Source organism: Pseudomonas sp. B37(2017), from assembly GCF_002112885.1.
In the GTDB taxonomy this organism is placed as follows: Bacteria; Pseudomonadota; Gammaproteobacteria; order Pseudomonadales; family Pseudomonadaceae; genus Aquipseudomonas; species Aquipseudomonas paraglycinae.
The window spans coordinates 338,337-561,867 of the sequence record NZ_NEIX01000002.1 but is presented as its reverse complement, the minus strand read 5'-3'; the positions used below and the strand labels follow the sequence as shown (position 1 = coordinate 561,867).

Sequence of the window (223,531 nt, the reverse complement as noted above, 5' to 3'; positions counted from 1 at the left end):
TGTCGTAGCGCTTGCCTAAATTGGACATTGTTATGCACCTTCACCCTCTTGAATGAACGAGTCAATCAACAAGGGCGACAGGTAGCCTGACACAGAGGGAACGCCTCAAAAGTAACCAAAAAGTCTTGGCCCCGGCGTACGGCACTTCGCCTAGGCTCAGTGTTCCCTCTCTACGGTGTCCATCAGGGGGCATCGCCTACGGTTTGCTTCGCTGCACCTCCTCTCGATGTATGCGGCTTCGCCGCACGGCGCTGCGCGCCTACCCCCTGATGGACACCTCCGCTCGGCCTGCCGAAGGGGCAAAAAATCAAAAGCAGATCAAGAGCCCCTCACCCTAGCCCTCTCCCGGAGGGAGAGGGAACTGATCGGGGTGTTTGGAAGAGATACGCCGACGTGCAATACCGAGTCGAACTCAGGCTTTGAAAAGCACAAAAATCGGCCCCCTCTCCCTCTGGGAGAGGGTTGGGGTGAGGGCCCGCCCCACCACAAAACCAAAGCCAAACACCCCAAGCTCCCCACCACTCAAAACGATGAGCGTTAGCTCGAGTACCGCTTTTGATCGCAGGGCCCGTCGGCAGGCTGAGTGGAGGGATTGATCCGGGGGTGGGAGCGCAGCGACCGTGCGGCGCAGCCGCATGCATCGAGAGGAGGTGCAGCGAAGCAAACCGTAGGCGATGCCCCCGGATCAATCCCGGAGCGAAGGAACCCGAGCCACAGCGAGGGCCGTACGTCAGGGTAAAGCCTTTTTGGTTACTTTTTCGGCGTTTGGAAAAAGTGACCCGCCGTAAGGGCGGAACCCCAAGAAGCCGTTACCGCAGCAACGGATATACACACAAACCAAAACCACCCAAAGAAAGTCCGATAACCGCCCACAAAAAAAATGCCCCAATCTCTCGATCAGGGCATTTTCAATTCAAATCAACCTACACAAAAAGCCTCAGTGCGAAACCGCCCCACTAGCCCCCAACCCAGTCTGCGAACGCACAAACTGCGGGAAGAACGCCGCACGCTCGGTCTCAGCCGCCGCCGACTTGTCGGTAACCGAGAAGAACCAGATCCCGATAAACGCAATGATCATCGAGAACAACGCAGGATACTCGTAAGGGAAAATCGCCTTCTCATGATGCAGAATCTGCACCCAGATGGTCGGGCCAAGAATCATCAGCCCCACCGCACTCACCAGACCCAGCCAGCCGCCAATCATGGCGCCACGGGTGGTCAGCTTCTTCCAGTACATCGAAAGCAGCAACACCGGGAAGTTGCAGCTTGCCGCGATGGAGAACGCCAGGCCAACCATGAACGCAATGTTCTGGCTTTCGAACAGGATGCCCAGGCCTATGGCCAGAACGCCCAGTGCGATGGTGGTGATCTTCGAAACGCGGATCTCATCCTTCTCGTTGGCCTTGCCCTTCTTGATCACGCTGGCGTACAGGTCATGAGACACCGCCGAAGCACCGGCCAGGGTCAGACCGGCCACTACTGCCAGAATGGTCGCGAACGCCACTGCCGAGATGAAGCCGAGGAACACGCTGCCGCCCACGGCGTTGGCCAGGTGCACCGCCGCCATGTTGTTGCCGCCGAGCAGAGCGCCCGCCGCATCTTTGAAGGCCGGGTTGGTGCTGACCAGCAGGATCGCGCCGAAGCCGATGATGAAGGTCAGGATGTAGAAGTAGCCAATGAAACCGGTCGCGTACAGCACGCTCTTACGGGCTTCTTTCGCGTCGCTAACGGTGAAGAAGCGCATCAGGATGTGCGGCAGGCCGGCGGTACCGAACATCAGCGCCAGACCCAGGGAGAACGCCGAGATCGGGTCTTTGACCAGACCGCCCGGGCTCATGATCGCTTCACCCTTGGCGTGAACCTTGATGGCTTCGGAGAACAGGGTGTTGAAGTCGAAGTTGACGTGCTTCATCACCATCAGCGCCATGAACGAGGCACCGGACAGCAACAGCACCGCCTTGATAATCTGCACCCAGGTGGTCGCCAGCATGCCGCCGAACAGCACGTACATGCACATCAGGATACCGACCAGAATCACCGCAACGTGGTAGTCGAGACCGAACAGCAGCTGGATCAACTTGCCGGCACCGACCATTTGCGCGATCAGGTAGAACGCCACCACCACCAGCGAACCGCAGGCAGACAGGGTGCGGATCTGGGTTTGCCCGAGGCGGTAGGACGCCACGTCGGCAAAGGTGTATTTACCCAGGTTACGCAGACGCTCGGCGATCAGGAACAGAATGATCGGCCAGCCCACCAGGAAGCCGATCGAGTAGATCAGGCCGTCGTAGCCGGAGGTGAACACCAGCGCGGAAATACCCAGGAAGGACGCCGCCGACATGTAGTCACCGGCGATCGCCAGACCGTTCTGGAAACCGGTGATCTTGCCGCCCGCTGCATAGTAGTCGGCGGCCGAGTTGTTGCGCTTGGACGCCCAGTAAGTGATGCACAGGGTCGCGCCAACGAATGCCACGAACATGACGATCGCGGAAACGTTGAGTGGTTGTTTGTGGACTTCGCCGGTCAGGGCGTCAGCGGCCCAGACGGCCGGAGCAAATGCTGCGATGCTCAAAAGAGCCAGTAGACGCCGGATCATTGCTGAGCCTCCTTGAGAATCGCGTTGTTCAGGTCGTCGAACTCGCCATTGGCGCGGCGCACGTAAATGCCGGTCAGGATGAAGGCCGAGATAATCAGCCCGACACCGATCGGAATGCCCCAGGTGATGGACGATTCGGGACTGATTTTCGTGCCGAGCACTTGCGGCCCGTACGCGATCAGAAGGATGAAGCCGGAGTAGAGCCCGAGCATGATCGCCGAGAGTATCCAGGCGAACCTTTCCCTTTTCTTGACCAGCTCCTTGAAGCGCGGGCTGTTCTGAATAGAGAGGTAAATGCTGTCGTTCATTGTTTTTATCCTCGCAGCACAGATTTTTATTTTTGGAACATATCCACTGTATGCGGCTGCGAGCCGGGTTCCAGACGACCTTAGTAGTAGAACGCCATGACGTTTTTGCCAATTTCCAGACAAGCCGAAAACGGCCAACGCTGCTTATTAATAGTGGGCAAACAAAAAAGGCCACCCGACTGTCATGTCGGGCGGCCCTGGGAAGCGCAGATTAGACGCTTCGGTTTAAATCACTTGGTCCAGTCGGCAACACGTTCCGGGTGCTTGGCAACCCAATCCTTGGCCGCTGCGTCAGGTTTTGCACCGTCCTGAATCGCCAGCATGACTTCGCCGATTTCGTCTTTCGAGGCCCACTGGAAGTTCTTCAGGAACTTGGCCACTTCCGGCGCCTTGGTCGCCAGTTCCTTGCTGCCGATGCTGTTCACGGTTTCAGCCGCGCCGTACACGCCTTTCGGATCGTCGAGGAAGCGCAGTTTCCACTTGGCGAACATCCAGTGCGGCACCCAGCCGGTGACGGCGATGGATTCGTTTTTCTTCTCGGCACGGGTCAGCTCGGCAATCATGCCGGCGCCGGAACTGGCCTTGAGTTGATAGCCGGTCAGGTCGTAATCCTTGATCGCCTGATCGGTCTTGAGCATCACGCCTGAACCGGCGTCGATGCCGACGATGCGTTTCTTGAAGGAGTCGTCGGTTTTCAGGTCTTCGATGGTCTTGGCCTTGACGTACTCCGGCACGATCAGACCGATTTTCGCGTCCTTGAAGTTCGGGCCGTAATCGACGACCTGATCCTTGTTCTTGGTCCAGTAGTCGCCGTGGGTCACGGGCAGCCAGGCCGAGAGCATGGCGTCGAGTTTGCCGGTGGCAACGCCCTGCCACATGATGCCGGTGGCGACGGCTTGCAGTTTCACGTCGTAGCCGAGTTTCTGCTTGATCACTTCGGCCGCCACGTGGGTGGTCGCGACGCTGTCGGACCAGCCGTCAACGTAACCGATGTTCAGGGTCTTGGTTTCAGCACTGGCGAGTGTGGAGCCCATCGCAAGCACCAGAGCGGCACCTGCGCCTAAAAGTCGTCGCATCTTCATCGTTACTTCCCCGAAATGCTGCGCCCGACGGATGCCGGGCATCGTCAACGTATTGTTATGGTGCACAGCGCCCCCATCACGCCTGACCGCAAACTCGTTAGTACATCAGCCGGATTATCAATAAGGGTACTGACGGTTTCGATCATCAACCTGACGCCCGATAAGACCTGCTCTGCCAGCGACCTCGAAGCAACGAGAAACGACATCAGAAAGCCATTAACTGCCTCCGGATATTTGGCGCCAGACAATCCGCCCGAACTTTGCATGTCAAAATCGTGCGGGCCACCAACCTGCTTATAAATGCAGGTAACATGCGTCGCTTTGCAGCCACTCGGCCTGACCATGTCCGCGACTTCCCGCTTCCCCTTTCTTCCTTATGTGTTCGCCTGCCTGCTCGGGCTGTTTGCCCTGTGCGGCTTCTGGTACGGCCTCGGCAAACCGGTGATCCTGCCGGACGTCGCCACCCCGACCCACAAACTGCAATGCGCCTCCTACACCCCGTTCGACAAAGACCAGTCGCCGTTCGACGTGCCGTTCAAACTGCGCCCGGAGCGCATGGACGCCGACCTCGCCCTGCTCGCCACCCGCTTCGAATGCATCCGCACCTACTCCATGACCGGCCTCGAAGCGCTGCCAGATCTGGCGCGCAAGCACGGCTTGAAGTTGATGATCGGCGCGTGGGTCAACAGCAATCCGGTGGACACCGAGAAAGAAGTCGATCTGCTGATCGCTTCGGCCAATGCCAACCCGGACGTGGTCAGCGCCGTAATCGTCGGCAACGAGGCCTTGCTGCGCAAAGAGGTCACCGCGACCCAGCTGGTGAAGCTGATCAACAAGGTCAAGAGCCACATCAAGCAGCCGGTGACCTACGCCGATGTCTGGGAGTTCTGGCTCAAGCACCCGGAAGTCGCGCCGGCGGTGGATTTCCTGACCATTCACTTGCTGCCGTACTGGGAAGACGATCCGTCGAACATCGACGCCGCGCTGCATCATGTGGCGGAAGTGCGTCAGGTGTTCGGCAACAAATTCGCGCCCAAGGACGTGATGATTGGCGAAACCGGCTGGCCGAGCGAAGGCCGCCAGCGTGAGACCGCGCTGCCGAGCCGGGTCAACGAGGCCAAGTTCATTCGTGGTTTTGTCACCCTCGCCGAGCAGGAAGGCTGGCGTTACAACCTGATCGAAGCGTTCGACCAGCCGTGGAAGCGCGGCAGCGAAGGCGCGGTCGGCGGTTACTGGGGGCTGTTCGATGCCGATCGCCAGGACAAGGGCGTGCTGGCCGGTCCGGTGTCGAACGTGCCGTACTGGTCGCAGTGGCTGGCCGTCGGCGGGCTGATTTTCCTCGGAACATTGCTGCTGGGCGGTTGGGTTCGTACGACGCGTTCGGCACTGATCCTGCCGCTGCTCGGCGCCCTCGCCGCCTGTTCGATCGGCGCCTGGGGTGATCTGGCACGGGTGACCACGCGGTTTGCCAGCGAATGGCTGTGGGTCGGGTTGCTGACGGCTCTGAATCTGTTGGTGCTGGCCCATGCCGCGCTGACCTTGAGCGCCCGCAATGGCTGGCGTGAACGGGCGTTCAACGCTTTCGAGCGACGGGCCGGCTGGCTGGTCGCGGCAGCGGGGTTCGCTGCTGCGGTGATGATGCTGGAGCTGGTGTTCGATCCGCGCTATCGCAGCTTTCCGAGCGTGGCGTTCATCCTGCCGGCGCTGGTTTACCTGTGCCGCCCGGTGCCCGTGGCCCGGCGGGAGATCGCGCTGCTGACCTTCATCATCGGCGCCGGCATTGCGCCGCAGTTGTTCCGTGAAGGACTGCAGAATCAGCAGGCGTGGGGCTGGGCGCTGGTCAGCGTGCTGATGGTGGCTGCACTTTGGCGCTGCCTGCGGGTTCGCAAGGGCTGATTCACAGGGAATGCCCGCGATGACTGACGATCAGGCCTCGCGGGATTCCCGGACCAGTCGCAACCCGGCAATCACCACCGCAAACACCGCCAGTGTCGTGTTGTACAACGCCAGCGCCGGCAACCCGAACACCAGCGCCAGCACCGCCAGCCACCACCCTGCCCGTCCCGGCACGACAAAACCGATCACCGCAGCCGCGATCGCCGCCCAGCCCAGCATCTGGAAATGAATCATCAGGCCCAGGTTCGAGCGCACCGAACATTCCCAACGGCTCGCCTCATCCACGCAGATGCCCACCCACTGCGCGTCCTCCATGAAGCCATAACGCGCGCCATAACTGGCGGCCAGCCACAACGGCAACAGAACGAGCAACAGAATCACGGGCAAGCGGCGGGACATGGAACACTCCAATCGATGAAATCGGCGGCCAGCTTAATCTGCCGCCGCGCATACGCAAGGGCTAACAACTCTTAACTGGTCATTCATTCCGTGCAAAGTGTATCGTCCGGCTACTATTACTCCGAATTCCGTCAGTTTGGTGCCGTGGCATGGCACTTTGGCGCAAACCCGGTGGTCATAGCCTGCGAACCTCATTCGGCACCTTCCTCTAAGGGATCTAGTCATGCTCCGTTCCTTGCGCTTCGCCGCCCTGTTTGGCGGCCTTATTCTGAGTGCGTCCGCGCTGGCGATGGATATCGACGCCGCCAGCTATGGCTATCCCCTGACCAACCCGTTCGAGGCGACCATCGCCACCACGCCGCCGGACTTGCGCCCTGAACTGCCACTGGACGACGACATCGATCAGACCGATCGCAGCGTCACTCTGCGCCCCGAGCGCGAATTCATCCTGCCGGACAATTTCTGGCCGGTGAAAAAACTCACTTACCGCATCGCCACCCAGGACAAGGCCGCGCCGCTGATCTTCCTGATCGCAGGCACCGGCGCGCGCTACGACAGCACGCTCAACGAATACCTGAAGAAGCTTTATTACAAGGCCGGCTACCACGTGGTGCAGCTGTCATCGCCGACCAGCTTCGACTTCATGAGCGCCGCCTCGCGTTTCGCCACCCCCGGCGTGACCAAGGAAGACGCCGAAGACATGTACCGGGTGATGCAGGCCGTGCGGGCTCAGAACCCGAAACTGCCGGTCACCGACTATTACCTCAGCGGTTACAGCCTCGGCGCACTGGACGCAGCGTTCGTTGCCCATCTGGATGAAACCCGTCGCAGCTTCAACTTCAAGAAAGTCCTGCTGCTGAATCCGCCGGTCAACCTCTACACCTCGATCACCAACCTCGACAAGCTGGTGCAGACCGAGGTCAAGGGCATCAACAACAGCACCACCTTCTATGAACTGGTTCTGAGCAAACTGACCCGCTACTTCCAGCAAAAAGGCTACATCGACCTCAACGATGCACTGCTCTACGACTTCCAGCAGTCCAAGCAGCACTTGAGCAACGAACAGATGGCGATGCTGATCGGCACCTCGTTCCGTTTCTCGGCGGCGGATATCGCATTCACTTCGGACCTGATCAACCGCCGCGGCCTGATCACCCCGCCGAAATTCCCGATCACCGAAGGCACCAGCCTCACGCCGTTCCTCAAGCGTGCGCTGCAATGCGATTTCGACTGCTACCTCACCGAACAGGTGATCCCGATGTGGCGCGCCCGCACCGACGGCGGCAGCCTGCTGCAACTGATCGATCAGGTGAGCCTGTACGCATTGAAGGATTACCTGCACGACAGCCCGAAAATCGCCGTCATGCACAACGCCGACGACGTGATCCTCGGCCCGGGCGACCTCGGTTTCCTGCGCCGCACCTTCGGCGATCGCCTGACCGTTTATCCGCTGGGCGGCCATTGCGGCAACCTTAACTACCGCGTCAACAGCGACGCCATGCTGGAGTTCTTCCGTGGCTAAATATCTCCTGCTGATTGCAGCGCTCCTCAGTGCAGGTATGGCCCAGGCCGACAACAGCAAAGCCAATGCACCGGTGGTCATCGACAGCGATGGCTTCAAGGAGCCGCTGTCCAAACTCAAGTTCAACCCGGGGCTGGATCAGCGCGAGTTCGAGCGCTCGACCCTCAGCGCGCTGAACGTCTATGACCCGCTGGAAGAGTGGAACCGCCGCGTCTACCACTTCAACTACCGCTTCGACCAATGGGTGTTCCTGCCGGTGGTCGATGGCTACCGCTACATCACCCCGAGCTTCGTGCGCACCGGCGTGAGCAACTTCTTCAACAACATTGGCGACGTACCGAACCTGGTCAACAGCCTGTTGCAGTTCAAGGGCAAGCGCTCGATGGAAACCACCGCGCGCCTGCTGCTCAACACCACCATCGGCATCGCCGGGCTCTGGGATCCGGCCACCGCCATGGGCCTGCCGCGTCAGAACGAAGACTTCGGCCAGACCCTGGGCTTCTACGGCGTACCGGGCGGCGCTTACTTCGTGCTGCCGATTCTCGGCCCCTCGAACCTGCGCGATACCGCAGGTCTGGCTGTGGACTATACCGCCGAGTCCGCGATCAACTTCCTCAATGTCTCGGAAGTCAGCTCCAACCACCCGGAAGTCTGGGTACTGCGTGGCGTCGACAAGCGTTACCAGACCAGCTTCCGCTACGGTCAGCTGAACTCACCGTTCGAGTACGAGAAGGTGCGCTACGTCTACACCGAGTCGCGCAAGTTGCAGATCGCCGAGTAAAAACGCCGGCCACAAAAAAGGCCATTCGATGCGAATCGAATGGCCTTTTTGTTTGCCTCAGGATTTAGCCTTTCAGGGCTTTCCAGACTTTGCCGATCACGGACACGCCCGCCAGCACCACCGCACCCGCGATGATCCCCGCCACGCCGTTCAACAGCATCGGCACCACAAACCCGGCGCCACCGGCCGCTGCGCCGACGCTTTCGATCCAGTGATGCACCACCGGTACGCCGTGGGTCAGGATGCCGCCACCGACCAGGAACATCGCTGCGGTGCCGATTACCGACAGGCTTTTCATCATGTACGGCGCCGCACGCAGGATGCCGTTGCCGATACTTTTGGCCATCTGCCCAGGCTTCTGGGTCAGCCACAGACCGAGATCATCGAGTTTGACGATGCCGGCCACCAGACCGTAAACACCCACGGTCATGACAATGGCGATGCCCGACATCACGATCACTTGCTGGGTCAGCGAAGCATCGGCCACGGTGCCGAGGGTGATGGCGATGATTTCCGCCGAGAGGATGAAGTCGGTGCGGATCGCGCCCTTGATCTTGTCCTTCTCGTACGCCACCAGATCGGTTGCCGGATCAGCCACGGCCTCGACCAGTTGCGCATGCTCGACCTCGTCTTCGGCCTTGCTGTGCAGAAACTTGTGCGCGAGTTTTTCGAAACCTTCGAAACACAGGTAGGCGCCACCGACCATCAACAGCGGCGTCACCAGCCACGGCACGAAGGCACTGATCGCCAGCGCCGACGGCACCAGGATCAGTTTGTTGACGAACGAGCCCTTGGCCACCGCCCAGACCACCGGGATTTCCCGCTCCGCGCGTACGCCGGAGACTTGCTGGGCGTTGAGCGCCAAGTCGTCGCCGAGCACGCCGGCGGTCTTCTTGGCAGCCATTTTGGTCATCAACGCAACGTCGTCCAGAACGGTAGCGATGTCGTCGATCAGCACCAGCAAACTGCTTCCTGCCATGAATCTTGTTTCCTTATGTGAATAATGCCGCGCAGCATACCGCGACTGCAGGCCACACGGGGCATTGTTGAGCGCTGCGCGAGGCCGGTGCTACCATGCGCAACCGCCAGAACAGGCAAGGAACCACCGGGTTTATGAGCACAATCCGCGAGCGCAACAAAGAACTGATCCTGCGTGCAGCCAGTGAAGAGTTTGCCGACAAGGGCTTCGCTGCCACCAAAACCAGCGACATCGCCGCCAAGGCAGGACTGCCCAAGCCCAACGTCTATTACTACTTCAAGTCCAAGGAAAACCTCTACCGCGAGGTACTGGAAAGTATCATCGTGCCGATCCTGCAGGCCTCGACCCCGTTCAACCCGGACGGCGTACCGAGCGAAGTGCTGAGCGGCTACATCCGCTCGAAGATCCGCATCTCCCGCGACCTGCCCTTCGCCTCCAAGGTCTTCGCCAGCGAAATCATGCACGGCGCCCCGCACCTGAGCGCCGACCTGGTCGAGCAGCTCAACGGCCAGGCCAAGCACAACATCGACTGCATCCAGACCTGGATCGACCGCGGCCAGATCGCCCCGATCGACCCCAACCACCTGATGTTCAGCATCTGGGCCGCAACCCAGACCTACGCCGACTTCGACTGGCAGATCTCCGCCGTCACCGGCAAGGACAAGCTCGACGAAGCCGACTATGAAGCGGCAGCACAAACCATCATCCGGTTGGTGCTCAAGGGCTGCGAGCCGGACTGAAGACTCCGGCGACCTCATCGCTAGCAGGCTAGCTCCCACTCTCCTGTATCCGCAAACTCTCCTGTGGGAGCTAGCCTGCTAGCGATGAAGGCGACTCGATTTTGGCTTGAGCCCAAATGGCATCCCACAACGGATAGTCAGACAGCTTTTCCACCAGTCCAGCCCGCAATGGGTTAGCCACGACATACCGTGCCATTTTCACCAAGTCATCTTCTCGGCGCAGAGCCTGGTCATAAAACCCCTTTTGCCAAAGATTGATTTTTCCGCCATTGGACTGGTTCACGGCTTTGGTACTGAATGATTTAGTTCGTTGCATCAATTCACCGAGCGATCCCCTCTTCAGTTCAACGAGCCAGTGAAAGTGATCGGGCATAACCACCCAAGCCAGAGAGTTCACATGACCCTGTTTCTGCGCGCAGACAAACTGATTGGCCACTAACCTGCCCAAAGCAAAATCTCTGAAAAACGGTTTTCTCTGGCAAGTATTGGAAGTGAGCAAATAAATGCGATCAGGTTCGGCATAGCGGCCGATCCTTAGGCGGTGTGAAGCGGGTGAATTGGACATTGATGAGCCTCCTCCATGATTGCAGTCATGAAAAAAGCTAGCCCTGAAAAGGCTGGGGTGCGGTTCAGATCCTTATCAGGTTGTGTCTGCCAGGCAGCCATCGCGAGCAGGCTCGCTCCCACAGGGGCTTTAAGGTGGCCACAGAAATGTGTCTACCTGTGACCACCTGTAGCAGTAAGCCTGCTCGCGATGGCGTCAGTTCAATTGCCGCAAATCACGCAGCCACCCCCGCATCCGCCCGCAGGTCCAGGGCCTCTACGGCCTTGATTGCCACCTGCTCATCGATGTCCGACAGATCGCCGCTGATGCCGATCGCACCCAGCACGTTCCCCGCCTGATCACGAATCAACACACCACCCGGTGCCGGCACGACGCTGCCCTGCCCCATGCTGTTAAGTGCGGCGATGAACGCCGGGCGTTGTTGTGCGTCCAGCGCCAGCAGGCGTGAGCCCTTGCCCAGGGCGATGGCGCCCCAGGCTTTGCCGATGGCGATGTTCGGGCGCAGCAGACTGGCGCCGTCTTCGCGTTGCAGAGTGACCAGATGGCCACCGGTATCCAGTACTGCGATGGTCAGCGGCGCAGCTGAGATGGCCCGCCCTGCATTGATGGCTTCGTTGACCAGCTTGACTGCGACTTTCAAGGTTAAAGCGCTCATGGTGCCGTCCTCATTTTGTTATTGGGAAAGTCGTTGGGCTGCGCGTTTGTGCCGCAGCCCGATGCAACAAATAGAACACAATGAATTATTTTTTTGTATACAATAATTCTCGAAAAGCGCCTCATGCGACGAAAAGCCACAGCAGAACAGGCTTCCGACGAATGAAACAGGCGCTTGAGAAAATGGATTGACCTGCGCCGTCCGCCGTGAATACACTCTGCGCAAAGCCACTTGTATACAATTACAAAACGTAAAGAGGCACAAAACCATGAGCAAAATGAGAGCAATCGAAGCCGCCGTTCTGGTGATGCGCCGTGAAGGGGTTGATACCGCTTTTGGCATTCCAGGCGCTGCAATCAACCCGCTGTACTCCGCCCTGCAGAAAGTCGGTGGCATCGATCACGTCCTCGCTCGCCACGTTGAAGGCGCCTCGCACATGGCCGAGGGCTACACCCGCACCAAGGCCGGCAACATCGGCGTGTGCATCGGTACTTCCGGCCCGGCCGGTACCGACATGGTCACCGGTCTGTACAGCGCCTCCGCGGACTCGATCCCGATCCTCTGCATCACCGGGCAAGCACCCCGCGCCCGTATGCACAAGGAAGACTTCCAGGCCGTCGACATCACCAGCATCGTCAAGCCGGTGACCAAGTGGGCGACCACCGTTCTGGAGCCGGGCCAGGTGCCTTACGCCTTCCAGAAAGCCTTCTACGAAATGCGCTCCGGCCGTCCAGGCCCGGTGCTGATCGACCTGCCGTTCGACGTGCAGATGGCTGAAATCGAATTCGACATCGACGCTTACCAGCCACTGCCGCTGGCCAAGCCGAGCGCCACCCGCGTGCAAGTTGAAAAAGCGCTGGCCCTGCTCGATCAGGCCGAGCGTCCATTGCTGGTGGCCGGCGGCGGCATCATCAACGCCGATGCCAGCGATCTGCTGGTTGAGTTCGCCGAGCTGACCGGCATTCCGGTCATCCCGACCCTGATGGGCTGGGGCACCATTCCTGACGATCACCCGCTGATGGTCGGCATGGTTGGTCTGCAGACTTCGCACCGTTACGGCAACGCCACGATGCTGAAATCCGACGTGGTACTGGGCGTCGGCAACCGCTGGGCGAACCGCCACACCGGCTCGGTCGACGTTTACACCGAAGGCCGCAAGTTCATTCACGTCGACATCGAACCGACCCAGATCGGCCGCGTGTTCACCCCGGACCTGGGCATCGTTTCCGACGCCGCTGCCGCGCTGACGGTGTTCATCGAAGTCGCCCGTGAATGGCAAGCCGCCGGCAAGCTGAAAAACCGCAGCGCCTGGCTGCAGGACTGCCAGCAGCGCAAGGCCAGCCTGCACCGCAAGACCCACTTCGACAACGTGCCGGTCAAGCCGCAGCGCGTTTACGAAGAAATGAACCAGGTGTTCGGCAAGGACACCTGCTACGTCAGCACCATTGGTCTGTCGCAGATTGCCGGCGCGCAGTTCCTGCACGTCTACAAGCCGCGTCACTGGATCAACTGTGGCCAGGCCGGCCCGTTGGGCTGGACCATTCCGGCAGCGCTGGGCGTGGTGAAGGCCGATCCGAACCGTAAAGTCGTGGCCCTGTCGGGGGACTATGACTTCCAGTTCATGATCGAAGAATTGGCGGTCGGCGCTCAGTTCAAACTGCCGTACATCCACGTCGTGGTGAACAACTCGTACCTGGGCCTGATCCGTCAGGCCCAGCGCGGGTTCGATATGGACTACTGCGTGCAGCTGTCCTTCGATAACCTGAACGCGCCGGAACTCAACGGTTATGGTGTCGACCACGTCGCAGTCGCCGAAGGCCTGGGCTGCAAGGCACTGCGTGTGTTCGAACCGGCTGATATCGCCCCTGCCCTGCGCAAGGCCGAAGAGCTGATCGAAGAGTTCAAGGTGCCGGTGATCGTCGAGATCATTCTGGAGCGTGTGACCAACATCTCCATGGGGACCGAGATCAACGCCGTCAACGAATTCGAAGACCTGGCGCTGGTCGGCAACGATGCGCCTACCGCGATTTCGTTGCTCGATTGATTGCTATTGCTTGATCGTTCCCACGCTCTGCGTGGGAACGCAGCCGGGGACGCTCTGCGTCCCAAAGCGGACGCAGAGCGTCCATAGAGGCATTCCCACGCAGAGCGTGGGAACGAGAATCTAGAACGGGAGACCACCATGCCGCGTTTCGCAGCCAACCTGTCCATGCTGTTCACCGAACAGGATTTCCTTGCCCGTTTCGACGCCGCCGCCAAGGCTGGCTTCAGCGGTGTCGAGTACCTGTTCCCGTACGATTTCAGCTCTGCCGAAATCAAGGCCAAACTCGACGCCAACGGTCTGACCCAAGTGCTGTTCAACCTGCCGGCCGGTGACTGGGCCAAGGGCGAGCGCGGTATAGCGTGCCTGCCGGGCCGGGTCGAAGAGTTCCGCGCCGGGGTCGATCTGGCCATCGCTTACGCCCAGGTGCTGGGCAACACCCAGGTTAATTGCCTGGCCGGTATCCGTCCGCAAGGCGTGGACGATGCCACCGTTGAAAAGACCTTCGTCGCCAACCTCAAGTACGCCGCCGAAAAGCTGCAAGCCGTCGGTATCAAACTGGTGATGGAAGCGATCAACACCCGCGACATCCCGGGCTTCTACCTGAACAACACGGCGCAGGCCCTGTCGATTCGCGAGCAGGTCGGCAGCGCCAATCTGTTCCTGCAATACGACATCTATCACATGCAAATCATGGAAGGCGATCTGGCCCGCACCCTGCAATCGCACCTGGCCGAGATCAACCATGTGCAGCTGGCCGACAACCCGGGCCGCAACGAGCCGGGCACTGGCGAGATCAACTACCGCTTCCTGTTCGAACACCTTGATCGCATCGGTTATCAGGGCTGGGTCGGCTGCGAGTACAAACCGCTGACCACCACTGAAGCAGGCCTCGGCTGGCTGAAGACCCACAACGCGATTTAAGAACAATGCAAAAAACCCTGTGGGAGCGAGCCTGCTCGCGATGAGATCTCCTCGGTACAACTGATGTACCGCAGCGCCTGAATCGCGAGCAGGCTCGCTCCCACAACAGCCCCTTATTTGCTTGAGCAAGACAAAAACAAGAGGATTTTCTCATGGCTAAAATCGGATTCATCGGCACCGGCATCATGGGCCACCCAATGGCGGCGAACCTGCAGAAAGCCGGTCACAGCCTGTTCCTGTCGGCGCACCACGACGCCGCCCCTGCCGACCTGGTCGCCGCTGGCGCCGTCGCTCTGGCCAACCCACGCGAAGTGGCCCAGGAAGCCGAATTCATCATCGTCATGGTGCCGGATACCCCGCAGGTCGAAGACGTGCTGTTCCGCGCCGACGGCGTCGCGGCCGGCATCGGCAAAGGCAAGGTCGTGATCGACATGAGCTCGATCTCGCCGACCGCCACCAAGGCTTTCGCCGCGAAGATCAACGAGAAAGGTGCGCAATACCTCGACGCTCCGGTATCCGGTGGTGAAGTCGGTGCCAAGGCCGCGACCTTGAGCATCATGGTCGGTGGCGACGCCGATGCCTTCGAACGCGCACTGCCGCTGTTCCAGGCCATGGGCAAGAACATCACCCTGGTTGGTGGCAATGGCGACGGTCAGACCGCCAAGGTGGCGAACCAGATCATCGTTGCCCTGAACATTCAGGCCGTGGCCGAAGCCCTGCTGTTCGCTTCGAAAAACGGTGCCGATCCGGCCAAGGTGCGTGAAGCGCTGATGGGTGGTTTCGCCTCCTCGAAGATCCTCGAAGTGCACGGCGAGCGCATGATCAAAGGCACCTTCGATCCGGGCTTCCGCATCAGCCTGCACCAGAAGGACCTGAACCTGGCCCTGCAAGGCGCCAAGGAGCTGAACATCAACCTGCCGAACACCGCCAACGCCCAGCAAGTGTTCAGCACCTGCGCGGCCATCGGTGGCAGCAACTGGGACCACTCGGCGCTGATCAAGGGCCTGGAACACATGGCCAACTTCTCGATTCGCGACAAGAAGTAAGCCCTGCCCCAACCTGCATCAAACCTGTGGGAGCCAGCCTGCTGGCGATGGAATCGACGCGGAGTGTCTGCCAGACCTCAGCGCCTGAATCGCTAGCAGGCTAGCTCCCACAGGGTTCCGAGTTGCCCTTTCGAATAACAAGAATTCCGGGAGCCCGCCATGTCGGTCGATCCGCAACAACTGCTGCGCGAGCTGTTTGCCACAGCCATCGACGCGGCCCATCCGAACCAGGTCCTCGAAGCTCATCTGCCGGCTGATCGCACAGGTCGCGTGATCGTCATCGGCGCCGGCAAGGCTGCCGCTGCCATGGCGCAAGTGGTCGAGCGCTGCTGGGAAGGTGAAGTCTCGGGCCTTGTGGTGACCCGCTACGGTCACGGCGCCCCGTGTGAAAAAATCGAAGTGGTCGAAGCCGCGCACCCGGTGCCGGACGCTGCCGGTCTGGCCGTGGCCAAACGCGTGCTGGAACTGGTCAGCAACCTGACCGAAGACGACCGCGTGATTTTCCTGTTGTCCGGTGGTGGTTCTGCCCTGCTGGCGTTGCCGGCCGAAGGCATCACCTTGGCCGACAAGCAGTCGATCAACAAAGCCCTGCTCAAATCCGGCGCGACCATCGGCGAGATGAACTGTGTGCGCAAGCACCTCTCGGCGATCAAGGGCGGACGCCTGGGCAAGGCCTGCTGGCCAGCGACTGTTTATACCTACGCGATTTCCGATGTACCGGGCGACCTCGCCACAGTCATCGCCTCCGGTCCGACCGTGGCCGACCCGAGCACCAGCGCTGAAGCGCTGGCGATCATCAAACGTTACGGCATCGAGATTCCGGCCTCCGTGCGCACCTGGCTGCAAAGCCCGGAATCGGAAACCGTCAAACCCGGTGATCCGAGCCTGGCCCGCAGTCACTTCCAATTGATCGCCCGCCCTCAGCAATCGCTGGATGCCGCGGCAGTGAAATGCCGTCAGGCCGGTTTCAGCACGCTGATCCTCGGCGACCTGGAAGGCGAATCCCGCGAAGTGGCGAAAGTCCACGCCGGCATCGCGCGCCAGATCATCCATCACGGCCAGCCACTGGCGGCGCCGTGCGTGATTCTCTCCGGCGGCGAAACCACGGTGACCGTGCGCGGCAATGGCCGTGGCGGACGCAACGCCGAATTCCTCCTCAGCCTCACCGACAGCCTGAAGGGCCAGCCCGGCGTTTATGCGCTGGCCGGTGACACCGACGGCATCGACGGCTCGGAAGACAACGCCGGCGCAATCATGACCCCGGACAGCTACGCCCGCGCCGCCGCCCTGGGTCTGAGCGCCAGCGATGAGCTGGATAACAACAACGGCTATGGCTACTTCGAGGCGCTCGATGCGCTGATCGTCACCGAGCCGACCCGCACCAACGTCAACGACTTCCGCGCCATCCTGATCCTCGAGAGCTCTAAATCATGACGCCTGATAAAAAGGTCAAAATCCTCGCCACCCTCGGGCCTGCCGTCGACGGCATCGAAGACATCCGCGAGCTGGTCGAGGCCGGGGTCAATATCTTCCGCCTCAACTTCAGTCACGGCGATCACGCCGACCACGCCAAGCGCTATCAGTGGATCCGCGAAGTCGAGCGCCAGCTCAACTACCCGCTCGGGATCCTGATGGACCTGCAAGGGCCGAAACTGCGGGTCGGCAAGTTCGCTGACGGCAAGGTTCAGTTGCATCGCGGTCAGGCCTTCCGCCTCGATCTGGACGCAACGCCGGGCGACGAACGTCGGGTAAACCTGCCGCACCCGGAGATCATCGCGGCGCTGGAAGCCGGCATGGACCTGCTGCTCGATGACGGCAAACTGCGCCTGCGAGTCGTCACCAAATACACCGACGCGATCGACACCACCGTGCTCAACGGCGGCGAACTGTCGGATCGCAAAGGCGTAAACGTGCCGCAAGCGGTGCTCGACCTGAGTCCGCTGACCGCCAAGGATCGCCGCGACCTGAGCTTCGGTCTGGAACTGGGTGTGGACTGGGTCGCGCTGTCGTTCGTGCAGCGTCCGCAAGACATCATCGAGGCCCGCGCGCTGATCGGCGACAAGGCGTTTCTGATGGCGAAAATCGAGAAGCCATCGGCCGTCGAGCAACTGCGCGAGATCGCCGAACTGAGCGACGCGATCATGGTTGCCCGCGGCGACCTGGGCGTGGAAGTGCCGGCTGAAAGCGTGCCGCAGATCCAGAAAAACATCATCACCACCTGCCGCCAGCTCGGCAAACCGGTGGTGGTGGCGACGCAGATGCTCGAGTCGATGCGTTTCTCCCCGGCCCCGACCCGCGCTGAAGTCACCGACGTTGCCAACGCCGTGGCCGAAGGCGCCGATGCGGTGATGCTGTCGGCAGAAACCGCGTCCGGCGAATACCCGCTGGAAGCCGTGCAGATGATGAGCAAAATCATCCGCCAGGTGGAGAACGGTCCTGACTACCAGACCCAACTCGACGTCAGCCGGCCGAAAGCCGAAGCGACCGTCTCCGATGCCATCAGCTGCGCGATTCGCCGGATCAGCAACGTGCTGCCGGTGGCGGTGCTGGTCAACTACAGCGAGTCCGGCGCATCGAGTCTGCGTGCGGCACGGGAACGGCCGAAAGCGCCGATCCTCAACCTGACGCCGAACCTGCAGACCGCTCGCCGCCTGAGTGTGGCGTGGGGCATTCACTCGGTGGTCAATGATCGCCTGCGTCAGGTGGACGAGGTGTGCTCGACCGCGCTGGAAATCGCTCAGGCTCAAGGAATGGCCGAGCGTGGCGATACGTTGCTGATCACCGCGGGTGTGCCGTTTGGCCAGCCGGGATCGACTAATTCGCTGCGGATCGAAACATTGATTTAAGCAACATCTGTGTGGCGAGGGAGCGTGCTCCCGTCGCTCGGCATGACGGTTTCCACAAGAGACACCGCATTCACCGGGCACGAGTTCCCTCGCCACAGCTTCACGCAAGACCTTTTGATTTTCCTACTGCCCAGATTCTCCAGACATGCCTGCCAATCATTTCAACACCCACTGCCCTGACTGGGCCGAGGCTTTGCTCAACGGCTTCAGTCAAATCTTCCTCCAGCGTCATCCGCTGTGTGGACTCCTGTGCCTTCTGGCCATTTTATTCACCGCGCCGGTGCTGTTCGCCGGCGCGCTGCTCGGCGCGGTCGCCGGATTGCTCACCGCGCAACGGCGCAACTACGCCAAGGCGGATCGCCAGGCCGGACTGTTCAGCTACAACGGTGTGCTGGTCGGCCTGTTGCTGAGCCTGTATTTCCCCTGGTCACCGATGCTGCCGCCGCTGATTCTGGCGGCCGGTGGCCTGAGCGCAATGATCACGCAGCAGTGGCTCAAACGCGCGCGCCTCACCGAGTACCTGCCCGCCTACACCGCGCCGTTCGTGCTGCTGAGCTGGGTGTTCCTGTGTTTCGCCGAAACTTCGACGCCGGCACCGGCGCTTGAGCTGAATACCGTGAACCTGCTTGGAGCCGCCCTGAAAGGCTTCGGTCAGGTGATGTTCCTCGACCATCCGTTGGCCGGTGGTTTGATCGCTGCCGGCTTGCTGATCGCCGATCGCCGGGCCTTTGCCTGGGCGCTGCTGGCGTCGGTCATCGGTCTGGGTTCCAGCCTGTTGCACCACGACAGCCAGGTCGCGCTGCTGGGGCTGGGCGGCTACAACGCAGTCCTCGCCGCCCTCGCCTTCAGCGCGCAACGCCAGCAACCGTGGCTGCCATTGTTCGGCATCGGCCTTGCGCTGCTGCTAACGCCGCTGTTCAGTGCCATCGGTCTTGCGACCCTCACGGCACCATTCATTCTCGCCTGCTGGCTGCTGCGCACCGGCATTCGCCTGATGCGCCAACCGGAGATCAATGTCACGCCTTGCGCTAACGGGGAGAATCAACCTAGGCTGCGCTGATTGATGGCCAAGGCGATATGCATGAACGGCAACAACACGTGGCGTGATCGCCTGTACGTGATCATTTTCCAGACCGATACGGTGGCCGGCCGCCGTTTCGACAAGACCCTGCTGCTGATCATTCTCGCCAGTCTGGTGATCGTGATCCTCGACAGCATCGATGAAGTCCACCAGAACTACGCCAATGTGCTGGCGTACATCGAATGGGGCTTCACGATCATCTTCCTCGGCGAGTACCTGCTGCGCCTGTACTGCTCGCCCAAGCCTTTGCGCTACGCCTTCAGTTTCTATGGGCTGGTGGACTTGCTGGCGATCGTGCCGGGCATCCTCGCGCTGTATTACAGCGATGCCCAGTACCTGCTGATCATCCGGGTGATCCGGATGCTGCGGATCTTCCGCGTACTCAAACTCGGGCCGTACCTGAAACAGGCGCATTACCTGCTCGATGCCCTGCGCGGCAGCAAGCAGAAAATCCTCGTGTTCCTGCTCAGCGTCTGCACCTTGGTCACGGTGTTCGGCACCCTGATGTACGTGGTCGAAGGCCCGGAACATGGCTTCACCAGCATTCCCAAAGGCATCTATTGGGCTATCGTGACGCTGACCACCGTGGGTTACGGCGACATCGTGCCGAGGACCGTACTGGGACAGGTGATTTCGTCGCTGGTGATGGTCACCGGTTATTCGATCATCGCCGTGCCGACCGGGATTTTCACCGCTGAACTGGCCACCGCCATGCGCGGCGGTCAGCGGCAACACGACTGCCCCGTGTGCAAGAAAAGCAGCCATGAACAGGAAGCGTCGTTCTGCTCCCGTTGCGGCAATGCGCTGTTCAAGAAAATGGAATAAGTAAAGTTCTTTTTAATCTTTAAACGACTATGCGCGCCCCGCTATAGTCGCTGGCAAATGGCCTCATCTTTGTAAAAAAACACCCCCACAGAACAAGGAATGCGCAGTGAAAAAACTCTTTGGCGCCTCACTTCTCGCCGCTGGTCTTGCCTTCGGCAGCGTGGCTCAGGCCGCACCGACCCTGCTCAACGTTTCCTACGACGTGATGCGCGATTTCTACAAGGACTACAACGCTGCGTTCCAGAAACACTGGCAAGCCGAGCACAACGAAGACATCACCGTACAGATGTCTTTCGGCGGTTCGAGCAAGCAAGCCCGTTCGGTCATCGACGGTCTGCCGGCTGACGTCATCACCATGAACATGGCCACCGACATCAACGCCCTGGCCGACAACGGTCAACTGGTGCCGAAAGACTGGGTCACCCGTCTGCCGAACAACAGCGCGCCGTTCACCTCGGCCACCGTGTTCATCGTCCGCAAAGGCAACCCGAAAGCCTTGAAAGACTGGCCGGACCTGCTCAAGGATGGCGTGCAAGTGATCGTGCCCAACCCGAAAACCTCGGGCAACGGCCGCTACACCTACCTGTCGGCCTGGGGCTACGTGCTGAAAAACGGCGGTGACGAGAACAAGGCCAAAGACTTCGTCGGCAAGCTGTTCAAACAGGCACCGGTGCTGGACACCGGTGGCCGCGCCGCCACCACCACGTTCATGACCAACCAGATCGGTGACGTGCTGGTGACCTTCGAAAACGAAGCGGAAATGATCGCCCGCGAGTTCGGCCGCGACCAGTTCGAAGTCATCTACCCAAGCGTCTCCGCCGAAGCCGAGCCGCCGGTGTCGGTGGTCGACAAAGTGGTCGAGAAGAAAGGCTCCCGCGCCGCTGCCGAGGAATACCTGAAGTTCCTGTGGTCGCCGCAAGGTCAGGAAATCGCGGCCGCCAACTACCTGCGTCCACGTGACCCGGCGGTACTGGCCAAGTACACCGACCGTTTCCCGAAAGTCGACTTCCTGTCGGTCGAGAAAACCTTCGGCGACTGGCGCACCGTGCAGAAGACCCACTTCAACGATGGCGGGATCTTCGACCAGATCTACAACGGCCAGTAAGGCGTGAGCTGATATGAAGAAGGCGACCTGAAGAGGTCGCCTTTTTTGTGTGCGGCTACATGGGCGGCTTGACGCCATCCTTGCCCGCCGAGATCGATTGCGCGGTCAGCGTGCCGTCCGCGCTCTGGGTCACGAACGTGACAATCTTCACCCCGACCTTGAGCAGGCTGCGATCGCCCGGCGTCAGGTTGACGATCGGCACGTCCTCCGGCACGAGGATCTTCTGCTGGCCACCCTTGTAGTTGACGGTGAGGACCCGGCCGTTGCTCACCACCAGATCGCCGACGCTGCCGTTGGTCATGCTGCTGCCCTTGGCCAGGTCGAACGGCCGATGGCCGTCGCCGCTGCCGGCCAGCTCCGGCGGGAAGACATGAACCTCCAGCGCCTTGAGCGTGCCATCCTCCTGGGGAATGGCGGCCGAACCGATGTAGCTCCCGGGCTTGATGTCTTCGATATTGGCCAGGGTAACCGCGCGGACCTTGGTATCCGGGGTCAACTGGATCACGACGTTTTCACCGCTGTTGACGTGAACCTTGAGCGAGTCGGGACTGACCCCGGTGATCTCGCCGCGAACACCCATGCGCATGCCGGGCGCTTCGGCGGCCTGTGCGGCAGTGGCGCCGAGCAGACTGATCAGGGCAATGGTTGTGGTGTGGCGAAGCAACTGACGAAACATCGCAATCCTCCGTTGATGAACGCTGAAACCCGGTCACAACATAAGCACGCTATCGAACAAGATGTAAGTGAATGTATCATCGACGCTCAACGGTCGGACGCAAGGTTCGCCGATGAACAATGGATTGTTCGGCGCCACCTATTCCGCAACGGAATAACTGATATCGATCAGAAGCCTCTACTGCCGGCTCGGCCCGTCCCTTAGCCTCACCGCATTCCTTTTCGCTGGATCGAGAAACCCTATGACCGCCACAACTCACGCAATGACCCGAGGCATGGTGCTGCTGTTCGCTTTCTGCTGCGGCGCCATCGTTGCCAACATCTACTACGCCCAGCCGATCATCGGCCTGATTGCCCCGGACATCGGCCTGACCGACACCATGGCCAGCTTCATCGTGTCGCTGACCCAGATCGGCTATGCGCTGGGCCTGTTCTTCCTGGTGCCGCTGGCGGATCTGCTGGAAAACCGCCGCCTGATGATCATCACCACCGTGGTGGCGATTGCCAGCCTGCTCGGCGCGGCGTTTACCGATCAACCGAATGTATTCCTGCTGATTTCGTTGCTGGTGGGTTTCAGCTCGGTGTCGGTGCAGGTGCTGATCCCATTGGCGGCGCACCTTGCGCCGGAAGAATCCCGTGGACGGGTGGTCGGCGGGATCATGGGCGGTCTGCTGCTGGGGATTCTGCTGGCGCGTCCGGTGTCGAGCGTGGTCGCCGACCATCTCGGCTGGCGGGCGATGTTCATGATCGCCGCAGCCTTGATGGCAGCGATCAGCGTAGTGCTGGCGTTGACCGTGCCCAAACGCCAGCCGGATCACAGTGCCTCTTACGGCCAGTTGCTGGGTTCGTTGTGGACGCTGCTGCGCGAGCAACCGGTGCTGCGTCAACGGGCGTTTTACCAGGCCTGCATGTTCGCTACGTTCAGCCTGTTCTGGACCGCCGTGCCGCTGGAACTGGCGCGCAACCATGGCCTGTCCCAGAGTGAAATCGCGATCTTCGCCCTGGTCGGCGCCATCGGTGCCATCGCCGCGCCGATCAGTGGACGCCTGGCCGACGCCGGCCACACCCGCATCGCCTCGCTGCTGGCCATGCTGTTCGCCAGTCTGAGTTTCCTGCCGGCTTTCATCCACCCGGCCTACAGCGTGATCGGCCTGGCCGTGACCGGCGTGGTGCTCGATTTCTGCGTGCAGATGAACATGGTGCTCGGCCAGCGCGCGGTCTACTCCCTCGACGCCAAAAGCCGCGGCCGCCTGAATGCGCTGTACATGACCAGTATCTTCGTCGGCGGCGCCTTCGGCTCGTCGGTAGCCAGTGCGGTGTACGAGCATGGCGGCTGGTTGTGGATCGTGATTGTTGGCAGTGCGTTCCCGCTGCTGGCGCTGGTGCGGTTTTTGAGTGCTTCGCAGAAGCCTGTTCTGGCAACGGCCTAGAATCTGAAAGCACTGTCGGATCACTGATCCGACAGTGCTCGAGGCTCAATGCCGGACCAGCTTTTCCATGGCGGCATCCGCCAGGAAAGAGGAACGGCTTTTGACGTTGTGCTCACGCACGTAGCGGTCGATCCGCTGGATGACATAGCCGGGCAACGTCACATTGACCTTTTCGGTCTTGCCCATGTACGGCGAGATGTCCAGCTCGAGCATGCCCCAACCCATGTCCGCGAACTCCGGGTTGTTGCGATGTGCAGCCGCAGAAGTCGGCATCGGAATCGAATCACCATCCGCCGCGATCTCCTGCAGCATGATGTGGGCAATCTCGACAGCCGCGTTGTAGGCATCCTCAAACGTATCCCCGGCCGTTATCGCGCCGGGAATATCGGGGATCTGAATCCCGATGGCGGTATTCTCGTCACCCCACTCGATGCAGATTGGGTATTGCATTGTGAAATTGCCTCGCCCATTAAAGTAACTCTAGAGATACCTTTAGTAGCCTGCGGAAGGTTGTGACACAACGTTGGTTGTTTTGCAGGATGTTTTGACTACCTGTGGGCGGTGTTTCCGACGGGCAGGCTGGCCAGTGTCAAGGCGAGGGCGTTCGTTGAATATGTGCAGGGGTTATTGACGAAAAAACAATAAAACCCACACTTGTTTCGTTTATTGCGATTTTCGCTTATTTCGAATAACGTTCCGGCATTCCTCATTTCCTGAGCCGGACTCGCCATGTCGACCGTTATTCATCCCTCCATCAGCCTCCCCGTAGAACGCGAAGTAAAAGCCGCCATTGAAGGGCAGCGTGCCCTGGCGGCTTACCTCGCGACCCATTTCGAGACTCAGCACATCCAGATTTTCGACGAGCAGAACGAAGCTCATCGCGTCGAACTGCCCACCTCGGCCCTGCGCTTGCTGATCGACATTCTGGCGGAGCTGGCAGCCGGCAACGCGGTGCAGGTCGTACCGGTGCATGCCGAATTGACGACCCAGGAAGCCGCGGACCTGCTCAACGTCTCACGTCCACACCTCATAAAACTGCTGGAAAGCGGCGAGTTGTCCTACCACAAAACAGGCAAGCACCGACGTGTGCGCTTTGCCGATCTGATGGACTATAAGACCCGGCGCACCACCGCCAGCGAGCAGGCAATGGCGCTTCTCGCAGAGCAAGCTCAGGCGTTAAGGACAGGATACGAGTGAGGCATTCCTCTTTTACTGCTGCCTCGCCAATGAAAAGCCGATGCATGCGTCTTGTACCCCGCCCCCTTGAGAGATTTTCTGATGTGGCTTGCGCTCTCAGGAAGATTTCGAGCGAGATGGACCCAGGAGATACACTGCGAATGGAAACGCAATCTGCTGAAGAACCGCCGTGACCTGACGATGGAACAGCTGGATCGTACGTCCGGCCTGATGGATCAAGCGATACCCGACGCCTGTGTCCATGACTATGAAGACCTGATTGCCGGACTCAGCTTGCCCGACTGCGATGATCGTCATGTTCTGGCAGCGGCCATCCGTTGCGGCGCAAGCGTGATAGTGACGTTCAACCAGAAAGACTTTCCCTGCAAAGCGCTGGAGCCTTTCGGCATCGAAGCGCAGCATCCGGACGAGTTCGTCGACAACCTCTTGGGGCTTGATCCGGCAGCAGTGGTTGCAGCGGCCCAAAAACAGCGTCGGCAGCTGAAAATGCCTGCCATGGACGTCGAACCCTTTCTTGATCTACTGCAACGACAAGGCCTGATTAAATCGGTCCAGGCACTCAGCGGCTATCACGCGATTCTTTGAAAGCTCATTACTCCACACAGCAAAACGGCGATCCAACGATCGCCGTTTTTCATTACTCCCCGAACTGCTTGCCCAGTCCCGCCGGTACGCCGTGGATGTTGGTTTCTTCCCACGGGCCGTTGGGGCTGATCGAGCGGCTCCAGCCGTTGTTCCAGCGGTAGTAGGTGCGCTGGCGGTAGAAGGTGTTGGTCTGGTCGTCGAGCACGTACACGCCCAGTTTCTGGTCCCAGTGGCTGTTGCCGCCCGGTGGCGGGGCGAAGCTGGCGGAGGTGCGCGGGACGGGTTTGGCAGGTTTGGCCGGGATGCCCGGTTTGCTTGGCGTCGGGGTGGTCGACGGGGTCGGGCTGGGTTGTGACGGCGGGATCGGCGGCAGCCGTGTGGTGGGCTCCGGTCGTTGCACCGCACATGCGCTCAAGCCCAGGGCCAGTGTGAGGACTGTGATTCGGGCGATGGCGTTCATGGCGGTGCTTTCCTGTTGGTTCCGGCTATTTGTCCGGGCTGTCGATGGTCAGTGTCTGCGGCGTGGTGGTGCTGCTGGCCAGAGGCCCGCTGCGACCGACCCACTCACCGGCGGTCGGTTGACCGGCACGGGAGATGCGCGCAACCAGTTGGACTTCGGGGAAGTTCGACAGTTTCAATTGCGGCATCATCGCGTCGGCATCGCCCAGTTCGACGGTCACCGGCAGATCGGCGACGGTCAGGCGCTTGGCTGCCAGCGGTGCCGGTGGGCCCGAGGTAGCGCGGGCAAAAATGAACACGCTGTCACCCGGTTGCACCTTGGCTTTGAGCTCGCTGGCCAGATCCACACGCACTTTCAACAACGCCGCCGCTTTCGCCGCCGGTGCCTGGGCGACCTTGCCGCCGCTGGCTTGCAGTTTCTCGGTGGCGCGGGTGATGCCGCCTTGCAGAGCCTCGCGGGATTTGTCCTGCGGCGGCAGTTGCGCCAGCAGACGGTTCCAGTAGTCGATGGCTTCCTGATAACGCTCGCCTTCAAACGCGGCGATGCCCAACAGGCCGAGGCTGGTGACTTCTTTCGGATCGGCTTTCAGCGCTTCATCGGTCAGGGCCTGAACCTTGTCCGACCATTTTTTGTTGTCGGCAAAGTACTGGGCCTGCGCCCACTGGCCGAGCAGTTCCGGCTGTCGACCGGCGAGATTGACGGCGCGCTCGAACATCTTCGCCGCGTCCGCCGGACGATCCTGAGCCATGTAGGTACGACCGAGGAAATACACGCCTTCAGCCGAATCCGGTTGCGCAGCCACGGCGCGCTCCAGACGCTGAGTCATTTCTTCCATCGACTGTGGCGCCTGGGCGAATTCCCGGGTCAGTTCAACCTTGTCGCTCGCGCCAAAGTGCAGGTATAGACCGAGACCCAACACCGGCACCAGCACGGCTGCCAGCAGCGGCAACGGCTTGCCCAAACGCGAAACCCGCGCCGGCGCCACACCTTCAGTGTCGGCAAGCAACTCACGGGCTGCTTCGGCACGGCCGCTGTCCATTTGCGCAGCGTCGAGCACGCCTTCGGCCTGCTGCGATTGCAGTTCGGCGACGCGTTCCTGATACAGCGCGACGTTGAGAGCGGTTCGATCCTCTTCACGCTGGGCGCGACGTTCACGCAGGACGGGGATCAGCAGAAAACTCAGGGCGACCAGAAGCAACAGCCCTGCGGCAAGCCAGAAATCAATCATTCTTGGTTTTTATCCAACAGTTGGTCGAGGCGCTGACGCTCTTCAGGGGACAGCGATTGCGGCGTCTCGGCGCGTTGCCCGCGACGGCGGCGGACGATCACGGCAATCACCACGAACCCACCCAGCAACAGGCCGGCCGGGCCGAACCAGAGCAACGCGGTATTGGCATTGAGCGCCGGTTTATAGCGGACGAAATCACCGTAGCGATCGACCATGAAGTCGATGATCTGCTGATTGTCCTTGCCCTCGCCGAGCATGCGGAAAATCTCTTTGCGCAGGTCGGCGGCAATCGGCGCGTTGGAATCGGCGATGTCCTGATTCTGGCATTTGGGGCAGCGCAGTTCCTTGGTCAGCTCGCGAAAACGCTCGCGATCGCCTTCTTTGGCGAACTCGTAGGTGTCGATGGCCGCGTGGGCCACGCCTGCCAGGCTCAAGCCCAGCACCACGGCAGCTAAAAAGCGCTTCATGGCTTGGCCTCATCAACCAGTGCCTGATATTTGGCCGCCAGTTTTTCCCGCCAGACCTGCTCGTCGATCACCCCGACGTACTTGTCGCGGATGATGCCCTTGGCGTCGATGAAGAAGGTTTCCGGCGCGCCATAGACACCTAGGTTCAGGCCCAGCGAGCCTTCGTCGTCGCGGATGTCGAGTTGATACGGATTGTGGAACTCGGCCAGCCACTTCAACGCATCGGCGTTGGTGTCCTTGTAGTTGATGCCGTAGATCACCACCCCGCGGTCTGCGAGTTTGTTCAGCACCGGATGCTCGACCCGGCAGGAAATGCACCAGGTACCCCAGACGTTGACCAGTGCCGGTTTGCCGAGAATGTCAGCGCGGGTCAGGGTCTTGTCGCCCTGCACCGCCGGCAGGGAAAACTCCGGGAATGGTTTGTTGATCATCGCCGACGGCAGCTCCGCCGGATCCAGATACAGACCGCGATAAAGGAATACGGCCACCAGCAGGAAAATCGCCAATGGCACCAGCATCAACCAACGTCTCATGCAGCGGCTCCTTCCATGCCCAGCGCTTCACGCACTTTGGCTTTGACCTTTACTCGATAACGCCGATCCAGCGCCGCCAGCAAACCACCGAAACCGGTCAGCAGACCGCCGAACCAGATCCAGCGCACGAACGGTTTGACGTGAACCCGCACCGCCCAGGCGCCATCGCCCAACGGTTCGCCCAAGGCGACGTAGAGGTCGCGGGTGAAACCGGCGTCGATCCCGGCCTCGGTCATCACCGAGTTCTGTACGGTGTACAGGCGTTTTTCCGGGTGCAGCACGCTGACTTCCTGACCGTTGCGGATCACCCGGACGGTGCCCTTGTCGGAGGTGAAGTTCGGGCCTTCGAAGTGCTTGGCACCCTCGAACACGAACTGATAACCGGCCAGGTCCATCGACTCGCCCGGTGCCAGACGCAGGTCACGCTCGGCGCTGTTCTGACTCGACAACACCACGCCCAGCGCGCAGACGGCGATACCGAGGTGCGCGATCTGCATGCCCCAGTAACTGCGGGTCAGGGTCGGCAGGCCTTTGATCAGGCCTTTGTGGCGAGTCTTGTCGAAGATGTCGCGCACACCGGCCAGCAACACCCAGGCCGCGAGCAGGAACGTCGCGATCACGGCCCAGTTGAAATCGCCGTAAGCGACACCGGCCACCACCGCCAGCGCCACGCTGCCCAGCAGCACCGGAGTCAGCATGCTGGCCAGCCATTTCACCGGGGTGTCTTTCCAGCGCACGATCACACCGACCGCCATCACCAGCATCAACAGCGCCATCAACGGAATGAACAACGCGTTGAAGTACGGCGGGCCGACCGACAGCTTGGCGCCGCTGATCGCATCGAGAATCAGCGGATACAGGGTGCCGAGCAGGATCATCGACGCTGCCACCACCAGCACCAGGTTGTTGCCCAGCAGCAGGGTTTCCCGTGACCACAGGTTGAAGCCGACCTGGCTCTTGACCACCGGCGCACGCAGCGCAAACAGGGTCAGCGAACCACCGACCACGAACAGCAGGAAGATCAGGATGAACACACCGCGCTCGGGATCCGAGGCAAACGCGTGCACCGAGGTCAACACGCCGGAACGCACAAGGAAAGTGCCGAGCAGGCTCAGGGAGAACGCGGCAATCGCCAGCAACACCGTCCAGCTCTTGAACACGCCACGTTTCTCGGTGACCGCCAGCGAGTGAATCAGCGCCGTGCCCACCAGCCATGGCATGAACGAGGCGTTTTCCACCGGGTCCCAGAACCACCAGCCGCCCCAGCCGAGTTCGTAGTAGGCCCACCACGAACCAAGGGTGATGCCGATGCCGAGGAAGGCCCAGGCGACGATGGTCCACGGACGCGACCAGCGTGCCCAAGCGGCATCGAGACGACCGCCGAGCAATGCGGCGATGGCGAACGCAAACGCCACCGAGAAACCGACGTAACCCATGTAGAGCATCGGCGGATGGACGATCAGGCCGATGTCCTGCAGCAACGGATTGAGGTCACGACCGTCGGCCGGGATCTGCGGCAGGATCCGCGAAAACGGGTTGGAGGTGAGGATCAGGAACAACAGGAAACCGGTGCTGATCATGCCCATTACCGCCAGCACGCGAGCGAGCATGACTTGCGGCAACTGCCGCGAGAACACCGACACCGCGAAGGTCCAGCCGCCGAGGATCAACGCCCACAGCAGAAGCGACCCTTCGTGGGCGCCCCACACCGCGCTGAACTTGTAGTACCACGGCAGCGCGCTGTTGGAGTTCATCGCGACGTAAGCCACGGAGAAGTCATCGGTCATAAAGGCGTAGGTCAGACAACCAAAGGCAAACAGCAGAAACGCAAACTGCCCCCACGCTGCCGGCTGGGCCAGGCCCATCCACAGACGATCGCCGCGCCAGGCACCGAGCAACGGCACCACGGCCTGCACCAGCGCAAAACACAGCGCGAGGATCATGGCCAGATGGCCGAGCTCGGGAATGAATATGGTGGATGTCATCGATCAACCCTCCTTCGCAGGGGTTGGCGCGGATTGACCGCTGTCCTTCAGGGCTTTGGTCACTTCCGGCGGCATGTATTTCTCGTCGTGCTTGGCCAGCACTTCATCGGCGACCACCACGCCATCGGCGTTGAGCTTGCCGAGGGCGACGATGCCCTGACCTTCGCGGAACAGATCCGGCAGGATCCCGCGATAGGTGATGGTCACGGACTTGTTGAAGTCGGTGACCACGAATTTGACGTCCAGCGAATCCGTGGAGCGTTGCAGCGAACCCTTCTCGACCATGCCGCCGGCGCGGATGCGGGTGTCCTGCGGCGCTTCGCCGTTGGCGATCTGGGTCGGGGTGTAAAACAGGTTGATGTTCTGCTGCAGGGCGCTCAAGGCCAGGCCGACGGCAGCGCCGACCCCGACCAGAATTGCCAGGATGATGATCAGACGCTTTTTACGCAGCGGATTCACTTGCCGTTCTCCCGGCGCAGACGACGCGCCTCTTGTTGCAGATAACGCTTGCGGGCCGCGATCGGCGCCGCCACGTTGAGGACCAGTACCGCCAGACAGATGCCGTAGGCCGACCAGACATACAGGCCGTGATGGCCCATGGCGAGGAAGTCGCCGAATGACGCGAAACTCATCGAGCGGCCTCCAGGCTGTTCTGCACTTCTTCTTTCACCCAACTGGCGCGGGCTTCGCGCTTGAGCACTTCAAGGCGCATGCGCAGCAACAGCACGGCGCCGAAGAAACAGTAGAAACCCAGCACCGTCAGCAGCAGCGGCAGCCACATCTCGACGGGCATCGCCGGTTTTTCGGTGAGGGTGAAGGTCGCGCCCTGGTGCAGGGTGTTCCACCACTCCACCGAGTATTTGATGATCGGAATGTTGATCACGCCGACGATGGCCAGCACCGCGCAGGCCTTGGCGGCGCTGTCGCGGTTGCTGATGGCGTTGCCCAGGGCAATGACGCCGAAATACAGGAACAGCAGAATCAGCATCGAGGTCAGCCGTGCGTCCCAGACCCACCACGAACCCCAGGTCGGCTTGCCCCAGATCGCCCCGGTGACCAGCGCCACGGCGGTCATCCACGCGCCGATCGGTGCGGCGCATTGCAGGGCGACATCGGCCAGTTTCATCTTCCACACCAGCCCGACCACACCGCACACCGCCAGCATCACGTAGATCGACTGAGCGAGCATCGCGGCGGGTACGTGGATATAGATGATGCGAAAGCTGTTGCCTTGCTGATAGTCCGGCGGCGCGAAGGCCAGGCCCCAGATGACGCCAACGGAGATCAGCAACAACGCTGCGATGCTCAACCACGGCAGCAACTTGCTGCTGATGCCGTAGAACCACTTGGGCGAGCCGAGCTTGTGAAACCAGGTCCAGTTCATACTGTTTCCATCACGGGTGCCGCTCATCGGTGTGAGCAGTCTCAGGGTCTTTGCTGGTTAAATTTTAACCAGACCTCATTATTCGCCGACGCTGATCTTCAGGCCAGCAGCTATTGCAAAGGGTGTCAGGGTTATTGCCAGGGCGGTCAGGCTACCAAGCCACAACAGATAACCAATCGCCGGCATCCCCTGCAACGCCGCCTGCAAGGCGCCACTGCCCAGGATCAACACCGGGATGTACAACGGCAGAATCAGCAGCGCCAGCAACAGGCCACCGCGTTTCAGACCGACCGTCAGCGCCGCGCCCACCGCGCCGAGCAAGCTCAGCACCGGTGTTCCCAGCAGCAACGAAAGCAGCAATACCGGCAGACACGCAGCCGGCAACCCGAGCATCAACGCCAGTAACGGCGAGAGCAAAACCAGTGCCAGCCCGGAAAAAAGCCAGTGTGCCAGCACCTTGGCCAATACCAGAAGTGGCAGGGGGTGCGGCGAAAGGACCCACTGTTCAAGGGAGCCATCTTCGAAATCACTGCGGAAGAGCCCGTCCAGCGAGAGCAGGACCGACAAAAGTGCCGCCACCCAGACTAACCCCGGGGACAAGTTTTGCAATACTTGAGTTTCCGGTCCGACGGCCAGCGGGAATAAAGCGATGACGATGGCGAAGAAAATCAGCGGATTGGCCAGCTCCGCCGGGCGGCGGAACAGCAGTCGGGATTCACGGGCAACCAGCAGGCCGAACACACTCATACCGCCCAATTCCCCAGATCGATGTCGCGATAACCGGCCGGCATACGGCTCAGCGTATGGTGCGTGGTGAGCACCACCAGCCCTCCCCGTTCGCAGTGCCCGGCCAGGTGTTCTTCAAGCTGGGCCACACCCTGCTTGTCGAGCGCGGTGAACGGTTCGTCGAGAATCCACAACGGCGGGCTGTCCAGATACAACCGCGCCAGTGCCACGCGGCGCTGCTGGCCGGCGGACAGACTGTGGCAGGGAACATCCTCGAAACCACGCAATCCAACCGCCGCCAGGGCCTGCCAGATCGCGTCGCGTTCGGCGGGTTGATGCAGGGCGCAGAGCCAAGCGAGGTTTTCTTCCGGCGTGAGCAGATCCTTGATCCCGGCGGCATGGCCGATCCACAACAGATTGCGCGCCAGCTCGCTGCGTTGCTCGCCCAGCGGCTTGCCGTTGAGCAGCACCTGACCGTCGGTCGGCTGCATCAGACCGGCCAGCAAACGCAGCAGGCTGGTCTTGCCGCTGCCGTTGGGGCCGCTGATCTGCACCATATCGCCACTGGCCAGTCTCAATTCGAGATTGTCGAAGAGCAGTCTGAGATCACGCTCACACGCGAGGGCAACGGTTTGCAGGACAGGACTGGTCAAGGGTTCACGGGCCTTATACGGTTCAAGTCGGCTCTGGCGCGGCCGTTAAAGAGTTGCAGCATAGATGCATTGACGGCTCGATCTAGAGAGCTGCGTCAAACAATTGCAATGTTTTCGCCACTCCTGGAACGACGGGCGGCATTATACATGTCGCCATCCTCTCTCCAGAGTGCATTTTCCTCAGGTTGTGTCCGCGTATGACAGGCGAAATGAACATCCTCCCGCTCCCGCCCACCACCCCGGCGACCGTTCGCCCGCAGGTGGGTGAGCTGCTGAAGTTGCTGACGCCGGTCGACGGGCTGATTGCCGCCGGCCAGAGCGCCAAGGCCGAGGTGTTGTCGCTCAAGCAGGCGGATCAGACCTTTCAGTTGCTGCTCAAGGTGACACTGGACAGCGGCCGTCAGACCACCGTGCAGGCGACCAGCAATCTGCCGCTGCCTCAGGGCACCAGCCTGGCGATCACCCAGCCGTCGGCGGGCAATCTGGCGATCACCGTGCAACAGGCCATCGCCAGCAGCGTCGCCACCCTCACCCGCATCGACACCGCGCAACTGCCGGTCGGCACGCTGCTGCAAGGCAAGGTGCTGACGGCTCAGGTCTTGCCGCAGGTACCGGGGCAACCGACGGTGTACCGCTCGATGGTCAGCCTGCTCAACACCGCGTTGAGCGGCACCACCCTGAGCATCGACAGCCCGCAACCATTGCGCATCGGCACCTTGCTGTCGGCGCTGGTGCAGGATTCGCAGACCCTGAAGTTTCTGCCGCTGAGCAATCGCCAGGAACAACTGGCGGTCAGCCAGCAACTGGTCAGTCAGCAAAGCCGTCAGGGCTCGCTCGACGGCTTGCTGAAAATGCTCCAGAACCTGCCCCCCGCCACCGATCAGACGTCCCAGGATTTGCGCGCCGCCGTGGACAAACTGCTCGCCAACCTGCCGGACGTGCAGCAACTGAGCACCCCAAAAGGTCTGGCCCAGGCGCTGGCCAACAGCGGCGTATTCCTCGAGACCAAACTGCTGACCGGGCAGACCCCGACGCTGGCCCCGGACATGAAAGCCGATCTGCTCAAGCTGATCGCCCAGCTCACCCCCGGCCTGCCCGGCAATACAAATCTGAACGCGATCATCGCCGCTAACACGCTGGCCCAGGCGCTGCCGAGCTTCGTGCGTAACGCCCTCGGCATGCTCGGTCAGGTCAGCGCGAAACCGGTGCCGAGCAGTTTCCCGCTGCCCGACCGGCTGCTGCAAAGTCTGGAAGGTGAAGGCGATCTGGAACATTTGCTGCGCCTCGCCGCAGCCGCTGTGTCGCGCCTGCAAAGTCATCAGCTGTCGAGCCTGGAACAAACCGGCGTGACCGACGACGGCCGCCTGCTCAGCACCTGGCAACTGGAAATCCCGATGCGCAATATGCAGGACATCGTGCCGTTGCAGGTCAAGTTCCAGCGCGAAGAAGAACCGGAGAAACAGGAAGCCAACGAGCAGCGCCGCGATGAGCGCGAACCGAAACAACAACTGTGGCGCGTCGATCTGGCGTTCGACATGGAACCGCTGGGGCCGATGCAGATTCAGGCGCAATTGATCAGCGGCAGCCTGTCCAGTCAGCTATGGGCCGAGCGGCCGTACACCGCGAGCCTGATCGAAAGCAATCTGACCGCCCTGCGCCAGCGCCTGCTGGATTCCGGGCTGAATGTCGGCGACATCGACTGCCACCTCGGCACCCCGCCGCAAGGCATCCAAACCCGCCTCGAACACCGCTGGGTCGACGAAACCGCATGAATGACACCACCGCTCCACGCCAGGCCATCGCCCTCAAATACGACGGCAGCCACGCCCCGACTCTTACCGCCAAGGGCGACGAAGAACTGGCCGAAGAAATCCTGCGCATCGCCCGCGACTGTGAAGTGCCGATCTACGAAAACGCCGAGCTGGTGAAGTTGCTGGCGCGGATGGAACTGGGCGACAGCATCCCCGAAGAGCTGTACCGCACGATCGCCGAGATCATCGCCTTTGCCTGGAACCTCAAGGGCAAGTTCCCGGCGGGACACAACCCGGATGCACCGATGGTCGAGAAAGACGTCACCGAACGCGGCGACGATTACTGAAGGCAAAAAAAAAACGCAGTCATCGATGACTGCGTTTTTTTCGCTGATTGTTCCCACGCTCTGCGTGGGAACACCCGCCCGTGACGCTCTGCGTCACCCATCACACGCGGAACGCGGAGCGTCCCAAGATGCATTCCCACGCAGACGGTTCGACGCCTCGACGTGGGAACGATCTCGGTGTGACAACTAGTTCTTGTGCAACTTGCGCATCAATTCCGCCTCAGCCTGGGTCAACCCGCAGGACTGAGTCAGCTCATCGACGCTCGCGCCCATTCCCACCAGTTTAGCCGCCTGGGCGAATGACAGGCTGGAAGGATCGCGCTGTTCGAGCTGGGCGAGTTTGTCCGGGATCGGACCGACCACCGAGCGCAGCTCGTGCAGGGCTTCGCCCATGCGCACGTTGCCGTTCTGGTAATCGTCGACACGCTTGGCCAGGTCCTTGATGCGCTGATCACGCAGCGCATCGCCCTGGGCCTGTTGCGCAGCGATCACGCGCTGCGCCTTGATGTACGCCAGAAACATCGCCAGCGTGCCTGCCCAGAACAGGAACAGGACAATGACCGCTACCTCGAGAATCAATCAGATGTTCTCCAGTTCCGACCATTCTTCTTCGCTCATCATCTTGTCCAGCTCGACCAGGATCAGCAACTCGTTGTTCTTGTTGCACACGCCCTGGATGAACTTGGCCGATTCTTCGTTACCGACGTTCGGTGCGGTCTCGATTTCCGACTGACGCAGGTAAACCACTTCAGCCACGCTGTCGACCATGATGCCGACGACTTGCTTGTCGGCTTCGATGATAACGATACGGGTGTTGTCGCTGATCTCACCGCTCATCAGGCCGAAGCGCTGACGGGTATCGATCACGGTCACCACGTTGCCGCGCAGGTTGATGATGCCCAGTACGTAGCTTGGCGCACCCGGCACCGGAGCGATCTCGGTGTAGCGCAGGACTTCCTGAACGCGCATCACGTTGATGCCGTAGGTTTCGTTGTCCAGCTTGAAGGTCACCCATTGCAGGATCGGATCTTCGGAACCCTTTGCCGCCGTAGCCTTGTCGTTCATACCCTAGCCCCTCGAAATACCGCAATGGCGGTGTGTGTCTCGTGTGCCGGCGGTGAATGCCGGTACATGTCTGTTATGTAAGTGTTATGTCGGTTTGTGGTTCGGCTTACTGCCGGACATGTGCTTTGCCCCACCGCTGGCGATCAACTCGGCCAGAGCGGAAACATCAAGCAAGGCGCACATGTGTTCAATCACCGTGCCGGCGAGCCATGGCCGCTGACCCCGGTGACTTCTCCATTTGATTTCATTCGGGTCCAGGCGCAACGAGCGACTGACCTGATGCACCGCCAGGCCCCACTCGTAACCCTGCACCGAAATCACGTATTGCAGGCCCTGACGGAAGTCATCGCGGTAGCGATCCGGCATGACCCAGCGTGCGGTGTCCAGCACCTTCAGGTTGCCGGCCTGGCTCGGCAGAATCCCGAGGAACCATTCCGGCTGACCGAACAGCGGCGTCAGCTCATGGCCGGCCAGCGAATAGATCGAGCCCAGGCACACCAGCGGCACGGCCAGGGTCAACCCGGCGACGTCGAACAGCAGGCATTCGAAGGCTTCCGAAGCCCAGGCCGGACGACCGTCGGTTTCCACCGGTGGTGGCGTGTTGCTGGGCGGCAGATGCACTTCCACCAGCGGCGCAACCAGGGTCGGCTCGACCGGGGCTGGCGCAGGCGCTACAGGCTCAGGTTCTGGCGCTGCCGGAACCGGAGGCGCTTGCAGAAGTTGGGTTTGCAGCAGCGGCGCCAGCGTCGATACCACGCGCACCGGCTCCGGCTCTTTGATCAGGGTCGCAGGCGCTTTGGCTACTACAGCGGCAGGCGCTACAACCGGGGCAATCGGCCGGGCAGCTTTTTGCGCATCCCGGGCCTGCTCTTCAAGCACGGCAGCCTGGAATTCATCGAGTGCCGCAGCGGTCTCGACCACCTCGACCGGCGCTGCGATTTCCTGCTCGACCTCGTCCGTCACTTCCTGCAGCAAGCCGTCCAGATAGGACTGCAACGCCAGTTGCGGCTTCGACGTCAGCTTGATCGGCCGATTCATGCTCAAGCCACCTGCGGAACGAGTTGCTGCGCCAGCAGATGCTTGAGCAGCGCGCGGTAAGCCAGCACGCCACGGCTCTTGCCGTCGAACTGCGAAGGGGTGACACCGGCACGACTGGCGTCGCGCAGACGGGTATCGACCGGGATGTAACCCTGCCAGATCTCGTCGGGGAATTTGTCGCGCAGCACGCGCAAGGTGCCCATCGACGCTTGGGTACGACGGTCGAACAGGGTCGGCACGATGCTGAACGGCAGCGCCTGTTTGCGCGAGCGGTTGATCATCGCCAGGGTGTTGACCATACGCTCCAGGCCTTTGACGGCCAGATGTTCGGTCTGCACCGGGATCACCAGTTGCTGACTGGCGGCCAGGGCGTTGACCATCAGCACGCCGAGCAACGGCGGGCTGTCGATGATCGCGTAATCGAAGTCCTGCCACAGCTGCGCCAGACTCTTGGCGATCACCAGGCCCAGCCCACTTTGCCCCGGCGACTGGCGCTCGAGGGTGGCCAGCGCAGTGCTCGACGGCAACAGGGAAATGCGTTCGTCGCTGGTCGACAGCAGCAGTTGGCCCGGCAGGCCTTGCGGCACGCTGCCCTTGTGCAGAAACAGGTCGTAGTTGCTGTGTTCCAGGCTGTCGGGGTCGTAACCGAAATAGCTGGTCATCGAGCCGTGCGGGTCGAGATCGACCACGACCACGCGCTTGCCCGCCTCTGCCAGCAAACCGGCTAAAGCGATGGAAGAAGTGGTTTTACCAACACCACCCTTTTGATTGGCGACTGCCCAGACTCTCATTCAGATCGTTCCTCCCGGCCGGGATACTCGGCCGAGACATGGTTCAGCGTATTAATGCGGGCGACGGAGAATTGACGGCACTCTCGCGTCCCGGCGTCTTGACCGGGGTCGGTGCAGTTTGTGTGCCAGCACGCTTCAACGCGGCATCCGGTTGCGCATGGGCGGTTCCGGTGCCGGTCAGGCTGCGGCGCACATCAAGATTGCGCGACACCACCAGCACCACACGACGGTTCTTCGCCCGGCCTTCGGCGGTGGCGTTGTTGGCCACCGGCTGGAATTCGCCGTAGCCCACCGACGCCAGGCGGCCAGGGTTTACGCCCTGCATCGCCAGCATGCGCACGATGCTCGCCGAACGCGCCGAGGACAGCTCCCAGTTGGTCGGATACTGCGCGGTGCGGATCGGTTGATCGTCGGTGAAGCCTTCGACGTGGATCGGGTTGTCGAACGGTTTGAGGATCGCCGCGACCTTGTCGATGATGTTGAACGCGATGTCGCTCGGCATCGCATCACCGCTGCCGAACAACAGGCTGGAGTTGAGTTCGATCTCGACCCACAGCTCGTTGCCGCGCACGGTCATCTGGTTCGAGGAGATCAGGTCGCCGAACGCGGCGCTGATGTCATCGGCGATGCTTTTCAGCGGATCGCTGGCCCCGGCGATGCCGGCGTCGACCTGTTCGGCGTCCTTGACCAGCGGCTTGGCCGGGGTCACGGTCTTCGGTCGTTCTTCACCGATCGGGATCGGCTTGAGCGCGCGGTCGGAGTCGGTGAAGACCCCGATCAGCGCTTCGGAGATGATCTTGTACTTGCCTTCGTTGATCGACGAGATGGAGTACATCACCACGAAAAAGGCAAAGAGCAAGGTAATGAAGTCGGCGTAGGAAACCAGCCAACGTTCATGGTTTACGTGCTCTTCATGCTGGCGACGACGTGCCATGAGGTTAGTCCCTTAATCCATGAAGCCCTGAAGCTTCAACTCGATGGAGCGTGGGTTTTCACCTTCAGCGATCGACAAAATACCTTCCAACAACATTTCGCGATAACGCGACTGTCGCAACGCGATTGACTTGAGCTTGGCTGCAACCGGCAACAGGATCAGGTTGGCACTGGCCACACCGTAGATGGTGGCGACGAACGCGACCGCAATACCGTTGCCCAGTTGCGACGGATCGGCCAGGTTGCCCATCACGTGGATCAGGCCCATCACCGCACCGATGATGCCGATGGTCGGCGCGTAGCCGCCCATGCTTTCAAACACTTTGGCGGCCTCGATGTCGCGGGCTTCCTGAGTGTAGAAATCCACTTCGAGGATGCTGCGGATCGCTTCCGGCTCGGCGCCGTCGACCAGCAGTTGCAGGCCCTTGCGCGAGTAGGCGTCAGGCTCGGCATCCGCCACGCCTTCCAGGCCCAGCAGGCCTTCCTTGCGGGCGGTGAGGCTCCAGTTGACCACGCGGTCGATGCCGCCGGCCAGGTCCACACGCGGCGGGAAAAAGATCCAGGCCAGAATCTGCATGGCGCGCTTGAACGCGCTCATCGGCGATTGCAGCAGCGCGGCACCGACGGTGCCACCGAGCACGATCAGCGCTGCCGGGCCGTTGGCCAGTGCGCCGAGGTGACCACCTTCCAGGTAGTTGCCGCCGATGATGGCGACGAACGCCATGATGATCCCGATAAGGCTTAGAACATCCATCAGACGCATGCCTCGACGATGTGCTTGCCGATATCGTCCAGGCTGTACACCGCGTCGGCGAGGTCAGCTTTGACGATGGCCATCGGCATGCCGTAGATCACACAACTGGCTTCGTCCTGAGCCCAGACCGTGCTGCCGCCCTGCTTGAGCAGGCGTGCACCTTCGCGGCCGTCGGCGCCCATGCCGGTCAGTACCACCGCCAGAACTTTGTCACTGTAGGATTTGGCTGCAGAACCGAAGGTGATGTCCACGCACGGCTTGTAGTTCAGACGCTCGTCGCCCGGCAGGATTTTCACCGCGCCACGGCCGTCGATCATCATCTGCTTGCCACCCGGTGCCAGCAGCGCCAGGCCCGGACGCAGGATGTCGCCATCCTCGGCTTCCTTGACGCTGATGCGGCACAGCTTGTCCAGACGTTCGGCGAAAGCCTTGGTGAAGGCCGCCGGCATGTGCTGGATCAGCACGATCGGCGCCGGGAAGCTGGCCGGCAATTGAGTCAGAACCCGTTGCAGGGCAACCGGGCCACCGGTCGACGTACCAATCGCCACGAGCTTGTAGTTTTTGCGTTTCGGGGCCGGCGACGAAGCGCTGGCCGCTGGCGCGCGAGTCGGTGCAGGCGCAGGTGCCGGACGGGCCGGAGCACTGTGGCTGCCAAAGCTCGACGGCGCCGCTGCCGGAGTCGGCGCAGGTGCAGGTGCAGCGGCAGGCGCCGGCGCACTGTAGGCACTGAAACGACGGTTGCTGCGCGAGATGCTGTGAACCTTCTCGCACAGCAGTTGCTTGACCTTCTCCGGATTGCGGGAGATGTCTTCGAAATTCTTCGGCAGGAAATCCACCGCGCCGGCATCCAGCGCATCCAGGGTGACCCGGGCGCCTTCGTGCGTCAGCGAGGAGAACATCAACACCGGCGTCGGGCAGCGCTGCATGATGTGCCGCACGGCCGTGATGCCATCCATCATCGGCATCTCGTAGTCCATGGTGATCACGTCCGGCTTGAGGGCCAGGGCCTGATCGATCGCCTCTTTACCGTTGGTTGCCGTGCCGACAACCTGGATGCTCGGATCCGCTGAAAGAATTTCCGAGACGCGGCGGCGGAAAAAACCCGAATCGTCCACCACCAGGACTTTGACTGCCATAAACACTCCATTAGGTGCGGCGGGACGTTGTCGCCCCGCCGCCCCGGATTCAAATACGCCGTGCGGCGTAACGCTTGAGCATGCTCGGAACATCGAGAATCAGTGCAATGCGGCCGTCACCGGTGATGGTGGCGCCGGACATGCCCGGAGTTCCCTGGAGCATCTTGCCCAATGGCTTGATGACCACTTCTTCCTGGCCGACCAGTTGATCGACGACGAAGCCGATCCGCTGAGTGCCCACCGAAAGGATCACCACATGGCCTTCACGCTGCTCTTCGTGAGCGGCGGAGCTGACCAGCCAGCGCTTGAGGTAGAACAATGGCAGCGCCTTGTCCCGCACGATCACCACTTCCTGGCCGTCCACCACGTTGGTGGTCGACAGGTCGAGGTGGAAGATTTCGTTGACGTTCACCAGCGGGAACGCGAACGCCTGATTGCCGAGCATCACCATCAGGGTCGGCATGATCGCCAGCGTCAGCGGCACCTTGATGACGATCTTCGAGCCCTGGCCCTTGGTCGAGTAGATGTTGATCGAACCGTTGAGCTGGGAAATCTTGGTCTTCACCACGTCCATGCCGACACCGCGGCCGGACACGTCGGAGATCTCGGTCTTGGTCGAGAAACCCGGGGCGAAAATCAGGTTGTAGCACTCGGTGTCGCTCAGGCGATCGGCGGCATCCTTGTCCATCACACCGCGTTTTACGGCGATGGCGCGCAGGACGTTCGGGTCCATGCCTTTGCCGTCGTCGGAGATCGACAGCAGGATGTGGTCGCCTTCCTGCTCGGCCGCCAGGATCACCTTGCCGCCACGGGCCTTGCCCGAGGCTTCGCGCTCTTCCGGCGACTCGATGCCGTGGTCGACCGCGTTGCGCACCAAGTGGACCAGCGGGTCGGCCAGTGCCTCGACGAGGTTCTTGTCGAGGTCGGTCTCTTCGCCCACCAGTTCCAGGTTGATCTCTTTCTTGAGCTGGCGTGCCAGGTCGCGAACCAGACGCGGGAAGCGGCCGAAGACTTTCTTGATCGGCTGCATCCGGGTCTTCATGACGGCGGTCTGCAAGTCGGCGGTGACCACGTCGAGGTTCGACACGGCCTTCTGCATCGACTCGTCGCCGCTGTTAAGGCCCAGGCGCACCAGACGGTTACGTACCAGCACCAGCTCGCCGACCATGTTCATGATTTCGTCGAGACGTGCAGTGTCCACACGCACGGTAGTCTCGGCTTCGCTCGCCGGTTTTTCCGGTGGAGGAGTCGCCGGTGCACGGGCCGGAGCCGGTGCCGCAGCGGCAGCCGGTTTGGCCGGTTCGGCTTTCGGCTCAGGCGCTTTTGCAGCAGGTTTTGCCGCAGCGGCCGGGGCCTTCGCAGCAGGCGCTGCAACCGCCGAAGCATTGCCGGCCGTCACGACGGCACCGGTGGCGACGTCAGTGAACTTGCCTTTGCCATGCAGATCGTCGAGCAGCGATTCGAACTCGTGATCGCTGATCAGATCGCTACCGGCCGCAGCCGCTGCCGGAGCAGCCGTCGCAGGAACCGAAGCAATTGCCGATTCCAGTGCATCGACGGCAAAGTTGCCCTTGCCGTGCAACTGATCGAGCAAGGCTTCGAATTCGTCGTCGGTGATGTCCGAGCTGTCGCCCGCCGCCGGAGCAGCCGGTGCAGCAGCGGCCGGAGCCACAGCGTCGGCCGCGAACTGGCCTTTGCCATGCAACTGGTCGAGCAGCGACTCGAACTCCGCGTCGGTGATTTCATCGCTGGCCGCTTCGGTGGAAGCAGGTGCAGCGGCAGCCGCCGGGGCTTCGGCTTCGGCCTTGACGGCGTTCAGCGAGTCCAGCAACTGTTCAAATTCGTTATCGGTGATGTCACCCGAATCGCCTTCGACGACCAGTTCTTCGATCATCTCGGCAACAGGCGAAGCCGGGGCTTCATCCGCCGATTGCGGTTCGGCCAGACGCGCCAGGGCGGCCAGCAGTTCCGGGGTGGCGGCGGTGATCGGGCTGCGATCGCGGACTTCGCTGAACATGCTGTTCACCGCGTCCAGCGCTTCGAGCACCACGTCCATCAGTTCTGCATCGACGCGTCGTTCACCCTTGCGCAGGATGTCGAACACGTTTTCGGCGATGTGACAGCACTCCACCAGCTCGTTGAGCTGAAGGAAGCCGGCGCCCCCTTTTACAGTGTGGAAACCGCGAAAAATTGCGTTGAGCAGATCTGCGTCATCCGGGCGGCTTTCCAGCTCGACCAGTTGTTCGGACAGTTGCTCAAGAATCTCGCCGGCCTCAACCAGGAAATCCTGAAGGATCTCTTCATCGGCGCCGAAGCTCATTAATGGGGTGCTCCTACAGGTCTAAAAACCCAAAAAAACTCAAAATCCAAGGCTGGATAGCAAATCGTCCACATCGTCCTGACCGGACACAACGTCTTCTCGTTTATCGGCATGAATCTGCGGACCTTCACCCTGCGAGAGATGTTTTTGTGGATCTTTTTCAGCAAGCATCGCCGCACGGTCATGTTCGATGCCCGCAAAGCGGTCCACCTGGCTGGCCATGAGCACGAGTTTGAGCAGGTTGCTTTCGACTTCGGTGACCAATTGGGTCACGCGCTTGATCACCTGACCGGTGAGGTCCTGGTAATCCTGGGCGAGCAGAATGTCGTTCAGATTGCTCGACACCGCGCGGTTGTCCGCGCTGCTGCGTGCCAGAAAACCGTCGACCCGGCGCGCCAGTTCACGGAACTCTTCAGCCCCTACCTCACGGCGCATGAAGCGGCTCCAATCGGCGCTCAAGGCCTGGGCTTCGTCAGCCAGGCCATTGACCACAGGGGTCGCGCTTTCCACCAGATCCATGGTGCGGTTGGCGGCAGCTTCGGTCAGTTTGACCACGTAGCCCAGGCGCTCGGTAGCGTCGGTGATTTGCGACACTTCCTCGGCCTGCGGCATGTGCGGATCGATCTGGAAATTGACGATCGCACTGTGCAGTTCACGCGTGAGCTTGCCCACTTCCTGGTACAGGCCACGGTCACGGGTCTGATTGAGCTCATGGATCAGTTGCACAGCGTCGCCGAACTTGCCTTTTTCAAGGCTCTCGACCAGTTCGACCGCGTGTTTTTTCAGGGTCGACTCAAAATCGCCCTGTGAAGATTCGTTATGCTCCATAGCTCCCCCGCGCGTTCATCAGCCGATGCGTTCGAAAATCTTCTCGATTTTTTCTTTCAACGCCTGGGCCGTGAAAGGTTTGACCACGTAGCCGTTAACGCCGGCCTGGGCCGCTTCGATGATCTGCTCGCGCTTGGCTTCAGCGGTCACCATCAGCACCGGCAGGTGCTTGAGCTTTTCATCGGCACGCACGTGGCGCAGCAGGTCGATACCGGTCATGCCGGGCATGTTCCAGTCGGTCACCAGAAAGTCGATGCTGCCGCTGTTGAGTACCGGAATGGCAGTGGTGCCATCGTCGGCTTCAACGGTGTTGGTGAACCCCAGATCACGCAACAGGTTCTTGATGATCCGCCGCATCGTTGAGAAGTCATCAACGATGAGGATTTTCATGTCTTTGTTCAATTCGACCTCCAAGCAGTCTTAAACGCGCCCAGCACCTGGACGCGCCATTTCAATCAATCCGGCAAAACACTCGATGACTGTCTGGAGCACAACAGATCGAGACCGGTGCCGTTCACCACCGCACCAGCCTCGTTCGCAGTGTCCCCACACTGCCTTCAGCGCGCTCGCCACTCCCCCAAACGCCCCCGCAAGCGGGCCGCGCACTGGCTGTGTAACTGGCTGACCCGCGATTCACTGACGCCAAGGACTTCACCGATCTCCTTGAGGTTCAGCTCTTCGTCGTAGTACAGCGCCAACACCAGTCGCTCACGCTCCGGCAAATTGGCAATCGCGTCCGCCAGCGCGGCCTGGAAACGTTCGTCTTCCAGATCGCGCGACGGCTCCAGATGAGCACTGGCGCCATCCTCGTGCAGCCCTTCGTGTTCGCCGTCCTGCAACAGGTCGTCGAAACTGAACAGCCGGCTGCCCAGGGTGTCGTTCAAAATCCCGTAGTAATCGTCGAGACTCAATTGGAGTTCGGCCGCAACTTCGTGATCTTTAGCGTCACGGCCGGTTTTAGCTTCAATCGAGCGAATTGCGTCGCTGACCATACGGGTATTGCGGTGAACCGAGCGTGGCGCCCAGTCCCCCTTACGGACTTCATCGAGCATCGCACCGCGGATCCGGATGCCCGCGTACGTTTCAAAACTGGCGCCCTTGCTGGCGTCGTATTTGGTCGAGACTTCGAGCAGGCCGATCATCCCGGCCTGGATCAGGTCTTCGACCTGCACACTGGCCGGCAATCGCGCCAGCAAGTGGTAGGCGATGCGTTTGACCAGTGGCGCGTAACGCTCGATCAGCTCGTACTGCGCGTCACGCGCCGACTTCTTGTAGAAATTCATACCGCTGGCGGTCATAGCACAGGTCCTGCCGTTTGCTGCACGAGGCGCTCGACGAAAAATTCGAGGTGGCCGCGCGGGTTGGCGGGCAGCGGCCAGGTGTCGACCTTCTGTGCGATCGCCTTGAACGCCAGTGCGCACTTGGAACGCGGGAAGGCTTCATAGACCGCACGCTGCTTCTGCACCGCCTTGCGCACGCTTTCGTCGTAGGGCACCGCGCCGACGTATTGTAGGGCGACGTCGAGGAAGCGATCCGTGACCTTGGTCAACTTGGCGAACAGATTGCGACCTTCCTGCGGGCTCTGGGCCATGTTGGCCAGGACGCGGAAGCGGTTCATGCCGTAATCGCGGTTCAGCAGTTTGATCAGCGCGTAGGCGTCAGTGATCGAAGTCGGCTCGTCGCAGACCACCAGCAACACTTCTTGCGCTGCGCGAACGAAACTGACTACCGAGTCACCAATACCCGCAGCGGTGTCGATCACCAGTACATCGAGATTGTCGCCGATGTCGCTGAACGCCTGAATCAGGCCGGCATGCTGGGCCGGGCTCAGGTGAACCATGCTCTGGGTGCCGGAAGCGGCCGGCACGATGCGGATCCCGCCGGGGCCTTGCAACAGCACGTCGCGCAGCTCGCAGCGGCCTTCGATCACGTCGGCCAGGGTGCGTTTGGGTGTGAGGCCCAGCAGAACGTCGACGTTCGCCAGCCCCAGGTCGGCGTCCAGCAGCATGACCCGACGGCCAAGCTCTGCCAGCGCCAGGGACAAGTTCACTGACACATTAGTCTTGCCGACGCCACCTTTGCCGCCGGTCACCGCGATCACCTGTACGGGATGCATGCTGCCCATGTTATTTCTTTACCTTGTCTTGCATAGACGGAGGCCACATTACTGGCTGCGCGTTCACAACCGGAACAATGCATGGCAGACCATCGATGTAGGTACAAAAACGGTTCATTACCTCAGCCAACCTGCTTGGTCGGACTGTGGTAGATATCAGCGAACATGTCAGCCATGGCTTCTTCGCTGGGTTCTTCCTGCATTTGCACACTGACGGCGCGGCTGACCAGTTGATGACGGCGCGGCAGATGCAGATCATCCGGAATACGCGGCCCATCGGTCAGGTAGGCGACCGGCAGTTCGTGACTGATCGCCAGGCTCAGCACTTCGCCAAGGCTTGCCGTCTCATCCAGTTTAGTCAGGATGCACCCGGCCAGCCCGCAACGCTTGTAACTGTGATAAGCGGCGGTTAGAACCTGTTTCTGGCTGGTGGTTGCCAGCACCAGATAATTTTTTGAGCGAATGCCACGACCGGCCAGACTTTCCAGCTGCATGCGCAAGGCCGGATCGCTGGCTTGCAGGCCGGCGGTATCGATCAGCACCACGCGTTTGCGCAGCAGTGGATCCAGCGCCTGCACCAGGGACTGGCCCGGATCGACGTGGGTCACCGACACATTGAGGATGCGGCCCAGAGTCTTGAGCTGCTCCTGCGCGCCGATACGGAAACTGTCCATGCTCACCAGCGCGATGTTCTGCGCGCCGTACTTGAGCACATAGCGGGCGGCCAGTTTGGCCAGGGTGGTGGTCTTACCCATGCCGGCAGGACCGACCATGGCAATCACACCGCCCTCTTCCAGCGGCTCGACCTCCGGTACGGCAATCATCCGCGCCAGGTGCGCCAGCAGCATGCGCCAGGCCTGACGAGGTTCGTCGATCTCGGTGATCATCGACAGCAGATCACGGGACAGCGGGCCGGACAAACCGATGCGTTGCAGACGACGATACAGATTGGCCTGAGCCGGACGGCTGCCTTGCAGCTGGTTCCAGGCCAGAGTGCCGAGTTGCACTTCCATCAGTTCGCGCAGGCTGTTGAGTTCGAAACGCATCGAGTCCAGAGCACGCGGGTCAACGCCAGCGGAAACCGGTGCAGGCGCCGGTGCCGGGCGGGCCGGAGCTTCGTAGGTCGGTTCGGTCAGCGGCTCGGCAGCGGTCAGCGGCAGGCCGGCCGTTAACGGCAGCCCGGCGAACAACTGGCGATTGGTGTTGCCGTCGGCTTCGCCACGCAGGCTCAGTTCGGCCTGGGCGGTAACGATGCGCGACTGGGTCTTGCGCAGCTCATCCTCGAGTTCCATGTTCGGAACACGCGGGGCCAGCGCCGACAGTTTGTAATCGAGCGCCGCCGTCAGCTCGACGCCGCCGGCGATGCGGCGGTTGCCAATGATGGCGGCATCAGCGCCCAGCTCATCACGAACCAGCTTCATGGCCTGACGCATATCGGCGGCGAAAAAACGCTTAACTTGCATAAACCACTACCTCAGCCGTTGGGCCCTACTGTCGCAACGATGGTCACTTGCTTGTTGTCCGGAATTTCCTGGTAGGCCAGCACATGCAGTCCGGGAACTGCCAGGCGACCAAAGCGCGAGAGCATCGCGCGAACCGGGCCTGCTACCAACAGGATCACCGGCTGACCTTGCATTTCCTGGCGCTGCGCCGCTTCGATCAGCGAACGCTGCAGCTTCTCGGCCATGCTCGGCTCCAGCAGAACGCCCTCTTCCGAGCCTTGTCCTGCCTTCTGCAGACTATTGAGCAATATTTGTTCCAACCTTGGCTCCAGCGTGATAACTGGCAGCTCCGACTCAGTCCCTACAATGCTTTGGACGATGGCGCGGGATACGCCGACCCGCACAGCGGCCACCAAAGCGGCGGTATCTTGACTCTTGGCGGCATTGTTGGCGATGGCTTCGGCAATGCTGCGGATATCGCGCACCGGCACGTGTTCGGCCAGCAACGCCTGCAATACTTTGAGCAACTGCGACAGCGTGACCACGCCCGGCACCAGCTCTTCAGCCAGTTTCGGCGAGCTCTTGGCCAGCAATTGCATGAGTTGCTGCACTTCTTCGTGACCGATCAGCTCGCTGGAGTGCTTGTACAGAATCTGGTTCAAGTGGGTCGCAACCACGGTGCTGGCATCGACCACGGTGTAACCGAGCGATTGCGCCTGGGCCCGCTGGCTGACTTCGATCCACACCGCCTCCAGGCCAAAAGCCGGATCTTTGGCGGTAATGCCGTTGAGCGAGCCGTAGACCTGCCCCGGGTTGATCGCCAGTTCGCGGTCCGGGTAGATCTCGGCCTCGGCCAGGATCACGCCCATCAGGGTCAGGCGGTAGGCGCTCGGCGCCAGGTCGAGGTTGTCGCGGATGTGCACGGTCGGCATCAGGAAGCCCAGATCCTGCGAGAGCTTCTTGCGCACGCCCTTGATCCGCGCCAGCAATTGCCCGCCCTGGTTGCGGTCCACCAGCGGAATCAGGCGGTAGCCGACTTCCAGGCCAATCATGTCGATCGGGGTCACGTCGTCCCAGCCCAGCTCCTTGGTTTCCATGGCGCGGGCCGGCGACGGCAGCAGTTCCTGTTGACGCTTGACCTCTTCCAGCGCAACGACCTTGGCCACGTTCTGCTTCTTCCAGAACAGGTAAGCGCCACCGGCAGCCAGTGCAGCCATGCTCAGGAACGAAAAGTGCGGCATGCCCGGCACCAGGCCCATGACCGCCATCAGACCGGCAGCCACCGCCAGCGCTTTGGGCGAGGCGAACATCTGGCGATTGATCTGCTTGCCCATGTCTTCCGAACCGGAAGCACGGGTCACCATGATCGCTGCAGCTGTAGATAACAACAGTGATGGCAATTGCGCCACCAAACCGTCACCGATGGTCAGCAAGGCGTAAACCTTGCCCGCGTCGGCGAACGTCATGTTGTGCTGGAAGATACCGACGGCCATGCCGCCGATCAGGTTGATGAACAGAATCAGCAAACCAGCGATGGCGTCACCGCGTACGAACTTGCTGGCACCGTCCATCGAACCGTAGAACTCTGCCTCTTGGGCAACTTCCTGACGACGGGCCTTGGCCTGCGCCTGGTCGATCAGACCGGCGTTGAGGTCGGCGTCGATCGCCATTTGCTTGCCGGGCATCGCATCGAGGGTGAAGCGCGCGCTCACCTCGGAGATCCGGCCTGCACCCTTGGTTACCACGACGAAGTTGATGATCATCAAGATCGCGAAGACCACGATACCGACCACGTAGTTACCGCCGATCACCACTTCACCGAAGGCCTGGATCACCTTACCGGCAGCGGCGTGGCCGTCCTGACCGTGGAGCATCACCACCCGGGTCGACGCCACGTTCAGCGCCAGTCGCAACAGCGTCGCCACCAGCAGGATCGTCGGGAACACCGCGAAATCCAGCGGCCGCAAGGCGTACACGCAGACCAGCAGGACGACGATCGACAGGGCAATGTTGAAGGTGAAGAACACGTCGAGCAGGAACGGCGGCACCGGCAACATCATCATCGCCAGCATGACCAGCAGCAACAGCGGCACACCCAGATTGCCCCGACTGAGGTCGGCAATGTTCGAGCGAGCACTGTTGATTAACTGAGAGCGATCCACCGGTTTTCCCCGTTCCTTTAAAGCAAACTTTTGACGCCCGAAGCAGGCGCACGGCGGCTACTGCAAGAAGCCTTCCAACTTTTGCGGGGGATTGAAATAGAGGGGCTGATCTGAGGCGTACTGCACCGCTCGCCTCAGGCAGAAAAATACGGCGAGGTGAGATCTCAATGATCATGCGACCAGAATTTGATCGGCGACGATCGGACCAAACGCGAGAGCATCCCTGTCCAGGTACGGTGTGCGTTTGTAGATGGGGTGAGGTCCGCCCACATCAACCAGAGTTTCCCCGGCCGGCATGAGTACCACCACAGTCTCCGGGGCAACGGCAGAGGCTTTCGTCTCGCCCCTCAGCAGGTTCAGCGCCCCCTCGATCCAGATGAACGGCAAATCACCGATCTCGATTGGCGGATCTCCCGCGCTGAGCCGAAAGTATTGTCCGGAAGTGATCTGAATATTACCTCCCACCATTTTGAAGAACGGTTTGTCATAACGACGCTCCACCGGGCCTCCCCCACTCGACCATTGATCCATGTAATAGCCACGGTCGCTGAACAGCGCCAACAGCGTCTGGTTATCGACGATGCTGCCGGCTGCACTAAACAAGTAATTGTAGGAATAGTGATACGCCGACCCAGCCAGCTCGGGCCGAATCGCGTTGAGCGGTTTTGATAAATAACCCGGAATGTAGAGATCTGCCATTGCCTGGAACTTGGCAAAATCCAGAGCCAACTCCCAGGTCATTTGGTAGTAAATGGCTCGCTGCGCCACGTCCCGCTCCAGCGTCCCCGAAATGAACGTCAGCTCCATCCCGTCCAGATGTTTGTATAAGCGCGTCGTCATAATGATTCCTTCAGCCCTGAGTGGATGACTCATCCCCGACGCTCTCAATACGCGAGCATCACCGAGACGAGGACAAGGCCAATGGGGCGCCTGAGGGTGGTGCCTGTCTACTGTCAGAACTAACAGGTGACGAGGGATTTCCGACGAGCGGAAAAACACGGAAAAGGGGACCACGGAAAAGGGGACGAATTTATTTACCAAGGAAACAGCGGATTTGAGCGTGATTTTTCTGCTGGCCGGGATGCCGCCTTCGCGAGCAAGCTCGCTCCCACAGGGAAATGCATTCCAAATGTGGGAGCGAGCGCGCTCGCGAAGGGGCCCGAGAAGTCAGCACAAAATGCCTTTTAAACTCCGGCGTTTAAAAGACACCTCAAGACACGCCTTCTAGGCTACGAATCCTTGCGCCGTTGCCTACAGCTACGCCAGAATCCGCCGGCTTGTGCGCCTTGGGGTCGGGTTCTATTGTGGGTCGGTCGCTGACGAATCAGCGATCGGGTTTAGCGACTCGGCTCAATTTAAAGGTGCACCAGCGTTCCAGGCTTCGTTGCGGATCTGTATGTCTGCAATTTCGTTATGGTGGCTGTATGCGGGAGACCCTTGCGGTCTGCCGGGTGCCTTTGACCGGTTCGCTAACCTGCGTACAGCCGCCACCCTTCCTGTTTAGCGACTGGATTTGGCGGCTCCACCCAAAGGAGCTTCACCATGATCAAACCAACACCCAATCCACCCGAAACCGACCCCGCCTCGCCCTACGAATCCGCCGATTCCAGAAAGCTTCACGAAGCCGCCGACCGCGCCCTCGATCACTATCTCTGCCCGCCCGGCTCCACGCCGCCACCGCGCAAAACCCGCAGAATGTATGCCGTCACCGCGGACTTCAAAAACGAAGAGCTGCTGGTCGATGCCTGCGAAACCCTGGCTTCCGCCAGAACCATAGTCAATGACTTCACCCATCTCATGCCCGCCTCCCAGCGCAGGACGCTGGTGGGGATTGCGCAACTGATCATGCTCGGGGAGCTGGCAGTGAATCGGGTGCTGGATAATCTGGAATTACCGCCGTCGCCGAACCCTGTGTAAGGACTTGAGTGATGTGCCGTGGCTACTGACGCCTTCGCGGGCAAGCCCGCTCCCACATTTGGAATGCATTTCCCTGTGGGAGCGGCGGTGCGACGATTCGACTTGCCCGCGAAGGCGGCCTCACAAGCACCACAGATCATCAGGCATAAAAAACCGCCACCGGGTTCAACCGGAGGCGGTTTTTTTGTTTCATCAGATTCAGGAATCGCGCCGCAAATCCGGCGGGATCGGCAGGTCGTCCTTGAGCGGTTCCGGGAACTTGCCCTTACCCGCGCGGTGCTGGCGGATCTGGTAGACGTAAGCCAGTACCTGAGCGACCGCCAAGTACAGGCCGCCGGGGATTTCTTCTTCCAGCTCCGTGGAGTAATAGATCGAACGCGCCAGCGCCGGCGATTCGAGAAGCATGACGTTGTTGGCCACGGCGATTTCGCGAATCTTCAATGCCAAGAAGTCGCTGCCCTTGGCCAGCAGCATCGGCGCCCCGCCCTTCTCGGCGTCGTACTTGAGCGCCACGGCGTAGTGGGTCGGGTTGGTGATGACCACGTCGGCATCCGGAATCGCCGCCATCATCCGGCGTTGCGACATCTCGCGCTGTACCTGGCGAATCCGTTGCTTGACCTCCGGCCGACCTTCCTGGTCCTTGTGCTCGTCGCGCACTTCCTGCTTGGTCATCTTCAGCTTTTTGATGCTCTCCCAGATCTGCACCGGCACATCGACAGCGGCGATGATGATCAATCCGCACGCCAGCCACAGCGAGCTCCAGCCCACCAGTTGCAAGCTGTGAATGATCGCCCGGTCCAGCGGTTCGTGGGCGATGCGCAGCAGGTCGTCGATGTCCGAATTGAGCACCACCAGCGCCACACCCAGCGTGATGAGAAACTTGGCCAGTGCCTTGAGCAGCTCGATCACGGCCTTCATCGAGAACATCCGCTTGAGGCCCGCCGCCGGGTTCATCCGGCTGAATTTGGGTGCCAGCGAACCAGCGGCGAACAGCCACCCACCCAGCGCAATCGGCCCGAGGAAAGCCGCCACCAACAGGGTGATCATGATCGGCTGAATCGCCAGCAATGCCTGCAACCCGGAGTTCATCAGGAACGTCGCCATGGAGCGCTCGTCCATGATCACTTCGCGCGACAGCGTGAAGTTCTGGCGCATCAGTTCCATCAAATCCTGCGCCAGCATCCCGCCAAAGACCAACAGCGCACCGGCACCGGCCATCATCACCGCCAGCGTGTTGAGCTCCTTGGAACGCGCAATCTCACCCTTTTCCCGGGAGTCCTTCTTGCGCTTCTCCGTGGGGTCTTCTGTTTTGTCCTGACCGCTTTCGCTCTCAGCCATGACTCAGCGCGCCTTTGCCAGTTCGCGTAAAAACTGCAGGGCCTCGGTGGCCAGCGGTTGATACTGGTTGAGAATGTCCGCCAACCCGACCCAAACGATGAACAGGCCGAGCACCAGGGTCAGCGGGAAGCCGATGGAGAAAATGTTGAGCTGTGGCGCGGCCCGGGTCATCACGCCAAACGCGATGTTGACCACCAGCAGCGCAGTGACCGCCGGCAGCACCAGCAACAAGGCGGCACCCAGCACCCAGCCGAGTTTGCCGGCCAGTTCCCAGTAATGCGTGGTCATCAACCCGCCGCCGACCGGCAGCGTGGTGAAGCTTTCGGTGAGCACTTCGAAGACCACCAGGTGCCCGTTCATCGACAGGAACAGCAAGGTCACCAGCATCGTGAAGAACTGCCCGATCACCGCCACCGACACGCCGTTGGTAGGGTCGATCATCGACGCGAAGCCCATGCCCATCTGGATCGCGACGATCTGCCCCGCCACCACGAAGGCCTGAAAGAACAATTGCAGAGAGAAGCCCAGCACCGCACCGACCAGAATCTGCTCGGCGATCAGCAGCAAACCGCTGAGATCCAGCGGGCTGACCGCCGGCATTGCCGGCAGGTTGGGCGTGATCACCACAGTGATCGCGAAGGCGAAGTAAAGACGGATCCGCCGGGGCACCAGCGTGGTTCCGAAGACCGGCATCACCATCAACATCGAGGCGACGCGAAACATCGGCAGCATGAACGACGCCACCCAGGTACTGATCTGGGTATCGGTCAACTGAAGCAGCGATTGCATGGCTTAGCCGATGACCATCGGAATGTTTTTGTACAGCTGAGTGATGTATTCCATGAACGTCTGCACCAGCCACGGGCCGGCGACGATCAGCGTTACCAGCATCACCAGCAGACGCGGCAGGAAGCTCAGGGTCTGTTCGTTGATCTGGGTGGCGGCCTGGAACATCGACACCAGCAGGCCCACCAGCAGACTCGGTACCACCAGGATCGCCACCATCATGGTGGTCAGCCACAGGGCTTCGCGAAAGATGTCGACCGCTACTTCTGGCGTCATGGCGATACACCTCCGAAACTGCTGGCCAGGGTGCCGATGATCAGCGCCCAACCATCCACCAGCACGAACAGCATGATTTTGAACGGCAGGGAAATGATCAGCGGCGACAGCATCATCATACCCATCGCCATCAGCACGCTCGCGACCACCAGGTCGATGATCAGGAACGGGATGAAGATCATGAAGCCGATCTGGAACGCGGTCTTCAGTTCAGACGTCACGAACGCCGGCACCAGAATCGTCAGCGGCGCAGCATCCGGAGTGGCGATGTCGGTGCGTTTGGACAGGCGCATGAACAGCTCCAGATCGCTGGAGCGGGTCTGGGCGAGCATGAAGTCCTTGATCGGCACCTGAGCCTTTTCCACCGCCTGCTGGGCCGTCAGCTTTTCCGCGAGGTACGGCTGCAAGGCATCGTTGTTCACGCGATCGAACACTGGCGCCATGATGAACAGCGTCAGAAACAGCGCCATGCCGGTGAGGATCTGGTTCGACGGCGTCTGCTGCAGGCCCAGGGCCTGACGCAGGATCGAGAAGACGATGATGATCCGGGTGAAACTGGTCATCAGGATGACGGCGGCCGGAATGAAGCTCAGCGCCGTCATGATCAGCAGGATCTGCAGGCTGACCGAGTACTCCTGCGCGCCCTCGGCGTTGGTGCCCAGGGTGATCGCCGGGATCGACAACGGATCGGCGGCGAATGCCAGCGGCGCGGCCAACATCAAGGCCAGGGTCAAGACGATGCGCAACGCACCCATTACTTCTTATCCTTCTGATCCTTGCCGAGGATCTTCAACAGATGCTGGGCAAATTCCGGAGTCGCTTTGTCGGCGGTGCTCGGCACCTCGACCGGCTCTTTGAGCACGTGCAACGCAGTGATGGTTCCGGGGCTGAGGCCGAGCAGAATCTGCTCGTTGCCGACCTGCACCAGCATCAGACGGTCACGCGGCCCGAGCGCGCGGGAACCGATCAACTCGATCACCTGACCCTTGCCGGCGGGACCTGCCTGCTGCACCCGGCGCAACAGCCAGGCGAGGAAGAAGATCAGGCCCAGCACCAGCAACAAACCCAGCACCAGTTGCGTCAGCTGACCCGCCACGCCGCTGTTGACGGCCGGCGCAGCCGCCGCTGCCGTGGTCACCACCGGCTCGGCCGCCAACACGCTGAACGGCAACGCCAGCGCCAGCGCCAGACCGAACAAAGCACCCAGAACCTTTTTCACTCAACGCAGCTTCTTGATGCGTTCGCTCGGGCTGATCACGTCGGTCAGACGGATGCCGAACTTTTCGTTGACCACAACCACTTCACCGTGGGCGATCAGGGTGCCGTTGACCAACACGTCCAGCGGCTCGCCGGCCAGACGATCGAGCTCGATCACCGAACCCTGGTTGAGTTGCAGCAGGTTGCGAATGTTGATGTCGGTGCTGCCCACTTCCATCGAGATCGATACCGGGATGTCGAGAATCACGTCCAGGTTAGGACCGTCGAGGGTCACTGGGTCGTTGTTCTTCGGCACGCTGCCGAACTCTTCCATCGGCAGACGGTTGGAGCTCGAAGCACCTGCATCGGCGGCCAGCAGCGCGTCGATGTCGGCCTGCCCGGCTTCACCGGTTTCTTCCAGGGCGGCAGCCCATTCATCGGCCAGTGCCTGATCGTCCTGGGTGTTCATATCGTCGTTCATCATTTGTCCTCGGCGGGCAAAAAACCGGTAAAAGAATCAGGGAGTGAGGGCGCCGCTTCAGCGGCGCTCGATCGGCTCGATAACCTGCAACGCAAGGTTGCCTTTGTGCGAGCCCATCTTGACCTTGAAGGCCGGCACGCCGTTGGCGCGCATGATCATGTCTTCCGGCATCTCCACCGGAATCACGTCACCCGGCTGCATGTGCAGGATGTCGCGCAGTTTCAACTGGCGGCGCGCCACGGTGGCACCGATCGGCACGTCGACGTCGAGCACGTCCTGGCGCAGGGCGTTGACCCAGCGCTCGTCCTGGTCGTCGAGGTCCGACTGGAAACCGGCGTCGAGCATTTCGCGCACCGGCTCGATCATCGAGTACGGCATGGTCACGTGCAGGTCGCCGCCACCGCCGTCGAGTTCGATGTGGAAGGTCGAGACCACGATCGCTTCGCTCGGGCCGACGATGTTGGCCATGGCCGGGTTCACTTCCGAGTTGATGTACTCGAAGTTGACTTCCATGATCGCCTGCCAGGCTTCCTTCAAGTCGACGAACGCCTGCTCCAGCACCATGCGCACCACGCGCAGTTCGGTCGGGGTGAATTCACGCCCTTCGATCTTGGCGTGACGGCCGTCGCCGCCGAAGAAGTTGTCCACCAGCTTGAACACCAGTTTGGCGTCGAGGATGAACAGCGCGGTGCCGCGCAGGGGTTTGATCTTGACCAGGTTGAGGCTGGTCGGCACGTACAGCGAGTGCACGTATTCGCCGAACTTCATCACCTGTACGCCACCGACGGCAACGTCCGCCGAGCGGCGCAGCATGTTGAACATGCTGATGCGGGTGTAGCGGGCAAAACGCTCGTTGATCATTTCCAGAGTCGGCATGCGTCCACGGACGATGCGATCCTGGCTGGTCAGGTCGTAGCTTTTGACACTGCCGGGTTCGGCAGCGTTATCGGTCTGTACCAGACCATCGTCGACGCCATGCAACAGCGCGTCGATTTCATCCTGGGACAGCAGATCCTGCACGGCCATGTCGTGTTCCTACTGCAGTACGAAATTAGTGAAAAGCAACTGTTCGATCACCACTTTGCCCAGCTCTTTCTGCGCCACTTCCTGGACGCTGGCTGTGGCCTTCTGGCGCAACATCTCTTGACCGACCGGAGTCGCCAGCGTGGCGAAATCCTGACCGGAGAAGAGCATCACCAGGTTGTTGCGGATCACCGGCATGTGCACTTTGAGCGCTTCCAGATCGGCCTGATTGCGCGCCAGCATGGTGATGCTCACCTGCATGTAGCGCTGACGGCCGTTCTGGTTGTAGTTGGCCACGAAGGCCGGCGCCATCGGCTCGAAAATCGCCGGTTGCTTGCCGACCGGTGCCGCTTCGGCGGCCGCCTCGGGCTTGCTCTGCGCACTGTGCATGAAGAACCAGGTCGCCCCCACAGATGCGCCGATGGCCAGCAGCAACCCGAGCACGATCGCAATGATCATCTTGAGTTTGCCTTTGGTTGCGGGGTCTTTTACTGCTGCAGCTTCGCTCTTCGCCATGCCAATAATCCGTCACTAATCGGGTTTTCACAGTCGCACGGCAAGGCAAGAGCAAGTGTTATGCCAGAAGTGTCGGAGCATCGTGGAGAGCACCACAAACCAATGTGGGAGCGGGCTTGCTCGCGAATGCGGTTCAACATTCAACAGATGTGTTGTTTGTCTTACCGATTTCGCGAGCAAGCCCGCTCCCACAGGAGTACAGCGTAGTGTCAGGCGTAGTAGTCGACGGCGCTGGAGCCGATCACGTGAGTGGCCGTGGCCGCCGCTTCAGCCACGGCGGCCGGCGTCAACTCTTCTTCGGCCGAATCCAGGCGACCGCCGGCTGCACTGGTGCGACCGCCCTGCCCCTGTTGCGCCTGTTCCTGGCCCTGACCCTGACCCTGCCAGCCACGGTTCTGGTCGGACACGTTGACGTCGACCTGCCCCATGCCTTGCTGGTTGAACATGTCGCGCAGGCGGTGCATCTGACCGTCGAGGGCTTCACGCACGCTCGGATGCGCGCTCATGAAGGTCACCTGGGTCTGCTGGTCCGGGACCATGTTCACCCGGATATCCAGACGCCCCAGCTCGGCCGGTTGCAACTGGATGTCAGCCGCCTTCAGGTTGTTGCTCGACAGGTACATGACCCGGTTGACCACTTCCTCGGTCCAGCCGTTCTGGTGCATGGCAATCGGCTGGTTCACCGGCACCGCGTTGGCGGTTTTCGGCGTGGCAGCCTGGGTCAGCGCCGCCAGACGGTTGGCGAAATCATCCACGCGGGTGTCGCTGGTGGCGGTCTTCAGGTCTTTCAGGCCGTCATCGATCAGACCGCTGAACGCCTTCTCACCGCCCTGACTGGTGCTGTCCTTGTCAGCCTGCACGTCGAGCATGCTGGCCATGCCGGCAGCGAAGTTCTGCGCCGAGGTCAATTCGCCGTCAGCCTGAGTCTGGGCCGGGGTGGCTTTGGGCTGGGACTGGCTGGAAGCGGAAATGTGCCCACTCTGCTCCATGGCCATGCGCACGGCAGGCAGCGAATCCAGCGGATCCGCCTCGGGGTCGAAAGCAGGATCAGTGGTCGGCGCCGGATCCTTGACCATACCCGGCAATGCCGCCACGGCTGGCTTGTCGGTTTCAGGTTGCGCGGCGGTCTCGACAACGGGGGTGGCTACTACCGGTGCGGTAACGACGGGCTCTACCGCTGCCACCAGCGCCGGATCCACCGGTGCCGTGTCGACAACAGGAGTCGGTGCGGTATCGGCAGTCTCATCATCAGTAGCGGTCTTGTCGTCCGCTGCCGCCGTCGCCGGTTTGTCGGCGGGCAAGGCTTTGCCGCTATCGGCAACCGCCGGCTCCGGGGCGGCAGACTGATCCTTGCCGAGGTCTTTCTTGCCGCTGTTGTCGGCGACCTTGTCACGGGCAGGTTTTGCCGAATTGTCGACGGTCACCGAGGGCTTGTTCGGGCCTTGATCGGCGAACACCTGAGCGAAGCTGGAGGCCTTGTCCCCGGGCTCTGCGGCCACTGCCGATGATTTGGCCGAGGCAGCTTGCGCCTTGGCCTGGGCGGCGGTCTGAAGAAGAATGTTGGGGCTTGCAGGCATGGCACGGTCTCCGCTGCACTGGGATCGTAGGTACAGTTGGGATAGATGACTGCAAGTGCCGGGCCAGTTTCGTCAGAATTCCGACAAAACCGCCCGGCGGCAGAATCAGTGCGTCAGCGAGCGCTGCCGCTCGGCGACATAAACGGGCCGCACATCGGCGAATTCGCTATGGATGTCGGCGACCAGTTTGATGATTTCAGAAGGGCTTTTGTCTTTGGCATGCTGTTCCAGCTCCTGGCACAACACCGCGAGACGGGTCGCGCCCATGTTGCTGCTGCTGCCCTTGAAGCTGTGCGCTACGGAAGACAATGCGTCGGCATCGGCAGTCTGCTGCAACTCCCGCAGGCGATTTTCGGAATCGGCGAGGAACGTATCCAGCAGTTCCGGATAGCTGTCTTCCATCACTTCCCGCAGCGCGCTTAGCGCCTCGTGGTCCACATGTGTATCAGCCACTTGTTCACTCCTTGATCAAGAATGCGCGGATTATGCCAGAGCCTCCCAGAAAAACTCCACGCGAGCACTGCGACCATCGTCTGACCAGCTGGCATTACGCGCCAGTTGCCGGATCAGGCTGACCCCGCGCCCCGACAGACGGACACCGTCGAGCGGCCGCTCCATCACGCGCGAAACATCAAACCCCTGGCCGCTGTCTTCGACCCGCACCACCAGACAACCGCCCTCGCCTTCCGGCCGCACTTGCAAATGCACGCGCACGTAACCGTCCTGCAAGGCCTCGAGACGCGCATTGCGCTGCTCGTAATAACGGGCGAAACCCGACGCATCGCGCTTGAGGCTCGAATCCAGTCCCAGCACGCCATGCTCCAGCGCGTTGGAATAAAGCTCGGCCAGCACGCTGTACAGTGCGCCACTCTGCGCCCGCAAGCCATGCACCTCAAGCAGCAACTGCAACAGATAAGGCAACGGGTTGAAGCGCTTGAGCGTGGCACCGCGAAATTCGAAGCTCACCGACCAGTCCAGCGGACAGGACTGGCCACTGTCGGAATACACCGGCGCCGATGGATTGACCTGCGCCATCTCCAGCAGGCTGACTTCGACCATGCTCACATCGTCCCGGGCCTCACCGCGAAAATCCTGCAACGCCTGCTCGATTTCCTCGAACAGCCGATCCGGCTGGTGATTGGCGGCGAACACCTTGTGCAAGCGCTCGACACCGAACAGCTGATCGTTGGCATCGCAGGTGTCGATAACCCCATCGGAGAGCAGGAACACCCGATCGCCCACCGCCATCGAGTGAACCTCGGTGCGGTCATCGAAGGTCTGCGGGCTGAGCACCCCCAACGGCAGGTGGCGTGCCGCCAGCGGTGTGCGCTCCCCGGTGGCGAGGCAATGCAGATAACCGTCGGGCATGCCGCCGTTCCAGACTTCCACCGAGCGCCGCTGAAAACTCAGGCACAACAGCGTCGCGCAGCAGAACATGTCCACCGGCAGGATGCGCTTGAGCTTGGCGTTCATTTCCCGCAGGGTTTCGGCCAGACCGTAACCCTTGGCGGTCATGCCATAGAACACCTCGGCCAGCGGCATGGCGCCGACCGCCGCCGGCAATCCATGACCGGTGAAGTCACCGAGCAACACATGCATGTCGCCGGCCGGGGTGTACGCGGCCAACAGCAGGTCGCCATTGAACAGCGCATAGGGTGATTGCAGGTAACGGATGTTCGGCGCGCTCAGGCAGCCGGAATGCGCGACCTTGTCGAACACGGCCTTGGCGACCCGTTGTTCGTTGAGCAGATACTCGTGGTGTTTGGCAATCAGGTCACGCTGCTGAAGAACCGTGGCCTGTAAACGTCGCAAGCGATCCATCGCCTTGATTTTGGCGGCGAGGATCACCTGGTTGTAAGGCTTCGCCAGAAAGTCGTCACCGCCGGCCTCAAGGCAACGGGCCAGGGCTTCACTTTCCGTCAGCGACGTGAGGAAGATGATCGGCACCAGGTTTTCACCCGCCAGCTTCTTGATCTGGCGTGCGGCTTCGAACCCGTCCATCACCGGCATCATGGCATCCATCAGCACCAGATGCGGCTTTTGCCGGATAAACGCCTCGACTGCCTCCGCACCGTGGGTGGCCGTCAGCACTTCATGCCCCTGACGACGGACGATGGTCGACAACAACAGCCGGTCAGCGGCGCTGTCTTCGGCAATCAGGATCGTCAGCGGCTCTTGCGGCTGCATGGCCGTCAACTGATGTCGAACAGTTTGTCGAAGTTGGAGATGGCGAGGATTTTCTTCACGTCGGAGCTGCTGTTGACCACGCGGATTTCCGAGTCGTCACCGCCGACATGATCACGCAGCAGAAGCAGCATGCCGAGCGCCGAACTGTCGAGATAGGTCGCCTCCTTGAGGTCGACAATCACCGATTCGGGCTGCTCTTTTTCGTAGGATTGGCGAAATTCCTGATGCTTGGCGAAATCGAATCGCCCCTTGACCGAAATCGTCAGTTTTTTCTTGTCCGGAGAGACTTCTGTAACGACTGACATGTACTGGCTTCCTTGTCATTGACGAACTTGTACAAGGTTTAGCACTTGGAGGGGCCATGGGCAAGGCGCGATGGCGTCGGGATCTGTGCGAGATCTGCCCGTCAAAACACCTCGTGGCGCGGCAAACGCTGAGACAACTCGTCCAGCAGCTTCTGTTCGCGCTTGTCTTCGGCGCGCTGCGCTTCATCCAGATAACGTTGTACAAGCTTGCGCAGACCTTCGACCCGGGCGAATGCCTGCTGCCAGGCATCGCGGGCCTTGTCCAGATTGTTCTGGTGCCATTGCAGACTTTGACGCTGTTGATCGACAGCGGTGTCGAGCTGCGCCAGAAAGCCCTGAAAACCCAGCAACCATTGCCCGGAAACGCCCGTGCTGCCGCGTACGATCCACTGCTCGGAGTAATCCAGACGAAAGGCATGCAAGTCGGCGAGTTTGCTCTCGGCCACTTTCACCTGACCCTGAAAGTAACCCAGGCGTTGCACGGCGGTTTTCTCGGCCTTCTCGGCCATGTCCACCACCGGCGCCAGACGCGCGGCTCGACTCAGGGCCATGACCGGTTACCCGCCGGCCGCCGGGGCGAAAATCGTGCCGAGATACGCTTCGCTTTCACCCAGGCTGATGTTGTCGTTGAGGCCCTGACGCAGATACCTGACCAACTGCGGCTGCAGGTTGATGGCAAGGTCAGTCTCGCGATCACCGCCAGCGACATAGGCGCCGACGCTGATCAGGTCGCGGCTCTGTTGGTAGCGCGACCACAGCTGCTTGAAGTATTGCGCACGCTGCATGTGTTCCGGCGACACCACCGCCGGCATCACCCGGCTGATCGAGGCTTCGATATCGATGGCCGGGTAATGACCTTCCTCGGCCAGACGCCGGGACAATACGATGTGCCCGTCGAGCACGCCCCGTGCGGAGTCGGCAATCGGGTCCTGCTGGTCATCGCCTTCGGACAGCACGGTGTAGAACGCGGTGATCGAACCCCCGCCCTTCTCCGCGTTACCGGCGCGCTCCACCAGTTTCGGCAGTTTGGCGAATACCGACGGCGGATAACCCTTGGTCGCCGGCGGCTCGCCGATGGCCAGGGCGATTTCCCGCTGGGCCTGGGCGAAACGGGTCAGCGAATCCATCAGCAACAGGACATTCTTGCCCTTGTCGCGGAAATACTCGGCGATCCGCGTGCAGTACATCGCCGCGCGCAGACGCATCAGCGGCGCATCGTCCGCAGGCGACGCCACCACCACGGAACGCTTGAGGCCTTCTTCACCGAGGATGTGCTCGATGAATTCCTTAACTTCTCGACCCCGCTCACCGATCAGGCCAACGACAATGATGTCGGCCTCCGTGAAGCGGGTCATCATGCCGAGCAACACCGACTTACCGACACCGGTACCGGCGAACAGACCCAGACGCTGACCACGTCCGACCGTCAACAAACCGTTGATGCAACGGATGCCGACGTCCAGCGGCACGCTGATCGGGTCACGGTTGAGCGGGTTGATCGTCGGGCCGTCCATCGGCACCCAGTCTTCGGCCTTCATGCCGCCCTTGCCGTCCAGTGCACGCCCGGCGCCGTCCAGCACCCGACCGAGCATGCTCATGCCCATCGGCAGGCGACCGGTGTCGGCCAGCGGCACCACGCGGGCGCCCGGGGCAATGCCGGCCACGCTGCCGACCGGCATCAGGAACACTTTGCTGCCGGAGAAGCCCATGACTTCGGCTTCAACCTGGGACGGGTGATAGGTGTCGTCGTTGATCACCATGCAGCGGGTGCCCATGGCGGCGCGCAGACCTTCGGCTTCGAGCGTCAGGCCGACCATGCGCAGCAGGCGCCCTTCGAGAATCGGCGCACCGGCGATTTCGGTGGCCTCGGCGTAGGTGCTCAGGCGCTTGGCGAAGCTGGTGCGTTCAAGGCGCATCGGGGGCGTCCGCGAGCGGCTCTTCTGCGACCGGGGCCGGTTTTGGCGACTCCGGTAAGTCGAGGCTCAGGTCCGGCGCGGCCGGGTGCAAGGCCTGTTCGTGCAACTGGTCGAACAGCTTGGCCATGACCTGGCTGACGCGGGTTTCGATGCTGGCGTCGATCCGGCTGTGGTCGGTCTCGACCCGGCAACCGCCCGGCAACAGGGATTCGTCCTCGACGATGCGCCAGGTTTCCTCATGACGTTCGCGCAGGGCTTTGACCTGTTCGAAATCCTGTGGATTGACGTACAGCCGCACATTGCCCACGCCCAGCGGCAACAGCTTGAGGGCGTCGCGCATGACGTGTTCGATCTGCGTCGAGTCGATGGCCAGCTCGCGCTGAATCACCTGTTTGGCGATGTGCTGCACAAGGTCGACCAGCGACTTTTCGATCTGGGTGTCTTGCTCGGCGATGGGCTCGAACAGGTGGCCCATCAGTTGCTCAAGGCTGTTGACCTTGGCCGTCAGGACCACTTCGGCTTCCTGGCGCACCTTGAGGGTGGCGCTGTGGAAGCCTTCCTTTTCGCCGATGGCGAAGCCTTCGTTGTAGGCCTCCTGACGGATGCTTTCGAGTTCTTCCAGAGTCAGTGGCTGGACTTCCTCCAGCGGCACTTCTTCCATTTCCGGCGGTTCAGGCTCCGGTTCCGGCTCGGGTTCCGGTGCCGGCGGATCGAAGCTCGGGATTGCCCAGGTTTCGAAACCGCGGACGTCCCGGGCACGGATCAGGTCCGTCACATCGTCGTCATGCTTGTCCATGGGCTTAGATCATTTCCTCGCCGCCCTTGCCACCGAGCACGATTTCTCCGGCTTCGGCCATACGGCGGGCGATGGTGAGGATTTCCTTCTGCGCGGTCTCCACGTCGCTGACGCGCACCGGGCCCTTGGCCTCGAGGTCGTCGCGCAGCAGTTCGGCGGCACGCTTGGACATGTTCTTGAAGATCTTTTCCTTGACGCCTTCGTCCGAACCCTTGAGGGCCAGCACCAGCACGTCGGAGGACACTTCGCGCAACAGCGCCTGGATCCCGCGGTCGTCGACATCGGCCAGGTTGTTGAACACGAACATGAGGTCTTCGATCTGACCGGACAGGTCTTCGTCGACTTCGCGGATCGAGTCCATGAGCTGGCCTTCGATCGAGCTGTCGAGGAAGTTCATGATGTCCGCCGCCCGCTTGATACCGCCCAGGGTGGTGCGCGAGGCGTTCGAGTTGCCGGAGAACTGCTTCTCGAGGATCTGGTTCAATTCTTTCAGCGCGGCCGGCTGCACGGTGTTCAACGACGAGACGCGCAGGATGATGTCCAGACGCACCTTGTGGTCGAAGTTGCCCAGCACTTCACCGGCCTGATCCGGATCGAGGTACGCGACCACGATCGCCTGGATCTGCGGGTGCTCGTAACGGATCACGTCGGCAACGGCGCGCGGCTCCATCCATTTCAGGCTGTCGAGGCCACTGGTGTTGCCGCCCAGCAGAATGCGGTCGATCAGGCCGTTGGCCTTGTCTTCACCCAGGGCCTGGGTGAGCATTTTGCGCACGTAGTCGTCGGAGCCGACGCCCAGGCTGGTCTGGTCGCCGACGATGTCGACGAACTCGCTCATGACCTGTTCGACCTGCTCACGGTGGACGTTGCCCATCTGGGCCATGGCCACGCCGACTCGCTGAACCTCTTTGGGGCCCATGTGGCGCAGCACTTGTGCGGCATCGGTCGAACCCAGGGACAGCAGCAGAATCGCGGCTTTATCGACCCGGGACAGTTTGGCGACGGCGGCTCGGTTATCACTCATCTGCGTTAATCCACTCTTTCACGACCTGGGCCACACGACCCGGGTCTTCTGCCACCAGACTCTTGATTGCGTTCAACTGAGCGTCATAACCCTCGCTCGGGCTCGGCAGCAGAATGCTGGTCGGGCCGCCGAGGCTGACGCGATCGTTGGACAGTTCACCGTCCAGACCGCCCATGCCACCGAGCTCCATGTCGCCGCCCAGACCGGCCAGCTCCTTGCTTTTGCCGCCACCGGTGATGTTGTTGAGCACCGGACGCAGCACGCCGAACACCAGCACCAGGATGAACAGCACACCCAGCACTTGTTTGACGATGTCCCAGAACCATGGCTGGGAGTAGAACGGAATGTCGGCGATCACTTCGCCGCGCTCGGCGGAGAACGGCATGTTGATCACGCTGACGCTGTCGCCACGGCTGGCGTCGAAGCCGACGGCGTCCTGTACCAGACGGGTGAAGCGCGCCAATTCGTCGGCGCTCCACGGTGCACGGGTGGTTTCGCCGTTGGCCGGGTTGATCTTGACCTGATCGTCCACCACCACCGACACCGACAGGCGATTCAGGCGACCCTGCTGCTGTTTGGTGTGGCTGATAGAACGGTCGAGTTCGAAGTTCTTGGTGGATTGTTGACGCTTGTCCGCCGGGTACGGCGCGAGCATCGGCTGGCCGGTGGCCGGATCCATGATCTGCTGACCGTTGGCATCAACCAGTGGCTGGCCAGGCTGCACCATGCTCGCCGGGGCGGCTGCGCCACCGGTGGTTTGCGGCGCCGAAGCCGGCGACGGTGGCTGGTTGCTCAGGGCGCCCGGCACACCTTGCGGGCCATTGCTGGCGGTGCGTTGTTCGTTGACCGACTGTTCGCTGCGCAGCGCCGGTTGATCCGGGTTGAACTGTTCGGCGGTCGATTCGACGGCACTGAAATCGACGTCGGCCGATACTTCAGCCTTGTAACGGTCGTTGCCCAGTACCGGTTGCAGAATGTTGTGCACGCGCTGGGTGAGCATGCTTTCCATGCGGCGGCTGTAGTCGAACTGCTTGCCGGCCATGGTCATTTCGGAGTTTTCCGCCTGATCCGACAGCAGGTTGCCCTTCTGGTCGACGACGGTGATCTGCGATTTGCTCAGCTCGGGAACGGAGGTTGCCACCAGATTGATAATGGCAACGACCTGGCCTGGCTCCAGCGAACGACCGGAGTACAGCTCGACCAGTACCGAAGCGCTTGGCTTGCGTTCGTCACGCACGAACACCGAACTTTTCGGGATCGCCAGGTGAACGCGCGCGCCCTTGACGTTGTTCAGGCTGGAAATGGTGCGGGCCAGTTCGCCTTCGAGACCGCGACGATAACGGGTCGCTTCCATGAACTGGCTGGTGCCCAGACCCTGTTCCTTGTCGAGGATTTCAAAACCGATGTTGCCGTCGCTGGGAGTGACACCAGCGGCCGCGAGCTTGAGCCGCGCACGGGACAGGTCATCGGCCTTGACCAGCAAGGCGCCGGAATTAGGTTCGACGGTGTAGGGAATGTCGGCGGAGGCCAGGGTGTCCATGACCTGCTTGGCGTCCATGCCGGCAAGGCTGCCGTACAGAGGCCGGTAGTCCGGTTGCTGCGACCACAGCACCACGGCAAAGCCAATCGCCACGCTCGCGGCCAGGCCGACCAACAGGCCCACCTGACGCAGCACGGTCATCTCGGAGAGGTTTTCCAGGAAGGACAGGCCGAACAGCGGCGGTTTGCCGTCTATCGGGGTGGCCTTGGCCGGAACGTTATCGGCGACTGCTTCTGCCATGACTCAATCTCGTCCTTAAACCGGCATCTGCATGATGTCTTGATAAGCCTGAACCAGCTTGTTGCGCACCTGGGTCAAGGCCTGGAACGACACGCTGGCTTTTTGCGAGGCAATCATCACGTCCGTCAGATCGACGCCGCTCTTGCCGATTTCAAATGCGTTGGCCAACTGAGTCGACGCCTGCTGGGTATCACTGACTTTGTTGATGGCCTGACCGAGCATGTCGGAAAAGCTGCTGCCTGCCACTTCAGGGGCAGCGGCAATCGATTTCGGCTTCGACATGGCGTCCATTTGCATGGCCTTCATGTCCATCATCAACCGATTAAATTCAATACCTTGGCTCATGGTCTACTCTCTTGGGCGGCCCGCAATTTTTTGACACTCACTCGGCGGGTACTCAGGTGTTAGCAACAACGGTGCCAGCTCGTGGGCACCGCTTTCAGAAAAGCCGTTTCAAACGTTTGCGCCACCCGTCAGGTGGCGAACAGGTAGCCTTCGACATCCATGCCCGCATCGCGCATTTGCGCCAGTTTGTAACGCAGGGTGCGCGGGCTGATGCCGAGTTTTTCCGCGGCTTCCTTGCGTCGGCCGCGCTCGGTACGCAGGGTGTCGATGATCATCTGGAACTCGCGGCGACGCAGGTCATCGCCCAGCGCACCGGCCGAATCCGCCTCGATCTCGACTTCACGAATGACCGGCGTAACCGGCACTGCCGCCGGCAATGGAGCAAACAGCGCAGGCCCGGAGAGACAGAAATCCTGCGGCTGGATCAACCCGCCCTGCTGCAGAATCAAGGCCCGCTGGACCGCGTTATCCAGCTCGCGCACGTTGCCCGGCCACGGATAAGCGATCAGGCACGCTTGCGCCTCGGGCGAAAACTTCGCCATCGCATGCTTCATTTTATTGACGTGTTTGGCCAACAGACGCTCGGCCAGCGGCAGGATATCGGCGGTGCGCTCGCGCAACGGACGCCAGGCCAGCGGAAAGACCGACAGACGATAATAGAGGTCCTCACGGAACCGCCCCGCCGCCACTTCACCGGCCAGGTCGCGGTTGGTGGTGGCGACCACGCGAATATCGAGGGTAATCGGCTTGCGTGCGCCGACCCGTTCGACTTCCCGCTCCTGCAACACCCGCAGCAACTTGGCTTGCAAACCCAGGGGCATTTCGGAAATTTCATCGAGCAGAATGGTGCCGCCGTCCGCCTGTTCGAACTTGCCGGCCTGGGCCGCGATGGCGCCGGTGAACGAGCCTTTTTCGTGACCGAACAGAGTGGCTTCGAGCATGTTGTCGGGGATCGCCGCACAGTTGATCGCAATGAACGGCTGGCTGGCACGATGGGATTGCTGGTGGATGTAGCGCGCCAGCACTTCCTTGCCGGTGCCGGACTCACCGGAAATCAGCACGGTGGAATCACTGCGCGCGACTCGCGCTGCCAGATCCAGCAATTGAGCACTGGCCGGCTCGACCGCGACCGGCCCTTCGGCGTCACTGGCGCCAAGGCTGCCCAAGGCGTGACGCGCCACCAGATCCAGCAGAGCCTTGGGCTCGAACGGCTTGACCAGATAATCCGCCGCGCCCTGGCGCATGGCATCGACCGCGCGCTCGACCGCGCCATGGGCGGTCATCAGCAGCACCGGCAATTGCGGTTGCCGCGCGCGCAGCAGGCCGAGCAATTGATGGCCGTCCATGCCCGGCATGTTGACGTCGCTGACCACCAGACTGAACGCTTCGCGCTCGACGGCGTTCAGCGCCTCTTCGGCCGAACCCACCGCGTGATAGTCGTGACCGGCCAGCAACAGCGTATCGGCCAGCGCTTCGCGCAACGAGCGGTCATCCTCGACCAGCAGAACCTTGATGCCCATGACCCTCACTCAGCTCCCTGTACAGCAGAAAACAACGGCAGGATGACCTGCGCGCACGTACCGCGCCCGACCCGCGAACGCAGCTGCAATTCTCCCTGATGCGCACGTGCCACGGCCTTGACCACGGTCAGGCCCAGGCCGGTCCCGGTAACCTTGGTGGTGAAAAACGGCTCGCCCAGCCGCGCCAGCACCGCCGCATCAATACCGCTGCCGCTGTCACTGACACACAAACGCAGGGTGTTGTCGCGGGTATAGCAATGCACCTTCAGACGCACCTCGCCGGCACTCGCCTGAATGGCGTTTTCAATCAGATTGAGCAGCGCCCCGACCAGCGTGTCGCGATTGCACAGCAACTCGCCGACATGGCTGTCGCACTGCCAGCGGATCGGCAGATCCTGCACATGGGTCAGCGCCGCGGCCTGCAACGACTGCATCAAGGCATTCGGCGTGACACGATCGGTCAGCGGCAGCTCGCCGCGGGCGAACACCAGCATGTCGCGCACCTGATGCTCGAGCTCGTGCAGGCGCTCCTTGAGACGACCGGCGAAACGCTGCTGGGTCGCGACCGGCAGTTCCTGCTCGGTCAAATGACTGGCGTACAGCAACGCGGCGGACAACGGTGTGCGGATCTGATGAGCCAGCGACGCGACCATCCGCCCCAGGGACGACAGGCGCTCGTGGCGCGCCAGCTGATCCTGCAAGTGACGGGTTTCAGTCAGGTCGTTGAGCAGCACCAACTGCCCCGGCTCGGCATCCAGCGAGCGGGTGGCAATCGACAGGCGTCGACCGTTCTTCAAGGAAATTTCGTGGCCGTCGTCTTCACGGGGTGCGAAGCAACGGGCGATGACATGGCGCCACAGCTCGCCTTCCAGAGGCAGGCCGAGCAGATCGATGGCGGCCGGATTGGCCTCGCACACAATACCGTGACCGTCGATGACGATGACGCCGCCGGGCAACAGATCCAGGAGGTTTTGCAGACGGTTGGCCAGGCGTTCTTTTTCCGCCAGTTCCTGCATGCGCTGGGCGCTGACCACGGCCAGCTCACCCTTGAGCTCGGTGACCCGGGCTTCGAGCATGCTGTAGGAGTCGGTCAACTGGCTGGACATCTGATTGAACAGGGCGAATGCCTGCTCAAGCCCCTGGCGGCTCGCCTGCTCTACGGACGGCAGTTGCCCCGAGGACTCGGGAACAGAAGACATCTGGGAGGCTTGGGGCATTGTGCTCTCTCGCTTGGCTGACCGTCAGTTAAACGGAACGTTGCGAGGGATGTAGCAATACCCGTGCCTAAAAAAAACCGCTTATAAATGAAGCAGTTGAAAAACAGGCGTCAATCATCCGCCTGTTCATCACCTTCACGACGGCTCATGCCGTACTTGCGCATCTTCTCCACCAGCGTGGTGCGGCGAATGCGCAGGCGTTCGGCGGCGCGGGCCACGATGCCGTTGGCGTCGTCCAGCGCCTGCTGGATCAAGCCCTGCTCCAGACCACCGAGGTAGTCCTTCAGGTCGAGACCTTCCGGCGGCAGCATGGCGTTGGCGGTGAAGTCCGGCGTGTGGCCGTTGATTGCCACGCGCTCTTCCAGATCGCTGCGCAGGCTGTCGACCATTTGCTCGTCTTCGTCGTCGACGTAGCGGAATTTCTTCGGCAACTCGACCACGCCGATCACCCCGTACGGATGCATGATCGCCATGCGCTCCACCAGGTTGGCCAGCTCGCGGACGTTGCCCGGCCAGCCGTGGCGGCACAGGGACATGATCGCGGCGGAGTTGAAGCGGATCGAACCGCGCTTCTCGTGCTCCATGCGCGAGATCAGCTCGTTCATCAGCAGCGGAATGTCTTCGACGCGCTCACGCAGCGGCGCCATCTCGATCGGGAACACGTTCAGGCGATAGTAGAGGTCTTCGCGGAAGGTGCCGATCTCGATCATGCTTTCGAGATTCTTGTGGGTCGCCGCGATGATGCGTACGTCGACGCTCTGGGTCTTGTTGCTGCCCACGCGCTCGAAGGTGCGCTCCTGCAGCACGCGCAGCAGCTTGACCTGCATCGGCAGCGGCATGTCGCCAATTTCGTCGAGGAACAGCGTACCGCCGTTGGCCAGCTCGAAGCGGCCGGCACGGCTGGTGATCGCGCCGGTGAAGGCACCCTTCTCGTGGCCGAACAGTTCGCTTTCCAGCAACTCGGCCGGGATCGCCCCGCAGTTGACCGGTACGAACGGCGCGTCGCGACGCTTGGAATGGTAATGCAGGTTGCGCGCAACCACTTCCTTGCCGGTCCCGGACTCGCCGAGGATCAGTACGCTGGCGTCGGTGTCGGCCACTTGCTGCATCATCTGACGCACGTGCTGGATCGCACGACTGGTGCCGACGAGACTGCGGAACAGGTTGGGTTCGCGATGACGGCCGCGCTCGCGGGCCTGGTCGTACATTTCGCGATAGACCTGGGCACGGTGCAGGGAGTCGAGCAGTTTGCTGTAGCTCGGCGGCATTTCGAGGGTCGAAAGTACCCGGCGGCGTTGGTCTTCGGGCAGGTCCACCGAAGAATTATCGCCCATCAGCAAAACCGGAAGGAACTCATCCCAGGTTGAGAGTGTCTTTAACAGGCCCAAAAGCGCACCAGGAGCATTGACCGTCCCGATCAGTACGCAAATGACCTCACGACTAGACGACAAAGAGCCGACTGCCTGCTGCCAGTCATGGCTTCCGCAGGGTAAATTTTCTTCGCCAAGAAAATTTAAGATCACCGCCAGGTCGCGGCGGCGGACGCTATCGTCATCGATCAGCAGAATTTTGGTTTCACGCCACATGCAATAGCAACTTCCCTAGTCAACTCAATGCCCAAAATGAGGGGCAAGCGAGACGCTTGCAGGACACCTTGTGCCTGTAGACGCCTGAAATCTGAAAACAGCCACTAGTTAAGTCAAAAAACCGTGCACAGTCAAATTTATGGCGCACATGTCTGGATTAACTGAGGGTTAATTAACCAAACAGATGGTAAACCTTTGCCGCGTTCTGCGCTTGGGTGATCTGCGACATCTCGTCGACTATCGCCTGACGCTCACCCATGGCGACTTCAAGCAGCTGCTTGTAGACATGCAGCAACTCCTCAAGGTTATCGCGCAACGCGACCTCGTCCACCGAAGCTTCACTCAAGACATCTTCCATGCAGGAACGGCAATCGAGATCCAGTTGACCGATCGCCTCCCAGTTACGCTCGGCCAGGGCGCCGACCAACGCTGCTCGGGTTTCTTCGATTCGCTGCAATACAAGACTCATGGTGATCTCCTCAGAACTGCGGAGCGGGCGCAGGCGCGATCGCATCCCAGCCTTCTTTGACGGTGCTCAGCAAGCCGGCAACCTCATCAAGAATGCGCGGATCGCTACTGATGTTCGCCTCGGCGAGACGCTTCATCATGTAGATGTAAAGACCGTCCAGATCAGCCAGCGTATCCGCGGAATTTTCCAGATCCAGACCTTCGCGCAGTCCGCTGACGATGCCGATGGCCTTGCTGATCGACGTGCACTTGCCAGGAATGTCCTTGCGCTCGATCGCACCTTTGGCCTGGGCGATACGGTCCAGGCCGCCTTCCATCAACATTTGCACCAGGCGATGAGGGCTCGCTTCAGACGTCTGAGCGTGCGCACCTACTTTCTGGTATTGCCGAAGGGCTAACATCGGATTCATGTTCTACCTCATTTGCCACAATGACTCGTATGAACAGTGTATCGCCAGCGAGTCGAAAAACTTTAGACCATAAGACAAAAACCCGGCGCACGCTCGAAAGCGTAGCCGGGTTTTTGTCGCTCTTGCATGTTACTTCGCAGATTGCTGAGCGTTCAGCGAGCTGAAGAACGAAGTAATGTTGCTCGCTGTGGCCTTCATTTGTCCTACCAGCAGGTCCATGGCGTTGTATTTTGCAGTCAACGTCTTGGTCATGCCGGCAACGCGTATATCCAGTGCCGTTTGCTGGGCGGTAAGGCTACGCGTATTGCCGTTCAGGATCGTCAGACGCTGATCCAGCAAACCGGTGGTGGTCTTGCCATCGGCCGAAGCCTTGAGGTAAGGATCCACCGCCTTGCTCATGCGCGCCAACAGACCATTGGTGTCGTTGGTCCCGGTGAACATCTCCTGAACCTTGCCGCTCATGCCTGGCGTGGACATGGCCTTGTTGAACGCGGCCGTGTCGAACGTCAGGTTACCGGTATTGCGGTCGGTCATGACACCCAGCTGCGACAGATAGGCCATCGGGCTGCCAGCGGTAGCACTCGGGGCCGTGATTTGCCCACGGATATCGGCAACCAGCGAACGCGCCAGGGAGTCACCGGTGAACGCCGCCTGAACGGTCAGCTTGCCATCTTCGTCCGGCGTTGCCTTGGACAACGTATCAATGGTGTTTTTCAAGGTGTTGTATGCATCGACGAACGCCTGAACCGACGTCTGCAAACCCTTGGTGTTACCGTCGACAGTCACCGTGACAGGTGTCGGAGGCGTACCCGGGCTGACGGTTACCAGGTTCATCGTCAGACCACTGATGGCGCCGGTGACCGTGTTGCTCTTGCTGGTCACTGCCAAGCCGTCGATGGTCAGAGACGCATCCTGAGCGAGGCCGTTGACCGCGCCGGAAGCACCGGCCGCCGGGCTGGTGCCCATTTCCTGTGTGCCGTCGATTTCCAGGCCGGCAATGCCGCTGACCTTCATATCGGAGCCTGCGCCAGTCTTGCTCGAACTGATCACCAGACGCGAAGCGCCCGAGCTGTCGGTCACAATGTTGGCGGAAATGCCGTTGACGCCCTGAGCCGTGTTGATGGCGTCACGAGTGCTCTGCAAAGTGGCATTGGCCGGGATCGTGACATTGTAATCAGTGCCATTCTGACTGATTTTCAGGGTACCACTCGGAATGGCACTGGCAGCACCGCCGGCAAAGGATGCACTGGCTATTTTCGAACCGGTGGCCAGTTTATTCACAACAACACTGTAAGTACCCGAGACCGCGGTGTTATCCGCAGAGACCCCTAGAACGCCCGGAGTGCCCGAAGTCGCCGTGTAACCGGCAAACGCTGGATTGGTCTTGCTGCCCAGGTTGGTCATCGCCGTCTGGAATGCGGTCAGCGCACTCTTCAACGTGCCGATACCGGAAATCTTCAGCGTGTTGGTTTTAGTCGCATTATCGATCTGCGTCTGTTTCGGCGTCTTGTCGGCATTGACCAGCGCAGTAACGATCGCACCGATGTCCAGGCCGGAACCCAGGCCCGAACCCGGTAAAATTGGACTTGCCATGTGCATCTCCCTTGGGGTTATTGCCAGTCTTTTGACCAATGCCTGCGTCTAAAGAACTTCAAACACTATTCATGCCAGCTATCAGACTTTGGCGTCGAACAACACGTGACTCGCGTTGGCGAGGCTGTCTGCCAGCTTGAGGGCTTCTGCGGAGGGGATCTGTCGTACGACCTCGCCCGTCTCGCTCGCGATCACCTTGACGATGACCTTGCCGGAATGCTCGTCGATCGAGAATTCCAGATTGCGCTTGATCGACTGAACGAACTTCTCGATCTCCTGCACCGCCAGCTTCAGCTTGGTTTCATCTGCTTCCTGGCTCTTTTTCGAGGCAGGAACAGCATCAACGGTCTGAGGCTTGGTTTCCGACGGCTTGTCGGTAACGGTATTGGCTGGCTTGGGAGCCGGATAAGACACGTTAAGCTTGACGCTCATGTCCATGCTCATCACCTCATAACGTAAAAAGCGAGAGAGCACGCAAGCGCACTCCCCCGCTAAAACTCATTCCGAAATTACTGAAGCAGCTTCAGTACAGCGGAAGGCAGTTGGTTGGCTTGAGCCAGAACAGAGGTCGAAGCCTGTTGCAGGGTTTGCTGCTTGGTCAGGTTAGCAGTCTCTGCGGCGAAGTCGGTATCTTGTACGCGACCTTGTGCAGCAGTGGTGTTTTCGTTGATGTTCTGCAAGTTCTGGATGGTGCTGTTCAGACGGTTTTGCGAAGCACCCAGGCTGGCACGAGTTGCACCGATTGCAGCGATAGCGGCGTCGATTGCAGTGATCGCGTTGTCGATGTTCGAAGCGGCGGCAGCCGAAGTAGCACCGGTCAGAACAACAGTACCGCTACCTACCGACAGACTGGCGGCGTCGAACTTGGAGCTCAGTACCAGGTCGATGTGGTTAGCCGAACCGGTGTTTGCGCCAACTTGCAGAGTCACAGTACCAGCCGAACCGTCCAGCAGGTTTTTGCCGTTCAGGTTGGTCGAAGCCGAGATACGGGTGATCTCGTCGGACATCTGAGCGAATTCAGCGTTGGTAGCGGTCTGGTCAGCAGTGCCGTTGGTACCGTTACGTGCTTTAACAGCCAGTTCACGCATACGCTGCAGAATGTCGGTAGTAGCCTGCAGAGCGCCTTCAGCGGTCTGGGCAACGGAGATACCGTCGTTGGCGTTCTGGATTGCCTGGGTGTTACCGCGGATCTGGGAAGACATACGGTTGGAGATCTGCAGGCCAGCGGCGTCGTCTTTAGCGCTGTTGATTTTCAGGCCGGAAGACAGGCGCTGCATCGAAGTCGACAGAGCGTCGGAAGCGCGGTTCAGGTTTTTCTGAACGTTCAACGACGTGGTGTTGGTGTTTACTGTTAAAGCCATGACGAATTCCTCGTTGGTTGGGTACTGCGGCTTCCGGCCCTGGCAACCGCCGGGTATGGCCTAGAGAACCTTCGTAATAGTTATCGTCGGGTTTGCAGGTTGCTTGAGGGCTTTTTTGAAAAATTTTGCCATCACCCTGCCACCCCCTAGAAAACAAAGACTTAGCAGCACTTCACCTTCTAAAAAATGACGTCATAAAACCGTCCGTGGCGCAAAGCTGCGGGCCAGCGCCTTCGACCGTCGTCAGGCGGACGATTCTTCCAGCAATTGAATCAACTCGTACTCCATGAAGTCGGCAAGCCCCAACCAGTCCTGACGCTCCTGGCACTCGAGCATTTGCGTGAGCAACTGCGCCCAGGCCTGCTGCTTCTGCGCACCGGCCGACAGCAATGACTGCTGCGCGCCCTCGAACACATCGACCATGGTCAACGCGGCCTCGACATCACGTCCCAACCGAAACAGCCCGGCGCACTGGTGGCATTCGTCTACCCAGCTTTGCAGCGCAGTCATTGCACGAACTCCTGATTGAACGCTGTACCGGCAATCTGCGCGCCCGCGCGGCTGCTGTTGAAAAACGCCACCTGCGGCTGACTGGCGATGTATCGCTCCAGCACGCACAGATAACCGCGAAAATTGAGCTGGGTACTGACGCGCTGGCCATGGCCATCACGCACCCAGTGCCGCGCCTGATTCACCGACGGCCCCAGGTCACCGTCATTCCAGCCGGCATGGGTCTTGTTCATCGGGAAGGCAAAATCGGCGCCGAACAGCGTGATCCGTGCAGCGCCCATCTTCACCGCCAGGTCCACGGCCGGATGAATCACGCTGCCGCCCACATGCAGCAGCGCCCTCGGGTGCTGTTCACGCAATGCCGCATAGACCGGACTGGCCGAGTAACCGCCATAACGTTTGCCCTTCCAGGCCCTCAGCACCTCGGGATCACTCATGGGCAGGTACACCAGCGGGATGCCGTCGGACTCCTCGAAAGGCAAGTGCCGGAAGCTGATTCGCTGATCGATGCTCACCACATAGTCGGGCACGATCCCGTGCTCGCGCAGTGGCCGGTAAGCGGTATCGACACAAATGAACAACGGACGCCCGGACCGCTCGCGAATCGCCGCCAGGCGCTCGAAGTGCTGCTCCAGCGTCGGCCCGGTGCCGATCACATAAATCTCCCGACCGGTGCAGGTGCCGAACAGCGTCGCCACATCATCGTCGGCGAGCAACACGGGCAGGCAGTCCTGCAGGCGCTGCTGAATGAACGGTGACTGCGGATCGAACTCGCGATTGTTGAAGCTCAGGTGCACTTCGCTGACCAGTCGATCACGAATCTTTGCGTTGAAGTCATCGGCCAGCAGCATTTCGGCAGGCAATGCAAAGAACGGCGTGCAGATGTCGGGCAGGTCGCCGGCGTAGAGCAATTCAACTCGCGGATCCTGCAGCCACTCACGCTGATCGAGCAGTTGCAACACCAGGGTGAACAGCGCGCCATTGAGGATGTGCACATACAAGCGTTCAAGCCCGGCGCGCTCCAGCAACACCGTGGGCAAATCCCCGAGGCCGGTGCCGTAGACATGCAGTTGCGGCTTGTCCGTTGGCAGGCTGGCGGCCTGTATTTGCGCTTCGCGGACACGGTCATGCCGGCTGGTGAGCTGAATGCCGCCAATGCTCAGCGTCGAGCCCAGCCCTTGCGTCAGCTCGGCCTCGATTGCCGAACTGTCTTCGTTCAGCAATCGTGCGAACAGCGTCGGCCAGCGTCGCTCGAAGACTTCAGCGTTAGCTTGGAAAAACTCACTCATGGTGCCTTGCGCTCCCTTCAGGCAAAAAAACAGCGTTCAAGGTTACCCCTTGAACGCTGTTTTTGTATTCGTCGTTCATACCGGACTCAAGGACGATAAATAATCGCCGAACCCCATGACAAACCGACGCCGAAACCACTGATCGCGATGCGACTCCAGTCGGAATCCATCACGTGTTTTTCCAGCAGCAGCGGCACACTGGACGACACGGTGTTACCGGTCTCGACCATGTCCTTGATGAACTTTTCCGGCTCGCCTTCGAAGCGCCGCGCCACGGCATCGACAATCGCCGCACTGCCCTGGTGGATGCAGAAGGCATCGATGTCATCGGCCTTCAGGCCGGAATCGTCGAGCAGTTCGTGCAGGTGCGCCGGCACCTTGAGCAGAGCGAAGTTGAACACCTGGCGACCGTTCATGAAGAACACGCCATCGGTCACTTTCAAGTGCGGTGCGCCGGAACCGTCAGTACCGAACTTGGCCTTGCCCAGCGCCCAGACCGGGTCTTCGCCCATCCAGGTGGCAGTAGCGGCATCGCCGAACAGCATGGTGGTGTTGCGATCTTCCGGATCAACGATTTTCGAATACGGGTCAGCGGTGATCAGCAGGCCGTTTTTCAAACCGGCGGCTTCCATGAAGCCTTTGATCGCGTAGATGCCGTAGACGTAGCCGGAGCAGCCCAGGGAAATATCGAACGCCGCGACATTGGTCGGCAGCCCGAGCTTGTCCTGGACGATGGCTGCGGTGTGCGGCAGGCCTTCCTCGTCACCGTTCTGGGTGACGACGATCAGCGCATCGATGGATTCACGTTTCAGTTCAGGGTTGTTGGCAAACAGCGCATTGGCCGCTTCAACGCACAGATCGGAGGTTTCCTGTTCCGCGTCTTTGCGTGGGAGGAAGGCCGAACCGATCTTGCCGAGGATGAATTCTTCATCCTTCTCGAATTTTGCACCTTGTGCGTAATTGTCCACGCCGGCTACAGGAACGTAGCTCGCAATGCTTTTTATGCCAATCATTACGGCTTCCCAATAATAAACAGCCCAATACCACCGCTCGCAAGGATTCGAGGGGCGCCGACAAACAGAAAACGGCCGCCACAACGGGCAGCCACGGGGAGCGCAAAGGGCTATCACTGGAACCGAAAACGGGCCAGGCGCCATCTCCCCGGTCATTACAATACAGTGAAGATGCGCGTTATGACTCGCAGGTCACGCTATTTTGCCGAATCGGTGACAGATCGGCTCATTGGACCAATGACCAGTCCAGCGGCGTACCGCGTTTAATCGGCTGGCGCGCACGGCGCCCGAGGACGGCATCGGTGTGCTTGGGCGGCAGACCGAGACCGGGACGAATGGCGCGCACATTGGCCGCCGTGAAGGGTTCACCGGCCGCCATATCCGCCGTGACGTACAGCGACCGACGGTAAACCAGCGACTTCTGCTCAGCCTCGGTCACGCCGTAATGGACCTGGCCCATGGCCTGCCAGGCACGCTCGGTCTCGATCACCAGACTGGCCAGTTCCGCCGGTTCCAGCGAGAAACTGGCGTCCACCCCACCGGCTGAACGGTCGAGGGTGAAGTGTTTTTCCACCACCGTCGCGCCCAGCGCCACCGCCGCCACCGACACACCGACACCCATCGAATGATCGGACAGACCGACCTCACAACCGAACAGCTCACGCAGATGCGGAATCGTGCGCACGTTGCTGTTGATCGGGGTCGCCGGGTAGGTGCTGGTGCATTTAAGCAGCACCAGATCTTTGCAGCCTGCCTCACGGGCAGCGCGCACGGTTTCGTCGAGTTCGGCGATGCTGGCCATGCCGGTGGAAATGATCAACGGTTTGCCGGTCGCCGCGACACGGCGGATCAGCGGCAGATCGGTGTTTTCGAAACTGGCGATCTTGTAGGCCGGCACATCGAGGCTTTCAAGGAAGTCCACGGCGCTGTCGTCGAACGGTGTCGAAAACGCGAGCATGCCCAATTCCCTGGCCCGGGCGAAGATCGGCGCATGCCATTCCCAGGGCGTGTGGGCCCTTTCATACAGGTCGTAGAGCGAGGTACCGGCCCACAGACTGTTCGGATCCTTGATGAAAAATTCGCCCTCCGCCAGATCCAGGGTCATGGTTTCGGCGGTGTAGGTTTGCAGTTTCAAGGCATGCGCGCCGGCCTTGGCCGCCGCTTCGACAATCTGCAAGGCGACGTCCAGTGACTGGTTATGGTTGCCGCTCATTTCAGCGATGATGAACGGCGGCGCATCGGCACCGATCTGGCGGTTGCCGATATTGAAACTGCTCATTGACGGGATTCCTTCAAAACCTTGGTGAACGCGCAGGCACTCTGGGTGAACCCGGCGTCACGAAAAACATTCATCGAGGGCCGATTGGCCGGCAACACCTGGGCGGTGATGGCGGTCATTTGCGGCCAGTGCGCAGCCACAAAGGCCTCACCCTGCGCCAGCAGCGCCCTGCCCCAGCCGAGACCGAAACGCCCCTCGAACAGATATAGCGAAACTTCCGCCTCAAAGCCGCGCAAATCGTAGCGCAGGACGCCGACCGGGCCATCATCCGCCTCGGCCACCAGCAGCAGTCGTTGAGGATTGCGCAGGCACGCAACCAGCCAGTTCACGTGCTGCGCCCAATCGATCGCCCCGCTGTCCAGCGACCAGCGGCGCACCGCCTCGGCATTGCGCCCGTCGAACAACAACTGCGCGTCATCCGGCGTCGCCAGACGCAACTTGAGCACCGCGCCGGCCAGTGCCGTCGCCACCCGCAGCGCACCGCGTCCGTCGACCAGTTGCCGCGAACGCTCGGCCAGGCTCTGGCGTAGATAAAAATTGCCCACGACAAAGCCGATGGCAGCGCGCAGTTGCTCGACGCTGACCTGCTCCCGCGCGCCCATGAACACATGCGCGCCGGCCGCCGCCATCACCTCGCCGTTGGCCTGCTGGTTGTTCGACACCGCGATGCAGATCGTCGGCAGGCCCAGGGCCGCGCGCTCCCAACTGGTGCCGCCGCCGGCGCCGATAAACAGGTCGGCCTCGGTCATGCGCCGATGAAAATCGCTGACGAAACTGTGCAGGCGCCAGTGCGGCCGCGTTTCGGCCAGCGCCTGCATCTCTGTCCAGGCCGGGTTGTCGGCACCGGCGACAAAATCCACTTCAAGCGCCGAAATATCCGCCAGCGCCAGCATCGCGTGATGGGTCTGGCGCGCCGCATCGAAACCGCCGAAATTCACCAGCACCCGGCGCGCCACCGGTTTGATCTCGATGGCCGGGCCACTGAACTCTTCACGCAACATGGCGAAGCGCGGACCGAGCAGCGTTCGGCAACCGGCCGGCAACAGCGGCTGATAGTTTTCGCTGAGCCCGGAGAGGTTCTGATTGAGCAGCAGATCCACGCTGTAGCGCCGGGTCGCCAGATCGTCGACGGCGGCAATCCGTGGTGCAAAGCGACGGGCAGCGGTCTGCCAGTGATGGTCGAGGCCGTAATGGTCGGCGATCACCCAGTCAAATCCGGGCTGCCCTTCCAGTTGCGTCGCCAGTGCATCGATATCCGCCTGCCACGGCAGCATCGATTCGATGGCCTGCTCCGGGTCTTCACCGGCATAGCGATCCGGCAACGCGAAGGTCTCGAAGCCTTCGCTCTGCAACGCATCGAGCCGATGCCCCGGCAAACGACGACAGGCGAACGCGACATGAGTGCCTTGCGTGCGCAGCACTCGCGCCAGCGTCAGGCACCGGGCGATGTGGCCGCTGCCGATGGTCGGCGAGGCGTCGGCACGGATCAGCACTCTCATTGCAGTTCCCCGCCAGCCTTGAGGGCGGCGTAAAGGTATTCGGCGCGCTTCCAGTCTTCGACGGTATCGATGTCCTGCACCAGATACCGGGGCAGGATCACCGGCAGACTCGCCGGCGAATACAGCACCTCGCCACCCAGCCAGGCCTCGCGGCGCCCCCAATAGAACTGGCCGGCATCCTGAAAGGCAGCCGGCAGATCCTGCGAACGGGTGTTGCGAAATTCGGGGTACAACGCTGTCAGCGCGCCCTGCCCGTCGAGGGTCAAGGCGCGCTGCACCGGAAAGCCGAAATCGGTGACTGAAAATGCAAAGGACTTGTCCGGATGCTGCGCCAGCAACTCAAAGCCCTGACGCAGAAAGCGCGCCTGCAACAGCGGCGCCGTAGCGTACACACAGCAGGCGTATTCGAAGGCCGGCAGTTGCTGCAGGGCATGCGCGATCACCGCCGCAGTGCCGGTGAAATCATCGGCCAGCTCAGCCGGACGCATGAACGGCACGTGAGCACCGCTGGCCCGCGCCACGTCGGCGATCTCTGCGTCGTCGGTGCTGACCACCACCTGCTCGAACAACCCTGAATCGAGGGCCGTGCGAATCGAACGGACAATCATCGGCACACCGTCGAACGGCTTGAGATTCTTGCGCGGGATGCGTTTGCTGCCCCCGCGGGCCGGGATGATTGCGACGTTGTTCAAGGACGTTTTTCCAGCAGGAACCAGGTGATGTCGTCGACCGGAAACTGCGGATCGCGGTGATAACCGAAGCCGTAGTCCAGCAGTTGCAGATCAGGATAACGGTCAAGCATTTCCCCGGCAAAATCACGCTTGAACAGCTTGCCGCTGTTGCCGCGATAGGACACTTCCACCGGCGAGGGATTGTAGTACTCGGCGATCAGGATGTAGCGCGAACTCAACTCATACAACTGTGCATACGCCGTCGCCAATAGCTCCGGCGCCAGATGGATCAGCACACCTTTGCTCAGGGTCAGGTCGTATTGGCGTTCACGGTGAAAGTCGAACAGCGAACCGTGCCAGATATTCGCAATTTCCAGCGCTCGGGCCTGGGCGCAGGCACTGGCATTGATCTCGACCCCGAACAGCTCGCAGCGCGGCAGCAGCTGACGCAGCGCCTGCAAGTTGTTGCCGGCGTTGGTGCCCAACTCAAGCAGGCTGTCGATTCGCCCGGCCCGGGTCAGCGCCTTGGCGAACAACGCCAGATTGGCCGCCACCAGTGGCTCGCCGACGTTACGGTCAACGTACTGGTTGCCGAATTCGCCCTGCCAGAATTGTTCCTGCTCGCTCAGATCACGCATTACCGTTTTCCATCCACCGCCGCGGCGGCAATCATTCGGTCAACCGACGCAATTGCTCGACCACGTAGTCCTGCTGCTGATCGCTCAGCAACGGGAACAGCGGCAGGCTGATCGCTTCGGCGTAATAACGCTCGGCTTCGGGGAAGTCACCCTCGGCGAAACCCAGGTCACGATAGTACGGCTGCAAATGCACCGGAATGTAGTGCAGGTTCACGCCGATACCGGCGGCACGCAAGCCTTCGAACACCTGACGGTGGCTGAGGCTGATGCGCTCGGTCTGCAAACGCACCACATAAAGATGCCAGGCCGATTCGGCCTCCGGCTGGAGGCTCGGCACAGTCACCGGCAAGTACGCCATCAAGCGCTCGTAACGCGCGGCCAGCGCCCGGCGACGGGCGATGAACTCGTCCAGTTTGCCCAACTGCGACAGGCCCAGCGCGGCTTGCAGATCGGTAATCCGGTAATTGAAACCCAGCTCGACCTGCTGGTAGTACCACGGGCCGTGGCTGGGCTCGGTCATCTGCTGCGGATCGCGGGTCATGCCGTGGCTGCGCAGGCGTTGCAGACGCTCGGCCAGTTCCGGGCGATTGGTCAGCACCATGCCGCCTTCGCCGCTGGTGATGATCTTCACCGGATGGAAGCTGAACACGGTCATCGCGGCAAATTCACCGCAGCCCACCGGACGCCCGGCATAGCTTGCGCCGACCGCGTGGGAAGCGTCTTCGATCACCGTGAAGTTGTAGCGCTCGGCCAGTTCGGCAATGCGCCGCATGTCGCAGCTCTGCCCGGAGAACGCCACCGCCACCAGCACTTTGGGCAGCGTGCCGTCGCGCTCGGCAGCATCGAGTTTGCTCGCCAGAACTTCGGCATCAAGGTTCCAGGTCAGCGGATCGATGTCCACGAAGTCCACGTCAGCGCCGCAATAACGCCCGCAGTTGGCCGACGCGAGAAAGGTGTTCGGCGTGGTCCACAAACGGTCACCCGCGCCGAGCCCCGCCGCCAGACAGGCAATGTGCAGCGCCGCCGTGGCGTTGCACACCGCCACGGCGAAGTCGGCCTGACAACGCTCGGCCATCGCCTGCTCGAAGCGTTCGATGGTCGGGCCCTGGGTCAACCAGTCGGACTGCAACACCTCGACGACCGCGTCGATGTCCGTCTGGTCGAGGCTCTGCCGACCGTAGGGAATCATACCGAGAGCTTCGCGTGCAGCTCGGCGATCTGCCCCACCGAGAGGAAGTGCGGGTTGGTGTCGGAACGGTACTCGAAATCTTCGCCGACCGGCACACCACGCTCACCGAGTTTGTCCTCGGCAAAATCCACGTCGACGCTGGTAAAACGAATCGACGGCTGGATGGTGTAGTGATCGGCGAACTCCAGAGTCATCCGCGCATCGTCCAGCGGCACCATCAACTCGTGCAGCTTCTCGCCCGGACGAATGCCGACGTTCTTGTGCGGCAGGTGCTCGGCCATGCCACGCGCGAGATCGACCACGCGAATCGACGGGATCTTCGGCACGAACACTTCGCCGCCGTGCATCCGCGCAAAGCTGTCGAGCACGAACTGCACGCCGTGATCGAGGGTGATCCAGAAGCGGGTCATGCGCTCGTCAGTGATCGGTAGCTCCGTCGCGCCATCGGCGATCAGTTTGCTGAAGAACGGCACCACCGAACCGCGCGAACCGGCGACGTTGCCATAGCGCACCACCGCGAAACGCGTCTGCTGTTCGCCGGCAATGTTGTTGGCCGCGACGAACAATTTGTCCGACAGCAACTTGGTGGCGCCGTACAGGTTGATCGGGCTCGCGGCCTTGTCGGTGGACAGCGCAACGACTTTCTTCACGCCGTTGTCGATGGCGGCGGCGATGATGTTTTCCGCGCCGTTGACGTTGGTGCGGATGCATTCGGTCGGGTTGTATTCCGCCGCCGGCACCTGCTTCAACGCCGCGGCGTGCACCACGTAATCGATGCCGCGCATGGCCTGACGCAGACGATCGGCGTCGCGCACGTCACCGAGGAAGTAACGCATGCACGGCGCGTTGAACGTCTGCTGCATTTCGTATTGCTTGAGCTCATCCCGGGAGAACACCACCACGCGCTTGGGCTGGTGTTGCTCGAGCAGGCGCGCGATGAATTTGCGCCCGAACGAGCCGGTGCCGCCGGAGATGAAAATCGATTTACCGTTGAACATGTCTTGAGTCCTGTTCCCTTTACGCCAGCTTCAGGCGATCAACTGCGCCCAATTCAGCGAAGCGCTGTCGTTCAGCACAAAGCCTTTGCCAGTCAGGCTCAGGTTCGCGTTGTACGCCTGATCCCGGGCGAACGCCGCCGCCCATTTTTCCTGCAACGCAGCCAGTGCCTGATCAGCCTGGGCGATATCGCCCTGATGGATGACTTGCACCGATGGCGTCCAGACGGTCAGGTAGCCGGCCTGGCCGGCTTTCAGGCACAGATCGACATCGCTGAAGCCTTCGGTGAATGTGTTGTCGTCCAGACCGCCCAAAGCATCAAACAGTTCTTTGCGCACCATCAGGCACACATTAGAAACCGCCGAGTAGTTCTGATCCACGGACAACCGGTACAGGTAACCCTGGGCGTCGTGTTTTTCGCCGACGAATGCCGAGCCAACCCCATCGTTCATGCCGAGAATCAGACCGGCCTGGCTGATCTTGCCGTCGCGGTCGACCAGTTTCGGGCCGACTACGCCGACTTCCGGACGCAGAGCGTGGTTGAGCAACGAGTCGAGCCAGTTCGGGTTGACCACTTCTGCGTCGGCCGCGAGCAATACCAGATACTCACCCAGCGCCTGCTGGCTGGCCGCGTTGTACAACGCCGGCGCGCTCAGCGGCTGATCAACGCGCAGCACCCGGACTTTCGGATGCTGATAGGTGCCGAGCCAGTCGTTGACTTGCGCTGACTGAGCGCCAGTGGTGGCGACCAGGATTTCGTATTTTTGATAGCGGGTGCGCAACTGCACGCCTTCCAGGCAACGTTGCAGGGCCGGCAGATCGTCGCCTGCCGGCACGATGATCGACACCAGAGGACGATCGCTGTGGTGGTAGTCGATCTGGTAAATGCCCGGCACGGATGAAGTGACCTTGGCCTTGTAGCCACGATTGCCCAGGTGACGCAACAGTGCCAGACGCTCGTGAGCGTTCTCTTCAAGCACCGGTGCCTGAGTGATCAGCAGCGGCTCATCGAGGTGGGCCAGGCTGTTGAGGCCATCCTGCTCGATGATGCGCAGCAGCAGATCGAATTCCAGCGCCTTGCTGTAGTCCGCCGAATAACCACCGGCCTCGACCAGCGCGTCGCGACGAATCAACCAGTGACGCGCCATCATCGCCGGCAGGCTCAGCAGCAGATCCAGATTGAAGCCCGGACGGAACACGTCCACCAGCGCACCGTTTTCCGCGCGCTGGATTTCGTCGGTGGAAACGGCACGGCAATCACCGGCGTTCATCAACTCCAGGCTGGCGCGCAAAAGGCCGCTGGCAGTGAATTCATCCCCGGCTTGCGCCAGAAGCACCCAGTCGGATGGCGACTGACTGGCGCTCTGGTTAAGTTTGTCGATCAGGTTGCCCGGCGTCACGCGGACAAAATGCAGGGTGTTCTGTGCGGTGGTGGCCGCCGGTGCTTCACCGGTGGTGAACACGACGATCCGGAACGTCTTGCACTGGCCCTCGAGCAAGCTGTCGAGGCTGACTTGCAGCTTGTCGATATCGTTGTCCATATCCAGCAGGAAGATGCCGAACTGCTGACCGCCACCGTTGACGGCCAGATGCTCGCCAATGGCCTCGACCTGTCCGGCTTGCGGTTGACGTGAATCCAGCCACTTGAGCAGCCGTCCGGACTGCATGGCGTCGAACGTGCGATGGTGATCTTCCACCGTCAGCGCATCGAGCCGTGCAATCCAGTCACGCATTTTTTGCGCTTCTTCGTTTTCGCCCGCCAGTTCCAGTTGCGCCACCAGACGCTTGTTCACGGTACGGTTGAAGGCATTGAGGTCGTGGGCCTGCCACAGACGCTCGAGCACACTGTCCTGCGTGTCGTTATTGCGCGCCTGGAGCAGATGCGCCTGACGCGTCCACACCCCTTCGAGCCCCTGCAATTGAACTCGGCCGGCGGGCATCGCGTGCAGCATGAATTCGAACTGCGCCAGACGATCGAAGAATGCCTGGTTATAGAACGGCATTTCGACGTATTGCAACGGCCCGAAACGACGATCCGGCACCTTGAGCACCTGATTCCAGGTGGACTGGACAATCAGTTCCGCCGTCAGCGCCCGACCGCTTTGCAGGCTGTCGACCATGGCTTCGAAACTTTGCAGGGCAAACGCTTTGCTCTGTTCTGCATCCAGGCCCTGGATCGCAGTAGGCAACCCGGCGAGGAATTCAGCAAAGGCTTCACGCTCGGCCACCGACTTCGCGTCGGCGTACGTCAGCGAGTGGTAAACCTCGGTGCTGTGCTCGGAGTTGCCGTAGTTGATCTCGCGCACCACGTAAGGAATCGGCAGGATACGCGCCTTGGCACTGGCCAGCAGGAAGTACACGTGGCCGATTTCCTGCCATTGGAAACTGGTGCCTGGCGGCAGTGCCGAATGCCAGGTCTTCATCAGGTCGGTACGGGTCACCGCGTAGAACGGCGGGATGTACTGACTCATGTAATCGATGACCCGATCCTGAGCCTTCTCGGACAAGTAGTCTTCCATGACTTTCTTGTCACGGCGGTAGTAGCTCACATCACCGGCCATCGACAGGTACATCAGGCAGTAGCCGTGGCACATGCCGTAGTCGGGATTTGCCTGGAGGAAGCCCACCGACTCGGTCAGCGAATCGTGCAGGATGAAGTCGTCGTCGGCCGCCAGCACCATATACGGCGTGGTCAGTTGCTCCACGCCATAGGCCAGTTTGGCCTGCATGCCCCAGTAGGCGAACTGCGGCACGTGGTGATAGTCGACCGCGGAAAAGTCACCTTCAGGGCGTTCGGCCGTGGAGTCCAGCACCATGATTTTGCAGGGCAAGCTGCTGTAATACTTCACCGCCCGACGCAGGAACGCCGGACGATTGTGCGTAATCAGCACTACGGTCAACAACTCGTTGAGCGGTAGCGTCAGTTCAGAACTGTACTTGCCTTGCATAACTTCTCTCCACAACCGGCGACTCGCCGAGACAACGCTTTGGTGATGTTGCGAATTAACGAACGCGACGCAGATAGCCGTCCGGCGCCACGGTGATCAGCAGCTTGTTCTGCAGCTGAACATCGATCTCGAAATCCTTGTTCTCTTCCAGGTATTTCCACACGGCAGTCTTCGGGTTATCGCCCGGGCCCCATGGACGATCCGGGAAGAAATCGGCCGGCATGTCTTCAACCACGGTGTCCATCACCACGCAGTAGCTGTCGACCGACACCAGTGGCGCGTAGAGGCGCAGCTCTTCGAGCACGTGGTCGTGAGTGTGGTTGGAATCGAGCACCAGAATGACTTTCTTGCCTTCGGCAGCCGCGCGGACCTGGGCAGCGATGGCCGGGTCGATGCTCGAACCTTCGATCATCTTGATGCGCTTGCTCATCGGGTGGCTTTCGATGGCTTCGCGGTTGTGTGGACGGATGTCCAGATCGATGCCCAGCACTTCGCCGTGACCTTGCAGCTCCAGCAGGGAGGCGTAGTAGATGATCGAACCGCCGTGGGCGATGCCGCACTCGATGACCAGATCCGGCTTCACCTGCCAGATGATTTCCTGCATGGCCATCATGTCTTGTGGCAGCTGGATGATCGGACGGCCCATCCACGAGAAGTGGTAGCTGTACTTGTGCTTGGCCGATTCGTTGAAGAAATCGCGGGCCAGGCCGGTGAGTTTCTGGTCGTCACCCTGCTGGGCGATCTGCTCGCGGCATTCGGCTTCGAAAGCTTTGTTGATGCTGTTGTCGGTCATTTTCAAAATCTCAAGGGTCACTGGAACGAAGCGCTGTCGACGGCGTGATAGACGTAACGTCCACCGGTCATCCGCTTGATCTCTTCGAGGTAATTGGAATTCATCACAAACAGGTTGGCGCCCTCGGGCAAGGCGTCCATCGCCTCTTGCGGCGAGGACACCCGGGCACCGCTCAGGGGCAGGTAACGCCCCTGCTTGGCCGGGTTGATATCGACCACGCGATCCACCGCCACGCCGGCGCGTTGCAGGAACAGCGAATAGATCACGCCTTTGGACGAGGCGCCCCAGATCGCCGAACCCTGCTCGGGCGCGCCCTGGATGATCTGCACCGCGCGCTCGAGGCTGGCGGTGAAATCGTCCGGCAAGGCCAGACGCGGCACCGGTTGTTCCGGGGTCAGGCGCAACGTGGCGAGGTCAGCGACGATGTACAGGTACTGGCCGCCGAACAGGTGACCGGCCTCGTGCACGGTGCCGAACATCCGGCGCAGGTCATCGAGGCGGAAGTAATTGACGTGCTCGTAGAACAGGTCGAACCAGGCGCGGTGTTCGAGGATCCAGTCGAAGCACGGCACTTCGATGTAGATCTGCCCACCGCCCTGATTGGCTTCGGCGATCACCGCCAGAAAGCTCAGCGGATCCTGAATATGTTCCAGCACATGACGCAGCACGATGGCGTCTGCCTCAAGGCCCAGGCCTCGGGTGAACGGGGCCTTGATCACGTCGGCGTTCTCGCCTTCGTAGGCCGGGTCGATGCCGGTGATCTGGTAGCCCAGGCCTTTGAGCAGCTCCAGGAAATAGCCTTTGCCGCAGCCGACTTCGATCAGTTCCTGACCCTTGAAGTGCCGGGCAATGATGCCTTCGACATCGCTCAGGTGCTTCTGGAACTGGCCGGAATGCGCCTGTTCGTTCTGGTAGTCGGCGTCGTAGCTGAGCTTGTCGGCGTCGAACGCCGCATTGAAGATCAGACCGCTGCGCTCATCCTGCACCAGCAACAAGTCGGCGCTGGCCGATGCCTTCGCCGATTCGGGATCGGCAAAGGTGCGGTTCTGCAGCACCGGCAGGTCGGTGACCCGATACAACTCGTGCCTCATTGCGGCTCTCCCAATAACTGTTGCAAGCGCTCGGTCACCGCCCAGAACGCCAGCGGTTCGTGGGTCGGATACGGGTAATGGCCGAGGTTCAGGCCGATGGTCGCGCCGCGCTCACGCACGCGCTGTTCGACCAGCGCCCGCACCGAAACCGGCTGGCCGCTGGCGCAGTTGATCGTGCCGTCGAAATCGCGTTTGTGCAGGATCGCGGCGAGGTACGCGGTGGCCGTTTCAATCGCCAGGAAGTCCCGCAGCTGTTCACCGGCCGACATGTTGAACGTCGCATCGCCGGCATCGATTGCCCGGTCCAGCGCCGCCAACAGACTGTTGGGGTTCTGCCCGGCGCCGTGCAGGTAGAACAGCCGCGCCCATTGCAGGGTGAACGAATGCTCCTGCTGCAGATTCTGCAAAAACAGGTGCAGGGTGTGTTTGGCCAGACCGTAAGGATTGGCCGGCTGCGCGTCGTTCTGTTCCCTCAACGGGCCGCTCTGCATGCCGTATTCGAAGCAGGTGCCGGTCACCAGCACCTGCGTCACGCCCGCCTCTACCGCGCCTTTGATGAAGCGATAGTCGGCCATCAGGTTGTGCTCGAAATGGAACAGCGCCCGATAGTTCGGCAACCCCGGCCAGGCCAGGTGCGCGAGTGCATCGACGCCCTTGGTCAGCGCCGCGACATCCAGATCCGTCGCGTGAATATCCGCGCTCACGAACTCGACGTCATTGATCCACGGCATGTCCGCGGCTTTCTGCGCGTCGCGCGCAACCGCCCGCACCGTGCAGCCACGGGCCAGCAACGCTGCGACCAGATGCCGACCGACGAAACCCGTGGCCCCGGTGACCAGAACCTTCACAGCACGCTCAACTCAGGCACGGCGATCACGAAGCGACCGTCCCACTCACGCACCTGGGCCAGTTGCTGACTGACTTCGTGCAACAGGTTCCATGGCAGCACCAGCACGTAATCCGGCTTCTCGATATCGATCTGCGCCGGCGCGACAATCGGGATGCGGCTGCCCGGCATGAACTTGCCCTGCTTGTGCGGGTTGGCATCGGCGACCCAGGCCAGCAGATCGGGTTTGACCCCGGCGTAGTTGAGCAAGGTGTTGCCCTTGGCAGCGGCGCCGTAGCCGACCACACGCTTGCCATCGGCCTTGGCCTGCAACAGGAAACGCAGCAGGTCGTGCTTGATGCGTTCGGCAGCCGGCGCCAGCGTCGCGTAGTACCCGGTGGTTTTCACGCCGGCGTCGAGCTCGGCCTGCAACTGCTGTTGCACGGCCGGCTGCACGACGCGGCGTTCGCCGTCCTTGCGCTGGACGAACACCCGCAGCGATCCGCCATGGGTGGTCAGCTGGCTGACGTCGAACACTTCCAGGCCGTTGCGCTCGCACAGCGTTTGTACGGCGGTTAACGACAGGTACGAATAGTGTTCGTGATACAGCGTGTCGAACTGCGCGCCGGCCATCAGCGTCAGCAGTTGCGGGAATTCGAAGGTGGCGACGCCGGTCGGTTTGAGCAGCTTGGCGAAACCGCCAAGGAAATCGTTGATGTCCGGCACGTGAGCGAGCACGTTGTTGGCGGCCATCAGGTCGGCGGCCCAGCCTTCGCTTTTCAGCTGGGCGGCGGTGTCGCGACCGAAGAACAGTTCACGGATCTCCAGGCCTTTTTCCCGTGCCGCCTGCGCGGTGCTGCGGGTCGGCTCGACGCCCAGGCACTGGATGCCGCGACCGGCCACGTATTGCAGCAGGTAGCCGTCGTTGGCCGCGACTTCCACCACGCGGCTGTCGGCGGTCAGGCCGAAGCGCTCGACCATCTCGGCCACATAACGCTCGGCGTGGGCCAGCCAGGTGCTGGAGAACGAACTGAAGTAGGCGTACTCGGCGTCGAACAGGCTGTCGGCGCTGGTGTAATCCTCGGTCTGCACCAGCCAGCACTCTTGGCACACGGCGACCTTCAGCGGCACCCATTGTTCGGCCTGCTCCAGCCGATCGGCATGCACATAGGCGTTGGACGGTGGCGAGGTGCCGAGGTCGATCAGCGGCAGGCTCAGCGGTGCGGCGCACCCACGGCAGTTCATAGACGCACTCCAGCAAAGTGTTGATCGAGCGCGGGATGGCTGGAATCACGCGCTGACAATTTATTGACAGGCAACGGCCAGGCAATCGCCAGCCGTGGATCGTTCACCGACAGACCGCCCTCGTGCTCCGGCGCGTAATCGGCGCTGTGCAGGTAAAGCAGTTCGGCATCTTCGGTGAGGGTCTGGAAACCGTGGGCGAAGCCGGCCGGAATCAGCAGGCTGCGTCCGTCGCCGGCCTTCAGGTGCTCGGCGTGCCAGTGCAGGAAGGTTTCCGAGTCCGGGCGCAGGTCTACCGCCACGTCCCACACCTCACCGCGCAGGCAGGTGATCAGTTTGGCTTCCGGCGCGTTGGCATTCTGGTAATGCAGACCGCGCACACTGCCCTTCTCGCGGGTGCAGGAATGGTTGATCTGGCGGATGTGAAATTCACTGCCGAACGCCTTCAGGCTGCCTTCGCAGAACAGCCGGGCGAAGTGCCCGCGCTGATCTTCGAAGCGTTTGTGCTGGACGCTGAACAACCCGGCCAGCGGCAACGGTTTCAAGGAAAACTCGCTCACAGCGCGCCCCGGTACAGGTTCAGTTGGCCGAGGGTCACGGTGCGCATGTCATCGCCGTTCTGCCACGCCAGGTGCCAGTCGAGGGTCTGGGTCAGGCATTGCTGCAACGACCAGCGCGGCTGCCAGCCCAACACCTGACGGGCGCGGCTGCTGTCCAGGCGCAGCAGACCAGCTTCGTGCAGGTCACTCTTTTCGAGGCGCAGGCCACGGGCCTGAGGCCAGCGGTTGGCGAGCAGTTCGACCACTTCGCCGACGCTGCACATGTCCGTTTCACCCGGGCCGAAGTTCCACGCACCAGCGTATTCCGGGCCTTCTTCATAGAGCCCGGCGGCCAGTTGCAGGTAGCCGGCCAGCGGCTCCAGCGCGTGCTGCCACGGGCGCACGGCTTGCGGGTAACGCAGGGTCACCGGCTCGTCTGCCGACCAGGCTTTCAGGACATCGGGAATCAGCCGTTCAGGGGCGAAATCACCGCCGCCCAACACGTTGCCGGCCCGCGCAGTGGCCAGCGCCAGACCGTGCTCGGCGTACTTGTCGGCCGGGAAGAACGATGCCGCGTAAGACTGCGCCAGCAACTCGCAGCACGCCTTGCTGCTGCTGTAAGGGTCGTGTCCACCGAGGGCTTCGTCCTCGCGGTACGGCCACAGCCATTCCTTGTTGGCGTAGACCTTGTCGGTGGTCACCAGCACGCAGGCCCGCACGCAACCGACCTGACGAATCGCTTCGAGCAGATTGAGGGTGCCCATGACGTTGCTGGAATAAGTGCCGAGCGGATCGCGATAGCCTTCGCGCACCAGCGGCTGAGCCGCCAGGTGCAGAACGATTTCCGGCTCGGTGTCAGCGATGATCTCAAGCAAGGCGCCGAGGTCACGCAGGTCGCCGCGCTGATCGTTGATGCCTTCGTTCACGCGCGCCAGTTCGAACAGGCTCGGCTCGGTCGACGGATCGAGGGAAAAACCGCTGACTTGCGCGCCGAGGCTTTGCAGCCACAGGGTCAGCCAGCTGCCCTTGAAACCGGTGTGACCGGTGACCAGAACCCGCTTGCCGCGCCAGAACTCAGGACTCAGGCCCATTGCTTCCATGGGGCCTCCCCGCTCTGCCACAGTGCTTCGAGATGGTTCTTGTCGCGCAGGGTGTCCATTGGATGCCAGAAACCTTCGTGTTCGAAGGCTTTGAGTTGTTCGTCCTGGGCCAACTGAGCCAGGGGCTCCGCTTCCCAGGTGGTTTCGTCACCGGCGATGTACGACAGGACTTTTGGCGACAGCACGAAGAAGCCGCCATTGATCCAGCCGCCGTCGCCGCGCGGTTTTTCGGTGAAGCCGAGGACCTGATCGCCATGGCGCTCAAGGGCGCCGTAGCGGCCCGGCGGCTGCACGGCGGTGACGGTCGCCAGACGGCCGTGACCCTTGTGGTAGTCAACGAGTTGCGCAATGTTGATGTCGGAGACGCCGTCGCCGTAGGTGAAGCAGAACGCCTCTTCATCCTTGAGGTAACGGCCGGCACGCAGCAGACGGCCACCGGTCATGGTTTCCTCGCCGGTGTCGATCAGGGTGACGCTCCACGGCTCGCTGTAGTTCTGGTGCACGTCCATGCGGTTGTTGCGCATGTCGAACGTGACGTCGGAGGTGTGCAGGAAGTAGTTGGCGAAGAAGTCCTTGATCGCGTAGCCCTTGTAGCCGAGGCAGATCACGAAGTCGTGGATTCCGTGGGCGGAATACTGCTTCATGATGTGCCAGAGAATTGGCTTGCCGCCGATCTCGATCATTGGCTTGGGCTTGAGGTGCGACTCTTCACTGATGCGCGTGCCGAGGCCACCCGCCAAAATAACTGCCTTCATCGTCTCCCCTCTTCTACGTCACAGGGCTCGGCCTCGCTGTTGCAGGCCTTTGCGGCTGAACCTTTGCCAGTCCGGGCGCAGGTGAATGACCGCGAGCGCTCGTTTTATGGCGATTTGAGGGGGACTTGCAGGAAACGCGCCAGCTCCGCCAGCACCGCGTCGGCGAGGAAATGCAGGCATGAAAAAAGGGATGAATCCGTTGCCGGACTCATCCCTTCATCAAGCTACTTCAATCAATCGGGCGGATCAGCCAAACATCGCGAACCCATCGATCGTGGCCGGCAGGTCGTAGACCTGACCGTCAGCGGTCTGCAGATGCTCGATTTTGTTGTACCCGGCATACCCGGGATACCCGGCAGACTCGGCGTACCAGCCTTGCAGTTTCACGCCGCTGTCGGGAACGCCGACGCTGCCGTCGTTGGTGCCATGCAGATAGGCGTCATCACCGATGCGAGTGACGTTCAGCTGGCTGAGATTGGCGACAGTATTCAGGATCAGCGTGTCATTGAGGTCCCAGCCTTCGTCCTGAATCGTTACCAGCCCGGTGGTGTTCACGATGTAGGTATCGTCACCCATACCGCCCAGTGCGATGCCGCCAGTGCCCGATTGCCCCGGGAGATTGAGGTTCAGCACGTCGTTGCCGCTGCCACCGGACAACAGATAGCTATTGCCGGTGCCGGTGAGCACGTCATAACCGTCATCACCAAAGGCACTGCCGTCGTGGACCGTGATGGTGTCACTGCCCTGATCACCGTGGGCCACTGTACCCAGGTCATTCACGGCGCTGACGATAACATCATCGCCCGAGCCGCCAGACAGCGTGTCGGCCTGCGCGACATCTCCATCGAGACCTGATTTCAGTCCGCCGTAGAGGTGATCGTTGCCATCGTTGCCATTGATCACATCGTCGCCGTTGCCACCTTCCAGGATCGCGTCCTCGCGGCCGGCATCCATCACATCGTTGAAACGACTGCCTTGCAGACCTTCGACGTCGTAATACATGTCCCCTTCAGCTGTACCGTTCTGGCCAATCCTCCACAGGTTGACCACCACACCCGTATCGCTGTCGTCATAGCTGACGATGTCCGTTCCCGCGCCACCGATGAAGACATCCCGTCCGGCGCCACCGTAGAACAGGTCATTGCCGCTGCCGCCGAAGATGTGGTTGTCGGAATCGTTGCCATAACCGGTGAAATCGGCCGTGCCGGTGTAGGTCATTTTCTCGATGAACGGGTCCATTTTCATGACCGACAGGCTGGTGTACAGCTCGTCATAACCCATGCCTGAGTCTGACTCGATGATGGTCACACCCTCGCTGTTGATCGTGTAGACGTCGCTGCCCCAGCCACCTTCGAATGTCACGCCACCGGAGTTGGCGGTGAAGTGATCGTCCAGGTTCGTTCCGACAACCTTTTCCACATTGATAAAGGTGTCGCCTTCGGCGTAACCGCCGGAACCGAAGCCCTTGCCATCACGAAACTCGATACTGACCGCATCGTTGGAAGGGCTGTAATCGACGGCGTCAAAGCCATCGGCACCGTCCATGACCATCGTGCTTGCGCCCGCGAAGATCACATCGTTGAAGTTCGAACCCTGCACGGCCTCGATGCTCGAGTAGGTATCGCCCCATGCAATGCCGGTGGCGCCCCAAATGCTGGAGAGTTCGATACTGACGCCTTCAAGGCTGTCGGTGTAGCTGACGGTGTCGAATCCTTCACCGCCAAAGAACTGATCGCCACCGTCACCGCCCCACAGAATGTCATTGCCGGCACCTGCGATAATCACGTTCGCCCCGGCATTGCCGTAACCCTTGAAGTCGCCGGTGCCAGTGAATGTCATCTTGTCGAGGAACGGGTCCATCTTCTGGATGTTGACGCTGGTGCGCAATTCGTCATAACCGCCGTACTCGTCTTCGATAATCGACACGCCTTCGCTGCCGACGATGTACACATCATCGCCGTTATCGCCTGCCAGCGTGACGCCGGCGATCGAACTGGCGAGGGTGTCACCGTGGGCGCTGCCGATGACTTTTTCGATGCCAACCAGGGTATCGACGGAGCCGCCCGCCTTGGAGACAGTGGCCAGTCCCTCGCGGAAATCGACGCTGACGCCTTGCGGCATCACCTGATAACTCACCGAATCGAACCCTTCTCCGCCATCCAGCAGATCGGACCCCGCGGTCCCCCAGATCTGATCATCCGACTCCAGTCCGTAGAGTTCGTCATTGCCTTCACTGCCGCTCATGAGGTCGGCTTCACTCGTTCCATAAATCACTGACATCTGCTACTTCCTTGCGTGGTTGAAAACCGGTTTGATCCCTCAGCTGCCGAGTGCACACCTGCAGCCGCATTGCGATTGCAGGTGTGCGATTCAGTGGTCAGCCAAACATCGCGAACGCATCACTGTTAGCCGGCAGATTGATGGTCTGCTTATCGGCTGTCACGATCTGCTCGATGGTGTCGGAACCGGCAAACCAGTCCTTCAGGCGCACGCCCTCGTCTGGCGTCTGACCGGCTGAAACGCTGTAACGGTGCAGATAGAGGTCATCGCCGACACGGTCGACTTGCAGTTCCGAAGCGCGAATGTACGACAGCACAATCTTGTCGCCACGGCTGGTGCCGTTGTCCTGAAGGGTGACCAATGCCGAAGTGTCGATTGTGTAGGTATCGTCACCTTCACCACCGAAGGCCGAACCGCCGGACTTCAGTATCAGATTGTCATTGCCTTCACCACCGTCGGCCATGCCATGAAACACGGTGATGGTGTCATCGCCCGCTTCGCCATACGCGCGGCTGCCGGTGTCGTTGGCCGCGGTGAGAATCGTGTCGTTGCCATTGCCGCCGTAGAGCGTGTCAGCCTGAGCTCCTGCATTGGGTGCCGAACTGGCTAACGGCCCGGCCACGGAAACCAGGCCTCCATAAATGAAGTCGGCACCATCGCCGCCATAAATCACGTCGTTGCCGGTGTTGCCCTCAAGAAAATCGACGGCCGAACTTCCGGTCAACGTATCGTTGAATTGGCTGCCGATCACTCGCTCGATATTGAGCAGCACATCACCTTGAGCATCGCCGCCTTCGTTGACGCTGGTCTGCAGATTGATGTTCACAGCGGCCTTGCTGTTGATGTACCAGGCGGTGTCATGCCCTTCACGCCCATCGATCAGGTCCGCACCGGAGCCACCGATGAAGTTGTCACCGAATGCCGTTCCGGACAGGGTGTCGTTGAAATTGCTGCCCTGGAAAAACTCGATTCCGGTGTAGGTATCGCCGGCCGCGTCACCCGCATTGACCTTGGTTTTCAAATCAATGGTGACAGCGCTATCGGATTGCTCGTAGCTGACCATGTCCATGCCCAGCAACCCGTCAAAGGCCATGGCCGCGCTGTCAGCGATGAAAATGTCATCGGCTATCGTGCCGCTCAATCCCTCGATGCTGACGTAGGTATCACCGGCTGCAATCCCGGAGTGGATCCCGGTTTTCAGGTTGATGGTCACGCCGATGGTGGTGTCGGTGTAGCCGACCGTGTCGAATCCGGCTCCACCGATGAACCGGTCGGCACCGGCACCGCCATAGAGCGTGTCGTTGCCGGAACCGCCGGTGATGATGTTGTCGATCGCATTGCCGTAGCCCGTGAAGGCGCCAGTACCGGTATACGTCAGAATTTCGACGTTAGCCCTCAGACTTTGCTGTCCGAATGTCGTACGCACCTCGTCAATGCCACCGTCGACCTTCTCGATCACCTCGCTGACATTGGTGCCATTGATGTAATAAACATCGTCACCCGCACCGCCTTCCAGGGTCATGGTCCCGCCCGCGACATAGAACGTGTCGTTGAACGCTGTGCCGATCACCTTCTCGATGTTGGTCAAGGTGTCGCCCTGAGCATCTCCACCGATGCCGGCACGGCCGGTGCCACTGGCTACGAGTTCGATGTTGATCGCTTCAGCAGACGTTGAATAATCCACCGCATCTGCCAGCCCGTCACTACCGTCAAAAGCAAACACCCGGCTGTCGGCAACAAAGATGTCATTGACGCTCGATCCCTTGATCACCTCGATGTCGGTGTAGGTATCCCCCGCTGCAATCCCGGAATTGACCCCGGTCTTGAAGTTGAGCGTTACACCCACGGTGCTGTCGGTGTAGTCCACGGTGTCTCTGCCCGCACCACCGATGAATTGGTCCGCGCCAGCGCCGCCCTGGAAAATATCGTTACCGATGCCGCCCGTGATGATGTTATCGCTGGCGTTGCCAAATCCGGAAAAGTTGACGGTTCCGGTATAGGTCAGTCGTTCGACGTTGGCCGACAGGTATTGAACTTCATAATTGGTACGGACCTCGTCATTTCCGCCGCCAGCCTGCTCGATCACCGTGGCGACCCGCGTACCGTTGATGATGTAAACATCGTCACCTGCACCGCCTTCGACGGTCACGGTCGCGCCCGCGACGTTGAACGTGTCGTTGAAGGCCGTGCCAATCACCTTCTCGATGCTGGTCAAGGTATCGCCCTGAGCATCACCACCGATGCCGGCACGACTGGTGCCACTGGCTACGAGTTCGACATTGATCGCCTCGGCAGACGTCGAGTAATCCACCACGTCAGCCGCTCCGCCACTACCGTCAAAAGCAAACACCCGGCTGTCGGCAACAAAGATGTCATTGACGCTCGATCCCTTGATCACCTCGATGTCGGTGTAGGTATCCCCCGCTGCGATCCCGGAATTGACCCCGGTCTTGAAGTTGAGCGTTACACCCACGGTGCTGTCGGTGTAGTCCACGGTGTCTCTGCCCGCACCACCGATGAATTGGTCCGCGCCGGCGCCGCCCTGGAAAATATCGTTGCCGATGCCGCCCGTGATGATGTTATCGCTGGCGTTGCCAAATCCGGAAAAACTGGCGGTTCCGGTGTAAGTCAGTCGTTCGACGTTGGCCGACAGGTATTGAATTGCATAATTGGTACGGACTTCGTCATTTCCGCCTCCAGCCTGCTCGATCACCGTGCTGACAACGGTGTCGTTGATGATGTAGACATCGTCACCCGCACCGCCTTGCAGGACCACGGTACCGCCCGCCACATTGAACGTGTCGTTGAACGCGGTGCCGATCACCTTCTCGATGCCGGTCAAGGTGTCGCCCTGAGCATCACCACCGATGCCGGCACGGCCGGTACCATTGGTTACGAGTTCGACATTGATCGCCTCGGCAGACGTCGAATAATCCACCACGTCAGCCGTACCGGCGCCGCCGTCAAAAGCAAACACCCGGCTATCGGCGACAAAGGTATCGTTGCCGCTCGAGCCGAGGATTCGTTCAATGCCGGTGTAGGTATCGCCCGCCGCGATGCCGCTGTTGACACCGGTTTTCAGGTTGATGCTGACGCCGACAGTACTGTCGCCGTAGCTGGCGGTATCGATGCCGGCGCCACCGATAAATTGATCGGCGCCCGCGCCTCCATAGAACAGATCGTTACCGACACCACCGGTAATAATGTTGTCGCTGGCATTGCCCCAGCCGACGAATGCCCCGGTGCCGGTATAGGTCAGACGCTCGACGTTCGCGCTCAGGTAGATCTGGCCGAAGCTGGAACGCACCTCGTCGTCGCCACCACCTGCCTGCTCGATCACCGTACCGCCATTGTCGAGGATGTAGACGTCATTACCGGCGCCGCCTTCAAAGGTGAACGTGCCCTTCTGCGCCGTGAACGTGTCGTTGAATGCGCTACCGATAACCTTCTCGATATTGGTCAGGGTATCGCCCTGGGCATCGCCGCCGGTACTGGCAAGACCTGCAAGGTTTACATTGACCGCCGCTGAGGACGCCGAGTAATCGACGGTATCGGCGTTTCCATCACCACCATCGATCTTGTCAGCTCCGGCACTGCCCCTGATGAGATCATTACCCGCCAGACCGTTGATCTCATCATCACCCGAAGTACCGTTCAGCGTATCCGCGCCGCTTGTTCCGTTTATGACTGCCATCGTTTCTTCCTTGCCTTTGTATGAACCGGTACCTGTCAGCGTGGCGAACGCACTTGATCGCGGCGCACCGCTCGTTAAGCGAATCTGTTGATATCGACAGAAAAATCCCAACGCTTGAGTGCGCCGACAAAAAAAAGTATCGCGATTGATACAAATACGTTTTTTGCAGCGCAAAAAAACAGGCGACTCGAAAGTCGCCTGTTTTGCAGAGGGTCATGCGCGAGCGGATCAGTCCGCCAGCCAGCCCGCTTCCCAGTACCGCAGGTTGTCGCCGCGCAGTACGTAGTCGCGCAGTACGACTTCACGCAGCTCATCACCCATGCGATAGCTGGCGTCCGGGTCGGCCAGGTGCATGCGGATCGCTTGCAACCACTCATCCGTGGAGTTGGTCTTGATCCGCGTGCAAGGCAAATAACCGCGATAAGCCTCGGTGTCGGTGCAGATGACCGGGTAGCCGCAAGCGCCATACTCCAGCAGGCGCAGGTTGCTCTTGCAGTCGTTGAAGATATGGAACTCCAGCGGTGCCAGGGCCAGGTCGAGGTTGAGGCTGGCCAGTTTCGCCGGGTACACGTCGAGGCCGATCACGCCATGGAACTCATGCATGTACGGACGCAGATCGTCCGGGCACATGCCGAAGAACACCCAGTCGACCTCGTTCGCCAATTCGCGAACCACATCGGCGATGACAGCAAGGTCACCGTGGTGACTGGTGCCGCCACCCCAGCCGACCCGCGGTTTTTTCGACGTGCGGCGCTGGCTGCGCAGGTCTGACCACAGGTGTTTGGCCAACATGTTCGGAACAACGCGAATATCGTTGTGCATGCTCGACAGCGCATTACCCAGCGGTGCCGTGGACACCACGACCCGGTCGCACATGCCGATCGCACGACGTACCAGCGCCTCCATCTCATCCTTGCCCGGCATGTTGCGAATGTGGGCATTGCGATGGGGAACATGGATCACGTAATCGTCGAGCTCGTAGATCCGGCGGGCATTCGAATATTTTTGCAGGCTCGGAATCTCGTTGATCGGGCCTTCGGAATATCGTCCCTGCAAAATGATCACGTCCGGCGACTGACGCTCGACCTCAATGATCGTCGGCAGGTTGTAGTGAATACGCCCCAGCGCCCGGCCGGCCGCTTCCAGCTCGATCAGCGGTTGCGTCACGCGGTAGTGACCGATGGCCGATGCGTTGACCGGCAGTGCGAGGATTTTCGGCAACTGCGGCTGCGAAAACGGGCTCCAGCCCGTGCGCAACCCCGGATCGAGACGGAAGCTTGACCCGACAATCCCGTTCAATGACAGGTTGGCGTTGTACGCAGGATCGCGCGCCACAATCGGCAGCCAGCGCTTGTAGAAGACTTCCTGCTCCTGACTGTGCAACGCCACTTCAGCGTCGCTCGCCGCCACGACCGGCTGTGCGCCGAGTGCCAGTTGGGCGAATGGTGTCCAGACCACCAGATAGCCTTCCTGACCAACGCGCAGGCACAGGTCGACCTCGTGCAGCGACTGCGCCAGGTTCTGCTCGTCAAGCCCGCCGACCGCATCGAACACCGACTTGCGCACCATCAGGCAATCGCTGCCGACTGCGCTCAGATCCTGAGCGACCAGCAGTCGGTACATGTAACCCGTCGCGTGCATCGACTCGCCGTAAAACGGCACACCCGCCGGCCCTTGCAGGCCGAGAATCAGACCGGCATGCAACACCCGGCCATCCGGGTTGAAAATCTTGGCACCCACCACGCCGACTTCCGGGCGCTGTGCGTGATTGAGCATTTCCGCCAGCCAGTCACCGTGGGTGATCACGCTGTACGGATTGAGCAGCAGCACATACTCGCCACGAGCATGGCTGACCGTGACATTGCGCACCGCCGCCGCATTGTCCTGCAGCGGGCAGTCGAGGACGCGAATCCGCTCGCTGCCCAATTGCGACATGCCGTCAAACCAGGCCTTCGCCTCGGCGCTCTGGCTGCCGTTGTCGACCAGCAACAACTCATATTCGCCGTAGGTGGTTTTCTCCAGCAGACTCTCGACACAACGCTGAACGGCCGCCGTCTGATCCTTGCTGACGATGACAATCGACACCAGTGGCTGGCTGGCGTGGTGGTAGTTCACCCGATTGAGCAAAGCCGAACTGCCCCGACGGATCTCATGCGAGATGCCCAGACGGTGCAGGTGTGCTTCCAGCAATTGCGCGTTGTTGTCTGCCAGTTGCGGCTCCGACAGCCATTTGGCCAGATCGAATGCCGACTCCAGCAGAATCTCCGAAATGTGGCCGACCGCCTGCAAACCGTCGTTCTCGACCATGCGCAGCAATAAGTCGTGCGGCGCCAGTTCGCCAAGGGCGGAGTCGAAACCACCCAGCGTCAGGAAGCGTTCACGCTCGAATGCCAGCGCCCTGCCTACGTACGGATAGCTGCGCATCAGGTCCAGGTTGAAATCCGGCTTGAACACGGGCTCTGTGGATTCGCCCTGGCTCAACCCGCCTTCATCGCTGTACAGACACATCAGCGTGCGCGAAAGCGCAATGCGCTCAGCCATCACCAACAACGCCGGCACGACCAGACGATCACCGGCACGCAGCAGATAGAACCAGTCAGCGCCGTCCAGTTGCGGCAACAGTTCATTGAGCTGCTGGCGCCAGTCATCCTGTAGCGGCATGCGCACGACACGCTCATCCAACTGCGCTTCGCTGCACGATGCCGACAATACGAGGGTCAGCTCAGGCACATACTCCTGGGCTGCGAGCGATTGAAGCGTCAACTCCAGGGCAGAAACGCTGTCCTGCTCGTCGATGATCACCGGCACGATCTTCGGAATGCGCGGCCAGTTGGCCATCGTCTCCGGCAACAGCTCGCGCTGCCCTTCTGTCAGGCTTCGGCACGCCAGCCATTGTGCGTACAACTGAGCAAAACTGACGCTGGCGATACCGACGTGCCAATCCTGGGTCGTCTGCTTGGTGCCCAGAGTCCGGCTCAACGGCAACTCTTCCCAGACCCGAGGCGACTCCTGCGCCTTGGTGACCGGCAAATAACGCACCCAGCCCGGCGCAGGCGCTGACTCGCCGCTGCGAGCCTTGAGCATCTGGGTCAACCATTGCCGTTCGACCATTGTCGCATCGCGCATCGCTTGCTGAGCGCTCAAGCGCTCGGGGTACAGGCGCTCGACGCTCAGAATGTGATTGGACACCACCATGTTGGCGCGACGCAGCAGGCACACATACAACGCAAAATCCAGGGAAGCGACAAAACAATGGCCCGGCTGTGTCAGGGCCGGCAGCAGCTCCAGCACATCGGCTCGACGGAACAGGGCATTACTGAAGCCGCCAAGAATATTGACCGGGAAGTTTTCGAAAATGGCCAGCAGGTCTTCGCCCTTGAACAGGCCGGACACCGGAGACAGCGGAGTATTTTCCAGACGCGAAGGCAGCGGCAGATCGTCGGCATCCCAGAACAGTCGCTGGGCCAACACCAGATTGACATCTTTCTGATCGATGAGCGTTTGTGCCTGACTTTCGATGCACGTGATAAACAACTGATCGTCGTCGCACAGGAACTTGATGAACTCACCCTGCGCCTGTTCCAGGCACGCCTGGAAGTTGCCGACCATCCCCAGAGTGTGCGGATTACGCACATAGCGCACGGCAAACCCGGTTCTTTCGACGGTCGATACGACAACCGCTTCGATCTCGTCGCCACGGCTGTCGTCGCAGACAATGATCTCGAGATTGCCGTAGCTTTGGCTCACGGCACTGTTCAAGGCCCGTTCGAAAAAACGCGGATTGAAGGCAGGGATGACGAGGCTGACAAGGGGAAGTGAATTCACGGCGGACTCGCAAGCGGCGGGAACCCGCCCGGAACAGCGAGCCCTTTGAAACCGCAAAAAAAAGACGATTGATACAGAGCGGTCAGAGCAAACGGGCGCTTGCGCGCCCGTTCAGGATCAGATCTTGTTGAACAGGCCCAACTGAGAGATTTTGCTGAACGCCAGTTGCGAGGCCTGCAGCATGGTCTGCTGCAAGGTCAGGCGGGTCATCACCTCGGCCGGATCCGAATCACGGATCGTGCCCTGGGTGGTGGCGTTTGCCAGCTGCAGGCTCTGGTTGGTGGTGCTCTGGTCGTCCAGCGACTGCCCGCGGGCACCGATGGAGGTCACCGCGCTGCCGATCTGGTTGGCGGCGCTGTCGATGTTGCCGAGACCGGCTTCCATGGCACCCTGGAATTTCTGCTTGGCCACCGGATCACCGTCGATCGGGGTGTTCAGCGCCGTGACCATCTGGCCCAGGGTGTCGAGCACGTTCTGGGTCTGGTGGTTGTTGGACTGGATCGAGAACTGGTCACCGGCCGCCGGCGTACCACCGAGGGCGAAGGTCACACCCGCTGCCGTGGCGTTGCCGCCAGCCACGGTACCCGACGAGATCGGCTTGCTGTCGGCAGTGACAGGCGCAGCGTACAGGTCGAACGCGGTGGCGCTGGTGAACTTCAGGACCGCGCCGCCGCCGGACGGGAAGGCCGCTGTGTAGGCCGCCTGGTCGGTCACGCTGGAACCGGTGATGACCGCGGTCGACGGGTTGCCCGGGCTGCGCGCGGTGGTAAACGAGTCCGGCGAAGCCGACAGCTGGAAGCTGTGGCCGGCAATGACTGCGTCCGGGTTGGTGTCGCCGGTCTTGAGGTTGATGTTCAACTTCATGTCGACGCCACGGAAGCTGACCGTCTGGTTCGCGCCGTTGCTGTTGCTGATCAGACCGTTCTGGCTGGCTTCGGCGGTCACGTCGTTGCCCAGGGCATCGGTGATCTTCAGCTGAGTGCTGCTGATGAAGTCCACGGTGTAAGGCTGACCGGCCGCAAACTTGGCGTTGTAGGTGGCGGCGGTGCCGATCGTACCGTTGGTCAGCACCACGCGACCGTCATCGACAGCCGGAGCCGTCATTGTGGTCTGGGTGCGGCTGGTGTTGATGGTCTGCTGGAACGCATCCCAACCAGTGGTGTTGGTGGCCACCGACAGGCCGTCGCCAATGCCCAGGTTGATCTGGGTCTGGTCACCGTTGTAGGTGTAGGTGCCATCGGCGTTCTGCGAGTACGGCGCGGTGTCGGTCTTCGAACCGGAGAACAGGTAGTTGCCGTTGGCATCCTTGGAGTTCATCAGGCCCAGCACTTGTTGCTGGATCTGGCTCAGTTCGGCGGCGTAAGCCTGACGGTCCTTATCGGTGGCGATGCCGTTGTTGGCGGCCAGACCGATTTCCTTCGCGCGCTGCAAAGCAGTGGTGATGGAGTTCAGTGTGGATTCCTGAACGGTCAGCGCGCTCTTGGTAGTGTCGATGTTGCCTTTGTACTGATCAAGCATCGCGGCCTGCTGGCCGAGCTTGAGCAAGCGACCGGCGCCGATCGGATCGTCGGCGGCGGTGTTGATGCGCTGCAGGCTGCTGGCTTCGTTCGCGGTCGCGACAGCCTTGCTGTAGTTGCGCTGATATTGAGCAGCTTGCGTCGCGTAATACTGAGCGGTGGAAATGCGCATGAATTACGACTCCTTAAAGACTGTTGATCAGCGTGGCGAAGGTTTCCTGCGCAGCTTTGATGATCTGCGAAGACGCTGTGTAGTACTGCTGATACTTGACCAGGTTGCCGGTCTCTTCGTCCAGGTTGACCTGAGACAGCGAATCACGCGCGCCCTGCGCCTGATCCAGAATGGCCGTGGTGGCTTCAATGTCGGACTTGCTTTGAGCAGCCTTGGTACCGACGTTGGTCACCAGCTTGTTGTAGGCGTCGGTCAGGCTGATGCCCTTGCTGCCCGAGCCGGTGTCCACGGTCTGCTTGGTCTGCAGGCCGACCAGCGCCTGGGCGTTGCGGTTGTCCGAAGACGCCGCGCCGGTCAGGCTCATGGTGAAGGTTTCGCCGGCTTTCGGCGTCGCGCCCACGGTGGTCTGCACGGTGAAGGTTTTCTGCACGTTCGGCGTGACGCTGGTGTCCATCACCGGAGCGCCGGTGGAGTCGACCATGCCGATCTTCAGGTTCAGGGTGTTGGCCTGCCCCGGCACGATGGTTCCGCTGCCGATGGTGTTGCCCTTGGCGTCGACCATGTTGTACGACTGGCTGCCGCTGGCGACTGCACCGAACACCAGTTTGACCGGGGTCGAATACTTGAGCGCGTTCTGCAACTCGGCCTGGGAAGTCGGGTTGTAGATGTCGATGGTGTCGGTCAGCGTCGGCTGGGTGTAAGTGCCGGAGTTGTTGGCACTGGCAACGCCGGTCAACGGTGCCGCCGCCGCGATTTTCTTCGGGTCGGTGAGCACGGTCTGGATGCTCGAGGCCGCGCCACGGGTCGGGGTCACCTTGAAGGTGTCACCGGCGCTCAGGGCACCGCCATTGAGGGCCAGAGTAAAGCCGTCGATCACCGGAGGCGGCGTGGTCGTGGTGCTGAACGAACCCATGTCGGTGCCGTCCGAGCGCTTGACCGTGTAGTTGGTCGCGCTGGTGAAAGTGACCTGGTAATCGTTGGTGGTCAGTTGGCCGGTGTCCTTGATGGTGACGTCAAGGTTGCCCGAACCCGCACTGTTGCCCGCCTGGGCAATGCTGCGCTGACTGATCAGCGCGGCACTGTTGATGTTGTTGAAAATCGCGGCGCCGAAGTCACCGTTCTTGTCGATGCCCTGGGCTTGCTGACGGTTGACCTGATCGGCGATCACCAGCGCTACACGGCCCAGTTCGTTGAGCGACGGGTCGAGCACTTCCTTGCGATAGCTCAGCAGACCGCCGATTTCGCCACCGCTGATCACCGAAGTGATGTCGATGGTGCTCGAACCGCGATCCATCTGGATGCCCATGCGCGACGGGTCATCCTTGCTCGGCACAGTGCTCAGGGTGTTGGTGGTGTTACCGACAACCAGCGGCTGACCGCTGCCGACGTAGACGTCGAAGCTGGTGCCGCGCTCGACGACCTGCGCGCCGACCAGTTGGGAGAGCTGGCGCACGGCTTCGTTACGGGTGTCGAGCAGATCGTTCGGCTGACCGCCGCTGGTGGAAATCTCGCCGATCTTCTGGTTGAGATTGGCAATCGAGGTGGCCAGCTTATTGACCTGGGCCGCCATGTCGCCAAGGTTGCCGTTGAGCGTGGTGTTCTGGTCGTTGAGCTGCTTGGCCAGGGCGTTGAAGCGGCTGGTCAGGGCTTGCGCGCCGGTCAGCACCGATTGACGGGAAGTGTCGTCGGTGGCCGAGGTCGATACGCCTTGCATCGAGGTAAAGAACTTCTGCAGCACGCCGGTCAGGCCGGTGTTGGTGTCGGACAGCGAGCCGTCCAGTGCGGTCGCCTGTGCGCCATAGGCGGCGGCTTCGCTGCTCAGCGAGGTGGCGGTGTGCAGCTGCGATTCGAGGTAGGAGTTGTACACCCGGCGCACGTCGGCGAGGGTCGTACCGGTACCGATGAACACGTTACCGTACTGAATCGAGGACTTGGTGCCCTGCACGGTTTGCTGGCGTGAATAACCGGCGGTGTCGACGTTGGCAATGTTGTTACCTGTCACAGCCAGAGAGGACGAACTCGCGGCCAACCCCGACATCCCGATATTGAGCAAACTCATGATTCAAACCTTACCTTGTGTTTATAAGGGCGTTGTTGAAACGCCGGCCGCAGCGTAGTTCTGATTGACCGTCATCTGCCTGGCAATCTGCGAAATCTTCGTCGCGTAGTTCGGGTCGGTCGCGTAACCGGCCTTCTGCAATTCGCGTACAAACTGTTCTGGGTTATCGGCCGACTTCAGCACATCTTGATAGCGATTATTGCTCTGCAGCAAAGTCACCAGATCGTGGAAGCTGTCCTTGTACGAGGCATAGGAACGGAACTCGGCCGTCTCCTTGACCATCTGCCCGTTGCGGAACTCACTGGTGATCGCCCGGGCCGAATCGCCCTTCCAGTTGCTGCTGGCCTTGATGCCGAACAGGTTGTGACTGCTGCTGCCGTCCTGGGCGCGCATGACCGATTTGCCCCAGCCGGTTTCCAGTGCAGCCTGAGCCACCAGATAACGCGGATCGACGCCAATGCGTGCGGCGGCTTCCTGGGCCATCGGCAGCATGGTGTTGACGAACTGGTCGGCGTTGCTGAACGCGCGCTTGGCCGGTGCCAACGGGATCTGCGCCATGGCGCGGCCGTAAATCTGCATCTGTCCGCCAGAGGCCTTGTCCGCCTCGGCGCGGTCCAGCCAGTCGCCGTTGTACAGCGGGCCGGAACCGGTGACAGCGGCGGTCGTGGCGCGTTGCGGCAGTTGAGTGGCCGCTGCCGGCGTGGCCGACGGCACCAGACCTGCGAGCAAGCGATCCGCCAGTTTCGGCGGCAACGCCAGACGACGCTGGTTGATCATTTCCATGTCATTGCGATGGGTCAGCTCGGTGTTCGGCGCATGCACCGAGCGCGACGCCCACAACGGACGCTCGCCATTGAGTCGCGACAACGGGCCATTGGTGGCCACGGTGCCGGCGGCAATCGGCGTGGCCACGGCAGCGGCCTTGGCCTTGGCTTCTTCCTGCTTGGCGGCGGATGCGGCTGCAGCCTCGCCCGGCGCCATCGGTTTGTTCTTCGACATCTGCTTGATTAGCACGTCGGCCAAGCCGATACCACCGCCCTCGCGAGACATGGAAACCGCCAGTTGCTGGTCGTACATTTCCTGATACTGCTTGGCGGCCGGCGTGTTGAGCGGGTTGTCCTGGCCCAGCGCTTCGGTGGCCGAACGCATCGACTTGAGCATTTCACCGAGGAACAGCGATTCGAACTCCTGCGCAACCTTGCGCATGTTTGCGTCGCTGTTCTTGTCGCCGACCTTGAGCTGGTTCAAGCGATTGAGGTCGGAGTACGAACCCGAATCGCTGCTGCTGACCAGACCGCTTTTGCGCATATCCATGGTCGCCGTCCTCAGATCACGATCAGGTCGGCTTGCAACGCGCCGGCCTGCTTCAGAGCTTCGAGAATGGCCATCAGGTCACCCGGCGCTGCGCCGACCTGGTTCACCGCCCGGACGATCTCGTCGAGGGTGGTGCCCGGGCCGAACTTGAACATCGGCTTGGCTTCCTGCTCGGCATTCACCCGCGAGCGCGGCACCACGGCGGTCTGGCCGTTGGACAGCGGACCCGGCTGGCTGACGATCGGGTCTTCGGTGATGGTCACGGTCAGGCTGCCGTGGGTCACGGCGGCCGGCGATACCTTCACGTTCTGGCCGATGACGATGGTGCCGGTACGCGAGTTGATGATGACTTTCGCCACGGCCTGACCCGGATCGACTTCGAGGTTTTCCAGGATCGACAGGTAGTCGACGCGCTGGCTCGGATCGAGCGGCGCGGTCACGCGGATCGAACCGCCGTCGATGGCCTGGGCGACGCCAGGGCCGAGCATGTCGTTGATCTTGTCGACGATGCGCTTGGCAGTGGTGAAGTCGGAACGGTTGAGGTTCAGCGTCAGGCTGTTGCCCTGGTTGAAACCGCTCGGCACCGAACGCTCGACCGATGCACCGCCAGGGATGCGACCGGCTGACGGAACGTTGACGGTGATCTTCGAACCGTCACGACCTTCAGCGTCGAAACCGCCGACCACCAGGTTGCCCTGGGCGATGGCGTAAACGTTGCCGTCGATACCCTTGAGCGGGGTCAGCAACAGAGTGCCGCCGCGCAGGCTCTTGGAGTTACCGATGGACGACACGGTGATATCGACCTGCTGACCCGGCTTGGCGAACGCCGGCAGATCGGCACTCACCGATACCGCCGCAACGTTTTTCAGCTGCACGTTGCCCGATCCCGGCGGCACCTTGATGCCGAACTGCGAGAGCATGTTGTTGAAGGTCTGCAGGGTGAACGGGGTCTGCGTGGTCTGGTCGCCGGTGCCGTTAAGACCGACCACCAGGCCATAGCCGATCAACTGGTTGGAACGCACGCCGGAAATGCTGGCGATGTCCTTCAACCGTTCGGCTTGTGCATTGAAGGCCGCCGACAACAGGAACGCGGCCACCATGAGACTTCTGAAATTCAACGTAGCCACCTAGAAAGGGAACAGCGGGCTGAGGAAGAAACGGTCGAACCAGCCTGGCTGACTCGCATCGGCGAACGAACCGGTGCCCGAGTAGGTGATGCGCGCATCGGCAACCCGGGTCGAGGACACGGTGTTGTCGGTGGCGATGTCATCGGCCCGCACGAGACCGGCGATCCGCACCAGCTCGTCGCCGGTGTTGAGGGTCATCCACTTCTCGCCACGCACGGCGATGATGCCGTTGGGCAGCACGTCAGCGACGGTCACGGTGATCGAGCCGGTCAGGGTGTTGCCCTGGGCGGCCTTGCTGTCACCTTTGGTCGCACGGTCGCCTTCGTAACTGGCGCTCAGGCTCAGGTCATTGCTGCCGATCGGGTTGTTGGTGGTCGCACTGCTGCCGAACAACGACGTCAGACCGATGCCGGTCTTGCTGTTCTTGGCCACCTGCGAGTTGGCGTTCTTGCTGGCCTGGGTCCGCTCGTTCAGGGTGATGGTGATGATGTCACCGACCCGGAACGCCTTGCGGTCGCTGTACAGGTTCTGCTCGAAACCGGCCTGATAGATCGAGCCGTTGTTGGCGGCCGACGGCAACGGTGTGCGCGGCAACACCGGGGCGTAGTAAGGATCATTGGGCTTGGGCGTCGGAGCGACGCAGCCCGCGAGCGAGACGACCCCACTCAATGCCACAACAGATACAAAGCGCTTCATGACCCTTACCTCACGGTGTTGCAGGCGACCTCATGGCCGCCTCATAGACTTGATTACAGATTCTGCGTTACGAACGAGAGCATCTGGTCGGCGGTGGAGATCACCTTGGAGTTCATCTCGTACGCGCGCTGGGTGGTGATCATGTTGACCATCTCTTCCACGGTGCTGACGTTGGAGGTTTCCAGGGTGTTCTGCAGGGTGGTGCCGAAACCGTTCAGGCCCGGAGTACCGACTTGCGGTGCACCGGAAGCGGCGGTTTCCAGGAACAGGTTGTTACCTACCGCTTGCAGACCGGCCGGGTTGATGAAGTCGGCGGTTTGCAGGTTGCCGATCACTTGCGAAGCGGCGTTGCCGGCAACGGTGATCGACACGGTGCCGTCACGGCCAACAGTGAAGGTCTGGGCGTTGTTCGGGATGACGATGGCCGGCTCCAGGGCGAAACCGCTGGCGTTGACGATCTGGCCGTTGGAGTCGAGGTGGAAAGTACCGTCACGGGTGTAGGACGTGGTGCCGTCCGGCTGCAGGATCTGGAAGAAACCGCGACCGTCGATGGCCATGTCCAGCGGCTGCTCGGTGGTTTGCAGGCTGCCGGCGGTGAAGTTTTTCTGGGTGCCGACGATGCGCACACCGGTACCCACTTGCAGACCCGACGGCAGTTCGCTGTCCTGGGTCGACTGGGCGCCTGGCTGACGCTTGATCTGGTACAGCAGGTCCTGGAACTCGGCGCGGTCACGTTTGAAACCCGTGGTCGACACGTTCGCCAGGTTGTTGGAAATGGTGGTCAGGTTGGTGTCCTGGGCGGACAGACCGGTTTTGGCAACCCATAGAGCCGGAAGCATTCGATTCTCCTCGTGCGCCTGTTTTACGGCGCGACGTTCTGATAATTAGCTGATCTGCAAGACCCGAGCCATGGCCTGGTCGTCGTCTTTGGCGGTGTTCATCATCTTGACGTGCAGTTCGAACTGCTTGGCCAGGGCCAGCACCGACGTCATTTCTTCCACGGCATTGACGTTGCTCGACTCCAGGAAACCCGACACCAGCTTGACGTTGGCATCGGCCGGCGCAGGCTGGCCGTCCTTGGTGTAGATCGAACCGTCCAGGCCCTTGTTCATGTTCTTGATGTCCGGGTTGACCAGCTTGATGCGGTCGACTTCGGCCATGACGCGCGGGCCCTCGCCCATCGCACGAATACTGATGGTGCCGTCTTCACCGACTTCCACCTGCTGCTCCGGCGGCACGGCGATCGGTCCGCCATTGCCCATGACCGGCATGCCGTTGCCGGCGCGCAACACGCCGAGGGCATCGATATTGAGGCTACCGGTGCGCACGTAGCTTTCACCGCCATTAGGGTTCTGCACGGCGATCCAGCCGTTGCCCGACACGGCGACGTCGAGGTCACGGCCGGTCTGCACCAGCGAGCCCGGCGTGAAGTCGGTGGCGGGCCGTTCGCTCATGGCAAACGCACGCGCCGGAAAGCTGTCACCGAACACCGGCATCGAACGCGCCTGTTCCAGGTCGCGCTGAAAACCGTTGGTGGAGATGTTCGCCAGGTTGTTGGCATGAGCCTTTTGCGCCAGTGCGTTCTGGCTGGCGCCGGTCATTGCCACATAAAGGTACTTGTCCACACTCTTTCCTCTGCATGCCGGACGTTTGCCGCCCACCGCTGTACTGCTGAGCCATAAGCAATTTGCAGACCAACTTTTTTCTGGCGGCCGAGGGCCCGGTAAACAAAGGACTTGAGGGATTTTGCGAGGATGAGGGAAATGTATCGAAGTCGAAAAACCGGCGGTGTCATGCCGCTTGGCGGCAAACACTGATGCGGAGGTTGCCCGGACTACCGCTTTCGCGAGCAAGCTCGCTCCCACAAGAGATCGCGTTTCCACTGTGGGAGCGAGCTTGCTCGCGATGAGGCCATCAGAAGCGATGCAACTACCGGTCAAGACTCGCTCTTGCCGACTTCATACTCACGCAGTTTGTTGGCAATCGTGGTGTGCGAAACCCCGAGCCGCTTGCCCAGTTGCCGGCTGCTCGGATGCTCTGAATACAGTCGCTCAAGCACCGCCTTCTCGAAGCGCCCGACAATCTCGTCGAGCCCGCCTTCGAGGGAGAAATCGCCAAGCGGCTGACGCACACCGTAATCCGGCAGGCGAATGTGCTCGGCCTTGACCGTGCCGCCTTCGCACAGCGAAACCGCCTGGAACAACACGTTCTCCAACTGCCGCACATTGCCCGGCCAATGGTAATGACTGAGCCGGTCCATCGCCGCCGGCGCCAGTTTCGGCAACGGGCAGCCGATCTGCCGGCTGGCCTGATCGAGGAAGTGTTCCACCAGCGGCGTCAAACCGTCGAGGCATTCGCGCAGTGGCGGGATGTGCAGCGACAGCACGTTCAAGCGGTGATACAGATCCTGGCGAAATTCCCCGCGCGCGCACAACTCCGACAGGTCGACCTGGGTTGCGCAGATCACCCGCACGTCCAGGTAAACCTCTTCATCGCTGCCCACCCGCCGAAAGCAACCGTCCTGCAGGAAGCGCAGCAATTTCACCTGCAAGCGCGGGCTCATTTCGCCGACGCCATCGAGGAACAGCGTGCCGCCCGCCGTCAGTTCCAGCAGCCCGAGCTTGCCTTCGGCCCGCGCGCCTTCAAAGGCACCGGGGCCGTAGCCGAACAGCTCGGTCTCGGCCATCGACTCCGGCAGCCCCGCGCAGTTGAGCGCCATCAGCGGCGACTGACCGCGCGGGCTCGCCAAATGGCAGGCCCGCGCCAGCAATTCCTTGCCAGTGCCGGTTTCGCCCTCAATCAACAACGGCGCATCCAGCGGCGCCATGCGTCGCGCTTCACGCACCACCGCCGCCATCACTTTCGAGCTCTGGAAGATGCTATCGAAGCCACGCAACTCTTGTTTGCGCACGTTATAGATGCGCTCGCCGACCCGGTCCGCGCGGTGCAGGGTGAGCACGGCACCGGCCATGGCCTCGCTGTCGTCGTGCTCCGATTGCAGCGGCGCGATGTCGGCCAGAAAGATGTCGCCCTTGACCTTGACCCGCATGCCGTTGATTCGCGATTTGTTGGCGCGCACCAGTTCCGGCAGGTCGAAATCTTCGGCGTAACGCGACAACGGAATCCCCGGCACCTCGTCCACCCGCACCCCGAGCAACTGCGCCGCCGCACGGTTGGCCGCCACGATGGAGCCGCCCATGTCGATCGACAGCACCGGAAACTCCAGCGCACCGAGCAGCGCATTCAACTCCATGTGCCGCCGCTCGCTGGGCATCAGCCCGACCCGCTTGACGCCGAACACCCCGGCAATCGCCTCGAACTTCGGTCGCAACGCCTGGAACTGAATGTTGATCAGGTTCGGGCAATGCAGGTAGATCGCGTTGCCATGCTCACCGCCCACCTCGCCACGGGCGACGTTGATCCCGTACTCCACCAGCAGATTGAGAATGTCGCGCAGGATGCCGATGCGGTTCTGGCAGTGGACTTTGATACGCATATAAAGGCCCGAAACAGGTGAAGAGGCGGTCTGACGCCGGAATTTTCTGCGCAGCGCGCAAGATAGTCGTCAAGATTATGTGACAGCCATCGGCCTTTTCAAACCCGACAGTCACCGCAAACACGACTTATCGCACGAAGCGTAACGAAAATTTTACGAATTAAAGAGACTTTTCCTACTCAACTGGTCATCTACCTGCTGCAACAACGAACGTTCCGGGGTATTTCTCAGTCCATCGCAGGACATAACAAGAACGAAATTCCCCTCGCAGGAGAGCAGTATGAAGCAGACGCAATACGTGGCCCGCGAGCCCGATGCGCAAGGTTTTATCGACTACCCCGCCGAAGAACACGCGGTGTGGAACACGCTGATCACCCGCCAGTTGAAAGTGATCGAGGGTCGTGCGTGCCAGGAATACCTGGACGGTATCGAAAAACTCGGTCTGCCCCACGACCGCATTCCGCAACTGGGCGAGATCAACAAGGTGCTCGGCGAGACCACCGGTTGGCAGGTTGCCCGCGTCCCGGCGCTGATCCCCTTCCAGACCTTTTTCGAATTGCTCGCCAGCAAGCAGTTTCCGGTGGCCACGTTCATTCGTACCCGTGAAGAACTGGACTACCTGCAAGAGCCGGACATTTTCCACGAGATCTTTGGCCACTGCCCGCTGCTGACCAACCCGTGGTTCGCCGAATTCACCCACACCTACGGCAAGCTCGGCCTGCAAGCGACCAAGGAAGAACGCGTTTATCTGGCGCGCCTGTACTGGATGACCATCGAGTTCGGCCTGGTCGACACCCCGCAAGGCAAACGCATCTACGGTGGCGGCATCCTGTCTTCGCCGAAAGAAACTGTTTATTCGCTGTCGGACGAGCCCGAGCATCAGGCCTTCGATCCGCTGGAAGCAATGCGCACGCCGTATCGCATCGACATTCTGCAACCGCTGTATTTTGTCCTGCCGAACCTCAAGCGCCTGTTCGACCTGGCCCACGAAGACATCATGGCCATGGTCAAGCAAGGCATGCAGCTGGGTCTGCACGCACCGAAGTTTCCGCCAAAACCAAAAGCCGCGTGACCCGCGACTTTTGCTTACAAGTGAGTCTGTCCGTCGTCGCCACTTTGGTTTAGCGTGGCGACACTGACCGCCAATATAAAAAAACACCTTCAGATTTCAGGAAGTCCACCATGTCCACTTTGAACCAAGCCCATTGCGAAGCCTGCCGTGCCGATGCCCCACAAGTCAGCGATGAAGAACTGCCGATCCTGATCAAGCAGATCCCTGACTGGAACATCGAAGTACGCGACAGCATCATGCAGCTGGAAAAAGTCTTCCTGTTCAAGAATTTCAAGCACGCGCTGGCCTTCACCAACGCCGTCGGCGAGATCTCCGAGGCCGAAGGTCACCACCCGGGCCTGCTGACCGAGTGGGGCAAAGTCACCGTGACTTGGTGGAGCCACTCGATCAAAGGCCTGCACCGCAACGACTTCATCATGGCCGCGCGCACTGACGAAGTGGCCAAGACCGCAGAAGGACGCAAGTAATGCACTTCGACGCCATCGGCCGGGTGCCCGGCGACCCGATCCTCGGCCTGATGGAGGCCTACGCGCAGGATTCCAACCCGCGCAAGTTCGACCTCGGCGTGGGCGTCTACAAGGATGCCCAGGGCCTGACGCCGATCCCCGAAGCGGTGAAAATCGCCGAGGCGCGTCTGGTCGAGAGCCAGGACACCAAGACCTACATCGGTGGCCACGGCAATCCGCTGTTCGGCAAGGTCATCAACGAGCTGGTGCTCGGTGCCGATTCGGCACTGATCGCCGGGCAGCGCGCCGGCGCCACCCAGACCCCGGGTGGCACGGGCGCCCTGCGCCTGGCAGCGGATTTCATCGCGCAATGCCTGCCGGGCAAAGGCGTATGGCTGAGCAACCCGACCTGGCCGATCCACGAAACGATTTTCGCGGCCGCAGGGGTCAAGATCAGCCATTACCCGTACGTCGGCAGCGACAACCGCCTCGATGTCGACGCGATGCTCGCCGTGCTCAATGAAGTGCCGAAAGGCGATGTGGTGCTGCTGCACGCGTGCTGCCACAACCCGACCGGTTTCGATCTGAGTCACGACGACTGGCAGCGAGTGCTGGATGTGGTGCGCAGCCGTAATCTGCTGCCGCTGATCGACTTTGCCTACCAGGGCTTTGGCGACGGTCTGGAGCAGGATGCATGGTCGACCCGGCTGTTCGCCGCCGAGTTGCCCGAGCTGCTGATCACCAGTTCCTGCTCGAAGAACTTCGGCCTGTACCGCGACCGCACCGGTGCGTTGATCGTCAGCGCGAAAACCGCTGACAAGCTCATCGATATCCGCAGCCAGCTGGCGCACATCGCCCGTAACCTGTGGTCAACGCCGCCGGATCACGGCGCGGCTGTGGTCGCCACGATCCTCGCCGACCCGGAGCTGAAAAGCCGCTGGGCCGACGAAGTGGAAGCCATGCGCCTGCGCATCGCCCAATTGCGCAGCGGGCTGGTGGAAGCGCTGGAACCGCACGGTCTGCGTGAGCGCTTTGCGCACATCGGCGTGCAACGCGGGATGTTCTCCTACACCGGCCTGTCGCCGGAACAGGTGAAAAACCTGCGCGAGCATCACAGCGTGTACATGGTCAGCTCGGGCCGGGCCAACGTCGCCGGGATTGATGCAACGCGCCTCGACCTGCTGGCCGAAGCGATCGCCAGCGTCTGCAAATAACTCCCCCTTGCCTTGATCGTTCCCACGCTCCGCGTGGGAACGATCAGGCGCACTCTTCGCGAGCAGGCTCCCTCCCAAATTTGCCCTGCGTCACCCTGTCGCACTTGTCTAGACAATCCCGCCCGTCGAAACAAATGGATTTAAAAATCTGTTTGTCACTTTTCCTGCTGTATCCTTCGCAGGCTTTCTGAAAGCGCGGATCTACCAGATCTATCAACAGACTTAGCGAGGAGCGCAACCATGCACGAGATTCCGAATCTCCCCTTCCCAAGCCTGCACGAAACTGAGCAGACGACCACGCAACAAGCCGGTGCCCAACAGCCCGAGCCGAAAGAAGCCGCCGAGAGCCGTCCGGCCGACAGCGAAGAGTAAGCAACACCCGCCGTACAGACCGTGTGGAAAGCGCTAACATGCGCTTTCCACACTGCCTGAAACCTGAGCTGCCATGTCCAAAGAATTCGATGAACAACAGGCCGAGATCCTGATCGGTGCCACCGAGAAGATGATCGAGATCTGGAGCCGTCTCTCGCCCGAGAAACAGGCCGCCCTGCTCGCCCGTTTCGGCAGCGAGGAAAACGCGCTGGCCGCACTGGTCACCACGCAATTGGTCGCCCCGGCCAAATAGTTTTACTTTTCCCCGCCCCAGACGCGTCCGCATCGGTATCATGAGCAGCCTATCTATTCTGCTCTTCCCGTGGATCGTAATTCATGTCGTCCTCTATGCCAGAACCCCAGCGCCCCCTGGCGGTCACGCTGCAAGTCGTTTCCATCGTCCTGTTCACCTTCATCGGCTACCTGAACATCGGCATTCCGCTGGCGGTGCTGCCAGGTTATGTGCACAGCGACCTGGGCTTCGGCGCGGTCATCGCCGGGCTGGTGATCAGCGTGCAGTACCTTGCCACGCTGCTCAGCCGCCCGTATGCCGGCAAGATTATCGACAACAAGGGCAGCAAACGTGCAGTGATGATTGGTCTGGCCGGTTGTGGCTTGAGCGGTGTGTTCATGCTGATTTCGGCGTGGACGCCCAACCTGCCGCTGCTGAGCCTGATCAGCCTGTTCGTCGGCCGTCTGGTGCTGGGCAGCGCTGAAAGCCTGGTCGGCTCAGGCTCGATCGGTTGGGGGATCGGCCGCGTCGGCGCCGCCAACACCGCCAAGGTCATCTCGTGGAACGGCATCGCCAGTTACGGTGCGCTGGCGGTCGGTGCGCCGCTGGGGGTGTGGCTGGTCAGCCGTTTTGGCTTGTGGAGCATGGGCGTGAGCATTCTGTTGCTGGCCACGCTGGGGCTGTTGCTGGCCTGGCCGAAAACCGCCGCGCCGATTGTGGCTGGTGAGCGTCTGCCGTTCATGCATGTCCTCGGTCGCGTCTTCCCGCACGGCTGCGGACTGGCGCTGGGCTCGATCGGTTTCGGCACTATCGCCACCTTCATCACTCTGTATTACGCCACGCAGCACTGGGATAACGCGGTGCTGTGCCTGAGCCTGTTCGGCGCCAGCTTCATCGGTGCGCGGCTGCTGTTCGGCAACTTGATTAACCGCCTCGGCGGCTTTCGTGTGGCGATTGCCTGCCTGTCGGTGGAAACCCTGGGCCTGCTGTTGCTGTGGCTCGCGCCGGACGCGCACTGGGCATTGGCCGGTGCGGCATTGAGCGGTTTCGGTTTCTCACTGGTGTTCCCGGCGCTGGGCGTGGAAGCCGTAAACCTGGTGCCAGCCTCCAGTCGAGGTGCGGCGGTCGGGGCGTATTCGTTGTTCATCGACTTGTCGCTGGGCATCACCGGGCCGCTGGCGGGAGCCATTGCGGCGGGCTTCGGTTTTGCCTCGATCTTCCTGTTCGCCGCCCTCGCCGCGCTGAGCGGCCTGGCACTGAGCGTCTACCTGTACCGCCACACGGCGAAGTACCGCGAAGACTAGAAATCCACCTTGCCGCGCCCGGCCTTGATGCTGCCGCGCTTGGTTTTCGACTCGAGCCGACGCTTCTTTGAACCCAGCGTCGGCTTGGTCGGCCGGCGCTTCTTTTCAACCTTGGTAGCGCTGAGAATCAACTCGGTCAAACGCTCCAGCGCATCGGCGCGATTCTGTTCCTGCGTGCGGTACTGCTGGGCCTTGATGATCAGCACGCCGTCGCCGGTAATGCGACTGTCGCGCAACGCCAGCAGCCGCTCCTTGTAGAACTCGGGCAAGGACGAGGCCGGAATGTCGAAGCGCAGGTGCACGGCGCTGGAGACCTTGTTGACGTTCTGCCCACCGGCGCCCTGGGCGCGGATGTACGTCAGTTCGATCTCGGCATCCGGCAGATGCACGTTGTTGGAAATCACCAGCATGGAAAAGCGTCCGTATTCAGAACTCGCAGGATACCGCGAAAGCACAAAAAACCCGGCACTTGGCCGGGTTTGTTGTTTTTGTTGCGACGCTTACTTGGCAGCGTTCGCCGCGTGCAGTGCCTGTTGTGCACCGCGCTTGTTCTTGATCACGTAGCAGACCCACATGAACACCACCCACACCGGGATCGCGTACACCGAGATCTGGATGCCCGGGATCAGCAGCATCACGCCGAGAATAAACAGGACGAACGCCAGGCAGATGTAGTTGCCGTACGGGTACCACAGCGCCTTGAACAGCGGCTTCTGGTGGGTCTTGTTCATGTGCTGGCGGAACTTGAAGTGCGAGAAGCTGATCATCGCCCAGTTGATCACCAGCGTTGCAACCACCAGCGACATCAGCAGTTCCAGCGCGTGTTGCGGGATCAGGTAGTTGAGCAGCACCGCCACCAGAGTCACGGCCGCCGAGGCCAGGATCGAACGCACCGGCACGCCGCGCTTGTCGATCTTCGCCAGCGCTTTCGGTGCATCACCCTGCTCGGCCATGCCCAGCAGCATGCGGCTGTTGCAGTAGGTGCCGCTGTTGTACACCGACAATGCCGCGGTCAGAACCACGAAGTTGAGGATGTGCGCAGCGGTGTTGCTGCCGAGCATCGAGAACACCTGCACGAACGGGCTGCCGCTGTAGGAATCGCCGGAAGCGTTGAGGGTTTCCAGCAGGCTGTCCCATGGGGTCAGCGACAGCAGGATCACCAGTGCGCCGATGTAGAAAATCAGGATCCGGTAGATCACCTGGTTGATCGCTTTCGGGATCACGGTTTTCGGCTTGTCGGCTTCGGCTGCGGTGAAACCGAGCATCTCCAGACCGCCGAAGGAGAACATGATGATCGCCATGGCCATCACCAGACCGCTCACACCGTTCGGGAAGAAGCCTCCGTGGGACCACAGGTTGCTGACCGAAGCCTGCGGGCCGCCATGGCCGCTGACCAGCAGGTAGCTACCCAGGGCGATCATGCCGACGATTGCCACGACCTTGATGATCGCGAACCAGAATTCGGCTTCACCGAAGACTTTGACGTTGGCCAGGTTGATCGCGTTGATCAGCACGAAGAACGCGGCGGCGGTGACCCAGCTCGGGATCTCCGGCGCCCAGTAGTGGATGTACTTGCCGACTGCGGTCAGCTCCGACATGCCCACCAGGATGTACAGGATCCAGCAGTTCCAGCCCGACAGGAAGCCGGCGAAACCGCCCCAGTATTTGTGTGCGAAATGACTGAAGGAACCGGCCACCGGCTCTTCGACGATCATTTCGCCGAGCTGGCGCATGATCATGAAGGCGATGAAGCCGCAGATGGCATAGCCGAGGATCATCGACGGGCCGGCGGATTTCAGCACCCCGGCCGAGCCGAGGAACAATCCGGTACCGATCGCGCCACCGAGGGCGATCAGTTGAATATGGCGATTTTTCAGGCCGCGTTTCAGCTCGCCTGATTGCGAGTTTTGTCCACTCATGAAAAAGGTCTCACGCAAGGTTTGATGATGTTCAGTAGACGTTGCTGCAAGGTTGCGATTTCAGCCAACCTTGATCAAACCCCAGCGCAGGCACCAGGAATTCAGCTTTTTTACAACGGTCATGCGTCACCTGTTTGTTTTTATCTGTGACGAAATCGAACCCGACACGCTTGTGACGCGGCGGAGTGAACAAGGCGGATAAACCTTGAGGTTTGCGCGATTACGCAGAGGGTCACAGTTAAAACGCGGCGCATTGTACACCGCTAACCCCCTGCTGCCAGACCTCGCCGGATCAGCGTGTCGGTTGCCGGGATTGCATGTGTCCACCCCGGGAGGCCCGGGCGGCTGCAAAAATTGAGTCAGGCCTTTGCAGGCCATCGGCGTGGGCGATGGAAAATCCGCCCCACGTGGAGAAGTGAAATTGGATAACGGCGTTCATTGCGCCTCCTTCTTGTTATGCACCTGCACGACAGGCATGCAGCGCATCTCACCTTCCAAACGACGCTGAAACAAGCGCGCCAGAGCGCTGCGCAAGGCCCGGCGGGCCTGGCTCCGGCAGATTTTCCTTACAGCCTGACAAAGGCACCCGATTCACGGGACTGCGACGGCTTTTTCGTAAATATTCACTGACAGTGCGTAACGTAAAGTTTCCACTCCAGACCCATCGAAGCGCCGTCCGGTAATTGACGTTAGCTGGCTAACTATTTGAAAGGCGTTAAGTTTTTTGTTTTAAAACAAGAAAAACACGCCCAAAAAATAGAAATAAAAAGTCCAAAAAAAAACGCCAACCCTGAGGTTGGCGTTTCTGTTTTCAGCTTGAAGCTTGCCGCTTGAAGCTTACAACCGCGTTATTCCGGCTTCTTGCGACCGAAACCCGGACGCTGGCCGGAACCGGCCGGTGCGCCACGGCGCTTGCCCGACGGCTTGTCATCGTCAGCCAGCTTGATGCCTGGACGCTTCGGCGCCGGCTTGGACGGACGCTTGGTGTCGACTGGACGATCCGCCACCGGCGTACCGCGACCTTCGCCCCGCTCGGTACGGCCGTTGGCCGGACGCGGAGTGCGTGGGCCGCGCTCGCCATCCGGACGCGCTGCCGGCTTGCGACCTGGACGCTCGCCTTCGATCTGCGGCTCGCGGACCGGACGCGGACCGGCGCCAATCGGTGCACCGTTGGCCGGACGCAGGGTGCGCACGCGCTCGGTACGGGCCATCGGACGCGACGACTTGCGCTGCATGCGGTCGAGCTTGTCTTTGCTCTTGGCGTTCAGTTGCGGCATGGCCACCGGGGTCAGGCCGACTTCGGCGCTCAGTACGTCGACTTCGTACTGGCTCATTTCGCGCCAGCGGCCCATCGGCAGGTCGGAGTTGAGGAACACCGGACCGAAACGCACGCGCTTCAGGCGGCTGACCACCAGGCCCTGGGATTCCCACAGACGACGTACTTCACGGTTACGGCCTTCCATCACCACGCAGTGATACCAGTGGTTGAAGCCTTCGCCGCCCGGTGCCTGTTGAATGTCGGTGAAACGCGCCGGGCCGTCTTCCAGCACAACGCCAGCCTTCAGGCGCTCGATCATTTCGTCGTCGACTTCGCCACGCACACGCACCGCGTACTCACGGTCCATCTCGTAGGACGGGTGCATCAGACGGTTGGCCAGTTCACCGTCGGTGGTGAACATCAGCAGACCGGTGGTGTTGATGTCGAGACGACCGATGTTGATCCAGCGGCCTTCTTTCGGACGCGGCAGCTTGTCGAACACGGTCGGACGGCCTTCCGGGTCGTCACGGGTGCAGATCTCGCCATCGGGCTTGTTGTACATGATCACGCGGCGAACCGACTCGGCGGCTTCTTCACGCTTGATGACCTTGCCATCAATGGTGATGGCGTCGTGCATGTCGACACGCAGGCCCAAGGTGGCGTCTTTGCCATTGACCTTGATGCGGCCGGCAGCGATCCAGGATTCGACATCACGGCGCGAGCCGACGCCGATACGGGCGAGGACTTTCTGCAGCTTTTCGCCTGCTGGGCCGATTTCCTGGTCGTCTTTCTGATTGATGTCACTCATCTGGGCACCTCCCGGTGTGGTCTGTTCAGCGGCGCTGAATGAGCCGCTGAAGCGTTGAAATCTGGGTTTTCGGGCGAAGGGATCGCCGAAGGGTCGCGAATCATACGCGGATGTGGCCGCGCGCGCATCAGAGACTAGTCGATCAGGGCAAGGTTATTTCTTTTTCCGCCGACCGGTGGCCCCGAGCTTGATAAGACGCAGCGCGGCTTCGGCCAGCACGGTGCGCTTGTCGTCCTTGTCGAGTTTCTTCCAGGCCCGGATCTCGCGCTTGCTGCGGCCGCAGCCCAGACAGATGTCGTCGCTGAACTTGCAGACGCTGATGCACGGGTCTTTGGTCGAGCTCATGCTCAATCCTCGAACTCGCGGCGTTCGGCTTCAATGGCTTCGGCCAAGGCGCGGGCCTCGGCTTCTTCTTCGCTTAGCTCTTCTTCTACGACTGGTTCCGGAGCGGGCTGTTCGAGACGGGCGACGGCGGCCAGCAGTTTTTCCCGGGCTTCGGCCACGCCGAGCACATCGTCTTCCTGCTCGGGCTCAAATTCAGGCTCATGCTCCAATTCAGGCTCAAATTCAGTTTCGAACTCATCCTCAACCGGCGACTCGACCGGATCGGACTCAACCCCGGTCGGCATCGACTCGCCGCCCAGCCCGTCACGCAGCAAGTCGTCGAAGTCGGTCTTGATCCCCTCCTCCATGCTGTCCAGTTCCAGCAGCAGGGTGTGGAAACTGGTTTCCTCCTTCGGCTCTTCCGGCTCGGCGCTGGCGTCGGCCAGTTCCTGCAAGCCCGGTGGCACGGGGGCGTCGTCGAAGTCGAGCACTGGATCGGCCTCGATCTCGCGCAATTCGGCCAACGGCGGCAGGTCGTCGAGGTTTTTCAGGTTGAAGTGATCGAGAAACGCCTTGGTGGTGGCGAACATCGCCGGTTTGCCCGGCACGTCGCGGTAACCGACGATGCGGATCCACTCGCGCTCGATCAGCGTCTTGACGATGTTGGTATTGACCGCCACACCCCGCACATCCTCGATCTCGCCCCGAGTGATCGGCTGGCGATAGGCGATCAGCGCCATGGTTTCCAGCAGCGCCCGGGAATAGCGCTGCGGGCGCTCTTCCCACAAACGACCGACCCACGGCGCGAACTTCTCGCGGATTTGCAGCCGATAGCCGGAGGCGACTTCCTTGAGCTCGAACGCCCGCCCTTCGCAGGACTTGCCGAGCAGCGTCAGGGCTTTCTTGAAGACCGGCGGTTCCGGGCGTTCGCCCTCTTCGAACAGTTCATAGAGGCGTTCGAGGGATTGCGGCTTTCCCGAGGCCAACAGAAAGGCTTCAAGCAGGGACGCCAGCTCGCGGGGTTCAGTCAGGTTCATATCGGGACTCGTTATTCGGCTCGGGCTCGCACGTGGATCGCGGCGAACGGCTCATTCTGCACCAGCTCGATCAGGGATTCCTTGACCAGTTCAAGGATCGCCATGAAGGTCACCACCACGCCGAGCTTGCCCTCTTCGGCGGTGAACAGCTCGACGAACGGCACAAACCCGCCGCCCTTGAGCCGCTCCAGCACGTCGCTCATGCGCTCGCGGGTGGACAGCGCCTCGCGGCTGACCTGATGGCTTTCGAACATGTCGCCCCGGCGCAGCACTTCGGCCATGGACATCAGGATTTCTTCCAGCGCCACATCGGGCAACAGCTTGCGCGCGCGGGCTTCCGGGGCATCGAGCTTGGGCACGATCACGTCGCGGCCGACCCGGCTCAGGCCATCGATGCCTTCGGCGGCAGCCTTGAACCGTTCGTACTCCTGCAGGCGGCGGATCAGTTCGGCGCGCGGGTCGTCCTCTTCGTCCTCGACGGTTTCGGCACGGGGCAGCAGCATCCGCGACTTGATCTCGGCCAGCATCGCGGCCATCACCAGGTATTCGGCAGCCAGTTCCAGACGCACCGACTGCATCAGCTCGACATAGCCCATGTACTGGCGGGTGATTTCCGCCACCGGGATGTCGAGGATGTTGATGTTCTGTTTGCGGATCAGGTACAGCAGCAGGTCGAGCGGGCCTTCGAAGGCTTCGAGGAAGACTTCCAGCGCGTCGGGCGGAATGTACAGGTCCAGCGGCATTTCCGTGACCGCCTGGCCATAGACCATGGCAAACGGCAGTTCCTGCTGGGCACCGGCCTGGGGATCAACGGTTTCCACTGCGGACATTCAGGCCTCGACCATGAATGGCGCAGGATCGCCGCAACCGACGCGGATCACTTCCGGATCATCGCCCGTGAGGTCGATCACGGTGGAGGCCTTGATGCCGCCAAAACCGCCGTCGATGATCAGGTCGACCTGATGCTCGAGCAACTGGCGCATTTCGTACGGGTCGCTCAGCGGATCTTCTTCGCCCGGCATGATCAGGGTCACGCTCATCAGCGGCTCGCCCAGTTCGGCCAGCAGCGCCAATGCGATGGGATGGCTCGGCACCCGCAGACCGATAGTGCGTTTCTTCGGATGCAGCAACAGACGCGGCACTTCGCGGGTGGCGTTGAGAATGAAGGTGTACGGGCCCGGCAGGTGGGCTTTGAGGATTCGAAAGGTCCCGGTGTCGATCTTGGCGTAGTTGCCCAGTTGCGACAGGTCGCTGCAGATCAGCGCGAAGTTGTGCTTTTCGTCGAGCTGACGCAGGCGTCGAACGCGCTCGATGCCGTTCTTGTCGCCAATCTGGCAGCCGATTGCGTAGGAAGAGTCCGTGGGATAGACCACCACCCCGCCCTTGCGGATGATCTCGACCGCCTGTTTGATCAGGCGCGCTTGCGGGTTTTCCGGATGAATCTGGAAAAATTGACTCACATTCTCTACCTGTTCAGACGGCGGCAATAACTGTGTCATGTTTGAACCGACACCACAGGGGTGGAAGGTCCTCCGGCACCGGCCGGTACTGGCCGATCTCGGACCAGCCACCAGGGCCATGGAAATCACTGCCGGCGCTGACCAGCAGACCGAACTCACGGGCAAGGATTGCCAGGATGCCCACCTGTTCCGCAGGCTGGTGACCGTTGACCACTTCGATCGCATGCCCGCCTGCTTGAATATAGTCGGCAATCAGCTTTCGGCGCTTGCTGCGGGTGAAATCGTAGTGCCACGGATGCGCCAGGCTGACCCAGGCGCCGGCGGCGCGCAGCGTGCCGACGGTGTCTTCGAGGGTCGGCCAGTGTTGCTTGACGTCCCCCAGCTTGCCGGCGCCGAGCCATTTGCGAAACGCCTCGGCGCGATCCTTTACAAAACCTTCACGCACCATCCAGTCGGCGAAATGCGGGCGGGCCGGCGCGTTGCCGCTGTCGCCCAGTTCCTGCTGGATCTGCCGCGCGCCGTCGAGCGCATTCGGCATACCCTTGAGGGCGAGCTTGCGACTTATTTCCTCAGACCGCAGCCAGCGGCCGTCGTGCAACTGCGCAATCGCCTCGACCAACGGTGCGGCGTTGACGTCGAAACCGTAGCCGAGCACGTGAATGGTCGCCCCGCCCCAGGTGCAGGACAACTCGACGCCGTTGACCAGTTGCATGCCCAGCGCCTCGGCGGCCGTGCGCGCTTCGGCGAGGCCTTCGAGGGTGTCGTGATCGGTCAGGGCCAGGACTCGCACGCCGTTCTCGAACGCACGCGCAACCAGTGCCGCAGGCGCCAGGGCGCCATCGGAGGCCGTGCTGTGGCAGTGCAAATCAACATTCACGGGGATGTGTAACCTCAAATCAGCTGGCGCTATCGCGCGCCCATATGTTTGTTATTATGCCGCCACATCCAGCTTCTGGCTCTCACTGTGAAACAATTCATCGATTTCATCCCGCTTCTGCTGTTCTTCATCGTCTACAAACTCGATCCACGCACCGTCGACGTTGCCGGCCATGAACTGACGGTCGGCGGCATTTACAGTGCAACCGCCGTGCTGATCATCAGCTCCCTGGTGGTGTACGGCGCGATCTTCATCAAGCAGCGCAATCTGGAGAAGAGCCAGTGGCTGACGCTGGTCGCCTGCCTCGTGTTCGGCAGCCTGACCCTGGCCTTTCACAGCGAAACCTTCCTGAAATGGAAAGCCCCGGTGGTCAACTGGCTGTTCGCCCTGGCCTTCATCGGCAGCCATTTCATCGGTGACCGCCTGCTGATCAAACGCATCATGGGTCACGCGCTGGCCCTGCCGGATCCGGTCTGGACCCGACTGAACATCGCCTGGATCGGTTTCTTCCTGTTCTGCGGGGCCGCCAACCTGTTCGTCGCCTTCACCTTCCAGGACTACTGGGTGGACTTCAAGGTGTTCGGCAGCCTGGGCTTGACCGTGCTGTTCCTGGTCGCTCAGGGCATCTACCTGTCCCGTCACCTGCACGACGCCGATACCACAACGCCAAAAACCGAGGACTGACATGCTCTACGCCATCATTGCCACCGACGTCGCCAATTCCCTGGAAGCCCGCCTCGCTGCGCGCCCGGCACACCTTGAACGCCTGCAAGTGCTCAAGGGCGAAGGCCGCATCGTACTGGCCGGCCCGCACCCGGCGGTCGATAGCAATGACCCTGGCGCAGCAGGTTTCAGCGGCAGCCTGATCGTTGCCGAATTCGACTCCCTGAGCGCGGCGCAAGCCTGGGCCGATGCCGACCCGTACATCGCCGCCGGCGTCTACGCCAACGTGATCGTCAAGCCGTTCAAGCAAGTCCTGCCGTAACCTCCCCCGCCAATACCCCTACGCGATGAACCTTGTCGGTTCATCGCGTTCTCAATCGCTCATTATTCTCGTTTGCCGGCCGACAACCTGCCCAATATCCATTTGGAAACAGGAGTCGCGATGCGCAAGGGTCCGTTGTGTCTGATGTTGGTCACGTTGTCGATCGTGGCGCCCGCCCATGGTGAAGAAAGCAATGAAGGCGGCAGCTCCACACCGCTGTCGTTGAGCGCCGGCAGTCAGATCACCGAGTTACAGCAGCGCCTGAAGGCCAGTGAGCAGCAACGGGAAGAACTGAGCAAACAACTGCAAAGTGCCGACAACACCCGCGAAAGCGCCCAGCTCGCCCGGTTGCGCCAGGAGAACCAGCGTCTGAAGCTGCAACTCAAGGAAGCCCAGGCCAGCCCGCTGCCGCGCCTGCTGACCGAACAGCAGCAATGGTTCGTCACCGGGGCCGGGGTAGCGCTATTGGCGCTGCTCTGCGGTATCTTTGCCAGTGGAGCAAGCCGAAAACGTCGGCAATGGCTAAATTGAGTGAGTCATGAGCGAGCTGTTACTGATTGATGATGACCAGGAGTTGTGCGAACTCCTGAGTAGCTGGCTGAGCCAGGAAGGCTTTCAGGTCCGGGCCTGCCACGATGGTCAGAGCGCCCGCAAGGCGCTGGCCGAAACCGCGCCGGCGGCCGTGGTGCTGGACGTGATGCTGCCCGACGGCAGCGGTCTGGAACTGCTCAAGCAACTGCGCAGCGATCATGCCGACCTGCCGGTGCTGATGCTCTCGGCCCGGGGCGAACCGCTGGACCGGATCCTCGGCCTGGAACTGGGCGCCGACGATTACCTGGCCAAACCCTGCGATCCGCGCGAACTGACCGCCCGCCTGCGCGCCGTGCTGCGCCGCAGTCATCCGGCCGCCGTGTCGACCCAGCTGGAGCTGGGCGACCTGAGCTTCAGCCCGGTGCGCGGCGTGGTCAGCATCGACGAAAAGGAATTCACCCTCACCGTCTCCGAAAGCCGCCTGCTCGAAGCCCTGCTCAAGCAACCGGGCGAGCCGCTGGACAAACAGGAACTGGCGCAGATCGCCCTCGGCCGCAAGCTGACGCTGTACGACCGCAGCCTGGACATGCACGTCAGCAACCTGCGCAAAAAGATCGGCCCGCACCCCGACGGGCGCCCGCGCATCGTCGCCCTGCGCAGCCGTGGCTACTACTACAGCCTCTGATCGTCTGTAAGTTTTGTCAGGTCGGCGCGAAAACGTGTTTACCCAAGCTTTACACAGCGCTGACCGCCGCTGACCTTGATCTCCGTAATCTGTACTCATCCGGAACGTACCGGGAACGAGACAAAGGAGATTCACCATGCGCAAGACTCTTATCGCTCTGATGTTTGCCGCTGCCCTGCCGACCGTCGCCATGGCCATGCCACAGGATGGCGGCCCGATGGGTGGCCCGCTGGACGGCCCGCGCCATGGCGGTCAGATGCACGGCATGCACGGCAAAGGCCCGTACAGCCAGCTGGACCTGTCCCGCGAACAGCGCGAGCAGATCCGCAAGATCATGGGCGAGCAGATGCACGAGCGTAAGCAGACGGTCGACAAATACCTGGAGAAACTCTCGCCAGCCGACCAGAAAGCCATGAAGGACGAGATGGCGGCCAATCACAAGAAAGCCGAATCCGATGTCCGCGCCGTGTTGAAACCGGATCAACAGAAGAAATTCGACGAGATCCAGAAGAAACAGGCCGAGCGTCGCGCCGAATGGGCCGAGTTCAAAGCCTGGAAAGCGCAACAGCCACAAAAGGCGCAATAATGCAGTAACCCCGGATCCGACGGCTAAACGCCGTCGGATCTGTTGCCACTCAATTCAAATGTGGGAGCGGGCTTGCTCGCGAAGAGGGAGTTTCAGTCGACATCATCAGTGACTGACACCCCGCATTCGCGAGCAAGCCCGCTCCCACATTGGATTTGTTTTTGTTTGAGGATTTTCTGTGCGTTCATTGTTCTGGCGTATCCTCGCCAGCTTCTGGCTGGCCATCGCTCTGGTTGCAGGGCTTTCCATTCTGCTGGGGCACATGCTCAACCAGGACGCGTGGATCCTCAGCCGCCATCCGGGCCTCAACACCCTGGCCGCGGAGTGGACGCAGACCTACGAAGCCCAGGGCGAAGATGCCGCCCAGGACATCCTCGAACAGCGCAAGCGCCAATACCACATCGACGTGCAAGTGCTGAACGAAAGCGGCGACCCGGTGGTGCGCGGCACCTTCCCCCGTCGCGCGGCCGCCTTCGAGGCGCGGCAGAACAACGATGACCGACGCCTGCCCTGGCGTCGCCTGACCGACGAATTCACCAGCGACAAAAGCGGCGACACCTACCTCTTCATCTACCGCATCCCGCACCCGGAACTCGACGCCTGGCACCGCGAAAGCCTGCTCTGGCCGTTGAGTGCGCTGGGCATTGCGTTGGTAGTGCTGACCCTGTTCAGCCTGCTGGTGACGTTTTCCATCACTCGCCCGCTCAGTCGCCTGCGCGGCGCGGTGCATGACCTCGGCCAGACCACCTATCAACAGAACAGCCTGGCGCAACTGGCCAACCGCCGCGATGAATTCGGCGTGCTGGCCAACGACTTCAACCGCATGGGCGCCCGCCTGCAAAGCCTGATCGGCAGTCAGCGCCAGTTGCTGCGCGACGTCTCCCACGAGTTGCGTTCACCGCTGGCCCGACTGCGCATCGCGCTGGCACTGGCCGAGCGTGCAAGCCCGGAAGAACGGGAAAAGCTCTGGCCGCGCCTGACCCGCGAGTGTGATCGGCTGGAAGCGTTGATCAGTGAAATTCTGGTACTGGCGCGGGTCGATGCCGACAACGCCAGCGCCGAAGACGTGGATCTGAATGCCTTGCTCGCCACCCTGCAAAAGGACGCGCAGCTGGGCTCGCCAGAGCAGACCGTGCGTCTGGAGGCCGAGCCTGCGCTCAATCTGACAGGCTGGCCGACCATGATCGAGCGCGCCGTGGACAACCTGCTGCGCAACGCCCAGCGCTTCAACCCGGTCGGGCAGTCGATTGAAATGCAGGCGTCACGTCAGGGCGAGCGGATCGTGGTCAGCGTGCGTGACCATGGGCCGGGGGTGCAGGCCGAGCATCTGAGCCAGTTGGGCGAACCGTTTTATCGAGCGCCGGGGCAGACCGCTGCGGGCCATGGCCTGGGGCTGGCGATAGCCCGGCGGGCGGCGGAGCGGCATGGCGGGACGCTGGTGCTGGCCAATCACCCGCAGGGCGGGTTTGTGGCCAGTCTTGAGTTACCGCTGGAGCCTGGGGCTGTTGTTCAGCCCTGATGGAGTCAGGCTTTACCCGACCAGGCACTGACAAACTCCGCCAGATCAACCTTCTCGGCCACCCGCGGTTCTTTCTGCGGCGTGCCGAGGTAGAGGAACGCAATCACCTCTTCGTCATCCGTCAGGCCCAAACCCTTGGCGACATGTTTCGAATACGCCAGATCACCCGTACGCCACACCGCGCCAATTCCCTGCGCGTAAGCCGCCAATAGAATCCCGTGCGCCGCACAGCCCGCCGCCAGCAGTTGCTCGGCCTTAGGGTATTTGACGTGATCCTGCAATTTGGCGATGACCACGACCACCAGCGGCGCCCGCAGCGGGCCGTTGCGGGCCTTGTCGATCATCGCTTCGGTGACTTCGCCTTCCTGCATTTTTGCAGCTTCGGCCAGCAACTCGCCCATCTGCTCACGCGCCGCGCCTTCGACGGTCAGGAAGCGATACGGCTGCAAATGGCCGTGATCCGGTGCGCGGGTCGCGGCGGCAAACAGCACTTCGCGCTGTTCGGCGGTGGGGGCCGGATCGATCAGTCGTGGAACGGAAACACGGTTGAGCAAAGCGTCGAGAGCCTGCATCGGCCACCTCCTGAAAAAAATGTCCGGCTATTCTAGCTGCAAGTGATCCAGACGCGTCGGTTTACATGCCTTGCACCGCAGGTAGAATGGCGCCCTTCCCACATCAGCCCGAGCGGACTTCATGGCGTTGCCGACCTTACGGATCATTGGTTTCATCATCGGCATCTTCCTGATCACCCTGGCCATCGCCATGGTCGTGCCCATGGCCACCCTGGTGATTTTCGAGCGCACCGGCGATCTGCCGTCGTTCCTCTGGGCGAGCATGATCACCTTCGTCGCCGGCCTCGCGCTGGTGATTCCCGGACGCCCGGAACACATTCACCTGCGCCCCCGGGACATGTATCTGTTAACCGTCAGCAGCTGGCTGGTGGTGTGCATTTTCGCCGCGCTACCGTTTTTGCTGACCCAGCACATCAGCTACACCGACTCGTTCTTCGAAAGCATGTCCGGCATCACGGCCACCGGCTCGACCGTGCTCAACCATCTGGACGACATGTCCCCCGGCATTCTGATGTGGCGCTCGCTGCTGCACTGGATCGGCGGCATCGGCTTCATCGGCATGGCGGTGGCGATCCTGCCGCTGCTGCGCATCGGTGGCATGCGGCTGTTCCAGACGGAATCCTCGGACCGCTCGGAAAAGGTCATGCCCCGCTCGCACATGGTGGCGCGGCTGATCGTGGCGGCGTACGTCGGCATCACGATTCTCGGCAGCCTGGCGTTCTGGTGGGCCGGGATGAGCCCGTTCGATGCGATCAACCACGCGATGTCGGCGATTTCCACCGGCGGGTTCTCGACCTCCGACCAGTCCCTGGCCAAGTGGACGCAACCGGCGGTGCACTGGGTCGCGGTGGTGGTGATGATTCTCGGCAGCCTGCCGTTCACCCTGTATGTAGCGACACTGCGCGGCAACCGCCGGGCGCTGATCAAGGATCAACAGGTGCAGGGCTTGCTCGGCATGCTGCTCGCGACCTGGCTGGTGCTCGGCACCTGGTACTGGTGGACCACCAACCTGCATTGGCTGGACGCCCTGCGCCACGTGGCGCTGAACGTGACGTCGGTGGTCACTACCACGGGGTTTGCACTGGGGGACTACAGCCTGTGGGGCAACTTTTCGCTGATGCTGTTCTTCTATCTGGGCTTCGTCGGTGGCTGTTCCGGTTCGACGGCGGGCGGAATCAAGATCTTCCGTTTCCAGGTCGCCTACATTTTGCTCAAGGCCAACCTTAACCAGTTGATTCACCCGCGTGCGGTGATCAAGCAGAAGTACAACGGTCATCGACTCGACGAAGAGATCGTCCGTTCGATTCTGACCTTTTCGTTCTTCTTCGCCATCACCATCTGCGTGATCGCCCTGCTGCTGTCGCTGTTGGGCGTGGACTGGATGACGGCGTTGACCGGCGCCGCCAGCACCGTGTCCGGCGTCGGCCCAGGCCTGGGCGAGACTATCGGCCCGGCCGGCAACTTCGCCAGCCTGCCGGATGCGGCCAAGTGGATTCTGTCGTTCGGCATGCTGCTCGGCCGACTGGAGATCATTACGGTGTTTGTACTGTGTATTCCGGCGTTCTGGCGTCACTGATCGCGTTCGGCGCTTCCAGCAACCGCGCCCGGTAATCGCCGGGCGTGGTGTCGAACCAGCGGCGGAAGGCGCGGAAGAAATTGCTCGGGTCGGCAAACCCCAGCAGATAGGCAATCTCCAGCAGGGTCATGCTCGGCTGCGCCAGGTATTGCTCGGCGAGTTCGCGGCGAGTGTCGTCGAGCAACTGCTGAAAACTGGTGCCCTCCTCCTGCAAGCGTCGCTGCAAGGTACGCTGGGACAAGTGCAGGGTCTGCGCCACCGCATCGCGCTTGGGTTCGCCTTGCGGCAGCAAGCGGCACAACACCTGACGCGCCTTGTGCGTCACGCGGCTTTCGGAAAACCGCGCCAGATACTCCCCGGCAAACCGGTCGTGCAGCAACGCCATCGCCTCGTTGGCGGTGGGCAGCGGCGCTTCCATGTCGGCGCGTTCGAAGATCAGCGCGTCGTACGGCGCGTTGAACACCAGCGGTGCATGGAAGGCTTGTTTGTAGGGTTCGAGATCATCCGGCTCATCGCCCTGCACCAGCACTTTGCGCGGATGCAGCGTGCGCCCGGTCAGCCAGCCGCACAGCGCCAGCGCGCAGGCCAGCGAAGCTTCGGCACTTTGCCGGGTCGGCGGCAGATGATCGCCATGCACCGTCAGGATCAGCGCATAACCTTCATCGAGCAGGCGAAAACTCAGGTCGGCACTTTCGGCGATGATCCGCTGATAACGCACCAGTCGCTGAAAACCTTCCGCCAGCGTATTGCTGGACATCAGCGCATAGCCCGCGACATGGAACGAAGCCGGCCGCACCACCTTACCCATGTTCAGGCCGATGGCGGGATTGCCGGACAACTCGACCGCCCGTTGCCAGAGTCGGGTCATGGAGTCCTGCGGGAAGCGTGCGTCCGGATCCTCCAGCGCCGCGTAGTCGAGCCCCAGCTGTCTGAACAAAACCCGGCAATCCAGGCCGTCCATTTCCAGTGCTTTGACAATCCCCATCGCCCAGCTTGCAGAAGTCGTTCGTTCGCTCATGGCGTTTTTTCTTGGATGACATGGTGAGCCGCATACTACGGCCGATTTCCCAAGGATAGTAAAGTGGCGCCGATTGTCACTGGCCGACGCCATTGATCACTCTAGACTCAAATAAGCTACCCGCCGAACAACTTGCAATCAGAACAATAACCACAGAGATCGCAGTCGTGGAAACCATCAAGCATTTCAACAGCTTCGCCGAGTTCTATCCGTATTACCTCAGCGAGCACAGCAACAGCACCTGCCGTCGCCTGCATTTCATCGGCACGACGCTGGTGATCTTCATTCTCGCCCTGACCATCGCCAAGGGCGCCTGGCTGCTTTTACTTGCGTTGCCACTGGCGGGCTACAGCTTTGCCTGGGCCGGCCATTTCTTTTTCGAGAAAAACCGCCCGGCCACCTTCCAGCATCCGTTCTACAGCCTGCTCGGCGACTTCGTCATGTACCGCGACATGATCCTGGGCCGCGTGCCGTCCTAGAAATTCCGACCAAGAGGACTGCCGATGAATGCCACTGCCCGTTTCACCCACATGAAGGACGGCACACAGGACGACTGGGCGATCATTGCGGCGGATTTCAGCGCCTACGCCCGTCAGTTGCCGGGCCGGATCATGGCCCACCTGAAACTGCTCGAAGGCGATTTCGGCGGTTTCCCGGTGGATCGCCTGACCCACTCACTGCAAACCGCGACCCGTGCCTTTCGCGACGGGCGCGACGAAGAGTACGTGGTCTGCGCCCTGCTCCACGACATCGGCGACACCCTCGGTTCCTACAATCACCCGGACATCGCTGCCGCCATCCTCAAGCCGTTCGTCAGCGCCGAAAACCTGTGGATGGTGGAAAAACACGGGATCTTCCAGGGCTACTACTTCTTCCATCACCTGGGCATGGATCGTCACCTGCGCGAGCAATTCAGCGACCATCCGCAGTTTCTGGCGACCGCAGAGTTCTGCGCCAAATATGACGCGGCTGCGTTCGACCCCGAGTACGACACCCTGCCGCTGAGCTTCTTTGAGCCGATGATGGAAAGGCTGTTTGCCCAGCCGAAAAACTCGATCTACAAGGCGGCGATGGAAGAGCACTCCCCCGCTTGAATTTGATGTCGACTGTACCGGCCTCTTCGCGGGCAAGCCCGCGAAGAGGCCTTCGAAAACACAGAGATCCTAAGCCAGCTCGGCAACCTTCGCCGCTTTCAGTTCGGCCTCCCGCGCCTGCGCATCCGCCAGGCGATACAGCTCGATCGTGCCGTCCCAGTGCTCGATCAGCGCCGTGCATGACTCCACCCAATCGCCACAGTTGAGGTAATCCACCTCGCCGACCTTGCGGATCTCGGCGTGGTGAATGTGTCCGCAGACCACGCCGTGCAACTCGCGCTTCACGCATTCGTGGGCGATGGCTTCCTCGAAGTCGCTGATAAAGCTGACCGCGGTCTTCACCTTGTGCTTGAGATAGGCCGACAGCGACCAGTAGCCGTAACCGTATTTCGCCCGCCAGTGATTGAGCCAGCGGTTGAGGGTCAGGGTGAATTCATAGGCCGAATCGCCGAGGAACGCGAGCCAGCGGTGATAGCGGGTGATCACGTCGAACTGGTCACCGTGAATCACCAGCAGATGCCGGCCATCGGCGGTGACGTGCACCGCTTCGTCGACCAGCTGGATATTGCCCAGAATCAGCTTTGAATAGCGGCGCAGGAATTCGTCATGGTTGCCGGTGACGTAAATCACCTCCGTGCCACGCTTGCTCATGGTCAGCAAACGGCGAATCACGTTGGTGTGCGCCTGGGGCCAGTACATGCCGCCGCGCAGTTTCCAGCCGTCGATGATGTCACCGACCAGGTAGATCTTGTCGGCGTGATAGCCCTTGAGAAATTGCGACAGATGCTCGGCCTGGCAATCCCGCGTGCCCAAGTGCACGTCGGAGATCCACAGGGTGCGAACCCGTTGTTTACGGCTGGGTCTGGCGAGCTCGGCGCTGGTCATGGGCAACCCTCTGCGATGTTTTCGCCACTCTGCGCGCGCCCGGTTAATCGACCATGACAGATATGCGTCAGTCGTGTGACAAACGCGCCGCCCCTGCGCCGGTGTAGACTGGCGGCTCGCCCGGAGACCGCCATGCAACCGATCCTGACCCTGCGCCATTACAGCCACGACCTGATCGCCCACAGCCACGACCACGCGCAACTGGTGTTCGGCCTGTCCGGCGCGCTGGATTTCGAAGTCGAAGGGCGTGGCAGCCAGGTATTGCAGCAGAGTTTCGTGGTGATTCCCGCCGGCGCGCATCACGCGTGCGGCAGTCCCAAGGGCAGCCGCTGTCTGGTGCTGGATGTGCCCGACGAACAATGGCTGACGCGCTCGTTGGGCGATCACGCCGATGCCAGCCGCCGTCTGCTGGACAACGCCGCGCGGTTGTCGCTGGATGCCGGGCAAGGCCAATTGGTCAACTGGCTGGCGAACAGTCCAGTGGACGATCCGCTGATTGCGCAACAAGGCGCGGTGTTGTTGCTGGCGAGCCTGAACCACGTGCCACCCGCCGAGATCGTCGCGCGCCGCCTGCCCTACGCGGCACTCGATGCGCACATCGAGCAGTACGCGGCCTATCCGCTGCAAGTGGCGGATCTGGCGCGTGTCGCCGGATTGTCCAGCGCCCGGCTGCATGCGCGGTTCGTCGCCGAATGCGGGCAGACACCGATGGACTACATTCGCAGTCGCCGTCTGCACAAAGCCGTGGCGCTGTTGCGCAACACCACGCTGCCCGTCGGTGAAGTGGCCAGCCGGGTCGGCTACAACTCGCAAAGCGCGTTTTCGGCCGCCGTCCTGCGTGAGTTCGGCACCTCTCCTACACAATTGCGACGCGAGGCTGACGACAAAAGTCGATAGCCTGCCGACAGACTTTTCGGCCGTTACACGCTTCAATGTGTGCCTGTAATCGTGTTTGGAAAAAGGACTGCAATGACTCCCCGTACCGCCCTCGGCGCCCTGCATATCGGCGCACTGATGTTCGGCCTGACCGGCGTCTTCGGCAAACTCGCGGCCGCAACGCCCGCCGTCATCGTGTTCGGACGCGCCGCGTTTGCCGTGCTGGCCCTGGCGTTTTTCGCCCGCTTCGCCCAACAGGGCGGCTGGCAGAAACTGCAAGCCGTCGACTGGCGGCGACTGGCCCTGAGCGGTGTGCTGCTGGCCGGGCACTGGGTGAGCTTCTTCATTGCGGTCAAGGTCGCGGGCGTCGCCATTGCGACCCTGGGTTTCGCCAGTTTCCCGGCCTTCACGGTGATCCTCGAAGGACTGATCTTCCGCGAACGCATCCGCATCAACGAAATCGTGCTGGTGGTGCTGGTCAGTGTCGGACTGGTGCTGGTGACCCCGGCGTTCGATCTGGCCAGCGGCGCGACCACCGGCCTGCTCTGGGCGATCCTGTCCGGGCTGCTGTTTTCCCTGTTGTCCCTGACCAACCGCGCCAGCTCCGGGCGCATCCCGGCGGTGCAGGCGGCGCTGTGTCAGAACGTGGTGGTGGCGTTGTGTCTGCTGCCGGTGGCGGCGCCGCAACTGAGCGAAGTGCGGGCCATCGACTGGTTGTGGATCGGTCTGCTCGGGGTGTTCTGCACCGGCGTCGCCCACAGCCTGTTCGTCGCCAGCCTCGCGGTAATCAAGGCGCGTACCGCCGCGGTGGTGTTCGCCATGGAGCCGGTGTACGGGATTACCGTGGCCTGGCTGCTGTTCGATGAAGATCCGACCCTGCGCATGCTGATCGGCGGTGCGCTGATCATCGTCGCCATCGTGGTGTCGAGCCGGATGTCAGGCAGCAACGACAAGAAGACCGTCGCGGCCGAAGCCGCCTCTCACTGACTGCGGTCGTTGTGGCCGAGGTCGCGGTCCGGGTCGATCTGGTCACGCACCCGCTGCTTGAGCACCTTAGCTTCGGGGAAACCGCCGTCGGCCTTGCGTTCCCAGATCTGCACGTCGTTGCAGGTGATGTGGAATATCCCGCCGGTGCCCGGCACCAGTGACACTTTGCCGAGATCGTCGCCGAAGGTACTGAGCAGCTCCTGCGCCAGCCACGCGGCGCGCAACAGCCACTGGCATTGCGTGCAATAGGTGATGACGATTTCCGGTTTTGTGACGGTCATGATCGCTGAAACTCCTGAGCCAGAGGGCGCCGCTATAATAGCCGGCTTTATCGCTCGCCCCGAGACTCACGATGCGTCGTCTTCTGATCTGCCTGTTGCTTGGTTTCCTACCCCTGTTCGCTGGTGTCAGCGTCCATGCCAGTGAGGCAACACGCCCGAAAGTCGGCCTGGTGCTGTCCGGCGGCGCGGCCCGTGGCCTGGCGCACATCGGTGTGCTCAAGGCCCTGGAAGAACAAGGCATCAAGATCGATGCGATTGCCGGCACCAGCATGGGCGCGGTGGTCGGCGGGCTGTACGCCTCGGGCTACAAGATCGACGAGCTGGAAAAGCTCGCCCTGACCATCGACTGGCAGCAGGCGCTGTCCGACGCCCCGCCCCGTGAAGACGTACCGTTCCGGCGCAAGCAGGACGACCGCGACTTTCTGGTGAAACAGAAGCTGAGCTTTCGCGATGACGGCAGCCTCGGCCTGCCATTGGGCGTGATTCAGGGCCAGAACCTCGCGCTGCTGCTGGAAAGCCTGCTGGCCCATACCAGCGACACCCGGGATTTCGACAAGCTGCCGATCCCGTTCCGCGCCGTCACCACCGACATTGCCAACGGCGAAAAAGTGGTGTTCCGCAAGGGCCACCTGCCCCAGGTGATCCGCGCCAGCATGTCGATCCCGGCGGTGTTCGCCCCGGTCGAACTCGACGGCCGATTGCTGGTGGATGGCGGCATGACCGACAACATTCCCCTCGATGTGGCCCGTGAAATGGGTGTCGACGTAGCCATCGTGGTCGACATCGGTACCCCGCTGCGCAATCGCAAGCAACTGGTGACCGTGGTCGATGTGCTGAACCAGTCGATCACCCTGATGACCCGGCGCAACTCCGAAGAACAACTGGCGACCCTGCATCCCGATGACGTGCTGATCCAGCCGCCACTGGCGAGTTTCGGCGCCACCGATTTCGGTCGCGGCCAGGAGATGATCGACGCCGGCTACCGCGCGACCCAGGCCCTGAACGTGCGCCTCGCGCGCCTCAAACCCGTGCAGTCGCAGGACGCCGAGCTCAACGCCGCCCGCGCACCGGGCCAGCGAACGCCGATCATCACCGCTATCAAGGTCGAGAACGACTCGAAAGTCGGCGATGACGTGATCCGCTACTACATCCGCCAGCACATCGGCGAGCCGCTGGATCTGGGCCGTCTGCAAACCGACATGGGCACCCTGTACGGCCTCGATTACTTCGAGCAGGTGCAATACCGCGTGGTGCACAAAGGCGCGGATCACACGCTGGTGATCAGCGCGCGCGGCAAACGCACCGGAACGGATTACCTACGGGTCGGCCTCAACCTGTCGGACGACATGCGCGGCGACAGCGCCTTCAACCTCGGCGCCAGTTACCGCATGAACGGCATCAACCGGCTCGGCGCGGAATGGCTGACCCGGGCGCAGATCGGCGATAAACAAGAGTTGTACAGCGAGTTCTATCAGCCGCTGGACGTGGGCTCTCGCTACTTCGTCGCACCTTATGCGTCGTTTGCCGCACAGAACGTCGACTCGGTTCTGGACAACGATCCGATCGCCCAGTATCGCGTCGAGCGCTATGGCTTCGGCCTCAACTTTGGCCGGCAGATCGGCAACAGCGGCGAAGTCCGTTTCGGCGTCGGCGAAGCCTGGGGCAAGGCGGATGTGCGGATCGGCGATCAGGATCTGCCGAGCGAAAACTTCAACGAAGGGTTCTATGCGCTGAAGTATTCCTTCGACTCGCTGGACAACGTCTACTACCCCCACGAAGGCGAAGACATTGGCCTGACGCTGGTGCAGTTCGAGCCGAGCCTGGGTTCCGACACGCGCTACCGGCAGTGGGAATTCAAACTGGACAAGGCCATGAGCAGTGGCCCGGATACGCTGATTCTGGGTGGCCGTTACGGCCGCACGCTGGACGATGCCAATGTGGTGACCTCCAGTTTCCTGCTCGGCGGCGCCCGGCAATTGTCCGGTTTCCGCGAGGACGCGATCTCTGGGCAGAACGTCAGTCTGATGCGCGCGGTGTATTACCGCCGCCTCACGCCGCGCTCTTACCTGCCGCTGGACTTCCCGCTGTACGCCGGCGCCTCGCTGGAACGCGGCCGGGCCTGGAACAACGACAATGAGTTCGACAGCGGCTACATCAACGCGGCCAGCGTGTTCATCGGCTTCGATACGCCGCTGGGGCCGTTGAATTTCAGCTATGGCCTGAACGATGCGGATGAACAGGCGGTGTACCTGAACCTCGGCCAGACCTTCTGACAGCGGTCAGCGAATCCCCGCCAATAGCGTGCGCGCCGTTTGCTTGAGAGGTTCGTCGGCTTCCTTGAGCAGTTCGTTGAGCAAGGCAATGGCGCTGTCGATATCGCCGTCGTCGATGCAGGTCTGGGCCTGTTCGAGTTTGCCGGCGTTGGCGGTGTCCGAGGGTTCGGGTTCCGGGGCTTGTAGCTCCAGTGGTTCGAGCGAGAGCGACGTGCCGGGATCGCCAAACTCGTTGAGGAAGTCCTCGTCCAGCGGCTGCGTTTCCGGTTCGACGATCCATTCCAGCTCGGCGGTTTCGGCATCGTCGGCCAGGGTTTCCGGCAATTCGAAATCCTGTGGCAGTACCTGCAGATCGGAACCCAGCGTTGATGGCGGCTGTTCAGGTGCTGTGGTGGCCGGGCGAGTTTCCTCAAGATCCCAACTGGAGGCCATCGAGAGCTGATCCAGATTCAGTTCGAAATTGTCTTCGGCTACCGGTTCCACAGGCGTGGTGGGTTCGATCGGCAGCGCGGCAATCACCGGGGCCGCCGCAACCAGAGGTGCCGCGCTGACCAGTTTCGGGTATCGGGCGCGAATCTCCTGCAAGCGATGATCCTCGACCCCGAGCTGGCGCAGACGGCTTTCCTGCTCGTCGTAGGCCGGCGTGTCGCCCTGCCGCCCCAGCACTTCAAGCAACTGCACGCCAAGGTCGATGCGCTCCGGCTCCCGCTGCAACGCATCACGCAACAAACCGGCGGCCTCGCCCAAGCGTCCGTAGGCCAGATAAATGCCGACCGCTTCCAGCACATCGCCGTTGGCGTGTTCCTCGCGATGTTCGACCGCACTGTGAACGGCACTTGGCTGCATCGGTTCGGCGTCGTCGACCAGGGGTTCGTTTCGTACCGGCAGGAACGGTGTCGGCGACTCAGACCCTTGCGCCTGCTGGCGTTGCCGGCGTACGTACAGTCCCGCCACCAGCAATCCCAGTACCAGCAGCAGTCCGCCAAGCAGCGGCCAGTTGAGTGAATCCTCCTGAGACTCGACCGGGGCAATGACCGGCGCAGGCGCAGGTGCCACGGGCGCTACCGGTGCCGGCGGCGCCTGTTGCACTTCAATCAGCCGGGCCTGCAAATCACCGAGCTGTTTCTTGCCGTCAGCGATCAGCACTTCCTGGGCCTGAAGCTTCACGTTCAATTCGTCGATGGTTTTTTGCAGTTGCTGGTTCTGCACAAGGCTCGCCGCCAGTTGCTCGGCCTGGGCGTCGGCAACCGGAGCCGGTGGTTGCACAGGCGCAGCAGGTTTGGCCGGCGTGGTTGCGGGCGGCGCCTCGGGGGTCGGGAATTCCGACGATTGCGCACGCGCAGTTGGCTCATCGGTAGCCGGGACAATCCCCGGAGTACCCGGCGGATCGATCAGCACGGTGTATTCGCGCAGCAGGTGGCCATTGGGCTGATCGAGCTGCACCAGGAAATTCAGAAAGGGTTCGTTGACCGGTTTGCTGGACGTCACCCGAATCATGTTGCGATTGCCACGCAGGATCGGGGTGAACTTGAGGTCATTGAGAAAGAACACGCGCTCGATGCCGGCGCGGCCAAACTCGTCCGCCGAGGCCAGACGAACCGCCAGTTCGCTTTCGCCGACGCCCCCGACATCCACCAGAGCGATGTCAGCCTTGAGCGGCTGATTGAGGGCTGAATGCACGGTGATGTCACCGAGCCCCAGCGCCAATGACGCGGTGGACCAGGTGAGAACACCGGCCACCAACAGCGAGTTGGCGCAACGCAGTACCACGTGCCGACTTCCGAGCATGAGCATCCCTTAAATAAGCAAAACCGACTTCTATGCGTTCGCACATCCGGTACGAACACGATATTGCCCAGTAGTTCTTATAGTCTGCCCAGCGCGATCTCTCAAAAAAACGGCACGCGGTTGTGCCTCAAGACTTTTCCAGATTGGCCAGAATGTGCCCGTGAACCCGCATGCAGACCTTCAGATCCGCCTCGTCGACGCCTTCGAACAATTCCTTGCGCAGTTGCGTGGCGATGGTTTCGATCTGTTCGATCAGCGGCAGGGCCGGTGCGCACAGCACGATTTTTTTCGCCCGGCGGTCTTCCATCACGGACTGGCGTTGCACCAGGCCCTGGCTTTCCAGGCTGTCGAGCAGACGGGCCAGGGTCGGCCCTTCGACGCCGACGCTTTGCGCCAGCTCCCGCTGGGTCGGCGCCTCTTCGAAGCGCGCCAGATGCAGCAGCACCAGCCAGCGTGCCTGGGACAAGCCCAGACCGGCCAGCCGGCGATCCAGTTCGGCACGCCAGCCACGCGACATCTGGGCCAATTGCATGCCAAAACGGTGTTGATCGGTTAACGGCATAAAACACTCATGATTAGACTGAACAAATAGAGAAAAACTAATTATTAGTCAGCTAAGCATGACATTTGGCTATAGGCAAGAGGCGTCCTGTACTGAATCGTTACAACCGTATAACGGTTGGCACAAACGCCCTCTTACATTTCAAACTCGGATTGCAGCGCAGCCCGCACGCAGTAAAGCACGCCCTCCGGTACGCGACCGGCAAACAGCTCGGCCACTTCGGCGACCGACGGCAACTCGCCTTCGCCGTCGAGGAACGCGTCCTGGATTTCCCCCATCAGGTCTTCCGGCAAATCCAGCGCTTGCTCGAGCGACAGCTGCTGCTTGCCGATGGCTTCGGCGAGCATGGTGTAGACGTTCTTTTCCGAGCACTGCAACTGACCGGAGATCTGCAACGGCGTCATGCCGGCGCGGGCCAGGGTGATCAGTTCGTGGCGCACGTCGGCCACCACTTTCGGCGCCTCGGCCTCGCCGCCGAGCACTTCGAGGAAGGCCTCGCCGTAACGCTCCAGCTTGCGCGCGCCGACGCCGCTGACCCGGGCCATATCCGCCAGCGAGGTCGGCTGGCTGCGGAGCATTTCCAGCAGGGTCGAGTCGGGGAAGATGACATACGGCGGCACGCCATGTTCTTCCGCCAGTTTGCGCCGCAGGGCACGCAACGCTTCCCACTGTTCGCGCTCTTCGCCGCGCACGAGTTGGCTGGCCGGGCTCTTGCTGCCGCTCTTGGCGCTGACTTGCGGCTTGAGGTCGCGGCGCAGCTCCAGGCTCACTTCCCCCTTGAGCAGCGGCCGGCAGGTGTCGCTCAGGCGCAGCCCGCCATAACCTTCGTGATCGACATCGGCCAGACCGCGGGCAACCAGCTGACGGAACAGCGAGCGCCATTCGCTCTCGCTCAACGCCTTGCCGACGCCGTACACCGACAGGTGCTGATGGCCGAAGCTGCGGACCTTTTCGTTGTCCTTGCCCAGCAGCACGTCTACCAGATGGCCGACGCCATAACGCTGGCCGGTGCGATAGATCGCCGACAGCGCCTGACGCGCAGGCTCGGTGGCGTCCCAGGTCTGCACGCCGTCGGTGCAGTTGTCGCAGTGGCCGCATGGCTCCGGCATGTCCTCGTCGAAATACGCCAGCAGCGCCTGACGGCGGCAGCGGGTTTCTTCGCAGAGCGAGAGCATGGCGTCGAGCTTGTGCTGCTCCAGACGCTTGTGGCGCTCGTCGCCTTCGGAGTTCTGCAGCATCTGCTTGAGCATCACCACGTCTTGCAGACCGTAGGCCATCCACGCGTCCGCCGGCAGACCGTCACGGCCGCCACGTCCGGTTTCCTGGTAATACGCCTCAAGGGATTTCGGCAGGTCGAGGTGAGCGACGAAGCGCACGTTGGGTTTGTCGATGCCCATGCCGAACGCCACGGTGGCGACCATGATCAGGCCTTCCTCGTTGAGGAAGCGCTTCTGGTGATAGGCGCGCAGATCGTTGGGCAGACCGGCGTGGTACGGCAGCGCCGGGAAGCCCTGCTCGGTGAGAAACGCGGCCACCTCCTCCACCTTCTTGCGCGACAGGCAGTAGACGATGCCGGCGTCGCCGCGCCGCTCGGCCAGGAACGCCAGCAACTGCTTGCGCGGCTGCTCCTTGGGCACGATGCGGTAGAAGATGTTCGGCCGGTCGAAGCTCGACAGGAAACGCTCGGCGTTCTGCAGGTGCAGGCGGGTGACGATTTCTTCGCGGGTACGTTTGTCCGCGGTGGCGGTCAAGGCGATGCGCGGCACGTCGGGGAACATTTCCGCCAACTGCCCCAGTTGCAGGTATTCCGGGCGGAAGTCATGGCCCCATTGCGACACGCAGTGCGCTTCATCGATGGCGAACAGCGCGATGTTCAAGCCTTGCAGGAACGACAGCATGCGCGGCTGCACCAGACGCTCCGGCGCCAGATACAGCATCTTCACTTCGCCGCGCTTGATCCGGTTGGCGAGGTCGCGCTGTTGTTCGGCGCTCAGGGTGGAGTTCAACGCGGCGGCAGCCACGCCCAGCTCTTCGAGGGTGGCGACCTGATCGTCCATCAAAGCGATCAGCGGCGACACCACCACCGCCAGGCCGTCGCGCAACAGCGCCGGCACCTGGAAGCACAGGGACTTGCCGCCGCCGGTCGGCATCAGGACAAGGGCATCACCGCCACTGGCTACGCGCTCAATGATTGCACCCTGACGGCCACGGAAACTGTCGTAGCCGAAGATGTCCTTGAGGACGCGTTGAGCCTGTTCGAGCATAAAAACTCCAAAAATCCACCGAAACATCCCTGCACAGGCTGGTTCAAGACAGCCGAGGCTGCTTTAAACAAAACGTAAGCGCGCATTGCATCGCGCCCTACACAATCAGCCGCGACACCGGCAGGGATCGCAAAGCGCGGCAGTATACCCGAGCCCTCCCCGGCAAAGGGCACCGCCGATAAGAAGCTTGTGCGGGCAAATCTGCCGTGCGGCTGGCTTGAGGGCTCAAGAAGGCCTAGAATTCCCGCATTGTTTATTCCCCCAAGGTAGCCCTTTAATGTCCTTCGCCGAGCAACTAACCCGCCTGCAAGTCTTCCTCGACGCCGACGAGCTGCATGAAGAGGCGCTGGACTACGTGGCCGCTCACGGCTACCTGACTGCGCTGTCGATCTGCGCCGACGTGGTGCCGGATCGTGAGTGGATCGACGCCCTGTTCGCCGAAGAGCCGCATTACAGCAGCGAAGCCCAGCGTGAAGAGATCGAAGCCACGCTGATCGGCCTCAAGGCCCACATCGCCCGCCAACTGGCCTCCGATGAAGAATTCGAGCTGCCATGCGAACTGGACCTGGGCGACGACCCGGACGATTCCGAACTGCGCGGCTGGTGCATCGGCTTCATGGAAGGCGTGTTCCTGCGCGAAGCGGCCTGGTTCGAAACCGCCGAAGAAGAAGTCAGCGAGATGCTCCTGCCGATCATGGTCGGTTCGGGCCTGTTCGACGAACAGCCTGAGTTCGAAGACATCGCCAGGGACGCCAACCTGATGGACGACATGATCGTGCAGATCCCGGAAGCCCTGACCGCGCTGTACCTGCTGTGCCAAGCGCCCGACGAAAAACCGGCGATCCTCAAGCCACGTCACCACTAAGATCCGGCCTATGGACAACCCCATAGGCAACCGCCCCCTGATGTTGCGCTACATCCTGCTGGCCATCGGCTGGCTGAGCGTGGCATTGGGGGTGATCGGGATATTCCTGCCTGTTCTCCCCACCACCCCCTTCCTTCTGCTGGCAGCCGCGTGCTTTGCCCGCAGCTCTCCGCGTTTCTATCAATGGCTGGTCGAGCACCCACGGCTCGGGCCATGGATCCGCGACTACCTCGACGGCAACGGCATTCCGCTCAAGGGCAAGGTCTACGCGATCGGGCTGATGTGGGCGAGCATCCTGTTCTCGTGCTACCTGGTGCCGCTGGTGTGGGCGCGGGGGTTCATGCTGACGAGTGCGGTGTTGGTGACGGTTTATATCTTGCGGCAGAAGACGTTGCGTAAGTCCTGAGCCGCTCCGCCCGGTGACCGCTCGTCGAAAACCCTCGTCCCCCTGTCAGATCTGACAGTAGGCAGGCCGAAGCGTCAGCGCTCTAATCCTTCGTCAACGGTGCCGGCATTCAGACATTCGGGCACCCCTTGCGAAGGTGCGCGTACATGAACAGTCCTCTTACAGCGTCCGGTTCCACGCCCAACACGACCGTTGTTTTTCCACCCGACCGCAGCGGCATCGGTACACTCGCCGTCTTTGCGCCCTATCCGGTCGGATACAAACTCCTGCCGAAAGGCGTCCTGGGCGTCAACATCAACATGGTGCACAGCGACCGCGACGGCTTGCTAATCTACATCCTCGCCTATCAGTACATGGCTGTCGGCGACTGGATCAAAGTCTACCTCGCAACGAAAAACAAGCCGGTAGTGGAATTTCCGATTACCGAAGCACATTTCGAAAGCAACGGGGACGCAAAAAACATCCCCTGTCATATCCCCGCCGCTGACATGGAAAGCATTTTTGCTCCCCTGCTAGCGGAAACGAAGGATATGTGGGTCGAAGTTCGCCGTATCAGCGACAACTCTACGGAGGACTCGCCACATGCCCCGCTGTCTTACATATATCCGGCTCCGGCCGAGCCTGACACGGATGGCGGCAAGCCATTCAATCAGGGCCTGAAATTGCCTGTCGCCTCGGAAACGATCATCGATCAGACCGTAATCAACGACGGGATGTTTGTGACCGTACTGGCGTACTTCAATCAGCAAATAGGCGACACCGTAGTGCTTGCTTTCGGTTCGCTGCTCCTCGAACAAGAAGTCACCGCACTGGGCGATGTCGTGTTCGAACTGACCCCGGAAATGCTCGCCACCCTCAAGCCCACCACCATAATTATCGTGCGCTGGGGGGTCTTCGATGTGGTGGAGAACTCCAGTGGCTGGTCGGATGCACTGGAGATTGTATTCAAGCCCGGCATCGTGTTGCTGGTTGCCGCCATTTTCGAGCAGGCCGATATCGACAACGTGGTTCGCCACGATTGGCTCGCGGGCGGCCCCCTGTGGATATTGATCACCGGGGTTTTCGCGATTGGTGATGTGGTGGTGCTTCTACTTGAAGGCTTCACCGAAGGCGGTGACCCCGTCAGCCATAGCTACTCGATACCGGTGTCGGCCGCCACTCGCTCGCTGAGGCAAGATTTCGAAAACTTCCGTGTGCAAAACCTCATCAGAGGCAGTTGCCGCGCGACCTACACGCTGACCCGAGCCGGCAAGACCCAGGATTCAAAGCCAACCGATATCACTATTGCCGGTGGACTCTTCAAGTTGGGTCTGCCCACTGTCACGCCACTGGAAAATAACGACACCGTACCCGTAGATACCCTCAAGTGCAGGGTGCAGATCGCCAAATATTGGCCCCTGAAGCCGGGAGCGCTGGTTCAGGTGCTCTGGCAGGCAGTCGACGATGCCGGGATTCCGGTACTGTTCATCTTCCAACAAGTCGTCACCGACGAGACGTCGATCATCGTCTTCGAAATACTCGCGGAATATATCGGCAAGTACCCCAGCTCATCGCTGGTGGTGCAATGCGTGATCATCAATCCGAACAGAACAAGGGTCGTGTCCGAACCGTTGCAATTGAAGATCGGTGACGAAAAAGCCATCGTGCTTGATCCGCCGATGCTGGTGGGCACTCCCGCACCGATTGACCCTCTGGGCGCCGCTCGAACCATGCGGGTCGAATATCCAGCGAAGATTGCAGGCGACCGGGGACGATTGGTGCACGTGAAAGCACCCACTGGTTCCATGCCGTACGCGCTGACAGTTCTGAACTCGAAAAACCGCGCCAACTGGATTCTCGACAATATCTTTCTGGTTGCATTCAACGGCCAGACCGTTCCGTTTCGCTGGATTCTGAATCGCAACAACCAGAAGATCGCTTCATCGAAAGGTGTAGACATTGAGATCATGCCTATCGCCCCGCAGGACGCCCGGCTGCCGCTGGTGAGGATCAGCGGAGTGGAAGGGGGGGTCGTGGACACTCAAAAACTTACGCCGGCAAACCGGTTGGTGGCACATCCCTGGATCGGTCAACGTAAGGGACAAGCACGGCATCTGCAGCTGCGAGGTACGGACAAAAGCGGAAAAGAAACGGTTTTCGACGTTCTCAAGGGTGAACTGACCGGAGACGAATCAGGCCTGGACGAAGACCTGCCGATCCCTTGGCTTAAAACGCTGAAAGATCTATCTACGGTGTATATGGCTCTGTGGGTGAACGTAGACGGTACTACTGACCAGGCCTCGGCCTTGAAATTTCCGGAAAACTCCAAGGTAGTCGATACGCCGGATGAGAAACATCCGGCCATCAACTATGTAAGAGACCCTCAGGGGCGTGAGGTGACCCAGAACTCCGAAACCATTGCGGCCACCCTCACTGTTCACGTCCACGGCACAGCGCTCGAAAAGATCACCATCTCGCTGAACGGCGCGCCGCAAACAACGGTCACGACCGACGCCGCCGGCAACGCTTCCGCCAACATCAACGCAGGAAACGTCAACGCCTATAACAATGTCAGCGCCAAGGCAGTGTACGGTCAGGGCCTGACGTCTCCGACCCGGAGCTGGATCCGTCGTCAGCCGCTGTACACCGATACAACACGCAAGATTATGGACACCGTTGTATGCGAGACCGGATGGGCGAAGCAGGTTGCCACATGGCCGGGAAACACGCTCCAGATTGTGACTTCGGGTGGTGTCGGCCCGATCACGTTCATCTCCAACAATCCCGCCGTGATTTCTATTGATTACAACACCGGGGTGATGACCGCACATCGCAACGGCGCTGTGTGGATCACTGCTCAGGACCGGTTCTCCGCCTTTTCGATCTATGTGGACTCGATCAACAAGTACAGACTGGTGATAAGCGGGGGCACAAACCACGCTGGTGCCATGAACTGGATGTATTCCATAGGCGGTAGTCCGATTAATTCCGCATGGGCGGGAATGACGACCGTATATGGTCCCACCACTAACTGGCCACTCACGTCAGCGTATGTGTACTGGATGTGCGAAAGTGCAGGGTGCCCCGCGGGTCATGCGCAAACCTATGTTCACCGTGCTAACGGCATCCTCTGCACCCGGGTGGAATATTTTCCCTATCAGGCTTGGTGCAAGGTGCCGCACTAACCAGCAGAACAGAAACCCGCGCTCCCGTATAACCGGGGGCGCGGGTTTTGTCTTTTAAGTGCCCGGGAAATCCTTGTTGAAGAGTGTTGAAAGTTATGTCCGCAAAGCCACGCAACCTTGCGCCTTTGCCTACGCATCCGCCAGAATCCGCCGGCTTGTGCGCCTTGGGGGCGGGTTCTATTGTTTGGCGGTCGCTGAAAAACAGCGATCGGGTTTAGCAGCCCGGATCTACTCTAGACGCACAATGCCGTTCGTTCGTGATCAGGCTCACGCCTGTCCGTTCACGTTATGACGGCTTTGCGTGGGGCACTTCGGTGCGCCGGGTTCTAGAGTCCTGGTCTGCTAACCCGCGTACGGCCGTCACCTCTTTTGTTTAGCAGCGAAGTGTGGCGCCTCCACTACTCTAGAGACTTTACCCATGATCAAACCCACGCCAAACCCGCCGGAAGCCGATTCGACCTCGCCCTACGAAACCCTCGATTCAAAGAAATTCCACGAAGCCGCCGAGCGTGCGCTCGACCATTACCTCAATCCCCTCCTCCCCCGAAAACCGCTGCTCAAACCCAACACCCGCTACCTCATCGCTCCCGGCATCGACAGCGAAGAGCTGCTGGCCGACGCCTGCGAAACCCTGACCTCGGCCAAGACCATGGCCAATGACTTCGCCGGGCTGGTAGATGGCTCGCACCGGCATGTGTTGTTGGGGATTGCGCAACTGATCATGTTGGGGGAGCTGGCGGTGAATCGGGTGCTGGATAATCTGGAAGTGAAGGCTGAGGCGCCCGCTGTAGCCTGAGCAAAGAAAAACCCGCCGCCTGATCGTTCCCACGCTCTGCGTGGGAATGCAGCCCGGGACGCTCCGCGTCCCAAAGAGCGGACGCAGAGCGTCCATTGAGGCATTCCCACGCGGAGCGTGGGAACGATCAAGTGTTTCGAGGTGGGGGCGATCGACGCGCAAAAACAAAACCCGCCGTCCCGTTTGATCGGGGCGGCGGGTTTTGTCGTTTCAGCGTTCAGATCAGACCGTATCCACCTTCAACGAATGATCATTGAGCATGCCGTTGATGATGGTCGCCGTGTCATGCCCGCTGGCAATCAACCCACCCGCCCCCGGTGTTACACCGTAGTGGCTGGCCAGGTTGACGCCGGCCAGGTCGATGGTCTGGTTCGGCGTGGCGCCGGCCATGGCGCTGACGTCGATGCTGGTCATGACCGAGGCGCCGCTGCCGGTGACGGTGAAGTGCAGGTAGTCATCCAGTGACGCCGAGGTGCCGTTTTCACCTTGCAGCAGTTGCGACAGGTCGAGCTTGTCGGTGCCGGGGGTGAAGTCGGTGACGAGGTCATGACCGCTGTTGCCCTTGAGCCACTGGAAGGTGTCTGCACCCGGCCCGCCGGTCAGGGTGTTGTTGCCCATCCCGCCGATCAGCAGGTCATCGCCCCCGCCGCCGTTGAGGATGTCGTTGCCCAGGCCGCCGTTGATCACGTTGTTATTGTTGTCGCCGGTGAGGGTGTCGTTGAAGTTCGAACCGACGAGGTTTTCGATGCCGGTCAGGGTATCGGTGCCGGCGCCAATGGTGTTTTGCGCACCGAGCAGGCCGAGGTTGACCGTCACCCCGGCGGTCGCGTGGGCGTAGCTCGCGGTGTCGATGCCAGTGCCACCGTCGAGCAGGTCGTTGCCCGGGCCGCTGTAGAGCAAGTCGTTGCCGGCGCCGCCGTGCAGTTCGTTGTTGCCGGAGCCTGCGGTGAGCACGTCGTTGCCGTCGCCGGCGTTGATGATGTTGTCGCCGGTGCCGGCCACCAGTACGTCATCGCCCGAGGTGCCAGCGAGGGTGTGGCCGTCCTGATAGCTGATGGTCACGTTCGCCGTGTCGCTGCCGCCGTGGTTGTCGTTGGCGGTGTAGGTGCCGTGGTAGTCCGGGGTGATGTCGTGGGCCCCGGCGTAGTTGAGGGTCATGGTCAGCTGGTAGTTCTCCGCCGCGTTGGCGTTGCTGCCCGTGGTGTTGGTGATGTTGGTGATGTGGATCTGGTAGACGCCGTCGGACGTCGCGGTCAGGGTCTGGCCGTCGGCGAGTGCGATGTAGGCGCCACCGTTGATCGAGTACTCCATGGTGATATGACCGGCCGCCAGGTTGTGGTCCAGGTTGAGGGTTTCGCCTTGGCGCAGGTTGACGGTGATGCGGTCTTCATCGTTGGCGTTGGTGTTGGTCACCGCGCCGAGGTAGCCGCTGACCACCAGCACGGCGGTCATGGTCGCGGCGTTGGCGCTGAACGAATTACGCACGTTGGCCAGGTTCTGGTTGGCGGCGGTGTTGGCGTTGGTGCCAGTGAAGCTGATCGCGCCGGTGCCGGTGAAGTCCGCCGACCTGGAGATCCAGCCGGTGTTGAACGAGGTTGGCGTGGCGTTAAGCGTATCGCCGTTCGGGTCGGTGTCGTTGGCCAGCAACAGCTCACCCGGCACCACGATGTTGCCCGACAGCACGTTGGTGATGATGTGGTCATCCACCGCCACCGGAGGCGCGTTGGGGATCACTTTCACGGTCAGCGTCGAGCTGGCGAGGTCGCCGTCGTTGTCGCTGAGGGTGAAGCCGATGTTCTCGGTGATCACCACGGCGGTGGTTTTCTGCGAGGTGTAGCTGTAGTCACCGGTGTCGAGGTTGACCACCAGGGTGCCGCTGTTGTTGGTGGCGATGCTCAGGGTGTTGTTCACCGTGTTGAACGTGCCGTGGTTGGCGCCGCCGCTGGCGACCAGTGAGCCCTGACCGCCGTTGGCTTTCGGGTCATAGGTGTAGGTGGTGCCGTCGACTACGATGGATTTGATGAAGCCGCCATCGGCGCCGAACGTGCCGCCCTCGCCCAGCAGCGAACCGGTAACCGGCGCGCCCTGCACAGTGCCGGACAACACCGAGTTGAGCTGGTTGAGGTCGGTGACCACCACCGCGTTGGTGTTGGTGTGCGTGATGCCGTCGTACGCCAGCGGATCGAGGTTGGCGTTGCTCACGCCGCTGCCCAGGCCGATCGCGTAGTTCTTGATGTTGTTGGCATCGAGGAACGCCTTGAGCGTCGCTTCGTCGGCGGTGCCGATGTCACCCTCGTTGGGTTTGCCGTCGGAGAAGAAGTAGCCGACGTTCTGCGCCCCGGTGAGTTTGCCCGAGGTGTTGAACGCGTTGTACATGGTCGCCACGGCCGCATCGTAGTTGGTGCCGCCGCCCGCGCTGAGGCCGGCCAGTATCGTCTTGGCCGTGGCGACATCGACCCACACCGAAGTGCGGTCGGTGGCGTTGCTGCTGAAGGTGACGAGCTGCACTTTCACATCACCCAGATCGTCGTACTTGTCGAGCAAGGCGCTGATCGCCTGCTTGGCCAGCTCCAGCCGCGACAGGCCCGGTACGCCGGAGGCGTCGGCCATGCTGCCGGAGATGTCGAGGACGATGAGGATGTTGGAGTCGATCTCCACCGCCGCCACCGAACGATCCGACGCCACCGCTTTTGGCACGTCGTCGACGATGTTGACCACGATGGTGCTGGTGGTGCTGTTGCCCAGCGCATCGGTGGCTTTGTAGGTGAAGCTTTCGCTCAGGGTGTTCGGCCCGTCGTTGGCGTTCGGCGTGGTTTTCGGCGCCGAGGTCAGGGTGTAGGTGTAGGTGCCGTCGGCGTTGAGCTGGATCTGCCCGTAAGTCCCGGTGGCGCTGCCGACCAGGGTGTAGGTGATCGCCCCGCTGCCGCCGCTGACCGAACCGACCAGCGTGCCGCTCGCGGTTTCGCCGGTGTTGCCCGGGTCGCTTCCGGTGACCGTGCCGGGGGCCAGATCTTGCCCATCCTTGGTCAGGTCGAGGGCTTTCTCGTAGACGGTGACGTCCTGATCGGTCGAGGCCACGAGTTTGCTGTCGGCGACGTTGACGGTGATGGTGGTGGTGCTTTCGTCGCCGTCACTGTCACGGATGGTGTAGGTGAAGGTGTCGGTGGCGCCCGGCGGGCTCACCGAGTTCGGGTTGCTGTGATAGACCGCGTTGCCGGCCGCATCGAGGGTCAGGTAACCGTAGTTGCCGTTGATGTTGCTGTTGAGGCCGCCGATGGCCGAAGTCGCGGTATTGCCGCCGGCGCGCACGCCGACCACGACCGCCGCGCCATCCGCGCCGCTGATGTCATTGCCCAGCACGCTGATGTTGACCGTGCCACCCTCCGCCACCGAGCCGGTGTCGGCCTTGGCAGTCGGCAGGTCGTCGATGATGTTGACGTTGATCTGCCCGGTCGCCGTGCTGCCATCGGTGTCCGTCGCCACCACGTTGAAGTTCTCGGTGATGCTGTTGGCACCGTTGGCGTTCGGGTGGGTTTCGTTATCGACCAGGGTGTAGCTGTAACTCACCACGCCGGTGGTCGGGTTGTAACCGGTGATGGTCAGCGTGCTGCCCAGCGGGGTGACGGTCGATTGCGGGAAGCCGGCGGCCACGCCGTTGGTCATCACGGCGATGCCGCCCACGGTCAGGGTTTGCAGACCGTCGAGCGCGGTGACGGTGAAGGTGCCGCTCTGGGTCAGCGCCGGGATGTTGGGGCTGGTGCCGTCGCTGAGGTTTTTCTCGTAGACGGTGAGTTCGCCGCCATTCACGTCGAGGCCGTTGAGGACCACCGGATCGTCGTTGTTGTGGATGTTCAGCACCAGGTTGGCGGTGCTGGTGTCGCCGTCGGCATCGGTCAGGGTGTAGGTGAAGGTCTCGGTGCCATTGCCACCGCCGTGCAGATTCTTGAAGTCTGCATCGTTGGTGTTCAGCGTATAGGTGTACGTGCCGTTGGCGTTCAGCACCAGGGTGCCGTAAGTGCCGGTGAAGGTGCCGGGGGTGATCGGGCCGGCATTCGGGCCGGTCGCCACCACGTCGGCGCCTTGCACGTCGTTGGTCAGCACGTTGCCGTTGAGGATCAACTGGGTTTCCGATGCGGTGCTGGCGTTGCTGTCGTTGATCGCCTTCGGCACGTCATCGACGATGTTGACCACGATGGTGCTGGTAACGACGTTGCCCAGCGAATCGGTGGCCTGGTAGGTGAAGGTTTCGGTCAGGGTGTTGGCGCCGTCATCGGCGTGCGGGGTGGTGCTGGCCGGTGAGGTCAGGGTGTAGGTGTACGTGCCGTTGGCGTTCAGCACGATTTGCCCGTAGTTGCCAGTGGCGCTGCCGACCAGCGCATAGCTGATCGCACCGACCGCGCCGGTGACCGAGCCGACCAGCGTGCCGGACGCGGTTTCCCCGGTGCTGGTCGGATCGCTGCCGGTGACCGTGCCGGCGGCCAGATCTTGCCCGTCCTTGGTCAGGTCGAGGGCTTTTTCGTACACGGTGACGTCGGTATCGCTGACCGCGCACAGTTTGCTGTTGTAGACGTCGATGGTGATGGTGGTGGTGCTTTCATCGCCGTCGGAATCGCGCACGGTGTACACGAACACGTCCACCGCACCCGGGCCGCTCACGGCATTCGGGTTGCTGTGATAGACCGCGTTGCCGTTGGCGTCGAGGGTCAGGTAGCCGTAGGTGCCGTTGATGTTGCTGTTGAGGCCGCCGATGGCCGAGGTCGAGGTGTCGGAACCGGCGCGCACGCCCACTACCGCGCCACTGGCAGCCGGGCCGTCGGCGCCGCCGATGTCGTTGTCCAGCACGTTGCCACTGACGGTGCCGCCCTCCTGCACCGACGTCGCGTCGGGTTTGGCGGTCGGCAGGTCGTCGATGATGTTGACGTTGATCTGCCCGGTGGCGGTACTGCCATCGGTATCGGTCGCCACCACGTTGAAGTTCTCGGTGATGCTGTTGGCGCCGTTGGCAGTCGGATGGGTTTCGTTATCCACCAGGGTGTAGCTGTAGCTGACAACGCCGGTGGCCGGGTCGTATCCGGTGATGGTCAGCGTACTGCCCAGCGGCGTGACCGCCGATTGCGGGAAGCCGGCCGCGACGCCGTTGGTGATCACGGCGATGCCACCCACGGTCAGGGTTTGCAGACCGTCGAGCGCGGTGACGGTGAAGGTGCCGCTCTGGGTCAGTGCCGGGGTGTTGGGACTGGTGCCGTCGCTGAGGTTTTTCTCGTAGACGGTGAGTTCGCCACCGTTGACGTCGAGGCCGTTGAGGTACACCTGGTCGTCGTTGTTGTGGATGTTCAGCACGAGGTTGGCGGTGCTGGTATCGCCGTCGGCATCAGTGATGGTGTAGGTGAAAGTTTCAGTGCCGTTGCCGCCGCCGTGCAGGTTTTTGAAGTCCGCATCGTTGGTGTTGAGGGTGTAGGTGTAAGTGCCGTTGGCGTTCAGCACCAGAGTCCCGTAAGTCCCGGTGAAAGTGCCCGCCGTGATCGGGCCAGCATTCGGGCCGGTCGGTACGCGGTCGGCGCCTTGCACGTCGTTGGTCAGGACGTTGCCGCTCAGTGTGAGATTGGTTTCCGAAGCAGTACCGGCGTTGCTGTCGTCCACGCCTTTTGGCAGGTCGTCGACGATGTTCACGTCCAGCGTGGCATTGGCGGTGGTGCCGTTGTCATCGACCACGGTCACGGCGAATTGCTCGTTCAGTACGTTGGCACCGTTGGCAGTCGGGTGAGCTTCGTTGTCGACCAGGGTGTAGCTGTAGCTGACGACGCCGGTGGCGGCATTGAAACCGGTGATGGTCAGCGTGCTGCCCAACGGAGTGACGGTGGATTGCGGGAAGCCTGCTGCCACGCCATTGGTGACTACAGCGATGCCGCCGATGGTCAGGGTGGTGACACCGTCGAGTGCAGTGATGGTGAAGGTGCCGCTTTGGGTCAGCGCTGGGGCATCGGGGCTGCTGCCGTCACCGAGGTTTTTTTCGTAAACGGTGAGCTCGCCGCCGTTCACGTCGAGGCCATTGATGATCACCGGATCGTCGTTGTTGTGGATCTGCAGCACGAGGTTCGCGGTACTGGTGTCGCCGTCGGCATCGGTGATGGTGTAGGTGAAGGTTTCAGTGCCGTTGCCGCCGCCGTGCAGCGCTTTGAAATCGGCGTCGCTGGTGTTGAGGGTGTAGGTGTAAGTGCCGTTGGCGTTCAGCACCAATGTCCCGTAAGTCCCGGTGAAAGTGCCGGCGGTGATCGGGCCAGCGTTTTCGCCGACAGGTACGCGGTCGGCGCCTTGCACGTCGTTGGTCAGGACGTTGCCGCTCAATGTGAGGTTGGTTTCCGAAGCGGTGCCGGCGTTGCTGTCGTCCACGCCTTTTGGCAGGTCGTCGACGATGTTCACGTCCAGCGTCGCGTTGGCGGTGGTGCCGTTGTCGTCGACCACGGTTACGGCGAACTGCTCATTCAGCACGTTGGCGCCGTTGGCGGTTGGATGGGCTTCGTTGTCGACCAGGGTGTAGCTGTAGCTGACGACGCCGGTCGCCGCGTTGAAGCCGGTAATCGTCAGCGTGCTGCCCAGTGGTGTGACGGTGGATTGCGGGAAGCCTGCGGCAACACCATTGGTGACCACGGCAATGCCGCCGATGGTCAGGGTGGTGACACCATCGAGAGCTGTGATGGTGAAGGTGCCGCTTTGGGTCAGCGCTGGAGCGTCAGGGCTGCTGCCGTCGCCGAGGTTTTTTTCGTAGACGGTGAGTTCGCCGCCATTCACGTCGAGGCCGTTGATGATCACCGGGTCGTCGTTGTTGTGGATCTGCAGGACGAGGTTCGCGGTGCTGGTATCGCCGTCGGCATCAGTGATGGTGTAGGTGAAAGTTTCAGTGCCGTTGCCGCCGCCGTGCAGGTTTTTGAAGTCCGCATCGTTGGTGTTGAGGGTGTAGGTGTATGTGCCGTTGGCGTTCAGCACCAATGTCCCGTAAGTCCCGGTGAAAGTGCCGGCGGTGATCGGGCCAGCGTTTTCGCCGACAGGTACGCGGTCGGCGCCTTGCACGTCGTTGGTCAGGACGTTGCCGCTCAATGTGAGGTTGGTTTCCGAAGCGGTGCCGGCGTTGCTGTCGTCCACGCCTTTTGGCAGGTCGTCGACGATGTTCACATCCAGGGTGGCATTGGCGGTGGTGCCGTTGTCATCGACCACGGTGACGGCGAACTGCTCGTTGAGCACGTTGGCGCCGTTGGCGGTTGAATGCGCTTCGTTGTCGACCAGGGTGTAGCTGTAGCTGACGACGCCGGTTGCAGCGTTGAAACCAGTGATGGTCAGCGTGCTGCCCAGTGGCGTGGTCACCGATTGCGGGAAGCCTGCGGCTACGCCATTGGTGACCACGGCGATGCCGCCGATGGTCAGCGTGGTGACGCCGTCCAGCGCGGTGATGGTGAAGGTGCCGCTTTGGGTCAGGGCTCCCGAATCCGGGGCGCTGCCGTCGCCGAGGTTTTTCTCGTAGACGGTGAGTTCACCGCCCTCGACGTTCAACCCGTTGATGACCACCGGGTCGTCGTTGTTGTGGATCTGCAAAACGAGGTTCGCGGTGCTGGTGTCGCCGTCGGCATCGCGCAGGGTGTAGGTGAAGGTCTCGGTGCCGCTGCCACCACCGTGCAAGGCTTTGAAGTCGGCATCGCTGGTGTTCAGGGTGTAGGTGTAAGTGCCGTTGGCATTCAGCACCAGGGTGCCGTAAGTGCCGGTGAAGGTGCCGCCGACCACCGGGCCACTGTTGGGGCCGACGGGGATCCGGTCGGCGCCCTGGGTGTCGTTCGGCAGCACGTTGCCGGTCAGGGTCAGCAGGGTTTCCGAGGCGGTGTTCGGATTGGTGTCATCGACAGCCTTGGGCACGTCGTCGGTGATGTTGACGTCCAGCGTGCCGGTGGCGGTGTCGCCATTGCTGTCGCCGGCGATCACGGTGAATTGTTCGCTGAGGTTATTGGCACCGTCGCCCGCCGCGTGGGTTTCGTTGCCGTTGAGGGTGTAGCTGTAGCTGACCGTGCCGGTGGCCGGGTTATAGCCAGTGATGGTCAGGGTGTTGCCCAGTTGCGTGGTGATCGATTGCGGGAAACCGATCGGCACGCCGCCGACAATCACGTTAATGCCGCCGATGCTCAGGCTGCTCAGGCCGTCCGGCGCCGACACCGTGAAGCTGCCGGTCTGGGTCAGCGCGCCAGGGTTGGCGGCGGAACCGTCGGGCAGATTGGCTTCGTTGAGGGTCAGTTCGCCGCCAGGTACGGACAGGCCGCCGAGGGTCACCGGGTTATTGACCGGTGGTGGTGGCGGAACAATCGGGGCGGCCTGGCCGTCACCGTTGTCGATTACAGCGTTATGCCGTTCTTCGGGAAACTCGGGGATGCCGTTGAAACCGGCTGTCGGGAAACCGATGACCGGATCGACCCGGCCCGCCACTTCGGTCAGCAACACAAAACTGTGGCCGCCGCCCAGGCCACCTGGCGCGCCACCGGTTGCTCCGGGGCCGGCCGCTGTCGCTTCGGCGGTTTTGGTCGGGTCATCGCCGGCGGCAATGGCTTTCTGGATCTGTTCGACGTCGGTCAGTTGCGACTCGCTCGGGGTCACCGCTTCCGGGGCATTGACGTGGGCGGCCTGATCGGCGAGCAACTGGCCGGTCATGGTCAGGCTGCTGTCCCGACCGAGGGTCAGTTCCTGGCCATTTTGCAGATGGACGGCAACCGCCCCCTCCGCCCCGGTGATCAATTGATCCCCTGCAAACAGCCGATCGCCTTCGACCAATGGGCGGCGACTGCCGTCTGCCGATTGAGCGAAAACCTGACCAATGACTTTAGTGACGATCCCGATGAGCGTTGCCATGTGCATTCCTCCGCTGCCGACCACCGTCGGCGCTGGTTCGCGAAGCAGCCCATGGCTCAAGCGGGTTGTCGGGGCGACGCTCGCACCTCGACAGTTCGTTTCGCAGGTTGCGCAAATCCAGAAACTCCAGCGCCATCAAGCACTTGGAATCTCTGTTCGATGCAGCAGGCCCACTAACGCTACGTAACGCTGGTGAATCACCCGAGTGACAAAAAACTGTCGCTCATCAGCCGCTACGCGTCCCTCCCCTTTAGCAGTACTTCGCCGTATGTCGCAAAGTGAGTGGAACTTTCCTCAAGCCTTTCTGTGCTCCCTAAAGCGCATAAAACAAAGGCTTTCGAGTGGAACAATGTGCTGGATTTGGCGAACCGCATAAGTTTTTTTTGGCATAACCCATATGAAAATTTTTTCTTAGCTACGCTTCAGGATGTTCTTAGCTCTGTTGTTACAGGCATGAAACGCTTTCTACTAAAAATATCGTCAATAAATTGGCGACAGCGGAACACCATCAGGACTCAGGGAGATGCACCCATGCGCGTACTAACCCCCCTCTGCAGCGCGGTTTTGCTGGCCATGGCTTGCACTTCCCAAGCCCAGGCCATGAACCTCACCGAAGCGATCCAGAGCACCATCGCCACCCACCCGGAACTTGCCTCGCGCGTGGACGCGCGCCTGTCAGCTGATGAACAGGTGAAAGTCGCCAAGGGCGGCTTCTATCCGTCGGTGGATCTGAACGCTGCTTACGGGCGCGGCTACAGCGACAACACCAACACCCGGGCCTTCGGTAATCACCACACCGAAATCCTCAATTACACCCAGTCCGAGTTGCGTCTGCGGCAGATGCTGTTCGACGGTTTCAACACTGCCAATGAAGTCGAGCGCACCAAGGGCGTTTCCAACTCGCGCGCCTACTACGCGCAAGGCACCGCCCAGGACCTGGCCCTGCGCACCATCGAGGTCTACCTCGAAGTGCTCAAGCGCCGTGAACTGGTGACCCTGGCCAGGAACAACCTGCAGGCGCACTTGCGCGTCAACGACCAGATCGGCCTGCGCACCGAGCGCGGCGTGGGCAGCACCGCCGACTCCGATCAATCGGTCGCCCGTAAGGCGCTGGCACAGAACAACCTCGACACCGCCGAAGTCGATCTGGCCGACGCCGAGTCGAACTTCTACAGCGTGGTCGGGCGTATGCCGGATGAACTGGAAACCCCCGCCTCGACCCGCGGCGAATTGCCCGCCACCCTGCCCGAAGCCCAGCAGAGCATGGTCGAGAACAACCCGTACCTGAAATCCGCCCAGGCTGACGTGCAGTCGGCCGAGAGCCAGTACGAAGTCGCCAAGTCGCCGTTCTATCCACGCTTCGATGCGGAGGCGGCAGTCGGCGCCAACAACAACGTGCAGGGCGACGAGGGCCACGACAACGAATGGCGGGTCGGCGTGGTGATGAACTACAACCTGTTCCGTGGCGGCAGCGACAAGGCGCGACTGGCCTCCGACGCGCACCAGATCAACCAGGCGATGGACATCCGCAACAACGCCCTGCGCCAGCTCAACGAGAACATTCACCTGGCCTGGAACGCCATGGTCAACGCCAAGAAACAGACCCCGACCGCCCGCGAATACGCCGAAACCACCAAGCGTGTGCGCGCCGCGTATCAGGATCAGTTCGGCCTCGGCCAGCGCACCCTGCTCGACCTGCTCGACAGTGAAAACGAGCTGTACAACGCCAACCGTCGCTACACCGAAATCCGCTACACCGAGGAATATTCGATGTATCGCGTGCTGGCGAACATGGGCCAGTTGTTGAACAAGCAGCGGGTCGTGCTGCCGGCCGATGCGATTGCCGCGACCGAGGTGAAGAACGAAGCACGTCTGCCCGAGCTGAAATAAGCCCCGGCAGGCGCTGCCGAAGGCCGCAATCTGATCGTTCCCACGCTCCGCGTGGGAACGCCTCTAGGGACGCTCCGCGTCCAGTGACGCGGAGCGTCACGGGCTGCATTCCCACGCAGAGCGTGGGAACGATCAACACAGGGTTGATGTGGATAGCCGAGCCAGCTCAACGGGAGCGATCAATATGACCAGCATGCAACCCGGTAACACCGGGATCGATCCGCGGCTGAGCTTCGATGACCCGTTACTCGACGGTCTGTTGATCCTCTGCAAACTGCATGGCGCGACGGTCAGTCGCGCCAGCCTGAGCGCCGGGCTGCCCCTGGACAAACAACGCCTGAGCCTGGACCTGCTGCCCCGCGCCGCAGCCCGGGCCGGGTTGCAGGCGCGCTTGCTGCGCCGGGAACTCAAAGACATTTCACCGCTGAACCTGCCGGTGCTGTTGCTGTTGGGCAACGGGCGCACGGCGGTGCTGCGGCGGTTTGCCGAAGACGGCAAGGCGCTGATCCTGCCCAGTGAAGCCGACGGCGGCGAGCAATGGGTCAGCCGTGAAGAGCTCACCGAACACTACAGCGGCCAGGCCCTGTTCGCCCGGCCACGGCATGAACTGGAAGACCTGCGCTCGCCGCTGGTGCCACGGGTGCAGGCGTGGTTTCGCGACACCCTGAAGCTGTCGAAATGGCTGTACAGCGACGCGATCCTCGCCAGTTTCCTGATCAACCTGCTGGGCCTGATGGTGCCGCTGTTCGTCATGCAGACCTACGACCGCGTGGTGCCGAATCAGGCCACCTCAACGTTGTGGGTGCTATCGATCGGATTGCTGATCGGCACTGGTTTCGAACTGGTGCTGCGAGTGGTGCGCGCGCACTTGCTGGACACCGCCGGCAAGAAAACCGATGTGATCCTTTCCGCGACTTTATTCGAGCGCATCACCGGCATGTCGATGAAGGCCCGGCCGGCGACCATCGGCGGATTCGCCCAGAGCATTCACGATTTTCAGGGCCTGCGGGAATTCCTCACCGCCGTGACCCTGACCAGCCTGATCGACCTGCCTTTCGTGGTGTTGATGCTGGTGGTGATCGGCCTGCTCGGTGGCTGGCTGGTGGTGATTCCGCTGCTGGCGTTTCCAATCACGATCGTGTTCGCGATGATCATTCAGGCCCGTCTGCGCGACACCGTGCAAAAAAGCCTGAGCCTCGGTGCCGAGCGTCAGGCGTTGCTGATCGAAACCCTCGGTGGCCTGGAAACCCTCAAGGCGTGCAGCGCCGAAAGCGAGCGCCAGCACAAATGGGAAAGCACCCATGGCGCCCTCACCCGCCTCGACAGCCACGCGCGTAATCTCTCGGCGCTGGCCACCAACGGCACACTGTTCATCCAGCAGTTTTCGGGGATGGCGACGATTGTGGCCGGGGTTTACAGCATCATCGCCGGCAACCTCAGCGTCGGCGCGCTGGTCGCCAGTTACATGCTCGGCAGTCGCGTGCTCGCGCCGCTGGGCCAGATTGCCGGGCTGATCACCCGCTACCAGCAAGCGCAACTGACCATGAAAAGCACCGACGCGCTGATGTCCCTGCCTCAGGAGCGCGACGGTAAACAACGGCCACTGGAACGCACGCAACTGCAAGGCGCGCTGGATGCCAACGCCGTGACTTTCCATTACAACGGCCAGAATGCGCCGGCCCTGAGCAACGTCAGTTTCAGCGTCAAACCCGGCGAGCGGATCGGTATCATCGGCCGCAGCGGTTCCGGCAAAAGCACCCTGGCGCGACTGGTGATGGGCTTCTACGAACCGGAAGAAGGCCAGTTGCTGCTCGACGGCCTAGACCTGCGGCAACTGGATGTCGCCGACCTGCGCCAGCAGATCGGTTACGTCGCCCACGACCTGCCGCTGCTGGCCGGCAGCCTGCGTGACAACCTGACCCTCGGCGCCCGCTACATCAGCGATTCGCGGATGCTTGAAGTGGCCGAACTGACCGGCGTCACCGAGCTTGCCCGGCAGCACCCGCAAGGCTTCGACCGTCCGGTGGGCGAACGCGGGCAATTGCTCTCCGGTGGTCAACGGCAGGCGGTGTTGCTGGCGCGAGCGCTGTTGCTCGACCCGCCGATCATGCTGCTCGACGAACCCACCAGCGCCATGGACAACAGCAGCGAAGACGTCCTGCGTCAGAAGCTGCACGGCTGGGTGCAGGGCAAAACCTTGCTGCTGGTCACCCACCGCACCTCGATGCTGAGCCTGGTGGACCGGTTGCTGGTGCTGGACAACGGCCGGATCGTCGCCGACGGTCCGAAAGAAGCGGTCATCGATGCACTGCGCAAGGGCCGGGTCGGCTCGGCAGCGGTCTAGGAGTTGCCCCATGTCTGCTTCCTCCTCTTCAAAACCGCGCGGCTACTTCGACAGTTTCGGTAAAAGCGCCGAAGCCGAATTCATGCCGGAAACCGCCGGCGCCTCGTTGCAGGATTCGCCGCGCTGGTCGCGCATCACTGTGTGGCTGGCGGCGGCGCTGCTGATCAGTGCGCTGGTCTGGGCCAAGTTCGCCGTGCTTCAGGAAGTGACCATGGGCGAAGGCAAGGCGATTCCGTCGAGCAAGGTTCAGGTGATCCAGAACCTCGAAGGCGGGATCGTCACCGAGATCTTCGTGCGTGAAGGGCAGATGGTCAGCAAGGGCGATACCTTGCTGCGTCTGGATGACACGCGGTTTCTGTCGAACAAGGGTGAGAGCGAGGCCGATCGTTATGCCCTGACCGCGCAGGTCGAACGCCTGTCCGCCGAAGCCGAAGGCCGGCCGTTCAAGCTCTCGGACGAGGTGATCGCCAAGGCCCCGCAAGTGGCCGAGGACGAGCGCTCGCTGTACGAGCAACGGCAACGCCGGCTGGCCAGCGAGCAACGCACCCTCAGCGAACAACTGCGGCAAAAGGCGCAGGAGCTGGCGGAGTTTCGTTCGAAACAGGGGCAATACAGTTCGAGCCTGGCGCTGCTGCAACAGGAAATGAACATGTCGGAACCGCTGGTAAAAACCGGTGCGGTTTCGCCCGTGGAGATCCTCCGCCTGCGTCGTAGCGCAGTGGAAATTCGTGGCTCGTTGAATGCCACGACCCTCGCCATTCCCCGGGCCGAATCGGCGATCAACGAGATCAAGAGCAAGATCGACGAATCGGAACAGACCTTCCGCTCCGAGGCGGCCAAGGAGCTCAACGAGAAACGCACCGACCTGTCGAAAATCACCGCGTCGAGCATCGCCATCGACGACCGCGTGAGCCGCACCACCGTGACTTCGCCGGTGCGCGGGGTGATCAAGCAGATGAAGGTCAACACCATCGGCGGCGTGGTGCAGCCGGGCAGCGACATGGTGGAAATCGTGCCGCTGGAAGACAACCTGCTGATCGAGGCCAAGGTGCGGCCGCAGGACGTTGCGTTCCTGCATCCGGGCCAGAAAGCCATGGTCAAGTTCAGCGCCTACGACTACACGATCTACGGCGGGCTGAGCGCCAAGCTTGAGCTGATCGGCGCCGACACCATCACCGACGACAAGGGCAACAGCTTCTACCTGATCCAGGTGCGTACCGACAAAAACCACTTGGGCGGGGATGTGAAACCGCTGCTGATCATTCCGGGGATGGTGGCGACGGTGGACATCATCACCGGGGAGAAAAGCGTGCTGGATTACCTGCTCAAACCGGTGCTGAAGGCCCGGACCGAGGCGATGCGCGAGCGCTAGCCTCATCTGATCGTTCCCACGCTCCGCGTGGGAATGCCGCCCGGGACGCTCCGCGTCCCTTCGCGACGGTGACGCAGAGCGTCACTGTATGCATTCCCACGCAGAGCGTGGGAACGATCAGGCTGAGTCTGGTCAGGCTGAGTCCGATCAGCCTCCGTGATTCTTCTGGAAAGTCTCCTCCCCCATCGCCGCAATCTGCCCTTCGATCAACGCCTCGAACGGCTTGAGCAACGGATCAAAAGACGTCGGCGCTTCCAGCGTCTGCAATGCCTGAACAATCGCCTCAATCGTCGACAACGCCCCCGGCCCCGGTGCCTTGCGCAGCCGATACCGGGAAACCCCACCCTCGGCCAAAGTCACCCGTGGCAACGCCGCCAGCAGCGGATTGAGGTGCAGCATCTTGCGCGCCTTGCGCCACGTGCCATCCGGCACCACCAGCAACAGCGGCTCATCCGACGCGGTGTAAGCCTGCATCGGCTGCGCATCCTCCGCCGGAAACAGCAAACGCGCCCGATACCCCGGTCGGTTCAGCAGCGCGGGCAGATCCTCGAACACTTCACCGACGATCAGCTCGGCATTGTTCAAACCGAGCGCCGCCAGCCGTGCCGTGTTGAGCGCATGATTGACCTCGCTCGGGTGCTGCAACAGCAACACCCGGGTGCGGCTGTCGAGGCTGGGGATCAGCGGGCACAGGCAATGGGTTTGTGGGCGCAGGCAGCGCGGGCATTGGGGTCTGGACATTGTCTTATGCCTGATTGAGCTGCGCTTTGAGCAGGTCGCGGAAAGTCTGGATCAGCGGCTCGCGGCTGCGGCCACGGCGCATGATCATGGAAAACGGCGCCTGATAACCGAAGGTCGCCGGCAGCAGCACCCGCAAATCGCCCTTGTCGGCCCAGGCCTGGGCGTAGTGCTCCGGCAGGTAACCGATGTAGGCGCCGGACAGCACCAGAATCAGCTGCGCCTCCATACTTTCCACGGTTGCGGCGCTGTGCTTGAAACCGTGACGCGCCAGTTCGGCCTGGCTCCAGTAACCGCGTCCGACCATGCGTTGCTGGGTGATGACCTGCTCGGGAATCCGCCGTTCGTTGAACAACGGGTGACGGCTGCTGCAATACAGCCAGTGCTGCTCGCGGTACAGCGGCATGTACACCAGACCGCTCATGCGCGTGGAGAATGCGCCGATGGCCAGATCGAGGCGGTTGTCCTGCACGCCGAGTTGCAATTCGTAAGGGCTCATCACCGACAGATGCAAATGCACCGCCGGGTGTTCCTGGCTGTAGGCGCCGATGGCTTCGGCGAACGGCAGGGCCTTGTCGCTGACTGTGGAGTCGATTACCCCGAGATTGAGCGTGCCGCGCAGTTCGCCCTTGAGCGCGGCGGCGTATTGCTCGAAACCCTCGAGTTCGGCCAGCAGGCGCAGGGTTTCCTGATGGAACAGCTCGCCCTTGCTGGTCAGGCTGAAACCGCCGCGCCCGCGATGGCACAGCACCAGACCCAGCGCGGCTTCGAGCTGGCTCATATAAGTGCTGATCGCCGAGGTCGACAGGTTGAGTTCCTGCTGCGCGTTGGCAAACCCCTGATGGCGCACGACGCTGACGAAGATGCGCAAAAGTTTCAGGTCGGGTAAAGCGTTGGCCATGTCTACTCCAAGGATCGTTCCCCATAGATCGTTCCCACGCTCTGCGTGGGAACGATCAGCGAGAAGTCTATCCATCTCCCTCTCATTAGTTTAGAAATTTCTGAACTAAGTATTTGCCCGTAGCGATTCTTCCGCCGCACTACATTTCTCAGAATCGGCCCACAGCGGTGCCCGTGACCTTGCGAATACGGTGCGCCGACATAAATAAAACAAAGACGATGAGGCCCTACCCGTGGACAAGATTCTTCACCAACCACTGGGCGGCAACGAAATGCCGCGCTTCGGCGGCATCGCCACCATGCTCCGACTCCCCCATGTTCCGACCGCTGCCGGCCTGGACGCTGCCTTTGTTGGCGTGCCACTGGACATCGGTACTTCGCTGCGCCCCGGCACCCGCTTCGGGCCGCGCGACATCCGCACCGAATCGGTGATGATCCGCCCGTACAACATGGCCACCGGCGCTGCGCCGTTCGACTCGCTGTCGGTTGCCGACATCGGTGACGTGGCGATCAACACCTTCAACCTGCTCGACGCCGTGCGCATCATCGAAGAGGCCTACGACAACATCCTCGAGCACAACGTGATCCCGATGACCCTGGGTGGCGACCACACCATCACCCTGCCGATCCTGCGTGCCATCCACAAAAAGCACGGCAAGGTCGGTCTGGTGCACATCGACGCCCACGCTGACGTCAACGATCACATGTTCGGCGAGAAGATCGCCCACGGTACGACCTTCCGTCGCGCCGTCGAAGAAGGTCTTCTGGACTGTGACCGCGTGGTGCAGATTGGTCTGCGTGCGCAGGGCTACACCGCTGACGACTTCAACTGGAGCCGCGATCAGGGCTTCCGCGTGGTGCAGGCCGAAGAGTGCTGGCACAAGTCGCTGGCACCGCTGATGGCCGAAGTGCGCGAGAAAGTCGGTGGCGGCCCGGTGTACCTGAGCTTCGACATCGACGGCATCGACCCGGCCTGGGCGCCTGGCACCGGCACCCCGGAAATCGGTGGTCTGACGACCATTCAGGCGATTGAAATCGTTCGCGGCTGCCAGGGCCTCGACCTGATCGGCTGCGATCTGGTAGAAGTCTCGCCCGCTTATGACACCACCGGCAACACCTCGCTGCTGGCCGCCAACCTGCTGTACGAAATGCTCTGCGTACTGCCAGGCGTGGTCCACCGCTGAGGGTCGGGTCATGAACGAACGTGATCAGGTTCTGAAAGCGGCCGCCGATCTGGTGTCCGCCTTCGCCCGCAACGATCGCGAAGCCTACTTCGGCGCGTTCAGCGCCGATGCGAGCTTCGTGTTCTACACCCTCGAACAGCCCCTGCTGTCGCGCGATGCCTATCAGGCGTTGTGGGACAGCTGGCGCGCCGAGGATGGCTTCGAGGTGCTGTCCTGCACCTCGAGCAACGCCTTCGTCAGCCTGCAGGGTGACGTGGCGATTTTCATCCATGACGTGGCCACCGAGCTGCGCATGCAAGGGGAGCAACACTTCAGCCAGGAGCGCGAGACGATTGTTTTCAGAAAACAAGCGTCGAGCCTAGAACAACAAGGCCATTGGCTGGCCTGCCACGAACATTTGTCCGCAATGCCGGAAGGGCTGCCATCCCCTTAGCCAAACAGGTGACGCCTCACACACGATGAGGCGCGCCTTTATGATCGGAGCAGATCATGAATAACAACAACAACGACCAAAGCCTTACGCAGATTGAAACCCACGGGGTCGAACAGATCCCGGACAACGAACGCACCGCCGGTCCCGTGGACTTGTTCCGCATGATCTTTGGCGGCGCGAATACCTTTGCCACCGCCGTGCTCGGCAGTTTCCCGGTGCTGTTCGGCCTGTCCTTTCAGGCGGGCGTGTGGGCGATTGTCTCGGGCGTGCTACTCGGCTCGCTGATCCTCGCACCGATGGGCCTGTTCGGTCCGCTCAACGGCACCAACAATGCCGTGTCGTCCGGTGCGCATTTCGGCGTGCACGGGCGGATCGTCGGTTCGTTCCTGTCGCTGCTGACCGCCATCGCCTTCTTCTCGCTCTCGGTGTGGAGTTCGGGAGATGCGTTGATCGGTGGTGCGAAACGCCTGATCGGCCTGCCGGAAACCGACCTGACCCTGGGCCTGGCCTACGGTCTGTTCGCGATTCTGGTGCTGACCGTGTGCATCTACGGCTTCCGCTTCCTGTTGTGGGTGAACAAGGTTGCGGTGTGGAGTGCGAGCCTGCTGTTCCTGCTGGGCATCTTCGCTTTCGCCGGTCCTTTCGATTCGCACTACGCCGGCACCGTCAGCCTCGGCCAGCCGGGCTTCTGGGCCGCGTTCATCGGCGCCGCACTGGTGGCCATGAGCAACCCGATTTCCTTCGGCGCGTTCCTCGGCGACTGGGCCCGCTATATCCCGCGTGAAACTTCGCGCAAGCGGATCATGGCGGCGGTGGTGCTCTCGCAAGTCGCCACCTTCATCCCGTTCCTGTTCGGCCTGACCACCGCGACCATCGTCGCGATCCAGGCGCCGGACTACATCGCGGCCAATAACTACGTCGGCGGTCTGCTGGCGGTATCGCCGAGCTGGTTCTTCCTGCCGGTGTGCCTGATTGCGGTGATCGGCGGCATGTCCACCGGCACCACCTCGCTGTATGGCACCGGGCTGGACATGTCGAGCGTGTTCCCTCGCCTGCTGTCGCGAGTGAAGGCGACGCTGCTGATCGGCGTGCTGTCGATTGCCTTCATCTTCATCGGGCGCTTCGCGGCGAACCTGGTACAGAGCGTGTCGACCTTCGCCGTGCTGATCATCACCTGCACCACCCCGTGGATGGTGATCATGATCATCGGCCTGGTGGTGCGTCGCGGCTTCTACTGCCCGGACGACCTGCAAGTGTTCACGCGCGGCGAACAAGGCGGACGCTACTGGTTCAGCCACGGCTGGAACTGGCGCGGTCTGGGTGCATGGATCCCGAGCGCGGCGGTCGGCCTGTGCTTCGTCAACCTGCCGGGGCAGTTCGTTGGTCCACTCGGTGAACTGGCCGGCGGCATCGACATCAGCCTGCTGGTGACCCTCGGTCTGGCCTCGGTGATGTACCTGATGTTGCTGAGCCTGTTCCCGGAACCGGCGCTGGTCTACGGCCCGAAGGATCCCCGCAGCAAAGGCGCGCATGCGCCGGCTGAAGCGGTGCTGCGTCAGGCTGCCTGATTAACCCTGTGGGAGCGAGCTTGCTCGCGAAAGCGATCTGTCAGTCACATCACTTTTGAATGTGCCGACGCCTTCGTCGGATCGCCGCCCGGAGCAAGCTCGCTCCCACAAGAAACCAAACTTGTTTCACCATAAAAAAGACAATCGGAGACACGCCATCATGGCTTTGGATTTATTCGTCGTCCTCATCTACGCCGCCGGCATGCTCTTGCTCGGCTACTTCGGCATGCGCAAGGCCAAGACCAACGAGGACTTCCTGGTCGCCGGGCGTAACCTCGGCCCGAGCCTGTACATGGGCACCATGGCCGCGACCGTTCTCGGTGGCGCGTCCACCGTCGGCACCGTTCGCCTGGGCTATGTGCACGGCATCTCCGGTTTCTGGCTGTGCGCGGCACTGGGTTGCGGCATCGTCGCGCTGAACCTGTTCCTGGCCAAGCCGCTGCTGAAATTGAAGATCTACACCGTTACCCAGGTCCTGGAAAAACGCTACAACCCGATGGCCCGCTCGGCGAGCGCGGCGATCATGCTGGCCTACGCACTGATGATCGGCGTGACCTCGATCCTCGCCATCGGCACCGTGCTGCAAGTGCTGTTCGGCCTGCCGTTCTGGATCTCGGTACTGCTCGGCGGTGGCGTGGTGGTGGTGTACTCGGCCATCGGCGGCATGTGGTCGCTGACCCTGACCGACATCGTCCAGTTCATCATCAAGACCGTCGGCCTGATGTTCATCCTGTTGCCAATCTGCCTGTACCGCGTCGGCGGCTGGGACGAGCTGGTGCTGAAACTGCCGGCCACCGCCTTCAGCTTCACCACCATCGGCTGGGACACGATCATCACCTACTTCATGATCTACTTCTTCGGCATCCTGATCGGTCAGGACATCTGGCAACGGGTGTTCACCGTCAAGAACGAAAAAGTCGCTCAGTACGCCGGTAGCTTCGCGGGCATCTACTGCATCCTCTACGGCCTGGCCTGCGCCCTGATCGGCATGGCAGCGCACGTGCTGATCCCGGATCTGGACAACGTCAACAACGCCTTCGCCGCCATCGTCAAACTGTCGCTGCCGGACGGCATCCGTGGTCTGGTGATCGCCGCTGCCTTGGCCGCGATGATGTCCACCGCCAGCGCCGGCCTGCTCGCCGCTGCCACCACCCTGACCGAAGACCTGCTGCCGAAACTGCGTGGCGGCAAACAGTCGAGCCTGGGTGTGAACCGTCTGTTCACCCTGCTGACCGGCATCGTGGTGCTGGGCATCGCGCTGGTGGTCAACGACGTGATCAGCGCCCTGACCCTCGCTTACAACCTGTTGGTGGGCGGCATGCTGATCCCGCTGATCGGTGCGATCTTCTGGAAACGCGCGACCACTGCCGGCGCCATCGCCAGCATGGGCCTGGGTTTCGCCACCGCCCTGCTGTTCATGTTCAAGGACGGTCTGGATGCCAACACGCCGATCTACTACAGCCTGGCCGTGGGTCTGGTGAGTTTTGTGGTGGTCAGCCTGATGTCCCGTCGCCCAAACGTGGTGGCCAGCGCGATCTAAGCTGAACACAACGACTTGATGCTTTCTTCGGCGGGTGTGGCGTCGGTTGCCACACCCGTTTTTTTCGTCTCAAGGAAAGTGCTTATGAAGATTGTTTCTCGCGATCAGTGGTTCGAAGTGCAAACCCTGAGCGACGGCATTCGGCTGATTCACGAGCCGTTCATCCGCCCGTTCTATCGCTGCAACCTGTGGCACGTTCAGGGGCGGGACAAGGATCTGCTGCTCGACAGCGGTTCAGGGCTCGTGAGCCTGCGCGAGCAACTGCCGTGGCTGACCGAACGGCCATTGGTGGCGGTGGCCAGTCATTGCCATTTCGACCATATCGCCGGGCATCACGAATTTGCCGAACGGCTGGTGCATCCCGCCGAGGCGGACATTCTGGCAGCGCCGGATGGCGAGAACGATCTGAGCCAGGCCTTCGTCGGCGACGACATGTTCGAAGCGCACCCGGATTGCCCGTTGTGCTACGCCGAATACCGGGTCAAGGCGGCGCCGGCCACCGGGTTTGTCGAGGATGGCGATGTGCTGGACCTGGGCAATCGCACGTTGCAGGTGCTGCACACGCCGGGGCATTCACCGGGGGGGATCAGCCTCTACGAAGCGGCCACGGAGACACTGTTCAGCGGCGACATCATTTACGACGGGCCGTTGATCGAAGACGCCTACCATTCCAACCTCGATGATTACGCCGCCAGCCTGCGTCGATTGCAGGGATTGAAGATCCGCACGGTGCATGGCGGGCACTTCGGCAGTTTTTCCGGAGAGCATCTGCGCGGGATGATTGACGAATGGTTGCGCCGGCACGCCTGAGGCCTGCTGTACTTCAGTCAGACCAACAACCATAAAGATCTGCCATGAGAAGAGCTGCCGTGCGTGCTGCCGTGCACCGGTTCATCCTGCGCCTGCTGGAAAATCGTGAATTCGACGACAACACCAGCCTCGCGCAACTGGGGCTGGAAAAAGCGGATATCGAGGATCTGATCTTCCATCTGGAAGATGAATTCGGACTGACGGCCTTCACCGCCGAAGAGGACCGGATGCTCAAGACCGCGAAAACCGCGAATGACCTGAGCCGGTTTCTGATGGAAATCGGGCGTCACTGAAAACAAAAGATCGCACCCGGCCGCCGCTCCAATGGAGCGACGGCCGGGTGCGATCTTTTGTCGTTTAAATCCTTTGATCCTTCAAAGCGGGGCATTACCGCCGACGTGGCTGACGCCGACGCTGTTCGTCATCGGTGCGAATCGGGACCGGTTGCAGAGGCGGTTCGATCAAGCCGAGGGCAACACCCAAATCGTGCAGCCAGTTTTGAATTTTCTCTTTCATCGTCATGCCCCCTTCAGGGTGGTGCTGAGCGTCCGGAATTCTGAGGCCGCTTCGCACTGATAATAGTCCGAAGTCCTACGCAATGCTCGGCCAAATCCGCAATGATCTGTTACTGAATTGATCCAAATCCCTGACCGTTCGTTCAAGCCGTTTCCCGCACGTCTTCGCCAGCCACGGGATAGAGCGCCTGCTGCTGTTCGATCCACGCATTGAGGTTGGCGCCGACCATGCCCCGCCGCCACATGAGCCATGTTGTCGCACTGGCAAAAGGCTCGGCCAGCGGGTGCACCGCCACGCTTTCGCGCCCCGGCAGGCTGGCGAGCATCGACTCCGACATCAGCGCCACGCCGCTGCCGGCAATCACGCAGGCGAGCATGCCCTGATAGGACTCGATCTCCATCGCCCTCCCCATCGCCGCCTGATAGTGGGCAAACCACGCTTCCAGCCGCGCACGATAGGCGCAGCCATGGCGAAAGGTGAACACCGCCCGCCCCTCGACATCCCTGGCGCTGCGTATCGGCGGGTGATCGGCCTCGCTGATCAGCACCAGCCGTTCGTTGCACAGCGGCACACCGTCGATCCCGGCCAGTTGCGGCGGGCCATCCACCAGCGCGGCGTCGAGACGACCGGTGAGCAGGCCTTCGAGCAATTCACCACTGGGACCGGACTGCACCTGAAGATTCACCGCCGGATATTGCTTGTGATAGCGCGCCAGCAGCGCCGGCAAATGGATCGCGGCGGTGCTGTACAGCGTACCGAGCACGAAATCCCCCGCCGGTTGCCCGCCCATCACCGCTGCACTGGCCTGATCGCGCAGGGCGAACAGTTTGCCGGTGTAGTCCAGCAGGACTTTTCCCGCAGGCGACAACTGCAAACGCTGACGCTCACGGACGAACAGTTCGACACCCAGTTGCTCCTCCAGCTGTTTGAGCCGGGTCGACAGGTTCGACGGCACGCGGTGCAAACGTTCGGCGGCCCGGGTAATCGAGCCCTCCTCCGCCACGGCCTGGAAGATCCGCAATTGGCTGAACTCCACAACCTTTTTCCTGAACAGAACAAGTTACTCACTATTATTCAATTTTAAAGAAAGTCAATTAGTCCTAGCCTGACGGTCATTGAACCTCCAACGGAATTCAGACCATGTCACCGCTGATTCGCTTATCCGCCTGTTTCATTGCCCTGATGATGGCCATGGGCATCGGGCGTTTCGCCCTCACCCCGCAACTGCCGCACCTGCTCAGCGAAGGGCAGATCGACCTGACCGCCGCCGGTCTGATCGCAGCCGCCAACTACCTCGGCTATCTGCTCGGCGCGGTGGATACGATGTTTTCCCGTCGGCCGGATCAGGTGCAGCGGCGCCTGCATGGCGGTCTGTGGTTGTGTGTGTTGCTGACGCTGGCGTCGTTCTGGGCCAACGGGTTCTGGTCGCATCTGCTACTGCGTTTCGGCACCGGTGTGGCGAGCGCCTGGGTGCTGGTGATGATTACTGCGCTGAGTCAGCCGCTGGCTGCGGCGGCGGGTCGTCCGAGATTGGGAGCGCTGGTGTTTGCCGGGCCGGGGCTGGGGATTTTTCTGACTGGGCTGTTGGCGCTGTTCTCACATCTGGCGCAGCAGACTTCCGCGACTCTGTGGCTGATCTATGCCGCCGTGGCGCTGGTGATGTTGCTGGGGATCGTGCGGATCCTGCCGCAACCGGGCGTCGGTGTGCCGGTCGTGCCGGCTGCCGTGAGTTCATCGAATCGCGGCATTGGGCGTTTGGCGGTGGTGTATGCCTTGTATGGCGTGGGCTACATCATCCCGGCCACGTTCCTGTCGCAGATGGCCAACGCGCAGTTTCACGGGCAATGGCAGGCGGATCTGTTCTGGCCGTGCTTCGGCCTCGGCGCAGCGATTGGCGTGTTGCTGGTGAGTTTGCGACGGCACGATCCGGAAACCACCCGGCACTGGTTGATGGCGACGTTGTGGCTGCAGGCTGCTGGCGTGTTCGCTTGCCTGTTGGGCAGCGGCCTCGGCCTGGCATTGGGCGTGATCCTGTGCGGCACGCCGTTCCTGGCCTGCATGCAATTGGTGATGCAACGCTCCCGGGAACTGGCGCCCCACGCCACCCAGCGCAACGCTGGCCTGCTCACCGCATGCTTCGCCGTCGGTCAGCTCAGCGGGCCGTTGCTGGCGGCGGTCAGCAGCCACTTCAGCGGCGGCCTGCAACCGGCGCTGGTGATTGCCGGCAGCGGCCTGCTGATTGCCGGCGGTCTGGCGTGCAAATCGGTTACGGCTGGCCGAGGGCTTTGCGCAAACGCCGACGCACCCACTGTTCCGCGCTGACGAAAGTGATGCCGAGCAACACCAGCACCGCGCCGATGATGAAGTTCAGGCTCAGTTCTTCGCCGAGCAGCACCACGCCGAACGTGACGCCGAACAACGGCGTCATGAAGGAAAACACCGCGAGGTTGGCCGCCAGATAACGGCGCAGCAGCCAGAACCAGGTCAGGTAACTGAAGAACGACACCACCAGCCCCTGAAACAACACGCTGCCCACGGCCACGGCGGTCAGGCTGACGTGGGTAATCTGGCCGCTGAGCAGCGCGATCAGCAACAGGCCGATGAAACCGACGATCAGTTGATAGAACAGGGTCAGGGTCACCGGCGCTTCCGACAGACGCGAGGCGCGCACCACCACGGTGGTCGCGCCCCAACTGGCACCGGCCAACACGCCGAGGGCATCGCCCATCAACATCCGGCGGTCGAGGTTGTCCCACGACACGCCGCCGGCAAACGCCACGGCAATCCCGACGAACGCGAGGAAAATCCCCAGCCACTGCACCGGCCTCAAGCGCTCGCTGGGCAACAGGAAATGGACGCCCAGCGCAGTGAAGATCGGCGCGGTATAGAGGAACACCGACATGTGCGCGGCGGTGGTCAACTGCAAGCCTTCGGAGATTAACAGGAACTCGAGCCCGAACAAGGCACCGGCCAGCAAGCCGCCGCGCCAAGTGTTGCCGACCTGATCCCAGCCGCCCTTCCAGCAGATCAGCAGTCCTACCAGCAACGCGGAAATCCCCGACCGCCCTGCCGCCTGCATAACCGGCGCAATGTCGGTCGCCGCCCACTTGATCATCACCTGCTGCACGCCCCAGATCAGGCACAGGCCGATCATCACTTGCAGGGCAAACCCGTCGGCACTGCGCCGACTGACGCTCACCTCGACACCTCTAACACACACAACATGGCAGTTTTTCCAATGGTCAAACAAAGCCCCGGCTCTTTGTCCGGGGCGAAAAAGGATGGCAGGGATTATCAACCAGTCGGACAGAAATTGCCGCCCGGCAAACACATGCAATTGCCCTGTTGCGTCATGCCCGCCGTCAGCTTCGGCGCGCGGCCCAGAACCCGACCGTACAGGCCAGCGCCGTGGCAAATGTCCCCCAGGCCCAATCCATCAGCGACACCTGCGCCGACCAGCCACGCAATGTCGCCCAATTGGTCAGGTCATAAGTGCCATAAGCGACCAGCCCGAGCAGTGCGCCCATTCGGGCGGCGCGTTGCCAGGTCAGCGACGGCAGCACCACAAACACCACGCAGCCGAAAACGTACAGGCAATAAAAAACCGCTGCTGGCACCAGCAACGGTTTTTCGAGCATCAGCGAACCGAGCAGTTCGCGATAGGTCGGCGCCATCAGCACGCCGAGCCAGAGCCCGTCGAGCAGAAGAAACGTCAGCAGCGTGGCGACGTAGGCAATCAGTGCTTTTTTCATCTGCCCGACCTCAAGTAAGCCCATGCAACATGGGCCACGTCAGGCTCAGGTTAGTTCAATGCGATCGGCATGAATGACGATCTTGCCTTCCTTGTACAACGAACCGATGGCCTTCTTGAAGTTGCCCTTGCTGACACCGAACAGGCTGCTGATCAATGCCGGATCGCTCTTGTCGCTGACGGCCAGGGAGCCATCGTTTTCACGCAACTTGGCGAGGATCTTCGAGTTCAGACTGCTGGCCGCTTCCTGCCCCACCGGTTGCAGGCTCAGGCTGATCTTGCCGTCGGCGCGCACTTCCTTGATGAAGCCTTTCTCGCGCATGCCGGAACGCATGAACTTGAAGATTTCATTCTTGTGAATCAGACCCCAGTGCTTGTTGTTGATGACGGCCTTGAAACCCATGTCGGTGGATTCGGCCACCAGCAGATCAACTTCCTGGCCCACGCTGTAGTTGGCCGGGGTCTTGTCCAGATAACGATCCAGGCGCGCGGTCGCGGTGATGCGGCGGGTGTGTTTGTCTAGGTAGACATGCACCACGCAGTACTCGCCGGCGGTCATCTGGCGTTTTTCTTCGGAGTAAGGCAGCAGCAGATCCTTCGGCAGGCCCCAATCGAGAAACACGCCGATGCTGTTGACTTCAACAACTTTCAAACTGGCAAATTCACCGACCTGAACTTTTGGTTTTTCAGTGGTGGCAATAAGTTTGTCATCGCTGTCCAGATAAATGAAAACATTGAGCCAGTCTTCATCTTCGCTGGGAATATCTTTAGGGATATAACGGTTGGGCAAAAGAATTTCGCCGTCGGCACCGCCGTCCAGATATAAACCGAAGTTAGTGTGTTTAACCACTTGCAAACTGTTGTAGCGCCCGACTAAAGCCATTTCCAATACCCTCATTGCGTGGGCGGCATTCTACCCGGTTTTGCCGGGTTCGTCGGTCGCCAGATCGGACGGCTGACCGAAAATCTGTGGGAGGCCTTGATTTTCCTGGATTTCGCGCCGCACGCGCGCCACTCGTCAGGCCAGCGTGACGGCTTTCGCCTGATCCCGACACAGGCCGGCATCCTCAAATCGAATAAATGTTGTTATTTAAAACAGCAGGTTAGCGGGATATTTCGAATAATTAATCGAGAATAATCCACCTGCACGCTGGGTTATTCCGGGGGATATTTACCAAGCAATTGTCAAGTTATTCCTGTACGATGCCTGGCCGAGTTACTTTTCTACAGGTTAATGGCCGCCATGCGTGTAAAAGCATCCACCAGCAAAGCAAAGCCAGCTCCAGCCGTTGAAACCAGCGAATCGATCAACGATCAGATCGCGGCATTCCTCAAGTCCGGCGGCGAGATCCAGCAAATTGCCAAGGGCGTCAGCGGCCAGACGTTCGGCCCGTCCAAGCAGATCAGCCTGGGCAAGAAGTAACACCCCGCAGCACACCTGTCCAAAGGCGCTTTGAGCTTCGAAGCGTCTGGACCGGATCCCTCGCAAGACCTCTCTTACGTTTAATCAAACATTCAAAACAGCAGAAATCGACGAACGGCCCTCAATGCCGATCATTCGCCGGTATCCTTGCACGCGTCTGGATCAAGCGTTTCAGCAGGTTTGTCGCACCTGCGCTCGCTGCTCAAGGAGTGACGCATGCTCAAATCTTCCTGTTTATTGCTTGTAGGCCTGCTGGCGAGCCCGGCGGCGCACGCGCAGATTTTCCAGCGTGAACTCGGCGATTTCGACCTCAAGCTCGGCACCACGCCCAGCCGCAGCATGGCCCAGGGGCTGGTCAAACCTTCGGCGGTCGGCTCGTTCCACGGCGGGCTGGACCTGAGTCACGACAGCGGCCTCTATGTCGGTCAGTACGCACCGAGCATGGGCCTCACGCCGGGGAAGAATCTCGAAATCGATTCCTACGTCGGCTTTAAACAACCTTTCGATCAAACCCTCGGCTACGAAGTCGGGATGATCCATTACAGCTATCCCAAGGTCGACACCCTCGACAGCCAGGAACTGTTTGGTGGCCTGACCCTGCTCGGCAGCCGGATCGGCATCGCCCTGAGCAACGATCCGGATAAACAGAACAACACCCTGTTCGCCGACCTGGGCGGCAATCAGCCGTTCGGCATCGGGATCAGCATGAAATACACCACCCATCAGCTCAACACGCCGGTCTCGGTGGACGGGGGTTATGTCAGCAGTTTTACCGATTGGTCGGTGAAATTTTCCCGGCCGTTCATGGGCATCGACCTCGACTTGATCTACAGCAATTCAAGCCTCAGCGGCAGCGATTGCTCGGCCTATTCCGGGCATAACAGTCAGTGCGACGGGCTGGTCACGCTCAAGGCCGAACGCGCGTTCTATTGATTGGCTGAACTGCCGGGTCCATCCTGCGTTCACATAAGAATCAGACCCTCAAGGCTGGCTTTCGCAAGGACTCGCCCATGTCTAGCTGGTTCAAACGCCTCGCCGTTCTACTGATCCTCACCCTCACCCTCGCCCTCGGCGCCTGCAGCCGCGTCGGCCTGGCCTATCGCAATCTCGACGTGATCATTCCGTGGACGCTCAGCGACTACCTGGACATGAACGGCGAGCAGAAAGGCTGGTTCAACGAGCGCCTCAGGGAACACCTGAGCTGGCATTGCACCACGCAGTTGCCGGGTTATCTCGACTGGCTCGATCGCCTGCAAACCATGGTCGAGACCAATCAAGTAACCGACGCCGCGCTCCAGGACCGCACCGCAGAAGCCAAGCAGGCGATCGCCGAAACCGCTCGGGAAATCACCCCGTCGGCGATTGAATTGCTGCAAGGGCTGGATGACAAACAGGTCGCCGAAATGAACGACGCCTTTGCCAAAGACCTGCAAAAGCGCCAGCAGGAATACCTTAAGCCACCGCTGTCGCAGCAGATTGCCGAACGTGGCGCGCGCATGGACAAGCGTCTCAACGACTGGCTCGGCCCTTTGAGCGCCAAGCAGGAGCAGCGCGTGATGGCCTGGTCGACCGCCCTGGGCGATCAGAACACCCAATGGATCGCCAACCGCGCCCACTGGCAGAAGCAGTTCAGCGCGGCGGTGGCGCAACGCAACAGTCCCGAATTCCCACAACGGATCGAGACGCTTCTGGTCAATCGCGAACGTTTATGGACAGCGGATTACCAAAAGGCCTACGCCAATACCGAGGCGCAGGCCCGTTCGCTGTTTGTCGATCTGATGGCCGACAGTACGCCGCAGCAACGCCAGCGCCTGTTGAAAAAGATCGAGGGGGTGCGCAAGGACTTCAATGATTTGAAGTGCCTGAAGGCCGCACAAAAAAGCTGAGTTCACTGCAAAACCCCTGTGGGAGCGAGCACGTTCGCTCCCACATTTTGTGCAAAGCCTCAGGCGATCTGCGCCTTGGAGGCCACCTCATCGAACGTCAGCTCATCCAGCGCGTCTTCCTGATCATCCAGCACTTCGCGCGGATGATCATTGCCGGGAATGCTGCTGTCGATCAGGCTCAACAAGCTGGATCCGCGCGGGGTCAGGCTGAAGTTGTTGCCGGTGCTGCCCTCGTCTTCGCCACGGGGCTGGATGTAACCGCGCAACAGCAACAATTGCTCATAGTCGCAGGCGAGCGTTTTCAGGTGATCCAGATTCTCGATCGGCTCGCCCGCCGCCGCTTTCTCCGCCGCATAGTCTTCGGCAAAAGACCGTGGCGCAAAGCTGTGGCCCGCGCCGTTCTGCACTTCATGCAGCAGGCGTTCAATCAAATCCCAGTTATAAGTCGTCATCCTGATTCAACCTCCGGTGCGCGTGATTTTTTGGCGCGTTCACAGGTTGTGACCGGAGCGCTGCGCCACCGTTCAGGATTATTCGGCGCCCCGACCGACCGGCGGTCTGTCGATTTCCCGGGTGGTTGAACGACTAGTCTGAGACAGACGGTTTCAACCCCCGCAGGAGAAATCATCATGAACGTTGAGAATCATCCGGTGGTGTCGCGCGAAGAATGGCTCACCGCCCGTAAGCAGCATCTGGCCGATGAAAAGGCCTTCACCAAGGAACGCGACCGCCTCAGCGCCAAACGCCGCGCCCTGCCCTGGGTGAAGGTCGACAAGGATTACCGCTTCATGGGGCCGAACGGCGAGTTGAAACTTGCCGATCTTTTCGGCAAACACAGCCAACTCGTCGTTTACCACTTCATGTTCGCCAAGGGCTGGGAAGAGGGCTGCCCGGGCTGTTCATTCCTCAGCGATCACATTGATGGTGCTAACCAGCATCTGGCCCATCACGACATTGCGCTGGTGGCGGTGTCCCACGCACCATTCGCCGAATTCCAGGCCTTCAAGCGGCGGATGGGCTGGACATTCGACTGGGTATCGTCGGACGGCTGCGATTTCAACTACGACTTCGGCGTGTGCGCCCGTGCTGAGGATGTCGAAGCAGGCAAGGCTACGTACAACTACGAAAAGACCGACAGCGGCGAGGAAGAAATGCCCGGGCTCAGCGTGTTTTATCGCGCCGACAACGGCGACATTTTCCACACCTACTCAACCTATGCTCGCGGCCTCGACCTGCTGGTCGGCGCCTACAACTACCTCGACCTCACGCCCAAGGGCCGGAACGAGGATGAGATCATGGAATGGGTGCGACACCATGACCGCTACGACGGGGCAGCAAAATCCAGTTGCTGCCATGATGGGTAACCCGTCAGCGTGAACGGGTTCAATGGTGCCGCAGGATGTGCGATGCTAGGTCGAACGAGCCGTCACGGCTTAGTTCGACTATAATTGGCACATTCCCGCATCAAGAGGCCGATATGGAAAAGCTGAGTCTGCAAACCAAGAAAGCCTGGTTCGCGAAGCAACGCAGAGCCAATTTCGCGGCCAGTCTGCGCCTGGAAGGCTTTGTTCCATCTCCGACTGATGGCGATATCAAACTTCCCACCAGGGCCGCTGCCTTGAGAGCGATCCAGCTCTTGAAAGCTTGAGCAACGATAAATACGGTTCTGACCAAGCCCCGGATTGTTATCCGGGCACTGACGTTCTTGTCAATTTGCTCGACTTACGCAATGCCGAAGACCTGGATGAGGCAGAACGCTACATCAACGAAGTCGCCTCTGCGCGTTTGGAATTCATTCCTCCTCCCTACAGTCTTGCAACTTTAAAACGGGTGCACCGCACCTTGTTTGAAGCGATCTATCCATGGGCTGGCGAAATCCGGACACTGGCGATCAGTAAAGGCAGTACGCGATTTTGCAGCCCGGAATACATTGAGCGTGAAGTCGCTAGAGAACTTTCGAAAATGGCGGACGCTGGGTGGTTTGAAGGGTTTTCCCGTCAACAGCTGGTTTCAGCAGTCGCCGCTTCGTATGGCACTCTCAATGTGGCTCACCCGTTCAGGGAAGGAAATGGCCGAACCCAGCGCATCCTGTTTGAATACATCATTTTCAACGCCGGTTATCTCATCGACTGGGGGATGGTCGATCAAGAGGAATGGATCAAGGCATGTATTCACTCCTACCACGGTGATGACGATCTTCTTGTCGATGTATTCAACCGATGCATAGGCATTTCAATTGCCGAGGTCGACTTTTGAACAAGGCATCCCCCTAACGCCAGTCGCAGTGAACTTTTCGCTAGCCAGAACCCTCAACCGGTTAACCCGCCTTAACCGGAACTGAGGCCTGCCCCCATGAAAACCCTGCTCAAGCTCACCCTCGCTGCCACGCTCGCCTGCGCCCTGCCCGTTTGGGCCTGTACGCCGGAGGAAGCCACCGCAAAACGCGAGCAACTGGCCAAGGAAGTCGCGAAGCTCACCGAGCAAAACCCGACCAAGGCCAAAGAGATCAACGCCGAGTTGCAGAAAATGGACCTGGGCACCGCCTCCGCCGATCTGCCGGACAAATGTCAGTTGATCGATCAGCGCTTGAAAGAGCTGGGATCGGCGGAGAAAAAAACCGAGGGATAACACCCGCTTAGACAACGGCAGGCTTTGGCATCGATCAGGCTAAATCGATACCAAAGCCTGCTTCCTTTTGTCCGGAAATTTGCACTAGTGCATTTTGTTATTTGCACAAATGCATATTCACACCTAGGGTTACCCCGAGCCTGATCGGAACTGGCCATCGGAGATGGCAACCCTTTAGCACCGATCGCTCGGCAATACCGTTACCCCGCAAACGCGGAACGATTGTTTTCATTCATGGAGGATTGAAAAATGTTAACCACTGAAACAACGGCATTCACCGGCAACACCCTGCCCGAATGTCTGATCGGCCATCTGCTCGACCCGCAACTGGTCGAGGTCGAGGCAGCTGTTCAACAGCGCGCCCTGGCTGCTGCCAGCCTGAACTTCACGATGCAGCAACAGACCCAGACCAACTGGTGCTGGGCCGCCGCTTCCGCCTCGGTCGGCAATTATTACGGCACCGGGTCCTGGACCCAATGCGCCGTTGCCAGCGCCGCGCTGGATCGCAACTGCTGCAATCAACCGGGGCCGTGCAACGTGTACGGCTATCTGGACGTTGCGCTGAAGATCACCCGCAGTTTCAACGGCATAAATTCGGGCTCGTTGCAGATGTCGGCCATCCAGAACCAGATCAACATGGGCCGCCCGATCGGCCTGCGTTGCGCCTGGTACGGCGGCGGTGCGCACTTTCTGGCGATCTACGGCACCAACGGCAATTACGTGCTGGTTGCGGACTCGATTTACGGCTATTCGACCCGCGCGCTGAGTTCCTTCCCCGGTTCCTACAACGGCGGCGGCAACTGGACCCACACTTACTTCACGGCGAAAAACTAGGAGGGCGACATCATGCAACTGACTTATCCAAAGGCGCCTTCCAACGGCGTACAGACTTTGCGTCCGGCCCTGCAGGCCGCGTTGCAAACCCAGGGTTTTGGCGTCAATCGCCAGTTCGCCAGTGCTGCGCCCGCCGGGATCAGCCTCAGCGAAGCCTATCGTGGCTACTCGCTCAGTCTGGACGACCTGAGCCAGGGCAAAGGCCTGAAAAACGCCCGAGTGGGCGATTGGCATTACCTGGTGTTCTCAGGCGGGGTGTCGATTGCCGATGCACAGTTGGCCGAAGTACGTGGTCACGTCGAGTTCGCCTCGTTGAACCACGGCAGCCTGGCGGCCGCCACGGTCGATGCGCTGAGGCTGGCGGAGCAATCGCCGCAACTGAAGGGTAAAACCGTTGAGCTGCGGATGCTGTTTGTGTCGGCGCTGCACCTTGTAGCGATCTGGCTGCATGCGGCCGGCGAAGACGTACTGATCCCGATCGAGCCAACCCCAAAAGAACTGGCGCTGACCGGGCTGTACAGCGAGGCCGCCCTGCTCGCACAGCTCAAACCGGCAGCCGATCAGGCCAAGCGGCGCTTTGATGCCGACACCACTGGCCTGCTGGGCAGTTGATAAACCCTGGCGATAAAAAAACCCGGACCATGTCCGGGTTTTTCTTTGCCTGCCTGAAACGACTTATTCAGCCGCTGGTGCTGCCGGCTTGCGGCGTTTCAGCGGGGCCATGCCATCGCTGCTCACCAGAGCGTCCGGCTTCGGACGGTTGGCGCTCTTGCGCTTGGTCGGGGTCTTGGCGGCGGTTTTCTTCTTGTCGCCCTTGGCGTCTGTCTTTTTCTTCTTCACGCCGACAGCCTTGCCCGAGGCCTTGACCTTTTTCGGTCCGCCGTAGGTGCCTTTGACTTCCTTGATCGTGCGGCGCTCGAAGCTCTGCTTCAGATAACGCTCGATGCTCGACATCAGGTTCCAGTCGCCGTGGCAGATCAGCGAGATCGCCAGACCGTCGTTGCCGGCACGGCCGGTACGACCGATGCGGTGTACGTATTCGTCGCCGCTGCGTGGCATGTCGAAGTTGATCACCAGATCCAGGCCATCAACGTCCAGACCACGGGCCGCCACGTCGGTGGCCACCAGGATCTTAACGCCGCCCTGCTTCAGACGGTCGATCGCCAGTTTGCGATCCTTCTGGTCTTTTTCGCCGTGCAGCACGAACGCCTTGTATTCCTGGGCGACGAGGCGACCGTAGATGCGGTCGGCCATGGCCCGGGTGTTGGTGAAGACGATAGCCTTCTGATAGGTCTCGTTGGCCAGCAGCCAGTTCACAATCTGTTCTTTGTGCTGGTTGTGGTCGGCAGTGATGATCTGCTGACGGGTGGTGTCGTTCAGCTGGCTGACCGCGTTGAGCTGCAGGTGCTCAGGGTTGTTCAGCACCTTGGCGATCATCTCGCGCAGGCCGGAACCGCCGGTGGTGGCGGAGAACAGCATGGTCTGCTGACGGTTCGGGCATTCGTCGACCAGACGCTGCACGTCTTCGGCGAAACCCATGTCGAGCATGCGGTCGGCTTCGTCGAGCACCAGCACTTCGACTTCTTTCAGGTCGAGGTTGCCGGCGTTCAGTTGCTCGATCATCCGGCCCGGAGTGCCGATCAGGATGTCCGGCACCTTGCGCAGCATGGCGGCCTGGACCTTGAAGTCTTCACCGCCGGTGATCAGACCGGACTTGATGAAAGTGAACTGCGAAAAGCGCTCGACTTCCTTCAGGGTCTGCTGGGCCAGCTCGCGGGTCGGCAGCAGGATCAAGGTCTTGATGCTGACGCGGATCTTGGCCGGGCCGATCAGGCGGTTGAGGATCGGCAGGACGAAAGCGGCGGTCTTGCCGCTACCGGTTTGCGCCGTCACCCGCAGGTCACGCCCCTGAAGCGCCAGCGGAATGGCCGCGGCTTGCACAGGCGTTGGCTCGACAAATTTCAGCTCGGCCACGGCTTTGAGCAGGCGTTCGTGCAGGGCGAATTGGGAAAACACGGGTGCTACCTCGAAGATATGCAAAAAATCAGCTGCATAGGTTACCGGTTTCGAGCGCTCAGGCCGAGTTTCTTTGTGAAATCCGCCGTAATCAGTGGCTTTTTTGTTGCTCGATTTGTCTCCAACGGTAATACACAGCGTCTTAAATGCTCTAATCGCCCGTCGCGTCTTACAGAAGAATCGTCTCGCTCATGGATTTCAAACAGCTCTGGCTCAACGCCCAAGACCTCTGGGGTGCCCTCGAACAGCACCCGCTCCTGCACGCCGGCCTGGCTTTGGTCCTGCTGCTGGTGATCGCGCTGGTCCTCGGACGAGTGGCGCGTTACCTGATCCTGCATGCCAGCCGCATGCTCGGTCGCCAGCCCGCCCTGCACTGGATTAACGACTTTCGCCACAACAAGGTGTTTCAGCGTCTGGCGCAGATGACGCCGTCGCTGGTGATCCAGTTCGGCCTGCACCTGGTGCCGGAACTGAGCAAGACCGCCACGGTGTTCCTCGGCAACGTGGCGCTGGCGTTCACCATTCTGTTCCTGCTGCTGTCGGTCAGCGCCCTGCTCAATGCCCTGCTGGACATCTACGCCCGCACCGAACACGCTCGCACCCGCTCGATCAAGGGTTATGTGCAACTGGCGAAAATGGTTCTGTACGTGTTCGGCGCGATCATCATCGTCGCCACCCTGATCGACCGTTCGCCGCTGTTGCTGCTGTCCGGTCTGGGTGCGATGTCGGCGGTGATCCTGTTGGTCTACAAGGACACCCTGCTGTCGTTCGTCGCCAGCGTGCAACTGACCAGCAACGACATGCTGCGGGTCGGCGACTGGATCGAAATGCCACAAGTCGGCGCCGATGGCGATGTGGTCGACATCACTCTGCACACGGTCAAGGTGCAGAACTTCGACAAGACCATCGTCTCGATCCCGACCTGGCGCCTGATGTCCGAGTCGTTCAGAAACTGGCGCGGCATGCAGCAGTCCGGCGGGCGACGGATCAAGCGCAGTCTGTTCATCGACGCCAGCGGTGTGCGGTTCATCCGCGACGATGAAGAAGAAAAACTCTCCCAGGTACACCTGCTGACTGCGTACATGGGCCGCAAGAAAGCCGAGCTCAAGGCCTGGAACGAAGCGCAGGGGAACGTCGCGGCGATGTCGGCCAACCGTCGGCGCATGACCAACATCGGTACGTTCCGCGCTTATGCGCTGGCCTATCTGAAGAGTCACCCGGAGATCCAGCCGAACATGACCTGCATGGTCCGCCAGATGCAGACCACGGCCCAGGGCATTCCGCTGGAAATCTACTGCTTTACCACCACCACGGTGTGGGCCGATTACGAGCGGATCCAGGGGGATATTTTCGATTACCTGCTGGCGGTGCTGCCGGAGTTCGGGTTGAGCCTGTATCAGCAGCCGAGTGGTGGGGATTTGCGTTCCGGGATATTGCCGGCAGTCCTTGGCGCGAGCCACATTCCAGAAGCCGAAAAACGTCTGATGTAACACCACAAAACCTGTGGGAGCGAGCTTGCTCGCGATGAGGGATTATCAGCAACAAATTCGTTGACTGACACTCCGCCTTCGCGAGCAAGCTCGCTCCCACAAGTACTGCATCTATTTCGAAATGCCGATTTATCAGGCCTGCCGCTGCGGTGCCTTGTGCACCATGGTGTAGGCGTAATCGACGCCCATGCCGTATGCGCCGCTGTGTTCCAGCACCAAGTCCATTACCGCCTGATACGTGTCTTTGTGCGCCCAGTCACGCAGGTAACGAAAAAAAAGGGATAGGGGGCATCTATTCCGGCGAGACTCAGCCGGTATCGGTGCCAAGTGTGCCCCCTCTATATCGCAGCGAAGTTACGCTGTCCTGTCGCCTCTGTGCGCATGGCAAGGATTCCTTGGTCAAAATTCACAAAGGGGGCATCCCCTTTTTCTGACGGCTTCGCTGGAGTTCTCCGTTTTGGCACCGGTTTCGGTTGGGGTGTCGGTTCGCTGGTTGGTGGCTGCGGGCTTGCAGGAGCTGATGCTGGAGCAGGAAGCGCAGTAGTGGCTCCCGGTATCGCTACGGGTTGAGCGGTGTAAACGAAGCCAAATACTGCAATCCCCAGCGCTGCGACGCCGAGCATTGTCAAGCCTTGGCAACTGACTTTGTAAAAGAAACTCTCGGCTTGCTCAATCGGATCGCCTACCATTTTTTTGAATTCGGCTTCCGAGAGGAATCGATACAGCTTCGATTGCCAATCCAGACGCAGCTTCCGCTGAATGTTTATGAATTTACGGCCGGACATCACGTTCAGCGTCGTGTAGCCGAATGCAACCGCCATCACAAGTGAAATGAGGTATGGATTGATCTGCAGAGTGAGCCGCGCAACGATCAAGCCCAAGCCCAACGTCAGCGCTGTCGAGATCGCTGCAATCGCCTGCCGGGTCGCATCTGTCGCTTTTGAGGTCTCCTCGGTAACAGCTTTGCGAAGGTCTCCCAAGGACTTGAGGGTGTCCTTGGTGATCTCCGAGACTGACATCTGATAGGCGATCCTCGCGCAATCCAGTGCTGCCGAGAGGTTCTCTTTAAGGTACTGCAGTACTTCTCCATCCGCCCTACCCGATCGAGCGATCTCAGCGGACAGTAAAATATGCTTTACCTCAGCTTCCCGTGCGTTGTCGAACACCCATGCTGCGGCGTCGTGAACGACCACGAAGTCTTTCAGCGTGACCTGCGCCACGTCGTCGACCACTTCCGCGAGCGTCAGATTGAGCTTAGGCGGTCCTTTGAAACTGAGCTTGCACCCGGTCGAGTCGATCTCATTCGCAAAGCAACGACTCAGAGCGTCAAAGGCCTGGGTTGCCCAGGCCATATGCATAGGTTCAGCCTCATCGAGGTCATGCCCTTCGGCGAGAAGCCAGTGGCGCACATCCTCTGGCACAGTGCGCACGTTAGCCGACTCTTTCACTAAAAGCCGGGGTGACTTCGTCGCTTGAGATTCGACGTAGGCCTCTTCTATACCCCAATCGCTGTACGCCCGAGCCCGAGTATTGAAAGGTTTAGCCAGACCTAGAACGTACCATCGTTGTGCAGGATGGCCCTTATCAAGAAAGGATTTAAAACCCGCCTCTGTGGCCACATACAAGGCCTCAGCTTGATCATGTCCCTCCGAGAGCGGTTTCACGATCTCGGCGCGAAACGGCCCGAAAGCCTCGTCCCCCTCTTCGACCTCAGTTTCGCCGTCTGCGCTGTCAAACATAGTGATCGGCCAAGCAGCAGCGGAGGTGGCCTGAGCGATTGACCGAGCAGCATCAGCAGATAGGTCAGACACAATGAGAGTGGTATTCCCCTCAGTAATCAGCGCCTGCCCGTTACGTGACAGCTCGTTAAGAAGGCTGGCCAAGCTTTGGTGTGACAACACTGTCCTCCTTGACCTTGTCTGTATCCACGATGATCTGCTTCTTGCCCCCCTTCAGATCGATCACCTTCACGTTGGGGTTTTCCGCCCTATCGGGGAACAGAATAGTGACGCCTTCAGTCGTGACTATCTTACGCATGTACGGCTGCCGGAGGATGCGCCGATCTGGCTTAAAGCTGAGCTCGTGCAATTTGCTCTTCCGGATACGGCTGCGCGTTTCACGCTCCAGACGATTGGCTACTTTCTCATCCTCGGGATGCCCTGCTGCCAACATCACAGCCTCAACGATTGCTTCTTCATTGATCCGTCTACGTGTGCCCAAGTTGGCTTGAGCTTTCTGCAGCGCCTTGGCCACATCCTGGCCAGGCAGGTGATCTATGCAAGTCTGGAGTGCCGCCTTGAGTACCTTGCGGGTAATGTCACTTAACTCGGTGTCCGAGACCGCCCGGCTCACCGCCAGGAAGTCAGCAAAGTAGTCCGTCAGATCTACACCCTGCTTCGTACGATCAGTGGCGGAAATGTCCTTGTCTGCAACACCATCGACGACACGGAAGAGAGCCGTTTTCTGAATGGCCTTCTTTTCGTCTACCAGGGCATTAACGATACGGCGCAGTTTCTTCCCAGGAGCGCCGTCGTTCTGCTCCAAGGCAAGCTTGTAGTCGTATTTAATCAAGCTGTAGATCTTCACATCGGGGTCATTGACCGAGAGCTCGAACATCAGCAGAACTCCATCAGCACTGCCGCCCACGTGCTGCCGGTTAAAGCTCGCTGCGAGGCTTTGGGCACCATCGACAAACGAGATGTCGCCGGTTGCGATGGCTTCAATTTCGTTCCGGGTGGCAGACACAGCTTTGAACATGAAGACCGGCGCAGTGGCCATATCCACAATTTTACCGATAAAGAATGCTTCCTCCTCCAAGGCGCGCTCCGGCAGCGCCTCAAAGTTCTTGGTACCCACCACATGCAGGATCATCCGAGTGATCTTTAGTGAATCTATCTCTTCGTCCGAAAAAAAACTCATGCGATCTCCATGTAAGCAGCCCCCTCCTGCCCAGTAAGAGGAACTACTCGCCTCGGCAAGTACCTAGGCGGCAATGACGTATCGATTGCAGCCTTGCAAAGGCCGATATCATCCCCGTAAACGTGGGATTGGTTGTGGCAGTGGTTGGAGCATATACGGAAAGACTGGCAAGCAGCCAGTATCTCGGACCGCGTGCCACTTGGGTCGGATGGCGAGGAGCTGCAAGAATGCTGAAGGGGATCCGGGGTCGCAGAGTGTCCATTTGGGGCGAAAAAAATGGACTTTGAGCGGCACAGGTAAAAGCGAGTATTTACGGGGTTTCAGCTGTCCATTTATCGATCTAAGTCACTACTATGGCTATTTCGACAAGACCATCGTCTCGATCCCGACCTGGCGCCTGATGTCCGAGTCGTTCAGAAACTGGCGCGGTATGCAGCAATCCGGCGGGCGACGGATCAAGCGCAGCCTGTTCATCGACGCCAGCGGTGTGCGGTTCATCCGCGACGATGAAGAAGAAAAACTCTCCCAGGTGCACCTGCTGACCGCCTACATGGGCCGCAAGAAAGCCGAGCTCAAGGCCTGGAACGAAGCGCAGGGGAACGTCGCGGCGATGTCGGCCAACCGTCGGCGCATGACCAACATCGGTACGTTCCGCGCTTATGCGCTGGCCTATCTGAAGAGTCACCCGGAGATCCAGCCGAACATGACCTGCATGGTCCGCCAGATGCAGACCACGGCCCAGGGCATTCCGCTGGAAATCTACTGCTTTACCACCACCACGGTGTGGGCCGATTACGAGCGGATCCAGGGGGATATTTTCGATTACCTGCTGGCGGTGCTGCCGGAGTTCGGGTTGAGCCTGTATCAGCAGCCGAGTGGTGGGGATTTGCGTTCCGGGATATTGCCGGCAGTCCTTGGCGCGAGCCACATTCCAGAAGCCGAAAAACGTCTGATGTAACACCACAAAACCTGTGGGAGCGAGCTTGCTCGCGATGAGGGATTATCAGCAACAAATTCGTTGACTGACACTCCGCCTTCGCGAGCAAGCTCGCTCCCACAAGTACTGCATCTATTTCGAAATGCCGATTTATCAGGCCTGCCGCTGCGGAGCCTTGTGCACCATGGTGTAGGCGTAATCGACGCCCATGCCATACGCGCCGCTGTGTTCCAGCACCAAGTCCATTACCGCCTGATACGTGTCTTTGTGCGCCCAGTCACGCTGGTATTCGAGCAGCACTTGCTGCCAGGTCACCGGCACTGCGCCCGCCTGAATCATCCGCTGTACCGACATGTCGTGGGCTTCCTTGGTGGTGCCGCCGGACGCGTCGGTAACGATGTACACCTCGTAGCCTTCAGCCAGGGCTTCCAGCGCCGGGAAGGTCAGGCAGACCTCGGTCCAGAGCGCGGCGATGATCAGTTTCTTGCGGCCGGTGGCCTTCACGGCGTCAACCAGCGCCTTGTCTTCCCAGGAGTTCATCGAGGTGCGCTCGATCGGCTTCTGCTCCGGGTGCACCGCCAGCAGCTCCGGCCAGATGTAGCCGCTGAAGCTTTCGGTTTCGACCGAGGTGTAGATGGTCGGTACGTTGAAGATCTTGGCAGCCTTGGCCAGGCCGACGGTGTTGTTCTTCAGGGTCTGACGGTCGATCGACTGTACGCCGAAAGCCATTTGCGGCTGGTGGTCGATCAGGATCAGAGCGGAGTTGGTTGGGTTCAGCAATTCACGGATAGACATGGCGCGTTCCTTTTGATGTCGTTTCAGAGTTTCGATTGGGTAATGGGTGAGTCGAGTGGCGTGCCGTCTGCGGCGTTGTTGTCTCGGCTTGGATGTCACTTTAGGGGCTAGCCGATAAAGGGACAATTCCCTAAAATCGAGAATCATTGATTCTAAAAAAGGGACAATCATGGATCGCATCGAATGCATGCGCGCCTTCGTGGTGACGGTCGGCGAGAACGGCTTCGCAGCCGCCGCCCGGGCCATGGACGTGCCCCGCTCGAAAGTCAGCAAACAGATTCAGGCGCTCGAAGAAGCCATCGGCGTACAACTGCTGCAACGCACCACCCGCAGCCTGCACCTGACCGAGGCCGGTGCCGAATATTTCGAAGCAGCGCGGGAGGTGATTGCGGCACTGGACGAGGCCGAGCAGCGGGCGCGGGACGGGGTGGGTGAATTGCGTGGTGTGTTGCGAGTCAACGCACCGATGTCGTTCGGCCTGCGGCGACTGGGCAAACTGATTCCGCTGTTCCACGAGCAGCACCCGAACATCGAGCTGCAACTGGTGCTCAGCGACCAGCAGGTCGATCCGGTGCGCGGCGGGTTCGACGTGACGATCCGCATCGCCAGCCTGCCCGACTCGACCATGATCGCCCGGCAACTGGCGCCGGCGCCAAGAATCATGGTCGCCTCCCCTGCTTACCTCGAACGCGCGGGCACACCGCAAACCCCGCAGGATCTGCGCTCACATCAATGCTTGAACTACGGCTATCTGCAGAGCGGGGTCAGCCTGCAACTGTGCAACGGCAAGGAGACCCAGCGCGTCAACGTCACCGGGCCGTTGCACGCCAACAACGGCGACCTGCTGGCGCAAGCGGCCGAGGCCGGCATGGGCATTGCGCTGCTGCCGGACTTCATCGTCGAAGAAGCGTTGGCCGCCGGGCGACTGGTGCCGGTGCTGTGCGAATGGCAAGCCCCGGCAATCACCATCAACGCGGTGTATTCGTCAGCCCGGCGGGTGCCGCAGAAGACCCGGGCGTTTATCGAGTTTCTGGTGGGGCAACTGGCGCCGGCCTGCGAATCCCCAACCGGCTGATCCACACCGCCGCCAGGATCACGCTGCCACCGAGGAACAACCGCCCGAGCTCTTCATGCTGATTCCAGATCAGCAGGTTCAGCAGCAAGCCCACCGGCACGTGCAGGTTGTTCATCACCGCCAGGGTGCCGCCGTTGACCAGGCACGCGCCCTTGTTCCACCAGTACAAACCGAGTGCGGTCGAGACCAAACCGAGGAACACCAGCACGCCCCATTGCAGCGGTGCTTCGGGCAGGAAGTTGGATTTGCCGAACAGCAGGAACGCCGGCAACGCCACCGCCAATGCGCCGAGGTAGAAGAAACCGAAGCGCCGGTAGTGCGGCAGATCGCTCGGGTGTTTCGCCACCAGATGTTTGTACAGCACCTGCCCGGCGGCGTAGGTGAAGTTGGCCAGTTGCAGTAGCAAAAAGCCCATGAAGAAATCCGGGTTGATCCGGTCGTAACGAATCACCGCCGCACCTGCGACCGCCACCAGTGCGGCGATCAGCGCCCATGGGTTGAAGCGTCGGTTGAGTGCGTCTTCGATCAACGTCACATGCAGTGGCGTGAGGATGGTGAACAGCAGCACTTCCGGCACCGTCAGTACGCGGAAGCTCAGATACAGGCAGACGTAGGTCACGCCGAACTGCAACGCGCCGATCAGCAGCATGCCGCGCATGAACGCCGGCTCCACCGAGCGCCAGCGGGTCAGCGGAATGAATACCAGCCCGGCCAGCACCACCCGCACCAGCACCGCGAAGTAGCTGTCGACATGACCGGCCAGGTATTCGCCGATCAGACTGAAGGAAAACGCCTGGATCAGCGTGACAAAAAGTAGATAGCCCATGCTCGCCTCGATTTCGAATGGCGGCGACGATAGCGTTTTTTGCTTCTGATCGCGAACCCTCCAACAACACAGATCCATGTGGGAGCGGGCTTGCTCGCGAAGGCGGTGTGTCAGGCGATATCAATCTTGATTGAAACATCGCTTTCGCGAGCAAGCCCGCTCCCACAGGGGAGGTGCTGCGTTGCAAAAATCGCAGGCAAAAAAAAGCCCGATCTCGCTAAAGCGTTCAATCGGGCTACAGCACTCAGGAGCAACAAGTGCAAAGGGAGGTTCGATGCGCGTAGAGCCTTGAAGGGGTTGCGCCAGGTCACTAGAACAATCGGCGATTATCTGGCGATTAACATATCAAGCGACCTGGGACAGTTTGGCGTTGGCCTGGTTGAGGCCTTTCTCCTGGAAGTCGCCGCCCAGGTTCATGCCTTCGGCGTGGATGAAGGTCACGTCGTGGATACCGATGAAACCCATCACCTGACGCAGGTACGGTTCCTGATGATCCGCCGGGCCGCCGGCGTAGATCCCGCCGCGAGCGGTCAGCACGTAGGCACGCTTGCCGCTGAGCAGGCCTTGCGGGCCGGTTTCGGTGTACTTGAAGGTCACGCCGGCACGCAGTACGTGGTCGAGCCAGGCTTTCAGGGTGCTCGGGATCGCGAAGTTGTACATCGGCGCAGCCATCACCAGCACGTCGGCCGCCAGCAACTCATCGGTCAATTCGTTGGAACGGTCCAGCGAGGACTGCTCGCTGTCGTTGCGCTGCTCGGCGGATTTCATCCAGCCGCCCAGCAGGTTGATGTCCAGGTGCGGCACCGGGTTCACGGCGAGGTCACGTACGGTGATCTGATCGGCCGGATGCGCCGCTTTCCACTGACTGATAAAGGTCTGGGTCAGTTGACGGGAAACCGAGTCTTGCTGGCGGGCGCTGCTTTCGATGATCAGAACGCGGGACATGTTGTGTAGCCTCCATCCGAGAATGTTGTAAGTCGATGGAGTGAAGGTTAAACAGAGTCGTATCGATGAAAAAGCGCAAATAATTGCTGCAAAGCATCGAAAAATTCGTTTAGATGCAAGCCATACCCTGTGGGAGCCCACCCCCACAGGGCCGTGACGCTATTTCGGGGTGCAGCTCAGCTTGATGCGCAGCTTGATGATGGTCCGGGTGAACTTGGCCGTGGCGTTCTTATGCTTGCCCGCGGCCACTTCGATGTTGCGGGTGCGCGGCGCTTCCGGGCCGTTGGTGAACACCACCTTGCAGGTCGCGTCGACGTCGCCGTAGTTGTTGACCTGGATGGAGCCGATGTCGTTATCGGTGTCGAACGCGTTGTAGTCGATCTTCAGGCCGTTGAGGTCCTTTTCCACATCGATCGGGTACGCAAACGCAGTCAGCGGAAGCAGCGCCAGCAACACACAACAGAATTTTTTCATTCGGCAGTCTCCATGAGGGACCGCCAGCTTAGGACAAGAGGAGCTATTGATGAAAGCGCCCCGCGTGACCCTTGATCAATGGCGAACGTTGCAGGCCGTGGTCGACCACGGCGGATTCGCCCAGGCCGCCGAGGCCCTGCATCGCTCGCAATCGTCGGTGAGTTACACCGTCGCCCGCATGCAGGATCAGCTCGGCGTGCCGCTGTTGCGCATCGACGGCCGCAAGGCTGTGCTGACCGAAGCCGGCGGCGTGTTGCTGCGCCGTTCGCGACAACTGGTGAAACAGGCCAGCCAGCTGGAAGACCTCGCCCATCATATGGAGCAGGGTTGGGAAGCCGAAGTGCGGCTGGTGGTCGACGCCGCCTACCCGAGCGCCCGCCTCGTCCGCGCCCTGACCGCGTTCATGCCGCAAAGCCGTGGCTGCCGCGTGCGTCTGCGTGAGGAAGTGCTGTCGGGCGTCGAAGAAGTGCTGCTCGAAGGCGTGGCCGACCTGGCCATCACCGGCCTGAGCATTCCCGGTTACCTCGGCGCGGAATTGAGCGACGTGGAATTCGTCGCCGTCGCCCACCCCGAACACGCGCTGCACCGGTTGAACCGCGAGCTGAATTTCCAGGATCTGGAAACCCAGATGCAAGTGGTGATCCGCGACTCCGGCCGCCAGCAACCCCGGGACGTCGGCTGGCTCGGCGCCGAACAGCGCTGGACTGTCGGCAGCCTCGCCACCGCCGCCAACTTTGTCTCCAGCGGCCTGGGCTTCGCCTGGCTGCCACGGCACATGATCGAACGGGAATTGAAAGAAGGCCTGCTCAAGCTGCTACCGTTGGATCAGGGCGGCAGCCGCAATCCGAGCTTCTATCTGTACTCGAACAAGGACAAACCCCTGGGCCCGGCTTCGCAGATCCTCGTCGAACTGCTGCGCACCTTCGACACTCTGCCGCTGGACGCACCGTTCGCCGCCCCCGAACAAGCCTGACACGGAGTTCACCGATGGCGTATTTCGAGCATGAAGGTTGCAACCTGCACTACGAGGAATATGGCCACGGCGATCCATTGCTGCTGGTTCACGGTCTGGGCTCCAGCACCCTGGACTGGGAAATGCAGATTCCCGCGCTGGCCGCGCATTACCGGGTGATCGTTCCGGATGTGCGCGGTCACGGCCGCTCCGACAAACCCCGCGAGCGCTACAGCATCGCCGGGTTCAGCGCCGACATCGTCGCCCTGATCGAACATCTGAAGCTCGGCCCGGTGCACTTCGCCGGGCTGTCCATGGGCGGCATGATCGGTTTCCAGTTCGCCGTCGATCATCCGCGGATGCTCAAGAGCCTGACCATCGTCAACAGCGCGCCCGAGGTCAAGGTGCGCAGTCGCGACGATTACTGGCAGTGGTTCAAGCGCTGGAGCCTGATGCGCCTGCTCAGCCTCGCCACCATCGGCAAAGCCCTTGGCGCCAAGCTGTTCCCCAAACCGGAGCAGGCCGATTTGCGTCAGAAAATGGCGGAGCGCTGGGCAAAAAACGACAAACGTGCTTATCTCGCCAGCTTCGATGCGATTGTTGGCTGGGGGGTTCAGGAACGACTTTCCCGGGTCACCTGTCCAACCCTCGTCGTCAGCGCCGACCGGGACTACACCCCGGTTTCGCTGAAAGAAACCTATGTCAGACTGCTGCCCGATGCGCGGCTGGTGGTGATCGCCGATTCGCGCCACGCCACCCCGCTCGATCAGCCCGAACGCTTCAATCAAACGCTGCTGGAGTTCCTCGCCACAGCCGATAATCACCCTCAGGATCACTGACCCATGCTGAAAAAACTCGCCCTCGCCGCCGGCACCGTGCTGTTCGCTGCCAACCTGATGGCTGCCACGCCGGCAAAAGCGCCGCACGTGCTGCTGGACACCACCAACGGCCAGATCGAAATCGAACTGGACCCGGTCAAGGCGCCGATCAGTACTAAGAACTTCCTCGAGTACGTCGACAGCGGTTTCTACACCAACACCATTTTCCACCGCGTGATCCCGGGCTTCATGGCCCAGGGCGGCGGCTTCACCCAGCAGATGCAACAGAAAGAAACCAAGGCGCCGATCAAGAACGAAGCCAGCAACGGTCTGCATAACGTTCGTGGCACCCTGTCGATGGCTCGTACTTCCAACCCGGATTCGGCCACCAGCCAGTTCTTTATCAACGTCGCCGACAACGCCTTCCTCGACCCGGGCCGTGACGCCGGTTACGCGGTGTTCGCCAAAGTGGTCAAGGGCATGGACGTGGTCGACATCATCGTCAACTCCCAGACCACCACCAAACAGGGCATGCAAAACGTGCCGGTCGACCCTGTGATCATCAAGTCGGCCAAGCGCATCGACTAAGCTTTACAGGGCATATCGAGCGGTGCTGACTGACGTCACGCCGCTCACACTGATAAAAGGAGAGCCCGTGCTCCGGGCGGTTATCTGATGCTCTATCGCCGTTTCGAACAACTGATCGACATATTCCGCGATGCCCCGACGGCATCCCCGCCGGACCGCGTTCTGCCCTTCTATACCTATTACCTGAAGCAGGTCTGGCCGAGTTTCGCCGCCCTGCTGATCGTCGGCCTGTTCGGTGCCTTGATCGAAGTGGCGCTGTTCAGTTACCTGAGCCGCATTATCGACCTTGCCCAAGGCACGCCGAACGCAGACTTCTTCAAAGTGCACGGCGTCGAACTGGCGTGGATGGCGGTGGTGGCATTGTTGCTGCGCCCCCTGTTTCTGGCCCTGCACGACATGCTGGTGCACCAGACCCTCAGCCCGAGCATGACCAGCATGATTCGCTGGCAGAACCACAGTTACGTGCTCAAGCAGAGCCTGAATTTCTTCCAGAACGACTTCGCCGGACGCATTGCCCAGCGCATCATGCAGACCGGCAACTCGCTGCGCGATTCCGCCGTGCAAGCGGTGGATGCGTTGTGGCACGTGCTGATCTACGCGATCAGTTCGCTGGTGCTGTTCGCCGAGGCTGACTGGCGCCTGATGATCCCGCTGCTGACGTGGATCGCCGCCTACATCGGCGCGCTCTATTACTTCGTGCCACGGGTCAAGGACCGCTCGGTGGAAGCCTCCGATGCGCGCTCGAAGCTGATGGGCCGGATCGTCGACGGCTACACCAACATCGCCACCCTGAAGCTGTTCGCCCACACCAACTTCGAACAGCATTACGCCCGCGAGGCGATTCAGGAACAGACCGAAAAAGCCCAGCTGGCCGGCCGCGTGGTCACCAGCATGGACGTGGCCATCACCACCATGAACGGCCTGTTGATCGTCGGCACCACGGCGCTGGCCCTGTGGCTGTGGACGCAATCGCTGATCAGCGTCGGCGCGATTGCTCTGGCCACCGGCCTGGTGATCCGCATCGTCAACATGTCCGGCTGGATCATGTGGGTGGTCACCGGCATCTTCGAAAACATCGGTATGGTTCAGGACGGTCTGCAGACCATCTCGCAACCGGTCAGCGTCACCGATCGGGAGCAGGCCAAACCGCTGGCCGTGGCCCGTGGCGAAGTGCGTTTCGAGCACGTGGATTTTCACTACGGCAAGAAGAAAGGCATCATCGGCGACCTCAACCTGACCATCAAACCGGGCGAGAAAATCGGTCTGATCGGCCCGTCCGGCGCCGGCAAGTCGACCCTGGTCAACCTGCTGCTGCGCCTGTACGACGTCGAGGGCGGGCGGATCCTGATCGACGGCCAGAACATCGCCGAAGTCGGCCAGGAAAGTCTGCGCGCGCGCATCGGCATGATCACTCAGGACACCTCGCTGCTGCACCGCTCGATCCGCGACAACTTGCTGTACGGCAAGCCCGACGCCACCGACGCCGAACTCTGGGAAGCGGTGCGCAAGGCCCGTGCCGATGAGTTCATCCCGCTGCTGTCGGACGCCGAGGGGCGCACCGGATTCGACGCGCATGTCGGCGAACGCGGGGTGAAACTGTCCGGTGGCCAGCGTCAGCGGATCGCCATTGCGCGGGTGCTGCTCAAGGACGCGCCGATCCTGATCATGGACGAAGCGACCTCGGCGCTGGACTCGGAAGTCGAGGCGGCAATTCAGGAAAGCCTGGAAACCCTGATGCAGGGCAAGACCGTGATCGCCATCGCTCACCGCCTTTCGACCATTGCCCGCATGGATCGGCTGGTAGTGCTGGAAAACGGCAAGATTGCTGAAAGCGGCAACCATGCCGAACTGCTGGCCCATGGCGGATTGTATGCGCGGCTGTGGGCGCACCAGACCGGAGGGTTTGTCGGCATCGACTGATCGTTTTCACGCCTGGTCACTGATCGTTCCCACGCTCCGCGTGGGAATGCAGCCCGTGACGCTCCGCGTCACTGGACGCGGAGCGTCCCCTGAGGCATTCCCACGCGGACGGTTCGACGCCTCGACGTGGGAACGATCAACGTGAGATAAAACCGCCAGAGCCCTTTACCCACGGGCTCTGGCGGTTTTTTATCGCCTGCTGGAAATCCGCACAAACCCTGCTGTACTGAGCCAAGGCTCCGGAACGGAACCTGTCGTAAGTCTGCAGGGACGCACCACTCGATGCAGTCTCGATAGCACGTCTATCAAGGACTCTCTCATGTCTCTGTTCAAACGTTCAGTCACTGAGTTGCTGGGTACGTTCTGGCTGGTTTTGGGCGGTTGCGGCAGTGCGGTCATCGCCGCGTCTTCACCTTTGGGTATCGGCGTGCTGGGGGTGGCCCTGGCGTTTGGTCTGACGGTGCTGACCATGGCGTTTGCCATCGGCCACATCAGCGGCTGTCACCTCAACCCGGCCGTGTCGGTCGGTCTGGTCGTCGGCGGTCGGTTCCCGGCCAAGGAACTGCCTGCCTACGTCATCGCCCAGGTAATCGGCGGGATTCTGGCAGCGGCACTGCTCTACCACATCGCCAGCGGCAAGGAAGGCTTCGACATCGCTGCCGGCCTGGCCTCAAACGGTTATGGCGAGCACTCGCCGGGCAAATACTCGATGGCTTCCGGCTTCGTCACCGAGCTGGTGATGACCGCCATGTTCGTGGTGATCATCCTCGGCGCCACCGACAAACGCGCCCCGGCAGGACTGGCACCGATCGCCATCGGCCTGGCCCTGACGCTGATCCACTTGATCTCGATCCCGGTCACCAACACCTCGGTCAACCCGGCCCGCAGCACGGGCCCGGCGCTGATGGTCGGCGGCTGGGCGATCGCCCAGCTGTGGATGTTCTGGGTCGCGCCGCTGCTCGGTGCGGTGGTCGGCGGCGTGCTCTATCGCTGGCTGGGCAAGGAAGACAGCTGAGGGTGCCGGCGAGGATCAGGCTTGCCGATACGGCAAGGCGCTCCTCGCCTCTTCGGCATAGGCCAGGACACCGGCGCGCTCCTGGTGCAGGAAGTCTTTGACCGCGGCTTTCAAACCGGGATGGCGCAGGTAATGCCAGGAATGGGTGATCACCGGTTCGAAGCCGCGAATCAGCTTGTGCTCGCCCTGGGCACCGGCATCGAAACGTTGAAATCCATTGGCAATCGCATAGTCCATGCCCTGATAGAAACAGGTCTCGAAGTGCAGCCGGTCGAACTCGGCCAGGCATCCCCAATAGCGTCCGTAAAAACTGTCGCCGCCCACCAGGCTGAACGCCATCGCCACCGGCCGTGAGCCCTGCCGGGCCAGCACCACGCGAATCGATTCCGGCATGCGCTCGGCCAGCAGGCTGAAGAATTCCCGGGTCAGGTACGGCGCCTGCCGACGCACCGCGTAGGTGTTGGCGTAACAGGCATAGACGAAATCCCACTGGGCCTCGTCCAGCTCCCGCCCTTCCAGCCATTCGAACTCGAAGCCCTGCCCCGCCACTTGCTCGCGCTCCTTGCGCATCTGTTTGCGCTTGCGTGAGGCGAGCACGTCGAGGAAGTCCTGAAAGTCGCGGTAGCCGCGATTCTGCCAGTGGTACTGACAGCCGATGCGTTGCAGCCAGCCCGGCTGCTCGGCCATGGCGGCATCGGTAAACGCGTCGGTGAAATTGACGTGGGCGCTGGAGAGTTCTTCGATTTCCAGATACCCCGGCAGGCTCTTGAGCAGTTCGAATCCGTCTTCGACATTCGCTGCCAGCAACCGAGGGCCGCTGACCGGGCTGAACGGCACCGCGCTCAGAAACTTGGGGTAGTAATCGATTCCGGCCCGGGCGCAGGCATCGGCCCAGCCGTGATCGAACACGTATTCACCGTAGGAATGCCACTTGCGATAACCGGGCAGCGCCGCAATCACTCGCCCCGCTTCGACGTGCAGCAAATGCTCCGCTTGCCAGCCGGTGTGCGGGCCGACGCTGCCGCTGTCCTCCAGCGAAGCCAGGAAGGCGTGGCGCAGAAACGGCTGGTTTTGCGGGACCAGAACATCCCAGTCGGACGCTGGAATTTCCGACAGTTTATGCAGACGTTGCAGCGGCATTTTCCTCTCCACTTTCGGGCGTGAACGCCCGGCGAGTATCGCTGATCGGCCGTGCGTTGCCCACGCCCGATTGCGCGACAGCGCTCTAGATCAATAGTTCACGGCAGTTTTGTATCGTCATCAACCTGCCATCATCGTGCCACTGCTCTGTCATAAACCATCGCGATACTGGCGCCTGTTTTTAGAGCGCCGGGTTCTACCCCGGACACTGTTTTCCGACCGTCAAACCGTCGGTTGTGCCCAGGATGGTTCAGCCATCCCCTTCATCTTCGGAGATTGCTATGCGTCTTGCTTCCACGAAAACTGCGGCGGCCCTGTGCGGTGGCCTGTTGCTGGCCATGAGTGTACCGGCCAGTGCCGCAGTCGACGCCAAACTGCTCGACATGCTCAAGGCTAACGGTTCGATTTCCCAGGCGCAGTACGTAGAACTGCAAACTGAACTGGCCAAGGATCAGAAGGCCCAGCAAATCGCGCAGCAGGCGCAGCAAGAGACCAACGAGCAAATCGCGGCGACCGCGAAGAAAACCAACGAGCTCAGCAGTTTCGACCAGAAACTGGCCTGGGCCGCCAAGACCCAGTTCAAGGGCGACGTGCGTATCCGTCAGGAAACCATCAAGATCGATGGCGAGCCGAACAACGGCGGCCGCGACAAGGATCGCCAGCGCATCCGTGCCCGTCTGGGTGCGTACACCGAGATCAACCCGCAAGTCGACACCGGCATCCGTATCGCCACCGGCGGCGGCGACGACGCCCGTTCGACCAACCAGGACCAGGACAACTACTTCGACAAGAAGCAGATCTGGCTCGACCTGGGCTACATCGACTACCACCCGGACCAGATCAAGAACCTGCACATTATCGGCGGCAAGATGCTGCAACCGTGGGTGAGCATGGGCGACGTCATCTGGGACAGCGACATCAACCCGGAAGGTCTGGCCGTTACCTACAAGTATCCATTGGGCAGCAGCGTCGAACTGTTCGGCAGCCTGGGTAACTACAACCTCAAGGACAACGTCGACGGCGACGGCGTGCAGTTCCGTCACGACCTGCGCCTGACCGCCGGCCAGCTGGGCAGCCGCTTCACCATCACCGACAACCTGAAACTGACCCTGGGCGGCAGCGTCTACGCCTACCAGAACGACGAAGACAGCCGGTGCACCGGCACCTCCACGCCGTGCGCCCTGGCCGTCAACGGCAACTCGGCGAACAACGAATTCCGTCTGTACGAAGGCTTCAGCCAGGTCGACATCGGCGGCCTGCCAATGCCGCTGTCGTTCTATGGTCAGTACGTGAAGAACAACGATGCAGTGACCGATCAGGACACCGCCTGGCTGGTGGGTGCCAAGTCGAAAGTCTTCGGCCTGAACCTCGACTACAACTATCGTGACGTGCAGCGCAACGCGGTGGTCGGCGCCTTCACTGATTCGGACTTCGCCAACGGCACCACCGGTTCCCGTGGCCACAAGTTCAAGGTCGGTTACGACATCGACAAGAACTTCGCCATCGGTGCGACTTACTTCCTGACCAAGGCCGACTTCTCCAGCCGTACCCAGCGTGATGCAGACACCAACACCCTCCAGCTGGATGCGGAAGCGAAGTTCTAAGCAACCCGGCAACAGACTTCAAACGATGGGTTGCACATCCGCTTCCATCGTTTGAAGAGGCTTCAACAGACTGGCGCGGCCGCAGCGATCCCCATCATCCGTTCGCTGCGACCGCGCCAGTCTGTGTTTTCAGGATCGATCCTTGCGCCGCAGCTGTGCCAGCTGCTCGGCCAACGCGTCCACGCCCTCTTCAGGCTTTTGCGGCATCGCCCGCAACGTCGCCTGCATCAAACGCATCTGGCGAATGAAACGCCGGCAATTGCGGCAGAACATCAGGTGATGACGCACCATCAGTTTCTCGCGAAAGCTCAACTGGCCATCGAGATAATCGCTGGATCGCGCCACTTGCTCCTTGCAGGTCAACATTCTCCCGTCTCCTCAAAATGCTCCACGGTCGCGAAGACCTTCAAACGTGCCCGATGCAGCAGCACGCGGACATTGGAGAGCGAGATCTCCAGAAGATTACAGATCTCCTCCAGCTCCAGCCCCTGACGCTCGCGCAGCAACAGCACGCTGCTTTGCAGCTCCGACAGGCTCAACAACGTGTGTTCGAGGCATTCACGCAGCTCGCCTTCTGTCAGCAGCGCTTCGGGTGTGTCCTGGTGCCAGGCGAACGGTGCGACCAGCCAGTGGCCGTCGCCGGGAGAAAAACGATCGTCGTCGATGGTGCCGTGGGGGGACGGCAGATCATCCAGCAACACTTCGCGACGATTGAGTTTATAGCGGCTCTTGGCCGAGTTGGCGGTGATGGTCAGCAGCCAGGTCTTGAGACTGGAGCGCCCCTCGAAACGGCCGATATTGCGCACCACCGACAGCCAGGCATCCTGCACCACTTCCTCGACATTGCGCTGACCGACAATCGCGTAGGCCACCGCGCGCATGGGGCTTTGATAGGTGCTGACCAGTTCCTTGAAGGCTTTCTGTTCGCCTGCCAACAACCGTTCGAGCAGTTGTGTGTCGTCAACCGCCATCCATCAATCCCCTTTTCCTGACTCCGAAAATGATAGCGGCAGGATCTCTCCTGCCGCCAGTTTCGAAAATTACAGCGTTCGCGCCGATTCGGATGTAGGAAACGTCAGCGCGATTAAGAGGAAATGAACTCGCTCTTAGCGTTTACGCAGAATCACGCTACCAATCGAGTAACCGGCACCGAACGAACTCAGCACTGCCAGCGAGCCGGCTGCCAAATCGTCCTGATACTTGTGGAACGCGATCACGGAACCGGCGGAGCTGGTGTTGGCGTAGGTGTCGAGAATCACCGGGGCTTCTTCTTCGGTGGCTTCGCGGCCCAGCAGCTTGCGCACGATCAGGTGGTTCATGCTCAGGTTGGCCTGGTGCAGCCAGAAGCGCTTCACGTCGCCGACGTTGAGCTTGTTCTCTTCCAGATGTTCGCCGATCAGCTCGGCGACCATTGGGCAGACATCCTTGAACACCTTGCGGCCTTCCTGCACGAACAGTTTGTCGCGGGCGCCGATGCCCTCTTCCGCTGCGCGGTTGAGGAAGCCGAAGTTGTTGCGGATGTTGTTGGAGAACTTGGTCAGCAGTTTGGTGCTGACCACGTCGAACTGGTGCTTCGACATCGCCGTATCGGCACGCTCGATGATCACCGCAGTAGCCGCGTCACCGAAAATGAAGTGGCTGTCACGGTCACGGAAGTTCAAGTGACCGGTGCAGACTTCCGGGTTGACCATCAGGATCGCCCGGGCCTGGCCCAGTTGCACGGTGTTGGCCGCTTGCTGGATGCCGAAGGTCGCCGACGAGCAGGCAACGTTCATGTCGAAACCGAAACCCTGGATGCCCAGTGCTTCCTGGACTTCGATGGCGATGGCCGGATAGGCGCGCTGCAGGTTGGAGCAGGCGACGATCACGCCGTCGATATCGGCGGCAGTCTTGCCGGCACGCTGCAGGGCTTGTTCGGCAGCACCGATGGCCATCTGGCAGAGCACCGACCATTCGTCGTTGGAACGCTCTGGCAGACGTGGTGCCATGCGTTGCGGATCGAGGATGCCGTCCTTGTCCATGACAAAGCGGCTCTTGATGCCGGAGGCTTTTTCGATGAACGCGGCGCTGGACTCGGTCAGGGCCTGCACTTCGCCGCTGGCGATGGCTTCGGCGTTGTCCGCATTGAACTGGGCGACGTAGGTATTGAAAGACTGCACCAGCTCTTCGTTGGAGATGCTGTTGGCCGGGGTGTACAGGCCGGTGCCGCTGATGACGACGTTATGCATGGTCGTTTCTCTAATCTGTTCAGGCAGAAAGTGCTGGCACCGACGTGCCAACACGCAAAGGGTCCATTCCCGTATAAGGGACGCAAAAACCTGGCATCGCTTTATTCCGTTGCGCGGCCCGGCAAAGGCTCTGGGACGCGAAAACGGCATTTATGGTGGCGAAGTTTGCCATAACCGTGGCCATTTGGCGTCTTTCTCAAGATCGACGCGCAATGATCGTTCCCACGCTCCTGCGTGGGAATGCAGCCCGTGACGCTCTGCGTCACTGGACGCGGAGCGTCCCCGCAGGCATTCCCACGCGGAGCGTGGGAACGATCAGCGTCACTGTTCTACCTGGCTCCACTGTTTGTTCAGGCGCTTGTCGGAGATCGGCACTTTCGTCCCCAACTGCTGGGCGAACAGCGAAACCCGATACTCCTCCAGCCACCAGCGATACAGCTCGAGCTGCGGATCGCGTTTGCCTTCCTGGGCATGTTTGGCGGCGCGGGTCTGGTATTGCGTCCAGAGGCCGGCGAGTTCGCCGCTCCACACCCGATCCTTCTGCACCTGCGCACCCAGTTTCTCGAAACGTTGCTCGACCGCTTTCAGATAACGCGGCAACTCCTTGAGCCAGAGCATCGGCGTTTCCCGGACGAAGCCCGGATACACCAGATGACTGAGTTGCTGCTTGATGTCGTTGAGCGCCACCGCTTGAGCCAGGTCGATCTTGCCTTTGAAGCGCTTTTGCAGACCGTGCCAGAGCTTGAGGATTTCCAGAGTCAGGCGAGCCACCCGCTCGGCGTGCTCGGTCCAGCTGCCACGCTTGCGCTCGGCCAGTGCCGCCAGACCTGCGCCGTCACGCGGCAACGGGTCTTCGCCCTCGAGAATGCAGGTGTCGAGGCTGGCCAGCAGAATGTCTTCCACCAGCGCATCGACGCGACCCAGTTCGCGGTACAGCAACCCCATTTCGGTCAGGCCCGGCAACTTGCCGCGCAGGAACTTCGCCGGTTCGGCCAGTTGCTGCATCAGCAGGCGCTGCAAGGCGCGGCGGTGCTGAAATTCGGCTTCGGCCGGGGTCGAAAAGCGCCCTTCCTTGACCGTGCCGCCCTCTTCCACCAGCGCCGGATAGACCGTCATCGACAGCCCGGCGATCTTCTGCTGCGTCTTTTCCGCCACCGGCGCGAAGACCTTGGCCTCCACCGGCTGCTGGCTTTTCGCACTTTGCGGCACGGCCAAAGCAGCCTGGCTGGCTTCGGCGAAACGTGCGGTCAGTTCTGCCAGATCCCGTCCTTCGCCGAGGAACTTGCCCTGACCGTCGACGATTTCCAGGTTCATCCGCAGGTGGCTTTCAACCTGCTGCGCCGCTTCGGCCCAGGCTTCATCACTGACCCGCGCGCCGGTCATGCGCAGCAGTTCGCGGCCCAGCGCTTGCGGCAACGAGCCTTCGGCAAAGGTCATGCGCTGCAGCGCGGCCTTGATGAAGTCCGGCACCGGCACGAAGTTCTTGCGCAGGGCCTTGGGCAGGTTGCGCACCAGCGCAATGCACTTGGCCTCGATCAGACCCGGCACCAGCCATTCCAGTCGTTCCGGCGGCAGCATCGGCAACAGCGGCGCCGGCACACGCAGGGTCACGCCGTCGCGCGGGTGATTCGGTTCGAAGTGATAACTCAGCGCCAGTTCCAGATCGCCGATGTGCAGCGTGTCCGGGTAATGCTGGGCGGTGACTTCACTGGCCTCGCGAGCCAGTACGTCTTCCTCGCGCATGATCAGCAATTGCGGATCTTTCTGGCTGTTGACGCGGTACCAGCTGTCGAACGTCGCGGTCTGGTGGATCTCCGCCGGCAGTCGCGCGTCGTAGAACGCGTAGAGTGTTTCCTCGTCCGCCAGAATGTCCCGGCGACGGGCCTTGGCTTCCAGTTCGTCGAGCTGTTCGAGCAATTGCTTGTTGGCGGTCAGGCACTTGGCCCGGGACTGAATCTCGCCACGCACCAGGCCTTCGCGGATGAACAGCTCGCGCGAAACTACCGGATCTACCGGGCCGTAATGCACCGGTCGACGACCGACCACGATCAGGCCGAACAGGGTGATCTGTTCGAACGCGACGACCTGGCCGCGCTTCTTCTCCCAGTGCGGTTCGAAGTGGTTCTTCTTGATCAGGTGCCCGGCCAGCGGTTCGATCCAGTCGGCGTCGATCTTCGCCACCATCCGCGCGTAGAGCTTGGTGGTTTCCACCAGTTCGGCGGTCATCACCCACTGCGGGCGTTTCTTGCCGATACCCGACGACGGGTGAATCCAGAACCGCCGCTGACGGGCGCCAAGGTAATCGCCGTCCTCGGTTTTCTGGCCGATCTGGCTGAGCAGGCCGACCAGCACCGCTTTGTGCAGCTTCGGATAATCCGCCGGCTCTTTGTTCAGGCTCAGTTGCAAGTCGCGGCAGATCAAACTCAACTGACGGTGGGAATCACGCCACTCGCGCAACCGCAGATAGTTGAGGAAATTCTTGCGGCACCAGTTGCGCAGCGGGCTCGCCGTCAGCGCCTGGCGCTGCTCTTCAAAACCGCGCCACAGATTGACCAGCCCGGCGAAGTCGGAGTCAGCGTCCTTCCATTGGGCGTGCGCCTGGTCAGCGGCTTGCTGACGCTCCGGCGGACGCTCGCGCGGGTCCTGAATCGACATGGCGCTGGCGACGATCAGCACTTCCTGCAGGCTGCCGAGCTTCGCCGCCTCCAGCAGCATGCGGCCCATGCGCGGGTCCACCGGCAGGCGCGCCAGCTGACGGCCGAGCGGGGTCAGCTGACTGTTGCGGTCCACCGCCGAGAGTTCTTGCAGCAGGTTGAAACCGTCGCTGATTGCCTTGCCGTCCGGCGGCTCGATAAACGGGAAATCGGTGATCTCACCGAGGCGCAGATGGAGCATCTGCAGGATTACCGCCGCAAGGTTGGTGCGCAGGATTTCCGGATCGGTGAATTCCGGGCGACCGAGGAAATCCTCTTCGCTGTACAAGCGCACGCAGATACCCGGCTCGACCCGGCCGCAGCGACCTTTACGCTGGTTGGCGCTGGCCTGGGAAATCGCTTCGATCGGCAGCCGCTGAACCTTGGCGCGGTAGCTGTAGCGGCTGATGCGCGCGGTGCCGCTGTCGATCACGTAACGGATGCCCGGCACGGTCAGCGAGGTTTCGGCAACGTTGGTCGCCAGCACTACGCGACGGCCCGGATGGGACTGGAATATCCGCTGCTGCTCGGCCGGCGACAGGCGCGCGTACAACGGCAGGATTTCGGTGTGTTTGAGCTGGGCCTTGCGCAGCATGTCGGCGGCGTCGCGAATCTCGCGCTCACCCGGCAGGAACACCAGCACATCACCAGGACTGCGGCGTTCGCTACGCTCATAAGCGGCGATTTCGTCGAGGGTGGCGAGGATCGCCTGATCGACGGTCAGGTCGTCTTCGACACGGTTGCCCTCTTCGTCCTGCTCAAGCGTCAGCGGGCGATACCAGGTTTCCACCGGGAAGGTACGCCCGGACACTTCGACAATCGGTGCATCGTCAAAGTGTTTGGAGAAGCGTTCCAGATCGATGGTCGCCGAAGTGATGATGACTTTAAGGTCCGGACGACGCGGCAGCAGGGTTTTCAGGTAACCCAGCAGGAAGTCGATGTTGAGGCTGCGTTCGTGGGCTTCGTCGACGATGATCGTGTCGTAGCGTTCGAGGTAGCGGTCGTTCTGGGTTTCCGCCAGCAGGATGCCGTCGGTCATCAGTTTGATCAGGGTGTTCGAATCGCTTTGGTCTTCAAAGCGCACCTGATAGCCGACCAGCGCGCCCAGCGGCGTACCGAGTTCTTCGGCAACCCGACTGGCCACGCTGCGCGCCGCAATTCGGCGAGGCTGGGTGTGGCCGATCAGACCATGCTGGCCGCGACCGATTTCCAGGCAGATTTTCGGCAACTGGGTGGTTTTACCCGATCCGGTTTCGCCAGCGATGATCAGCACCTGGTGCTTTTCCAGGGCCTTTTTGATTTCGTCACGCTTGGCTGCAATCGGCAGGCTGTCGTCGTAACGGATCACCGGCAGGCTGGCCTTGCGCGCCAGCACCTGATCGCAGGACGCCTGCATGCGCGCCACCCACTGGGCCAGCTTGGCCTCGTCGGGTTTCTTGCGCAGCTCAAGCAACTGCCGCCGCAGCCGGTGACGGTCGGCGAGCATGGCGTGATCGAGGTTTTTCAGCAGTTTGTCGATGGAGGGCGATTCGTCGGTCATCGGGTACGCAATTCGGTCGTCTAGTGGCGCAAGGACGCGATTGTCGCAGATTTTACGACCGCTGCGCGGCCGATCGCGAGCAGGCTCGCTCCCACCCTGAATCTCCAGCGGCCATAAAACCGCTGCACAGCGCGATCAAATGTGGGAGCGAGCCTGCTCGCGATGAATTGCGCAGCAATTCCAGAAAGTCACTCGTTATCGAGGCCCTTTCGCCGATACGGAAAGACGTCGATGACTTTCCCCGCCCGAATCGCCTCTTGCAATCCCTTCCAGTAATCAGCGTTGTACAACTCGCCATGCAGCTGATCGAACAGTTTGCGCTGCGCCGAATCGGCAAACAGAAACGGCGGAAATTCCTCGGGGAACACGTCCAGCGGCCCGATCGAATACCACGGTTCGGAGGCCATTTCGTCCTCCGGCGTGCGCGGCGCCGGGATGTGGCGGAAATTGGCTTCGGTAAGAAAACAGATCTCGTCGTAGTCGTAGAACACCACCCGGCCGTGGCGGGTGACGCCGAAGTTCTTCAGCAGCATGTCGCCGGGGAAGATGTTGGCCGCCGCCAGTTGTTTGATTGCCAGTCCGTAATCTTCCAGCGCTTCGCGCACCTGGGCTTCGTTGGCGTTGTCCAGATAGAGGTTGAGCGGGGTCATCCGGCGCTCGGTCCAGCAGTGGCGGATCAGCACGGTTTCGCCTTCCAGCGACACCGTGGACGGCGCAACTTCCAGCAGTTCCGCCAGGCACGCCGGCTCGAACTTGCTCAACGGAAAACGGAAGTCGGCGAATTCCTGGGTATCGGCCATGCGCCCAACGCGGTCGACACTTTTCACCAGTCGGTACTTCTCGATCACTGTGGCGCGGTCGACGTTTTTCGACGGGGAGAATCGGTCCTTGATGATCTTGAACACGGTGTTGAAACCCGGCAGCGTGAACACGCTCATGACCATGCCGCGCACGCCCGGCGCCATGATGAACTGGTCATCGGTGTTGGCCAGGTGATTGATCAGGGCGCGGTAGAACTCCGATTTGCCGTGCTTGTAGAAACCGATCGAGGTGTACAGCTCGGCGATGTGCTTGCCCGGCAGGATGCGTTTGAGGAAACCGATAAACTCCGCCGGCACCGGCACATCCACCATGAAATACGAACGGGTGAACGAGAAGATGATCGACACATCCGCTTCGTCGGTGATCAGCGCGTCGATCTGAATCCCCCGCCCTTCGCGGTGCAGCAGCGGAATCACCAGCGGCCACTGATCGTCGTTGGTGTAGATCCGCCCGACCAGGTACGCGCCCTTGTTGCGGTACAGCACCGAGGAGAACAGCTCGACGCTCAGCTCCGGGTCCTTGCACACCCAGTCCGGCAGGTTCTCGCGCAGCTGTGCTTCCAGGCGATGCAAGTCACCGGGCAGATCGGCGTAGGCCTCGTTGAACCGGTAATCGGCAAAGATACTCGCGAGCATGGCCGAGATCTGCCCTTGCGGTTTATAGGTGCGGGTTTGCGCGGCGCGGGCCCGACGCAGGCTCGGGCGGGTGGTGTGGATGAACATGCAGCCGTCGCTGATCAGGTCGTGGCTGAACAAGCCGCAGAAAATCGAGTTGTACCAGGTCTCGGACAGCTCATCGTCAAAGCGCAGGTCGATAATGCTGATGTAGGCGCTTTTCACCAGCGGCCAACAGGTGACGTCCATCAAGGTGTCCGGCTCGAAATACTCGCGCAGGCGGGCGACGGTTTCACCGACCTTTTCTTCGTAGAGGTTGATCCGCGCCGCCGACGCGGTTTGTGTGTCCTGCCAGCGGGCCTGCTCGAAGCGCTCCCGGGCGCCGTCGGTGATTCGCCGGAAATGCTCGCGGTAATCGTCAAAGCCATCGAGGATCAGGCGGGCGATGTCGGTGGCTGGCCATTGCTGCGGCATAGATGAGACCTCTGCGGGAATTGGAGAATCTGTGCTCGAAGGCCTGAGCTTAGCCACGGAAGCGGGCGCAGGAGAAGCGCAATTTCTGCCAAATCCTCTTGCGGCTTGTACAGCGACACAGTTTTTATCAAAGTTTTTTTAATCGACCGTTCGGTCAATAAACGTCCACTTCGGTTCTCCCCACCACTGGGCGCCAGCCCGCGTTTTCTGTGGGTTTCGGATCCAATTCAGCGGCGACATCTCTAGCTCGCGCTTTTTCCCGACTTGTTCATTGCTGTCCATTCCATCTACCGATGACCAATGACTGGCCTTACCAAGATAGTGGCACTTTGATATACAGCCCGCCATCACCCGCCTCACAACAAGATCCTCGCTCACGAGGACGACCTCTCCCCAAACGCCCAAGGAGCACATTGATGTCTATCCGGAATCTGCGCATCGGTTTGCGCGCCAGTTTGTGTTTTGCCGTTCTGGCCAGTCTGCTGGTGGTGGTCGGCCTGTTCGGTCTGGGCCAGATGAAAACCCTGCGCGAGAGCGCAGCGGTGATCGAGGAATCGTGGATGCCCAGCATCGAAAGCATCCATGACGCAGCGGCGAACATTGCCAGCATCCGCCTCGAATCCCTGCGCCTGATCACCAGTACTCAGGCTGCCGTTCGCGAACGCAGCAAAGGCCTTCTCACCGCACAACGCCAGGAATTGCTCAAGCGCCTCGACGATCATAAGGCCCTGATTGCCAACGATCAGGAACGGGCGATGCTGGAAGGCCTGAGTGCCGACACCGCCAAGTACCTGAGCATCCTCGACCAGATCATCAAACAGATCGACGCCGGACAAAACGACCAAGCCTACGCACGCCTGACCAACGAACTGGCGCCCCAGGGCACGGTGCTCGACAAAACCCTGGAGCAAATGATCAGCCTCAATCAGCAAGGCGCGGATGTCGCGGCCAGGTCCGCGGCGGCGATGTACCAGCAGGCGCTGTGGATCGTCGCCACGATCATCGTCATCGCCCTGATTGCCACGTTGTTGCTGGCCTGGTTGCTGACCCGCAGCATCACCGCGCCGATCAATCAGGCGCTGAATGTGGCACGGCGGATCGCTTCGGGAGACCTCAGCGGTCGCATCGACAGCGACGGCAAGGACGAAGCGGCGCAGTTGCTCACGGCGCTGGCCGAGATGCAGGGCAATCTGCGTTCGACCATTCGTGGCATCAGCGAGTCGGCCCAGCAACTGGCCTCCGCTGCCGAGGAAATGAGCTCGGTTATGGAGCAGAGCACCCGCGGCCTGCAACAGCAGAATGACCAGATCGAGCAGGCTGCCACGGCGGTCACCGAAATGAGCACGGCGGTCGATGAAGTGGCCGCCAATGCGGTGTCCAGCGCCGAAGCCTCCGAAGCATCGAACGAGGACAGCAAGCACGGGCATGTGCAGGTCAGCGAGACCATCAGTTCGATTCAGGAACTGGTCAGTGCGGTGCTCGGTGCATCCGAACAGGCCGAGGGCCTTGCGACCCAGGCCCAGGACATCAGCAAGGTGCTGGAAGTGATTCGCGGCATCGCCGGGCAGACCAACCTGCTCGCCCTGAACGCTGCGATTGAAGCCGCGCGCGCCGGTGAGGCCGGGCGTGGGTTTGCAGTGGTTGCCGACGAGGTCCGCTCGCTGGCCCAGCGCACGCAGAACTCCACCGAAGAAATCGAGCTGATGATCAGCAGCATTCAGCAAGGCACCAGTGCCACCGTCGGTGCCTTGCAAAACAGCGCCGAGCAGGCCAGCCATACCCTGCGCCGGGCCAACAGCGCCGGCCAGGCTCTGGAGAAAATCACCGCGTCGATTTCGCAGATCAACCAGCGCAACCTGGTGATCGCCAGCGCCGCCGAACAACAGGCGCTGGTGGCCCGGGAAGTCGACGAAAACCTGGTGACCATCCGCGATCTGTCGACCCAGACCGCTGCCGGCGCGACCCAGACGTCTGCTGCCAGCCAGGAACTGTCGCGGCTGGCCGTCGACCTGAACGGGCTGGTGACGCGCTTCGTGATCTGATCAGAAAATTAAACGCCCGATTAACGGTTGCCATCGCCGGGGCCCTCGGCAACACTCTCGTCCCGATCAAGGAAGGAGTGGCCCGTGAGCCCTGTCGATATTTTCCGCATGTTGTCGCTGGCCGCCATCTGGGGCGCGAGCTTCCTGTTCATGCGCATCATCGCTCCCGCGATCGGTACGGTTCCGACCGGATTCTTCCGCGTTTCGATTGCCGCCGTCGGCCTGCTGGTGATCCTCGGACTGATGCGCATCAACTGGGATTTCAAAGGCAAGCTCAAGACCGTGATGATGCTCGGCGTGATCAACTCCGGCGTTCCGGCGACGCTGTATTCGGTTGCCGCCCAGGTGCTGCCGGCCGGATACTCGGCGATCTTCAATGCCACCACGCCGTTGATGGGCGTGTTAATCGGCGGGTTGTTCTTCAGTGAAAAACTGACGCTGGCCAAACTCGCCGGGGTGTTCCTCGGCCTGCTCGGGGTGGGCGTGCTGACCCGCGCCGGCCCGGTCGCGTTCGATCTGCACCTGCTGATGGGCGCCGTTGCCTGCCTGCTCGCAACCACCTGCTACGGCTTCGCCGGGTTTCTTGCCCGACGCTGGCTGGATCAGGCCGGTGGGCTCGACAGCCGTCTGTCGGCGCTGGGCAGCATGCTCGGTGCGACCCTGTTTCTGTTGCCGTTGTTCGGTTACAGCGTCATCACTCAGCCGCCGGTGAGCTGGGGTGGCTGGAATGTCTGGCTGTCGCTGCTGGGCCTGGGTCTGGGCTGCACCGCGTTCGCTTACATCATTTACTTCCGCCTGCTGAGCTCCATCGGGCCGGTGAAGTCGATGACCGTGACCTTCATGATTCCGCCGTTCGGCGTGTTGTGGGGAGCGCTGTTTCTCGATGAGCCGCTGTCGATGGCGCACGTGTATGGCGGGGTGTTGATCGCGATTGCGCTGTGGCTGGTGCTGAAACCCGCAGTGGTGAAGCCGGCAGAAATCGCCACCCGCTGAAAGGCAGATGCACAAAGGCCCGGGAGTTTCCTCCCGGGCCTTTTTTCATGCGCGGCGGTTACGCCGATTTACGGAACACGAACACCAGACCGACGATGATCAACAGCATCCCCAGCACGCTCAACGCCGCCAGGCGATTGCCGAAGATCAGGTAGTCCATCACCGCCGTCACGGCCGGCACCAGATAGAACAGGCTGGTGACATTCACCAGATTGCCTCGGGCGATCAGCCGGTACAGTAGCAACGTCGCCAGCACGGAAACCACCAGCCCCATCCACAACACCGGCACGATGAAACCGGCGCTGTGCTCGAAGTGGAACGGCTGGAACGGCACGAAGATCCCGCATAGCAGCAGACCGGCCAGATACTGCACCGGCAGCGTGCCGAGGGGATTGTCGGTGATGCGCTTCTGCATGATCGAGCCGAAGGTCATGCTCGCCAACGCCAGCAGACCGAACAGCATCCCCGCCAGCGACATCCCGGCCAGACCGATGCCTTGGTAAACCACCATGATCAACCCGGCCAATCCCAGCGCCAGACCAAACATCCGGCTCGCCGAGCGCTGCCGCTCCATGATCACCACCGTGAGGATCGGCTGCACGCCCATGATGGTCGCCATCACCCCGGGCGTGACTTTCAGATCCAGCGCCAGCAGATAAAAGATCTGATAAGCCCCCAACAGCACCACACCAGTGGCCATCGCGTACAGCATCGGCTTGCCGAGCTTGGGCAACCTCAACTTGAGTAACGGCACCAGCAGCACCAGCCCACACAGGGCAATCACAAAACGGATCAGCAGAAAGGCAAAAGGCGAAGCGTGGGCCAGCCCCCACTTGGAGAAGATCGCCCCGCTGCTCCACAGCAGAACGAACAGGCTCGTGGACGCCGCCGCGAGCGCGGACTTTTTCGAAAGGACAAACATGAATACCACCTGTAGTCAGGCAAATAGCCAACTCAGCCGAAGCTGAAATTCAGTAGGTTTTTTCAGGCGGGCAAAGGGGTCAGCAGAAAACGCCGATCAGCCCGAAACACCAACGCCCGGCGGTGATACGACTGCGCACACCGGCGTGCTACTGACAGGTGGAGGGTAATGACTGATCTGCACAGGCTGCTGATTCCCGCACGGCACGACGCCAGCGTTGACCGCTGAATCGACTACCGCGTTGATAAGGGATGCAGGCATCTGGGCTGATCTTTTTTGAAGGGTTGAAAGGTGAGTCATACGACTCACGAGCGCCGACTATAACCAGCCCGCGACATGGATTGCAATGACTTGGACAAAGGGCCAGTAGCGACAGGCAGGAGGCAGGCGCATAGGCTCGTTTGCAATTGCAACGACCATTGATGGGGATATGGAATGCGCGAGATCACATGCCAAGGGAACGGAATCATCTGCGGTATCAGTTGTACAAATCGCAAGCCAGGAAGCTTGCCCGCCTTGCCACGACTCAACTCCAGATTGACCTGGAGATGGCTGGCCCCACAACGCTTGACCTTTCGAAAGTACGTTTCGAACCCATCGACTCGTTGGCACTGAGTGCTTTTGAGTGTTGGGAGAGCCCGCATTTTTCATGGGAAGAAGTCATTGGATGGAAAGCGCGCGAACCTCTCGCACTCGATATCGCAATCTGGTTTGAATCTGAACTGTGCGGACTTTGCTTTGCCAACCCGAATAAAAGTCGACAACGCATCCGAATCGTACGACTGGAGGGCGGCCAAGAGAAACACATCCATTGAAGAACCGTGTTGCACCGCTATCCGTTCTGGCAATTGAGCAATACGCCCGCATCATTGGCAGTAGCTTGATCGAGGCTCAAGAACCATTCCAGGGAGCAATACCAATTTACGAACAACTCGGCTTCGGTTTGGATAACGAGGGTCGCCTTGTCAAAACAGTAGGGAGCCTAGTATTGTGAAAAACGCTCAAATATTGATCAACCAAGGTGGGAATATGCGCAAAGAAATAAAAAAATCCCCCAGAAAGAAAAAAGCGCATGCAATAAGGGGTGAATCTGATCCAACGGTTCTGACAGCCAGTCAACGACGGCTCTTACAGATCATTGCAACCGGCACCGCTATCGATGAACCAAGCTTACTGGCTGGCCGTCCCTGATTCTGAAAACAAAAAACCGCTCAAACGAGCGGTTTTTTTTACTTCGAAATCCAGCCTCAACCAAACAGCCAATACCCCAGCAACGTCAGCACCACCACCGCCAGCACCGGCCGCATTACGCGATAGGCCTTTGGATTGCGGCGTTTCCACTGCTTGACCCCACCGCTGAACTTGTCGCTGAAGTTCTTGCTCCACGCGTAAGCCTGGTTGATCCCGCCGACGCGCTCGTCGTCGAGGTTCTGCGGTGCCGTGGCACGGCCCAGCCAGGCGCTGATGAAGCGGTTGATCCGGGTCATCAGGCGATTGCTCAGCGGACGCTCGATGTCGCAGAACAAGATGACGCGGGTCTTGTCGGTTTCGTTCTTGACCCAGTGCACGTAGGTTTCGTCGAACATCACGTCTTCACCGTCGCGCCAGGCGTAGACCTGACCGTCGACGAAGATTCGGCAATCGTCGGAGTTCGGCGTCGACAGACCGAGGTGATAACGCAGGGAACCGGCGAACGGATCGCGGTGCGGGTTCAAATGGCTCCCGCCCGGCAACAACGCGAACATCGCGCCTTTGACGTTGGGGATGGCACTGACCAAGGCTACGGTTTTCGGGCACAGGGTTTCGGCCGAAGGCAGCGGTTTGTCATACCACTTGAGGTAGAAACGCTTCCAGCCTTTCTTGAAGAACGAGCCGAAACCGGCGTCGTTGTTCTTCTCGGCGGCGCGGATGTACCCCTCGTCGAACAGGTGCATCGCCTCGTCGCGAATGGTTTCCCAGTTATCGCGCAACACGTCCAGTTCCGGAAACTTGCTGCGATCCAGATACGGCTTGGACGGCACGCCAGAGAACAGGTACATCAAGGCGTTATACGGGGCAAACAGCGCCGAGTGGTTGACGAACTGACGCAGCACCGGCAAACGCGCCTTGCCGCGCAAATGCACATAGAGCGTGCTGCCCAGAAACAGCAACAACACCAACGCCTTGGCGGCAAACGGAAAGGTCATCAACAACTCCTTGAAAAAAGACAACACTGCGCAATGTCATTTACCCGACATGGCGGCCGGCCATGATAAACACTACCGGCTCCTGGAAAAACCCGCCCGGTTCAGGATTCAGTGTTAAAGATTGCGCAACAAAGCACTTCTTAACATAACGATCCTGAACCTTGGCTGACCTGAATCAACACGCCACTTACTGCTGGTTCTCCTGATCGGTGAACAGATCGCTGAACAGCATGCTCGACAGGTAACGCTCACCGGAATCCGGCAACACCACGACGATGGTCTTGCCCTGCATTTCCGGAGTTTCCGCCAGGCGCACCGCTACCGACATGGCCGCACCACAGGAAATCCCGCACAGGATCCCCTCTTCCTGCATCAGGCGCAGGGCCATGGCCTTCGACTCGTCATCCGTCACCAGCTCGACCCGGTCAACCATCGACAGATCAAGGTTCTTCGGCACAAAACCGGCGCCGATGCCCTGAATCTTGTGCGGACTCGGCTTGATCTCTTCGCCCGCCAGCGCCTGGGTAATCACCGGCGAAGACACCGGTTCCACTGCCACCGACAGAATCGGTTTGCCCGCCGTATTCTTGATATACCGCGACACGCCGGTAATGGTTCCGCCGGTGCCGACGCCTGCGACCAGCACATCAATGGCGCCATCGGTGTCGTTCCAGATTTCCGGGCCGGTGGTTTTTTCGTGGATGGCCGGGTTGGCCGGGTTATCGAACTGGGCGGGCATGAAGTATTTCCCCGCGTCACTGGCTACGATCTCGTTGGCCTTTTCGATAGCGCCTTTCATGCCTTTGGCCGGTTCGGTCAGCACCAGCTCGGCGCCCAGCGCCTTGAGCACCTTGCGCCGCTCGATGCTCATCGAGGCCGGCATGGTCAGCAGCAGCTTGTAACCGCGAGCGGCCGCGACAAAGGCCAGGCCGATGCCGGTGTTGCCCGAGGTCGGCTCGACAATGGTCATGCCCGGCTTGAGTTTGCCGCTGCTTTCGGCGTCCCAGATCATGTTGGCGCCAATCCGGCACTTGACCGAGTAGCCCGGGTTGCGACCTTCGATCTTGGCCAGAATGGTCACGCCACGGGGCGCGATGCGGTTGATCTGCACCAGCGGCGTGTTGCCGATGGAGTGGGCGTTGTCAGCAAAAATACGGCTCATGGCTGGGTCCTTGTGCAGCGTTGAATTCAGCTCTCCAAGGTAAGCCTGTTGCCCTTCTCAGTCCAGTCGGGCCGAACGTCTGCGGCAGGCAGCAGTCAACCGCTTTACACCGTTCGGGATTTGCTGCCATGAAGCGTCGCTACCGCTGGCCGTTGTGGATTCTCGCCACTGTTGTGGTGTTGCTGGTCGCCCTGCACATCGCCCTGCCCTACCTCGTGCGTGACTATCTGAATGACAAACTGGCCAACATGGGCGACTACCGCGGCCAGATCACCGACGTCGACCTGGCGCTCTGGCGCGGGGCCTACAAGATCAACGGCCTGAAAATCGTCAAGGTCGACGGCAAGGTCCCGGTACCGTTCGTCGATGCGCCGCTGATCGACCTGTCCGTCAGCTGGCACTCGTTGTGGTACGACCATGCGGTGGTGGCGCAGGTGAAGTTCTTCAAACCGCAGGTGAACTTCGTCGATGGTGGGGCCAACAAGCAGAACTCCCAGACCGGTCAGGGCACCGACTGGCGCGCGCAGTTGGGCAAACTGCTGCCGATCACCCTCGACGAAGTACAGATCAATGATGGTCGCATCAGCTTTCGCAACTTCAACTCAAAACCACCGGTGAACATGAATGCGACGAATGTCGACGCCAGCATCTTCAACCTGACCAACGTGGTCGACACCAAAGGCAAACGCGACGCCCGCTTCGAAGGCAAAGCCCTGCTGCTGGGCCATGCGCCGCTCGAAACCACAGCCACCTTCGACCCGCTGAGCAACTTCGAAGACTTCGAATTTCGCCTGCGGGCCCGGGATATCGAACTCAAACGCATGAACGACTTCGCCTCGGCCTACGGCAAATTCGACTTCAACGCCGGCCACGGCGACGTGGTCATCGAAGCCGCAGCGAACAAGGGCCAACTCAAGGGCTACATCAAACCGCTGCTGCGCGACGTCGACGTATTCAACTGGCAGCAGGATGTCGAGAACAAGAACAAGGGCATCTTCCGCTCGATCTGGGAAGCACTGGTCGGCGGCACCGAAACCGTGCTGAAAAACCAGGGCAAAAATCAGTTTGCCACCCGGGTCGAACTCAGCGGCAGCGTGCACCTGCAAGATATCAGCGCGTTTGAAGCGTTTTTGCAGATTTTGCGCAATGGGTTCATCCAGGCGTTCAATGCCCGGTATGAGCGTCCTAAGCCGGATGCCGGATAGCGCTTGCTCAACTCGCTCTCGGCCGAAACCGAGTCAACATGTGACGCCCCATTCAGAGACTGAATAAGCCGTCTGCGTTCACAGTCGACCGGGCCGCGCGTTATAGTCGGGCATCCGATTATTTCGCCCCCGCCCTGCCCGTTCAGGTCGGCGTTACCGTTCGAGGATTAGCAGATGAAGTTCGAAGGCACCCAGGCCTACGTCGCCACCGATGACCTGAAGCTGGCGGTCAACGCCGCCATCACCCTGGAGCGGCCGCTGCTGGTCAAGGGCGAACCGGGCACCGGCAAGACCATGCTCGCCGAGCAACTGGCCGAATCGTTCGGCGCCAAGCTGATCACCTGGCACATCAAGTCCACCACCAAGGCCCATCAGGGCCTGTACGAGTACGATGCGGTCAGCCGCCTGCGCGACTCGCAACTGGGCAATGAAAAAGTCCACGACGTGCGTAACTACCTGAAGAAGGGCAAGCTCTGGGAAGCGTTCGAGTCCGAAGAGCGGGTCATTCTGCTGATCGACGAAATCGACAAGGCCGACATCGAGTTCCCCAACGACCTGCTGCAAGAACTCGACAAGATGGAGTTCTACGTTTACGAGATCGACGAGACCATCAAGGCCAAGAAGCGTCCGATCATCATCATTACCTCCAACAACGAGAAAGAGCTGCCGGACGCTTTCCTGCGCCGCTGCTTCTTCCACTACATCGCCTTCCCCGACCGCACCACCCTGCAGAAAATCGTCGATGTTCACTACCCGGACATCAAGAAGGATCTGGTCAGCGAAGCGCTGGACGTGTTCTTCGACGTGCGCAAGGTGCCGGGCCTGAAGAAGAAGCCATCGACCTCGGAACTGGTGGACTGGCTGAAACTGTTGATGGCCGACAACATCGGCGAAGCCGTACTGCGCGAGCGCGATCCTACCAAAGCCATCCCGCCGCTGGCCGGTGCGCTGGTGAAGAACGAACAGGACGTGCAACTGCTTGAGCGCCTGGCGTTCATGAGCCGTCGCGGCACCCGCTAAGAGGCTGACGCCATGTTGCTCAACCTGTTCAATGAAATGCGCGCAGCCAAGGTGCCGGTGTCGGTGCGCGAGCTGCTCGACCTGATCAACGCGCTGAAACAGCGCGTGACCTTCGCCGACATGGACGAGTTTTACTACTTGTCGCGGGCGATTCTGGTGAAGGACGAACGGCATTTCGACAAGTTCGACCGTGCGTTCGGCGCCTACTTCAATGGCCTGGAAAAGCTCGACGATCACTTGCAGGCGCTGATTCCCGAAGACTGGCTGCGCAAGGAGTTCGAGCGCTCGCTGAGCGACGAGGAACGCGCGCAGATCCAGTCCCTTGGCGGTCTGGACAAGCTGATCGAAGAGTTCAAGAAACGCCTGGAAGAACAGAAGGAACGCCACGCCGGCGGCAACAAATGGATCGGCACTGGCGGCACCAGCCCGTTCGGCTCCGGCGGATTCAACCCGGAAGGCATCCGGGTCGGCGATGCCGGCAAGCGCCAGGGTAAAGCTGTGAAAGTCTGGGATCAGCGCGAGTACAAGAACCTCGACGACTCCGTGGAGCTGGGCACCCGCAACATCAAGGTCGCCCTGCGCCGCCTGCGCAAATTCGCTCGTCAGGGCGCGGCGGAAGAACTGGATATCGATGGCACCATCGACCACACCGCCAAGGACGCCGGCCTGCTGAACATCCAGATGCGCCCGGAACGGCGCAACACAGTGAAGCTGTTGCTGCTGTTCGACATCGGCGGCTCGATGGACGCCCACGTGAAGATCTGCGAGGAACTGTTCTCGGCCTGCAAGACCGAGTTCAAACATCTGGAGTACTTCTACTTCCACAACTTCATTTATGAATCGGTGTGGAAGAACAACATGCGCCGCACCTCCGAGCGCACGTCGACCCAGGACCTGCTGCACAAGTACGGCGCCGACTACAAAGTGATTTTCATCGGTGACGCGGCGATGGCGCCCTATGAAATCACCCAGGCTGGCGGCAGCGTCGAGCACTGGAATGAAGAGCCGGGTTACGTGTGGATGCAGCGCTTCATGGAGAAGTACAAGAAGCTCATCTGGATCAATCCGTACCCGAAAGATACGTGGGGCTACACCTCGTCGACCAACATCGTGCGGGACTTGATCGAGGATCAGATGTATCCGTTGACCCTGCGCGGGCTGGAAGAAGGGATGCGGTTTCTGTCCAAGTAAGCGGATCGTTCCCATGTCGAGGCGTCGAACCGTCTGCGTGGGAATGCATCAAGTGACGCTCTGCGTCACTGGGACGCGGAGCGTCCCGGGCGGCATTCCCACGCGGAGCGTGGGAACGATCAAACGCAGACGCGTTCGACGCGGGAACGATCAAGTAAAGCGCTTCAGATATTCGACATGCTCCCGGTATGCAACTTCTTGCACCACCGGGCGCAATCTGACCTTCGCTCCCGGCAGACACTGTGCCAACCGGGCCAGCGCCAACGGCGTCAACGCTCCCAATCGCGGATAACCGCCAATCGTCTGCCGATCATTGAGCAACACGATTGGCTGTCCGTCCGGTGGCACCTGCACCGCGCCCAGCGGAATGCCTTCGGAGATCATCGGTTTGCCCTGATACTGCAACGCCGTGCCCAGCAGGCGAATACCCATGCGATCGGCACGACTGTCCAGCGTCCAGGCACTGTTGAATGCATCGAACAGGCTCTGCCCGCTGAACTGACCGATCTGCGCGCCCAACACCAGATCGAGCGGCGCGTCGAGGCGCAGGTCCGGTCGATGCTCCGCCGGGACCTCACGCACCAATAAGGTTTCGCCCTGATAACTCAGCGAAGCGCCCTTGGCCAATGGCAAGCCAAAACCTTCGAGGCCACCGAGCTCCTCGCGTACCACCGTGGCACTGCTGCCCAGAACTTTCGGCGCACTGAAACCGCCGGGCGCTGCCAGATAGGCCCGCGCCCCGAGCAACGGCTGGGTGAACTTCAAGGTCTGTCCTTTGCGCAGTTTGAAACTGCGCCACGGTGCCAGCACTTCACCGTCGATCTGCGCGCCAAGATCGGCGCCCGCCAATGCCAGCACGCAATCTTCTTCAGCCACCACCGTGAACCCGCCGAGGGTGATTTCGATCACCGGCAAGTCCAGGCCATTGCCCAGCAGCCAGTTGGCCCAGGCCATCGACCGCCAGTCCGCCGCACCGCCCTGGGTCACGCCCAGATGGCGCACGCCAAACCGCCCGGCGTCCTGCAACAGGCACAGCGGTGTGCTTGCTTCAATCGTCAGTCGGCTCATGCGAAGGCCTCCAGAGGCGTGTCGTCACCGCCGAGGCGGATGAATTCGGCATGGCTCACCGCTTCGAAACGCACGGTATCGCCGGGCTGCATGAGGCTGTAGCCATCGCGTTCACGGTCGAACAGTTTTGCCGGTGTGCGACCGATCAGGTTCCAGCCACCGGGAGACACCACCGGATACGCCGCGGTCTGCCGCTCGGCGATGCCGACGCTGCCGGCGGCGACTTTCTTGCGTGGCGTATTCAGACGCGGTGCTGCCAGGAGTTCTTCCACCAAACCCATGAAGGCAAACCCCGGTGCAAAGCCAAGGGCGAACACCTGGTATTCCCGAGCGCTGTGACGGCGAATCACTTCTTCCACCGACAAACCGCTGCGTTGCGACAGCAGGCTCAATTCCGGTCCGACGCTAAGGTCGTACCACACCGGCAGCACATGACACTGGCCGCCGGTGTGCGCATTCGGCGACAGGTCGATCAGCGCTTCGGCGATCAGTTCCCGGGCCTGACTCGGGTTCAATGCCGCCAGGTCGTAATGCACCATCAACGTGGTGTACGACGGCACCAGATCGATCAGATATGCGCCGAACACCGTGCGCAGCCGCTCGCAGGCGGCGAGCATCCACGGCATGTTGGCTTCGGCGATTTCATCGAACAGGCGCAGCATCAGGCAATCCAGCGCCACCACTTCCACCCGCGGATTCATGGCGCGCTCTGCTCGTTCAGGGCCTGACGAATGCGTTGCACGGCCGCCACTGAACTGGCGTTGTCACCGTGCACGCACAGCGTGTTGGCTTGCAGGTGGAGCGCGCTGCCGTCGCTGGCGGTGAGGTTGTCGCCACGGGCGATGGTCAGCGCTTGCCCGATGATGGTTTCGGAATCGTGGTGCACCGCGCCGGGGAGTTGTCGCGAAACCAGTCGGCCGGCGCTGTCGTAGGCGCGATCGGCGAAGGCTTCGAACCACAGGGTCACGCCGTATTCGTCGCCGAGTTGCTGGGCTGCCGTGTTATCGCGGGTGGCCATCAGCATCAGTGGCAGGCTGCGATCGTAAGCCGCGACGGCCTGAATCACCGCCCGCAACTGCGCGGGGTTGGCCATCATGTCGTTGTACATCGCACCGTGGGGTTTGACGTAACTGACTTTGCCACCCTGGGCACGGCAAATGCCGTCGAGGGCGCCGATCTGGTAATGCAGGATGTCTTGCAGTTCCTGGGCGGTGTAAGCCATGGAGCGGCGGCCGAACCCGACCAGATCCTGATAGGCCGGATGCGCACCGATCTGCACGCCGTGGCTCAGGGCCAGGCTGACGGTCTTGCGCATGATGCCCGGGTCGCCGGCGTGGAAACCGCAGGCAATGTTGGCGCAATCGATGAAGGGCATGACTTCCGCGTCCAGACCCATGGTCCAGCTGCCGAAGCTCTCGCCGATGTCACAGTTCAATAGCAGGCGGCTCACGGTGAACACTCCTGTAGCTGTTATCTTTTTATGCTGTAGGACAGTTGTCGCAGGTTATCAGTTACTGCGCGTCCAGTTGCTTGCCACGGGTTTCCGG

Annotated in this window: 205 protein-coding genes and 2 pseudogenes (1 of these 207 running past the window's edge); 74 read left to right on the top strand and 133 right to left on the bottom strand. The window is 61.0% G+C overall.

Annotated elements, in window-relative coordinates; translation table 11 throughout:
* Positions 1–937: 937 nt before the first annotated feature.
* The 3 genes from CAF90_RS09185 to CAF90_RS09175 all read right to left on the bottom strand — a co-directional run bounded on the left by CAF90_RS09185 (position 938) and on the right by CAF90_RS09175 (position 3,986).
* Complete coding sequence (locus CAF90_RS09185; protein WP_085605858.1) at positions 938–2,596, bottom strand: cation acetate symporter; 1,659 nt, start codon at positions 2,594–2,596, stop codon at positions 938–940.
* On the bottom strand, positions 2,593–2,904 hold the full coding sequence (locus CAF90_RS09180) for a DUF485 domain-containing protein (protein ID WP_007959307.1): 312 nt from the start codon (positions 2,902–2,904) through the stop codon (positions 2,593–2,595). Before CAF90_RS09180 ends, CAF90_RS09185 begins: the two co-directional genes overlap by 4 nt.
* 230 nt (positions 2,905–3,134) lie before the next feature.
* Entirely contained in the window at positions 3,135–3,986 is an 852-nt protein-coding gene (locus CAF90_RS09175) for a glycine betaine ABC transporter substrate-binding protein (protein ID WP_085605856.1), read from the bottom strand.
* Positions 3,987–4,286: 300 nt separating this feature from the next.
* On the opposite strand from CAF90_RS09175, the gene CAF90_RS09165 reads away from it, so the two are divergent.
* Entirely contained in the window at positions 4,287–5,882 is a 1,596-nt protein-coding gene (locus CAF90_RS09165) for a beta (1-6) glucans synthase (RefSeq protein WP_085605852.1), read from the top strand.
* 30 nt (positions 5,883–5,912) lie between these two features.
* Here CAF90_RS09165 and CAF90_RS09160 read toward each other — a convergent pair whose 3' ends face one another.
* A complete protein-coding gene (locus CAF90_RS09160) occupies positions 5,913–6,281 on the bottom strand; it encodes a hypothetical protein (protein WP_085605850.1) in 369 nt (122 codons plus the stop codon).
* 223 nt (positions 6,282–6,504) lie between these two features.
* Here CAF90_RS09160 and CAF90_RS09155 point away from each other — a divergent pair, with 223 nt between their 5' ends.
* Together CAF90_RS09155 and CAF90_RS09150 are read left to right on the top strand one after the other, a co-directional pair.
* Positions 6,505–7,803: a serine/threonine protein kinase gene (locus CAF90_RS09155; RefSeq protein WP_085605848.1), complete on the top strand. Its 1,299-nt coding sequence runs from the start codon at positions 6,505–6,507 to the stop codon at positions 7,801–7,803.
* Positions 7,796–8,584 carry a VacJ family lipoprotein gene (locus CAF90_RS09150; RefSeq protein WP_011333106.1) on the top strand — a complete coding sequence of 263 codons (789 nt, stop codon included), beginning with the start codon at positions 7,796–7,798 and terminating at the stop codon, positions 8,582–8,584. The genes CAF90_RS09155 and CAF90_RS09150 overlap by 8 nt, the downstream gene beginning before the upstream one ends.
* A gap of 64 nt (positions 8,585–8,648) precedes the next feature.
* Here CAF90_RS09150 and CAF90_RS09145 read toward each other — a convergent pair whose 3' ends face one another.
* Positions 8,649–9,563: a DUF808 domain-containing protein gene (locus tag CAF90_RS09145; RefSeq protein ID WP_085605845.1), complete on the bottom strand. Its 915-nt coding sequence runs from the start codon at positions 9,561–9,563 to the stop codon at positions 8,649–8,651.
* Positions 9,564–9,697: 134 nt separating this feature from the next.
* On the opposite strand from CAF90_RS09145, the gene CAF90_RS09140 reads away from it, so the two are divergent.
* Positions 9,698–10,303 (top strand): TetR/AcrR family transcriptional regulator, encoded by a 606-nt coding sequence (locus tag CAF90_RS09140; RefSeq protein ID WP_007959290.1) that lies wholly within the window; start codon positions 9,698–9,700, stop codon positions 10,301–10,303.
* 70 nt (positions 10,304–10,373) lie between these two features.
* Here CAF90_RS09140 and CAF90_RS09135 read toward each other — a convergent pair whose 3' ends face one another.
* Together CAF90_RS09135 and CAF90_RS09130 are read right to left on the bottom strand one after the other, a co-directional pair.
* Positions 10,374–10,868 carry a transposase gene (locus CAF90_RS09135; protein ID WP_085605843.1) on the bottom strand — a complete coding sequence of 165 codons (495 nt, stop codon included), beginning with the start codon at positions 10,866–10,868 and terminating at the stop codon, positions 10,374–10,376.
* A 214-nt stretch (positions 10,869–11,082) separates the two neighbouring features.
* Positions 11,083–11,523, bottom strand: coding sequence for a heme-binding protein (locus CAF90_RS09130; protein ID WP_011333104.1), 441 nt, complete (start codon positions 11,521–11,523; stop codon positions 11,083–11,085).
* A gap of 268 nt (positions 11,524–11,791) precedes the next feature.
* Here CAF90_RS09130 and gcl point away from each other — a divergent pair, with 268 nt between their 5' ends.
* The 8 genes from gcl to CAF90_RS09090 all read left to right on the top strand — a co-directional run bounded on the left by gcl (position 11,792) and on the right by CAF90_RS09090 (position 21,391).
* Positions 11,792–13,567, top strand: coding sequence for a glyoxylate carboligase (gene gcl, locus CAF90_RS09125; protein WP_085605841.1), 1,776 nt, complete (start codon positions 11,792–11,794; stop codon positions 13,565–13,567).
* A 138-nt stretch (positions 13,568–13,705) separates the two neighbouring features.
* Entirely contained in the window at positions 13,706–14,488 is a 783-nt protein-coding gene (hyi, locus tag CAF90_RS09120) for a hydroxypyruvate isomerase (protein ID WP_085605839.1), read from the top strand.
* 152 nt (positions 14,489–14,640) lie between these two features.
* Positions 14,641–15,534, top strand: a complete 894-nt coding sequence (locus tag CAF90_RS09115; protein WP_085605836.1) for a 2-hydroxy-3-oxopropionate reductase — start codon at positions 14,641–14,643, stop codon at positions 15,532–15,534.
* Positions 15,535–15,693: 159 nt separating this feature from the next.
* The gene (locus CAF90_RS09110; RefSeq protein WP_085605834.1) at positions 15,694–16,968 is read left to right on the top strand and encodes a glycerate kinase; all 1,275 of its coding nucleotides are present in this window, start codon (positions 15,694–15,696) and stop codon (positions 16,966–16,968) included.
* Positions 16,965–18,380: a pyruvate kinase gene (pyk, locus tag CAF90_RS09105; RefSeq protein ID WP_085605833.1), complete on the top strand. Its 1,416-nt coding sequence runs from the start codon at positions 16,965–16,967 to the stop codon at positions 18,378–18,380. Before CAF90_RS09110 ends, pyk begins: the two co-directional genes overlap by 4 nt.
* 145 nt (positions 18,381–18,525) lie before the next feature.
* Positions 18,526–19,440, top strand: a complete 915-nt coding sequence (locus CAF90_RS09100; RefSeq protein WP_085605831.1) for an urea transporter — start codon at positions 18,526–18,528, stop codon at positions 19,438–19,440.
* Between the two features lie 21 nt (positions 19,441–19,461).
* Positions 19,462–20,286, top strand: coding sequence for an ion transporter (locus CAF90_RS09095; RefSeq protein WP_045121897.1), 825 nt, complete (start codon positions 19,462–19,464; stop codon positions 20,284–20,286).
* A 106-nt stretch (positions 20,287–20,392) separates the two neighbouring features.
* Positions 20,393–21,391 (top strand): sulfate ABC transporter substrate-binding protein, encoded by a 999-nt coding sequence (locus CAF90_RS09090; RefSeq protein ID WP_085605830.1) that lies wholly within the window; start codon positions 20,393–20,395, stop codon positions 21,389–21,391.
* Between the two features lie 55 nt (positions 21,392–21,446).
* Here the strand turns inward: CAF90_RS09090 and CAF90_RS09085 are convergent, their stop codons facing one another.
* A complete protein-coding gene (locus tag CAF90_RS09085) occupies positions 21,447–22,067 on the bottom strand; it encodes a DUF5666 domain-containing protein (RefSeq protein ID WP_085605828.1) in 621 nt (206 codons plus the stop codon).
* Between the two features lie 241 nt (positions 22,068–22,308).
* On the opposite strand from CAF90_RS09085, the gene CAF90_RS09080 reads away from it, so the two are divergent.
* Complete coding sequence (locus CAF90_RS09080; protein ID WP_085605826.1) at positions 22,309–23,496, top strand: MFS transporter; 1,188 nt, start codon at positions 22,309–22,311, stop codon at positions 23,494–23,496.
* 45 nt (positions 23,497–23,541) lie between these two features.
* On the opposite strand, the gene CAF90_RS09075 is transcribed toward CAF90_RS09080, so the two are convergent.
* Positions 23,542–23,946, bottom strand: coding sequence for a type II toxin-antitoxin system HicB family antitoxin (locus CAF90_RS09075; RefSeq protein WP_085605824.1), 405 nt, complete (start codon positions 23,944–23,946; stop codon positions 23,542–23,544).
* 279 nt (positions 23,947–24,225) lie between these two features.
* On the opposite strand from CAF90_RS09075, the gene CAF90_RS09070 reads away from it, so the two are divergent.
* Positions 24,226–24,693: a helix-turn-helix domain-containing protein gene (locus CAF90_RS09070; protein WP_007959254.1), complete on the top strand. Its 468-nt coding sequence runs from the start codon at positions 24,226–24,228 to the stop codon at positions 24,691–24,693.
* Positions 24,694–24,744: 51 nt separating this feature from the next.
* A complete protein-coding gene (locus CAF90_RS09065; protein ID WP_139834476.1) occupies positions 24,745–25,278 on the top strand; it encodes a PIN domain-containing protein in 534 nt (177 codons plus the stop codon).
* Between the two features lie 52 nt (positions 25,279–25,330).
* On the opposite strand, the gene CAF90_RS09060 is transcribed toward CAF90_RS09065, so the two are convergent.
* The 10 genes from CAF90_RS09060 to ccmA all read right to left on the bottom strand — a co-directional run bounded on the left by CAF90_RS09060 (position 25,331) and on the right by ccmA (position 32,714).
* Positions 25,331–25,738, bottom strand: a complete 408-nt coding sequence (locus tag CAF90_RS09060; RefSeq protein ID WP_085605822.1) for a hypothetical protein — start codon at positions 25,736–25,738, stop codon at positions 25,331–25,333.
* A gap of 25 nt (positions 25,739–25,763) precedes the next feature.
* Complete coding sequence (gene ccmI, locus CAF90_RS09055) at positions 25,764–26,966, bottom strand: c-type cytochrome biogenesis protein CcmI (RefSeq protein WP_085605820.1); 1,203 nt, start codon at positions 26,964–26,966, stop codon at positions 25,764–25,766.
* Positions 26,963–27,433 (bottom strand): cytochrome c-type biogenesis protein, encoded by a 471-nt coding sequence (locus tag CAF90_RS09050; protein WP_085605818.1) that lies wholly within the window; start codon positions 27,431–27,433, stop codon positions 26,963–26,965. The genes ccmI and CAF90_RS09050 overlap by 4 nt, the downstream gene beginning before the upstream one ends.
* Positions 27,430–27,966 carry a DsbE family thiol:disulfide interchange protein gene (locus CAF90_RS09045; RefSeq protein WP_085605816.1) on the bottom strand — a complete coding sequence of 179 codons (537 nt, stop codon included), beginning with the start codon at positions 27,964–27,966 and terminating at the stop codon, positions 27,430–27,432. Before CAF90_RS09045 ends, CAF90_RS09050 begins: the two co-directional genes overlap by 4 nt.
* On the bottom strand, positions 27,963–29,951 hold the full coding sequence (locus CAF90_RS09040) for a heme lyase CcmF/NrfE family subunit (RefSeq protein ID WP_007959244.1): 1,989 nt from the start codon (positions 29,949–29,951) through the stop codon (positions 27,963–27,965). Before CAF90_RS09040 ends, CAF90_RS09045 begins: the two co-directional genes overlap by 4 nt.
* 3 nt (positions 29,952–29,954) lie before the next feature.
* Complete coding sequence (gene ccmE, locus CAF90_RS09035) at positions 29,955–30,410, bottom strand: cytochrome c maturation protein CcmE (RefSeq protein WP_011333086.1); 456 nt, start codon at positions 30,408–30,410, stop codon at positions 29,955–29,957.
* Complete coding sequence (gene ccmD, locus CAF90_RS09030) at positions 30,407–30,583, bottom strand: heme exporter protein CcmD (RefSeq protein WP_007959239.1); 177 nt, start codon at positions 30,581–30,583, stop codon at positions 30,407–30,409. Before ccmD ends, ccmE begins: the two co-directional genes overlap by 4 nt.
* Entirely contained in the window at positions 30,580–31,335 is a 756-nt protein-coding gene (locus tag CAF90_RS09025; protein ID WP_007959237.1) for a heme ABC transporter permease, read from the bottom strand. Before CAF90_RS09025 ends, ccmD begins: the two co-directional genes overlap by 4 nt.
* A 78-nt stretch (positions 31,336–31,413) precedes the next feature.
* Positions 31,414–32,082 carry a heme exporter protein CcmB gene (gene ccmB / locus CAF90_RS09020; RefSeq protein WP_007959235.1) on the bottom strand — a complete coding sequence of 223 codons (669 nt, stop codon included), beginning with the start codon at positions 32,080–32,082 and terminating at the stop codon, positions 31,414–31,416.
* Positions 32,079–32,714: a cytochrome c biogenesis heme-transporting ATPase CcmA gene (gene ccmA, locus CAF90_RS09015; RefSeq protein WP_007959232.1), complete on the bottom strand. Its 636-nt coding sequence runs from the start codon at positions 32,712–32,714 to the stop codon at positions 32,079–32,081. Before ccmA ends, ccmB begins: the two co-directional genes overlap by 4 nt.
* A 197-nt stretch (positions 32,715–32,911) precedes the next feature.
* Between ccmA and CAF90_RS09010 the strand changes: the two genes are divergently transcribed.
* Both CAF90_RS09010 and CAF90_RS09005 read left to right on the top strand, forming a co-directional pair.
* Positions 32,912–34,486 carry a flagellar hook-length control protein FliK gene (locus CAF90_RS09010; RefSeq protein WP_085605814.1) on the top strand — a complete coding sequence of 525 codons (1,575 nt, stop codon included), beginning with the start codon at positions 32,912–32,914 and terminating at the stop codon, positions 34,484–34,486.
* The gene (locus CAF90_RS09005; RefSeq protein ID WP_007959228.1) at positions 34,483–34,812 is read left to right on the top strand and encodes an EscU/YscU/HrcU family type III secretion system export apparatus switch protein; all 330 of its coding nucleotides are present in this window, start codon (positions 34,483–34,485) and stop codon (positions 34,810–34,812) included. Before CAF90_RS09010 ends, CAF90_RS09005 begins: the two co-directional genes overlap by 4 nt.
* Before the next feature lie 186 nt (positions 34,813–34,998).
* On the opposite strand, the gene CAF90_RS09000 is transcribed toward CAF90_RS09005, so the two are convergent.
* From CAF90_RS09000 to CAF90_RS08930, 15 genes are all read right to left on the bottom strand, one after another.
* Entirely contained in the window at positions 34,999–35,391 is a 393-nt protein-coding gene (locus CAF90_RS09000; RefSeq protein WP_085605812.1) for a DUF2802 domain-containing protein, read from the bottom strand.
* The gene (locus tag CAF90_RS08995; protein WP_007959223.1) at positions 35,392–35,877 is read right to left on the bottom strand and encodes a chemotaxis protein CheW; all 486 of its coding nucleotides are present in this window, start codon (positions 35,875–35,877) and stop codon (positions 35,392–35,394) included. It abuts the gene before it with no gap.
* A gap of 84 nt (positions 35,878–35,961) precedes the next feature.
* Positions 35,962–36,915 (bottom strand): CheW domain-containing protein, encoded by a 954-nt coding sequence (locus CAF90_RS08990; RefSeq protein WP_085605810.1) that lies wholly within the window; start codon positions 36,913–36,915, stop codon positions 35,962–35,964.
* A gap of 2 nt (positions 36,916–36,917) precedes the next feature.
* The gene (locus tag CAF90_RS08985) at positions 36,918–37,706 is read right to left on the bottom strand and encodes a ParA family protein (RefSeq protein ID WP_007959220.1); all 789 of its coding nucleotides are present in this window, start codon (positions 37,704–37,706) and stop codon (positions 36,918–36,920) included.
* A gap of 43 nt (positions 37,707–37,749) precedes the next feature.
* A complete protein-coding gene (gene motD, locus CAF90_RS08980; RefSeq protein ID WP_011333075.1) occupies positions 37,750–38,640 on the bottom strand; it encodes a flagellar motor protein MotD in 891 nt (296 codons plus the stop codon).
* Between the two features lie 12 nt (positions 38,641–38,652).
* Positions 38,653–39,393 (bottom strand): flagellar motor protein, encoded by a 741-nt coding sequence (locus tag CAF90_RS08975; protein WP_085605871.1) that lies wholly within the window; start codon positions 39,391–39,393, stop codon positions 38,653–38,655.
* A complete protein-coding gene (locus tag CAF90_RS08970) occupies positions 39,393–40,529 on the bottom strand; it encodes a chemotaxis response regulator protein-glutamate methylesterase (protein ID WP_085605808.1) in 1,137 nt (378 codons plus the stop codon). Before CAF90_RS08970 ends, CAF90_RS08975 begins: the two co-directional genes overlap by 1 nt.
* A gap of 49 nt (positions 40,530–40,578) precedes the next feature.
* On the bottom strand, positions 40,579–42,849 hold the full coding sequence (locus tag CAF90_RS08965) for a chemotaxis protein CheA (RefSeq protein ID WP_085605806.1): 2,271 nt from the start codon (positions 42,847–42,849) through the stop codon (positions 40,579–40,581).
* 39 nt (positions 42,850–42,888) lie between these two features.
* Positions 42,889–43,677 (bottom strand): protein phosphatase CheZ, encoded by a 789-nt coding sequence (locus CAF90_RS08960; RefSeq protein ID WP_085605803.1) that lies wholly within the window; start codon positions 43,675–43,677, stop codon positions 42,889–42,891.
* A gap of 18 nt (positions 43,678–43,695) precedes the next feature.
* The gene (locus CAF90_RS08955; RefSeq protein ID WP_003183998.1) at positions 43,696–44,067 is read right to left on the bottom strand and encodes a chemotaxis response regulator CheY; all 372 of its coding nucleotides are present in this window, start codon (positions 44,065–44,067) and stop codon (positions 43,696–43,698) included.
* 167 nt (positions 44,068–44,234) lie between these two features.
* Positions 44,235–44,975 (bottom strand): RNA polymerase sigma factor FliA, encoded by a 741-nt coding sequence (gene fliA, locus CAF90_RS08950; protein WP_011333070.1) that lies wholly within the window; start codon positions 44,973–44,975, stop codon positions 44,235–44,237.
* Entirely contained in the window at positions 44,972–45,802 is an 831-nt protein-coding gene (gene fleN, locus CAF90_RS08945) for a flagellar synthesis regulator FleN (protein ID WP_003222917.1), read from the bottom strand. The genes fliA and fleN overlap by 4 nt, the downstream gene beginning before the upstream one ends.
* 113 nt (positions 45,803–45,915) lie before the next feature.
* On the bottom strand, positions 45,916–47,256 hold the full coding sequence (gene flhF / locus CAF90_RS08940) for a flagellar biosynthesis protein FlhF (RefSeq protein WP_085605801.1): 1,341 nt from the start codon (positions 47,254–47,256) through the stop codon (positions 45,916–45,918).
* An 11-nt stretch (positions 47,257–47,267) separates the two neighbouring features.
* Entirely contained in the window at positions 47,268–49,397 is a 2,130-nt protein-coding gene (flhA, locus tag CAF90_RS08935; RefSeq protein ID WP_007951956.1) for a flagellar biosynthesis protein FlhA, read from the bottom strand.
* A 171-nt stretch (positions 49,398–49,568) separates the two neighbouring features.
* A complete protein-coding gene (locus CAF90_RS08930) occupies positions 49,569–50,237 on the bottom strand; it encodes a hypothetical protein (protein ID WP_085605799.1) in 669 nt (222 codons plus the stop codon).
* Positions 50,238–50,939: 702 nt separating this feature from the next.
* On the opposite strand from CAF90_RS08930, the gene CAF90_RS08925 reads away from it, so the two are divergent.
* On the top strand, positions 50,940–51,314 hold the full coding sequence (locus tag CAF90_RS08925) for a DUF6124 family protein (RefSeq protein WP_007951954.1): 375 nt from the start codon (positions 50,940–50,942) through the stop codon (positions 51,312–51,314).
* Positions 51,315–51,512: 198 nt separating this feature from the next.
* Here the strand turns inward: CAF90_RS08925 and flhB are convergent, their stop codons facing one another.
* From flhB to CAF90_RS08655, 54 genes are all read right to left on the bottom strand, one after another.
* Positions 51,513–52,652 carry a flagellar biosynthesis protein FlhB gene (gene flhB, locus CAF90_RS08920; protein WP_085605797.1) on the bottom strand — a complete coding sequence of 380 codons (1,140 nt, stop codon included), beginning with the start codon at positions 52,650–52,652 and terminating at the stop codon, positions 51,513–51,515.
* Between the two features lie 3 nt (positions 52,653–52,655).
* Positions 52,656–53,441, bottom strand: coding sequence for a flagellar biosynthetic protein FliR (fliR, locus tag CAF90_RS08915; protein ID WP_007951952.1), 786 nt, complete (start codon positions 53,439–53,441; stop codon positions 52,656–52,658).
* Between the two features lie 3 nt (positions 53,442–53,444).
* Positions 53,445–53,714 carry a flagellar biosynthesis protein FliQ gene (gene fliQ, locus CAF90_RS08910; RefSeq protein WP_007951951.1) on the bottom strand — a complete coding sequence of 90 codons (270 nt, stop codon included), beginning with the start codon at positions 53,712–53,714 and terminating at the stop codon, positions 53,445–53,447.
* A complete protein-coding gene (gene fliP / locus CAF90_RS08905; protein ID WP_039765605.1) occupies positions 53,711–54,469 on the bottom strand; it encodes a flagellar type III secretion system pore protein FliP in 759 nt (252 codons plus the stop codon). The genes fliQ and fliP overlap by 4 nt, the downstream gene beginning before the upstream one ends.
* Complete coding sequence (gene fliO, locus CAF90_RS08900; RefSeq protein ID WP_085605795.1) at positions 54,469–54,933, bottom strand: flagellar biosynthetic protein FliO; 465 nt, start codon at positions 54,931–54,933, stop codon at positions 54,469–54,471. The genes fliP and fliO overlap by 1 nt, the downstream gene beginning before the upstream one ends.
* On the bottom strand, positions 54,934–55,392 hold the full coding sequence (fliN, locus tag CAF90_RS08895) for a flagellar motor switch protein FliN (RefSeq protein ID WP_007951948.1): 459 nt from the start codon (positions 55,390–55,392) through the stop codon (positions 54,934–54,936).
* Between the two features lie 57 nt (positions 55,393–55,449).
* Positions 55,450–56,418, bottom strand: coding sequence for a flagellar motor switch protein FliM (gene fliM / locus CAF90_RS08890; protein ID WP_003222890.1), 969 nt, complete (start codon positions 56,416–56,418; stop codon positions 55,450–55,452).
* A 9-nt stretch (positions 56,419–56,427) separates the two neighbouring features.
* Positions 56,428–56,931: a flagellar basal body-associated protein FliL gene (gene fliL, locus CAF90_RS08885; RefSeq protein ID WP_007951946.1), complete on the bottom strand. Its 504-nt coding sequence runs from the start codon at positions 56,929–56,931 to the stop codon at positions 56,428–56,430.
* Between the two features lie 209 nt (positions 56,932–57,140).
* The gene (locus CAF90_RS08880; RefSeq protein ID WP_085605793.1) at positions 57,141–58,508 is read right to left on the bottom strand and encodes a flagellar hook-length control protein FliK; all 1,368 of its coding nucleotides are present in this window, start codon (positions 58,506–58,508) and stop codon (positions 57,141–57,143) included.
* A gap of 105 nt (positions 58,509–58,613) precedes the next feature.
* Positions 58,614–58,961 (bottom strand): Hpt domain-containing protein, encoded by a 348-nt coding sequence (locus CAF90_RS08875; protein ID WP_007951942.1) that lies wholly within the window; start codon positions 58,959–58,961, stop codon positions 58,614–58,616.
* Positions 58,962–58,991: 30 nt separating this feature from the next.
* Positions 58,992–60,695 carry a fused response regulator/phosphatase gene (locus CAF90_RS08870; protein ID WP_085605791.1) on the bottom strand — a complete coding sequence of 568 codons (1,704 nt, stop codon included), beginning with the start codon at positions 60,693–60,695 and terminating at the stop codon, positions 58,992–58,994.
* A gap of 5 nt (positions 60,696–60,700) precedes the next feature.
* Positions 60,701–61,000 (bottom strand): STAS domain-containing protein, encoded by a 300-nt coding sequence (locus tag CAF90_RS08865; RefSeq protein WP_007951938.1) that lies wholly within the window; start codon positions 60,998–61,000, stop codon positions 60,701–60,703.
* Between the two features lie 101 nt (positions 61,001–61,101).
* A complete protein-coding gene (gene fliJ, locus CAF90_RS08860; RefSeq protein WP_085605789.1) occupies positions 61,102–61,551 on the bottom strand; it encodes a flagellar export protein FliJ in 450 nt (149 codons plus the stop codon).
* Positions 61,552–61,557: 6 nt separating this feature from the next.
* The gene (gene fliI / locus CAF90_RS08855) at positions 61,558–62,916 is read right to left on the bottom strand and encodes a flagellar protein export ATPase FliI (protein ID WP_085605786.1); all 1,359 of its coding nucleotides are present in this window, start codon (positions 62,914–62,916) and stop codon (positions 61,558–61,560) included.
* Complete coding sequence (gene fliH / locus CAF90_RS08850; RefSeq protein WP_085605784.1) at positions 62,906–63,712, bottom strand: flagellar assembly protein FliH; 807 nt, start codon at positions 63,710–63,712, stop codon at positions 62,906–62,908. Before fliH ends, fliI begins: the two co-directional genes overlap by 11 nt.
* Positions 63,713–63,716: 4 nt before the next feature.
* Complete coding sequence (fliG, locus tag CAF90_RS08845; RefSeq protein ID WP_007958288.1) at positions 63,717–64,736, bottom strand: flagellar motor switch protein FliG; 1,020 nt, start codon at positions 64,734–64,736, stop codon at positions 63,717–63,719.
* Positions 64,729–66,516 (bottom strand): flagellar basal-body MS-ring/collar protein FliF, encoded by a 1,788-nt coding sequence (gene fliF, locus CAF90_RS08840; RefSeq protein WP_007958290.1) that lies wholly within the window; start codon positions 66,514–66,516, stop codon positions 64,729–64,731. Before fliF ends, fliG begins: the two co-directional genes overlap by 8 nt.
* 15 nt (positions 66,517–66,531) lie before the next feature.
* Positions 66,532–66,861, bottom strand: coding sequence for a flagellar hook-basal body complex protein FliE (gene fliE, locus CAF90_RS08835; protein WP_007958292.1), 330 nt, complete (start codon positions 66,859–66,861; stop codon positions 66,532–66,534).
* Positions 66,862–66,989: 128 nt separating this feature from the next.
* Positions 66,990–68,381 carry a sigma-54 dependent transcriptional regulator gene (locus tag CAF90_RS08830; RefSeq protein WP_085605782.1) on the bottom strand — a complete coding sequence of 464 codons (1,392 nt, stop codon included), beginning with the start codon at positions 68,379–68,381 and terminating at the stop codon, positions 66,990–66,992.
* A gap of 5 nt (positions 68,382–68,386) precedes the next feature.
* Entirely contained in the window at positions 68,387–69,598 is a 1,212-nt protein-coding gene (locus CAF90_RS08825) for an ATP-binding protein (RefSeq protein WP_085605780.1), read from the bottom strand.
* Positions 69,599–69,708: 110 nt separating this feature from the next.
* Positions 69,709–71,184: a sigma-54 dependent transcriptional regulator gene (locus tag CAF90_RS08820; RefSeq protein WP_003222863.1), complete on the bottom strand. Its 1,476-nt coding sequence runs from the start codon at positions 71,182–71,184 to the stop codon at positions 69,709–69,711.
* A 172-nt stretch (positions 71,185–71,356) separates the two neighbouring features.
* Complete coding sequence (locus CAF90_RS08815) at positions 71,357–71,653, bottom strand: hypothetical protein (RefSeq protein ID WP_007958300.1); 297 nt, start codon at positions 71,651–71,653, stop codon at positions 71,357–71,359.
* A 10-nt stretch (positions 71,654–71,663) separates the two neighbouring features.
* Positions 71,664–72,062 (bottom strand): flagellar export chaperone FliS, encoded by a 399-nt coding sequence (gene fliS, locus CAF90_RS08810; protein ID WP_085605778.1) that lies wholly within the window; start codon positions 72,060–72,062, stop codon positions 71,664–71,666.
* A 129-nt stretch (positions 72,063–72,191) separates the two neighbouring features.
* Positions 72,192–73,655, bottom strand: a complete 1,464-nt coding sequence (fliD, locus tag CAF90_RS08805) for a flagellar filament capping protein FliD (protein ID WP_085605776.1) — start codon at positions 73,653–73,655, stop codon at positions 72,192–72,194.
* An 81-nt stretch (positions 73,656–73,736) separates the two neighbouring features.
* Positions 73,737–74,093, bottom strand: a complete 357-nt coding sequence (locus CAF90_RS08800) for a flagellar protein FlaG (RefSeq protein ID WP_085605774.1) — start codon at positions 74,091–74,093, stop codon at positions 73,737–73,739.
* 71 nt (positions 74,094–74,164) lie between these two features.
* Positions 74,165–75,016 (bottom strand): flagellin domain-containing protein, encoded by an 852-nt coding sequence (locus CAF90_RS08795; RefSeq protein ID WP_085605772.1) that lies wholly within the window; start codon positions 75,014–75,016, stop codon positions 74,165–74,167.
* Positions 75,017–75,259: 243 nt separating this feature from the next.
* Positions 75,260–75,526, bottom strand: a complete 267-nt coding sequence (locus CAF90_RS08790; protein ID WP_085605770.1) for a hypothetical protein — start codon at positions 75,524–75,526, stop codon at positions 75,260–75,262.
* Positions 75,523–76,815 carry a motility associated factor glycosyltransferase family protein gene (locus CAF90_RS08785; RefSeq protein WP_085605768.1) on the bottom strand — a complete coding sequence of 431 codons (1,293 nt, stop codon included), beginning with the start codon at positions 76,813–76,815 and terminating at the stop codon, positions 75,523–75,525. The genes CAF90_RS08790 and CAF90_RS08785 overlap by 4 nt, the downstream gene beginning before the upstream one ends.
* A gap of 86 nt (positions 76,816–76,901) precedes the next feature.
* The gene (locus CAF90_RS08780) at positions 76,902–77,828 is read right to left on the bottom strand and encodes a ketoacyl-ACP synthase III (protein ID WP_007958310.1); all 927 of its coding nucleotides are present in this window, start codon (positions 77,826–77,828) and stop codon (positions 76,902–76,904) included.
* A 226-nt stretch (positions 77,829–78,054) separates the two neighbouring features.
* The gene (gene pseI / locus CAF90_RS08775; protein WP_085605766.1) at positions 78,055–79,107 is read right to left on the bottom strand and encodes a pseudaminic acid synthase; all 1,053 of its coding nucleotides are present in this window, start codon (positions 79,105–79,107) and stop codon (positions 78,055–78,057) included.
* On the bottom strand, positions 79,104–80,606 hold the full coding sequence (gene pseG / locus CAF90_RS08770; protein WP_085605764.1) for a UDP-2,4-diacetamido-2,4,6-trideoxy-beta-L-altropyranose hydrolase: 1,503 nt from the start codon (positions 80,604–80,606) through the stop codon (positions 79,104–79,106). Before pseG ends, pseI begins: the two co-directional genes overlap by 4 nt.
* A complete protein-coding gene (gene pseF, locus CAF90_RS08765) occupies positions 80,603–81,298 on the bottom strand; it encodes a pseudaminic acid cytidylyltransferase (RefSeq protein WP_085605762.1) in 696 nt (231 codons plus the stop codon). Before pseF ends, pseG begins: the two co-directional genes overlap by 4 nt.
* Complete coding sequence (locus CAF90_RS08760) at positions 81,295–81,915, bottom strand: pseudaminic acid biosynthesis-associated methylase (protein WP_085605760.1); 621 nt, start codon at positions 81,913–81,915, stop codon at positions 81,295–81,297. The genes pseF and CAF90_RS08760 overlap by 4 nt, the downstream gene beginning before the upstream one ends.
* Positions 81,916–81,946: 31 nt before the next feature.
* Positions 81,947–83,104: a UDP-4-amino-4,6-dideoxy-N-acetyl-beta-L-altrosamine transaminase gene (gene pseC, locus CAF90_RS08755; protein ID WP_085605758.1), complete on the bottom strand. Its 1,158-nt coding sequence runs from the start codon at positions 83,102–83,104 to the stop codon at positions 81,947–81,949.
* On the bottom strand, positions 83,101–84,102 hold the full coding sequence (gene pseB, locus CAF90_RS08750) for a UDP-N-acetylglucosamine 4,6-dehydratase (inverting) (RefSeq protein ID WP_085605756.1): 1,002 nt from the start codon (positions 84,100–84,102) through the stop codon (positions 83,101–83,103). Before pseB ends, pseC begins: the two co-directional genes overlap by 4 nt.
* A 30-nt stretch (positions 84,103–84,132) precedes the next feature.
* Positions 84,133–87,048, bottom strand: coding sequence for a TIGR00180 family glycosyltransferase (locus tag CAF90_RS08745; protein WP_085605754.1), 2,916 nt, complete (start codon positions 87,046–87,048; stop codon positions 84,133–84,135).
* Between the two features lie 55 nt (positions 87,049–87,103).
* A complete protein-coding gene (locus CAF90_RS08740) occupies positions 87,104–87,841 on the bottom strand; it encodes a cephalosporin hydroxylase family protein (protein WP_007958324.1) in 738 nt (245 codons plus the stop codon).
* Positions 87,842–87,858: 17 nt separating this feature from the next.
* Entirely contained in the window at positions 87,859–88,932 is a 1,074-nt protein-coding gene (locus CAF90_RS08735) for a class I SAM-dependent methyltransferase (protein ID WP_085605752.1), read from the bottom strand.
* Positions 88,929–89,780 carry an NAD(P)-dependent oxidoreductase gene (locus tag CAF90_RS08730; RefSeq protein ID WP_085605750.1) on the bottom strand — a complete coding sequence of 284 codons (852 nt, stop codon included), beginning with the start codon at positions 89,778–89,780 and terminating at the stop codon, positions 88,929–88,931. The genes CAF90_RS08735 and CAF90_RS08730 overlap by 4 nt, the downstream gene beginning before the upstream one ends.
* Complete coding sequence (locus tag CAF90_RS08725) at positions 89,777–91,003, bottom strand: class I SAM-dependent methyltransferase (protein ID WP_085605748.1); 1,227 nt, start codon at positions 91,001–91,003, stop codon at positions 89,777–89,779. Before CAF90_RS08725 ends, CAF90_RS08730 begins: the two co-directional genes overlap by 4 nt.
* On the bottom strand, positions 91,000–91,560 hold the full coding sequence (rfbC, locus tag CAF90_RS08720) for a dTDP-4-dehydrorhamnose 3,5-epimerase (RefSeq protein WP_085605746.1): 561 nt from the start codon (positions 91,558–91,560) through the stop codon (positions 91,000–91,002). The genes CAF90_RS08725 and rfbC overlap by 4 nt, the downstream gene beginning before the upstream one ends.
* A complete protein-coding gene (gene rfbG / locus CAF90_RS08715; RefSeq protein ID WP_085605744.1) occupies positions 91,557–92,639 on the bottom strand; it encodes a CDP-glucose 4,6-dehydratase in 1,083 nt (360 codons plus the stop codon). Before rfbG ends, rfbC begins: the two co-directional genes overlap by 4 nt.
* A complete protein-coding gene (rfbF, locus tag CAF90_RS08710; RefSeq protein ID WP_085605742.1) occupies positions 92,621–93,394 on the bottom strand; it encodes a glucose-1-phosphate cytidylyltransferase in 774 nt (257 codons plus the stop codon). Before rfbF ends, rfbG begins: the two co-directional genes overlap by 19 nt.
* A 246-nt stretch (positions 93,395–93,640) precedes the next feature.
* Positions 93,641–95,674, bottom strand: a complete 2,034-nt coding sequence (locus CAF90_RS08705) for a calcium-binding protein (protein ID WP_085605741.1) — start codon at positions 95,672–95,674, stop codon at positions 93,641–93,643.
* Between the two features lie 97 nt (positions 95,675–95,771).
* Positions 95,772–99,368 (bottom strand): calcium-binding protein, encoded by a 3,597-nt coding sequence (locus CAF90_RS08700; protein ID WP_085605739.1) that lies wholly within the window; start codon positions 99,366–99,368, stop codon positions 95,772–95,774.
* A 228-nt stretch (positions 99,369–99,596) separates the two neighbouring features.
* Positions 99,597–103,193: a glycosyltransferase gene (locus CAF90_RS08695; protein WP_085605737.1), complete on the bottom strand. Its 3,597-nt coding sequence runs from the start codon at positions 103,191–103,193 to the stop codon at positions 99,597–99,599.
* 117 nt (positions 103,194–103,310) lie between these two features.
* The gene (locus CAF90_RS08690; protein WP_085605735.1) at positions 103,311–104,882 is read right to left on the bottom strand and encodes a flagellar hook-associated protein 3; all 1,572 of its coding nucleotides are present in this window, start codon (positions 104,880–104,882) and stop codon (positions 103,311–103,313) included.
* A 13-nt stretch (positions 104,883–104,895) separates the two neighbouring features.
* A complete protein-coding gene (gene flgK, locus CAF90_RS08685) occupies positions 104,896–106,941 on the bottom strand; it encodes a flagellar hook-associated protein FlgK (protein ID WP_085605733.1) in 2,046 nt (681 codons plus the stop codon).
* Between the two features lie 21 nt (positions 106,942–106,962).
* The gene (gene flgJ / locus CAF90_RS08680; protein WP_085605731.1) at positions 106,963–108,255 is read right to left on the bottom strand and encodes a flagellar assembly peptidoglycan hydrolase FlgJ; all 1,293 of its coding nucleotides are present in this window, start codon (positions 108,253–108,255) and stop codon (positions 106,963–106,965) included.
* Positions 108,256–108,266: 11 nt separating this feature from the next.
* Complete coding sequence (locus CAF90_RS08675; RefSeq protein WP_039765528.1) at positions 108,267–109,355, bottom strand: flagellar basal body P-ring protein FlgI; 1,089 nt, start codon at positions 109,353–109,355, stop codon at positions 108,267–108,269.
* 27 nt (positions 109,356–109,382) lie between these two features.
* A complete protein-coding gene (gene flgH, locus CAF90_RS08670) occupies positions 109,383–110,078 on the bottom strand; it encodes a flagellar basal body L-ring protein FlgH (RefSeq protein WP_085605729.1) in 696 nt (231 codons plus the stop codon).
* Between the two features lie 53 nt (positions 110,079–110,131).
* The gene (gene flgG, locus CAF90_RS08665; RefSeq protein ID WP_007958342.1) at positions 110,132–110,917 is read right to left on the bottom strand and encodes a flagellar basal-body rod protein FlgG; all 786 of its coding nucleotides are present in this window, start codon (positions 110,915–110,917) and stop codon (positions 110,132–110,134) included.
* 45 nt (positions 110,918–110,962) lie between these two features.
* Positions 110,963–111,703, bottom strand: coding sequence for a flagellar basal body rod protein FlgF (locus CAF90_RS08660; protein WP_007958343.1), 741 nt, complete (start codon positions 111,701–111,703; stop codon positions 110,963–110,965).
* Between the two features lie 311 nt (positions 111,704–112,014).
* Entirely contained in the window at positions 112,015–113,574 is a 1,560-nt protein-coding gene (locus CAF90_RS08655; RefSeq protein WP_085605727.1) for a sigma-54-dependent transcriptional regulator, read from the bottom strand.
* Between the two features lie 280 nt (positions 113,575–113,854).
* On the opposite strand from CAF90_RS08655, the gene phhA reads away from it, so the two are divergent.
* The 6 genes from phhA to CAF90_RS08630 all read left to right on the top strand — a co-directional run bounded on the left by phhA (position 113,855) and on the right by CAF90_RS08630 (position 118,214).
* Positions 113,855–114,646: a phenylalanine 4-monooxygenase gene (gene phhA, locus CAF90_RS08650; RefSeq protein WP_011333014.1), complete on the top strand. Its 792-nt coding sequence runs from the start codon at positions 113,855–113,857 to the stop codon at positions 114,644–114,646.
* A 110-nt stretch (positions 114,647–114,756) separates the two neighbouring features.
* On the top strand, positions 114,757–115,113 hold the full coding sequence (locus CAF90_RS08645; protein ID WP_003222798.1) for a 4a-hydroxytetrahydrobiopterin dehydratase: 357 nt from the start codon (positions 114,757–114,759) through the stop codon (positions 115,111–115,113).
* Positions 115,113–116,306 carry an amino acid aminotransferase gene (locus CAF90_RS08640; protein ID WP_085605725.1) on the top strand — a complete coding sequence of 398 codons (1,194 nt, stop codon included), beginning with the start codon at positions 115,113–115,115 and terminating at the stop codon, positions 116,304–116,306. Before CAF90_RS08645 ends, CAF90_RS08640 begins: the two co-directional genes overlap by 1 nt.
* A 240-nt stretch (positions 116,307–116,546) precedes the next feature.
* On the top strand, positions 116,547–116,678 hold the full coding sequence (locus CAF90_RS29715; protein ID WP_007958347.1) for a hypothetical protein: 132 nt from the start codon (positions 116,547–116,549) through the stop codon (positions 116,676–116,678).
* A gap of 73 nt (positions 116,679–116,751) precedes the next feature.
* Positions 116,752–116,931 (top strand): hypothetical protein, encoded by a 180-nt coding sequence (locus tag CAF90_RS08635; protein ID WP_007958348.1) that lies wholly within the window; start codon positions 116,752–116,754, stop codon positions 116,929–116,931.
* A 95-nt stretch (positions 116,932–117,026) separates the two neighbouring features.
* On the top strand, positions 117,027–118,214 hold the full coding sequence (locus CAF90_RS08630) for an MFS transporter (RefSeq protein WP_162831796.1): 1,188 nt from the start codon (positions 117,027–117,029) through the stop codon (positions 118,212–118,214).
* On the opposite strand, the gene arfB is transcribed toward CAF90_RS08630, so the two are convergent.
* From arfB to CAF90_RS08590, 8 genes are all read right to left on the bottom strand, one after another.
* A complete protein-coding gene (gene arfB, locus CAF90_RS08625; RefSeq protein WP_011333010.1) occupies positions 118,211–118,624 on the bottom strand; it encodes an alternative ribosome rescue aminoacyl-tRNA hydrolase ArfB in 414 nt (137 codons plus the stop codon). The genes CAF90_RS08630 and arfB overlap by 4 nt on opposite strands.
* A 90-nt stretch (positions 118,625–118,714) precedes the next feature.
* Positions 118,715–120,133, bottom strand: a complete 1,419-nt coding sequence (locus CAF90_RS08620; protein WP_085605723.1) for an amino acid permease — start codon at positions 120,131–120,133, stop codon at positions 118,715–118,717.
* Between the two features lie 848 nt (positions 120,134–120,981).
* Positions 120,982–122,199, bottom strand: coding sequence for a 23S rRNA pseudouridine(2605) synthase RluB (gene rluB / locus CAF90_RS08615; RefSeq protein ID WP_085605721.1), 1,218 nt, complete (start codon positions 122,197–122,199; stop codon positions 120,982–120,984).
* Positions 122,200–122,352: 153 nt separating this feature from the next.
* Positions 122,353–122,544 carry a DUF1289 domain-containing protein gene (locus tag CAF90_RS08610; protein ID WP_007958358.1) on the bottom strand — a complete coding sequence of 64 codons (192 nt, stop codon included), beginning with the start codon at positions 122,542–122,544 and terminating at the stop codon, positions 122,353–122,355.
* A gap of 2 nt (positions 122,545–122,546) precedes the next feature.
* Positions 122,547–123,560: an SMC-Scp complex subunit ScpB gene (gene scpB / locus CAF90_RS08605; protein ID WP_085605719.1), complete on the bottom strand. Its 1,014-nt coding sequence runs from the start codon at positions 123,558–123,560 to the stop codon at positions 122,547–122,549.
* A gap of 11 nt (positions 123,561–123,571) precedes the next feature.
* Positions 123,572–124,270 (bottom strand): ScpA family protein, encoded by a 699-nt coding sequence (locus CAF90_RS08600; RefSeq protein WP_170844946.1) that lies wholly within the window; start codon positions 124,268–124,270, stop codon positions 123,572–123,574.
* 120 nt (positions 124,271–124,390) lie between these two features.
* Entirely contained in the window at positions 124,391–125,020 is a 630-nt protein-coding gene (locus CAF90_RS08595; RefSeq protein ID WP_045121866.1) for an L-threonylcarbamoyladenylate synthase, read from the bottom strand.
* Between the two features lie 13 nt (positions 125,021–125,033).
* Positions 125,034–125,897, bottom strand: a complete 864-nt coding sequence (locus CAF90_RS08590) for a PHP domain-containing protein (RefSeq protein WP_085605717.1) — start codon at positions 125,895–125,897, stop codon at positions 125,034–125,036.
* Between the two features lie 87 nt (positions 125,898–125,984).
* On the opposite strand from CAF90_RS08590, the gene CAF90_RS08585 reads away from it, so the two are divergent.
* The 6 genes from CAF90_RS08585 (at position 125,985) to CAF90_RS08560 (ending at position 130,203) form a co-directional block, all read left to right on the top strand.
* Positions 125,985–126,581: a septation protein A gene (locus CAF90_RS08585; protein WP_085605715.1), complete on the top strand. Its 597-nt coding sequence runs from the start codon at positions 125,985–125,987 to the stop codon at positions 126,579–126,581.
* A 1-nt stretch (position 126,582) separates the two neighbouring features.
* Positions 126,583–126,882, top strand: a complete 300-nt coding sequence (locus tag CAF90_RS08580) for a YciI family protein (RefSeq protein WP_011333002.1) — start codon at positions 126,583–126,585, stop codon at positions 126,880–126,882.
* A 120-nt stretch (positions 126,883–127,002) separates the two neighbouring features.
* A complete protein-coding gene (locus CAF90_RS08575; RefSeq protein WP_085605713.1) occupies positions 127,003–127,413 on the top strand; it encodes a translation initiation factor 2 in 411 nt (136 codons plus the stop codon).
* Between the two features lie 7 nt (positions 127,414–127,420).
* The gene (locus CAF90_RS08570) at positions 127,421–128,098 is read left to right on the top strand and encodes a response regulator transcription factor (protein ID WP_007958370.1); all 678 of its coding nucleotides are present in this window, start codon (positions 127,421–127,423) and stop codon (positions 128,096–128,098) included.
* 136 nt (positions 128,099–128,234) lie between these two features.
* Complete coding sequence (locus tag CAF90_RS08565) at positions 128,235–128,684, top strand: Spy/CpxP family protein refolding chaperone (RefSeq protein WP_085605711.1); 450 nt, start codon at positions 128,235–128,237, stop codon at positions 128,682–128,684.
* Positions 128,685–128,862: 178 nt separating this feature from the next.
* Complete coding sequence (locus tag CAF90_RS08560; RefSeq protein WP_085605709.1) at positions 128,863–130,203, top strand: HAMP domain-containing sensor histidine kinase; 1,341 nt, start codon at positions 128,863–128,865, stop codon at positions 130,201–130,203.
* A gap of 5 nt (positions 130,204–130,208) precedes the next feature.
* On the opposite strand, the gene CAF90_RS08555 is transcribed toward CAF90_RS08560, so the two are convergent.
* A complete protein-coding gene (locus CAF90_RS08555; RefSeq protein ID WP_085605707.1) occupies positions 130,209–130,775 on the bottom strand; it encodes a nitroreductase family protein in 567 nt (188 codons plus the stop codon).
* 121 nt (positions 130,776–130,896) lie between these two features.
* On the opposite strand from CAF90_RS08555, the gene CAF90_RS08550 reads away from it, so the two are divergent.
* Positions 130,897–132,351, top strand: a complete 1,455-nt coding sequence (locus tag CAF90_RS08550; protein WP_007958377.1) for a TrkH family potassium uptake protein — start codon at positions 130,897–130,899, stop codon at positions 132,349–132,351.
* Here the strand turns inward: CAF90_RS08550 and CAF90_RS08545 are convergent.
* The gene (locus CAF90_RS08545; protein WP_218191705.1) at positions 132,308–133,369 is read right to left on the bottom strand and encodes an AraC family transcriptional regulator; all 1,062 of its coding nucleotides are present in this window, start codon (positions 133,367–133,369) and stop codon (positions 132,308–132,310) included. The genes CAF90_RS08550 and CAF90_RS08545 overlap by 44 nt on opposite strands.
* Positions 133,370–133,536: 167 nt before the next feature.
* On the opposite strand from CAF90_RS08545, the gene CAF90_RS08540 reads away from it, so the two are divergent.
* Together CAF90_RS08540 and CAF90_RS08535 are read left to right on the top strand one after the other, a co-directional pair.
* On the top strand, positions 133,537–133,848 hold the full coding sequence (locus CAF90_RS08540) for a DUF962 domain-containing protein (RefSeq protein ID WP_085605703.1): 312 nt from the start codon (positions 133,537–133,539) through the stop codon (positions 133,846–133,848).
* Between the two features lie 24 nt (positions 133,849–133,872).
* Positions 133,873–134,463: an HD domain-containing protein gene (locus CAF90_RS08535; RefSeq protein WP_085605701.1), complete on the top strand. Its 591-nt coding sequence runs from the start codon at positions 133,873–133,875 to the stop codon at positions 134,461–134,463.
* Between the two features lie 69 nt (positions 134,464–134,532).
* On the opposite strand, the gene CAF90_RS08530 is transcribed toward CAF90_RS08535, so the two are convergent.
* The gene (locus CAF90_RS08530; RefSeq protein ID WP_007958385.1) at positions 134,533–135,348 is read right to left on the bottom strand and encodes a UDP-2,3-diacylglucosamine diphosphatase; all 816 of its coding nucleotides are present in this window, start codon (positions 135,346–135,348) and stop codon (positions 134,533–134,535) included.
* Positions 135,349–135,480: 132 nt separating this feature from the next.
* On the opposite strand from CAF90_RS08530, the gene CAF90_RS08525 reads away from it, so the two are divergent.
* On the top strand, positions 135,481–136,245 hold the full coding sequence (locus CAF90_RS08525; protein WP_007958387.1) for an AraC family transcriptional regulator: 765 nt from the start codon (positions 135,481–135,483) through the stop codon (positions 136,243–136,245).
* A gap of 72 nt (positions 136,246–136,317) precedes the next feature.
* Complete coding sequence (locus tag CAF90_RS08520) at positions 136,318–137,211, top strand: DMT family transporter (RefSeq protein WP_085605699.1); 894 nt, start codon at positions 136,318–136,320, stop codon at positions 137,209–137,211.
* Here the strand turns inward: CAF90_RS08520 and CAF90_RS08515 are convergent.
* Positions 137,205–137,492, bottom strand: a complete 288-nt coding sequence (locus CAF90_RS08515; RefSeq protein WP_085605697.1) for a SelT/SelW/SelH family protein — start codon at positions 137,490–137,492, stop codon at positions 137,205–137,207. The genes CAF90_RS08520 and CAF90_RS08515 overlap by 7 nt on opposite strands.
* Positions 137,493–137,563: 71 nt before the next feature.
* On the opposite strand from CAF90_RS08515, the gene CAF90_RS08510 reads away from it, so the two are divergent.
* On the top strand, positions 137,564–139,765 hold the full coding sequence (locus CAF90_RS08510) for a patatin-like phospholipase family protein (RefSeq protein ID WP_085605695.1): 2,202 nt from the start codon (positions 137,564–137,566) through the stop codon (positions 139,763–139,765).
* A gap of 6 nt (positions 139,766–139,771) precedes the next feature.
* Here the strand turns inward: CAF90_RS08510 and CAF90_RS08505 are convergent, their stop codons facing one another.
* The 3 genes from CAF90_RS08505 to recQ all read right to left on the bottom strand — a co-directional run bounded on the left by CAF90_RS08505 (position 139,772) and on the right by recQ (position 144,379).
* A complete protein-coding gene (locus CAF90_RS08505; RefSeq protein WP_085605693.1) occupies positions 139,772–141,553 on the bottom strand; it encodes a FimV/HubP family polar landmark protein in 1,782 nt (593 codons plus the stop codon).
* 127 nt (positions 141,554–141,680) lie between these two features.
* On the bottom strand, positions 141,681–142,115 hold the full coding sequence (locus CAF90_RS08500) for a MarR family transcriptional regulator (RefSeq protein WP_039765478.1): 435 nt from the start codon (positions 142,113–142,115) through the stop codon (positions 141,681–141,683).
* A 134-nt stretch (positions 142,116–142,249) separates the two neighbouring features.
* The gene (gene recQ / locus CAF90_RS08495; RefSeq protein WP_085605691.1) at positions 142,250–144,379 is read right to left on the bottom strand and encodes a DNA helicase RecQ; all 2,130 of its coding nucleotides are present in this window, start codon (positions 144,377–144,379) and stop codon (positions 142,250–142,252) included.
* A 277-nt stretch (positions 144,380–144,656) separates the two neighbouring features.
* Here recQ and CAF90_RS08490 point away from each other — a divergent pair, with 277 nt between their 5' ends.
* The 4 genes from CAF90_RS08490 to CAF90_RS08475 all read left to right on the top strand — a co-directional run bounded on the left by CAF90_RS08490 (position 144,657) and on the right by CAF90_RS08475 (position 149,610).
* Positions 144,657–145,244, top strand: coding sequence for a YecA family protein (locus CAF90_RS08490; RefSeq protein ID WP_085605689.1), 588 nt, complete (start codon positions 144,657–144,659; stop codon positions 145,242–145,244).
* Between the two features lie 10 nt (positions 145,245–145,254).
* A complete protein-coding gene (locus CAF90_RS08485) occupies positions 145,255–145,650 on the top strand; it encodes a YbaN family protein (RefSeq protein WP_064594260.1) in 396 nt (131 codons plus the stop codon).
* 146 nt (positions 145,651–145,796) lie between these two features.
* Complete coding sequence (locus CAF90_RS08480; RefSeq protein ID WP_085605687.1) at positions 145,797–148,814, top strand: hypothetical protein; 3,018 nt, start codon at positions 145,797–145,799, stop codon at positions 148,812–148,814.
* 418 nt (positions 148,815–149,232) lie between these two features.
* Positions 149,233–149,610, top strand: a complete 378-nt coding sequence (locus tag CAF90_RS08475; protein WP_085605685.1) for a DUF6124 family protein — start codon at positions 149,233–149,235, stop codon at positions 149,608–149,610.
* 222 nt (positions 149,611–149,832) lie between these two features.
* Here CAF90_RS08475 and CAF90_RS08470 read toward each other — a convergent pair whose 3' ends face one another.
* Complete coding sequence (locus tag CAF90_RS08470) at positions 149,833–158,493, bottom strand: retention module-containing protein (protein WP_085605684.1); 8,661 nt, start codon at positions 158,491–158,493, stop codon at positions 149,833–149,835.
* Between the two features lie 531 nt (positions 158,494–159,024).
* On the opposite strand from CAF90_RS08470, the gene CAF90_RS08465 reads away from it, so the two are divergent.
* From CAF90_RS08465 to CAF90_RS08455, 3 genes are all read left to right on the top strand, one after another.
* The gene (locus CAF90_RS08465) at positions 159,025–160,383 is read left to right on the top strand and encodes a TolC family outer membrane protein (protein WP_007956601.1); all 1,359 of its coding nucleotides are present in this window, start codon (positions 159,025–159,027) and stop codon (positions 160,381–160,383) included.
* A gap of 184 nt (positions 160,384–160,567) precedes the next feature.
* Complete coding sequence (locus tag CAF90_RS08460; protein WP_007956599.1) at positions 160,568–162,727, top strand: type I secretion system permease/ATPase; 2,160 nt, start codon at positions 160,568–160,570, stop codon at positions 162,725–162,727.
* A gap of 10 nt (positions 162,728–162,737) precedes the next feature.
* Positions 162,738–164,099, top strand: coding sequence for an HlyD family type I secretion periplasmic adaptor subunit (locus CAF90_RS08455; protein ID WP_085605682.1), 1,362 nt, complete (start codon positions 162,738–162,740; stop codon positions 164,097–164,099).
* 147 nt (positions 164,100–164,246) lie between these two features.
* Here the strand turns inward: CAF90_RS08455 and CAF90_RS08450 are convergent, their stop codons facing one another.
* On the bottom strand, positions 164,247–164,840 hold the full coding sequence (locus CAF90_RS08450) for a tRNA-uridine aminocarboxypropyltransferase (protein WP_085605680.1): 594 nt from the start codon (positions 164,838–164,840) through the stop codon (positions 164,247–164,249).
* Between the two features lie 4 nt (positions 164,841–164,844).
* Positions 164,845–165,738 carry a LysR family transcriptional regulator gene (locus CAF90_RS08445; protein WP_007956593.1) on the bottom strand — a complete coding sequence of 298 codons (894 nt, stop codon included), beginning with the start codon at positions 165,736–165,738 and terminating at the stop codon, positions 164,845–164,847.
* 232 nt (positions 165,739–165,970) lie between these two features.
* On the opposite strand from CAF90_RS08445, the gene speB reads away from it, so the two are divergent.
* From speB to CAF90_RS08415, 6 genes are all read left to right on the top strand, one after another.
* Positions 165,971–166,921 (top strand): agmatinase, encoded by a 951-nt coding sequence (speB, locus tag CAF90_RS08440; RefSeq protein WP_003222717.1) that lies wholly within the window; start codon positions 165,971–165,973, stop codon positions 166,919–166,921.
* A 10-nt stretch (positions 166,922–166,931) separates the two neighbouring features.
* Positions 166,932–167,354, top strand: coding sequence for a nuclear transport factor 2 family protein (locus tag CAF90_RS08435; protein ID WP_007956584.1), 423 nt, complete (start codon positions 166,932–166,934; stop codon positions 167,352–167,354).
* 56 nt (positions 167,355–167,410) lie between these two features.
* A complete protein-coding gene (locus CAF90_RS08430; RefSeq protein WP_085605678.1) occupies positions 167,411–168,922 on the top strand; it encodes a cytosine permease in 1,512 nt (503 codons plus the stop codon).
* Positions 168,923–169,082: 160 nt separating this feature from the next.
* The gene (locus CAF90_RS08425; RefSeq protein WP_085605676.1) at positions 169,083–170,462 is read left to right on the top strand and encodes a sodium:solute symporter; all 1,380 of its coding nucleotides are present in this window, start codon (positions 169,083–169,085) and stop codon (positions 170,460–170,462) included.
* Positions 170,463–170,546: 84 nt separating this feature from the next.
* On the top strand, positions 170,547–171,272 hold the full coding sequence (locus CAF90_RS08420; protein WP_085605674.1) for an MBL fold metallo-hydrolase: 726 nt from the start codon (positions 170,547–170,549) through the stop codon (positions 171,270–171,272).
* Between the two features lie 44 nt (positions 171,273–171,316).
* Positions 171,317–171,565: a hypothetical protein gene (locus tag CAF90_RS08415; RefSeq protein WP_007956577.1), complete on the top strand. Its 249-nt coding sequence runs from the start codon at positions 171,317–171,319 to the stop codon at positions 171,563–171,565.
* 94 nt (positions 171,566–171,659) lie between these two features.
* On the opposite strand, the gene CAF90_RS29710 is transcribed toward CAF90_RS08415, so the two are convergent.
* Both CAF90_RS29710 and CAF90_RS08410 read right to left on the bottom strand, forming a co-directional pair.
* The gene (locus CAF90_RS29710; RefSeq protein ID WP_003184145.1) at positions 171,660–171,788 is read right to left on the bottom strand and encodes a PA1414 family protein; all 129 of its coding nucleotides are present in this window, start codon (positions 171,786–171,788) and stop codon (positions 171,660–171,662) included.
* A 142-nt stretch (positions 171,789–171,930) separates the two neighbouring features.
* Positions 171,931–172,824, bottom strand: coding sequence for a LysR family transcriptional regulator (locus CAF90_RS08410; protein ID WP_007956575.1), 894 nt, complete (start codon positions 172,822–172,824; stop codon positions 171,931–171,933).
* Positions 172,825–172,928: 104 nt separating this feature from the next.
* Here CAF90_RS08410 and CAF90_RS08405 point away from each other — a divergent pair, with 104 nt between their 5' ends.
* On the top strand, positions 172,929–174,110 hold the full coding sequence (locus CAF90_RS08405; protein WP_085605672.1) for an MFS transporter: 1,182 nt from the start codon (positions 172,929–172,931) through the stop codon (positions 174,108–174,110).
* On the opposite strand, the gene CAF90_RS08400 is transcribed toward CAF90_RS08405, so the two are convergent.
* The 3 genes from CAF90_RS08400 to CAF90_RS08390 form a co-directional block, all read right to left on the bottom strand.
* Positions 174,055–174,987, bottom strand: coding sequence for a DMT family transporter (locus tag CAF90_RS08400; protein ID WP_085605670.1), 933 nt, complete (start codon positions 174,985–174,987; stop codon positions 174,055–174,057). The genes CAF90_RS08405 and CAF90_RS08400 overlap by 56 nt on opposite strands.
* A 163-nt stretch (positions 174,988–175,150) precedes the next feature.
* The gene (locus CAF90_RS08395) at positions 175,151–175,540 is read right to left on the bottom strand and encodes a DUF2177 family protein (protein WP_085605668.1); all 390 of its coding nucleotides are present in this window, start codon (positions 175,538–175,540) and stop codon (positions 175,151–175,153) included.
* Between the two features lie 45 nt (positions 175,541–175,585).
* On the bottom strand, positions 175,586–176,422 hold the full coding sequence (locus tag CAF90_RS08390) for a S1 RNA-binding domain-containing protein (protein ID WP_007956570.1): 837 nt from the start codon (positions 176,420–176,422) through the stop codon (positions 175,586–175,588).
* Between the two features lie 351 nt (positions 176,423–176,773).
* Between CAF90_RS08390 and CAF90_RS08385 the strand changes: the two genes are divergently transcribed.
* From CAF90_RS08385 to CAF90_RS08375, 3 genes are all read left to right on the top strand, one after another.
* Positions 176,774–176,962 (top strand): hypothetical protein, encoded by a 189-nt coding sequence (locus CAF90_RS08385; protein WP_016985943.1) that lies wholly within the window; start codon positions 176,774–176,776, stop codon positions 176,960–176,962.
* Between the two features lie 216 nt (positions 176,963–177,178).
* On the top strand, positions 177,179–177,895 hold the full coding sequence (locus tag CAF90_RS08380; RefSeq protein WP_007956569.1) for a TorF family putative porin: 717 nt from the start codon (positions 177,179–177,181) through the stop codon (positions 177,893–177,895).
* Positions 177,896–177,972: 77 nt separating this feature from the next.
* Complete coding sequence (locus CAF90_RS08375; RefSeq protein ID WP_085605666.1) at positions 177,973–178,848, top strand: DUF6279 family lipoprotein; 876 nt, start codon at positions 177,973–177,975, stop codon at positions 178,846–178,848.
* A 59-nt stretch (positions 178,849–178,907) separates the two neighbouring features.
* On the opposite strand, the gene CAF90_RS08370 is transcribed toward CAF90_RS08375, so the two are convergent.
* Positions 178,908–179,300 carry a hypothetical protein gene (locus CAF90_RS08370; protein WP_007956567.1) on the bottom strand — a complete coding sequence of 131 codons (393 nt, stop codon included), beginning with the start codon at positions 179,298–179,300 and terminating at the stop codon, positions 178,908–178,910.
* A 177-nt stretch (positions 179,301–179,477) separates the two neighbouring features.
* Here CAF90_RS08370 and CAF90_RS08365 point away from each other — a divergent pair, with 177 nt between their 5' ends.
* From CAF90_RS08365 to CAF90_RS08340, 6 genes are all read left to right on the top strand, one after another.
* Positions 179,478–180,212 carry a thioredoxin family protein gene (locus CAF90_RS08365; RefSeq protein WP_085605664.1) on the top strand — a complete coding sequence of 245 codons (735 nt, stop codon included), beginning with the start codon at positions 179,478–179,480 and terminating at the stop codon, positions 180,210–180,212.
* 113 nt (positions 180,213–180,325) lie between these two features.
* Entirely contained in the window at positions 180,326–180,496 is a 171-nt protein-coding gene (locus CAF90_RS08360) for a YhfG family protein (protein ID WP_085605662.1), read from the top strand.
* Positions 180,493–181,104 carry a Fic family protein gene (locus CAF90_RS08355; RefSeq protein WP_085605659.1) on the top strand — a complete coding sequence of 204 codons (612 nt, stop codon included), beginning with the start codon at positions 180,493–180,495 and terminating at the stop codon, positions 181,102–181,104. The genes CAF90_RS08360 and CAF90_RS08355 overlap by 4 nt, the downstream gene beginning before the upstream one ends.
* 96 nt (positions 181,105–181,200) lie before the next feature.
* Positions 181,201–181,476, top strand: coding sequence for a hypothetical protein (locus CAF90_RS08350; protein ID WP_007956561.1), 276 nt, complete (start codon positions 181,201–181,203; stop codon positions 181,474–181,476).
* Positions 181,477–181,725: 249 nt separating this feature from the next.
* On the top strand, positions 181,726–182,310 hold the full coding sequence (locus CAF90_RS08345) for a papain-like cysteine protease family protein (protein ID WP_085605657.1): 585 nt from the start codon (positions 181,726–181,728) through the stop codon (positions 182,308–182,310).
* Between the two features lie 12 nt (positions 182,311–182,322).
* Positions 182,323–182,922, top strand: coding sequence for a hypothetical protein (locus CAF90_RS08340; protein WP_085605655.1), 600 nt, complete (start codon positions 182,323–182,325; stop codon positions 182,920–182,922).
* A 63-nt stretch (positions 182,923–182,985) separates the two neighbouring features.
* Here the strand turns inward: CAF90_RS08340 and CAF90_RS08335 are convergent, their stop codons facing one another.
* Complete coding sequence (locus tag CAF90_RS08335; RefSeq protein ID WP_085605653.1) at positions 182,986–184,326, bottom strand: DEAD/DEAH box helicase; 1,341 nt, start codon at positions 184,324–184,326, stop codon at positions 182,986–182,988.
* A 191-nt stretch (positions 184,327–184,517) separates the two neighbouring features.
* Between CAF90_RS08335 and CAF90_RS08330 the strand changes: the two genes are divergently transcribed.
* On the top strand, positions 184,518–185,816 hold the full coding sequence (locus CAF90_RS08330) for a mechanosensitive ion channel family protein (protein ID WP_085605651.1): 1,299 nt from the start codon (positions 184,518–184,520) through the stop codon (positions 185,814–185,816).
* A gap of 132 nt (positions 185,817–185,948) precedes the next feature.
* Here CAF90_RS08330 and CAF90_RS29150 read toward each other — a convergent pair.
* From CAF90_RS29150 to CAF90_RS08320, 3 genes and pseudogenes are all read right to left on the bottom strand, one after another.
* Positions 185,949–186,080, bottom strand: a pseudogene (locus CAF90_RS29150) (hydrolase); the annotation flags it as partial.
* 74 nt (positions 186,081–186,154) lie between these two features.
* Positions 186,155–187,714 carry a hypothetical protein gene (locus CAF90_RS08325; protein WP_085605649.1) on the bottom strand — a complete coding sequence of 520 codons (1,560 nt, stop codon included), beginning with the start codon at positions 187,712–187,714 and terminating at the stop codon, positions 186,155–186,157.
* Positions 187,683–188,735: a hypothetical protein gene (locus tag CAF90_RS08320; protein ID WP_085605647.1), complete on the bottom strand. Its 1,053-nt coding sequence runs from the start codon at positions 188,733–188,735 to the stop codon at positions 187,683–187,685. The genes CAF90_RS08325 and CAF90_RS08320 overlap by 32 nt, the downstream gene beginning before the upstream one ends.
* A 361-nt stretch (positions 188,736–189,096) precedes the next feature.
* On the opposite strand from CAF90_RS08320, the pseudogene CAF90_RS08315 reads away from it, so the two are divergent.
* Positions 189,097–189,693 (top strand): annotated as a pseudogene (locus CAF90_RS08315) (mechanosensitive ion channel family protein); the annotation flags it as partial.
* Positions 189,694–189,825: 132 nt separating this feature from the next.
* Here CAF90_RS08315 and CAF90_RS08310 read toward each other — a convergent pair.
* On the bottom strand, positions 189,826–190,467 hold the full coding sequence (locus CAF90_RS08310; RefSeq protein ID WP_007956548.1) for a hydrolase: 642 nt from the start codon (positions 190,465–190,467) through the stop codon (positions 189,826–189,828).
* Positions 190,468–190,636: 169 nt separating this feature from the next.
* Here CAF90_RS08310 and CAF90_RS08305 point away from each other — a divergent pair, with 169 nt between their 5' ends.
* Entirely contained in the window at positions 190,637–191,542 is a 906-nt protein-coding gene (locus CAF90_RS08305) for a LysR family transcriptional regulator (protein WP_085605645.1), read from the top strand.
* On the opposite strand, the gene CAF90_RS08300 is transcribed toward CAF90_RS08305, so the two are convergent.
* The 3 genes from CAF90_RS08300 to CAF90_RS08290 all read right to left on the bottom strand — a co-directional run bounded on the left by CAF90_RS08300 (position 191,487) and on the right by CAF90_RS08290 (position 193,787).
* Entirely contained in the window at positions 191,487–192,368 is an 882-nt protein-coding gene (locus CAF90_RS08300; protein WP_085605643.1) for a carboxylate/amino acid/amine transporter, read from the bottom strand. The genes CAF90_RS08305 and CAF90_RS08300 overlap by 56 nt on opposite strands.
* A 345-nt stretch (positions 192,369–192,713) precedes the next feature.
* Complete coding sequence (locus CAF90_RS08295) at positions 192,714–193,313, bottom strand: FMN-dependent NADH-azoreductase (protein ID WP_007956545.1); 600 nt, start codon at positions 193,311–193,313, stop codon at positions 192,714–192,716.
* Between the two features lie 159 nt (positions 193,314–193,472).
* Entirely contained in the window at positions 193,473–193,787 is a 315-nt protein-coding gene (locus CAF90_RS08290) for a hypothetical protein (protein ID WP_011332961.1), read from the bottom strand.
* Positions 193,788–193,836: 49 nt separating this feature from the next.
* Here CAF90_RS08290 and CAF90_RS08285 point away from each other — a divergent pair, with 49 nt between their 5' ends.
* The 5 genes from CAF90_RS08285 to aqpZ all read left to right on the top strand — a co-directional run bounded on the left by CAF90_RS08285 (position 193,837) and on the right by aqpZ (position 199,080).
* Entirely contained in the window at positions 193,837–194,760 is a 924-nt protein-coding gene (locus tag CAF90_RS08285) for a LysR family transcriptional regulator (protein WP_007956543.1), read from the top strand.
* A gap of 14 nt (positions 194,761–194,774) precedes the next feature.
* Complete coding sequence (locus CAF90_RS08280; RefSeq protein WP_085605641.1) at positions 194,775–195,578, top strand: alpha/beta fold hydrolase; 804 nt, start codon at positions 194,775–194,777, stop codon at positions 195,576–195,578.
* 3 nt (positions 195,579–195,581) lie between these two features.
* Entirely contained in the window at positions 195,582–196,145 is a 564-nt protein-coding gene (locus CAF90_RS08275; RefSeq protein ID WP_007956541.1) for a peptidylprolyl isomerase A, read from the top strand.
* Positions 196,146–196,232: 87 nt separating this feature from the next.
* Entirely contained in the window at positions 196,233–198,065 is a 1,833-nt protein-coding gene (locus tag CAF90_RS08270; RefSeq protein ID WP_007956540.1) for an ABC transporter ATP-binding protein, read from the top strand.
* A gap of 319 nt (positions 198,066–198,384) precedes the next feature.
* The gene (gene aqpZ, locus CAF90_RS08265) at positions 198,385–199,080 is read left to right on the top strand and encodes an aquaporin Z (protein ID WP_064383176.1); all 696 of its coding nucleotides are present in this window, start codon (positions 198,385–198,387) and stop codon (positions 199,078–199,080) included.
* A gap of 15 nt (positions 199,081–199,095) precedes the next feature.
* Here aqpZ and CAF90_RS08260 read toward each other — a convergent pair whose 3' ends face one another.
* A complete protein-coding gene (locus tag CAF90_RS08260; RefSeq protein ID WP_085605639.1) occupies positions 199,096–200,220 on the bottom strand; it encodes a GNAT family N-acetyltransferase in 1,125 nt (374 codons plus the stop codon).
* Positions 200,221–200,501: 281 nt separating this feature from the next.
* Between CAF90_RS08260 and CAF90_RS08255 the strand changes: the two genes are divergently transcribed.
* Positions 200,502–201,824, top strand: coding sequence for a putative porin (locus CAF90_RS08255; RefSeq protein ID WP_085605637.1), 1,323 nt, complete (start codon positions 200,502–200,504; stop codon positions 201,822–201,824).
* Positions 201,825–201,953: 129 nt separating this feature from the next.
* On the opposite strand, the gene CAF90_RS08250 is transcribed toward CAF90_RS08255, so the two are convergent.
* From CAF90_RS08250 to aceK, 5 genes are all read right to left on the bottom strand, one after another.
* Positions 201,954–202,190, bottom strand: coding sequence for an anti-sigma factor (locus CAF90_RS08250; RefSeq protein ID WP_007956536.1), 237 nt, complete (start codon positions 202,188–202,190; stop codon positions 201,954–201,956).
* Entirely contained in the window at positions 202,184–202,795 is a 612-nt protein-coding gene (locus tag CAF90_RS08245) for an RNA polymerase sigma factor (protein WP_085605633.1), read from the bottom strand. The genes CAF90_RS08250 and CAF90_RS08245 overlap by 7 nt, the downstream gene beginning before the upstream one ends.
* A gap of 135 nt (positions 202,796–202,930) precedes the next feature.
* Positions 202,931–204,052, bottom strand: a complete 1,122-nt coding sequence (locus CAF90_RS08240; protein WP_085605631.1) for a beta-ketoacyl-ACP synthase III — start codon at positions 204,050–204,052, stop codon at positions 202,931–202,933.
* Between the two features lie 321 nt (positions 204,053–204,373).
* A complete protein-coding gene (hrpA, locus tag CAF90_RS08235; RefSeq protein ID WP_085605629.1) occupies positions 204,374–208,285 on the bottom strand; it encodes an ATP-dependent RNA helicase HrpA in 3,912 nt (1,303 codons plus the stop codon).
* A gap of 188 nt (positions 208,286–208,473) precedes the next feature.
* The gene (aceK, locus tag CAF90_RS08230) at positions 208,474–210,195 is read right to left on the bottom strand and encodes a bifunctional isocitrate dehydrogenase kinase/phosphatase (protein WP_085605627.1); all 1,722 of its coding nucleotides are present in this window, start codon (positions 210,193–210,195) and stop codon (positions 208,474–208,476) included.
* A gap of 416 nt (positions 210,196–210,611) precedes the next feature.
* Between aceK and CAF90_RS08220 the strand changes: the two genes are divergently transcribed.
* Together CAF90_RS08220 and CAF90_RS08215 are read left to right on the top strand one after the other, a co-directional pair.
* On the top strand, positions 210,612–212,237 hold the full coding sequence (locus CAF90_RS08220) for a methyl-accepting chemotaxis protein (protein WP_085605623.1): 1,626 nt from the start codon (positions 210,612–210,614) through the stop codon (positions 212,235–212,237).
* 84 nt (positions 212,238–212,321) lie between these two features.
* Positions 212,322–213,230 (top strand): DMT family transporter, encoded by a 909-nt coding sequence (locus CAF90_RS08215; protein WP_085605621.1) that lies wholly within the window; start codon positions 212,322–212,324, stop codon positions 213,228–213,230.
* A gap of 58 nt (positions 213,231–213,288) precedes the next feature.
* Here CAF90_RS08215 and CAF90_RS08210 read toward each other — a convergent pair whose 3' ends face one another.
* Entirely contained in the window at positions 213,289–214,152 is an 864-nt protein-coding gene (locus CAF90_RS08210; RefSeq protein WP_085605619.1) for a DMT family transporter, read from the bottom strand.
* 990 nt (positions 214,153–215,142) lie between these two features.
* On the opposite strand from CAF90_RS08210, the gene CAF90_RS08200 reads away from it, so the two are divergent.
* The gene (locus CAF90_RS08200) at positions 215,143–215,343 is read left to right on the top strand and encodes a hypothetical protein (protein WP_085605617.1); all 201 of its coding nucleotides are present in this window, start codon (positions 215,143–215,145) and stop codon (positions 215,341–215,343) included.
* A 56-nt stretch (positions 215,344–215,399) separates the two neighbouring features.
* On the opposite strand, the gene CAF90_RS08195 is transcribed toward CAF90_RS08200, so the two are convergent.
* Positions 215,400–216,338 (bottom strand): aspartyl/asparaginyl beta-hydroxylase domain-containing protein, encoded by a 939-nt coding sequence (locus CAF90_RS08195; protein WP_085605615.1) that lies wholly within the window; start codon positions 216,336–216,338, stop codon positions 215,400–215,402.
* A gap of 187 nt (positions 216,339–216,525) precedes the next feature.
* Positions 216,526–217,500 carry a cysteine synthase A gene (gene cysK, locus CAF90_RS08190; protein ID WP_085605613.1) on the bottom strand — a complete coding sequence of 325 codons (975 nt, stop codon included), beginning with the start codon at positions 217,498–217,500 and terminating at the stop codon, positions 216,526–216,528.
* A 128-nt stretch (positions 217,501–217,628) separates the two neighbouring features.
* Between cysK and CAF90_RS08185 the strand changes: the two genes are divergently transcribed.
* The 3 genes from CAF90_RS08185 to CAF90_RS08175 all read left to right on the top strand — a co-directional run bounded on the left by CAF90_RS08185 (position 217,629) and on the right by CAF90_RS08175 (position 220,916).
* Positions 217,629–218,705: a DUF748 domain-containing protein gene (locus CAF90_RS08185; protein ID WP_085605611.1), complete on the top strand. Its 1,077-nt coding sequence runs from the start codon at positions 217,629–217,631 to the stop codon at positions 218,703–218,705.
* 174 nt (positions 218,706–218,879) lie between these two features.
* A complete protein-coding gene (locus CAF90_RS08180; RefSeq protein ID WP_007911294.1) occupies positions 218,880–219,725 on the top strand; it encodes a MoxR family ATPase in 846 nt (281 codons plus the stop codon).
* Positions 219,726–219,737: 12 nt separating this feature from the next.
* Complete coding sequence (locus CAF90_RS08175; RefSeq protein WP_016771218.1) at positions 219,738–220,916, top strand: VWA domain-containing protein; 1,179 nt, start codon at positions 219,738–219,740, stop codon at positions 220,914–220,916.
* A gap of 150 nt (positions 220,917–221,066) precedes the next feature.
* Here CAF90_RS08175 and CAF90_RS08170 read toward each other — a convergent pair whose 3' ends face one another.
* The 4 genes from CAF90_RS08170 to CAF90_RS08155 form a co-directional block, all read right to left on the bottom strand.
* Entirely contained in the window at positions 221,067–221,984 is a 918-nt protein-coding gene (locus CAF90_RS08170) for a biotin-dependent carboxyltransferase family protein (RefSeq protein WP_085605610.1), read from the bottom strand.
* Positions 221,981–222,685 (bottom strand): allophanate hydrolase subunit 1, encoded by a 705-nt coding sequence (locus CAF90_RS08165; protein WP_085605608.1) that lies wholly within the window; start codon positions 222,683–222,685, stop codon positions 221,981–221,983. Before CAF90_RS08165 ends, CAF90_RS08170 begins: the two co-directional genes overlap by 4 nt.
* Positions 222,682–223,434, bottom strand: coding sequence for a 5-oxoprolinase subunit PxpA (locus tag CAF90_RS08160; protein WP_085605606.1), 753 nt, complete (start codon positions 223,432–223,434; stop codon positions 222,682–222,684). The genes CAF90_RS08165 and CAF90_RS08160 overlap by 4 nt, the downstream gene beginning before the upstream one ends.
* Before the next feature lie 61 nt (positions 223,435–223,495).
* Positions 223,496–223,531 carry the final stretch of an MFS transporter gene (locus CAF90_RS08155; RefSeq protein ID WP_085605604.1) on the bottom strand. Its footprint extends 1,251 nt past the window's final position, so the window shows 36 of its 1,287 coding nt (coding positions 1,252–1,287); the start codon falls outside the window, past its right edge; it ends in the stop codon at positions 223,496–223,498.

Bases quoted from the DNA above. Each gene is read 5' to 3' on its own strand.
- CAF90_RS08675 (WP_039765528.1), bottom strand. From the start codon at position 109,355: ATGGTGGCCGCGTTCCTGTTGTCGGCGGCCTTCAATGCACAAGCCGAA.
- CAF90_RS08790 (WP_085605770.1), bottom strand. From the start codon at position 75,526: ATGACTGCGCTGCAAAGCTGGGTAGACGAATGCCACCAGTGCGCCGGG.
- CAF90_RS09070 (WP_007959254.1), top strand. From the start codon at position 24,226: ATGTCGACCGTTATTCATCCCTCCATCAGCCTCCCCGTAGAACGCGAA.
- CAF90_RS08305 (WP_085605645.1), top strand. From the start codon at position 190,637: ATGGATCGCATCGAATGCATGCGCGCCTTCGTGGTGACGGTCGGCGAG.
- CAF90_RS08735 (WP_085605752.1), bottom strand. From the start codon at position 88,932: ATGAGGCACGAGTTGTATCGGGTCACCGACCTGCCGGTGCTGCAGAAC.
- CAF90_RS08645 (WP_003222798.1), top strand. From the start codon at position 114,757: ATGTCCACTTTGAACCAAGCCCATTGCGAAGCCTGCCGTGCCGATGCC.
- pseG (WP_085605764.1), bottom strand. From the start codon at position 80,606: ATGAGAGTGCTGATCCGTGCCGACGCCTCGCCGACCATCGGCAGCGGC.
- CAF90_RS08210 (WP_085605619.1), bottom strand. From the start codon at position 214,152: ATGTTTGTCCTTTCGAAAAAGTCCGCGCTCGCGGCGGCGTCCACGAGC.
- CAF90_RS08470 (WP_085605684.1), bottom strand. From the start codon at position 158,493: ATGGCAACGCTCATCGGGATCGTCACTAAAGTCATTGGTCAGGTTTTC.
- CAF90_RS08990 (WP_085605810.1), bottom strand. From the start codon at position 36,915: ATGAATCGGCCGATCAAGCTGACGTCGAAGCCGCAACTGGCGTTGCAG.
- CAF90_RS08405 (WP_085605672.1), top strand. From the start codon at position 172,929: ATGTCACCGCTGATTCGCTTATCCGCCTGTTTCATTGCCCTGATGATG.
- CAF90_RS09085 (WP_085605828.1), bottom strand. From the start codon at position 22,067: ATGTTTCGTCAGTTGCTTCGCCACACCACAACCATTGCCCTGATCAGT.
- CAF90_RS08630 (WP_162831796.1), top strand. From the start codon at position 117,027: ATGCCAGAACCCCAGCGCCCCCTGGCGGTCACGCTGCAAGTCGTTTCC.
- CAF90_RS08690 (WP_085605735.1), bottom strand. From the start codon at position 104,882: ATGCGCATTTCCACCGCTCAGTATTACGCGACGCAAGCTGCTCAATAT.
- pseI (WP_085605766.1), bottom strand. From the start codon at position 79,107: ATGAGCAGTTTCAATATCGGCAACCGCCAGATCGGTGCCGATGCGCCG.
- CAF90_RS08350 (WP_007956561.1), top strand. From the start codon at position 181,201: ATGAAAACCCTGCTCAAGCTCACCCTCGCTGCCACGCTCGCCTGCGCC.
- CAF90_RS29710 (WP_003184145.1), bottom strand. From the start codon at position 171,788: ATGAAAGAGAAAATTCAAAACTGGCTGCACGATTTGGGTGTTGCCCTC.
- CAF90_RS09040 (WP_007959244.1), bottom strand. From the start codon at position 29,951: ATGACATCCACCATATTCATTCCCGAGCTCGGCCATCTGGCCATGATC.
- CAF90_RS08245 (WP_085605633.1), bottom strand. From the start codon at position 202,795: ATGGCGGTTGACGACACACAACTGCTCGAACGGTTGTTGGCAGGCGAA.
- pseB (WP_085605756.1), bottom strand. From the start codon at position 84,102: ATGTTCAACGGTAAATCGATTTTCATCTCCGGCGGCACCGGCTCGTTC.
- CAF90_RS08510 (WP_085605695.1), top strand. From the start codon at position 137,564: ATGCGTCGTCTTCTGATCTGCCTGTTGCTTGGTTTCCTACCCCTGTTC.
- cysK (WP_085605613.1), bottom strand. From the start codon at position 217,500: ATGAGCCGTATTTTTGCTGACAACGCCCACTCCATCGGCAACACGCCG.
- CAF90_RS09155 (WP_085605848.1), top strand. From the start codon at position 6,505: ATGCTCCGTTCCTTGCGCTTCGCCGCCCTGTTTGGCGGCCTTATTCTG.
- scpB (WP_085605719.1), bottom strand. From the start codon at position 123,560: ATGAACCTGACTGAACCCCGCGAGCTGGCGTCCCTGCTTGAAGCCTTT.
- fliP (WP_039765605.1), bottom strand. From the start codon at position 54,469: ATGGGTGCGTTGCGCATCGTCTTGACCCTGGCCTTGATGTTGGCCGCG.
- CAF90_RS08340 (WP_085605655.1), top strand. From the start codon at position 182,323: ATGCAACTGACTTATCCAAAGGCGCCTTCCAACGGCGTACAGACTTTG.
- CAF90_RS08310 (WP_007956548.1), bottom strand. From the start codon at position 190,467: ATGTCTATCCGTGAATTGCTGAACCCAACCAACTCCGCTCTGATCCTG.
- pseC (WP_085605758.1), bottom strand. From the start codon at position 83,104: ATGATTCCCTACGGTCGGCAGAGCCTCGACCAGACGGACATCGACGCG.
- CAF90_RS08640 (WP_085605725.1), top strand. From the start codon at position 115,113: ATGCACTTCGACGCCATCGGCCGGGTGCCCGGCGACCCGATCCTCGGC.
- CAF90_RS08285 (WP_007956543.1), top strand. From the start codon at position 193,837: ATGAAAGCGCCCCGCGTGACCCTTGATCAATGGCGAACGTTGCAGGCC.
- CAF90_RS08545 (WP_218191705.1), bottom strand. From the start codon at position 133,369: ATGAGCGAACGAACGACTTCTGCAAGCTGGGCGATGGGGATTGTCAAA.
- fleN (WP_003222917.1), bottom strand. From the start codon at position 45,802: ATGGGCAGCATGCATCCCGTACAGGTGATCGCGGTGACCGGCGGCAAA.
- CAF90_RS08575 (WP_085605713.1), top strand. From the start codon at position 127,003: ATGCGCAAGGGTCCGTTGTGTCTGATGTTGGTCACGTTGTCGATCGTG.
- CAF90_RS08475 (WP_085605685.1), top strand. From the start codon at position 149,233: ATGATCAAACCCACGCCAAACCCGCCGGAAGCCGATTCGACCTCGCCC.
- CAF90_RS09025 (WP_007959237.1), bottom strand. From the start codon at position 31,335: ATGAACTGGACCTGGTTTCACAAGCTCGGCTCGCCCAAGTGGTTCTAC.
- CAF90_RS08955 (WP_003183998.1), bottom strand. From the start codon at position 44,067: ATGAAAATCCTCATCGTTGATGACTTCTCAACGATGCGGCGGATCATC.
- CAF90_RS08820 (WP_003222863.1), bottom strand. From the start codon at position 71,184: ATGTGGCGTGAAACCAAAATTCTGCTGATCGATGACGATAGCGTCCGC.
- CAF90_RS08745 (WP_085605754.1), bottom strand. From the start codon at position 87,048: ATGCAAGGCAAGTACAGTTCTGAACTGACGCTACCGCTCAACGAGTTG.
- fliL (WP_007951946.1), bottom strand. From the start codon at position 56,931: ATGGCGAAGAGCGAAGCTGCAGCAGTAAAAGACCCCGCAACCAAAGGC.
- phhA (WP_011333014.1), top strand. From the start codon at position 113,855: ATGAAGCAGACGCAATACGTGGCCCGCGAGCCCGATGCGCAAGGTTTT.
- flgK (WP_085605733.1), bottom strand. From the start codon at position 106,941: ATGAGTTTGCTCAATATCGGGATGTCGGGGTTGGCCGCGAGTTCGTCC.
- CAF90_RS08450 (WP_085605680.1), bottom strand. From the start codon at position 164,840: ATGTCCAGACCCCAATGCCCGCGCTGCCTGCGCCCACAAACCCATTGC.
- fliE (WP_007958292.1), bottom strand. From the start codon at position 66,861: ATGAGCCAAGGTATTGAATTTAATCGGTTGATGATGGACATGAAGGCC.
- fliM (WP_003222890.1), bottom strand. From the start codon at position 56,418: ATGGCCGTGCAGGATCTGCTGTCCCAGGATGAAATCGACGCGCTGTTG.
- CAF90_RS08525 (WP_007958387.1), top strand. From the start codon at position 135,481: ATGCAACCGATCCTGACCCTGCGCCATTACAGCCACGACCTGATCGCC.
- CAF90_RS08485 (WP_064594260.1), top strand. From the start codon at position 145,255: ATGGACAACCCCATAGGCAACCGCCCCCTGATGTTGCGCTACATCCTG.
- CAF90_RS08620 (WP_085605723.1), bottom strand. From the start codon at position 120,133: ATGAGTGGACAAAACTCGCAATCAGGCGAGCTGAAACGCGGCCTGAAA.
- rfbG (WP_085605744.1), bottom strand. From the start codon at position 92,639: ATGGAAGCAATGGGCCTGAGTCCTGAGTTCTGGCGCGGCAAGCGGGTT.
- CAF90_RS08515 (WP_085605697.1), bottom strand. From the start codon at position 137,492: ATGACCGTCACAAAACCGGAAATCGTCATCACCTATTGCACGCAATGC.
- CAF90_RS08570 (WP_007958370.1), top strand. From the start codon at position 127,421: ATGAGCGAGCTGTTACTGATTGATGATGACCAGGAGTTGTGCGAACTC.
- CAF90_RS09140 (WP_007959290.1), top strand. From the start codon at position 9,698: ATGAGCACAATCCGCGAGCGCAACAAAGAACTGATCCTGCGTGCAGCC.
- flhB (WP_085605797.1), bottom strand. From the start codon at position 52,652: ATGGCTGAGAGCGAAAGCGGTCAGGACAAAACAGAAGACCCCACGGAG.
- CAF90_RS09075 (WP_085605824.1), bottom strand. From the start codon at position 23,946: ATGCAATACCCAATCTGCATCGAGTGGGGTGACGAGAATACCGCCATC.
- CAF90_RS09050 (WP_085605818.1), bottom strand. From the start codon at position 27,433: ATGAAGCGCTTTTTAGCTGCCGTGGTGCTGGGCTTGAGCCTGGCAGGC.
- motD (WP_011333075.1), bottom strand. From the start codon at position 38,640: ATGGCACGTCGTCGCCAGCATGAAGAGCACGTAAACCATGAACGTTGG.
- CAF90_RS08705 (WP_085605741.1), bottom strand. From the start codon at position 95,674: ATGTCAGTGATTTATGGAACGAGTGAAGCCGACCTCATGAGCGGCAGT.
- CAF90_RS08995 (WP_007959223.1), bottom strand. From the start codon at position 35,877: ATGAACGACAAGGCTACGGCGGCAAAGGGTTCCGAAGATCCGATCCTG.
- fliN (WP_007951948.1), bottom strand. From the start codon at position 55,392: ATGAACGACGATATGAACACCCAGGACGATCAGGCACTGGCCGATGAA.
- CAF90_RS08960 (WP_085605803.1), bottom strand. From the start codon at position 43,677: ATGGAGCATAACGAATCTTCACAGGGCGATTTTGAGTCGACCCTGAAA.
- CAF90_RS08490 (WP_085605689.1), top strand. From the start codon at position 144,657: ATGTCCTTCGCCGAGCAACTAACCCGCCTGCAAGTCTTCCTCGACGCC.
- CAF90_RS08255 (WP_085605637.1), top strand. From the start codon at position 200,502: ATGCGTCTTGCTTCCACGAAAACTGCGGCGGCCCTGTGCGGTGGCCTG.
- fliG (WP_007958288.1), bottom strand. From the start codon at position 64,736: ATGAGTGATAACCGAGCCGCCGTCGCCAAACTGTCCCGGGTCGATAAA.
- CAF90_RS08365 (WP_085605664.1), top strand. From the start codon at position 179,478: ATGAACGTTGAGAATCATCCGGTGGTGTCGCGCGAAGAATGGCTCACC.
- CAF90_RS08175 (WP_016771218.1), top strand. From the start codon at position 219,738: ATGTTGCTCAACCTGTTCAATGAAATGCGCGCAGCCAAGGTGCCGGTG.
- pyk (WP_085605833.1), top strand. From the start codon at position 16,965: ATGACGCCTGATAAAAAGGTCAAAATCCTCGCCACCCTCGGGCCTGCC.
- CAF90_RS08465 (WP_007956601.1), top strand. From the start codon at position 159,025: ATGCGCGTACTAACCCCCCTCTGCAGCGCGGTTTTGCTGGCCATGGCT.
- CAF90_RS08925 (WP_007951954.1), top strand. From the start codon at position 50,940: ATGATCAAACCAACACCCAATCCACCCGAAACCGACCCCGCCTCGCCC.
- fliQ (WP_007951951.1), bottom strand. From the start codon at position 53,714: ATGACGCCAGAAGTAGCGGTCGACATCTTTCGCGAAGCCCTGTGGCTG.
- CAF90_RS08180 (WP_007911294.1), top strand. From the start codon at position 218,880: ATGAAGTTCGAAGGCACCCAGGCCTACGTCGCCACCGATGACCTGAAG.
- CAF90_RS09060 (WP_085605822.1), bottom strand. From the start codon at position 25,738: ATGAACGCCATCGCCCGAATCACAGTCCTCACACTGGCCCTGGGCTTG.
- CAF90_RS08555 (WP_085605707.1), bottom strand. From the start codon at position 130,775: ATGCAGGCTCTCGACGCTTTGCTCAACCGTGTTTCCGTTCCACGACTG.
- CAF90_RS08240 (WP_085605631.1), bottom strand. From the start codon at position 204,052: ATGCATAACGTCGTCATCAGCGGCACCGGCCTGTACACCCCGGCCAAC.
- CAF90_RS08830 (WP_085605782.1), bottom strand. From the start codon at position 68,381: ATGGGCATCAAGGTTCTGCTGGTCGAGGATGACCGCTCGTTGCGCGAA.
- CAF90_RS08535 (WP_085605701.1), top strand. From the start codon at position 133,873: ATGAATGCCACTGCCCGTTTCACCCACATGAAGGACGGCACACAGGAC.
- CAF90_RS08250 (WP_007956536.1), bottom strand. From the start codon at position 202,190: ATGTTGACCTGCAAGGAGCAAGTGGCGCGATCCAGCGATTATCTCGAT.
- CAF90_RS09010 (WP_085605814.1), top strand. From the start codon at position 32,912: ATGACAGGCGAAATGAACATCCTCCCGCTCCCGCCCACCACCCCGGCG.
- CAF90_RS08425 (WP_085605676.1), top strand. From the start codon at position 169,083: ATGGCTTTGGATTTATTCGTCGTCCTCATCTACGCCGCCGGCATGCTC.
- rluB (WP_085605721.1), bottom strand. From the start codon at position 122,199: ATGAGTGACATCAATCAGAAAGACGACCAGGAAATCGGCCCAGCAGGC.
- CAF90_RS08970 (WP_085605808.1), bottom strand. From the start codon at position 40,529: ATGGCAGTCAAAGTCCTGGTGGTGGACGATTCGGGTTTTTTCCGCCGC.
- CAF90_RS08740 (WP_007958324.1), bottom strand. From the start codon at position 87,841: ATGACCGACAACAGCATCAACAAAGCTTTCGAAGCCGAATGCCGCGAG.
- CAF90_RS08655 (WP_085605727.1), bottom strand. From the start codon at position 113,574: ATGCGTATCAAAGTCCACTGCCAGAACCGCATCGGCATCCTGCGCGAC.
- aceK (WP_085605627.1), bottom strand. From the start codon at position 210,195: ATGCCGCAGCAATGGCCAGCCACCGACATCGCCCGCCTGATCCTCGAT.
- CAF90_RS08460 (WP_007956599.1), top strand. From the start codon at position 160,568: ATGACCAGCATGCAACCCGGTAACACCGGGATCGATCCGCGGCTGAGC.
- flgH (WP_085605729.1), bottom strand. From the start codon at position 110,078: ATGAAGCGCTTTGTATCTGTTGTGGCATTGAGTGGGGTCGTCTCGCTC.
- CAF90_RS08420 (WP_085605674.1), top strand. From the start codon at position 170,547: ATGAAGATTGTTTCTCGCGATCAGTGGTTCGAAGTGCAAACCCTGAGC.
- CAF90_RS08965 (WP_085605806.1), bottom strand. From the start codon at position 42,849: ATGAGCTTCGGCGCCGATGAAGAGATCCTTCAGGATTTCCTGGTTGAG.
- CAF90_RS09180 (WP_007959307.1), bottom strand. From the start codon at position 2,904: ATGAACGACAGCATTTACCTCTCTATTCAGAACAGCCCGCGCTTCAAG.
- CAF90_RS09110 (WP_085605834.1), top strand. From the start codon at position 15,694: ATGTCGGTCGATCCGCAACAACTGCTGCGCGAGCTGTTTGCCACAGCC.
- CAF90_RS09165 (WP_085605852.1), top strand. From the start codon at position 4,287: ATGCAGGTAACATGCGTCGCTTTGCAGCCACTCGGCCTGACCATGTCC.
- CAF90_RS08550 (WP_007958377.1), top strand. From the start codon at position 130,897: ATGGCGTTGCCGACCTTACGGATCATTGGTTTCATCATCGGCATCTTC.
- CAF90_RS08395 (WP_085605668.1), bottom strand. From the start codon at position 175,540: ATGAAAAAAGCACTGATTGCCTACGTCGCCACGCTGCTGACGTTTCTT.
- CAF90_RS08375 (WP_085605666.1), top strand. From the start codon at position 177,973: ATGTCTAGCTGGTTCAAACGCCTCGCCGTTCTACTGATCCTCACCCTC.
- flhF (WP_085605801.1), bottom strand. From the start codon at position 47,256: ATGCAAGTTAAGCGTTTTTTCGCCGCCGATATGCGTCAGGCCATGAAG.
- CAF90_RS08165 (WP_085605608.1), bottom strand. From the start codon at position 222,685: ATGAATCCGCGGGTGGAAGTGGTGGCGCTGGATTGCCTGATGCTGCGC.
- fliH (WP_085605784.1), bottom strand. From the start codon at position 63,712: ATGGACAAGCATGACGACGATGTGACGGACCTGATCCGTGCCCGGGAC.
- CAF90_RS08345 (WP_085605657.1), top strand. From the start codon at position 181,726: ATGTTAACCACTGAAACAACGGCATTCACCGGCAACACCCTGCCCGAA.
- CAF90_RS08455 (WP_085605682.1), top strand. From the start codon at position 162,738: ATGTCTGCTTCCTCCTCTTCAAAACCGCGCGGCTACTTCGACAGTTTC.
- CAF90_RS08930 (WP_085605799.1), bottom strand. From the start codon at position 50,237: ATGACGACGCGCTTATACAAACATCTGGACGGGATGGAGCTGACGTTC.
- fliF (WP_007958290.1), bottom strand. From the start codon at position 66,516: ATGGCAGAAGCAGTCGCCGATAACGTTCCGGCCAAGGCCACCCCGATA.
- CAF90_RS08380 (WP_007956569.1), top strand. From the start codon at position 177,179: ATGCTCAAATCTTCCTGTTTATTGCTTGTAGGCCTGCTGGCGAGCCCG.
- CAF90_RS09135 (WP_085605843.1), bottom strand. From the start codon at position 10,868: ATGTCCAATTCACCCGCTTCACACCGCCTAAGGATCGGCCGCTATGCC.
- CAF90_RS08865 (WP_007951938.1), bottom strand. From the start codon at position 61,000: ATGTCAGTCGTTACAGAAGTCTCTCCGGACAAGAAAAAACTGACGATT.
- CAF90_RS08565 (WP_085605711.1), top strand. From the start codon at position 128,235: ATGCGCAAGACTCTTATCGCTCTGATGTTTGCCGCTGCCCTGCCGACC.
- CAF90_RS08795 (WP_085605772.1), bottom strand. From the start codon at position 75,016: ATGGCTTTAACAGTAAACACCAACACCACGTCGTTGAACGTTCAGAAA.
- flgJ (WP_085605731.1), bottom strand. From the start codon at position 108,255: ATGGATATGCGCAAAAGCGGTCTGGTCAGCAGCAGCGATTCGGGTTCG.
- CAF90_RS08985 (WP_007959220.1), bottom strand. From the start codon at position 37,706: ATGAGAGTCTGGGCAGTCGCCAATCAAAAGGGTGGTGTTGGTAAAACC.
- ccmI (WP_085605820.1), bottom strand. From the start codon at position 26,966: ATGATTGATTTCTGGCTTGCCGCAGGGCTGTTGCTTCTGGTCGCCCTG.
- CAF90_RS08975 (WP_085605871.1), bottom strand. From the start codon at position 39,393: ATGGATGTTCTAAGCCTTATCGGGATCATCATGGCGTTCGTCGCCATC.
- CAF90_RS08500 (WP_039765478.1), bottom strand. From the start codon at position 142,115: ATGCCGTTAACCGATCAACACCGTTTTGGCATGCAATTGGCCCAGATG.
- CAF90_RS08185 (WP_085605611.1), top strand. From the start codon at position 217,629: ATGAAGCGTCGCTACCGCTGGCCGTTGTGGATTCTCGCCACTGTTGTG.
- CAF90_RS09095 (WP_045121897.1), top strand. From the start codon at position 19,462: ATGAACGGCAACAACACGTGGCGTGATCGCCTGTACGTGATCATTTTC.
- CAF90_RS29715 (WP_007958347.1), top strand. From the start codon at position 116,547: ATGCACGAGATTCCGAATCTCCCCTTCCCAAGCCTGCACGAAACTGAG.
- CAF90_RS08275 (WP_007956541.1), top strand. From the start codon at position 195,582: ATGCTGAAAAAACTCGCCCTCGCCGCCGGCACCGTGCTGTTCGCTGCC.
- CAF90_RS08870 (WP_085605791.1), bottom strand. From the start codon at position 60,695: ATGCAGCCGCAAGAGCCGCTGACGATCCTGATTGCCGAAGACAGCGCC.
- CAF90_RS08580 (WP_011333002.1), top strand. From the start codon at position 126,583: ATGCTCTACGCCATCATTGCCACCGACGTCGCCAATTCCCTGGAAGCC.
- CAF90_RS08480 (WP_085605687.1), top strand. From the start codon at position 145,797: ATGAACAGTCCTCTTACAGCGTCCGGTTCCACGCCCAACACGACCGTT.
- CAF90_RS08320 (WP_085605647.1), bottom strand. From the start codon at position 188,735: ATGAGTTTTTTTTCGGACGAAGAGATAGATTCACTAAAGATCACTCGG.
- hrpA (WP_085605629.1), bottom strand. From the start codon at position 208,285: ATGACCGACGAATCGCCCTCCATCGACAAACTGCTGAAAAACCTCGAT.
- CAF90_RS09115 (WP_085605836.1), top strand. From the start codon at position 14,641: ATGGCTAAAATCGGATTCATCGGCACCGGCATCATGGGCCACCCAATG.
- CAF90_RS08260 (WP_085605639.1), bottom strand. From the start codon at position 200,220: ATGCCGCTGCAACGTCTGCATAAACTGTCGGAAATTCCAGCGTCCGAC.
- CAF90_RS08785 (WP_085605768.1), bottom strand. From the start codon at position 76,815: ATGAGTGAGTTTTTCCAAGCTAACGCTGAAGTCTTCGAGCGACGCTGG.
- flgG (WP_007958342.1), bottom strand. From the start codon at position 110,917: ATGCTTCCGGCTCTATGGGTTGCCAAAACCGGTCTGTCCGCCCAGGAC.
- CAF90_RS08530 (WP_007958385.1), bottom strand. From the start codon at position 135,348: ATGACCAGCGCCGAGCTCGCCAGACCCAGCCGTAAACAACGGGTTCGC.
- CAF90_RS08880 (WP_085605793.1), bottom strand. From the start codon at position 58,508: ATGCCTGCAAGCCCCAACATTCTTCTTCAGACCGCCGCCCAGGCCAAG.
- CAF90_RS08760 (WP_085605760.1), bottom strand. From the start codon at position 81,915: ATGCGTGATCTGAGCGAGCAGGAACAATTCTGGCAGGGCGAATTCGGC.
- CAF90_RS08635 (WP_007958348.1), top strand. From the start codon at position 116,752: ATGTCCAAAGAATTCGATGAACAACAGGCCGAGATCCTGATCGGTGCC.
- CAF90_RS08610 (WP_007958358.1), bottom strand. From the start codon at position 122,544: ATGAGCTCGACCAAAGACCCGTGCATCAGCGTCTGCAAGTTCAGCGAC.
- CAF90_RS09100 (WP_085605831.1), top strand. From the start codon at position 18,526: ATGCCTGCCAATCATTTCAACACCCACTGCCCTGACTGGGCCGAGGCT.
- CAF90_RS08725 (WP_085605748.1), bottom strand. From the start codon at position 91,003: ATGAACTGCCGTGGGTGCGCCGCACCGCTGAGCCTGCCGCTGATCGAC.
- CAF90_RS09130 (WP_011333104.1), bottom strand. From the start codon at position 11,523: ATGAGCGCTTTAACCTTGAAAGTCGCAGTCAAGCTGGTCAACGAAGCC.
- aqpZ (WP_064383176.1), top strand. From the start codon at position 198,385: ATGTCTCTGTTCAAACGTTCAGTCACTGAGTTGCTGGGTACGTTCTGG.
- fliR (WP_007951952.1), bottom strand. From the start codon at position 53,441: ATGCAATCGCTGCTTCAGTTGACCGATACCCAGATCAGTACCTGGGTG.
- CAF90_RS09145 (WP_085605845.1), bottom strand. From the start codon at position 9,563: ATGGCAGGAAGCAGTTTGCTGGTGCTGATCGACGACATCGCTACCGTT.
- ccmB (WP_007959235.1), bottom strand. From the start codon at position 32,082: ATGAGTGTGTTCGGCCTGCTGGTTGCCCGTGAATCCCGACTGCTGTTC.
- CAF90_RS08170 (WP_085605610.1), bottom strand. From the start codon at position 221,984: ATGAGCCGACTGACGATTGAAGCAAGCACACCGCTGTGCCTGTTGCAG.
- fliI (WP_085605786.1), bottom strand. From the start codon at position 62,916: ATGCGCCTTGAACGCACCAGCTTCGCCAAGCGCCTGAGCACCTACGCC.
- CAF90_RS08220 (WP_085605623.1), top strand. From the start codon at position 210,612: ATGTCTATCCGGAATCTGCGCATCGGTTTGCGCGCCAGTTTGTGTTTT.
- CAF90_RS09185 (WP_085605858.1), bottom strand. From the start codon at position 2,596: ATGATCCGGCGTCTACTGGCTCTTTTGAGCATCGCAGCATTTGCTCCG.
- CAF90_RS08270 (WP_007956540.1), top strand. From the start codon at position 196,233: ATGCTCTATCGCCGTTTCGAACAACTGATCGACATATTCCGCGATGCC.
- CAF90_RS08330 (WP_085605651.1), top strand. From the start codon at position 184,518: ATGGATTTCAAACAGCTCTGGCTCAACGCCCAAGACCTCTGGGGTGCC.
- CAF90_RS09080 (WP_085605826.1), top strand. From the start codon at position 22,309: ATGACCGCCACAACTCACGCAATGACCCGAGGCATGGTGCTGCTGTTC.
- CAF90_RS08430 (WP_085605678.1), top strand. From the start codon at position 167,411: ATGAATAACAACAACAACGACCAAAGCCTTACGCAGATTGAAACCCAC.
- CAF90_RS08520 (WP_085605699.1), top strand. From the start codon at position 136,318: ATGACTCCCCGTACCGCCCTCGGCGCCCTGCATATCGGCGCACTGATG.
- CAF90_RS08445 (WP_007956593.1), bottom strand. From the start codon at position 165,738: ATGGCCAACGCTTTACCCGACCTGAAACTTTTGCGCATCTTCGTCAGC.
- CAF90_RS08700 (WP_085605739.1), bottom strand. From the start codon at position 99,368: ATGGCAGTCATAAACGGAACAAGCGGCGCGGATACGCTGAACGGTACT.
- CAF90_RS08415 (WP_007956577.1), top strand. From the start codon at position 171,317: ATGAGAAGAGCTGCCGTGCGTGCTGCCGTGCACCGGTTCATCCTGCGC.
- CAF90_RS08435 (WP_007956584.1), top strand. From the start codon at position 166,932: ATGAACGAACGTGATCAGGTTCTGAAAGCGGCCGCCGATCTGGTGTCC.
- CAF90_RS09005 (WP_007959228.1), top strand. From the start codon at position 34,483: ATGAATGACACCACCGCTCCACGCCAGGCCATCGCCCTCAAATACGAC.
- gcl (WP_085605841.1), top strand. From the start codon at position 11,792: ATGAGCAAAATGAGAGCAATCGAAGCCGCCGTTCTGGTGATGCGCCGT.
- fliA (WP_011333070.1), bottom strand. From the start codon at position 44,975: ATGACCGCCAGCGGTATGAATTTCTACAAGAAGTCGGCGCGTGACGCG.
- rfbF (WP_085605742.1), bottom strand. From the start codon at position 93,394: ATGAAGGCAGTTATTTTGGCGGGTGGCCTCGGCACGCGCATCAGTGAA.
- ccmD (WP_007959239.1), bottom strand. From the start codon at position 30,583: ATGAGTTTCGCGTCATTCGGCGACTTCCTCGCCATGGGCCATCACGGC.
- CAF90_RS08815 (WP_007958300.1), bottom strand. From the start codon at position 71,653: ATGAGTCTTGTATTGCAGCGAATCGAAGAAACCCGAGCAGCGTTGGTC.
- fliD (WP_085605776.1), bottom strand. From the start codon at position 73,655: ATGGCAAGTCCAATTTTACCGGGTTCGGGCCTGGGTTCCGGCCTGGAC.
- CAF90_RS08300 (WP_085605643.1), bottom strand. From the start codon at position 192,368: ATGGGCTATCTACTTTTTGTCACGCTGATCCAGGCGTTTTCCTTCAGT.
- hyi (WP_085605839.1), top strand. From the start codon at position 13,706: ATGCCGCGTTTCGCAGCCAACCTGTCCATGCTGTTCACCGAACAGGAT.
- CAF90_RS08360 (WP_085605662.1), top strand. From the start codon at position 180,326: ATGGAAAAGCTGAGTCTGCAAACCAAGAAAGCCTGGTTCGCGAAGCAA.
- CAF90_RS08825 (WP_085605780.1), bottom strand. From the start codon at position 69,598: ATGCCCCAAGCCTCCCAGATGTCTTCTGTTCCCGAGTCCTCGGGGCAA.
- CAF90_RS08390 (WP_007956570.1), bottom strand. From the start codon at position 176,422: ATGGCTTTAGTCGGGCGCTACAACAGTTTGCAAGTGGTTAAACACACT.
- fliJ (WP_085605789.1), bottom strand. From the start codon at position 61,551: ATGGCCCTGAGTCGAGCCGCGCGTCTGGCGCCGGTGGTGGACATGGCC.
- CAF90_RS09175 (WP_085605856.1), bottom strand. From the start codon at position 3,986: ATGAAGATGCGACGACTTTTAGGCGCAGGTGCCGCTCTGGTGCTTGCG.
- CAF90_RS08780 (WP_007958310.1), bottom strand. From the start codon at position 77,828: ATGATTGGCATAAAAAGCATTGCGAGCTACGTTCCTGTAGCCGGCGTG.
- CAF90_RS08800 (WP_085605774.1), bottom strand. From the start codon at position 74,093: ATGGACATGAGCGTCAAGCTTAACGTGTCTTATCCGGCTCCCAAGCCA.
- CAF90_RS09160 (WP_085605850.1), bottom strand. From the start codon at position 6,281: ATGTCCCGCCGCTTGCCCGTGATTCTGTTGCTCGTTCTGTTGCCGTTG.
- CAF90_RS08385 (WP_016985943.1), top strand. From the start codon at position 176,774: ATGGCCGCCATGCGTGTAAAAGCATCCACCAGCAAAGCAAAGCCAGCT.
- recQ (WP_085605691.1), bottom strand. From the start codon at position 144,379: ATGCTCGAACAGGCTCAACGCGTCCTCAAGGACATCTTCGGCTACGAC.
- CAF90_RS08290 (WP_011332961.1), bottom strand. From the start codon at position 193,787: ATGAAAAAATTCTGTTGTGTGTTGCTGGCGCTGCTTCCGCTGACTGCG.
- CAF90_RS08195 (WP_085605615.1), bottom strand. From the start codon at position 216,338: ATGACCTTTCCGTTTGCCGCCAAGGCGTTGGTGTTGTTGCTGTTTCTG.
- arfB (WP_011333010.1), bottom strand. From the start codon at position 118,624: ATGCTGGTGATTTCCAACAACGTGCATCTGCCGGATGCCGAGATCGAA.
- CAF90_RS08370 (WP_007956567.1), bottom strand. From the start codon at position 179,300: ATGACGACTTATAACTGGGATTTGATTGAACGCCTGCTGCATGAAGTG.
- CAF90_RS08295 (WP_007956545.1), bottom strand. From the start codon at position 193,313: ATGTCCCGCGTTCTGATCATCGAAAGCAGCGCCCGCCAGCAAGACTCG.
- CAF90_RS08505 (WP_085605693.1), bottom strand. From the start codon at position 141,553: ATGCTCGGAAGTCGGCACGTGGTACTGCGTTGCGCCAACTCGCTGTTG.
- CAF90_RS09045 (WP_085605816.1), bottom strand. From the start codon at position 27,966: ATGAGACGTTGGTTGATGCTGGTGCCATTGGCGATTTTCCTGCTGGTG.
- fliS (WP_085605778.1), bottom strand. From the start codon at position 72,062: ATGAATCCGATGTTAGCCCTTCGGCAATACCAGAAAGTAGGTGCGCAC.
- CAF90_RS08280 (WP_085605641.1), top strand. From the start codon at position 194,775: ATGGCGTATTTCGAGCATGAAGGTTGCAACCTGCACTACGAGGAATAT.